Source organism: Bradyrhizobium sp. SZCCHNS3002, assembly GCF_032377435.1.
In the GTDB taxonomy this organism is placed as follows: Bacteria; Pseudomonadota; Alphaproteobacteria; order Rhizobiales; family Xanthobacteraceae; genus Bradyrhizobium.
On sequence record NZ_JAUHHY010000004.1, the window covers coordinates 287,691 to 501,207 of the forward strand.

Here is a 213,517-nt window from a genome sequence, read left to right on the forward strand (position 1 = left end):
GTCTCGTCGTTGACGAGCCGCACGCCGGCCACGGCGTCGACCGCGGCGACGGCATCGCGGCGCCCGGCCTCGGAAAACGCATTGGCGCGCAGCGAGACATCGCGGCCATCCACCGTGATGCTCGTCCTGTCGAGCACCGCCCCCTTCAGGGCGGCCGCACTGCGACCGGCGAGATCATTCTCCAGGGGAACGGTGCTGGTCCAGGCCGCGAAGCCCCAAAGCACGATCAGCGGGATGACACCAGGCCACCATTTCCCGCTCCACCTGAAAAGTCCGCGCATTCGTCATCCGTCGCATCGAGGAAGCAGAGAGAAAACAAACCCTTGCATGCCTGTCAAACCGGAAATGAGGAGCGCCGCACGGTACGTTGCGACCGCAGGCTAAGGTTTTCTTCAATCATTCGTCGGTAACCTTGTCCCGACACTCACCGGGCCGCATATTTCAGATGAGGCGATTTCGCAAAACCTTTATCCGCGCCGGCCTGGAAGCGCTGTATCTGAGCGGCGCGCATGTCTGGCTGCGCCCGATCTTCTCGGGCGTGGGTGCGATCTATACGCTGCATCATGTGCGGCCGCACCGCGACGCCGATTTCCAGCCCAATTGTCACCTCGAGGTCACGCCGGATTTCCTGCGCGAGATGTTGTCGCACCTGCGCGACCACGACATCGAGATCATCACTCTCGACGAGTTGCACAGCCGGCTGATGGCGAAGGACTTCTCGCGCCGCTTTGCCTGCTTCACCTTCGACGACGGCTATCGCGACAATCGCGACTTCGCGCTGCCTGTCATGCGCGAGTTCGATGCGCCGTTCACGATCTATGTGACCACCGATTTCGCGTCCGGAAACGGCCGGCTCTGGTGGGTGACGCTGGAGCGGCTGGTCGCGAAGACCAACGCGATCGACATCAAGATCGGCGGGCTGTCGTTGCAGCTCGATGCATCGACGCCGGCAGCCAAATGCGTGACGTTCCAGCGCCTGCACGACTGGCTGCGCGCACTGCCGGGCGAACACGACGTCCGGCGCGAGATCAGCGCGCTGTGCGCGCGCTACGACGTCGACGAGGCGTCGATCTGCCGTGAGCTCTGCCTGTCCTGGGACGAGCTTCGGGCGCTGTCGGTGGAGCCATTGATCTCGATCGGCGCGCATTCGATCAGTCACTGCAATCTCGCCAAGCAGACCGAGGAGACGGCGCGCATCGAGATCGCCGACAGCCGTGCCCGGATCGAGAACGAGTTGCAGCGGCCTGTGCTGCACATGGCCTACCCCTACGGCGACCGCGCCGCCGCCTCGCAGCGCGAATTCGTGCTGGCGGCCGCGAGCGGCTACAAGACCGCCGTCACCACCCGGCCCGGCATGATCTTCGCCGAAAGCGCCGATCATCTCACGGCTCTGTCGCGCGTCTCGCTGAACGGCCATTACCAGGACGCCCGCGTGCTGCCGGTGCTGACCTCGGGCGCCGCGACCGCGATGTGGAACGGCTTCCGCCGCATCGACGCGGCATAGGCCGCGTCTTCACACCCCCGATGAATTGCGGCAAATCCTTGCGACTGCGTCTCACTTGACAGTGCCAGCGCGTCCCGCACACAAGCGCGCACGACATAAGCAAAAGGGAGGCACCATGCTCAAGAACCTGTTCTCGCTCGAAGGCCGCATCGCGCTCGTCACCGGCGGCTCGCGCGGCATCGGCAAGATGATCGCGTCCGGGCTGCTCGCGCAGGGCGCAGCGCGGGTCTACATCACGGCGCGAAAGGCCGGTCCGTGCGAGGAGACGGCCAAGGCACTGACGGCGGAATATGGCGGCGAGTGCATCGCGCTGCCGATCGACATCTCGACGATGGCGGGTATCGACATGCTCGCGGCCGAGATCAAGACGCGCGAGCCCAGGCTCGACATCCTCGTCAACAATGCCGGCGCCGCCTGGGGCGCCGACTTCGATGAGTTTCCCGAGAGCGGCTGGGACAAGGTGATGAACCTCAACCTCAAGACGCCGTTCTTCCTGACCAAGGCGCTGGCGGCGCCGTTGCGCGCGGCGGCCAGCGCCGATCGGCCGGCGAAGGTCATCAACATCGCCTCGATCGACGGCATCTTCGTCAACCCGCTCGAGACCTATTCCTATGCGGCGAGCAAGTCCGGCCTGATCCATCTGACGCGGCGCATGGCCGCCAAGCTGATCAAGGACCACATCGTGGTCACCGCGATCGCGCCGGGCCCGTTCAAGTCCGACATGAACAAGGCCGCGCGCGACAACGCCGACGAGGTCGCCGCGCGCGTGCCCGCGGGCCGCATCGGCACCGACGAGGACATGGCGGGGACAGCGATCTTCCTGGCGTCGCGGGCGGGCGACTATGTGGTGGGAAACACGATCGCCGTCGATGGCGGCATCGTCTACGCGAATCCCGGCATTCCAGGCGCGGGCTGGGATAGTTGAGGCCGAATTAGTAACCCAAGGAAAGGTCGACTCCCTCCCCCCTTGTGGGGGAGGGGTGGAGAGGGGGGGGTAAGCCACGAACGACCGTCTCCGCGGCTTCCCTCCCTAGCCCTCCCCCACAAGGGGGGAGGGAACAGACCGGGTCCAGGTCTCAGGTCTCGATCTTCACGTACTCGAAATCACCCGGCTTGTTGTCGATGCCGACTTTCGGGGGTGCGATCCACGACGCGTATTCGCCGATCTCGGTGACGGGATTCATCAGCGAGGAGATGTAGGCGCCGTCGTCGGCCGAGGGCAGCCAGTCGCCCTTGCGCTTCGCCCACGTGCCCTCGTCGATCAGGATGCCCTCGGGCGTCGCATGGACGTCCTTGAACTCGCCGATGGCGCGGTGGAAGGCGGTATGCGGCAGCTTGAGCTGGAAGTCGTAGCCGGCGGTGGTGATGATCTTGTTCCAGCGCAACAGGCCCTTGATGCAGTCCTGCGAGTAGTCGTCGCGCAGGCGCATGTTGAGCGCGGTCAGCGCCGGCTCGTCGACCCGCTTGATCTCGCCGTCGACCAGCTTGAGCACCGGATAGGTCGAGTTCTTGAGCTGGTGATCGTCCTGGATCTGGGTCTCGTGATAGCGGCCCTTGATGCCGGCGTTGAAGGCGTTCGCCGCGTTGGTCGAGACCTCCGAGCCGAACAGGTCGAGCGACAGCGTGTAGTGCAGGTTCAGCTTCTTCTGGATGGTCGGCAGGTCGATGACGCCGAGCGCGCGGACCTTGGCGATATCGGTGGGATCGTCGATGCCGGCGGCCCGCATCGCCTCGACGGTGCGCTGGATGACGCGGCCGACGCCGGTCTCGCCGACGAACATGTGATGCGCCTCTTCAGTCAACATGAAGCGGCAGGTGCGCGACAGCGGATCGAAGCCGGATTGCGCGAGGCTGTGCAGCTGCATCTTGCCGTCGCGGTCGGTGAAGTAGGTGAACATGAAGAACGACAGCCAGTCCGGCGTCTTCTCGTTGAAAGCGCCGAGCATGCGCGGAGAGTCCGCATCGCCAGAGCGGCGGCGCAGCAGCTCGTCGGCCTCCTCGCGGCCATCGCGGCCAAAATATTTCTGCAGCAGGTAGACCATCGCCCAGAGGTGACGGCCCTCCTCGACGTTGACCTGGAACAGGTTGCGCATGTCGTAGAGCGACGGCGCCGTCTTGCCGAGATGGCGCTGCTGCTCGACCGAGGCCGGCTCGGTGTCGCCCTGGATCACGATCAGGCGGCGCATCAGCGCGCGATATTCGCCGGGGACCTCCTGCCACGCCGGCTCGCCATAATGCTCGCCGAACGGAATCTTGCGATCCTCTTCCTGCGGGGCCAGCAGGATACCCCAGCGATAGTCCGGCATCTTGACGTAGTCGAACTTCGCCCAGCCGCGCGGATCGACCGAATAGGCCGTGCGCAGATACACGAGCGACTGCTGGAAGCCTTCCGGGCCCATGTCGTTCCACCAGTCGACATAGCCGGGATGCCAGCCTTCCAGCGCCTTGAGGACCTGGCGGTCCTCGGCGAGATTCACGTTGTTCGGAATCTTGGTCGAGTAGTCGACGTTCATGATGTTCATGTTCATGGCGTGCCTCCCTGAAATCTTCCCGGTGGTCATGCCGGGCCTTGTGCCGGGCATCCACGTCGTTCGTGTCGATGAGCCCGTCATGGCCGGGCCAAGCCCGGCCATGACGGATGATAACTACACGCGCGTCATGTCGTATTGCGGCCGCTCGCCGGTGCCGTAGCGCCGGAGCGCGCCCTCCTCGCCGACCGCGTTGGGGCGCTGGAAGATCCAGTTCTGCCAGGCGGTCAGGCGAGCGAAGATCTTCGATTCCATCGTCTCGGGACCGGCGAAGCGCAGATTGGCCTCGAGGCCGGTGAGACTGTCGGGCGAGAAGCTGGCGCGCTCCTCGAGGAAGACGCGGATCTCGTCCTCCCAGTCGATATCGTCGAGCGCGAAGGTGACGAGGCCGAGCTCCTCGGCCTCATCTGCCTCCAGCGGCTTGCCGACCTGCTCGTGCACGCGCTCGAGCCCGTTGGGATCGTCGAGGAAGCGCGACTGCAGCCGGGTCAGACCGTGGCTCATCGGATAGGGACCGAAATTCATCGCCGACAATTCGATGGAAGGCGCCGGGCGGTTGTCGCCCTGGATGGTGCCGATCAGCATGTAGGAGCGGTCGGAGGCGAACACGAGCTCGGCCAAGGTGCCGGCGAAGCACGAGCCGGGCTCGACCAGCGTCACCAGCGTGCGCGACGTGACGTCGATGCGCTTGAGCACGCGCTTCCAATAGTGCCTGATCTCGTTGACCAGCCAATGCGCCTTGTTGGCTTCGAGGAAGGCGTCGTAGGCCAGGACCTGGGAGTTCTCGCCCTGCGACTTGAACACCAGCATTGCGATGCCGAGTTCGTTGATGCGCAGATGCAGGATGGCGTCATCGAGCTCGCGCGCGACCTGCAGCGGCCAGAACGAGGCGCCCTGCCCGATCATGCCGTCGATGTCGGCCGGCGGCGCGGCCTCGGGAGCTGAGACCGTGATGGTGGCGATGCGGGCGGCGCGGTCGATGTCGACATTGACGAAGCCGTAGCGCACGCTGCTCGCGTCAATGATGCGCTTGAGCGGCGTGAGCGCGACGCCCTTGCCGCTGCCGTTGCGCTTGGATGCGGCCGCGAACTCCCTGGCGCGCTCGGCGACCTTGGCATCGACCTTGGAGTTCGGCGCGATCTCGTCGACGAGACGCCATTGCACGGCGCGCTTGCCCTTGACGCCCTCCTCCGTCGTGCAGAACGCGTCCGCACGGTCGCGGCGCACCTTGCGCTTGTCGACGACGCGCGTCAGGCCGCCGGTGCCGGGCAGCACCGCGAGCAGCGGCACCTCCGGCAGCGACACTGAAGACGAGCCGTCATCGGCGAGGATGATGTGATCGGTGGCGAGCGCGAGCTCATAGCCGCCGCCGGCCGCGGTGCCGTTCACCACGGTGATGAAGCGCTGGCCGGAATTCTCGGATGAATCCTCGAAGCCATTGCGGGTCTCGTTGGTGAACTTGCAAAAGTTCACCTTGTGGGCGTGGGTCGCGCCCGCGAGCATGCGGATGTTGGCGCCGGCGCAGAACACGCGCGGCTTGGCCGAGCGCAGCACCACGACCTTCACTTGCGGGTGCTCGAAGCGCAGCCGCTGCACGGCATCTGCAAGCTCGATGTCGACGCCGAGATCATAGGAATTGAGCTTGAGCTGGTAGCCCTCGAACAGGCCGCCATTCTCGTCGACATCCATGGCGAGCGTCGCCACCTCGCCGTCGATCGAGAGCTTCCAATGTTTGTAGCGGGAGGGATCGGTCTGAAAATCGATGAACGTCTTGCCTCCCGCGAGCACGCGGTCTTCCCCGGCCATGAGTCACCCTTCGTTGGAGTGCTTATCGTTGAGATGCACAATAATTCATGTTATGACTGGCGTCTACCGTTAAATGCCAGAACATGCACTTTGTTTCATGTTTGTGATGCCGGTGACGGCAAGGTGGCTGCGGCGAACTCGGCGATAACGCGCAGGGTCGCCTCGGGCGCCTCGCGATGCGGGGAATGGCCGGTCTTGGGCAGCATCGTCACCTCGACCGGGCAGTAGCACTCCTCCTGGAGGATCTCGACCTGGCGGAGGGTGCCGTACTGGTCATCGACGCCCTGGATCACGGCCACGGGGACGCGGATGTAGGCGAGGTCAGCCGTGATGTCCCAGGTCCGGAACGCCGGATCGAGCCAGGCGCCGTTCCAGCCATGGAACGCATTGTCGACGTCCTTGTGCCAGCGGCCGAGCTTGGTGCGCAGCTCCGTGGTTTCGTAAGTGGTCTTGATCGCGGCGATCGACGACACCGAAACGTCCTCGACGATGACATGCGGCGCGATCAGCACGATACCCTGGAGGCGATGGTCGGCGTGGCTGCCGGCATAGATCGCCGCGATCGAGGCGCCGTCGGAATGGCCGACGAGAAGACCGCGCCGGAAGCCGATCGCGTCGAGCAGCTTCGGCAGGACATCGCGCGCCTCGCGCTGCATGTAGTCGAGCGGGCGCGGCAGAGTGACCGGGCTCGAGGCGCCGTAGCCGGCGCGGGAATAGGCGAGCACGGAGGCGCCGGTGGCCTGTTGGAGCTTGTCGGGGAAGTCGCCCCACAGGCCGACCGAGCCCAGCCCTTCATGCAGCAGCACGATGCAAGGGGCGTCGGACGGCTGCGGGCCGATGAGACGATATTCGAGCTGGGCGGAGTCGATGGTGAGGAAGCCGTTCGGTGAAAGCTGCACGGTCACTCTCTCCTTCGTCATGCCCGGGCTTGCCCCGCCTGCGCGGCCGAAGCCGCTTCGACGCGGCGAAGGCCCGGGCATCCACGCCTTTCTTCGTCGCGGCGGGATGGTTGGCCGGGTCAAGCCCGGCCATGACGACAACTAAAAGCAGGGCCAACTTACGGGCAGGAAGACCAATTATTGGCTCGCCCCCTCGCGCAGCTTGAAGCGCTGGATCTTGCCGGTCGCGGTCTTCGGCAAGGATTCCACCACCTCGATCCAGCGCGGATATTTCCACGGGCCGATCTTCTGCTTGACGTGTTCCTTCAGTGCCTCGTGCAGGGTCGAGCGATCGACGCTCGGGCGCAGCACGACATAGGCCTTCGGCTTCAGCAGGCCCTCCGGATCGGCTTCCGGCACCACGGCGGCCTCCAGCACGGAGGGATGCGTGATCAGCGCACTCTCGACCTCGAACGGCGACACCCAGATGCCGGAGACCTTGAACATGTCGTCGGAGCGGCCGCAGAAGGTGTAGCGGCCATCGGCATCGCGAACATATTTGTCGCCGGTGCGCGTCCAATAGCCCTCGAAGGTCGAGCGGGTCTTGTGGCGCTGATTCCAGTAGCCTTCGCCAGCCGAGGGCGCGTGCACCAGCATCTCACCGACCTCGCCGTCCGGCACGCCCTCACCGGCCTCGTTGACAAGACGAACCTGATAGCCCGGCACGGGGCGCCCCGATGAGCCGTATTTGATGTCCCCGGGCACGTTGGACAGGAAGATGTGCAGCAGCTCGGTCGAGCCGACGCCATCGAGAATGTCGACGCCGAACCGCGCCTTCCAGGCATTGCCGACCGATTCCGGCAGCGCCTCGCCGGCCGAAGTGCAGATGCGCAGAGCGTTGCCGGCCTTCTCATGGCGCAGCGACTCATCGTGCAGCATCGCGGCGAACAAGGTCGGCACGCCGTAGAAGATGGTCGGATTGTAGCGGTTGAGGAGCTTGAACATCAGCGCCGGCGTCGGACGCTCGGAATTGAGGATCGTGGTTGCACCGACAGAGAGCGGGAAAGTCAGCGCATTGCCGAGGCCATAGGCGAAGAACAGCTTTGCGGCTGACAGACAGACATCGCTCTCGCGGATGCCGAGCACCTGGCTGGCATAGGTCTCCGCCGTCGCGGCGAGATTGCCGTGCAGATGGCGCACGCCCTTGGGCATGCCGGTCGAGCCCGACGAATACAGCCAGAACGCCGGCTCGTCCTCGTGGGTGGCGACCGTGTCGAACTGATCGCTCTCGCGCGCGAGCTCCTCGGTGAGCAGCTTGTGGCCGAAGGCATTGGCGCCGGAGACCACGACGCAATCGAGATCGGGCATCCGGCCGACAATGTCCTTCACCACCGGATACAGCGCCTCGGACACGAACAGCACGCGGGCGCGGCAGTCGGCCAGCACATAGGCGTATTGCTCCGAGGTCAGCAGCGTGTTGAGCGGCACCGGGACGATGCCCGCGCGCATGGCGCCAAGAAACACCGCGGGGAAATCCACCGTATCGAGCATGATCATCGCCACGCGCTCCTCGCGGCGGACGCCAAGGCGGCGCAGCATGTTGGCGACGCGGCAGGTCTGCTGTTGCAAACCGCGATAGGTCAGCTCCGAGACCGTGTCCGTGTAGGCGAGCTTGTCGCCGCGCCCCGCCTCGACATTGCGGTCAAGCAGCCACGATACCGCATTGTACGACCTCACGGCATTCTCCCCGGATTTTTGAATTATAATTCATACAAGGCCACCAACATCGCTTGCTGTCAATCCTCCCCGGCATTATGTTTCCTGCTCAAAAGAGTACCTCAGGGATATGACGCCACACAGCGATGCCCCGCGCGACGACGGCCAGTCCGCGGCCGAGACCGATTTCCTCGACCAGCTGGGCCAGCGGGTGCGGCGGATGCGCGGCCTCGCCGGCATGTCTCGCAAGGTGCTGGCCGAGGTCTCCGGGATTTCCGAGCGCTACATCGCCCAGCTCGAGAGCGGCAAGGGCAATGTCTCGATCGTGCTGCTGCGCCGCATCGCCAACGCGATCAACGCGCCGCTCGACGACATCATCCCCGGCGGCGAGCCATCGCCGGACTGGCCAGTCATTCGCGATCTCCTGAAGAAGGCGAGCCCGAGCCAGATCGCCGAGGTCAAGGAGCTGCTTGCCGGCGGCGCATCGGCGCCGCTGCGGCGTTCGTTCTCGGGCATTGCGCTGATCGGCCTGCGCGGTGCCGGCAAGTCGACGCTCGGCAAGATGCTGGCGGCGCGGATCGGCTGGAGCTTCGTCGAGCTGAACAAGGAGATCGAGCGGCAGAACGGGCTGTCGGTTGCCGAGATCATCGCGCTCTACGGCCAGGAAGGCTTTCGCCGCATGGAGCAGGCCGCCCTGGTGCAGCTGCTGGCGCGCAAGGAGCCGATGGTGCTGGCGACCGGCGGCGGCATCGTCTCCGAACCGGTGACCTTCGACCTGATCCTGACCTCGTTCTACACGATCTGGCTGAAGGCCGAGCCGGAGGAGCACATGGGGCGCGTGCGCAAGCAGGGCGACCTCCGCCCGATGGCCGACGACCGCTCGGCGATGGCCGAGCTGCGCAACATCCTCGCCAGCCGCGAGCCGCTGTACGCAAGGGCCAACGCCGTCGTGGATACAGCGGGCCTGTCGGTCGACGCGGCCGCCGCGCGGCTGGGGGAAGCTGTGAAGCCGGTCATCGCCAAAGAGGCCAGGATGTTTGCGCGAGGGTGAACGCGCGCAACGTCAATGCCGGCACATCCCGGCATGCGTTAACCACCGCCGTCATTTTCATACCGCCGATGGTGGCCACACACCCTCCGATTGCTTAATAGATCGTTAAGTGACTGGAGGACGTGTCATGGACAACCGTCGCAACGAGGCCCGCCAACGCGTCTACTATGGCGGCGTTCTGACATTCAACGCCGGCTGCTCGACGCTCGCCTGCGTCGTGCGCAACTTCAACAACCGCGGCATCAAGATCGAGTTGGAAGGGAGCGTGCTGCTGCCCGACCGCGTCGACGTCACGATCGAACGGCGCGGATGGTCGCGGCCGGCCCGCATGGTGTGGCGCGACGGTGCCGGCGCCGGCCTCGCCTTCGACAAGGAGAGCGAGGTCGTCTCGCTGGAATGGGCTCGCACGCTGCGCGACCGCGAACGCACCAACAAGCGGCTCAAATCCCGCCTCGAACAGATTCTGTCGGGGTACTGAGCTGATGTCCGAGGTCTCGCGAGACCGAGACGACCTGCTGCTTGCAGCTCCCGATGCGCCGCAGAGCCCCGCTCGCGCTGCCGAGCGCCGGCCGCGGCTGGCATGGCTGCGGCGCGTCGCCCTCCTGCTCGCCGCTCAATATGTCATCGTGCTGCTGATCGGCATCGCAGCGGCGTCCACCGTGCGATCCTATGTGCTGCCGGAGGTCGTCGACCGCTTCGAGGCCCTCGCAGCGGCGCTCAAGCGAACGCCGCTGCGGTAAGCTCATTCCATTTCCCGCAGCTCCGCGTAGGTGAGCGGCTTGAGGCTGGCGCCATCGAAATAGACGAAGCGCAACCGGCGGCGGCGGGAGACGAAGTTCGACGGCAGCGGATCGTAGCGGAAGGTGCCGCCGCCGAGATGCGGCGTCAGGCTGCCGACATCGGTCAGCGCGTCGATCTCGACGCGCAGCAGCTTGAGGCTCGTGCCGTCGCGCAGGATCTCGAACGGAACCCGCGCCAGCCGCAGGAAGCTGGTCGGATCCGGCGCGGCGATGAAGCCGTCGACAAAGGCAGCCTCGACCTTGTCGAGATCCGGTTCGGCCGCCGCGGCGGGCTTGGCGCCGTCCGGTTGATGCGGCGTCTGCCACTGTACCGGCGAGCGGCCGCCGTGGGGATGGTTGTGACCGGGACCGTGCGGGGGGTGATCGTGGTCATGGTGGTGATCATGATCATGCGCATGGCCATGATCGTGATGATGATGGCCATGATGGTGGTGATGATGACGCATCGCGAGCCTCAGAAGCTGACCGGCTTGTTGATGATGGACTTGTGGCTGCCGAGCTTGCCGTGGGCGACCATCGAGCCGAGCGCCTCGACGACGACGCGCACGCCGATCAGCGCGGTGATGTCCGAGGTGTCGTAGGGCGGCGAGACCTCGACCACTTCGAGCCCGCACAGGCCCTCGGCGGCGACGAGGCCGAGCAGCTTCAGCGCCTCGCGCGGCAGGAAGCCGCCGGGCTCCGGCCAGCCGGTGCCCGGCACGAAGCCGCAATCGATGGAATCGACGTCGAACGAGATGTAGACCGCGTCGGCATCCTTCCAGGCCAATTCCAGCGCGATCTCGGCGGTCTTCTCCAGGCCGATCTTCTCGATGTCGGCGATGGTCAGCACGTTGGTGTTGCGCTTGCGCGCGACCTCGACGCCCTCGCGGGGCACTTGCCAGCCGCCGATGCCGAGCTGCACAAGATTGGTCGGCGACACGTTCGGCAGGTTGGTCGCCCAGTACCAGGGCGTGGTGTGCATGCGCTCGTCGAGATCCTTCTCCTGGATGTCGATGTGGCGGTCGAAATGGATGATGCCGATGCGCTTGTCGGTGCACTGCGCGATGCCGCGAACGCAGGGGAAGCCGATCGAATGGTCGCCGCCGAGCATGATCGGCAGCGCCCCGGACGAGAACACATGCGCGACGCCGCGGCTGATCTGGTCAAAACTCTTTTCAAGGTTGGCGGGGATGGTGAAGACGTCGCCGGCATCGCACAGGGTCATCTGCTCGCGCAGGTCGACGCCGAGCTCGTAGTTGTAGGGCGTGTACAGCGCGGAGATGCGGCGGATGCCCTGCGGCCCGAAGCGGGTGCCGGGCCGATAGGTGGTGCCGGAATCGAAGGGGATGCCGATCACCGCGGCGTCGTATTTGCCGACGTCGCGGACGTTCTCGACATACGGCGCCTTCATGAAGGTGTTGATCCCGGCGAAATGCGGCAGCTCGCCGCGCGCAAAGGTCGGGATCTCGCGATCCGTCAGCGTGTCGGCGCCGGGCAAACCCATGTCGAGCGCCCATTGCTTCTCCCTGCGCCAGCCGTTGCTCGGCAGCCTGCCCTCGGCCTCCAGCGCCTGCCAGCCTTGCGTCGCCATCTTGTCGAAGTCCGGATGGTGACGCCGCATGAGCCGGCGCTGCGCGTGCAATCCGGCGCGGTGCGACCGGCGCATGAGTGGGAATGACATGGAGACTCTCCTTCGTTTCTTTCGACGTTTCTTGAACTGACTATTGCGCCGCCTGCAGGCTGGCGCGGATGAATCCGAGCACCGGCACGGCGCTGTCGCGGGTGAGATCGAGATCGTAGGTGATGCGCGCGCCGAAGCGCTCCGGCGCCTGCGGATCCTTGCGCGGGCGGTCGAGCGCGATCAGCCGGGTGGCGAGGCCGAACGCCTCCTTGATATCGTGGGTGACCATCACGATGGTCATGTTGTGCTCGCGCCACAACGGCTTGATCAGCCCATGCATCTGCGCACGGGTGCCGGGATCGAGCGCGCCGAAGGGCTCGTCGAGCAGCAGGACCCGCGGCTGCTTCGCCAGCGCCTGCGCGATCGCCAGCCGCTGCTGCATGCCGCCGGACAGCGCGCTCGGATATTTGTCGCGATGCTCGGCCAGGCCGACGGCCTCGATCAGCGCGCGGCTCTTCTCCATCGCCTCCTTGCGCGCCGACCCGAACAGCCGCGCCGTGAACGGGCTGCCGGCAAGCTCATAGCCGAGCAGCACGTTGCCGAGCACGGTCAGATGCGGGAACACCGAGTAGCGCTGGAACACGATGCCGCGGTCCGGCCCCGGCTCGGCCGGAAACGGCTGTCCATCGAGCAGCACCGCGCCCTGGGTCGGCCTCTCCTGGCCGAGGATCAGGCGCAGGAAGGTGCTCTTGCCTGCACCTGAAGGGCCAACGATCGACAGGAAGGTGCCGGAGGCGATTTCGAGATTGATGCGCTCGAGCACGACCTGGTTGCCATATTCGACCCAGACGTTGCGGAAGGACAGCGTGCTCATCAGCGGCTCCCTCGCGCATAGGCCCAGGGAAAGGCGCGCCGTCCGAACCAGACCAGCGCATAGTCGAAGATGTAGGCGAGCAGCGTGATCCAGACGACGTAAGGCAGGATCACGTCCATCGACAGATAGCGCCGGACCAGGAAGATGCGGTAGCCGAGCCCGACATCGGAGGCGATCGCCTCGGCCGAGATCAGGAACAGGAAAGCGGGCCCGATCATGAGCCGCAGCCCCTGGATCAGGCGTGGCATGATCTGCGGCAGCACGACGCGGATCGCGACCTGCCAGGTCGAGGCGCCCAGGGTCTGCGCCTTGATCAGCTGCTCGCGCGGCATGTTCTGCACCTCGAGCGAGAGGTCGCGCACCAGGGTCGGCGTAACGCCGATGATGATCAGCACCACCTTGGACAGCTCGCCGAGGCCGAACACGATGAACAGAACCGGCAGCACCGCCATCGGCGGGATCATCGACAGTACCGCAATCAGCGTGCCGAAGCCGGCGCCGGCGATCGGAAGCAAGCCGATGGCGAGTCCGAGCACGAGGCCGATGACGGCGGCAATGCCGAGCCCGAGCGCGAGGCGCTGCAGGCTCGCCGCCGTGTCCGACCACAGCACGTAGTCGCCGGAGCGACGATCCGGCTCGGTCGCGAGCCGCTTGGAGGTCGCGACCATCTCCGAGACCGGCGGCAGCAGCTTGTCGTCGGGATTGTCCGCACGCCGCTGCGCCGACCCCACCACGTAGATCAGCGCGATCAGCAGGAACGGCAGCAGCGCCAGCAACAGCCGGCTGCCCCGGTTCGGGACGACGTTCATCGCACGCGTCATGGATGGCTCCCTAACTCCTCATGGTGAGGAGGCGCGCAGCGCCGTCTCGAACCATGAGGCCCACCTCGGCCTCACCCTTCGAGACGCTTACTGACGCAAGCTCCTCAGGGTGAGGGGTGACACGAGTTGCGCAGCGGACAGACGGCTCAGAGCTTCCCGTCGGCGGCCATCTTCATGAAGGTCGGATCGAAGCGCAGCTTGACATTGCCGGCCGCGCCCAGCGTCTTCGTTGGCGTGGAGATGCCGACCGCGTCCTTCGACTTCACGTTCTCGCCAAGCAGGTTGTGATCGAAGCAGAAGGTGCGCACGAGATCCATGATCTTCGGCAATTCCGGTCCGGTCACGAAGGCGAGCGCGTCCTTCGGCTCATAATACATGAACGTGGTCTTGAGCTGGGTCTCGAAACCGGCGAGATCGGTGCCCGACAGCTTGGCCATGGCCTCGCGCGCGGCCTTGCCCTTCTCGCTCTGGTCCTTCATCAGCGCGATGGTCTCGTACCAGATGCCGACCAGCGCCTTGCCGAGCTCGGGATTGTCCTTGAGCGTCGCACTGTTGACGACCATGAGATCCTCGATCTCGCCGGGGATCTTGCTGGAGTCGAACACCAGCGTCGCGCCAGGCTCGGCCTTCACCTCCAGCAGCTGCGGATTCCAGGTGACCACGGCCGTCGTGTCCGGCGACTTCGCGGCGGCGACGATGTCGGCGTCCGAGGTGTTGACCGTCTTGATGTTCTTCTCGGACAGCTTCGCGGTCTCGAGGCCGCGCGCCAGCAGATAATGCGACACCGAGAGCTCGACGAGGTTGACCTTCTGGCCCTTGATGTCGGCCATGGTCTTGCCCTTCTTGAGCACGACGCCGTCATTGCCGTTGGAGTAGTCGCCCATGATGATGGCCGACGTGTCGACGCCGCCGGCAGCGGGGATGGTCAGCGCATCCATGTTAGTGACGGTGACGCCGTCGAACTTGCCGGCGGTATACTGGTTGATCGATTCGACGTAGTCGTTGATCTGCGTGACCTTGATCGTGATGCCGTATTTGTCGGCCCACTTCCTGACGATCCCGGACTCGGCCGCATAGGGCCACGGCATCCAGCCGACATAGATCGTCCAGGCGATGTTGAATTCCTTCTTCTTCTCGGCTGACGCTGATGACAGCGACGCGGTCGCCAGCGTCGATGCCGCGAGCAGGGCAACAAACAGATTTCGCGCTTTGAACATGTCCAGTCCCTCATCGGTTTTCTGACCGCGGACTGGCATGAAGAACCTCGTGCCTGCCAAGCGCGGCCACTGAGGTCTCCCGGGTTTTTATCCCGCCGTGCACCAGGGCTCTCCCCTGGCGGCTGCTCTCGGACCAGCGTTCTCGACCGAGAACCGGAACCCTAGCTGCCAACTCTGAGCAACTGGAAGAGCAATCCGCGTGCCACGGAAAATGCTTGCGATTCAACGGAACAAATCACAGCATATGCTCAAAAAGACGGCATCACGAATTCATCTTAGGCGATGAGGATCGTCGGCGCTCGGCGGCCATTCATCAGTGGCATGAACCGGTGGCCGAGCGCGAACGACCTCATCAGGTCGGCACGTCCGGTGCTGTGTTGGGAGTCTCGTTGTCATGATCAAGTTGTCAGGGATCGCAATGGCAAGCATGCTGGTCGTGAGTCTTGCGTCCCGAGCGGCCATGGCGCAGAGCGCAGCGGCAGCGGATGCGCCGGCCCAGCCTGCTCCCGCCGCAACTCCCTCTCCGACGCCAAGTCCCTCCCCTGCCGCGGCGGCACCTGCTCCGGCGCCGGCAGCCACGACCGAAAAGCCGGCCGAGACAAAGCCGGCCGCCGATGCGGCCGCCACGAAAAAGAAGAAGCGTACCAAGACCACCCGGCAGGAAGTCGAAGACTCCCTGCGCAGCGGCAAGGTGCCCTCGCGCTATCGCAGCCGGGTGCCGAAGGAATACCAGAAGTACATCCCGTTCGACCGCTGAGCGCGGAGGCGGCGATGCGCAGATCGGCGGCGCCTAGGTTGGCGGCGTCATCTTGACGATGATTCCGACGATCAGCATGAAGGCGAGACAAAGCGCCGTCTCGAGGTCGGAATGAGCAGACCAGAAGCTGCGCAGACTGGCCGCGGCCTTTTTCGGTGCTTCGATTCGGAGATGAGGCGCACGCATTTGCTCAACCTTTGGTAAAGGGTGAAACAAAGTACTACCCTGAAGAATAATCCCGTCCACGCCGCGCCTCAATGCGAAAAATCGGCGTACGCCCGCACGACTATGAAATCTACGCCCCTCGCGCGACGCGATCTTGATTTGAGTCAATCCGCTTCCACGTCGTCATAGCCGGCAGCGCTCCGCCCTCAGATACCGAGATAACGGTGCTGCAGCTCCGGCTCGGCCATCAGTTGGTCCGATGTGCCGTGCCACACCGTGCGGCCACGCTCGATGATATAGTGGCGGTCGCAGATGCGGGTCAGATGCTCGACATTCTTGTCGATCACCAGGATCGACTGCCCGCGCGATTTCAGCAGCGACAGGCAGTTCCAGATCTCCTCGCGGATCAACGGCGCCAGCCCCTCGGTCGCCTCGTCGAGAATGAGGAGTTTTGGGTTGGTCATCAGCGCCCGGCCGATCGCCAGCATCTGCTGCTCGCCGCCGGAGAGCTGGTTGCCCATGTTGCTGCCGCGTTCGGCGAGCCGCGGAAACAGCGCGTGGATCTTGTCGAGCGTCCAAGGATCGGACGCGCCGAGCCGGTTGGCCGAAGCCGCCACGAGATTCTCGGTGACGGTCAGATTCGGAAAGATCTGCCGTCCCTCCGGCACCAGGCCGATGCCGAGCTGGGCGATCCTGTAGGACGGCAGCTTTCGCGTCTCCTGGCCGCTGAAGCGGATCAGGCCGGCGCGCGCCTGGGTCAGGCCCATGATCGATCGGATCGTGGTGGTCTTGCCCATGCCGTTGCGGCCCATCAGCGAGACCATCTCGCCGGGACGGATCGCCAGCGACAGGCCGAACAAGACCTGGCTCAGGCCGTAACAGGTCTCGATGCCGTCGACCTCGAGCAGCATGGCGCTTGTCCCCAGATCACCCATGGCCGACCACCACATGCTGATCGCCGAGATAGGCGCGCTTGACCTCCTCGTTCTGCCTGATCTCGTCCGGTCTGCCCGAGGCGATGATTCGGCCATAGACAAGAACCGAGATGCGGTCGGCGAGGGCGAACACCGCCTCCATGTCGTGCTCGACCAGCACGATCGAGACCTCGTCGCGCAGCTCATTGAGCAGCTTCACCATGCGCTGCGACTCGGTCACCCCCAGGCCGGCCATCGGCTCATCGAGCAGCAGGAGCTGCGGCTTGGTCGCGAGCGCGACGGCGAGCTCCAGCTCGCGCTGCTCGCCATGGCTGAGCTTCGACACCAGCACGTCGGCGCGATGGCCGAGTCCGACGCGCTCCAGCGCGGCGTGCGCGGCGGCGCGCAGCGGCTTGTCCTTGCGCGCGGCTGCGAAGAAACGGAACGAGTGCTTGCCGTCATGGGCTTGCGCCGCCAGCGCGACATTGTCGGCCGCGGTGAAGTCGGTCAGCAGCGAGGTGATCTGGAACGAACGCGCCAGCCCCAGTGCGCTGCGCTTATAGGCGGGGAAATGCGAGATGTCGCGGCCGCCTAAGAAAATGCGCCCCGCATGCGGCGCCAGGTGGCCGGTGAGCTGGCTGATCAGCGTGGTCTTGCCGGCGCCGTTCGGCCCGATGATGGCGTGGATCTCGCCCTTGGCAACGTCCAGGCAGACGTGATCGGTGGCGACGATGCCGCCGAACCGGCGCACGAGATTGTCGACGCGAAGCAGCGGCTCAGCCACGGTTCAACCTCCCGAGCATGCCCATGATGCCGCCGCGGCCGAACAGCACGATCAGGAGCAGCAGCGGCCCCATGATCAACGCCCAATATTCGGTGATCTGCGACAGCACCTCTTCCAGCACCAGGAACACCACCGCGCCGACGACCGGCCCCATCAGGGTGCCCATGCCGCCGAGGATGACCATCACCATGAGATCGCCGGAGCGGGTCCAGTACATCACGGCAGGGCTGACGAAATCGGTATTGTTGGCAAGCAGCGCACCGGACAGGCCGCACAGCATGCCGGCGATGACGAAGCACGCCAGCTTGTACCGCTTCGACGGGAAGCCGATCGCCTGCATGCGCTGCTCGTTGGAGCGCAGGCCCTGCAGCACGAGGCCGAAGCGCGAATTGACGATGCGCCAGATCAGCACCACGACGGCAAGCAGGCAGCACAGGCAGAGATAATAGAACTGCACGCGGTTGCCGAGGTTGATCAGGCCACCGAAATCGCTGCGCTTGTAGACGGTGAGCCCATCATCCCCGCCGTAACGGGCGAGGCCGGACGCGACGTAGTAGGCCATCTGCGCGAAAGCCAGCGTGATCATGATGAAATAGACGCCGCGGGTGCGCAGGGAAAGCGCACCGATCACCAGCGCATAGAGCGCCGACACCGCGATCGCCACCGCGAACTGCGCCCAGCCGGAGCCGATGCCTTCCTGCGCCAGGATGCCGACGGCGTAGCCGCCGATGCCGAGATAGGCGGCATGGCCGAAGCTCATCATGCCGCCATAGCCCATGATGAGGTTGAGGCTGACGGCCGCCAGCGCCAGGATCACGATGCGGGTGAACAGCGTGAGGATGAAAATGTTGCCGGAGAGGTTGGAATAGACCGGCAGCAGCACCAGGCCGGCCACGACGAGTGCGGCCACGAGGCTTGAGACGTTGAGCTGTGATTTCATCTGCGGTTGGCCGGAAACAGACCTTCAGGCCGCGCCACCAGCACGATCGCCATCAGGAGATAGATCAGCATCGACGACATCGCCGGCGCCGCCGTGGACGCCGCCGCCGAGTTCAGCACCTGGCGCAACAGGTTTGGCAGGAAGGCGCGGCCCATCGTGTCGATCAGGCCGATCATGATCGCGGCGATGAAGGCGCCGCGGATCGAGCCGATGCCGCCGATCACGATCACGACGAAGGCAAGGATCAGGATGTTCTCGCCCATGCCGATCTGCACGGTCAGGATCGGCGCCTGCATCAGCCCGGCGAGGCCCGCGAGCGCGGCGCCGAGGCCGAACACCAGCGTATATAGCAGCTTGATGTTGATGCCGAGCGCACCGATCATCTCGCGGTTGGAGGCGCCGGCGCGGATCAGCATGCCGATCCGCGTCCGCATCACCCCGAGATAGAGCAGCAGCGCCACCAGGAGCGCCACGACGATGATGGCGAGCCGATAGGCGGGATATTGGATGCCGGGCAGGATCGTGACCGGGAAGGCGAGCCAGGACGGCAGCGGCAGCGCCAGTCCCGCCGGGCCCCAGATCAGCCGGACGGCCTCGTTGAAGAAGAGGATCAGGCCGAACGTCGCGAGCACATGGTCAAGGTGATCACGCCCATAGAGATGGCGCAGTGCCGTGAATTCGAGCACGATGCCGAGCAGAAGCGTGGCTCCGAGCGCCATGACCGCACCGAGCACGAAGCTGCCAGTCCAGGCCACGAACGTCGCTGCGAAATAGGCGCCCATCATGTAGAGCGAGCCGTGGGCGAGGTTCACGAAGTCCATGATGCCGAACACCAGCGTCAGGCCGGCGGCCAGCAGGAACAGCAGCAGTCCGAACTGCAGCCCATTCAGGAATTGTTCGACGACGAGAAGCATGCCCCTCACTTCACGCTTAAAAAGACGGCGGCAGAACCCGTTCCAGGCGCTGCCGCCATGTCCGTCCCGATCTTAGGCCGGAGATGTTTTAAGCTTCAAGCAAATTCCAGGCCTGTTTCGGCCGCTGGCTCGGAATTCTTTTCGCTCACTTCATCGGGCACTTGTCGTGGAAGCGGTCCTGGTCGTTCTCGACGATGGTGGCGACCGTCTTCAACGAGAGCTGGCCGTCGGTGTCCTTGACCACGTCCTGCAGGTAGAAGTTCTGGATCGGGATGTGGTTGTTGCCGAATTTGAAGGAGCCGCGCAGCGACTTGAAGTTGGCCTTCTCCATCTCGGCCTTCATCGCGTCCTTCTTGGACGTGTCGCCCTTGACCGCAACCACGGCGCTGTTGATCAGCTGGGCCGCGTCATAGGCCTGGGCGCCGTAATAGGTCGGACGCAGGCCGGTGTATTTCTTGCGGTAGTCGGCGACGAACTTCTTGTTCTGCTCGTTCGGCAGGTCGTTGACCCATTCCTGGGCGCCGGGCACGCCGATCGCATTGTCCTTCTGCAGCGGCAGCGACAATTCGTCGACGGTGAAGGCGGTGTAGAGCGGCATCTTCTCCTTGAGCCCGGCCTGCGCGTATTGATTGAGGAACTGCACGCCGGCCGCACCTGGATAGAACACGAAGATCGACTCGGCGCCGGAGGCGCGCGCCTTGGAGAGCTCGGCGGAGAAGTCGAGCTGGCTCGGCCACACCGTGTATTCCTCGCCGACGACCTGGCCCTTGAAGGTGCTCTTCACGCCGGCCAGCATGTCCTTGCCGGCGGCATAGTTCGGGCCGATCAGGAACACCGACTTGACGCCCTTCTGGTTCATGTAGAGGCCCATCGCGGCGGGCGTCTGGTCGTTCTGCCAGGAGGTCGAGAACACGTAAGGCGAGCACAATTCGCCGGCGAGCTGCGACGGGCCGGCATTGGCCGAGATCAGGAAGGTCTGGGAATCCACCGCGGTCTTCAGCGAGGCCAAGAGCACGTTCGACCAGATGTAGCCGACGATGAAGTCCACCTTGTCGGACTGCACCAGCTTCTCGGTCTTCTGCTTGCCGACGTCAGGCTTCTGCTGGTCGTCCTCGTAGATCACCTCGACCGGCTTGCCGTCGATCTTGCGGCCGAGATGGTCGAGCGCGAGCTCGAACGAGTTGCGCATGTCGTTGCCGATCACGGCGGTCGGACCGCTGAACGTCGAGACGAAGCCGATCTTGATGGTGTCGCCGGCAAAGGCCGTGCTCGAAAACAGCAGTGCCGCGGCGCTCGCCAGCCAGAAGCTCTTCATGGTCTTCCCTCCCCTCAAACAAATTCGTTCTTATCGTTGTTTCGTCGCCGCCACGCAGCAGCACGACCCGCGGCGGCGTTTCGCCGCAGCATCCGTCGCGCGGTGCTCATCCTGCGCGCGATCGGCCCATGCACCATAATTCCCGGAAACGGGCAAAGGCAAGAACTATAGTGCTTGTTAAGGATACTGCAGCACAGCAGAAGCCGGCCGCGTCAGCATGACACGGCCGGCTGGGATGCTCGTCATGGCACCCGCAAAGAGCGTCACTTCACCAGCGCGCAACCACCTTCAGCGATCGGACGAAACGCCTGCTCGGCCGGGATCGTCGAGACCAGACGATAGTAGTCGTACGGATATTTCGACTCCTCCGGCTTCTTCACCTCGAACAGATACATCGGATGCACCACGCGGCCGTCGGCGCGGATCATGGTGTCGCCAAACAGCTTGTCCTTGCCCTTCACCGTCTTCATCTGCGGAACGACGTCCTTGGCATCGTCGCTGCCGGTGGCCGCAACCGCATTGAGGTAGGCAAGCGTCGAGGCATAGACGCCGGCCTGGTTGCCGCTCGGCATCTTGCCGTTCATGCCGGGGCGCGCCGCGAAGCGCTTGGCGAAGGCGCGGGTGTCGTCGTCCATGTCCCAGTAGAACGCTTCGAGCAGTTGCAGGCCCTGCGCCGCCTTCAAGCCCATGCCGTGGATGTCGTTGATGAAGAGCAGGAACGCGACCAGCGACTGACCGCCCTGCTGGATGCCGAACTCGGACGCCTGCTTGACCGCGTTGATGGTGTCGCCGCCGGCGTTCGCCAACCCGATGACTTTCGCCTTGGAGCCCTGCGCTTGCAGCAGGAACGAGGCGAAGTCCGTCGTACCGAGCGGATGCTTCGCCGAGCCCAGCACCTTGCCGCCGTGCTTCTCGATGTAGTTGGTGGCCTCCGCCTCGATGCCCTGGCCGAGCGCGTAGTTGACCGTGATGAAGTACCAGTCCTTGCCGCCACGGCCCATCATCGCGGCCGCCGTGGTGTTGCCGGTCGCCCAGGCGTCGTTGACCCACTGGATGGTGTTGGGCGAGCACGCCTTGCCGGTGAGATCGGAGCTTGCGGTCGACGAGGCCAGGAAAGTCATGCGGCTGTTGCGCAGCAGCTCGTTGACCGTGAGGCCGACGGCCGAGTTGGGCACGTCGACGACGGCATCGACCTTGTCGACATCGAGCCATTTCCGCGTGATCGCCGAGCCGACATCGGCCTTGTTCTGGTGATCGGCATAGACGATCTCGACCTTGATGCCTTTGCCGCCGCCGTTGAAATCCTCCGCCGCCATGCGCGCGGCCTCGACCGAGCCCATGCCGTTGGTGTCCTGGAAGATGCCGGAGATGTCGTTGAGCACGCCCACGCGCACGACGTTGTCTGAGATCTCGCCGGCGGATGCTCCGGCCGAGACGCCCAATGATGCGGCCAGCGCGAGCGCACAGGTCCTGAGTTGCTTCATGTGTTCCTTCCCCATGTGTTGCTTGTTTTGATTGTTGTCGAAGCCGTCAGCTCTGCTTGTCCGGGATACGCACGACCAGACCGGCCAGCGCCGGCTGCACCTTGATCTGGCAGGACAGGCGGCTGTTCGGCAGCCGCTCCGCCGCCGTGCCATCGAGCAGCGCATCCTCGTCGTCGGAGACCGGATCGAGCCTCGCTGTCCAGGCGTCGTCGACATAGACGTGGCAGGTGGCGCAGACGGCATTGCCGCCGCATTCGGCGACGATGCCATCGATGCCGTGGGTCAGCGCCGCGAGCATGACGCTGGCGCCGTCCTCGGCCTCCACGCTTTCGCTGCGGTTGTCGGGATGAAGGAAAGTGATCGTCGTCATGGCATGACTCAGGCTGGAGTGCAGGCTGGGGTGAAGGTCACCGGCAGGCTCTCCAGCCCGCGCAGCGTGTTGTTGTAGCGGCGCTTCGGCTCGCCGCTCATCGTGATGCTCGCGACCTTGCGCGCGAGCGCCGTCAACACCGCCTCGCCTTCGAGCCGTGCGACGAGCTGGCCGACGCACATGTGGATGCCCGAGCCGAAGCCGACATGGCCGGAGACTTTTCGGGTGACGTCGTAGGCGTCGGGCTGCTCCCAGCGGCGCGGGTCGCGATTGGCGCTACCTAAGAACATCAGCACCTTCTCGCCTTCGGGGATCGTGACGCCGCCGAGTTCGACATCACGCGTGGTGGTGCGGAAGAAGGTCTGCACCGGGCTTTCGAAACGTACGGCCTCCTCGAACGCGTTGCGCGCCAGCGACGGATCGGCGCGCAGCCGCGCCCATTGGTCGGGGAAGCGCGCCAGGCAATACACCGCGGCGCCGATGCCGTAGACGGTGGTGTCGAGGCCGGCCGAGAGCAGCGAGCGCACCAGCAATGGCGCCTCGGCCGGCGTGATCTCGCCGCTGTCACTGAAGGCGTGGATGCAGGAACCGAAGCCGCCGGGCGCGAGATTGTCGCGCTGGCACTGCTCCGTGACATAGGCCTGATGCGGCGCCGAGCGCTCGATCGCCTGCTGGCGCAGCTCATTCGGCGGCCCGAAGGCGTTGAACACCAGGCTCGCATAGGGGATGAGATGCCCGCGCCCCTCCGGCTTCAGCCCGAGCGCATCGGGGAACACCGACAAAGGGTAGGCTTCGGCGAGATCCGGAATCGCGTCGAAGGTGCCGCGCGCCACGAGTTCGTCGATCCTGGCCTCGGCCGCCGCCATGAAGCCGTCGCGCAGCCGCTTCATGACGGCCGGCGACAGCACCTTGCTCAGCACCGCGCGGGTGCGCGTATGCGCTGGCGGATCCGCCTCGAGGATCAGGCTCGGCGGCCGCCACGGCTTTTCCTTGGCGAAGTCGCTCAGGCCCACGCCGCGGCTGGAGCAGAACGTCTGGGGATCGTTGAGGACGGCGTAGACCTCGGCATAGCGGGCGACGCCGTAGACGTTCCATGCGTCCAGATGAACGACGGGGCCGGCCTCGCGCATCTCCTGATGCGCCGGATAGGGATCGTCGAAGAATTCATGCGAGAACGGGTCGATGGCGAGGTGCGGGATGGCCGGCGCCACGCCGGCAGCGGGGGAAAGACCTGTTGGGTTCATGCGGAGCTCCCGAAGTTTGGCCTTGTCATGCGGCTTTTCCTATCCGTATGAGTGGCGATGCATGGACGCTGGGGATCATGAGCGAGAAATCCGGGACGCCGCGCAAAGCGCCGCCGCGCGAGCCTGAGGGGCACGGCCTCACGCTCGATCTCGACCGCTATGTGCCGGCCTTCATCACCTTCATCGCCAACAAGCTGTCGAACAGCGCCACCGCGTTCTATCAGGGCAATTTCGGCGTCAACGTCACCGAATGGCGGATCATGTCGCTGCTGGCGATCGAGCCGGGCATCCCGGCCTCGCGCATCTGCAGCGTGATCGGCTTCGACAAGGGGCCGGTCAGCCGCACCCTGGCGCTGATGAAGGGCCGCGGCCTGATCGCGATCCGCAACGATCCGGCGGATGGCCGTAGCCATTCGATTTCGTTGACGGCCAAGGGCCGCGCGACGCACGACAAGGTCATCGTCGCCGCGCTGGAACGCGAGCGGCGTCTGCTCGCCTGTCTCGACAAGGATGAGCGGGAAGTCCTGATCACCCTGCTGCGCCGGATCCACGACAATCTCGACGCCGTCACGGGCGCGAGCTGAGCCACGTCGGCGGCCACCGCCGAGCGGCCGCCCTGTCCGCTGCGGCAATCTGTTGGCGCGCGCGCAAGCGGCCGCGCCTGCGTCGAGCAGGCTGCGCATCACGTTCCCGTCCCTTCTTCAAGACGCGGATCATTCCGCGCCTCATTGCTGATCGGGTCGATCGTTCCACAGATTAGTTGCTTTAGCAACGATATATTTTCGGCCGCGCGGGATGTCGCAGCGCGAAAGCGCCGTCGCACGCGATCGATACAATTCTAATTATCGGCGAAGGCGGGCGGCAATTTCAGCCTGATATGCCATGTCGGCCGCGCCCTCGATTGCGGCTCGGCCTGCGGGGAGTGGCGGATGTTGGGGTTCATTTTCGGTTTCAATGCGCGTCTCGGCCGTCTGCAATATTTTCTCGCCTCGCTCGGTCTTGCGCTGGTTTCGGTGGTCCTGATCGTGGTTGTGGCCGTCGGCCTTGCCGCGCTCGCCCCGCAGACGTCGGCGCTGACGGTGAGCTTGCCGATCATGGTGCTGATTGGCCTTTGCCTGGTCGCGAACGTGATGCTGCAGGCGATGCGCTTCCGCGACATCGGCTGGGACCCGGTCTGCGTGATCCCGGCCTGGATCGCCGTCATGGTGCTGGACTACGTGATCGCCGGCCGGTTTCCCGAATACGCGGCGACATCATCGCACCACGGCACGTGGGTTGGCGCGCTGATCAATCTCGGCCTGAGCGTTGCACTGCTGTTCTTCCCCAGCGGGGCTGACGACGTTCCATCGCCGGGAACCACCGTGAGCCGCCCGCCGTCTGCATCGTTCCGGACAGCCCGAGGCGCCGGCTCGGCCACCGAGGCACGGCTCGCGCGCATCACCGGCGGGGAGGCCGAGCGGCGCGGGTACTAGGTGGCGCCGGCGCCCAACCTGCCCATCAATTAGGCAAATCGCCTTCGGCAACCGTGTCCGATCGCCCAACGGCTTGTCGGACGTCATACCAACTCACTGACTTTCAAGATTTTTCCCTTGTCGGGCCCGCATCCCGGCCGTGTACACAATGGCACATGGCTTGCTACGTTCGCAGCAGGATTGGCGAAGCGGAGCGCAATAGAATGGCAGACCAGAGTTGGGGCTCGGACGAGACGCGGAGCGCCGCGTGACCGAGACCATTGCCGAGATCGTCGCCGCCCATCGCGCCGGCCTGACAAAGCCAAGCGACACGATCGCGCGCTGTTACGCCCGGATTCGCGCGCACAACGACCCCGCCATCTTCATCAGCCTGCGCGGCGAGAAGGACGCGCTCGCGGAGGCCGAAGCCCTCGCCGACAAGGACAGATCGCTGCCGCTCTACGGCGTGCCCGTCGCGGTGAAGGACAACATCGACGTGGCGGGGCTGCCGACCACCGCCGCCTGCCCGGCCTTCGCGTACACGCCATCTCGCGATTCCACCGCGGTGGGGCGGCTGCGCGCGGCCGGCGCGATCATCGTCGGCAAGACCAATCTCGACCAGTTCGCCACCGGCCTCGTCGGCGTGCGCTCGCCCTATGGCATTCCGAAGAACCCGGTGCGCGCCGATCTCGTGCCGGGCGGATCGAGCTCCGGCTCTGCCGTGGCCGTCTCGGCCGGTCTCGTGCCGCTGTCGCTCGGAACGGATACGGCGGGCTCCGGCCGCGTGCCGGCGATGCTCAACAACATCGTCGGGCTGAAGCCGAGTCTGGGCATGATCTCGACCACGGGCCTGGTGCCGGCGTGCCGCACGCTCGACTGCATCTCGGTGTTCTCGCTCACGGTCGACGACGCGGTCGCGGCGCTGTCGGTGATGGCAGCGCCCGATCCGCTCGATCCGTTTTCGCGCGACCGCCCCGTGGCCGCTGTGACGGCCTTTCCGAAGGGCGTGAAGCTCGGCATTCCCCGTTCGGGCCAGTTGATCTTCTTCGGCGACAAGGCCGCCGAAGCAGCCTATGCCGCCGCGGCCGCACGCTTCGCCAAGGTCGGCGCCGAGCTCGTCGAATTCGACCTCGAGCCGTTCTATGAGACCGCGCGGCTGCTCTACGAAGGCCCGTGGGTTGCCGAGCGCTATCTCGTGATCCGCGATCTCCTCGCCTCCGATCCCGACGCGATCCATCCGGTGACGCGCGAGATCACCATCGGCGGCGCGCGCGGTAGCGCGGCCGACACGTTTGCCGCGCTGTATCGTCTGCAGGGGCTGCGGAAGGTGGCGGAGCGCACGTTCGCAGACGTCGACGCGCTGGTGCTGCCGACGGCGCCGACCGCCTATACCACCGCGGACGTGCTCGCCAACCCGATCGAGCTCAACAGCCGGCTCGGCACCTACACCAATTTCGTCAACCTGCTCGATCTTTGCGGGCTCGCCGTGCCTGCCGCCATGCGCAGCGACGGCATTCCGTTCGGCGTCACGCTGCTCGCGCCGGCTGGACGCGATGCGGCGCTCGCCAGCCTTGGGCGCGCCTTTCATGCCGACACGGCGCTGCCGGTCGGCGCCAAGTCGATCCCGCTGCCGCCGCTCGCGCCTGTGTCACCGTCACTGCATGGCGACGAGATCGCCATCGTCGTCGTCGGCGCGCATCTCTCGGGCATGGCATTGAACCACGAACTGACCAGCCTCGGCGGGCGTCTGCTCGAGGCGACGACCACCGCGCCGGACTACAAGCTCTATGCGCTGTCGACCACGCCGCCCAAGCCCGGCATGCTGCGCATCGACGATGGCAAGGGCAGCGCCATGGCCGTCGAGCTCTGGGCGCTGTCGGCCGCCGGCTTCGGCCAATTCGTCAACCTGATCCCGCCGCCGCTGTCGATCGGCACCATCCGGCTGGCGGACGGCCGCACCGCCAAGGGATTCCTCGTCGAGCCCGCCGCGCTCGATGGCGCACGCGACATCTCCGAGTTCGGCGGCTGGCGCGCGTATATGGCGCAGAAGGACTGACGGCTCCACGCGCAAAATCGTAGGGTGGGCAAAGGCGCGTTCACACGCTCTCGCCGAGCGAAATAGCAGCGGCGCCGTGCCCACCATGCCGCTGGTGATCAGCTCGCCGTGGGACGGTGGGCACGCTGCCGCCGAACGGCGGCTGCTTTGCCCACCCTACCGCTCGAATGAAAACCTACACCGACACCGCGTAGATCTCGTACTCGCCGCGCACCAGCTCGATATGGGCGCGCATCGCGTTCGCCGCGCCGGCCTTGTCGCCGCGCAGGATGGCGACGACAACGCGGTCGTGCTCGGCATGCGACTTGGCAAGGCGGCCGAGATTGCGGAACTGAGCGCGGCGAAACGGCTGCACCCGCACCCGCGTCGCCAGGGTGATCTCGGCGATGTAGGCATTGTGCGCGCCGGCATAGATCGCGTTGTGGAAGCGCTCGTTCACCTCGTGGAAGCGCTCGGGATTGCCGGCGTGGCTGAGATTGCGCAGCTCCTCGTGGATGGCTTCCAGCCGCTGCCGCTCGACCGGCGTCATGCGCTGCGCCGCGAGACCGGCGCACAGGCCCTCGAGCTCGGCCATCGCCTCGAACATGCCGGTCAGGCGGTCGGCCGAGGGCCGCGCCACGACGGCGCCGCGATGCGCACGCGCCTCGATCAGCCCCGACGTCGCCAGTTGACGCAGCGCCTCGCGCACCGGCGTGCGCGAGACGTTGAAGCGCTTGGCGATCTCGGTCTCGTCCAGCGGCGCCCCCGGCGCCAGCGCGCCGCGCACGATATCGTCGGCGAGCTGCAGGCGCAGCTCCTCCGCGCGCGTGATCTTCGCGACCGCGGGCGGCGCGCGGTCGATGCGCTTGATCTCGGACTCGCGGGCGGGCCGCTGGCGCGTTCGCGGCGGTAGATCGTCCAGGCTCATCTTCAGCCGCCCTTTGCTTCGTCGATGATGCTGACATGGGCGGCGACGATCTTCCAGCCTTCCGGAAACCGGACCCAGGTCTGCATCTGGCGTCCGACCTTGCCGGGCGCGGTGTCACGATAGAACAGCGTCGAGGCGACCGCAGCGTCACGGCCGTAGGTGGTGATCACGGTGCGGGCGGTCCGCCGCATCAGTCCAGCCGGCGAGCGCGCGGCGCGAAACGCCGCGATCTCGCTGTAGCCGTAGAGGTTCTCGCCGATGCCGTAGCGCAGCGTGCGGGAGTCCTGCTTGAACAGCTCGTCGAGCACGGCGACGTCGTTGCGGACCAGCGCCTGTTCATAGCGCTGGAACTGCGCGGTGACTTCCGCGACGACGTCAGGCAGATCGACTTCCATTCTCCAGAACTCCTCTCGGGGCCGGCGCAGCGGCGACGCCAAGCTGTTGCAAGGCGTGGGCCACACGCAATGCGACATGTTCGCACCAGGGCGCCGCGATGATCTGCACGCCGATGGGCATCGGCTCGAGCGGAATCGGAACGGCGACGACGGGGAGCCCGATGAACGAGATCGGCTGCGTGTGAATGCCGATATTGGCGCGCACCGGCAGCTCGACGCCGTCGAGCACGAAGGTCGCCTGCCCGAGCCTGGGCGCAACGCAGGGCGTTGCGGGCGCGATCAGCACGTCGACAGACTTGAAGAGTTCGAGCACCTTGCCGCGATACCAGCGGCGGAATTTCTGCGCGCGGTCCACCATCGGCGCCGGAATCATCGCACCCGCAATCAGGCGGTCGCGCACCGCCGGATCGAAATCACCCGCGCGCGTGCGCAGCCGGTCGAGATGCAGCGAGGCGCCCTCGGTGGTGCTGATGACATAAGCCGCGGCGCGGGCGCGCGCCGCTTCGGGCACCTCGACCACCTCGGTGACCTCTAGCGCAGCCGCGACACGAGCGACCGCTTCGGCGGCTTCAGGAAACAGATTCGTCTGGAAGTGCCCTCCGGCAAGGGCGATGCGCAGACTGCCGATGCCTTGCGAGAGCTGGCCGGAGACCGGCTCCGGCTCACGCGCGGTGCACGCGGCGTCGTCCGCATCTGGCCCCTGCATCACGTCATAGGCGAGCGCGAGATCCTCGACCGAGCGTGCGAACGGACCGAGATGATCCAGGCTCATGACGAACGGAAACGAGCGCGCCCGCGACAGCCGGCCGTAGGTCGGCTTGAGGCCGAAGATGCCGCAGAACGACGACGGCACGCGGATCGAGCCGTTGGTATCGGAGCCGAGCGCAATCGGCACCAGGCCGCCGCCGACAGCGCTGCCCGAGCCGCCGGACGAACCGCCGCTCATCCGCGTCGGATCGTGCGGATTGCGCGACGGACCGTCATGGACGTTCTCGCCGGTGAAGTCGTAGGCGTATTCGCCCATGTTCAGCGCACCGACCAGGACGGCGCCGGCGGCTTCCATGCGCGCGATCAGCGTCGCATCGCGTGTCGCCGGGGTGCGATCGCGGTTGATCCTGGAGCCGGCGCGGGTCGGCAGCCCCTCGACATCGAACAGGTTCTTCACCGCGAACGGCACGCCGGCGAGCGGACCAACCGGCTTCCCGGCCGCAATGTCAGCATCCACGGCGCGGGCCTTCGCGAGCGCCCGCTCGGCGGTGACGTCGGTAAACGAATTGAGCACACCATCGCGGGCCATGATCCGCGCCAGCGCGGCGTCGGTCGCCTCGACGGCGGTGAGCTTGCCGGCGGCGACCGCGGCGGCGACGGCGCTCGCGGTCATCTCGGGAGAACTAAGCGGTGAAGACACTGGCAGGCTCGGCTTCGTCGGGCAGGGAGAATTCGTCGACCAGCTTCGCCATCCTCAGCGAGACCTCGAGATTGGCCCGGATCGCCGGGCGCCACGCGTCCTCGATCGGCAGGGCCAATGCACGCCCGACTGCGTCGATGTAGTCGTCCAATGGCTCCGCCATCAGCTTTTCCCTTCAAGCTTTCACGCTCAATGCGCCGGCAATGGCGGGTGCGGAATCGCCGTCAACAACTCCCGCGTATAGGCATCCTGCGGATCACCTAGCACACGTTCGGAGGTGCCTTCCTCGACGATTCGGCCCGACCGCATCACGATCACACGATCGCACAACAGCCGCACGACATTCAAATCATGGGAGACGAACAGATAGCTCATACCTAACTGCTGCTTGAGGTCCTGCAGCAGATTGAGCACGACCGCCTGCACGGAGACGTCGAGCGCCGCCGTGGGCTCGTCGAGGATGACGAGCTTCGGGTGCAGTGCGATGGCGCGCGCGATGCCGACGCGGGCCTTTTGGCCGCCGGACAATTGATGCGGGAAGCGGTCGAGCAGGTTGAGCGGCAGACCGACCATGGTCGCGAGCTCCTCGCAGCGCGCACGAAGCGCGTCGCGGCCCCTGATATCGCCGAGCTGCAGGACTGGATCGGCGATGGCGCGCGCTGCGGTGAAGCGCGGGTTGAGGCTATCGGTCGGATCCTGGAACACCATCTGGATCCGGCTGCGCAGCGGCAGCCGGGCAAATGCCTGCGGCAGGATGTTGCCGATCTCCTCACCATCGAAGCTGATGCGGCCCGACGTCTGGTCGAGCAGCCGCATCACCATCATCGACGTGGTCGATTTGCCGCAGCCGGATTCGCCGACCAGGCCAACGCTCTCGCCATGACCGACCGTGAAGCTGATGCCGTCGACCGCGCGGAACACCTCCGGCTCGACCGCCGGCCTCCGTCCGAACAGCTTTGACAGTGTCGCGGTAGCGCCCTGGCGCGGATATTCCTTGACCAGCTTGTCGACGAGCAGGAGCGGCCGAACGCTACCCGCACTCCGCTCGCCCTCCCCACTCCGCTCGTCACCCCCGGGCTTGCCCCGGGGGTCCATCGCCTGGAGCGAGTCCTGCGAAGTGGGATGGATGGCCGGGTCAAGCCCGGCCATGACGGAGAGAGTATTAGGCGCCGCCAGCGCCTCCTCCTCCGGCAGCAGATCCCGCAGCGACACGCCGAGGCGCGGCGTCGCGCGCATCAGCTTGCGCGTGTAGGGATGCTGCGGGTTGGCGAAGATGTCGGCGGCCTTGGCGGTCTCGACCACCCGGCCCTTCTCCATCACCACCACGCGATCGCAATAGGCCGCGGCGAGACCGAGATCATGCGTGATCAGGATCGTCGACATGCCCCGGCTCTTGGTGAGCTCGACGACCAGGTCCATCACCGCCTTCTGCGTGGTGACGTCGAGGCCGGTGGTCGGCTCGTCGGCGATCAGGAGCTGCGGGTTGCAGGCCAGCGCCAGCGCGATGACGACGCGCTGGCACATGCCGCCGGACAATTCGAACGGATAGGCGTGGTAGCGCTCGCGCGGGCGCGCGATCTTGACCTGCTCGAGCGCAGCTATGGCCTTCTCGGCGCGATCGGTTGCGGCCGCCTGGGCGTGCTGTTTCAGCACGTCCTCGATCTGCTGGCCCACCTTGCGGATCGGGTTGAGGGCCGCGCGCGGGTTCTGAAAGATCATCGAGATCTCGCGCCCGCGCAGATCGCGCATCGCGCTTTCCTCGGCCGCCCTGACGTCGACGCCGGAGAACATCACCGATCCCTCGGCAATGCGCCCGGCGCGATCGAGGATGCGCATCACCGCATACGACGTCACCGACTTGCCCGAGCCGGACTCGCCGACGATCGCGAGCGTCTCGCCCTTGGCGACGGAGATATCGACATGCTGCACCGCCTTGACGACGCCGCGCCGGGTGGAGAATTCGACCGTGAGATCGCGAACGTCGAGCAGCGGCTGGGCGGTCATGTGTGGCTCCGCGTATTCCCATCGTCATGCGCGGGCTTGACCCGCGCATCCATCAGACCGATGAAGTCTCGCTTGAGGGGATGGATTGCCGGGTCAAGCCCGGCAGTGACGGAGTTTTGTTGGGACACCCTCATCCCATTACGTCCTGCGCTGCGGATCGACGATGTCGCGCAGGCCATCGCCGAGCAGATTGAAGCAGAACACCGCGATCATCAGCGCGAGACCCGGAAACAGCGCGATCCACCATTCGCCCGACACCATGAAGGAGGCGCCCTCGGCAACCATGATGCCCCATTCCGCCGTCGGCGGCCGCACACCGAGGCCGATGAAGGACAGGCCGGCGGCATTGAGGATGGCGTAGCCCATGGTCAGCGACATCTGCACGATCATGATCGGCATGATGTTCGGCAGGATGTGGCCGAGCAGGATGCGCATCTCGCTGTTGCCCGACAGCCGCGCCGCCTGCACGAAGCCGGCGTTGCGGCGGACATTGGCCTCGGCCCGCGCGACGCGCGCATAGAGCGGGAAGTTCACGATCGCGGTGGCGATGATGATGTTCTGCACGGTGTTGCCGAGCGCGGCGACGATGCCCATCGCCAGCACGAACAGCGGGAATGCCATGATGGTATCGGCGATCCGGCCGACGATGCGATCGGTCCAGCCGCCGAAGAATCCGGCGGCGACGCCGGCAAGTCCGCCCATGAAGAACACCAGCGCCACTGATGCGACCGCGATGAAGGTGTCGAGCCGGGTCGCGACCACGACGCGGCTGAAGATGTCGCGGCCGAGCTGATCGGTGCCGAACCAATGCGCCGCCGATGGCGGCTTCAGCGCGGACGCCGTGTCGCTGGCCAGCGGATCATACGGCACGATCCAGGGGCCGAAGATCGCAGCGAACAGGATCACGACCAGAAGCCCGAAGGCGAAGCCCGTGACCTTGTTCTCGGCCAGCACATAGCGCGTGTGCCCGATCAGGGCCATGAGACCGGAGGTGCGGGCGGAGACAGCGGGCTCGAGGGTCGGCGCGACGGTGCTCATCCTTCCAGCCTCACACGGGGATCGATGACGCCATAGAGAATGTCGATGACGAGGTTCAGGACGACGTACATCACGGCCATCGTCAATACGAAACCCTGCACCGGCGCGAAGTCGGAGGCGATCAGCGCCTCGACCGCGTAGGAGCCGATGCCGGGCCAGGCGAACACCTTCTCCACGAGTACGTTGGCGCCGAGCAGGAAGGAGAACACCATCGACAGCGTGGTGATGACCGGAAGCATGGCGTTGCGGAACGCGTAGGTCACGGTGACGGTCGAGGGCGACAGCCCCGAGGCGCGCGCCGTGCGCACGAATTCCGACGACAGAACCGAGAGCATCGAGGCGCGCGTCATGCGCGCGATCGGCGCCAGCGAGAAGATCGCCAGCGTCGCGGCGGGCAGAATCAACTGGCTCAGCGCCGAGCGGAACGCCTCACCGTCACGCGCGATCAGCGTATCGATGAGGTAGAAGCCGGTCACGGGGTCCGGCGCGCTATAAAACACGTCGAGCCGGCCGAGCGGCGCCGGCGACCAGCCGAGCCGGAAGTAGAACACATACACCAGCACCAGCCCGGTGAAGAACACCGGCAGCGAGACGCCCGCGGTCGTGACGATACGGCAGGTATGGTCGATCCACGACCCCGGCCGCGTCGCCGCGAGCACGCCGAGCGGCAGCGCGATCGCGACCGAAACCAAGAGGCCGAGAAAGGTGAGCTCGGCCGAGGCCGGCAGGCGGTTGCGGATCTCGCTGGCGACCGGCTGCCCTGTCGTCAGCGAACTGCCGAGGTCGCCATGGGCGAGATCGACGGTGTAGCGGAAGAACTGCTCGATCAGCGGCTTGTCGAAGCCGAGCTTCTTGCGGATCTGCTCCACCGCCTCCTTGGTCGCCGCGGGGCCGGCAAAGTACGCGGCGGGATCGCCGGGCAAGGCGCGGGTGAGCAGGAAGGTAACGATCACGACGCCGATCAGCGAAGGGATCGCGAAAGCGAGGCGCTTGGCGATGAGCATCAGCATGGCCAAGGTCTCGCCGGATTTTCCACCGCTCCCACGGCAATACGCAGTCTGCTCCCTCCCCCCTTGTGGGGGAGGGCTGGGGTGGGGGGTGAGCCGCGGCGGCGGTGGGTGGGGCTACCCCCCTCCCCGCCCCTCCCCCACAAGGGGGGAGGGAGTGAGAGAGCTCGGCTCACATAACCAAGGCAGCTCACGCAGCTCATCCCTTCACCAGCGCGCGATAATCCAGCCGGCGGTGGAACCAGTACTGATAGCCGGAGATGTTCTTCTGCATCGCGACGTTGACGAACGGTTGATACAGCGGGATGCGCGGCACCTCGGCGAAGGCGAGGTCGACGAAGCCCTTCACATCGGCATCATAGGTCGCCTTGTCGCCCACCGCGGCCGCATCACGCGCGCCGTTGATGAGCTTATCCATCTCCGGCGACTTGTAGCTCATCGTGTTGAACACGGAATTGTTGCCGTGATAGCACCAGTAGAAGAAATACTCGGGGTAATCGAGCCAGCCCGAGAAGATGTTGGTGAAGAGCGGCATCTCCTTCTTGTTCAGCTCGGTACGCCAGTTGGCGCCGGGTACCTTGTTGATCGTGGTCTTGATGCCGAGCTGGGCGAGGCTCTCCTGCACCAGCACACACAAGGGCTCGTTCACTTGCGCGAAGTTGAGATCGAAGGAGATCGTGGTCTCGAAGCCATTGGGGTAGCCGGCTTCCGCCAGCAACGCCTTGGCCTTCTCCATGTCGGTGACATACTTGGTCGGCTGCGGCCACGCCACCTCGGTCGCCTTGTCGGCTGGCGCACCGAACATCGGATTGGCAAGGCCGAACATCACGGCATCGATGATCTTCTGATAGGGCATTGCATAGGCGAGCGCCTGCCGAACCTTGGGATTATCGAACGGCGGCTTGGTCACGTTCATGCCGATATATTGGATACCGTTGGAGATCGGCAATGAGATCACGGTGTGCTTGCCGTTCGACTTCATCTCCTGGAAGTCCTTGTTCGGCAGCTCATAGGAGATGTCGGCATCCCCGCGCTCGAGCAGCGCGCGCCGGTTGCCGGCCTGCGGCACCATGCGCCAGATCACGCGCTTGATCTTGGGCAGCGGACCGCACACCCAGTCGTCGTTGCGCTCCATGATCACTTCGGTACCGGCGGTCCACTTCGTCACCTTGTAGGCGCCGGAGCCCGCGGTCTGCTGCTTGGTGTATTCGAGTCCCCACGGATCCTTGTCGGTGGCGTTCTTCTTCACCAGTTCGGAGTTCACGACGCAGGGTACGATGACGGCGAGATCTGGGATCGTCAGCCGATCCTTCTTCAGGAAATCGACCCGCACCGTGTGGTCGTCGACGATGACGAACTGCTCCGGCTTGGTCAGCGAGCCCGCGCTCATCTGGAAAGTCGGAAAGCCGCCGACGCTGACGGCGCGATCGAGCGACCACTTCACGTCCTTGGCGGTGACCGGCGTGCCGTCGTGGAATTTGGCGTTCTTGCGGAGCTTGAAGGTGGCGGACATGTCGCCGATGGTCATGTCCTCGGCCAGCTCGGGCTTGAACTTGTCGCGGTCGTAATACGGCACGCCGCCCGGGCCACTCTTCATCTCGTGGCTGATCAGGCGGTCGTAGCAGTTCCAGGAGACCTCATAACCCGGCACGTTGGTGCCGACGCCGTGGATGTCGAGGTTGTTGGGACCGCCTTCGGACACGATCAGCAGCGTCTCGGACCGCGCATCGGCCTTGGCGGACGACATGATCGCCGGCGCCATTGGCAGCGCGGCCCCCGCAGCCAGACCGGACACGGATTTCAGAAAATCGCGACGCTTCATCAAATGCTCCCACCAGAATACGACCGGCGGGAACAATGATCGCAAGCTTCGTGCCAAGCCTCACGATCGACTAAGCCGTTGAAATTGCGGGTCTCACGACCTCAAACGTCGCGTCACCTCCATGCAGAATTGCATACATAAGTGCGAATTTGCACAAATTATAGTCTCTCAATACGCCGTGCGACCGATTTACGCAGGCGGGACACCGGAACATCAGTCCGGCCAGATCAGGGCCTGCAACTGATCGAAGTTGCGGACCCTGCTGGGCCAATCGGGAATGCAGATATGCCGGACAGGATCGCTGGCCTGATGCAGCAGCATCAAGGCCAGCAGCCGCCGCTTGAGCTGCCAGGTGACGTCGGCCGGCGCGAATCCGTAGCCGTCGAACAACGCGCGCACGCGGCCGGGATGGCCCGCGGCCATGAAGGCGCTCGGCCCGAGCAGGTCGTATTCACCGAAGCCGGCCATGACGTCGCCGAAATCGAACAGACCGCTGATGCGCCAGCCGTCACCATGGCGAGAGACGAGAAAGTTCTCCGGAATGTATTCGCCGGTCAGGATGACGGGCCGTGGGTCCGGAGGCAGAAGCGCGGCGGCGTCGCGCAGGAGATCATCCAGGCCGGCAAGCAGCGCCTCCGGCAGACCGAGCCGCTGATGGCGGGCGCGGCAGCCTGCGAACTGCCCTCGCAGGAAGTCGGACCAGCGCGGGCCGATCGCGAGCAGTTCGCCAGGGGGCACAAGCTGCACCTCCGCAATCAGCTCTCCGACGTCTCTCAGCAAGGATTGCTTCCCGCGCTCGTCGAGCCCGGGCCAGACCTCCGCGGCCGGAATGCCGTCGAGCCGCGTCATGATCAGATAGGTCCAGCCGTCGCGGTCGCCTTCGTGCAGCAACTCGGGCGTGGCGACCTGCTTCAAGCGTCCGGCGAGCACGCGCAGCGTACTCCGCTCGGACAGAAACTGGCGCCGATGGAACGGAGGAAACAGTTTCAGGATCAGCTCGCCGCCGATTCCCGCGACGAGGTTGGTGCCGGCTGCAAAGGGAGCGAGGCCCGGATGCTCGCAACCGTGGTGGCGCACGATATCGCGCGCCACCGGCAGCCATGCCGCGACATCAGCGCGAAGGCCACGCAGCTCGGCGCCCGCAGTGATGTCCGGCAATCGGCCCATCAGTGGCTCACTCGTGCAACGCCGTCATCAGCGATCCGGGCTCGCGCGCTCGAACTGGCGCAGCAGACGGTTGCCGCGCTCGACGGCGGCATCGAGCGCCGTCTGCGCCGGTTTGCGGCCGCTGAAGGCCTGCTCCATCTCGTCCTCGATGGCATCACGGATCAGCACGAATGAGCCGAGCCGCAGGCCGCGCGAATTTTCCGTGGGCGGATTGAGCGTCACCTGCTCGATCGAGATCGCCGCGCCTGGATTGCGGTCGTAGAAGCCCTGCGCGCGTGTCAGATCGAAGGCCGCCTGCGTGATCGGCAGATAGCCCGTATTCTGGTGCCAGGCGGCCTGAACATCGGGCCGCGACAGATAGGCGAAGAACTTGGCCACGCCCTTGTACTCGGCCGCCGGACGGTCGCGGAGCACCCACAGCGTCGCGCCGCCGATGATCGAATTCTGCGGCGCGCCCGCAATATCGGGCCAGTACGGCATCATGCCGTAGCCGACCTCGAACTTCGAATTCGCCTTGATGTCGGCGCGCGTCGCCGAGGAGCCGATGAAGATGCCGCACTCGCCCTTCTGGAAACGCGGCTCGGCTGCTTGGCCGCGGCCACCATAGTCGAAGACCTTGCTCTTCTGCCATTCCGCGAGCTGGGCGATGTGCCGAATCACCTGTGGATTGTTGAATGTCAGCACGGCGTCCAGTCCGGCAAAGCCGTTGGCCCGCGTGGCGATCGGCAGATTGTGGAAGGCGGAGAAATTCTCCACGTTGATCCAGGCCGGCCACGACGTCGTGAAGCCGCAGGCGACGCCATTGTCGCGCAGCCGCCGGGCGGCCTTGCCGAGCTCGGGCCAGGTCTTCGGCGCCGCGCCCGGATCGAGCCCGGCCGCGCGAAACTGATCCTTGTTGTAGTAGAGGATGGGCGTGGAGGCGTTGAACGGAAACGACAGCATGTTGCCGTCAGCGTCGGCATAGGTGCCGGCGATGGCGGGCAGATAGGCCGACGGCGAAAAGCTCTCCTGCTCGTCGCGCATCAGCTCGTAGACCGGGTAGATCGCGCCCTTGGCCGCCGTCATCGTCGCGGTCGCGATCTCGTTGACCTGCACGATCGCCGGCTGGCTGCGCGAGCGGAACGCGAAGATGGCCGCCGTCACCGTCTCCGTATAGCTGCCCTTGTAGCTCGGCACGATGCGGTAGTCGGCCTGCGACGCATTGAAGTCGGCGGCCAGCCTGTCGACCTGCCTGCCGAGTTCGCCCGACATCGCATGCCACCACGCGATCTCGGTCGCGGCCTGGGCCGTGCTTGCGCCAACAACCGTCCAGAGCAGGATTGCAAACGAAACAGAACGCCAGAGGACCGTCACCGGGAGCCAACTCCAATTCCATGGATGAATCTGCCTGGGCTGAGATCGCAATCGGACCGAAAATGGGGCCCAGCAACCCAGAGCTGCAACAAACTATCAACAAACCATTGACGCGTATCGCTTTGACGTCAGAATGGACTTATAGCACCTGTTCGGGAGAGCATTGAACCTTTTCACATCCGGGCCGACCTCATCATCAAGGGGAAAGTGTTGCCTGTGTACCGCGCCCATCTTTCGTCGATCTCGAGAGTGGACGTCACGCCGGTGCTGATGCGCGCTGAGGCGGGCGCGCGGTACCGCTCGTCCCTTTTAGGCCTCCCGTACTCCGCGGCGCGGTTAAATGCGCCGCAGCATACAAATCCGGGTGCCCGCGGCGGATCGCGCGCAGGCCGGTTCCGTAAGCCCGGTCCGAGGTAGCGATCGTGGCGCGATCCGAGCAGCGGAAATCCGTCGCGCGGCCGCTCAGCCTGGCGGTCCTGGGGCGGGCACGAATCGTGCGCGCGCTGCGGGCGGTTCCGATCCGCTGGCGCATCCTCTCGATCGCCGCGCTGAACTCGGCGGTCGTCATCGTTCTGGCGGCGCTGATCTGGAATGGCGCGACGGTGCTCGGCACGGCCTGGGACGACGTCCGCCAGGTCCGCGAATCCGACAAGGTCCTGGCCCTGCTCGAAAGCGAGACCAGCCGGCTGCATAACCTCATCCATCGCTACATCAATCAGCCGAGCCCGGAGCTGTTCGCCGAGATCCTGCTGCTGCGCGAGGCCGTGCTCGGGACGCTGACGACGCGCGCCTCGACCGACCCGATGCTGTCGGGGTCGGTCGAGGAGCTGGAGCGCGTCACCGTGCGCTTTCTGGACGGCTTCGGCGAGCTGCGCAGCCTGCAGGCGACGATCTCCAAGACCTACGAGGAAGAGGTTCTCGGCCCCGCGCGCGACATCGCCGGGCTGTATTCGGTGATCGAAGGCGCGACCGGCCATCGCGACGCGCAGATCTGGCCCTCGCTCGGCAAATCGCGCGAGGCGTTCACCGCCATGCTGGTCGCGGCCAATTCCTACTATCTGTCGCTCGCGCCCGCCTCCGCCGACGACGCGCGCCGCAACACGGAGACGATCGAGAAGACCATTCCGGTGATGTCGAGCCTTGCGGACAATGATCTGCAGCGCCTGGCGCTGCAGCGGCTGTCGGCCCGGACCGCGGCACTGCGCGCGGGATTCTCCAAGCTCACCGATCAGCTCACCAACCGCACCGAGCTGCTGCGCAACACCATCGATGCGAGCCAGGCCGAGACCATCGGCGCCATCGACGGCCTGTCGGTGAAGATGCGCCAGCACGAGCAGAAGGCGCAGGCGACGTTCGATCGGACGTTGAAGGACATCTCCCGCCGCGTCCTCTCGATCGCGGTGATCTTCCTGGGAGTGATCCTCTCCGCCGGCGTGCTGATCGCCTTGTCGATCCGGCTGCCGCTGCAGCAGATCATGGCCTCGATGCGCGCGATCATGCTGGGCGACTACGACCGCGAGGTCCAAGGCACCGAGGCGCGCGACGAGGTCGGCGCGATGGCCCGCGCCGTCGAGACCTTCCGCGAGAACGCGATCGCCAAGCGCAAGACCGAGGACGAGCTCCGCGCCGCGAAGGAAGAGGCCGAGAGCGCGCTGCTCGAACTGAGCGCCGCACAGCGCAACCTGATCGATGCCGAGCGGCTGGCGGCGCTGGGCGGGCTCGTCGCCGGCGTCGCCCACGAGGTGAACAATCCGATCGGCATCAGCCTGACGGTGGCCTCCAGCTTCGCGCGCCGGGTCGAGATGTTCGAGGCGGCGCTGCGGTCGCCCGAAGGCGGCCTGCGCCGGTCGCAGCTGGAGGAGTTCGTGCGCACCTCGCGCGATGCATCGGAGCAGCTGGTCGCCAATCTGCAGCGCGCCGGCGAGTTGATCCAGTCGTTCAAGCAGGTCGCGGTCGACCGCTCCCATGCGGAGCGACGGACCTTCGTCCTGAGCGAGGCGACCGATCAGATCATCACCAGCCTCAAGCCGGTGCTCAAGCGCGCGCCGATCACGCTGGCGGTCGACGTCCCCGAAGGGCTCTTCATCGACGGCTATCCCGGGTTCTACGGTCAGATTCTCACCAACCTGTTCCTCAACGCCGTCAACCATGCCTTTGCCGACGGCCGCGCGGGCACCATCTCGATCACGGCGCGGCCGCGGGGCGCGGATGACATCGAGATCATTTTCGCCGATAACGGGGCCGGCATGACCCCCGACGTGCAGCGCCAGGCCTTCGATCCGTTCTTCACGACGCGCCGCAACGAAGGGGGAACGGGGCTCGGGCTGCATATCGTCTACAATCTGGTGACGCAGCAGCTCGGCGGCCGCATGATGCTGGAATCCCGCGAGGGACAAGGCACCACCTTTCGGATTATCATGCCGCGGGTCGCCAAGGGCGGCGCCGAGACAGCAATGGGTGACGGAACGACGCAATGGCCGAACAGGACGATGTCCTCCAACTGATCGAGGATACCGGTTTCGACGAGGACGACCGTTCGGCCCGGAAATGGAAGATCGCCGTCATCGACGACGATCATGCCGTGCACGAAGGCACCCGCTTTGCGCTGTCGGACTACAGCCTGAACGGCCAGGGGCTGGAAATCCTCTCCGCCTATTCGGCGGCCGAGGGCCGCGCCCTGATGCGGGAGCACACCGACGTCGCAGCGGTGCTGCTCGACGTCATCATGGAGACCGACGTCGCGGGGCTCGAGCTCGTCGAATACATCCGCAACGAGATCAAGAACGAGACCGTCCGCATCATCCTGCGGACCGGACAGCCCGGCCAGGCGCCGGAGCGGCGCGTCATCGTCCAGTACGACATCAACGACTACAAGGCCAAGACCGAGCTCACCGCCGACAAGCTGTTCACCTCGCTGACGGCAGCGCTGCGCAGCTACCAGCAGCTCGAGCGCATGGTGCAGACAAGGCGCGGCCTGGAGATCATCATCGACGCCGCCTCGACGCTGTATGATTTCAAGTCGATGCAGCGGCTGGCCGAGGGCGTGCTGACCCAGATCGCGTCGCTGCTCAACGTCGATTGCGCCGGGATCCTGGTGCTGCGCGACGACGGCAGCCAGACCGAGGATTTCTCGGTGCTGGCCGGCTCCGGCTGCTACAGCCGCTTCTCCGGCGCCGTCACCTCGCGCTCGCTCGATCCCGACCTGCGCGACATGGTCGAGGCCGCCTTCAGGCAGCGCAGCAACGAATTCGCCGACCATCGCACCGTGCTCTATGTCCGCACCGGCTCGGGGCGCGAGGTCGTGGTGCTGCTGCAGGCGGAGCGGCCGCTGTCCGAGACCGACCGCTCGCTGGTCGAGATCTTCTCCAGCCGGCTGTCGATCGCCTTCGACAACGTGATCCTCTATCAGCAGCTGCATGAGGCCAACACCCAGCTCGAGGACCGCGTCGCCCAGCGCACCCGCGCGCTGATGCAGGCCAACCGGCGGCTGTCGGCGCAATGGCTGCGGCTGCAGCGCGCCAACGGCTTCAAGAACGAGATTCTCGGCACCGTCGCCCATGACCTGAAGAATCCGCTGGGCGTCATTCTCGGCCGCACGGAAATGCTGACCGAGCTGATCGCAACCGGCGCCTCCGCCGAGGGCATCACCAGCCAGGTCGGACATATCCGTGATGCCGCCAAGCGGCTGACCTCGATGGTCGACCATCTGATCTCGGATGCGATGGCCGACGCCTTCGACATCACCATCCGCCGCGAGCCGGTCGACATCACAGCCCTGATCCACGAGGTGGTCGAGGCCAACCAGCCGCTCGCCCTCAACAAGCAACAGGTCATCGAGGTCTCGGCGCCGACGCTGCTGTCGACGATGTGCGACATCGACCGGATCCGCGAAGCGATCGACAATCTCTTGAGCAACGCCATCAAATACAGCCCGATCGGCGGCAGGATCATCGTGAATGCCTCGGACGATGGCGACAACACCATCATCGGCGTCACCGACCAGGGCGCTGGCCTCTCGCCGGAAGATCTCGGCCGCCTGTTCGGCCGGTTCCAGCGGCTATCGGCCAAACCGACCGCGGGCGAGAGCTCGACCGGGCTCGGCCTGTCGATTGTCAAACGCATCGTCGACATGCATGGTGGCGAGGTGACGGCCAGGAGCGAAGGGCCGGGATCCGGATCGACCTTCACCATCACACTGCCGGCGGCCGAGTTGTCATGAGTCAGAGCCAGCACATCATCATCGTCGACGACGAGGCGCCCGCCCGTGAAATGGTGGGTGATTACCTCAAGATGCACGGCTTCACCGTGACCTTGTGCGATGGCGGCAAGAGCCTGCGCAGCGCCATCGAAACCGGCCCGGCCGATCTCGTCGTGCTCGACCTCAACATGCCCGAAGAGGACGGACTGTCGATCATCCGCGATCTCAAGGGCCGCACCAACATCCCCGTGATCATGCTGACGGCCACCGCCAGCCCGATCGACCGCGTGGTCGGGCTCGAGCTCGGGGCCGACGATTACGTCGCCAAGCCGTGCGAATTGCGTGAATTGATGGCCCGGATCCGCTCCGTGCTGCGCCGCAGCGGTCCAGCCAAGGCTGCGGCGGCCGTCACGGAGACCGCTCCGGCCCAGGCCAAAAACCCGCAATTGGTGCGGTTCGGCACCAAATGGCTGGATCTCGATGCCCAGGCGCTGCGCGACGACGAAGGCAACGAGCATCCGCTGACGGCTTCCGAGTACGGCCTGCTCAAAGTGTTCGCCGCCAACCCGAAGCGGGTGCTGTCGCGCGAGCGGCTGCTGGAGCTCGCCAATGCCCGCGATGCCGAGGCCTTCGACCGCGCCGTGGACCTGCGAATCATGCGGATCCGCCGCAAGATCGAGCCCGATCCGACCAAACCGGCCGTGATCCGGACCATTCGCGGCGGCGGCTACCTGTTCTCCCCGGCCGGCGACAAGGCCTGAAGCGGGCCAGCCGGCGGCAGCCGGAGCGACCTGTTCGCCCGCATTTCGTTCCGCAAATTGGAATAAGGCACAATTCCGCCACGACTGTTTCGCGATGTGCGGCGCGACGAAACATTTCCGCAGGCGCACGAAACCATTTTCCTGTTTTCGTGCAGACGTCCCGAAACGGGCGCTCCTTAACAATCCATCCCGTCGAAACGCCGCAAGGGGGCGGCGGAACGGGAGAGTGCCATGCAGAACGTCGTTGCCATCAATTCCGCAGCCAGCCAGGGCATCATCGCAGCCCAGGCGACCACGGACGACATGCTCCTGGAGAGCATTGCCGATGGCGATCGCACCGCGATGCACACGCTTTATGCGCGCCACAATGTGCGGGTCTATCGCTTCATCCTGCGCATCGTCCGCGACACCACGATCGCCGAGGACCTCGTCAGCCAGGTGTTCCTGGACGTCTGGCGCACCGCCAAGCAGTTCGAGGGCCGCTCGCAGGTCTCGACCTGGCTGCTCTCGATCGCCCGCTTCAAGGCGCTGACCGCACTGCGCCAGCGCCGCTTCGAGGACATCGACCAGGACGAGGTGCGCGAGATCGCCGACGACTCCGACACCCCGGAAACGTCGCTCGAGCGTTCGACGACCAGCGCCATCCTGCGCGCCTGCGTCGCCAAGCTGTCGCCGGCGCATCGCGAGATCATCACCCTGATCTACTACCACGAGAAGTCCGTGGAGGAGGTCGGCCAGATCATCGGCATCCCGCAGAGCACGGTGAAGACCCGCATGTTCTACGCCCGCAAGCACCTCGCCGAACTGCTGCGCGGCGCCGGCGTGCACAGCCTCGCCGCCTGATTCACCTTCATTCTCGTCGGGACCAAGGCCCCGGCGGGTTCCCGTGACGACGACATCGAGAAAATCGCCGAACGAAACAATTGAAACAATCGGCGAAATCACCTGGAAAATTTCGGCCGCTAGAACGTTATCCATCAGCCGAGCCTCAGTCCCCCAGCTGATCTCGGTTTGGAGCGAGCAAATTCAAGGTTACCTCCACCTTCCAAGGTTGCTCCGAAGACCCGGCGGATGCCCCTGCCGGGTCTTCGTCGTTTGGGATCGCTCACGCCGCCAATAGGGCGATTTGACCATTTGATATCGTGCGTTGCCGGTGCAATCTTCCGTCATGGGGCGATGCTACAAGCCCCGTGGCAATGACGGACGGTGCTGATGTTCGGTTTGGATGCGGTTGAGCTGGCGCGCGCGCAGTTCGCCTTCACGGTCACCTTCCACATCATCTTCCCCGCCTTCTCGATCGGGCTCGCGTCCTACCTCGCCGTGCTCGAGGCGCTGTGGCTGTGGACCGGACGCGACGTCTATCTCAACGTCTTCAATTACTGGCTCAAGATCTTCGCCATCGCGTTTGCCATGGGTGTCGTCTCCGGCATCGTGATGTCCTACCAGTTCGGCACCAACTGGTCGGTGTATTCCGACAAGGTCGGCCCGGTGATCGGCCCGCTGATGGCCTATGAGGTGCTGACCGCCTTCTTCCTCGAGGCCGGCTTCCTCGGCGTCATGCTGTTCGGCCTGAAGCGCGTCGGCCCGAAGCTGCATTTCCTCGCCACCCTGATGGTCGCAGTGGGCACGCTGATCTCGGCATTCTGGATCCTCTCGGCCAACTCCTGGATGCAGACGCCGGCCGGCTATGCCGTCAACGCCGACGGCCAGTTCGTCTCGGTCGACTGGCTCGCAGTCATCTTCAACCCGTCCTTCCCCTATCGCCTCGTGCACATGGTGCTCGCGGCCTATCTGACCACCTCGCTCGTGGTCGGCGCCGTCGGCGCCTGGCATCTGCTGCGCAATCCGCACCTGCCGGGCCCGCGCGTGATGTTCTCGATGGCGATGTGGATGGCCGCCCTGGTGGCGCCGCTGCAGATCCTGGTCGGCGATCAGCATGGGCTCAACACGCTCGAGCACCAGCCGGTGAAGATCATGGCCATGGAAGGCCATTTCGAGAGCCACAAGGACGGCGCGCCGCTGTACCTGTTCGGCTGGCCCGACCAGGCCAAGGGCGAGCTGAAATGGGCGCTCGGCATCCCCAAGTTCGGCTCGCTGATCCTCAAGCACCAGATCGACGCTCCGATGGCCGGGCTCGACACCGTGCCGCGGCAGGACTGGCCGCCGGTGCCGATCACGTTCTGGTCGTTCCGCATCATGGTCGGCCTGGGCCTGCTGATGTTGGCGCTCGGCGGGTTCAGCCTGTGGGAGCGCTGGCGCGGCCGGCTGTACATCAACCGCGGCCTGCACCGCTTCGCGATTGCGATGGGACCGGCGGGGTTCATCGCCGTCATGGCCGGCTGGATCACCACCGAGACCGGCCGCCAGCCGTTCACGGTGTACGGGCTGCTGCGCACCGCGGATTCCGTGTCGCCGCTCGCCGCCCCGGCCGTCGGCACGTCGCTGCTCGCCTTCATCGTCGTGTATTTCATCATCTTTGCCGCCGGCGTGATGTACATCCTGCGCCTGATGGCTGAGCCGCCGCATCCCGGCGAGCCGGGCCCGAGCAGCGAGCAGCCGGTCCGCACCGCCGGCATCACGCCGGCCGCCGGTGTCGTGCAGGGAGCCGTCGGATCATGAGCGTCACCGTCGATCTCGCCACCCTCTGGGCGTTCATCATCGCGCTCGCCGTGTTCATCTACGTCGTGATGGACGGCTTCGATCTCGGCTTGGGCATCCTGTTCCCGCTGTTTCCCGGCAGGCAGGACCGCGACGTCATCACCAACACCGTGGCGCCGGTGTGGGACGGCAACGAGACCTGGCTGGTGCTCGGCGGCGGTGGCCTGATGGCCGCGTTCCCGCTCGCTTATGCGATCCTGATGCCCGCGCTGTATGCGCCGCTGATCGCGATGCTGGTCGGCCTGATCTTCCGCGGCGTCGCCTTCGAATTCCGCTGGCGCACCCGCGCCCAGCGCAATCTGTGGGACATCGCCTTTGCCGGCGGCTCCTGGGTCGCGACGCTGGCGCAGGGCATCGCGCTCGGCGCCATCCTGCAGGGCGTGCATGTCGAGGGGCGTAACTATGCCGGCGGCTGGTGGGACTGGCTGACGCCGTTCAGCCTGCTCACCGGCGTCTCGCTCGTGATCGGCTATGCGCTGCTCGGCGCCACCTGGCTGATCCTCAAGACCGAGGGCGACCTGCGCGACAAGGCCTACCGCATCAGCTGGGTCCTGCTGTTCGCGATGCTGCTCGCCATTGCCGCCGTCAGCCTGTGGACGCCGCTGCTCACCATTCAATATTCGGACCGCTGGTTCAGGTGGCCGGCGATCATTCTCACCGCGCCGGTGCCGCTCGCCGTCATTGGCGTCACCGTGCTGATGATGAAGAACCTCGCCCAGAAGCGCGATGGCTGGCCGTTCTTTCTCGCGCTCGCGCTGTTCTTGCTGTCCTACGCCGGCCTCGGCATCAGCATGTATCCCTACGTCGTGCCGCAGAGCATCACGATCTGGCAGGCGGCAGCACCCGAACGCAGCCAATTGATCATGCTGCCGGGCGTGCTGGTGCTGGTGCCGCTGATCCTCGCCTACACCGGCTGGGCCTATTGGGTGTTTCGCGGCAAGGTCGGGCACGACAGCGGCTATCATTGATGCCCTCCGAGCAGCCTGCCCCACTCGCGAAGCGCCTCGCCTGGTTCGTTGCGCTGTGGCTCGCCGGCGTGGCGACCGTCGGCGCGGTGGCCTTCCTGCTGCGGCTCTGGATGAAGCTCGGATGACAGCGGGTGCGCCCTGCGCTCACCTTGACTTTGCTGCGAATATGCTCCTGAAATTTGGCGGGTGGATTTGATCGGGCAAGCTTCGCAGGGGTCCGTCGAGGAGAGCTTTGAATGCCGAGTTTCCGTCGCCTGCTGTGTGCGGCCAGCGCCATCATTGCGCTGGCACTGTCCACATCGCATAGTTTTGCCCAGTCCGAGGACCCCGGCGATCAGCCCGGCCTCGTCGCCGATGACGGCTACGAGCTCGATCCCGAATGGCGCAAGCAGGTGGTCTATTTCCGCACCACCGAGCCGCCGGGCACCATCATCGTGTCCACCGCCGAACGCCACCTCTATCTCGTGCAGCCGGGCGGACGTGCCATCCGCTACGGCATCGGCGTCGGCCGTGACGGCTTCCAGTGGCAGGGGCTGCTGTCGATCACCAAGAAGGCCGAGTGGCCGGATTGGACGCCGCCGCCGGAGATGATCCAGCGCCAGCCCTATCTGCCGCGCTTCATGGCCGGCGGCCCCGGCAACCCCTTGGGCGCGCGCGCGATGTATCTGGGCACCACCGTATACCGCATCCACGGCACCAACCAGCCCTGGACGATCGGCAGCAAGATTTCCTCGGGCTGCTTCCGCCTGGTGAATGCCGATGTCGCCGACCTGTTCGACCGCGTGCCGGTCGGCACCAAGGTCGTGGTGCGGCAGAAGCCGGAACTGTGACGGCGGCGCCCGCCGCCCGACATTCAGCCATCGCTTCGTCCTGACATTTTTTGAAAGAGATTGACCATGCGCACTTTCCGAGGCGGCCTGCTGATCGGGCTCGCCGTCGCCGTCCTCGTCGCGGCGCTCGCCGTCACCTATGAGATGTACGACACCCGCACGCTGAAGCGGACCATCCGCCGCGGCGAGGTGCTGTGCGGCGTCAATGCCGGCCTGCCCGGCTTCTCGATTCCCGATGACAAGGGCAATTGGAGCGGCTTCGACGTCGACTTCTGCCGCGCCGTGGCCGCCGCGATCTTCGACGATCCGAAGAAGGCGAAGTTCGTGCCGCTCGACGCCAGTGAGCGCTTCAAGGAGCTGCAGAGCCGCAAGGTCGACATCCTCTCGCGCAACACCACCTGGTCGATGGCGCGCGAGCAGAACTACGACCTGTATTTCCCCGCAGTCGCCTATTACGACGGCCAGGGCTTCATGGTGCCGCGGTCGCGCAAGCTGGAGACGGCGCTCGACCTCAACGGCAGCAAGGTCTGCGTGCAGGATTCCACCACCAACGCGCTCAACCTCGGCGACTATTTCCGCACCAACAACATGAAGTATGAGGAGGTGAAGTTTTCGAAGCTCGACGACGTCATCAAGGCGTATGACAGCGGCAAATGCGACACCTTCACCGCCGACGTCTCGCAGCTCTACGCGCTGCGACTGACGCTGTCGAAGCCCGCCGATCACGACATCCTGCCCGACCTGATCTCCAAGGAGCCGCTCGCGCCCGTGGTGCGCCAGCGCGACGACGACTGGATGATGATCGTCAAGTGGACGCTGTACGCGATGATCAATGCCGAGGAGCTCGGCGTCACCTCCAAGAACATCGACGAGGCGCTGAAGTCGAAGAAGCCGGACGTGATGCGGCTGGTCGGCAACGAGGGCAGCTACGGCGAGGACCTCGGGCTGACGAAGGATTGGGCGGCGCGCGTGATCCGTCACGTCGGCAATTACGGCGAGGTCTATGAGCGCAATGTCGGCAGCGAGTCCAAGCTGAAGATCCCGCGCGGCATGAACCAGCTCTGGAACGCCGGCGGCGTGCAATACGCACCGCCGATCAGGTAGGGGTTTCCGCTCCCCCTCGCCGTCATCGCGAGGAGCAACGCGACGAAGCGATCCAGGATTGTCAGAGAGACTCTGGATTGCTTCGCTTCGCTCGCAATGACGGAGCATGACGTAACCTTCTCGCGACGCCTCTCGCGCCCGAGCTTTGCCAAATCTCCACCCTCCGTAAATCGAGGGCGCAGGGAAGGCCAGGTGCCGACTGGCACCTGCGGTCCGCCTGCGAAAAAAATGCAGGCGGCAGAACCACAGGCTCAGCCGGGACAACCCGGCCTTCCCTGCGCGATGGTGTTAACGCTTATGGCGCGCTCTCCCCGGTGTCCGGCCTGTTAGCCACCGTCGTCGTTCGGGATCACTCCCATCGACTTGACGCCAGCATCGGGGCGCCAGGACCACGCGCTTTTACGTCCGCATCGTCATCGTTCGTCGGCGCGATCTCGCGCGCTGCGATCCGATGCGTCCATCGCGTCGCCGGCCCACGTTTCGTAACGATCGCGAAGCGTCCCTCTTGCGGGCCGTGACGGCGGTAAATGTGCGGCTGATTTGCCCGACGACACAACGCCCGTCGGGTTGCGACAAAATGGCACGACGGGCAATGCGGATGCTCCTGCAAAGCAATTAGTCCCGCGGATTCATGGCTCTCGGACGCACTGCCCTGCAGGCCTCAGAGGCGGCTCACGAGTTCGTGAACTCATCCTCAAATCCATCCGAACGCAGCGATCGTAACGAGCCTGACCAATCCGGTCGGGGTGATGCGACCTGGAGGACAGGGCGAACAGGGGCCGCAAATCCCTTTTGCGCATCAACCAACTCATTAGTTCAGTTCACAGGGAAAAATTCGAATGACGCTGGGAATCCGTTCGTTCGTGGCCGGCGCGTTGATGCTGGGCGCGCTCTCCATGTCCGCCACCGCCGCTCGTGCGGCCGATATCGTCGACACTGCCGTCGGTGCAGGCCAGTTCAAGACGCTGGTGGCGGCCGCCAAGGCCGCAGGCGTCGTGCCGGTGCTGAAGAGCAAGGGCCCGTTCACCGTGTTCGCCCCGACGGACGCGGCGTTCGCCGCGCTGCCGCCGGGCACCGTCGAGGATCTGCTCAAGCCGAAGAACAAGGCCAAGCTCGCCGCGATCCTCAAGTACCACGTGATTCCCGGCGCGGTGAAGGCCGGCGACGTCGCCGGCAAGAAGCTCAGCGTGAAGACCGCGCAGGGCCAGAAGGTCGATATCGACGGCACCTTCTTCGGCGTGCAGGTCAACGACGCGCATGTGGTGCAGGCCGACGTCATGGCCTCGAACGGCGTCATCCACGTCATCGACAAGGTGCTGCTGCCACCGGCGAAGTCGGCGATGCATCATTGATGCGACGAGGGCGCGCCATCGGTGATGGCGCGCTCTTTGTCAGTGATCTCTGAGATCGCGACGTTGAAGATCGCGGGGACGCAAATGGCCGATGAGGGCCGATATCGTCCCAACAACATCGGTGTCGTCCCGGCCTTGAGCCGGGACCCATAGCCACCGTCCGGGATTTGGCGAAGGCTGAAGCTGCCAGCGCGGGTCACCACGTCATCCTGTGGTTATGAGTCCCGGCGTTCGCCGGGACGACGGCGCTGGGTGTGGCACGAGTTGGGCCGTACCTGTGGAGAGAGTGATGTCTCGCGAGCGCAGCCTTATTCAATACCCCCTCAGCTGCGCCAATTGCGCCGCGTGGTAGTTGGCGTCGCCGAACATCACCTCGCAGACGCGCGCGCGCTTCATGAAGAAGCCAATGTCGAACTGGTCGGTCATGCCCATGCCGCCATGCATCTGCACGCCCTCCTGGACGGCGCGGGTCGCGGTCGTGCCGGCGCGCGCCTTGGCGACCGCCACGGCCGCCGGCGCGCCGGCAGGATCGGCATCGAGCGCCTGCAGCGCCTTCAGCACGGCGGCGCGCGTGATCTCGATCTCAATGTAGAGCTGCGCGGCACGATGCTGCAGCGCCTGAAATTCGCCGATCGCCTTGCCGAACTGCTTGCGCTCCTTGAGATAGGCAACGGTGCGGCCGAACACCTCCTCGCTCAGTCCCACCATCTCGGAGGCAACCGCGCCGCGGCCGAGATCGAGCACGGCGCTGAGCGTGGCAGCGCCCCCATCGACCTCGCCGAGCACGTGATCGGCGGTCACCTCGACGTTGTCGAGCGTGACCCGCGCGGCGTTGTGCGCGTCGACCATGATGGTGCGTTCGATCACCACGCCCTTGGCCTTGGGATCGACCAGGAACAGCGTGAGGCCATCGCGCTCGCCGGGCGCGCCGGCGCTGCGGCCGACGACCAGCAGGAGATCGGCGACGTGGCCGTCGACCACCATCGCCTTGGCACCGCTGAGCTTGAAGCCGTTGCCGGAGCGCGCGGCCTGCAGCGTTGTGTGCAGCGGACGATGTTTCGCACCCTCGTCCAACGCCAGCGCGGCGAGCAGCGCGCCGTTGGCGATCTTCGGCAGATACTCCGACTTCTGGGCGGCCGAGCCGGCGCGGGTGAGCGCCGAGGCTGACAGCACGGCAGTGGCGAAAAACGGCGACGGCATCAAGGTGCGGCCGATCTCCTCCATCACGACGCCGGCTTCGACCGCGCCGAGGCCGGAGCCGCCGTGCTCTTCCGGCACGAGCAGGCCGGCAAAGCCCATCTCGGCGAAGGTGGCCCAGAGCTCCCTGGAGAAGCCGGTCTCGTCTCTGACGTCGCGCAGCTTGCGCAGGTGCGACACCGGCGCCTTGTCGTTGATCAGCCCGCGCGCGCTGTCGCGCAGCATGGATTGTTCTTCGGTGAGGAGGAGAGGCATGGGGTGTTTCCAAGAATTTTGTTTGTTGGATGCGGGCTCTCTCCACTCGTCATGCCCGGGCTTGACCCGGGCATCCATGTCTCACGTCACGAGGAAAGACGTGGATGGCCGGGTCAAGCCCGGCCATGACGGAGAGAGTGATGAACTACGCCCCCGGCAGATCGAGGATGCGCTTGGCGACGATGCCGAGCATGACCTCGGAGGTGCCGCCTTCGATCGAGTTGGCCTTGGTGCGGAGCCAGGCACGGGGACGCGCGCCTTCATGGGAGCGCTCGCTCTCCCATTCCAGCGCGTCGATGCCGCCGGCCGACATCAACAGCTCATACCGGCGCTTGTTGAGCTCCGTACCGTAATACTTCATCGCCGAGGAGAACGCCGGATGGCCCTGCCCCGCCTTGGCGAGATCGACCATGCGCTCGGCGGCCGCCGCGAGCGCCGCCTCGTCGACATCGAAGGTCGCGATGTCGGCGCGCAGCAACGCGTCGTCGAGGCGGCCCTGCGCGTCGCTGCCGACGCTATCCGCCGCGACCTGGCCGAGCGGCCGGCTGCCGCCGCGCTCGCCCATGCCGGAGATCATCGCGCGCTCGTGCTGCAGCAGGTACTTCGCGACGTCCCAGCCACGATTGACGGTGCCGAGCACGTTCGCCTTGGGCACCCGGACATTGTCGAAGAAGGTCTCGCAGAACGGCGAGCGGCCGGAGATCAGCAGGATCGGCTTGGTCGACACGCCCTTCGACGTCATGTCGAACAGGATGAAGCTGATGCCGTCATGCTTCTTCGCCGCGGGGTCGGTGCGCACTAGGCAGAAGATCCAGTCGGCGTAGTTGGCGTAGGAGGTCCAGATCTTCTGGCCGTTGATGATGTAGTCATCACCATCGCTCTCGGCGCGGGTCTGCAACGAGGCGAGATCGGAGCCGGCGTTCGGCTCGGAATAGCCCTGGCACCAGCGGATCAGGCCGGCGGTGATCTTGGGCAGGTGCTCGCGCTTCTGGTCGTCGGTGCCGTATTTCAGCAGCGCCGGCCCGAGCATCGAGATGCCGAACGAGGTGATCGGCGCGCGCGCCCCGATCGCCGCCATCTCCTGGCGCACGATCTTGGCCTCCTCGCCGTCGAGGCCGCCGCCGCCGTATTCTTTCGGCCAGTGCGGCACGGTCCAGCCCTTGTCGCGCATGCGCTCGAACCAGATGCGCTGTGGCTCGGAGGAGAATTTTGCATTGCGGCCGCCCCAGAACGTGTCCTCCTCGGAGGTCATCGGCCGGCGCATCTCCGGCGGACAATTGGCCTCCAGCCAGGCCCGCGTTTCGCGGCGGAATGTGTCGAGATCGGCCATGCCAGGTCCTCACGCGTTTCCATGATTGCTGTCGTTGGCAAGACCTAACCTCAGCGCTTGGCGGAATTCAACATCGATGTCGCCGCGGGCGCCCTCGCCTTGCCGGGCGTTCTATGGTCATGATGCCGCCGCGTGAAATACGAGGAAACGAACATGCGCCTGAAACTTCTTTCGCCTGGCGAAATGAGCGCCGACCAGCGCCAGACCTATGACGAGTCGATCGCCAGCAAGCGCGGCTCGCCGCCGCCGCCGATGATGGCCTGGCTCAACAGTCCCGAGATGGCGCGGCATGCAACACGGCTCGGCGCCTTCCTGCGCTACGACACGGTATTTCCCGCAGCATTGTCGGAGATCGCGATCCTGGTGACGGCCCGGCACTGGACCGCGCACTACGAATGGTACGCGCACAAGCGCCTCGCGCTTCAGGGCGGATTGGACATCAGGATCATCGACGCCATCCGCGACCGCCGCACGCCGGAGTTCTCCGATCCCAAGGCGAAAGTGATCTACGACGTCGCCAAGTCGCTGCATGAGGGCCATGGGCTGACGGATGCGCTCTACAAGGATGCGATCGCAACGCTCGGCGAGCGCGGCGTCGTCGAGATCATCGGCCTCTGCGGCTACTACACGATGGTCTCGATGACGCTGAACACGTTCGAGTTCGATCTGCCGGAGGGCGAGGTGTCGGAGTTGAAGTGAGGCCGGCTGACTAAAGCGAGCCCGTCGTCACGAAACCGGTACGCTCCCCTCCCCCTTGCGGGGAGGGGGGCGCACCGTGCGTGCCGCGCGAGCTTGCCTCTAAGCGCTCTACCTCAGCCCGCCGCCGCCTCGCGCCGCTTCGACGACCACACCAGCGCCAGTACGCACAAGCCCAGCAGCACCGGCGGGAACACCACGAGGTTCACCGCCGACCAGCCGAAATGGGCGAGCAGCTGGCCCGAGGAGAACGAGCCCAGCGCCATCAGGCCGAAGATCAGGAAATCGTTGAACGCCTGCACCTTGTTGCGCTCGGCGGACGTATGCGTCTCCAGCACCAGTGCGGAGGCGCCGACGAAGCCGAAATTCCAGCCGACGCCGAGCATGACCAGTGTGGCCCAGAAGTGCATCGCGGTCAGGCCGGACAGGCCGATGACGGCCGCGACCGCTTCGAGCCCCAGGCCCAGCGCGACGATGGCCGGCGCACCGAAGCGCGCGATCAGCGATCCCGTGAAGAAGCTCGGGCCGTACATCGCGACGATGTGCCATTGCAGGCCGAAATTGGAATCCGACACCGTCAGCCCGCACATCTGCATCGCCAGCGGCGCCGACGTCATCACCAGGTTCATCACCGGATAGGCGATGGTGCCGCACAGCGCGGCTGCGATGAAGCGCGGCTGGCGCACGATCTCGGACAGCGGCCGGCCGCCATGCAGATCGGCAGCTTCAGGCTTCGGCAGATCGACGCCGGCCACGATCCCCATCGCGACCAGCGCGACCGCCGCCTGGATCAGATAGCTGAACGCGAACAGATAGGGCTGCCAGACGTCCATGGTCCATTGCACGAGCTGTGGACCGAGCAGACCGGCGAAGATGCCGCCTGCCATCACCCACGACACCGCCTTGGGCCGGAACGCGGCGCTGGCGCCGTCGGCAGCAGCGAAGCGATAGGATTGCGCGACCGCGCCATAGAGGCCGCCGAGGAACGTCGCCAGGCAGAACAGTGCGAACGAGCCGCGCAGAATCGCGAGGCAGCCGAGCACGCCGGTGACGGCACCGCAGCCGGTACCGATGAGGAAGGCCGCCCGGCGGCCATAGCGCCGCGAGATCGCGCCGGTCGGCAGGGTGCCGGCGGCGAGGCCGACGACGTACATCGAGATCGGCACCGTCGCGAGCCCGATGTTCGGGGCAATGGTGACGCCGACGATCGCGCCGGTCGCGAAGATCACGGCCGAGTTGGCGCCGGTCAGCGCCTGGGCGGCCGCGAGCCGCGCCACGTTGCGGCGAGCGCGGGCATCATCGGAAGTGTCTTCGCTCACGGTCAGATCGATCATCTCAGGTATCCGGGGGCGTGGCGCGCACGCTTCGCCTTGCTGGTTCAGCCGCACTATTGGGGGAAGCAAGCGCCCGAGGCAACGGGCGCGAACGGAGACAAGCCATGCGGCAGCGGCCGCGCCACCGAGCGTGATTCGACACTCCCGACCCGCCCGGCTAATCAAGCCGACGGTATTCTCGCGTCAACGGCGCCCGCGGAGCTTGAGCCATGTCAATCGACGATCGTCCGACCATCGCGGCGCCCGATGACGATCCGTATCTGTGGCTCGAGGAGATCGACGGCGAGCGCGCGCTCGCCTTCGTCGCGGCGCAGAACCAGCGCACGCTCGCCGCGTTCGGCGATGCGGCCTTCGCACGCGACCGCGACGCACTAGCTGCCATTCTGGACCGGCCCGACAACATCCCGTTTGTGAGCCGACGCGGCGGGCTGCTGTACAATCAATGGAAGGATGCGGCGCATCCGCGCGGCTTGTGGCGGCGTACGACGCTGACGGAGTTCCGCAAGGCGCAACCGCAATGGGAGGACCTGCTCGACATCGACCGACTCGCCGCCGACGAAGGCGAGGACTGGGCGCTGAACGGAGTCTCGAGCCTGCCGCCGGCCCATGAGCACGCCATCCTGAGCCTGTCACGCGGCGGCAGCGACGCCGTGGTGCTGCGCGAGTTCGACCTCGCGGCGAAGCGCTTTGTCACGGGCGGCTTCACGCTCTCGGAGGCCAAGGGCAGCGCCGCCTGGCTCGATGCCGACACGCTGCTGCTGGCGAGCGCGTTCGGCCCGGGCATGGCGACGCCGTCCGGCTACGCTCGGACGGTGCGGCGCTGGCGGCGCGGCCAGCCGGTCGAGCAGGCGGAGGTGATCTTCAGCGCCGAAGGCAGCCAGTCGACATGGGTGCATGTCGGCGTCGATCGCAGCGTCGCGCCGGCACGGGTGTGGTTCGCCGAGGGCATCGACTTCTTCAACCAGCATCTCTGGCTCGGCGACGGCAGCGGCGCGCGGACCAGGCTCGATCTGCCGACCGACTGCTGGATGTCGGCGCATGGCGACTGGATGGCCATCAAGCTGCGCCAGCCCTGGAGCCTCGGCGAGGTCACCCATCCTGCGGACGTGGTGCTCGGTCTCCGGCTGTCGGCATTCCTTGCCGGGCGCCGCGATTTCACCCGCGTGTTCGAGCCCGCGCCGCGACGCGCGCTGCAGGGCCTGTCCTGGGCCGGCGGCCGGCTGGTGCTGTCGATCCTCGACGAGCTCAGGGCCAGGTTCGAGGTGTGGACGCCGTCACGGGAGGCGTGGAGCTGTGAGCGGCTGCCCGGCCTGCCGGAGATCGCGACGGTGGACGTCTGGCGCCTCGACACCGACGAGGCGGAAAGCAACGGCGACCTGCTCGCCAATGTCCAGGATCCGCTGACGCCGCCGTCGCTGCAACTGATCGAGGGCTTCGCTGCACCCGTGATCCTGAAGCAGGCGCCGCGCACCTTCAGCGCCGAGGGGCACGTCGTCACACGGCACGAGGCGATCTCGGTGGATGGCGAGCGCATTCCCTACACCCAGACCGGACCGGCCGAGCTGACCGGCGACGCGCCGGTGCACATGAGCGCCTATGGCGGCTTCGGTCACACGCTGCGTCCGGCCTACAATGCGGCACTGGGCAAGCTGTGGCTGGAGCGCGGCGGCACGCTGGTGGAGGCCAACATCCGCGGCGGCGGCGAGTTCGGCACCGCCTGGCACGACGCCGGCCGCTATGCCGGCAAGCGGCTCGCGCATGATGATTTCGCCGCGGTCGCCGCCGATCTCGTCCGCCGCGGCGTCACGGTGCCGAAGCGCATCGCGGCGCAAGGCGGCTCCAATGGCGGCATCCTGATCACCAACATGCTGGTGCGCTACCCCGAGCGCTTCGGCGCCTTGTTCTGCACCATCCCGCTGATCGACATGCGCCGCTACACCAGGCTGCTCGCCGGCGCGAGCTGGATCGCCGAATATGGCGATCCCGACCAGGACGCGGATTGGAGCTGGCTGCAGACCTATTCGGCCTATCACACCGCCACGCCCGGGCAGCCCTATCCGCCGATCCTGATCGCGACCACGCGGCGCGACGACCGCGTCCATCCCGGCCACGCCCGCAAGATGACCGCCAAGCTGCAGGCCATGGGCTACGACGCGTGGTTCTACGAACCCGCCGCCGGCGGCCATGGCTATGGCACCGACAACCGCGAGCGCGCCAGCTTCATCACGCTGGGCACGCGGTTTCTCGCGCGGCATGTCGGCTTGGAGATGGCGTAGCGCCTACGCTCCGTTACCGTGCTGCCGGCCCCACCCACCGCTGTCGTCCCGGCGAACGCCGGGACCCATACTCCGCGGCAGGAGTTTGTCGCGAGGGCAGATGTCACGCCGATCTCGCGTCACAACTGGACCCTGTGGCTATGGGTCCCGGCGTTCGCCGGGACGACGGCGGAATTCGGAGCAGCGCCGTCGACAACTCACGACGTCCGACCGAACACCAGGATCATGTTGTTGGCCGGCATCTCCACCGTCTCGCGCAAGGCGAGGCCATTGCGCGCGGCGAGCGCGTCGAGATCGGTGATGTCGCGCACGCCCCAGTCCGGATCGCGCTCGCGCAGGGAGGTGTCGAACACGGCATTGCTGACCGCGGTGTGCTTGCCGTCACGCTTGAACGGGCCGTAGAGCACCAGCACGCCGTCCGCCGACAGCGCCTGCCCGGCGCCGGCGAACAATCCCTCCGCCACCGCCCAGGGCGCGATGTGAATCACATTGGCACAGAAGATCGCGGCGAGCTGCGAAGGCCCGCCCGCGGCGCGGAACGCCGCCGGCCAGCCGGGATCCGACAAGTCGATGCGCTGGGCGTCGCGGATGTTGGACCGCCCGGCATGCCGGCGCCACGCCGCGATGCTGGCGAGGTGGTTGGCGTTGAGATCGCTCGGCCACCACGTCAGGTCCGGGCGCTGGGAGGCGAAATGCACGACATGCTGGCCGGTGCCGCTGCCCGCCTCCAGCACGTCGCCGGTCTTGCCCGCCAGCAGCCGTCCCAGCACCGCCCAGATCGGCTGGTGGTTGCGATGGAACGCGGCCGCGTCGAGCCGTCCGTCCGGTTCCACCGGCCGGCCGTCCCGGCCGAACTCCACGACATACTCCGCCATGCCCACTCTCCCGGCGCCAGATGAACGGCCTTCGTTAACCGCGTTGCGGCGGCCACCATAGCTGCATTGTCAGCCGATGGTCTTTATGCTTTGCAGCTCCTATATTACCGAGATCACCGAGACGTCGGAATTCCACCTTGATCACACCTGTCCTGCGTACCGCCCTGGCGATGGGGCTCTCGCTCGCCATGTCCATGGCCGCTCACGCCCAGTCCGGTGCCGTCGACGGCCAGAAGCTCGCCTTCGACCGCGGCAAGGGCAACTGCCTGACCTGCCACGAGATCAAGGGCGGCGACCTGCCGGGCTCGATCGGCCCGAAGCTGGAGAACCTCAAGGCGAGATACGACCGCGCCGAGCTGATCGCCATTCTCAACGACGAGACCAGGCGCAATCCGCTGACGGTGATGCCGCCGTTCGGCCGCAACCGCATCCTGACCGAGCAGGAAATCAGCGCCATCGTCGACTTCCTGCAGACCCTCTGATTCCGTTTGGAGACCGCCATGACTGCCTCGTTCGGCCCGTTGGCCCACCGCCGCCTGTTCCTGAAGGGCGCCGGCCTCGTCGCGCTGATCGGCCTCGGCAACGCCGTGCTGCATGCCGCGCCCGCCTTTGCCGCGACCAACGACAACAAATATCCGGAAGACGCCTTCAAGCAGAAGAATGCGCCCGACGCGGTCAAGGCGCTGTACGGCCGCGACCACGAGGCGTCCGACAAGATCAAGCTCGACGCGCCGGAGATCGCCGAGAACGGCGGCGTGGTGCCGATCGCGGTGACGACCACGCTGCCGAACGTCACCTCGATCGCTTTCATCGTCAGCGAGAATCCGTTCGCGCTGGCGGCGTCGTACCACATCCCCGACGGCACCGTGCCCACGGTGGCGAACCGGCTCAAGATGGCCAAGACTTCCAACGTGATCGCGCTCGTCGAATCCGGCGGCAAGCTCTACAGCGCGACCAAGGAGGTCAAGGTCACCGTCGGCGGCTGCGGCGGCTAAGGTCAGGAGATCATCATGGCATCGAGCATCCGCGTCCGCGCCGTCCTGAACGGCGACATCGCCGAGGTCCAGACCCTGATCCAGCACCCGATGGATACGGGCCTGGTCAAGGACGCCAAGGGAGAGCTGATCCCGGCGCACTACATCCAGCAGGTCACCTTCGTGCACAAGGACAAGACGGTGTTCCTGGCCGATTGGGGCACCGCGGTCTCGAAGGACCCCTATGTCAAGTTCGCCTTCAAGGGCGCGGCCAAGGGCGACGAGCTCAAGGTGAGCTGGGTCGACAGCAAGGGCGCGACCGACAGCCTGACGGCGACGATCCAATGAGGGCGCCGTGCCTCGCGCTGACTCTCGCGGCCGCGCTCGCTCTCGGCGCCTGCGGCGCCGCGGCCGCGGACAAGCCGAACCCGGCCGCCGACGCCAAGGCGTTCCAGGATTACTTCGTCAAGAAGTTCCCGAAGGTGGCGTTCGATGATTTCGTCAACGGGCCGTATTCGATGAACGCCGACATGCGCAAGCAATGGGAAGAGAAGGAGGAGTTCCCTCCTTACGAGTTCGCGCTCGATGCCGGCAAGGAAATGTTCGCCAAGCCGTTCAAGAACGGCAAGACCTATGCCGACTGCTTCCCGAACGGCGGCATCGGCATCCGGCAGAACTATCCCACTTTCGACGACAAGGAAGGCAAGGTCATCACGCTGGAGCTGGCGCTGAACCGCTGCCGCGAGGCCAATGGCGAGCAGCCCTACTCCTACGTCAAGGACGAGATGGCGTCGCTGACCGCCTACATGGCGTTCACCTCGCGCGGCAAGCGCTTCGACATCAAGATCCCCGATGACCCGCGCGCGCTCGAGGCGTTCGAGAAGGGCAAGGAATATTTCTACACCCGCCGCGGCCAGCTGAATTTCTCCTGCGCGAGCTGCCACGTGCAGAGCCCGGGCGAGCGCATCCGCGCCGAGATCCTGGCGCCGGCGCTCGGCATCCTCAACGCGATGCCGATCTACCGCTCGGAATGGAGCGGCATGGGCACGATCAGCCGGCGCTTCGTCACCTGCAACAGCCAGACGCGCGCCGTGCCACTGGAGCCGCAGTCGGACGAATACCGCAACCTCGAATATTACCTGTCCTACGTATCGAACGGCCTGCCGGTTTCAGGACCGGGAGCGCGGCCATGAAAAATGTCACGACAGCAAGCGTCATGAAAAAGATCGTGTTCGCCATGATGGTGTCGGCGGTCGGCGCCGGCTCCGCGCGGGCCGCGTCGGAGGCCGACTATCTCGCGGCGGTCGCGGCGGCCGAGAGCGCCAACAAGGAAGCCGGACGTCTGCGCAACCAATGGACCGTGACCCAGGCCGCACTCACCGCTGCGAAGAAGGCAGCGGATTCCGGCAATTTCGATTCGGCGCTGAAGTCGGCACAGGAGGCCGAGGCGCTCGCCAAGGCCTCGATCGTCCAGGCCACCAGCGAGAAGCAGCGCTGGAAGGACATGGAGATCCGCTAGAGCATGATCCGGAGACGTGGCAACCGGTTCTCCCTCGCGACAGCCGCCGAAGGCGTTTGCGCGGAGATCATGCTCACACAAAGGGATGGACCATGATGCGATTCCATGGAATCGCATCATGATCTAGAACGCTGGCCATGACGATGCGGCGCCGGGATTTTCTGAAAGCATCGGCTGTCGCGGCCATCGCCGCGCCGGCGCTGCTGCGCAGCGCGACCGCCGCCGACACCGTCAGCCTGTACGACATCGAGAAATTCGGCAACGCGCGCATCCTGCACATCACGGACACGCACGCGCAGCTGCGGCCGCTGTTGTTCCGCGAGCCCAGCGTCAATCTCGGCATCGGCGAGATGTGGGGACGGCCGCCGCATCTGGTCGAGCGCGCCTTCCTCGACCGCTACGGCATCCGGCCCGACAGCGCCGAGGCCTATGCGTTCACCTCGTTCGAGTTCGAGAAATACGCCGTCCGCTTCGGCCGGATGGGCGGCTTCGCGCATCTGAAGACGCTGGTCGACAAGCTGCGCGCCGATGCCGGCGACCATCGCTCGGTGCTGCTCGATGGCGGCGACCTCTGGCAGGGCACCGGGCTCGCCAATGCGATGCGCGGCGCCGACATGGTGAGCGCGGCCAATCTGCTCGGCATCGACGCGATGACCGGGCATTGGGAGTTCACCTATGGCGAGGAGGCGCTGCGCGCCAACCTCGCCCGCTTCAAGGGCGAGTTCCTGGCGCAGAATGTGTTCCTGACCGAGGAGGCCGCGTTCAACGACGCCAAGGCATTCGATCCCGGATCGGGGCGCGTGTTCAAGCCGGCCACCATCAAGGAGATCGGCGGCGCCCGCATTGCCGTGATCGGCCAGGCTTTCCCCTACGTGCCGATCGCGCATCCGCGCCGCTTCACGCCGGACTGGACGTTCGGCATCCGCGAGGAGGAGTTGCAGAAGCTGGTCGATGGCCTGCGCGGCGCCGACAAGGTCGATGCCGTGATCCTGCTGTCGCATAACGGCATGGATGTCGACCTCAAGCTCGCGAGCCGCGTCACCGGCATCGACGTCATTCTCGGCGGCCATACCCATGACGCGGTACCGCAACCGGTCGCGATCAGCAATGCCAAGGGCGCGACCTTGGTCACCAATGCCGGCTCGAACGGCAAATTTCTCGCCGTGCTCGATCTCGATGTCGGCAAGGGCCGCGTCGCCGATGCACGCTACCGGCTGCTGCCCATCTACTCGGAGCTGCTGAAGCCCGATCCCGCGATGCAGGCGCTGATCGACCAGACGCAGCAGCCGCAGGTCGCGGCCTGGAGCGAGAAGCTCGCGACATCGGACCGGCTGCTGTACCGGCGCGGCAATTTCGAGGGCGCGACCGACGACCTGATCTGCGCGGCGCTGCGCCGCGAGCTCGACGCCGAGATTGCGCTGTCGCCCGGATTCCGCTGGGGTCCGACCTTGCTCGCCAACCAGTCCATCCTGCTGGAGGACGTGCTGGCGCAGACCGCCATCACCTATCCCGAGACCTATGTGCAGCGGATGACCGGCGCAGAGATCAAAGACGTGCTCGAGGACGTCTGCGACAATCTGTTCAACGCCGATCCCTACCTGCAGCAGGGCGGCGACATGGTGCGCACCGGCGGGCTGTCCTACCGCTGCGCGCCCGCCGAGCCGATCGGCCGCCGCATCTCCGATCTCACGCGCGACGATGGCCGCCCGCTCGACGCGCGCAAGAGCTACAAGGTCGCCGGCTGGGCCTCGATGAACGCGCAAGACGGCAAGCCGGTGTGGGACGTGGTCGCCAACCACCTGCGCGACGGTCAGCTGGTGCTGGTCGGAACCAACAAGGTCACGCTCTCGGGCGTCGACGGCAATCCCGGATTTGCATCGCAATCGTGACCGCGGATGGCGCGGTGCAATCCGGCCTGCCGAGCGTCCGCCGCATTGGTGACATCGGGCCGATCGTGCTAATGCCACGACGATCCTGATCGAAAGGAGGCGCCGATGATCTTCCGCCAATTGTTCGACAGCGTCTCCGGCACCTACAGCTACATCCTTGCCAGCCGCACCGGCGGCGAGGCTGTCATCATCGATCCCGTGCTGGAGAAGGTCGACCGCTACTGCCAGCTGCTGCGTGAGCTCGATTTGCGCCTGGTGAAGGCCGTCGACACCCACCTGCATGCGGATCACGTCACCGGCCTCGGCGCTTTGCGCGACCGCACCCATTGCGTCACCATCATGGGCGAGCAGACCAAGGCCGATGTCGTGGCGATGCGCGTCAGCGAGGGCGACCGGATCGCCATCGAGGGCATCAGCCTGGACGTGATGTACACGCCCGGGCACACCGACGATTCCTATAGTTTCTCGATGGGCGACCGCGTCTTCACCGGCGACACGCTGCTGATCCGCGGCACCGGCCGCACCGATTTCCAAAACGGCAATGCGCGGCAGCAGTACGACTCCATCTTCAACAGGCTGCTGCGGCTGCCCGACGACACGCTGGTCTATCCCGCGCACGACTACAAGGGCGACACCGTCTCCACCATCGGCGAGGAGCGCCGCTACAATCCGCGCCTGCAGGTCAAGTCGGTCGACGACTACGTCGCGCTGATGGCGAATCTGAAGCTGCCGAATCCGAAGATGATGGATGTCGCGGTGCCCGCCAACATGCGCGTCGGGCTGCATCAGGAGGAACTGGCGAAGCAGGGCCTGTCGCTGTCGGCACGTGAGGCGATCGAATGCCTGGGACGTCCCGACGTGCTGCTGGTCGATCTGCGCGAGGCCGCCGAGCGCGCCAAGCACGGCACGCTGTCCGGCGCGCTGCACGCGCCCTATCCTGCGATCGCCGACAATCTCAAGCCCGGCGGCATGCTGCGCGAGGTTGCCGCCGCCACCGGCCGCCGCATCGTGTTCTTCTGCGCCTATGGCGAGCGCTCGGCGATGGCCGTGCAGACCGCGCAAGCGGCGGGGCTTGCGAATACGGCACATATCGAGGGCGGACTGGACGCGTGGAAGAAGGCCGGCGGACCGGTGGTGCCGTAGGGAGTTACGCTCTCGCTCTCCTCTCCCACCTTTCGGCAGCCTTCGACCGCGCCCCACACTCGCTGTCGTCCCGGGCAAGACCGTTGACGCGAAGCGTCAGCGGGCGCCGACCCGGGACCCATACCGCGTGATCCGTCTTGAGGCAGGCTGCGTGTTGCACGACTCGCGCAACAAACATCCGCCGGTGGTTATGGGTCCCCGCGTTCGCGGGGACGACACCTGTGGTGGGGACACACCGTGCCTTCCTGCCCACAACCCCGGAACGGCGGCGGGTGACTTGCCGCCCCTGGGCCGCCGGCCGTCCCGCGCAGGTGCCATGCGCGGGCGTTCATGGACAATGAACCGCAATCCGATACTGTGGCGTTGTGTCGCGCGCCTCTGTTTAGGCAGCATCGGCGGTTTGCCGGCAACGCGTCCTCTTTTCAATAGCTGACGCCCGGAGCCACACGGATCGACCATGGCTGACGTTCTCGCCGCACCGCAACATGTCCGTGCTCCGGTCCGGGCCGCCTCCCCGCTGCGCACGCTGGCGCTGATCTCGCTGGCGCATTGGGTCAGCCACCTGCACATGCTGGTGCTGCCGATGCTGTTTCCGTACCTCAAGGAGAAGCTCGGCGTCGGCTATGTCGAGCTCGGCTTTCCGCTCACCGTGTTCGCTGTGGTGTCGGCGCTAACGCAGGCCCCGGTCGGCTATCTCGTCGACCGCGCCGGCGCCCGCCGCATCCTGCTGCTCGGCCTCACGCTCGGCGGCCTGTCGCTGGCGCTGCTCGGGTTCTACCTGACCTACACGAGCCTCGTCGTCTCGGCGGTGCTGCTCGGCCTCGCCAACGCGGTCTACCATCCCTCGGACTATGCCCTGCTGTCGGCCCACATGGACGAGAAGCGGATGGGCCGCGCCTTCGGCGTGCACACCTTCGCCGGCTATCTCGGCGGCGCCGTCGCGCCCGCGGTGATGGCGGCGCTGGTCACCACCGTCGGCGGCTCCGGCGCGCTGATCGCGGCCGGCCTGGTCGGACCGCTCGCGGCGCTGCTGCTGCTCGTCGGCAACGTGCCCGAGGTGCCGCCGCATCCGCACCACACCGCTGCCGATGGCAGCAAGGCGAAGCAGCCCAGCCTGCTGACGCCGATGCTGATGCTGCTGACCGTGTTCTTCATGCTGCTCAGCCTGTCCAACGCCGGCATCGCCAGCTTCGGCGTGGTCGCGTTCATGAACGGCTACGGCATCTCGTTCTCGACCGCCAATATCGCGCTGACCGCATTCCTCGGCGCCAGCGCCGTCGGCGTGCTCGCCGGCGGCCAGCTCGCCGACCGCATCAGGCATCACAACCTGGTCGCGGCCGTCGCCTATGCGATCAACGCCGTGCTGGTGCTGATGATCACTTTCATCAACCTGCCAACCGTGCTGCTCACGGCGATTATGCTGGTCGCCGGCTTCATGAGCGGCGTGATCGCGCCGTCGCGCGACATGCTGGTGCGCAACGCCGCCCCTCCGGGCGCCGCCGGCCGCGCCTTCGGCATCGTCTCCACCGGCTTCAACTTCGCCGGCGTGGTCAGTCCGCTGCTGTTCGGCTGGATCATGGACATGAACGCGCCCCGTTGGGTGTTCGGCGCCTCGGTCGTGTTCATGCTGCTGACCATCGTGCTGGCGTTCTTCACCGAGCCGAAGAAGGCCAAGGCGTAGTTGTCGACGTAGGGTGGGCAAAGCGAAGCGCGCCACCATTTGTCACCGACACCACAGCTACCAACGGTGGGCACGCAGCGCCTGATGGCGTCGCTTTGCCCACCCTAGGGACAGTAAGCTATTAGTTCGTCCGCGCTGCCCGATGCAGCGCCCTCTCCCCTTGTGGGAGAGGGCATCGCCGGCGCAGCCGCGTACTCCGTCGGGTGAGGGGGCTCGCTCTGCGAAGGAAGCCGGCGGAGAGAGACCCCTCACCCGACCGAGCTTGCTGATCTGTCCTACATGCCCTCTCCCACAAGGGGAGAGGGCGCAATGATGAGCACCTCTGATAGTTGCGCGACGCTTGAGACGCGCTTCCACCTCTCCATGCAACGCTGCTGTCTCTTCCCGCGTGTTGACATCACCGTCCATGCATCGATGATGTCCCGATAATGACAATATCGGGGAAGACACGCCATGACCCAGCCAGATCTCGTGATCCGTGGTGGAACCGTTGCCGATGGCTCGGGCGGCGAGCTGCGTGAGGCGGATGTTGCAATCGCGGACGGCCGCATCCTCGAGGTTGGCAAGGTCACAGCCTCAGGCCGCGAGGAGATCGACGCGCATGGCAAGCTGGTCACGCCCGGCTTCGTCGACGTCCACACCCATTACGACGGCCAGGTCACCTGGAGCCACGACATCTCGCCGTCGTCGCAGAACGGCGTCACGTCAGCGATCATGGGCAATTGCGGCGTCGGCTTCGCGCCGTGCCGGCCGGCCGATCATCAGCGGCTGATCCAGTTGATGGAGGGCGTCGAAGACATTCCCGAGCCGGTGCTCGAGGCCGGCATTCCCTGGGAATGGGAGAGCTTTCCGGACTACATGGAGTGGCTGGGCAAGCGTGAATTCGATCTCGACATCGGCGCGCAACTGCCGCATGCGGCGCTGCGCGTCTATGTGATGGGCGAGCGCGGCGCGCGGCGTGATCCCGCCACCGCCGACGACAACCGCGCGATGGCGGCGCTGGCGCGCGATGCGGTCAAGGCCGGCGCGCTCGGCTTCTCGACCTCGCGCACGCTCAACCACCGGACCTCGACCGGCGACTACACGCCGACCTTGAAGGCCGGCGAGGACGAGCTGACGACGATCGCGCAGGCCATGCACGGCGCCGGCCGCAGCGTGCTGCAATTCGTGCTCGACATCTCGACCATCCATGAAGACCTGCCGATGATGCTGCGCATTGCCGAGGCAACGAAATGCCCGATCTCGTTCTCGGTGACGCAGAACGACCGCGCGCCGCAGCGCTGGCGGCAGACGCTGGCCGAGATCAACGCCGCCGCTGCGCGCGGCCTGTCGGTGACGGCGCAGATCGCGGCGCGTCCGGTCGGGCTGCTGCTCGGGCTGGAGCTGTCGCGCAACCCGCTGCAGACGCATCCGAGCTATCAGGCGATCGCGCATCTGCCGCTGGCGGAGCGCGTCACCCGGATGCGCGATCCGCAGGTTCGCGCGGCGATCCTGAGCGAGCAGGCCAGCGCGACCGACGACCCGCTGTTCTTCAAGCCGAACTACGACAAGATGTACCTGCTCGGCGATCCGCCGGACTATGAGCAGCCGCCCGAGCGGTCGCTCGGCGCCCAGGCCCGCGCCCGCGGCTGTCGCCCCGAGGAACTGGCCTATGACGCGATGCTGACGGACGGCGGGCGCGGCATGCTCTACGTGCCGTTCCTCAACTATTCCGACGGCAATCTCGATGCCACCTACGAGATGCTGCGTGACCCGCGCAGCGTGCCCGGCCTCAGCGATGGCGGCGCGCATTGCGGCATCATCTGCGATGCCAGCTTCCCGACCTATCTGCTCACGCACTGGACCCGCGACCGCAAGCGCGGCGACAGACTGTCGATTCCCTTCGTCGTCGCCGCGCAGTCGCGCAAGACCGCACTCTCCGTCGGCCTCGACGATCGCGGCCTGATCGCGCCGGGCTACAAGGCGGACGTCAACGTCATCGACTACGACCGGCTGCACCTGCATCCGCCGAAAGTGCATTACGACCTGCCGGTCGGCGGCCGCCGCCTGATGCAGGAGGTCGACGGCTACGACGCGACGATCGTGTCCGGCGTGGTCACGCGCCGCCACGGCGAGGCCACCGGCGCACGGCCGGGGCGGCTGGTCAGGGGAGCGCGCCGTGTGAGCTGAGACATCAACTGGCCGCGGCGACCGTCTCGGCGAGCCTCGCAAGCTCGGATCGTGCGGCCGAGTATTCGTTGAACCATGGCGGCAACGAGCGCAGGGCGATCTCCAGTGCCCGTGCGGCCTCGTCGTGGCGACCGTTCAAGAGATGCCACTCACCGATGTAGAAATAGGCTTCAGCCTGTTCGGGAGCCGTTGCGGTCGCATTCAGCACCTGCTGCGCCGTCGAACGCTCCATCAGCAGATCGAACACCGGTCCAGGCCACTGCGCCGCAGTCCAGCGCGATGCGACAGCGGCGAGGTCGGGCCTGGCGCGCCCCGGCAACCGGGCGAGCGACAGGTAAAGAAACAGAACCGCATAGGGATCGAACTCGAGCGCGAGCGATCTTTCCATGTCCGCTGCCGCGGCATCGAACCTGCCGCGGCAAAACTGGATATAGCCACGCCCCCTCTGCATGATGGGGTCATTGGGTGCGAGGCCGATCGCCGTCGTGCTCTCGACGATCGCGCGATCCGAATCGCCCTTCACGTGATGAAGGAACGCGAGTTCGCCATGAGCCGCGGCGACCCTGGGGTCGAGAGCGAGAGCTCGCGCCTGGTCATCAATGGCGCCGTCGAAGTCGCCAAGGAGTTTCCGCGACACGCCCCGGGCGCCGAATGTCTGCGCGTTCGGCTTCAGCTTGAGGGCCACGCCGAAATCCGCGATCGAACTGGCGTAGCTTCCCATGCCCTGAAGGGCGACGCCGCGATTATGGTAGGCGTAATAGTTGCGCGGGTTGAGCTGGATCACCTTGCTGAAGTGGAGGATGGCGCCTGGGAAGTCCTCGATCTTCAAGCATCGCGCACCGCGCCAGTAGTGCAGCATATGATAGAACAGGCGCATCGTGCAGGACCTCAGCAAGGATGAATGCGAGGCCGCCTCCTGATGACCCCTGACAGGGGTTGTATCACGCAAATTCCGGCGCGGCAGCCTGCTGCGCCTGCAGGCGGGCGCGTTCGGTGTTCGGCCAGAGCAACGCCAGGCCGAGCAGGCCGGAGATCACCATGATCACGGCGTTGATGGTGAAGCCGGACATGTAGCCTTCGAGCAGGCTGCCGGAGGCCTGGATCATCTTGCCCATCACCACCGGCGCCACGATGCCCGCCAGCGTATAGAGCGCGCCGTAGATCGCCATGGCGGCGCCGCGCTGCGTGACCGGCGTGAACTCGCCGATCATCGGCGGGCAGACGACGTAGATCGAGCCGCACAATCCCGATCCGACCACGAGCAGTGCGATCTTTGCCGAAGCGGCGTCGACATGCGGCATCATCGCCATCAGCCCGCCGCCGATCACGAGCGGCGTCGCGCCGAGCACGCCGCGGGCCATGCGGGTGGATACGCCGCGCGCCATCAGCGTCTGCGACACGAAGCCCGTGGTCAGCACCACGCACGCGCCGAAGATCCAGGGCAGGATCGAGATGAAGCCCGCCTGCTGCTGCGAGAAGCCGAGGCCCTTCACCAGGAACGGCGTGAACCAGGTGAGCCCGAGCGACAGCGCCCAATAGGCGCCGAAGGTCGCGGCAACGCAACCGACGAAGGTCCGCGACGTCAGCAATTGCAGATACGGGACGCGCTGCTCGCGCAGGCCGGCGAATTCGACCTCGGCCAGCGGCCCTTCCTTGCCCAGCCACAGCCACGCCACGCTCCACATCAGCCCGACCACGCCGAGCGCGCCGAAAGCATAGTGCCAGCCATGATTCACGATGATCCAGTTCAGCGCGGGCACCGCGAGGATGACACCGAACGCCGACCCCTGTGACAGGATCGCGGTCGGCATCGCCCTTTTCTCATCGGGAAACCATTTGTAGACGGCATGAACGGCCACGGACGCCGCGGGACCCTCGCCGGCGCCGAGAATGACGCGGCAGATCAGCAGCGTGGTGAAGCCGACGGTGCCGACCATCGGAAACTGCGCCACCGCCCAGATCAGCGCCAGCACCAGCAGCACCCAGCGCGTCGGCACCTTGTTGACGACGAAGCCGACGACGATGGCGGAGATCGAGAACAGGAAGAAAAAGGACGATCCGAGCAGGCCGAACTGCTCGGCGTTCAGGTTGAGCTCGGTCATGATCGGCACGCCGGCGAGCCCGACCACGATCTTGTCGGCGAAGTTCACCAGCATGAACAGGAACAGCAGGAAGGTGATCTTCCAGGCCCCCTTCGGGGTCGCGCTTGCGCGGGATGTGCCCTTCAGCGTCGTCGGCGCGGCCATGGTCGTTCCCCGTTCTGTCATGATCCGCCCCTGTCATCCGGGCGTTTCGACGATGCTACCCACGAAGCGGCTCCGCAGGCAACCGGCTCGCGCGCTAAGTTGTTGCTGCAACGCGGGAATCCGCCCTCTTGGGCTGCATCGCGATACCCTCGCAACCTGATTGCGCGCGGCCGGCATCACATCAGCGGCGTCGCGAAGAACGAGCACGTGATGTTCGCGTTGGCCCTTGTTATGTTGTGACGCAACAACCCCGATCATGCCCGTGCTCAGCGTCCGTCATCTCACCAAATCCTATCGATCCGGCGGCGAACCGATCCATGTTCTGCGTGGCGTCGACCTCGACGTCTCCTCCGGCGAGCGCGTCGCACTGACCGGCGAATCCGGCTCCGGCAAGAGCACGCTGCTGCATCTGATCGCCGGGCTCGATGCCGCCGACAGTGGCGACATCCTGCTGGACGGCGCTGCGGTCGGCGCGCTCGACGATTCGGCACGCGCGGCGGTCCGGCGCGAGCGGCTCGGCCTCGTGTTCCAGCAGTTCAACCTGGTGCCGAGCCTGTCGGTGCAGGACAATCTCAGTTTCCAGGCGCGGCTGGCCGGTCGGCATGATCCGGCGTGGCACAGCGAGCTGGTCGAGCGGCTCGGGCTGAAGCCGCTGCTCAAGCGCTATCCCGAGCAATTGTCGGGCGGGCAGCAGCAGCGCGTCGCGATCGGCCGCGCGCTGGCGATCAAGCCGGCGCTGCTGCTTGCTGACGAGCCGACCGGCAACCTCGACGAGGACACCGCCGACGAGGTGATGGCGCTGACGCGCGACCTCGTCGCGCGCACCGGCTGCGGCTTCCTGATGGTGACGCACAGCGCGCGGCTCGCGGCGATGCTCGACCGTCACGTCCACCTGCATGCCGGACGCATCGTATGAGACGCGCGCTGTGGATATTAGCGGTGCTGCTCAGCCACTGGCGCCGGCATCCGATGCAGCTCGCGACCTTGCTGATCGGGCTGATCTCGGCGACCGCGTTGTGGAGCGGCGTGCAGGCGCTGAATCAGCAGGCCCGCAGCTCGTATGATCGCGCCGCCGCGATCTTCGGCGGCGCGCGCACGCCGATGCTGGTCGCGCGCGACGGCAAGATGCTGCCGCAGAGCTTATTCGCGGACTTGCGCCGCGCCGGCTGGCCGGTGTCGCCGGTGCTCGAGGGCCGCGTGCAGATCGACGGCCATTCGCTGCGGCTGCTCGGCATCGAGCCGTTCAGCATCCCCCGGGAGGTCGGCGATGCGCCGAGGGTCGGGCGCAGCGAGCTCGAGGCGTTCCTGACGCCGCCGCACCGGACGCTGATCTCGCCGGAGACGCTGGCCGATCTCGGACTCAAGGACGGCGCAACGCCGCGGCTCAGCAACGACGCGCTGCTGCCGCCCGTGATGGCGCAGCAGCAGCTCGCGCCCGGCGTGCTCGTGGTCGATATCAGCGACGCGCAGCGGCTGCTCGACAAGTCCGGCCAGATCTCGCGGCTGCTGGTCGGCAAGGCGACGGGCAAGCGAGACGCTTTGCAATCATTCGCCGGCGGCCGGCTGCAGCTCGTGCAGCCGGAGGCCGAGACCGACCTGGAGCGGCTGACCGACAGCTTCCACCTCAACCTCACCGCCTTCGGCCTGCTGTCGTTCGTCGTCGGCCTGTTCATCGTCAATTCCGCCATCGGCCTCGCTTTCGAGCAGCGCCTGCCGGTGCTGCGCACCTTGCGCGCCTGCGGCGTGTCGGCGCGGCAGCTCAACGGCGTGCTGATCGGCGAGCTGATCGGCTTTGCCTTGGTGGCGGGCCTGGCCGGGCTGGTGTGCGGCTACGTCATCGCCGCCGCGCTGCTGCCGAACGTGGCGGCATCGCTGCGCGGGCTGTATGGCGCGCAGGTGCCGGGCGAGCTGAGCCTGCAGCCGGAATGGTGGCTGGCGGGCCTCGCCATCAGCATCGCCGGCGCGCTGGCAGCGGCGACCACGAGCCTGATCAAATCGATGCGGCTTCCGATCCTCTCCACCGCGCAGCCCTATGCGTGGCAGGAGGCGCAGCGGCGCTGGCTGCGCTTGCAGAGCGCGGTTGCGCTCGCCTTCTTCGTCGCCGCCGGCCTGCTGCTGTGGCTCGGACAATCGCTGCTGGCCGGCTTCGGCGTGCTCGCGGCGATGATGCTCGGCGCCGCATTGCTGCTGCCGGCGGTCCTGGAGCTCGTGCTGCGGCTCGGCGAGCGCGGCGCGCGGACGGCGCTGGCGCAGTGGTTCTGGGCCGACAGCCGCCAGCAGATCTCGGGCCTGTCGCTGGCGCTGATGGCGCTGCTGCTGGCGCTCGCCGTCAATGTCGGCGTCGCGACTATGGTCGAGACCTTCAGCCGCACCTTCCTGGTCTGGCTCGACGGCCGGCTCGCCGCCGACGTCTACATCAGCGCTGCGGACGAGGCGCAGGCGCGCGAGATTCAAAGCTGGCTGCGTACACGGCCTGAGGTGCAGGCCGTGCTGCCCGGCGGCCGCGCCGAGACGCAGTTGGCGGGCGCGCCGATCGATGTGCTCGGCCTGCCCGATCACGACACCTATCGCGCGCACTGGCCGCTGCTGCAGGCCGACGCCAACGCGTGGAAGCAGCTGGTGCGCGGCGACGCAGGCTTCGTCAGCGAGCAGTTGGCGCGGCGGCTCAATCTGTCCGTCGGCGACAGCATCGACCTCGCCGCGCCGACCGGCGATTGGCGCATCACTGTCGCGGGTATCTATGCCGACTATGGCAATCCGAAGGGCCAGGTCACGGTCAACGTCGCCGCGCTGACGCGCCGTTTCCCGGCGACGCCGATCACGCGCATGGCCGCGCGCGCGGCGCCGGCCGACGTGCCGGGACTGATCGCTGCTCTCAGCGACAGGTTCGGCCTCGACGGCCGCAACGTCATCGACCAGGCCACCGTGAAGCAGGAGTCGAAGCAGATCTTCAACCGCACCTTCGCGGTCACCGGCGCGCTCAACACCTTCACGCTGGGCGTCGCCGCGATCGCGCTGCTGACCAGCCTGCTGACCCTCGCGAACTCGCGGCTGCCGCAGCTTGCCCCCTTATGGGCGATCGGGCTGACGCGGCGGCGGCTCGCCGAAGTGGAGCTGTTGAAGACGCTGTCGCTCGCCGGCCTGACCGCGCTTCTGGCGCTGCCGCTCGGGCTAATCGTGGCGTGGTGCCTGATCGCGATCGTCAACGTCAAGGCGTTCGGCTGGCGGTTGCCGTTCGACGTGTTTCCGCTGCAGCTCATCCGGCTGCTGGTCGTCACGCTGGTGGCGGCGGTGATCGCCTCGCTGCTGCCGGTGCTGCGGCTGGCGCGGATGCAGCCGGCCGATCTGGTCAGGACCTTCACCATTGAGCGCTAGAGCGATCATCACGCGGCGCGGGCTGATCGGCGGGCTCGGCCTGCTGGCGCTGCCGCGGCTCGCGCGCGCGCAGGGCTTTGCGGGCCTCAGCGACAGCGCCGACGGCTTTGCGGCGGTGACGCCGGGCAGGACGTTCTCATTCCCCGCTGACCACGGCCCGCACGACGATTTCCGCATCGAATGGTGGTACGTCACCGCGAATCTCAGCGACGCCAGCGGCAAGGCCTACGGCCTGCAATGGACGCTGTTCCGCTCGGCGGCGCGGCCGGGGCCGCAAGGCGAAGGCTTCGACAATCAGCAGCTGTGGATGGCGCATGCCGCGGTGACGCGCGCCGACAGCCACCGCTCGACGGAAAAGTTCGCGCGCGGCGGTGTCGGCCAGGCCGGCGTCGAGGCCAAGCCGTTCCAGGCCTGGATCGATGATTGGCAACTGCGCGGTACCGCCGCGACCGACGATCGAGCGCTGGCGCCGCTCGACATGCACGCCGCGGGACCGGACTTCTCCTACGCGCTGCATCTCGAGGCCGATCGTCCCGTGGTGCTGCAGGGCATCGGCGGCTACAGCCGCAAATCCGAGCGCGGCCAGGCGTCCTACTACTACAGCCAGCCGTTCTACCGCGCCCGCGGCCGCATCAGCTTCGACGATCAACCGGTCGAGGTCTCAGGCCAGGCTTGGCTCGACCGCGAATGGAGCAGTCAGCCGCTGGCCTCCGACCAGAGCGGCTGGGACTGGTTCGCGCTGCATTTTTTCGGCGGCGAGAAGCTGATGCTGTATCGGATGCGGCAGGGCAACGGCGACTACACGTCCGGCACCTGGATCCCAACGGACGGCGCCTCGCGCCCGCTCGGGCCCGGAGACATTGCCATGAGCCCGAAGGAGACGGTCACGATCGGTGAGCGCAAGCTGCCGGTCGGCTGGCGCGTCGAGATCGCCGCGCTCGGCATCGCCATCGACACCGCGCCGCTCAACCCCAAGGCCTGGATGGGCACCCGCGTGCCGTATTGGGAGGGACCGATCAGCTTCAAGGGCAGCCACACCGGGGTGGGCTATCTCGAGCTGACGGGATATTAACAGGCCGTCATCAAGGGGGGAACCGCGCATGTATCATTTCACCGCACTCGTCACCGTGCTCGCGCTCATGCTGTATTTCTACATGGCGGTCCGCGTCGCGCAGGCGCGCGCCCGGTTCGGCGTGAAGGCGCCGGCCGTCACCGGCAATCTCGATTTCGAGCGCACCTATCGCGTGCAGGTGAATACGCTGGAATGGCTGCCGATCTTCCTGCCGGCGCTGTGGCTGTTCGCGATCTATGTCAGCGACACGATCGCGGCCCTGATCGGCCTCGTCTGGATCGCGGGCCGCGCGATGTACATGTTGTCCTACGCCAAGGCCGCGGAGAAGCGGGGCCCCGGCTTCGGCGTGCAGGCGCTCGCCGCCTCGGCGCTGCTGGTCGGCGCGCTCATCGCCATTCTCTGGCGCATGCTGCACGGCTGACCGCTCCGCCCTCTTCCGTCGTCCCGGCTTTCGCCGGGACGACCCCTTTAGCGTGGCAGGATCACTTCGTCAGCGGGCAGCCGCTCTCCTTGGCGGTGAAGAACGCCTTGTCGCCGGGCACCGTGGCGAGCTGCTTGTAGTAGTCCCACGGCTTCTTCGATTCCGACGGCTTCTTGACCTCGAACAGATACATGTCGTGGACCATGCGACCGTTGGCGAGCACCTTGCCTTGAGCAAAGGCGTCGTCGACCGGCAGCTCCTTCAGCTTCGCAGCCACCGCGTCGGAGTCCTTGGTTCCGGCGGCCTTCACCGCCTTCAGATAGGACAAGGTCGCGGAATAGGTGCCGGCGTGGATCATGCTCGGCATCCGGCCGGTGCGCTTCATGAAGCGCTCGCTGAAGGCGCGGGACTTGTCGTCACGATCCCAGTAGAAGCCTTCGGTGAGGATCAGGCCCTGCGCCGCCTCCAGCCCGAGGCCATGCACCTCGGACAGGGTCATCAGCAGGCCGGCGAGCTTCTGCCCGCCCTTGACGATGCCGAATTCGGCCGCCTGCTTGATCGAGTTGGTGGTGTCGAGGCCGGCATTGGCAAGCCCGATGATCTTGGCCTTCGAGCTCTGCGCCTGCAGCAGGAAGGAGGAGAAGTCCGACGAGTTGAGCGGGATGCGCACCGAGCCCAGCACCTTGCCGCCCTTCGACGTCACGATGTCGCTGGTGTCCTTCTCGAGCGCATAGCCGAAGGCGTAGTCGGCGGTCATGAAGAACCAGGTGTCGCCGCCGGATTCGACCAGCGCGCCGCCGGTGCCGACCGCGAGCGCGCGGGTGTCATAGGCCCAGTGGAAGCCGTAGGGCGTGCAGGCATCGCCCGTGATGCGCGAGGTCGCGGCGCCGACGACGATGTCGATCTTCTTCTTCTCCTTCGACAGCTCCTGGATCGCCAGCGCGACCGAGGAGGTCGTCAGCTCGGTGATCATGTCGACACCCTCGGTGTCGTACCAGCGCCGCGCGATCGTGGAGGCGAGATCGGGCTTGTTCTGGTGGTCGGCGGTGACCAGCTCGACCTTCTGCCCCAGCACCTCGCCGCCGAAATCCTCGATCGCCATCTTGGCCGCTTCGACGGAATATTTGCCGCCGTAGTCGGCATAGACGCCGGACTGGTCATTGAGGATGCCGATCTTGACCTGTGCCGACGCCGGCGCCGACGCCAGCAGCGCACCGACGGCTGCAATAGCCAGCAAACCCGATTTCATATGGTCTCTCCCCGCATTTCTTGGTCTTGAGATGTCATTCATTAGAATGCGCGCTCATGTTAGGCCAGAACCCCGGCCGCGCCCATCCCTTCCCGCCTCGGTCAATCGGCTGACAGCCATGTTGAGAGAGGCGGGCTCCTCCGCTACATTCGCGCCCAAACAACGAGCCGTCCCGCCGGGATGGTGCGCAGGGAAGGAAACCGCCTGGACGCGTGAGGCAGCATCGTCTGCATCGCGTCGCCATGCCAAGGTGCCGCGGCAGGCGCCTCCCGCCCGCGCGCCGCGGCGAGCTGCGCGTATCGGCAGGAGGACACATGTACACCGGCAAGCACGCCCGGCTGCGCCCATTGCAGCCTGCCTTCATCATGGCCTCGACCGGCGAGGCGGTGACCTATCGCGAGCTGGAGGCGCGCAGCAACCGGCTGGCGCATCTGTTCCGCCAACGCGGCCTGAAGCGGCTCGACCACTATTCGATCTTCATGGAGAACAACAGCCGCTATCTGGAGGCGTGCGGCGCCGGCGAGCGCTCCGGGCTGTATTTCACCTGCGTGAACTCCTACCTCACGCCTGGCGAGCTGGCCTACATTCTCAACAACAGCCGGTCGCGGCTCCTGATCACCTCCCTCGCCAAGCTCGACGTCGCGCGCGAGGCGCTGGAGGAGGCGCCCGGCATCGAGCTGTGCATCGTCGCCGATGGCGCAGGCGAGAGCGAGGGGATCGTCGGCCTCGCCGAGGCCACAGCCGGCCTGCCGGCGACGCCGATCGCCGACGAATGCGTCGGCACCGCAATGCTGTACTCCTCCGGCACCACGGGCCGGCCGAAGGGCATCCTGCGGCCGCTGCCCGAGCAGCCGCCGGTGCAGCAGCTTCCGATCTTCGACTTCCTGGAAAGGCTGTGGCGCTACCGCGAGGGCATGATCTACCTGTCGCCGGCGCCGCTCTATCACTCCGCGCCGCAGGCCGCGGTCAACCTCACCATCCGCGTCGGCGGCACCGCCATCATCATGGAGACGTTCGATCCCGAGCGTTATCTCCAGCTCGTCGAGCAATGGGGCATCACGCACACCCAATTGGTGCCGACGATGTTCTCGCGCATGCTCAAGCTGCCGGAGGACGTTCGTACCCGCTACGACCTCTCCTCGCTCGAGGTCGCAATCCACGCCGCAGCGCCCTGCCCGGCACAGGTCAAGGAGGACATGATCAGATGGTGGGGGCCGATCATCCACGAATATTACGGCGCCACCGAAGGCCTCGGCTTCACCGCCTGCGACAGCGCGGAATGGCTCGCGCATCGCGGCACGGTCGGCAAGGTGCTGTTCGGCGACCTGCACATCCTCGACGAAAACATGCAGCCTTGCCCGGTCGGGACCGCCGGCACGGTGTGGTTCAAGACGGGCTCGCCGTTCGAATACTTCAACGACCCCGAGCGCACCAAGGAGGCCCGTTCGGCCGACGGCAGCATGAGCACCGTGGGCGACGTCGGCTATGTCGATGCCGACGGCTATCTCTATCTCACCGACCGCGCCACCTTCATGATCATCTCCGGCGGCGTGAACATCTACCCGCAGGAATGCGAGAACCTGCTGATCACGCATCCGAAGGTCGCCGATGCCGCCGTGTTCGGCGTGCCCAACCTAGATCTCGGCGAGGAGGTGAAGGCGGTGGTCCAGCCGATGTCGGGCATCATGCCCGGGCCTGAGCTGGAAGAGGAGCTGATCGCGTTCTGCCGGCAGTCGCTGTCGCGGCAGAAGGTGCCGCGCTCGATCGATTTCGAGAAGGAGCTGCCGCGGCTGCCGACCGGCAAGCTCTACAAGCGCCTGCTGCGCGACCGCTATTGGGGCAACAAGACGTCAAGGATCGTGTAGGGCGGCACGACCTCGGATTGATCCTGGTCAAGCGCGCGCGATGCCGCGGAGCTATTCTCTATTGATTGCGACCGTAGCGATTGCACGAGACGACGACATGCGCGCTCATCAAATCATGACCAGATCCGTGATCGCGGTGACGCCCGGAACCCCGGTGGCCGAGGCAGCGCGGATCATGCTGCACAACCACATCGGCGGGCTGCCGGTGGTCGACGCGTCCGGCACGCTCGTCGGCATGGTGACGGACGGTGATTTCCTGCGCCGCGCCGAGCTCGGCACCGAGCGCAGGCAAGGCCGCTGGCTCGACCTCCTGGTCGGCCGCGGTCGCATCGGCGCCGACTTCGTCCATTCCCACGGCCGGACGGTCGGCGACATCATGAGCCAGCCTCCGGTCACCGTCAGCGCCGATGCCAGCCTGGCGGAGATCGCCGAGATCATGGAAAAGCGCAACATCAAGCGTCTCCCGGTGATGAGTGGCGACCGGCTGGCCGGCGTGGTGACACATACGGATTTCCTGCAAACCGTGGCCGACCTCGCCACTGCCGTTCCGGGCCCCACCCCCGACGATGACGGCATCCGCAGCGCCATCCTCGATTCACTCGACCAGGCCGCCTGCAAGCATTGCCGCTTCAACGTCGTCGTCCGCAACGGCATCGCGCATCTCACGGGGGCGGTGCGCAACGAGAAGGAGCGGGCCACGGCGATCGTGGCGGCCAAGAGCGTCCAGGGCGTCAGGAGCGTGCGCGACCACATGTGGGTCTATCCGCCCCCAGAGGACGAGTTCGGCGGCGGTGACATCGTCTCGCTGCAGGACCAGCCGTCGACCGACGACGACCAGCCGCTGTGAGGAGAACCGGGCGTGCGACGTGCCTCCGTACCATCGCTGCTGCTGCTGGTCCTGCTCTCCGCTCCGGCGGCCGCCGAGGATCTCGACCACGGCCGCCAGCTCGCCGAGCGCTGGTGCGCCGCCTGCCACGCGGTGGCCACCAAGCAGACCAAGTTCCGGCGCGCCCGGCCGTTCGTCGCCATCGCGGCCAGGGACGACGTGACGAAGGAGATGCTGACCAAGTTCCTCCTGCTTCCCCACGCAACGATGGCCAACAATCCGCTCAGTGCGAATGATGCGGCCGACCTGGCAGGCTACATTCTCAGCCTGAGGAAGTAGTTAAGGCCACATTCGCCAATGGGTTGAGCCGCAGCCCCCGGCCGGCGGCGTCCGGCTGCAAGCGCACCCTGGCGCCGGTTCGGCGGCAATTTAACAGGATCCCTTGGAACAAACCGCCCAAGCCTGCGTTCTTGGTGTTCGCCGTCGTGAGCTGGAGCACGTCGCACGGCCCCTGGGGGGTCTGCTGGCGGCAAGTCGTCCTGTCCTCGTTGCCGGAAAAACCAACAACAAGCAGCGATCGAGATAGCCCTTGCATTTGTACACAAACAAGTTGGTAATCCCGTGCGCGGCGTCTTCTCTGTCGACCTGTTAGCAAGGAGCCTGCGACGTGCACGGAATGCCCGGCGCCTCCCCCGCCCCACGCGTAACCGACGACGATACGGCCTATCTGGCGGCGATCGTGGAGTGCTCGGCCGACGCCATTGTCGGCACCACCGCAGACGGCATCATCCGCAGCTGGAATGCGGCTAGCGAACGGATGCTGGGGTTCACCGCGGCTGAGATGATCGGCAGATCCGTCTCCGAGATCACACCCCCCGAGCTGGCGGAAGAAGCGAGCGCCTTGCGCGCCAGGGTCAACGCGGGCGAAGCGATCGAGAGCTTCGAGACCGTCCGGCTGACCAAGCCGGGACGCCCGATCGAGGTTTCCATCACGTTTTCACCGATCCGCAGCAGCACCGGCGTGATCGTCGGCATCTCCAAAATCATCCGCGACGTCACGCTGTCGAAGAAGGCCGAGCGTGCGTCGGCGATGCTCGCGGCCATCGTCGCCTCGTCCTCGGACGGCGTCGTCAGCAAGACGCTGGACGGCACGATCACCAGCTGGAACAAGAGCGCCGAACGCATCTTCGGCTTCTCGGAAGGCGAGATGATCAACCACTCGATCCGCACGATCATCCCGCAGGAGCGCCAGGCCGAGGAGGACCGGATCCTTGCCACCGTGCTGTCCGGCGAGATCATCGACAATTTCGAGACCATCCGCCTGCGCAAGGATGGGGCACTCATCGACGTATCGGTGACGGTCTCGCCGGTCCGGGATTCCAGCGGCCGCATCATCGGCGCCTCCAAGATCGTGCGTGACATCACCGACAAGCGCCAGACAAGGGAGCAGTTGCGCACCTTGCTGGCCGAGGTGAACCACCGCAGCAAGAACCTGCTGTCGCTGGTGCAGGCGATCGCCCGGCAGATGACCCGTCACGGCCGCCAGCTCGACCTCAACCGCTTTCTGGAGCGCCTGCAGGCGATCGCGAGCAATCAGGATCTCCTGATTCAGAACGATTGGCGTTTCATTCCGCTCGACGGCCTCGTCCGCTCGCAGCTCGGCGCATTCAACGACCTGATCGGCAACCGCATCGCGATCGACGGACCATCGATCGAGCTGACGCCGGAGGCCGCGCAGTCGATCGGCATGGCGGTTCACGAGCTCGCCACCAACGCCGCCAAATATGGTGCGCTGTCGAACGACGACGGACGGATCGCGATCCGCTGGCTGCGCATCGATGACAGCTTCGACATGACCTGGGTCGAGAGCGGCGGGCCTGAGGTCGCGCCGCCGGAGCACACCGGTTTCGGCAGCCGGGTGATTTCCGACCTGGTGCGCGCCGGCCTGGATGGAACGGTCGAGGTCGAGTTCCTGCCGGCCGGACTGCGCTGGCACCTGAGGTGCCCCCTGCAACGCCTCTGCCGCGACCGTCATCATGCGCGCCAGTGAGAAGACTCATCTCCTGATCGTCGAGGACGATCCCATGATCGGCTTCGACCTCGCGGTCGAGCTGGAAGCCGCCGGATTCACGGTGGTCGGCGTGGCGCCGACCGTGCACAAAGCCCTCCATCTGCTAGAGCGGAATCATTGCGATCTTGCCGTGCTCGACGTCAATCTCGGGCAGGAAACATCGGCGCCGATCGCGCGCGCCTTGGCGGCGGCCGGCGTGCCCTTCGTCGCCGTCACCGGCTATTCCGTCGATCAATGCCCGGAGGAATTCGCTACGGCACCGCTGCTGTCGAAGCCGTTCCAGACGTCACGGCTGGTCGCCGCGCTGAGGCGGCAATTGCACGAGTGAGAGTCGCAAGCGACCGAGCTAAAATCCCGCTGGTTCGCGTACTTTCCTCTTTGCGACGAATTCGTTTGCAAACAGCTGGAGACGAGACACGCGCAGAGACGAGAAGCGAGCCATTTCGGCACGGACGGTAGGCTCCCTCGCCCCGTTCTTACGGGGAGAGGGGTGGGGTGAGGGGCAGCCGCACGAGAAGTATACGTGGATAGACCTGTACCCCCCTCACCCGGATTGCATCTGACGATGCAATCCGGCCTCTCCCCGCTTGCCGCGGGCGGGGAGAGGTGCACCGAGCCAGCCGTAAGATGTCGGCACACACGCGCTGCGACAAGCAATGATTGCCTTCGTCGCAGATCTTCCCGTAGCTCACTCCCCTGCCCGACGATCAGGCCGCAATCTCCGCCACGATCCGGCCCGTCGTCACCTGGTCGCCCTCGGCAACCTCGATCGCGGTCACCGTTCCGGCGATGCCGGCGGTGTGGACGTGCTCCATCTTCATCGCCTCGAGCGTCACCACCGGCTGTCCCACAGCCACGCTGTCGCCCGGCTTCACCAGCACCGCGACCACACGACCATTCAACGCCGCGCGAACCCTGCCATCACCGCCGCCAGCCGCTGAGGATTGCGGCCTGGCCAACGTCACGTCGCGCAGCGCCAGCGTCTGGCCGCGATGCTGGACGAACAGCCGATCGTTGTCGCGGACGAAGCGCACGCTCTCGACGGTCTCGGCGTGACGAACGCGGATCGTATCATCCGTGAGCGATACGATGTCGAAACGATGCTCTGCATCGCCACGTGTCACGCGATAGATTCCGTCACGCTCGCGCAGCAGCTCGCACTCGGCCACCTCGCCGGCGATCTCGAACCGGAGCGGCGTCGCGAAGGCAGCCGCGAGCGAGCGGCCGCGGCGGACGGGATGCGCGAGCGGATGGCTGACGGAGAGCAGCAGCGCGCCCAGCGCGAGGTCTGCCGCTTCGGCGGCCGGCGCACGCAGCTCGTCGCGATGCGCCGCGATGAATGCGGTGGTCGCCTTGCCCGCGGCGAAGGCCGGATGCCGCAGGCAGGACATCAGGAAGGCCCGGTTGGTCGGGACGCCCAAGGCAACGGCCTGCTCCAATCCGGCGATCAGCCTTGCGCGCGCCTCCTCACGAGTCGCAGCATGGCTGATCAGCTTGGCGATCATCGAATCGTAATGGGGCGGGATCTCCGCGCCGGACTCCAGCGCATGCTCGACCCGGATCGTCTCGGGCATCTGCCACAGCGCCATCCGCCCGGACTGCGGCATGAAGTCGTGCGCCGCATCCTCGGAGCATAGTCGCACCTCGATCGCATGACCCGAGAAGCTGATCTGCTCCTGGCGTAACGGCAGCGGCTCGCCGGCGGCGACGCGCAATTGCCATTCGACGAGATCGAGTCCCGTCAAGGCCTCTGTCACGGGATGCTCGACCTGCAGCCGCGTGTTCATCTCCATGAAGTAGAACTGCCCGTCGCCGTCGAGCAGGAATTCCAGCGTACCCACTCCCTCATAGCCCAGCGCCTTCACCGCCTGCACCGCCACCGCGCCCATGCGCGCGCGCAGCTCCGGCCCGACCGCCGGCGACGGCGCCTCCTCGATCAGCTTCTGATGCCGCCGCTGTACCGAGCAGTCGCGCTCGCCGAGATGGACGGCATTGCCGAACGAATCGCCGAACACCTGGATCTCGATGTGGCGCGGATTGGCGATCGCCTTCTCGAGGATGACGGTGCCGTCGCCGAACGCCGTCGCGGCTTCCGAGCGTGCGCTGCGCAGCAGGTCGGGAAAGGCGTCCGCATCCGTCACCAGCCGCATGCCGCGGCCACCTCCACCGGCCACGGCCTTGATCATCACGGGAAAGCCGATGCGGCGCGCTTCGCGCAGCATCGCCTCGTCGCCCTGGTCCTCGCCCTGATAGCCGGGCACGCAGGGGACCCCGGCGCGGTGCATGATGTCCTTGGCGCCGGCCTTGTTGCCCATCGCCGCGATCGCCACCGGCGATGGTCCGATGAAGACCAGCCCCGCCTCCTCGCAGGCCTGCGCGAATCCTTCGTTCTCGGCGAGAAAGCCGTAGCCGGGATGCACGGCATCGGCCCCGCTCGCCTTGGCCGCAGCAATGATCGCGGCAATGTTCAGATAGGATTGCGCCGGCGGTGGCGCGCCGATGCGGACCGCCTGATCGGCGAGCCGGACATGCGGCGCACCATGATCAGCATCGGAATAGACTGCGACCACGCCGTAGCCGAGCCGGCGCGCGGTGCGCATGATCCGCAAGCCGATCTCGCCGCGGTTGGCGATCAGCACCTTGTGGAACGGCCTGCGTTGCATTCCCGTCATCTCTCCGCTCATGGCCTGGACACCGAGAATTGCATGCGCTGCGGCCGTCGCGCCTCCGCCTCGCGGCAGATCGCCAGCACCTCCGACAGCACCGCGCGGGTGTCGCGCGGATCGATCACGCCGTCGTCGAGCACGCGCGCCGAGGTCGCAAATACGTCCATCTGGCTGTCGAACACGCCGATGATCTGCGCCTTCATGGCGTCGAGCTTCTCGCGCTCCACCGGCTTGCCGCGGCGGGCCGCGGCCGCTTCGGTCACGATCGCCATCGTCTCCGCCGCCTGCTCACCACCCATCACGGCGGTCTTGGCGTTGGGCCAGGAGAAGCAGAAGCGCGGGTGGAACCCACGGCCACACATGCCGTAATTGCCGGCGCCGAACGAGGCGCCGCAATAGAGCGTGATCTGCGGCACGGTCGCCGAGGTCACCGCCTGGATCATCTTGGAGCCGTGCTTGATCATGCCGGCCTCCTCATAGGCGCGGCCGACCATGTAGCCTGTGGTGTTGTTGAGATAGAGGATCGGCGTTCGGGTCTGGCAACAGGACTGGATGAAGTGCGTCGCCTTGTTGGCGCCCGCCGGATCGAGCGGGCCGTTGTTGGTGACGATGCCGATCGCCTGGCCCTCGACGCGGGCATGGCCGCACACCGTGGCCGGTCCGTAGTTCGGAGCCATTTCGACGAAGTCACTGTCGTCGACGATGCGCGCAATGACCTGGCGCATGTCAACGGGACGCTTGTGGTCGAGCGGCATGATGCCGAGCAGCTCCTCCTGATCGTAGCGCGGCGGCTTGACCGGCGATGGCTCCTGCGATGGCCGGTCCCAGTTGAGCTTGCCCATGATCTCGCGCGCGATGCGCAGCGCGTCGCGATCGTCCTCGGCGAGATAGTCGCCGAGCCCGGAGATCGAGGTGTGCATCTCGGCGCCGCCGAGCTCCTCCTCGGTGGCGATCTCCCCGGTCGCGGCCTTCAGCAGCGGCGGTCCGGCGAGGAAGGCGCGGGTGCGGCCGCGCACCATAACGATGTAGTCGGACAATCCGGTCTGATAGGCACCGCCCGCGGTCGACGAACCATGCGTCACGGTGACCACCGGCAGGCCGGCCGCCGAGAGTCGCGCCAGGTTGCGAAAGATGTTGCCGCCGCGGACGAAATCCTCGACGCGGTAGCGCAGCAGGTTGGCGCCGGCGCTCTCGACGAGCTGCACGTAGGGCAGCTTGTTCTCCAGCGCCAGCTCCTGCACGCGCAAGGTCTTGTCGAGGCCGTAAGGCTGCAGCGCGCCGGCATCGATGCCGGCGTCGTTGGCCGAGACCATGCAGCGCACGCCGGCGACGAAGCCGATACCCGCAATGACGCCACCACCCGGCACGCTCTTGGCCGGGTCCGGCGTATCGAACATGTAGCCGGCAAGCGTCGACAGCTCGAGGAACGGCGCGCCAGGGTCGAGCACCAGGGCGACGCGCTCGCGCGGCAGCAACTGGCCGCGCTGATGGAAGCGCTCCTTGGCCGCCGCGGAGGCATTGCGCGCGCGCGCCTCGAGATCGCGCATCCGCGCGATCAGGCCGAGCATGCCGTCACGGTTGGCCTGGAAGGCGGCGCCGGACGGAGAGATGGTGTTGTCGATCACGGCCACGGACGGGTTCTCTCATTTGGCGTCATTCCGGGGCGCGCGGAGCGCGAGCCCGGAATCCATCGCCACGATGGGGAGTATGGATTCCGGGCCTGGCCCTTCGGGTCATCCCGCAATGACGGAGGAAGTCGAGTAGACGGCTCACGCGCTCTTCGCCGCGAAATGCTCGCCATAGGCCTGGCGCAGCTCGACCTTGCGCAGCTTGCCGGTGGCCGTCATCGGCATCTCCTCGAGCACCCGCACCAGCTTCGGCACCTGGAAGCCGCCGAGCGACTTGCGGCAGTGCTCGAGCAGCTCGGTCTCACTGGCCTGCGCGCCGGGCTTGAGCTTGACGAAGGCCGACACCGCCTCGCCCCATTGCGGATGCGGCAGGCCGACGACGGCGGCATTCTGCACCGCCGGATGCGCCAGCAGGGTCTCCTCGATCTTGACCGAGGCGACGTTCTCGCCGCCGGACTTGATCATGTCCTTCTTGCGGTCGAGGAACAGCACCTCGCCGTTGTCGATGACCGCGAGATCGCCGGTGTGGTGCCAGCCGAACTTGCGGGCGTCCTCGGTCGACTTCGGATCCTTGTAATAGCCCAACATCACGTTGGGGCCGCGATGCACCAGCTCGCCGATCTCGCCCGGCGGCAGCAGATTGCCGGCATCGTCCATGATCGCGGTCTCGTTGACGAACAGCGACTCGCCCCAGTAGTTGCCGAAGCGGTTGAGCTGGACCTCGGGCCGCGACATCGTCGTCGCGGGATACATCTCGGTCTGACCGCTGGTCAGCGCGAAGTTCGGACACAGCTCCTTGATCGCGCGCTCGAGCAGCGGCCGGCCCATCGGCGCCATGGTGTAGAGGCAGGTGCGCAGATGCGAGAGGTCGAACTCCTTGCGCCGCGGATGATCGAGGATAGCCTGGTACATCAACGGCAGACCGACGAACACGGTCAGCCGATCGCGCACGATCGCCTCCATGCAGGCCACCGGGTCGAAGCCGCGCATCAGCGCCATGCGGCCGCCGACCGAGAGATAGCTGAGCAGCAGCACGTGGCCGGCACAGTGGAACAGCGGGAACTGCCCGGTGATGCCGTCGTCACGCGAGAGCTGCATCTCGATGCAGTTGCTCATCACGGCCATGACCACGGCGAGGTGACAATGCATCGCGCCCTTCGGCCGCGACGTCGTGCCCGACGTGTAGATGATCATCGCGAGATCGCGGTCGTTGATCTCGATCTCGGGCTCGACGTCCGAATGCCCCTGGATGAGGTCGTTGAAGCTGGCAAGCCCCGCGGTCCTCGCCGTCCCGGTGAGATCGACGGCGATCAGCTCGACGCCGCGCTGTTCCAGCGCCGCCCGTCGCTCCGGCTGTGCAAACAGATTGTCGTCGATGAGCGCGAAGCGGACCTCGGCGTGGCCGAGGATGTAGTCCATGTCGGCGGGCCCGAGCATCGTGTTGATCGGCACCCAGACCAGGCCGGCGCGATGGATGCCGAACAGCGCTTTGACGAACTCGATCGAATTGTTGCAGACGGTCGAGATTGTCTCGCCCGGCTTCAGCCCCTTGGCGAGGAGATGGTTCGCGAACCGGTTGGCATCGCGCTCGAGCTCGGTGAACGTCACTTGGCGGCCGCCATCGGTGATCGCAACCCGATCCGGGAAGCGCCGCGCCGCGCGCTTCAGGAGATCGCCGATCGCAACCCGGCCGATCCGGCCCGGACCGGGCACGCCGCCGGTGGTCTCAAGATTGGTCATTGATTTACTCCTCCCCATCGGCGTCATTGCGAGGAGCGCAGCGACGAAGCAATCCAGGGCCCCGCCCACGACTCTGGATTGCTTCGCTGCGCTCGCAATGACGGAGCACTTCGCATCAGTTGACGGTGCCGAACATCTGCCGCGCTTCGGCGGGGCTTGCGATCTCGCGGCCCGCCCGCCTTGCGCAGGCGGCGATCGCCTCGATCAATTGGCCGTTCGAGGTCACCTTGGTGCCGTCGGCGAGATAGAACGTGTCCTCCAGTCCGGTGCGGAGATGGCCGCCGAGCTCGGCGCAACGTTGGTGCAGCGGCCAGATCTCGGCGCGGCCGATCGCGGTGACCTGCCAATGCGCCTCGGCGAGCTTCAGCTTGAGCAGGATCGGCAGCAACTCGGGATCAGCCGGCATGCCCGACGCGACGCCCATCACGAAGTTGTATTCGAGCGGGCCGTCATACATGCCGGTCTGGCGATACATCCCGACACAGCGCACGATGCCGACATCGAAGCATTCGAATTCCGGGATCGTGTGCGCGTCCTTCATCGCGGCGAGATAGTCCTGGATCTTCTCGACCGAATTGTCGAACATCATCGGCGGCCAGGCCCAGGTGTTGTCGGCCTTGACCTTGAGGTAGTTCAGCGAGCCGGCATTGCAGGCCGCGATCTCCGGCCGGGTCTGCCGGATGCAGTCGAGCGCGCCTTGATAGTCCGGTCCCGACACGCCCGAGGTGTGATTGATGATCACGCCGGGGCAGGCCTCGCGGATCGCCTGCTGGATCTCGCGGGAGACGTCGACGTCCCAGGACGGCAGATGCCCCTTGCCAGCGGCCTGCTGGCGCAGATGGATGTGCATAATCGCCGCACCCGCGTCATAGGCGCGCCGCGCCTCGCGCGCCATCTCCTCGGGCGTGACCGGCACGTGATGCTGCCTGGGATCGGTGAGCACGCCGTTCAGCGCGCAGGTGATGACGGCTTTGTCGCTCATGGCACTCGTTCGATGGGCTGCGCGCAGGCGGCGCTGTGCTGACAGGGTCCGTATATGACGGTCGCACGCCGGGATCTGCTTGCGTTGACTCGCTGGTGACATGCAGCGCAACCGGATATTGCTTTGCGTCAAGTCCGCGGCCGGAAACGGCGCTAAGCGGTTCCTGCTTCTCCTCCTCACGGGCGTGCAATGTCGACCGACCCACAACCTGCGCCGATGTTTCCCAATGGCTTGAGCGCGGCGGAAGCCGTGCGCCGGCTGCAGACGGAGGGCTTCAACGAGCTGCCGCAAGCAGGCTCGCGCTCGATCCTCCGCCTCGTCGCCGACGTTCTGAAGGAACCGATGCTGCTCCTGCTGCTGGGCGGCGCCGGCATCTATCTCGCGCTGGGCGACACGGCGGAGGCGATCCTGCTCGGCGTGTTCGCCTCGGCTTCCGTCTTCATCACCATCGTGCAGGAGGCGCGGACCGAGCGCGTGCTGGAATCGCTGCGCGACCTGTCCAGTCCGCGCGCCCTGGTGATCCGCGACGGCGAGCGCATCCGCATCGCCGGCCGCGAGGTGGTGCGCGGCGATCTCATCGTGCTCTCGGAGGGCGATCGCGTCGCAGCCGATGCGGTGCTGCGCGACTGCGACGATCTGCTCACGGATGAATCGCTGTTGACGGGCGAATCCGTGCCGGTGCGCAAGCGGCCGGCCGCCGGCGAAGCGATGGACGCGGCAACCGTGGCCGGCGGCGACGACCAGCCCTTCGTCTTCTCCGGCAGCCTGGTGGCGCGCGGCGGCGGCATCGCCGAGGTGATGGCGACAGGGCCGCACACGGCGATCGGCAGGATCGGCCAGTCGGTGACCGCGCTCGAGACCGAGACGCCGCGGCTGCGGCAGCAGACCCGGCGCCTGGTGGTGGCGTTCGCGATCGGCGGCGCCATCGTGGTTGCGATCACGGTCGTGCTCTATGCGATGTACCGCGGCGGCTGGCTGGAGGGAATCCTCGCCGGCATCGCGCTGGGCATGTCGATGCTCCCTGAGGAATTCCCGGTGGTGCTGACGGTGTTTCTGGCGATGGGCGCCTGGCGCATCTCGCAGGCGCGGGTGCTGACGCGGCGCGCCTCGGCAATCGAATCGCTCGGCGCCGCCACCGTGCTGTGCTCCGACAAGACCGGCACCCTGACGCAAAACCGCATGATGGTGGCCCGGCTGGTGCTGCCGGACGGCGGCGTGCTGCAGCCTGCGACGGCGACGCCGGAAGCCATCGCACCGCCGTTCCGCGATCTCGTCGCCACCGCCGTGCTCGCCTGCGACCCGCAGTCGCATGATCCGATGGAGAAGGCGCTGCACGCGCTCGGCGCCGACGCCACCGCGGGCGCCACGTTGCAGCGGCGCTACGGTTTGCGCCCCGACCTGCTGGCGATGACCAACGTCTGGTCGCGCGACGGCGCCGGTGTCGCGGCGGCCAAGGGTGCTCCGGAAGCGATCGCGAAGCTGTGCGGCGTCGACGGCGGCGCGCTGGCGGCGCTGCAGGCGCGCGTCGAGACGCTCGCCGCCGAGGGCCTGCGCGTGCTCGGCGTCGCCGAGGCGAGCTGGAGCGGCGAGGCGCTGCCCGACACGCAGCAGGACTTCGCGTTCTCATTCCGCGGTCTCGTCGGCTTCGCCGACCCGCTGCGTCCGGAGGTGAAGGATGCCGTCGCCGAGTGCCGCTCCGCCGGCGTCCGCGTCATCATGATCACCGGCGACTATCCCGCGACGGCCACCGCCATTGCGCGGCAGGCCGGGATCGATCCCGAGCGCGTCATCGCGGGCCCCGAGCTTGTCGATCTCGACGACGACGCCCTGGCGCTCGCGGCGCGCACGCCGACGGCGTTCGCGCGCATCATGCCGGAGCAGAAGCTGCGCATCGTCACCGCGCTCAAGGCCTGTGGCGAGATCGTCGCGATGACCGGCGACGGCGTCAACGACGCGCCGTCGCTCAAGGCCGCGCATATCGGCATCGCGATGGGCGGCCGCGGCACCGACGTGGCGCGCGAGGCCTCGGCGATCGTGCTGCTCGACGATGATTTCGGCTCGATCGTCAAGGCGATCCGGCTCGGCCGGCGCATCTACGACAATCTGCGCAAGGCGATGAGCTTCATCCTCGCCGTGCACTTCCCCATCGCCGGGCTGGCGCTGCTGCCGCTCGTCACGGGCCTGCCGCTGCTGCTCGGACCCGTGCACATCGCCTTTCTCGAGATGATCATCGATCCCGTCTGCTCGCTGGTGTTCGAGGCCGAGACCGAGGAGAACGACATCATGCGGCGGCCGCCGCGCGATCCGCAGGAGCCCCTGCTGCCGCGGCCGCTGGTGCTGTGGGGGGCGTTGCAGGGCATCCTGGCGATGCTCGCCACGGGTGGCGTACTGCTGCTTGCACACCGCAATGGCATGCCGGACGACGAGCTCCGCGCGCTGGTGTTCTTCAGCCTGGTGTCGGTGATCGTCAGCCTGATCTTCGTCAACCGCTCGTTCTCGAGCTCGCTGCGCGAGGCGCTGCTGCGGCCGAACCGCATGCTGCTGCTGGTGATCGGCTTCGTCGTCGCCGTGCTCGCGACAAGTCTGACGCTGCCTGCCGCTGCGGCGCTGTTCCGGTTCGGACCGCTGCACGCCGACGATCTCGCGCTGACTGCAGCCGCCGCGATCACGACGCTGATCATGCTCGAACTGTCGAAGTTTCCGCTGCGCGCCGCCCTGTCGCGGCGCGCGGACAAGCCGGATCAGGTGGTCAAGGCCGCCTCGCCGGCGCGGTAGATCGCGAGATCGCGCGAGCCGGAGAAGATCGCGCGCGGCTTCAGCCCGTAGAAGCGGCGGATCGAGTGGCTGAAATGCGTGGAATCGGGATAGCCGATGTCCTGCGCGAGATGCGCCAGGTTGAGGTCCTGGTTGGCGTAGTTGAGCAGATGCCGCGCGCGCTTCCAGGCGCGGAACGAGCGGAAGGAGATGTCGGTCTCCTCCTTGAACAGATGCAGGAAGCGCGACGTCGAGAGCCCGACGGCGGCGGCGCAGCTCTCGGCGGTCGCCGGCTCGCCGGAGAAGCGGCTGATCAGGCCGATCGCCTTGACCACGCGGGGATCGAGCGTCCGCTGCGGCAGCACCTCGCCGAAGCACAGCCGGTCGAACACGGCGCTGGTGACGTCGCCGCTCAGCGGCCGCTGCACCAGCTCCTCATAGGCGGCGCGGATGCGGCAGGCATAGGCCTCCGCCTCGCGGGTGACCTTGCTCGCGAAGCGGTCCAAGGCGCCGATCGGCACGCTCTCCGGCTCGATCGTCACGACGATGACGGTGCGATAATCACTCTCGATCGTGTGCTGCCTGTTGGGCGGCACGACCAGCAGCTCGCCGCAACGCTCCTCGCCGCCATCGGGAATCAGCCGCAGGCTGCCGGTGAGCGCGACGTAGATATGGCACGCGCCCGAGCAGCGCTGGCGCGGACGGCCGAGCAGCCCGGCGTAGAAGACGCGCTCGGGCGTGATCAGCATGAGATGGCCGGAGTCCCGGCGCGTCACGTCCATGGTCTTCACATCCATGGTCTTCCTCCTGAGGCGCGGCTCTGTCGGCCGCTTCTTTGGAAGAGAACCATAGCGCAATTCGCGTCGCTGTCATCGGCGATGACTGCCGATTTTTGTCGCGGTTAACCCAGTGCTCAAGGATGCATCCGTCATCCGGGACGCCCGAATGACGTGCGCAACTCACGGCCTGACACGCGGCTTGATGCCCTGCTCCACGCCTGCACGCTGCTCGGCGGCGCGCGCCCTCTGGTAGCCATCGCGCTGCTGCAGGCGCGCCCAATAGGCCGCCACATTCGGCCCGAACTCCTTGGAAAGGCCGAGCGTGTCGGCGAGCCGCAACGCATAGCCGATCACGATGTCGGCCGCGGTGAAACGACCGGCGCACAAGAACTCGGCATTCGCGGTCGCTGCCTCCACCGCGCGCAGCCGGCCCAGGAACCATTTGGCGTAGTCGGCGGCGACTTGCGGCGAACGCCGCTCTTCCGGCTCGAGCTGAGTGTATCGCAATACCAGCGTCTGCGGGAACGTCAGCGTCGCGTCGGAGAAATACATCCAGTTGAGGAACGCACCGTAGGCCGCCTCCTCAGGTCCGACCATCAGCGGCGTCGGGCCGTGCTTGATGCCGAGATAGTGACAGATGCCGGAGGACTCCGTCATCTTCGTCTCGCCGTCGATCAGAAGCGGGATCGTGCCCAGCGGATTGATCGCCAGATATTCCTTCGCCAGCACCCGTGGCGGGAACGGCAGCATCTTCAACTCGTAGTTAAGTCGAAGCTCTTCTAGCATCCACAACGGGCGAAACGACCGGGCGCCGTCGCAATGATACAGCGTGATCATCAGGCGTTCCCCGCTTTGCCGGTGCCGGGCAAAGTCCCCATCATCTTGCACAGGATGGTCAACATGACCTCGTCGGCGCCGCCGCCGATCGAGCTCAGGCGCGAATCGCGATAGGCGCGGCTGACCGGGGTCTCGTTCATGAAGCCCATGCCGCCCCAATATTGCAGGCAGGCGTCGGTGAGCTCGCGGCCGAGCCGGCCGGTCTTGAGCTTCACCATGGTTGCGAGCCGCGTCACGTCCTCGCCGGCGATCATCGCCTCCGCGGCCTGATAGGTCAGCGCGCGCAGCAGTTCGACCTCGGTCTGCATCTCCGCGAGCTTGAAGTGGACGACTTGGTTGTCGAGGATCGAGCGGCCGAAGGCCTTGCGGTTGCGCGTGTACTCGATGGTCGCGTTGATGATGGACTCATGCGCCTTCAGGCAGGCGGCGCCGGCCCACAGTCGCTCCTCCTGGAACTGCATCATCTGATAGGTAAAACCCTGCCCCTCCTCGCCGACGCGGTTGCGCTTGGGCACCCGGACATTGTCGAAGAAGATCTGCGCGGTGTCGGACGAGCGCATGCCCATCTTGTCGAGCTTGCGCGCGACCTGCACGCCCTTGCTCTTCATCGGCACGCAGATCAGCGACTTGTTGCGATGGACAGGTCCGTCGCTGGTGTTGGCGAGCAGGCAGATGAAATCGGCCTGGGTACCATTGGTGATCCACATCTTGCCGCCATTGATGACGTAGTCGTCGCCATCGGAGCGCGCCTGGGTCTTGATCGAGGCGACGTCGGAGCCGGCACCGGGCTCGGACACGCCGATGCAGGCGACGTAGTCGCCTGAGATGGCGGGCGCCAGGAACTCCTTGCGCACCTCGTCGGAGCCGAACCGCGCCAGCGCCGGGGTCGCCATGTCGGTCTGCACGCCGATCGCCATCGGGATCGCGCCGCAATTGATGGCGCCGAGCTCTTCCGCCATCATCAGCGCGTAGGAATAGTCCAGCCCCTGGCCGCCGAACTCGATCGGCTTGTTGAGGCCGAGAAAGCCGAGGTCGCCGAGCTTCTTGAACAGCTCATGCGCGGGGAAGATGCCGGCCTCCTCCCATGCGTCGACGTGAGGATTGATCTCGGCGGCGATGAACTTCTGCAGGATGCGGCGCGGTTCGTCGTGGTCGGCGGTGAAGAGCATGTTTCATTCCCTGTCATTCCGAGCGGTCGCGCAGCGGCCGACCCCGGAATCTCGCTATGTCTTATCTAACTGCTTCACGATCGTCAGTCCGGGGCAAGGCCGCAGGCCTTGAACCTGGAATGACGGGCTTGGAGAGGCCGCGACTCACAATCCCATCTGCCGGCTGGCCAGATCCTTCATGATCTCCTCCGTGCCGCCGCCGATGGCGTTGACCTTGACCTCGCGATAGATCCGTTCCACGCGGACACCCCGCATGAAACCGGCGCCGCCAAAGATCTGCACGGCTTCCGAGGCGCAGTAGGCCATCGTCTGCGTCGCCTGGTTCTTCATCATGCAGATCTCGGCGACCGGATTGTCGCCCTGTTCGAGCCGCCACGCCAGCATTTCCAGCATCGCCTGCGACGCCGCCACGCGCTGCGCCATGTCGACCAGCTTGTGGCGGATGACCTGGTGCTGGGCGAGCGGCTTGCCGAAGGTGTGGCGCTCCCGGGCGTAGGCGATCGCATCGTCGAGGCAGACACGGGCGTAGGCCGTGCAGCTCGCCGCCATGCCCATCCGCTCGCTGTTGAAATTGTGCATGATCAGCTTGAAGCCCTGCCCTTCCTCTCCGATCAGGTTCTCGACCGGCACGCGGCAGCCGTCGAAATGCAGGGTCGCCGTGTCCGACGCCCACCAGCCCATCTTGTCGAGCCTGGTGCGCGTCAGCCCCGGCGTGTCGCCGGGCACGAGCAGCAGACTGACGCCCGCCGGCCCCGGTCCGCCGGTGCGCACCGCGACGGTGATGTAGTCGGCCCGCATCCCGGAGGTGATGAATGTCTTCTCGCCGCTGACGACATAATGATCGCCGTCGCGGACGGCCCTGGTCCTGAGATTGGCAACGTCAGAGCCACCGCTCGGCTCGGTGATCGCCAGCGCCGAGATCTTGCGCCCCGCAAGAATCTCCGGCAGCACGCGCGCCCTCACCTGCGGCTGCGCGGCGCGCGCGATCGGCGGCGCGCCGATCGTATGGCTCATCAGGCTGGCACTGATGCCGCCGGCCCCCGCACGCGCCAATTCCTGCGACGATACGATCTTCATGAACTGGTCGGCCGGCACGCCGCCGAATTCCTCCGGGAAGCCGAGCCCAAGCAGGCCGATCTCCGCCGCCTTCAGATACAGCGCGCGCGGAAATTCGCCGGCCTCGTCCCACGCGCTCGCGAACGGCGCGATCTCCTTGTCGACGAAGCGCTTGATGACGTCGCGGAAGGCCTCGTGCTCGGCCGTGTAGAACGGGCTTTTCGTCATGGCGGTGCCGGGAGGATCCTGCTTCGTGCGCTTCGGAAGATGCGCCGGAAACGTCCGTATCAACTTGCGTGGAGTGGCTGGCTGGCAAAATCACCTGCGGCGCGCCCGGTCGGCCCGGCCGGCTTCCCAGGGCCAGCGCCTGGACGCAAGACAGTGCATTGCACACATCTGCCCACTCGTTGTGGTGAGCGGCCTTGCACGGTCGCCATCGCCGCAGGCCAAGAGCAAGAACGACAATCACGAAAATTCAACCAGAGGAAGCCCAGGGAATGTTGCCGATGACGACCAGGACACTGCTCTCATTCGCGGCCGCGGCCGCCTTTTCCGTACTGGCGAGCCAGAGCGCCCTTGCGCAAAAGAAATACGATACCGGCGCCACCGACACCGAGATCAGGATCGGCAATGTCGAGGCCTATAGCGGCCCGGCCTCGGCTTACGGCATCATCGGCAAGACCGAGGAAGCCTATTTCAAGATGATCAACGACCAGGGCGGCATCAACGGTCGCCGGATCAACTTCATCTCCTATGACGACGGCTACAGCCCGCCGAAGACGGTCGAGCAGGTGCGCAAGCTGATCGAGAGCGACGAGGTGTTTCTGGTGTTCAACGCGCTGGGCACGCCGACGCAGACCGCCGTGCAGAAATATCACAACGCCAAGAAGGTGCCGCAGCTGTTCCTCGCCACCGGCGCCAGCAAGTGGAACGACCCGAAGGAATTCCCCTGGACGATGGGCTTCCAGCCCAGCTATCGCGTCGAGGCGCGGATCTTCGCCAAGTATATCTTGAAGGAAAAGCCGAACGCGAAGATCGCGATCTTCTACGCCAATGACGATTTCGGCAAGGACTACGTCCTCGGCATCAAGGAGGTGCTCGGCGACAAGGCCAAGACCATGATCGTCGCCGAGGAGAGCTACGAGACCTCGGAGCCGTCGATCGACGCTCACATCGTCAAGCTGAAGGGCACCGGCGCCGACGTGTTCGTCAACATCGCGACGCCGAAATTCGCGGCCCAGGCGATCAAGAAGATCGCCGAGCTCGAGTGGAAGCCGATGCACCTGATGACCGACGTCTCGATCTCGATCGGCGCCGTGATGAAGCCGGCCGGCCTCGAAGCCTCCGAGGGCGTGCTCTCCGCCGGCTATCTCAAGGACCCGTCGGATCCGCAGTGGAAGGACGACGAGGGCATGAAGAAGTTCATGGCCTTCATCAACAAGTACATGCCCGGCGCCAACATCTCCGACGCCAACCTCGCCTATGGCTATGCCGCGGCGCAGACCATGGTGCAGACCCTGAAGCAGTGCGGCGACACTCTCACCCGCGAGAACGTCATGAAGCAGGCCGCCAGCCTGAAGGATTTTGCACCGGATACGCTGATCCCGGGCATCAAGGTCAACACCGGCCCCACCGACTTCGCCCCGATCGAGCAGCTCAAGATGATGCAGTTCAAGGGCGGCAAGTGGGATCTGTTCGGCGACATCATCGACGCGGATGTCGGGGGATAGCAGCGTCGCTGCGGCGCCTCACTCGGAATCGTCCAACGACGCGCCGCATCGCTTGAGCCCCCCTCTCTCTACGCCGACGATCGGCTCCCCTCCCCCTTGCGGGGAGGGGAGCAGACTGCCCGTGACGCAACATTCTGCCATCCAAAAAATTCTTGCTATTTTTCCGAATCCGTGTTCTTCTCTCGCCATCCCGCCTCACTGCGGAGGGGCGTTGCGCGCGATCGTCACGACACGCGAGGCGGGGATGCGGTGGCCGCGAGAGATCGCAGCGTCTTCTCACGAAGGCGCGGACGAACGATCGCTTGCGGACGTGAAGTCGCAGCGTCCTGACACCCCGAAGCTGGTGTCCAGCGCAATGCGCGCAAGCGCATTGTCGCCATGGTGGCCAACAAGCCGGTGCACCAGGGAGACTGCGTATAAGCGTTCAACCCATCGCGCAGGGAATGCCGGCGTGCTCGGCTTTGCCTGTGGTACCTGCCGCCTGCATTTTTTTCGCAGGCGGGCCATGGGTGAGGCCTTCACCCGGCATTCCCTGCGCCCTCTGCACGTGAAGAGGGACGGACTGATTGAAACCTCGGGCGAGTGTCGCCGCGAGACTGCGATGACACGTCCTTAGTCGATTGTCTGCTGATCGATCCGATCTGTCGTTGAGACGTTCGGCTGCTTGAACGTCGCGCTGTTTGATCCCGTGAATCCGCCTCACCCCACCGCCGTCGTCCCGGACAAGCCGTGACGCGCGAAGCGCGGCACGGTGCCGATCCGGGACCCATACTCCGCGGCGGTGATGTGGCGCGAAAAAGCCAATGACCAGCCGGACTCAAACCGCTCCCTGGGGGTATGGGTCCCGGCGTTCGCCGGGACGACGCTGCATGGCTAGAAGCACGGCGGCAACTACAAACTCCGTCATTGCGAGCGAAGCGAAGCAATCCAGGGCCGAGTTCACGACTCTGGATTGCTTCGTCGCTTCGCTCCTCGCAATGACGGTGGTTAGTCGTGTGCCCAAATCTCACGGCACGCCCTGCACGAACAGCGCAAACGGCTCCTCGACGGTCTTGCGCAGGTGCTCGCGATAAAAACCATAATGCGGATCGTCAGCACCGAGTCTGCCGAAGCTCGGCTCCACCACATTGCGCAGCGGCAGCAGCGCGATCGGCGCGGCGATCGGGGTCAGCAGCGAGCCGCGGCCCGCCAGGAGCGTCGTGATGATGCCGTACATCTCGCCGGTGATGGTCGGCCTGGAGACCGTGATCAGGCGGTGCTGGCCGTGGCGGTTGGTGACGAGGTAGACGAAGCCGGACTGGTTTGGCACGGCAACCTCGCCGAACTGCGTGAACGCCGCATCGAGCCGCGCGCCTTCGCGAAACGTCAGCGACGACGCGGCATCGTCCCAGACGATGTCGGTGCGGTAGGCGTAGATCGCGTCCTTGTCGCCGAATGACGGGCGCAAGGTGACGTAGGTGCCCTCGATCCACTCCACAGCCCGCCGCGAATAGGAGCCGAGGCTGTCGGGTGCAATGCCGCCGCTCGCGGCAGGCGCGGCGAGAGGTGCGCTCGGCGCCTTGCGCAGGGACATGCCGAGCGCCTGCTCGAGCCTGACAATGGTGGCGAGCGTGAACGGGCGGCGGCCGCCGAGCGCCTTCTCGAGGGTCGAGAGGCTCAGCTTGGCCTGCTCCGCCAGCGCCTGCCGCGACATCCGGCGCCGCGCGATCTCCTCGCGGACGGTCTCGGCGACCTGCCGGCTCTGCTCGTCGGAAAGCTCGCTGTTGTCCGGTATCGACATCCTGTCCCCTGCGGCGTGATGCGCACCTCTTCTAGCAGACGGACAAATCAGCACAAACCCGGACAGATCAGCCGCGCTCTCGACCACGACAGGACATGCGCGGGCGGGCGGCGGCCGAACAAGACCGACCATTCCGCTCGCGGTGCCGGCGCGCTGCGCCCAGTCTCGGCCTGCCGAATTTGTTCGTTGCGGAGGCAATGATGAGCGAGACAATGGACCACGATATCAGAAGCAGCACCCATCCGGTCCGGTCATGGATCGTGACCATGCTGCTATTCCTGCTGCTCCAGGCCGCCGCCGTGCTGCTGGTCGGCTTCACGGCGCTGTTTCTCAGCGTCACCCCTGGCTGGTCCGCCGAAGGGCCATTGGCGCCGCTGACCAGGCCGGGCGACGCCCGCTCCGGCGCACTGCTGTTCAAGTCCGACGGCCGCTATGCCGAGGCGCCGCGGCTCGGCGTCGACGTCGACATCGTCGTCTCCGGCCCGACCGCGCGGGCGCGCGTGACGCAGCTGTTCAAGAACACAAGCTCGCAATGGATGGAGGCGGTCTATGTCTATCCGCTGCCACCCGACAGCGCGGTCGACACACTGAAGATGATCGTCGGCGACCGCGTCGTGGTCGGCGACATCAAGCCGCGCGAACAGGCCAAGGTGATCTATGAGCAGGCCAAGCGCGACGGCAAGACCGCGGCGCTCACCGAGCAGGAGCGACCGAACATCTTCACCAACTCGCTCGCCAATATCGGCCCCGGCGAGACCGTGCTGGTGCAGATCGAATATCAGCAGCCGGTGGCCGCGAGCGGCGGCGAGTTCTCGCTGCGGGTGCCGCTGGTCGTGGCGCCGCGCTACAATCCGGCGCCGATCGTGCAGAGCGTCGATCTGCGCCCGGGCGGCAACGGCTGGGGCGCAGCGAGCAACGATCCCGTGCCTGATCGCGACCGCATCTCGCCGGAGGTGCTCGACCCAGCCAAGACCGATCCGGTCAATCCGACGAGGATCACGGTGCGGCTGCAGGCAGGCTTCGTCATCGGCGAGGTCAAGAGCCACCATCACCAGGTGACGATCGACAGCCCCGATGCGAAGACGCGTGTCGTGACACTCGCCGAGGGCGTGGTGCCGGCCGATCGCGATTTCGAGCTGACCTGGAAGCCGGCGGCCGCCGCGACGCCGTCGGTCGGCCTGTTCCACGAGCAGGTCGGCGATGCCGACTATCTGCTTGCCTTCGTCACGCCTCCTGCGGTGACGGCGTCGGCACAGCGCCCGCAGCCGCGCGACGTGATCTTCGTGATCGACAATTCCGGCTCGATGGGCGGCACCTCGATCCGCCAGGCCAAGGCCAGCCTGCTCTATGCGCTGAACCGGCTGCAGCCGGGCGACCGCTTCAACGTGATCCGCTTCGACGACACCATGACCGTGCTGTTTCCCGCCTCGGTGCCGGCCGATGCCGAGCATGTCGGCAGCGCGACCAGCTTCGTCAGTGCGCTCGACGCGCGCGGCGGCACCGAGATGGTGCCGGCGATGCGCGCGGCGCTGACCGACGACGGCAGCGACTCCGACCGCGTGCGTCAGGTGGTGTTTCTGACCGATGGTGCCATCGGCAACGAGCAGCAGCTGTTCGAGACCATCACCGCGATGCGCGGCCGCTCGCGCATCTTCATGGTCGGCATCGGCTCGGCGCCGAACACCTATCTGATGACGCGCGCCGCCGAGCTCGGCCGCGGCGCCTTCACCCATATCGGTTCGGTCGAGCAGGTCGAGGACCGCATGCGCGATTTGTTCGCCAAGCTGGAGAACCCGGTGGTGACTGGGCTGAGCGCGACGTTCTCCGAAGCCTCTGCCGACCTCACGCCCGCGGTGCTGCCGGACGTCTATCGCAACGAGCCGCTGGTGCTGGCCGCCAAAATCGATCGCCTCGCCGGATCGCTGCAGCTCAAGGGCCGCATCGGCGACCAGCCCTGGACCATCACGCTGCCGCTGTCGGGCGCCGCCGAGGGCAAGGGCCTTTCAAAGCTGTGGGCGCGGCGCAAGATCGGCGATGCCGAGGTGGCGAAGACGATGCGGCAGATGACGCCGGAGGAAGCCGACGGCGCCATTCTGAAGCTCGCGCTGGAGCACCAGCTGGTGAGCCGCCTGACCAGCCTCGTCGCCGTCGACAAGACGCCGCGCCGTCCCGACGGCGAGCCGCTGAGGCTCGCCGAGCTGCCGATCAACCTGCCGGCCGGCTGGGATTTCGAGAAGGTGTTCGGCGACCGTGGCCGGATGCCGGCGGCACAGAAGGAGCGCCGCGCTGGAGCAGACCGCGACGTCCAGCTCGCCGCGCTGAAGCGGCCGGTGGTGCCGGCAGCGCCTGCGACGGTCACGCTGCCGAAGACGGCGACCGATGCGGAGCTCAGCATGCTGCTCGGGTTGGGCCTGCTGATGCTCGAACTGATCTGGCTCGTCGCGATCAGGCGGCGGGCTGCCAACTAAGCAATGTCGTCATTGCGAGGAGCGAAGCGACGAAGCAATCCAGGGGCTGCACAACGACTCTGGATTGCTTCGCTTCGCTCGCAATGACGGAGGAGAGAGAATGCCACGATTTGTCATCCCGCTCGCAGTCGCGCTTGTCGGCCTCATCCTGTTCGGCCACGGCGCCCTCATCCATGCCAAGGCGATCGTCGCGCAGGTGCTGCTCGATCGTGCCTTCTCCCAGACCATCGCTACGGGACATCCGGTCAAGCCGTGGTCCTGGGCCGACATGGTCCCGGTGGCGCGCATCGAGGTGAAGAGCCTCGGCGTCTCCACCATCGCGCTGGCCGGCTCGAGCGGCCAGGCATTGGCCTTCGGCGCCGGCCATGTCGAGGGCAGCGCCGAGCCGGGCGAGCCGGGTGTCGCCGTCTACTCGGGCCATCGCGACACGCATTTCCGCTTCCTGAAGGACGTCAGCATCGGCGACGAGATCGACATCGTCAGGCGCGACGGCAAGACCTTCCGCTATCGCGCCGACAGGGCCAGCGTCGTGCGTTTCGATGCGTCCGGCATCGATCCGGACACCGAACGCCCTGAGCTCGTGCTCTCCACCTGCTGGCCGTTCGACGCGCTGACACAGGGCCCGGAGCGCTACGTGCTGCACGCCACGCTGATCGCGTCTGAAGAATGAACGAGACCATGGCTGCCCTTGGGAACCAGGCGCCGAATGACCATTTGTCACCCTGTCGCCCGCGTGAGATGATCCTGCGCGGGCAGCACGGTCCATCATCGAAGCGCTTTCGACATGCATTCCCAGATCCAATATCTGCCGATCACGCCCGTATTCTTTGCGATCCTGGTGCTCGCCTTCGGCGTCCTGATCGTCCTGATCCAGCTCGGCATCCTGCGCTACGCCTACATGAAGCTCGGCGTCAGCTCGGGCACCGCGATGCTGCTGCTGTTCGGCTCGCTGGTCGGCAGCTATTTCAACATCCCGATCACCATGCTGCCTGGGCAGGTCGCGCGCTCTGGCGAGATCATCGACTTTTTCGGCATGCAATATGTCGTGCCGTTGGTGCATCAATGGCCGGGTACTCTGCTCGCCGTGAATGTCGGCGGCGCGGTGATCCCGACGATCATGTCGACCTATCTCATGCTGCGCTACCAGCTCTGGCTGCGCGCCGCGATCGCGGTGCTGGTGATCGCCGTGATCATCCACGCGATGGCGACGCCGGTGCAGGGCGTCGGCATCGCCGTGCCGGTGTTCGCGCCGGTGGTCGTGACCGCGATCCTGGCGTTCCTGCTGTCGCGCGAATATGCCGCGCCGCTGGCCTATATCGGCGGCTCGATGGGCACGCTGGTCGGCGCCGACCTGATGAACCTCGACAAGATCGGCAGCCTCGGCGCGCCCGTGGCCTCGATCGGGGGCGCCGGGACGTTCGATGGCGTCTTCCTCACCGGCATCCTCGCCGTGCTGCTGGCGGGCCTCGCCGCCCCGTCCCGTCCAGGCCTCGCGCGCTGAGCTTCCCACCCGGCGGGTTAGCGGCTAAAATCATTGCGAGGCAGTCACGGACCCGGAATGCGCGCGATCAATCTCATTGTCGGAACCCTGACGATCGCGGCCGTCGCCGCCGGGATCAGCGGTGTCCTGATCAAGCAGAAGCGCCGCATCGCCGAGCAGCGCAGCACCATGCGCGTGGTGTTCGACGGCGGTTCGGCGGCCGGCCTCCGCAAGGGCGGGCCGGTGAATTTCGACGGCGTGCAGGCCGGGCAGATCCTCTCGATCAAGCTCGAAAGCCCGCGCAAGATCGTTGCCATGATCACGCTCGACAAGTCGGCGCCGATCCGCAAGGACACCACCGCCGGCATCGAGTTCCAGGGCCTGACCGGCATCGCCGCGATCTCGCTAGTCGGCGGCGCGCCGGCCGCTCCGCCGGTGCCGCTGGATCGCGACGGCGTGCCGGTGCTGACGGCCGACCTCAAGGACCAGGAGACGATGGTCGAGACGGTGCACAACATCGACAAATACGTCGTCAGCAACGCACCGGCGATCAAGCAAGCGCTGCAGACGTTCGAAACGGAGACCGCCTCGCTGCAGGCCAAGACCGCCGCCTTCGACTCTGCGATCGACAAGGCCGAGGATGTCTTCAAGGGCTTCGATACGCTGGTCACCAAGATCGACGGCGCCATTCCCGGGTTCGCGGACGGCAATCCGGGCCAGCTGTTCGATCAGATCAAGTCCATGCGCGAGCTCGTCGACAGCTTCAGGCGCAAGTCCGCCAAGGTGATCGACGAGAGCCGCAAGACGCTGGTCGACATCAGCGACGGCGCCAATGCGATGACGGTCAAGTTCGGCGGCCAGCCCGCGCCGGGACCACGCCGGGTGCCGGCCTCACGCTGAGGGGCGGACACGCCGCCCCTCGCGTTCGTTCAGTGGCTGATCATCCAGGGGCGCGCCGTCGGAAAGCCCTTGGCGCCGCTCCTGGTCTTGGTCATCAGCCGCGGCGATTTCTTCGGCGAGCAGCAGCCGCAGGCCGGCCCATGCTTGGCCTTGTACTCGGCAACCGTCTGCGGCGCGTGGCGGCTGCGCTCGTTGGTCGCGTGCGCCGTGCGCCGCTCCGCCGGCATGCAGGCGAAGGCGGGCGCGGTGAGGATTACCCGCGGCGCCATGTCCTGGCATTGCGGACAGACCTGCGGCTCATCACATTCCGACATCGGGCGCATGTCGGTGAAGGGGCCGCATTCGTCACAGAGATATTCATAGACCGGCATTGTCTCGTCTCCTGCGCAACATCGTCTCTCTCGTCCGCGCGGCGGATGCGGGGCGGCCAAATACGCGGCCGTCCCGCATCCCGTCGCACAGGGAGAGGGTTATTTGTCCGGCGAGATCGGCATCTGGATATCGCCGGTGATGTGCTTGATCGGGCCTGCCGCCGACGGCATCACGTCGAAGTCGAAGATCTCGGTCGGCAGCCACAAGGTCGCGCAGGCATTGGGCACGTCGACCACGCCGGAGATGTGACCCTGCACCGGCGCGGTGCCGAGGATCGAATAGGCCTGGGCGCCGGAGTAGCCGAACTTCTTCAGGTACTCGATCGCGTTGAGACAGGCCTGCCGATAGGCGATGTGGACGTCGAGATAGTGCTGCTTGCCGGCCTCGTCGACCGAGATGCCCTCGAAGATCAGGTAGTCACGATAGTTCGGCGTGATCGGCGACGGCTTGAAGATCGGGTTCTTGATGCCGTACTTCGCGACGCCGTCCTTGATGACGTCGACCTTGATGTGCAGCCAGCCCGCCATCTCGATGGCGCCGCAGAAGGTGATCTCGCCGTCGCCCTGGCTGAAGTGCAGATCGCCCATCGAGAGGCCGCCACCGGGCACGTAGACCGGGAAGTAGATCTTCGAGCCGCGCGACAAATCCTTGATGTCGCAATTGCCGCCATGCTCGCGCGGCGGCACGGTGCGGGCGCCCTCGGCGCCGATCTTGGCCTTGACGTCGCCCTTGGCCTGGCCGGCATGCGCGGTCGGTGCGAACGGCGGATTGGCGAGGCCCGGCACGCGGGTCGGGTTGGTCGCGATCAACGCCGTCTCACGCTCGTTCCAGGTCGCCAGCAGCTTCGGATCGGGCAGACAGCCGATCAGGCCGGGATGGATCAGGCCGGCGAAATTCACGCCGGGGACGTGACGCGACGAGGTGTAGAGGCCCTTGATGTCCCAGATCGACTTCTGCGCCAGCGGGAAGTGATCGGTCAGGAAGCCGCCGCCATTCTGCTTGGAGAAGAAGCCGTTGAAGCCCCACAGGCTCTCCTTCAGCGGACCGACGTCGAGCAGGTCGACGACCAGGAGGTCGCCTGGCTCGGCGCCCTTGACGCCGATCGGGCCCGAGAGGAAGTGCACGATCGACAGGTCGATGTCGCGCACGTCGTCGGCCGAGTCGTTGTTCTTGATGAAGCCGCCGGTCCAGTCATAGGTCTCGATGATGAAGTCGTCGCCGGGATTGACCCACTCCACCATCGGAATGTCCGGGTGCCAGCGGTTGTGCACCTTGTCGTTCTCGTAGGCCGACTTGGTCAGATCGACCTTGATCAGTGTGTCAGGCATCAAGAGCTCCCCTTTACCTTTGCTTGGACGGAGTGGTTAGACGGACAGATATTTCGAGACCTGCGCGGCATCGACGGACTCGCGCGGATCGTCGCGGACGATCTCGCCGTTCTCGATCACCAGCACGCGGTCGGCGATGTCGAGCGCGAAGCTCAGCACCTGCTCGGAGACAACGATGGACAGCCCTTTCTCGTCGCGGATGCGCTTCAGGGTGCGCGCCATCTCCTTGATGATCGACGGCTGGATGCCCTCGGTCGGCTCATCGAGCAGCAGCACCTTCGGCTTGGTGGCGAGCGCGCGGGCGATCGCGAGCTGCTGCTGCTGGCCGCCGGAGAGATTGCCGCCGCGTCGGCCCTTCATCTCGAGCAGCACTGGAAACAGCTCGTAGATGTCGCCGGGCACCTCGGACTCGCCGGAGACGACGAGGCCGGTCTCGATATTCTCCTTGACCGTCATCGTCGAGAAGATCATGCGGCCCTGCGGCACGTAGGCGAGACCCTTGGCGACGCGCTCGTAGCTCTTCAGGCCCGACAGCTCGGTGCCGTTCATGTCGATGGAGCCGCTCTTGGACGGCAGGATGCCCATCAGCGACTTCATCAGCGTGGTCTTGCCCATGCCGTTGCGCCCCATGATCGCAACGATCTCATTGGGCGCGACCTTGACGTTCAGGCCATGCAGCACCTCGCTCTGGCCATAGGCGACATGGAGATCGGAGATTGCGAGCATCAATGGCTCCTGCAAAGTGATGAATTGGGACGAGGCTGCAGCAACATCGGCAGCGCGCTCCCTCCCCCCTTGTGGGGGAGAGTTGGAGAGGGGGGTAGTCCCAAGCGATACTGCCGCCGTGGGCCCCCTCCCCTAGCCCCTCCCCACAAGGGGGAGGGGAACGCAGCGTCACTCGGAGCAAACAAGATCGCGATCATCGCTCAGTGCCCCAGATAGACTTCGACGACCTTGGGGTCGTTCTTGACCTTGTCCATCGTGCCTTCGGACAGGATCTGCCCCTGATGCAGCACGGTGACCTTGTGGGCGATGTCCTCGACGAACTTCATGTCGTGCTCGATCACGAGCACCGAGCGGTCCTTGATGATGCGGTTGAGCAGCTCGGCGGTCTTGGCGCGTTCGCTGACGCTCATGCCGGCCACAGGCTCGTCGAGCATCAGAAGGTCCGGGTTCTGGATCAGCAGCATGCCGATCTCGAGCCACTGCTTCTGGCCGTGGCTGAGCTCGGCCGCCGAGGTCTTGAGACGATCCTTCAGGAAGATCATCTCCGCGACCTCCTCGACGCGATCCTTGACGACCGCGTCGCGCTGGAAGGTCAGCGAGCCGAACACGGTGCGGCCGCGCGGAAAGGATATCTCGAGATTCTCGAACACGCTGAGATCCTCGAACACCGACGGCGTCTGGAACTTGCGGCCAACACCGGTCTTGACGATCTCGTTCTCGCGCAGCTTGGTCAGCTCCTTGCCGCGGAACTGGATCGAGCCCGAGGTCGCTTTGGTTTTGCCGCAGATCAGGTCGAGCACCGTGGTCTTGCCGGCGCCGTTCGGGCCGATGATGACGCGGATCTCGTTCTCCTCGACGTAGAAGGAGAGATCGTTGACCGCCTTGAAGCCGTCGAACGAGACGGTGAGGGCTTCGACCGCGAGCAGGAATTCCTTGGGCTGATGACCGATGAGCATCGCTGTCTCCTCACTCTGCGGGGGCGCCGTTGGCGACCAGGCCGCCATTGCCGGGCTTCTTGCTGCGGGACGCCAGCAGCCGGTCGATGCGCGGCTGCACGTAGTCACCCCAGATTCCGGCCAATCCGTTCGGGAAGGCGAGAACCACGGCGATGAACAAGGCACCCAAGCCGAACAGCCAGAGCTGCGGGAAGGTCTCCGACAGGCTGGTCTTGGCGAAGTTGACGAGGAGCGAGCCATAGACCGCGCCGAAGATCGAGAGCCGGCCGCCGACCGCCGTGTAGATCACCATCTCGATCGACGGCACGATGCCGACGAAGGACGGCGACATGAAGCCGACCTCGAGCGTGAACAGCGCGCCGCCGACCGCGGCGAATACCGCCGCGGCGCAGAAGGCGAAGATCTTGAAATTGGCGACGCTGTAGCCGGAGAAGCGGACCCGGTCCTCCTGCTCCCGCATCGCCACCAGGATGCGGCCGAGCTTGGTGAGACGGATGAACTGCGCGACCAGGATGGCGGCGAACAGGAAGAACACCTCGACGAAGTAGAGGATGTATTTGGCGTGATCGGTGCGGATGTCCCAGCCGTGCAGGGTGCGCAGGTCGGTGATGCCGTTGATGCCGCCGGTGTAGCCCTGCTGTCCCACGATCAGGATGGTCATGATGGCCGCGATCGCCTGGGTGATGATGGCGAAGTAGACGCCGCCGACACGCCGCTTGAACATCGCAGCGCCGATGATGAAGGCGAAGATCGCCGGCACCAGGATGATCGCGGCGAGCGCGAACGGGAAGCTCTGGAACGGCTTCCAGAAGAACGGCAGCTGCGTCAGCTGATTCCAGTCCATGAAGTCGGGAATGCCAGGGGTCGACTGGATCTTGGTGTTGGCGACGCTGGAGGCCTCAAGCTTGAGGAACATTGCCATGCAGTAGCCGCCGAGGCCGAAGAACACACCCTGCCCCAGGCTCAGAATGCCGCCATAGCCCCAGCACAGCACCAGGCCGATGGCGACGAAGGAGTACGTCAGGTACTTCGCGACCAGGTTGAGGCGGAAGATGTCGACCGCCAGCGGCAGGATGACCACGAGCAGAAGCAGCAGAGAGACGAAGCCGATGAGCTCGGAGCGATTGAAGAAGCGCGTATTGATGATCATGACGGTGCTTTCTGATTCCCGATTCCTGCGCGTTCCGGCTATTTGCGGACCTTGAGGGCGAACAGGCCCTGCGGCCGCAGCATCAGGATGGCGACGATCGCCAGCAGAGTGAGCACCTTGGCCATCGAGCCGGACATGAAGAACTCCATCGTCGACTGCGCCTGGGAGATGGTGAAGGCAGAGGCGATGGTGCCGATCAGGCTGGCGGCGCCGCCGAACACGACGACCAGGAAGGTGTCGACGATGTAGAGTTGGCCGGCGGTCGGGCCGGTCGAGCCGATCATCGTGAAGGCGGAGCCGGCGACACCGGCGATGCCGCAGCCGAGACCGAAGGTGTAGCGGTCGACCTTCTCGGTGTTGATGCCGACGGCGCCGGCCATCACGCGGTTCTGCACGACGGCGCGGACCTGCTTGCCCCAGCGCGACAGGAAGAGGACATAGGCGACCACGATCGTGATCAGAATGGTCAGGCACATCACGAACATGCCGTTGATCGGAATCTGGATCGCGTCAGTCGCCTGCCAGGAGCCCATCATCCACTCAGGCAGTTCGACGCCGACCTCGCGCGCGCCAAACACCGAGCGATAGGCCTGCTGCAGGATCAGGCTGAGGCCCCAGGTCGCGAGCAGCGTATCGAGCGGCCGCTTGTAGAGCCGGCGAATCATCGCCCACTCGACCAGCATGCCGAGCGCTCCGGAGGCGATGAAGGCCAGCATCATCGCGACGAAGAAGTAGCCCGGAAACAACGACGGCAGGAAATGCTGGAAGGCGTTCGAGGTCATCCAGGTGACGTAGGCGCCGAGGATCATGAACTCGCCATGCGCCATGTTGATGACGCCCATCTGGCCGAAGATGATGGCAAGCCCCAGCGCCATCAGCACGTAGACCGAAAACAGGATGAGGCCTGCGAACCCCTGCATCGCGAAGATAGCCCCGAGGTCGCCGATGGAATAGTCACCGAACATGATCCGTCCTCTTGTGATGCGTGATGCTCGTTCAGTGCGTACTGTCTTCGGATGCGCACTGGTTAGCGGATTGGCGGCCGCAGATGAGGTCGTTCCCTCCCCCCTTGTGGGGGAGGGCTAGGGAGGGGGCCTCCACGCCGCGCTGTGGGTGGGGTACCCCCTCCCCACCCCTCCCCCACCAGGGGGGAGGGAGCGCATCTATCGTGCGGCGACGGATTTGCCATCGACACATGGCGACGAAGCGTGACCCCGACTTACTGATAGCCCTTCGGGAACGGATCGGGCTCGACCAGGTCGGCGGTCTCGTAGATCAGCTCGTACTGACCGTCCGCCTTGGCGCGGCCGACGCGGGTCTTGGACCAGAGATGGTGGTTCTCATGGATCCGGACATAGCCTTCCGGCGCGCCCTTGAACTCGATGCCGGGCGAGGCGGCGGCGACCTTGTCGATGTCGAAGCTGCCGGCCTTCTCGACGGTCAGCTTCCACAGCCACGGACCGAGATAGGCGGCTTGCGTCACGTCGCCGATCACGGTCTTCTCACCCCACATCTTCTTGAAATCGGCGACGAAGGCCTTGTTGTTGGGGTTGTCGAGCGACTGGAAGTACTTCATGCAGGCATAGGCGCCCGCGATGTTCTCGCCGCCGATGCCGTCGATCTCGTCCTCGGTCACGGAGATGGTGAGCAGCGTCTGCTTCGACATGTCGATGCCGGCCGCCTTGAGCTGCTTGTAGAACGCGACGTTGGAGCCGCCGACGATGATCGCGTAGATCACGTCCGGCTTGGTCAGCTTGATCTTGTTGATGACCGAGTTGAACTGGGTGTGGCCGAGCGGGAAGTATTCCTCGCCGACGACCTTGCAGCCCTGCAGATGGCCCTCGATGTGCTTGCGGGCGATCTTGTTCGAGGTGCGCGGCCAGATGTAGTCGGAGCCGAGCAGATAGAAGGTCTTCGCACCCTTGGTCTTGTTGACCCAGTCGAGGCCGGCGATGATCTGCTGGGTGGCTTCCTGGCCGGTGTAGATGACGTTCTTGGACTGCTCGAGGCCTTCGTAGAAGGTCGGGTAGTACAGCATGCCGTTGTACTGCTCGAACACCGGCAGCACCGCCTTGCGCGAGGCCGAGGTCCAGCAGCCCATCACGGCGGCGCACTTGTCGTTGACCAGGAGCTTCTTGGCCTTCTCCGCGAAGGTCGGCCAATCCGAGGCGCCGTCCTCCTGGATGTACTTGATCTTGCGGCCGAGCACGCCGCCGGCGGCATTGATCTGCTCGATCGCGAGCTTCTCGGCCTGCACCGACCCGGTCTCGGAGATCGCCATCGTGCCGGTGACCGAATGCAGGATGCCGACCGTCACTTCGCTATCGGTGACTGCAAGTCCGGTGGTGTTGACAGCGGAGGTTGCGGGACCGGCGCCAAAGGACGGCCGCGGCATCATGGCCAGCGCCGGGATTGCGGCCATTCCCATCAGCAATTGGCGCCGAAGCGGCGACTTCAGGCCCTTTTTGGTTTCGTCTGACATGAGCACCCCATTCATTGGTTCGAGGACACGCGTTGGGTCAGACGAAGGATGGCGCGGTTTGTGCAACGCACGGATACGCAAGATTGCGTATACTGCACCGCAAAAGCGCGACGTAGGCTCTGCGTAGGTCTTGCGAGGGGCAGGCGAGTTGCGGACAAGCGCCCGCGGGTGAGGAGTTCGAAAGTGGCAGGGCGGCAGCGGATCGACCGCGTCAGGCGCCAGTACAACCAGTGGGTCGCCAACCAGACGTTGGAGGACTATGCGCTCCGCTTCACGGCCAAGAGCGCGCGGCGCTGGTCGGCCGCCCGCGTCGCCAACACCGCGCTGGGCGCAATCTCGTTCCTGGCGCTGGAGGCCATCGGCGGCACAATCACCTTGAACTACGGCGTGACCAATGCGACCGCCGCCATCCTGGTCGCCAGCGTGATCATCTTCTGCTGCGGCCTGCCGATCGCCTATCATGCAGCGAAATGCGGCATCGACATCGACCTGCTGACGCGTGGCGCCGGCTTCGGCTACATCGGCTCCACCATCACCTCGCTGATCTACGCCTCCTTCACCTTCATCTTCTTCGCCATCGAGGCGGTGATCCTCGCCTCCGCCCTCGAGATGTGCTTCGGCATTCCGCGCCCGGTCGGCTATCTCATCAGCGCCGTCGTCATCATCCCGCTCGTGACCTACGGCATCACGCTGATCAGCCGCTTCCAACTGTGGACGCAGCCGCTGTGGGTCGTGCTGCACGTCCTGCCCTTTGCCGCAATCGCCTATGCGAGCCCGCACTCCTTCGCCGATTGGCTGCAGTTTCCCGGCGAGCATGGCGATCCCATGGGCCATCTCGATCTGGCGCTGTTCGGGACCGCGGCGGCGGTCGTGTTCTCGCTGGTCGCCCAGATCGGCGAGCAGGTCGACTTCCTGCGCTTTCTGCCGCGCGATCGCCGCACGTCGAAACGGTCATGGTGGATTGCGCTGTTATCCGCAGGCCCCGGCTGGATCGTGCTCGGTGCGCTGAAGCTGCTGGCGGGCTCGTTCCTGGCCTACTTCGCGCTCAGCCATGGAGTCTCGGCCGACCGCGCCGCCGAACCGGCACACATGTATCTCGAGGCGTTCCGCTACGTGCTGGCCCGGCCGGACCTGGCGCTTGCGCTGACAGGTACCTTCGTGATCGTGTCCCAGATCAAGATCAACGTCACCAATGCCTATGCCGGCTCGATCGCCTGGTCGAACTTCTTCTCCCGCCTGACCCACAGTCACCCGGGACGCGTCGTGTGGCTCGTCTTCAACGTCGTTGTCGCGCTGCTGCTGATGGAGATCGGCGTCTACAAGGCGCTGGAGCAGACGCTGGCGCTGTACTCCAACATCGCCATCTCCTGGGTCGGCGCGCTGGTCGCGGACCTCGTGATCAACAAGCCGCTGGGCCTGCGCCCACCGCAGATGGAGTTCAAGCGCGCCCATCTCTACGACATCAATCCGGTCGGCGTCGGCGCGATGACGATCGCCACGATCGTCTCGATCTGCGCCTTCTATGGCCTGTTCGGTCCGACCGGAAAGGCGCTGTCGACTTTCGTCGCGCTCGGCGTCGCGCTCGTCACGGCGCCCGCGATCGCCTATCTGACCGACGGAAAGTACTATCTGGCGCGCAAGCCGAAGCGGAGCTGGCAGAACATCGAGCAGATCCAATGCTGCATCTGTGAGCATCATTTCGAGCCGGAGGACACCGCCTCCTGCCCGGCCTATGCCGGCCCGATCTGCTCGCTGTGCTGCTCGCTCGACGCTCGCTGTCACGATCTGTGCAAACCGCACGCGCGGGCGCAAGCCCAGGTCGCCGCGGCGCTTGGCGGCATGCTGCCGGGGTCGGTGCTCGCCAAGATCAACTCGCAGCTCGGTCACTATGTCGGTGTATTTCTGACATCGGCCGGACTCGTCGCGCTGACGCTCGGCATGATCTATCTGGAGACCTCGGCGGCGCTGCCAGGATTCAAGGGCATCATCTCCGACGTGCTGTGGAAGGTGTTCTTCGCTCTCTCCATCATCATCGGCGTCGTGACCTGGCTGTTCGTGCTGGCGCAGCAGAGCCGTCGCGCCGCCGAGGCCGAGACACGCCGGCAGACGCAGCTGTTGATTCAGGAGATCGAGGCGCACAAGCGCACCGACGCCGAGCTGCAGCGCGCCAAGGAGGTTGCGGAGTCCGCCAACCTCGCCAAGAGCCGCTATGTCGTCGGCCTCAGCCACGAGCTGCGCTCGCCGCTGAACGCGATCTCCGGCTATGCGCAACTGCTCGAGCAGGACACGAGCCTCGCACCAAAGCCGCGGGACCAGGTCCGCGTCGTCCGCCGCAGCGCCGATCATCTGTCCGGCCTGATCGACGGCATCCTCGATATCTCCAAGATCGAAGCCGGGCGGCTGTATCTGTCGCGCGACGAGGTCCGTCTCAGCGAATTCCTCGACCAGCTTGTGGGCATGTTCCGATTGCAAGCCGCCGCCAAGGGCGTCGACTTCGTGTTCAAGCGGCCGGCGGTGCTGCCGCTGGTCGTCTACGCCGACGAGAAACGGCTGCGCCAGATCCTGATCAACCTGCTGTCGAATGCGATCAAATTCACCGCGGAAGGCAGCGTCCAGTTCGTCGTGCATTATCGCAGTCCGGTCGCGGAGTTCGAGGTGATTGATACCGGGCCCGGCATCCAGCCCGACGACCTCGAGCGCATCTTTGCGCCGTTCGAGCGCGGCGCGCTCGGGGCCGCTCAACCGCAGACCGGCACGGGACTGGGCCTGACGATCAGCCGCCTGCTCGCCGGGGTGATGGGCGGCGACATCAAGGTCGAGAGCAGGGTCGGCACCGGCAGCACCTTCAAGGTCAAGATCCTCCTGTCCGAGGTCACCAACCCGACGCGGCATGCGCCGGTGAAGGCGCCGGTCGCCGGCTATCTCGGACCGCGCAGGACGATCCTGATCACCGACGACGATCCCGTCCATCGCGACCTCCTGCGCGAGGTGCTGACGCCGCTCGGCTTCATCCTGCTGAGCGCGCCCGACGGTCCCGCCTGCCTCGCGCTCGCACAGCACTGCCAGCCGGATCTGTTCATTCTGGACATCTCGATGCCCGGCATGGACGGCTGGACGGTGGCCGAGACCTTGCGCAACAGCGGTCATCATCAGGCCCGGATCCTGATGACATCTGCGAGCGCGCTCGAAGCTCATGGCCGGCCGCTGGCGCAACCATTCCACGACAGCTACCTGATGAAGCCGATCGACATTCCAAGGCTGCTGGAGGCGATACGTCAATTGCTGAAGCTCGAATGGAGCTACCAGACCGACATCCCAGTGGCGCCGCCACGCTGGCGGCCGGACACCGGGTCCCGGCCCCCGCTCAACTATGTCGAGGAGCTGATGAGCCTCGGCCAGATTGGCTATATCAGGGCCATTCAGCTCAAGCTCGACGACATCAGCAACGCGCATCCGGAGCATGCCGACTTCGTCGCCCAGATGCGCACGCTTATCGACCGCTTCGATCTCGATCAGTACATGGCCACTCTGAAGACCTTGCATGCCTATGAGCACTGACAGTCGGAAGCGCGACGTCGCGCTGGTGGTGGACGACTCGCCGGAGACGCTTCGGCTGCTCACCGACGCGCTGGATGGTGCCGGCATGACGGTCATGGTCGCACTCGATGGCGCCGCGGCCATGCGCATCATCGACCAGATCACGCCGGACATCATCCTGCTCGACGCGGTCATGCCCGGCATGGACGGCTTTGAGACCTGCCGCAAGCTCAAGCGCGAGACAGGTCTCTCCAACGTCCCCGTCATCTTCATGACCGGGCTCGCCGATACCGAGCATATCGTGAAGGGACTGGAGGCTGGCGGCGTCGACTACGTCACCAAGCCGATCGCCGTCTCGGAGATGCTGGCGCGCATCCGCGTGCATCTCGCCAACGCCCGGATGACGCAGAGCGCCCGCGCCGCGCTCGACGTCTCCGGCCGCTTCCTGCTGGCCGTCAACCGCGAGGGACGGCTGATGTGGGCAACGCCGCAGGCCCAGAAGCTGCTGTCGGACAGTTTCGGCACCGCCGACGAGCTCGTTCTGCCCGAAGCGCTGCGGCTCTGGCTGGATCAGGCGCAGAACGGCGGCGGGAAGGCCGCCGCTTCGATCCCCGATCATCCCGAATTGCGCCTCTATTACATGGGCGGAGCCGGGCCCAACGAGTTCCTGCTGCGGCTCGCCAAGGAGTCCTCCGGTGAGTTGCCAAAGGAATTCTCCAGCGAGTTCGGTCTCACGACGCGCGAGGGCGAAGTGCTGTCATGGCTCTCCAAGGGCAAGACCAACCGCGACATCGCACAGATCCTGGGACTGAGCCCGCGGACCGTCGACAAGCACCTCGAGCAGATCTACGCCAAGCTCGGCGTCGAGAACCGAACCGCCGCCGCGGCGATCGCGACGGGGGTGACGCGGCGGGAGGGATGAGACGGGCGGCGCACTCAGAAGCGCGCTCTGAAACTCGCTGTCGTCCCGGGCAAGCCCGCTGACGCACAGCGTCAACGGGCGCCGACCCGGGACCCATACCGCGTGATCTCGCTTGGGGCAGGATGTAAGCTGGCGTCGTGCCTCACATATCCGGCTGTGGTTATGGATCCCCGCGTTCGCGGGGATGACACCGAGGTTAGAGCGACAGCGAGTACTCCACCCCTCGGCGCTCACCCATATACGAACGCCGGATCATCCAGATCGATCGCCGGAATCTGGTCCTTCTCGCTCCAATAGTCCTGGCTGTGCTGCCACTCCGGCTTGTCGCCGCGCTTGGGCAGCAGATGCATGTTGCGCATCATATAGCCGGGATTGAAGTTCTCCGGGTCGATCCATGGCAGCAGCGGCATGTTGTGATCCTCCGGGCGCAGCGCCGGCACGACCTTGCTCACGCCCTTCTCCTTCATGTGCGCGAGCAGGCGGCACACGAAATCCGCGACCAGATCGGTGCGCAACGTCCAGCTGGCGCGGAAATAGCCGAACACCCAGGCGAGGTTCGGCACACCCGTGAACATCATGCCGCGATAGGTCACGGTGTCGGCAAAGTCGAGCGGCTTGCCGTCGATCGAGAATGCAATGTCGCCGAGCACGCAAAGATCAAAGCCGGTGGCAGTGATGATGATGTCGGCCTTGAGCTCGTCGCCGGACTTCAGCTTGATGCCGCCTTCGGTGAAGCGTTCGATCTCGTCGGTGACGACGGAGGCTTTGCCACTCTTGATGCCCTCGAACAGATCGGCATCCGGCACGAACGCGATGCGCTGTCGCCACGGGCGATAGCTCGGGGTGAAATGCTTGGCCGCCTGTTCGGGGCCGATGATGGCGCTGATCTGGCCGATCAGCTCCTTCTTGACCTGCTCGGGCTCCGTCAAGCAGCGCTTGGTGAACCAATCCTGCTCGAACAGGATCTTGCGCCTGACGATCTCGTGGATCCACTCCTCCTTGACATCAAGCCGACGCAACTCCTCGGCCAGCTCGATCGCGTTGCGGCCGATGCGGAAGTAGGTCGGCGAGCGCTGCAGCATCGTCACATGCGCGCATTTTCCGGCGATCGACGGCAGGATGGTCGCGGCCGTCGCACCGGAGCCGATGACCACGACCTGCTTGCCGGTGAGATCGAGATCCTCAGGCCAGAGTTGCGGATGCACGATGCGGCCCTTGAATTTCGCCATGTCCGGCCACTCCGGCGTGTAGCCCTTGGAGTGGCGGTAGTAGCCCTGGCACATCCAGAGGAAATTCGTGGTGAAGGTGACGGGCTGCTGATCCCTGCCCTTCACGGCTTGGACCGTCCAGAGATTGGTCGCGCTCGACCAGCTGGCCGACACGATGCGGTGGCCGTAGCGGATGTGGCGGCCGAGATCGTTCTCTTCAATCACCTCGCCCATGTAGCTGAGGATTTCTTCCGCGGTCGCGATCGGCGGCCCGACCCACGGCTTGAAGCTGTATCCAAACGTGTGCAGGTCGCTGTCGGAGCGGATGCCGGGATAGCGGTGCGTCCGCCAGGTGCCGCCGAAGCCGTCCTGGCTCTCCAGGATCACGAAGCGCTTGTCGGGCATCTGCCTGGTCAACTGATAGGCGCTGCCGACACCGGAGATGCCGGCGCCGACGATGAGCACGTCGAAATGTTCGGTCGCGTGAGAGGACGCGGCCTCCCGGATGGGCGCGATGACGTTCATGGGAGTCCCTGGGCTTTGGTCTTGATGTTGTTTCCTCGCGTGACAGGCTGAACCCGATCACAGCGACGGTCAACCCATCGCGAAGCGCGGCGTCGTGAACGCTGCGCCTCAATTTCCGCCGAGCGGCATGCCCCACTGCCGCGCGGTCTGCACGACCCAATCGCGATACAACGTGAGCGGCGTGACGCCGGTCATGCCGCCGCAGCCATCGCCGAGATTTGGCCCGGTCGACCATGAGATGACGCCGATCAGCACCTGTCCTTGCGCCTGCGTCTCGAATGCAGGCCCGCCGGAATCCCCGGTGCAGCCACCGAGCCCGGACCGCACGCCTTGCGTCGCCGGATCGACCAGCCGGATCTGCAACGTGCCCGGCCTGCCTGTGGCCACCAGCGCCGCGCCGCGCACCACGCCCCCGCTCTTGCCGTCGCCGGGGACGGCGACACCGATGCCTGCGACCGTGAATGCGTTGCCGGCGGCAAGCGGCGGCTGCGGCACGCCGAGCACCACCGGCACGCGCTCCTTCGCTGGCGCCTCCAATTCCAGCAGCGCGACATCGGCGGTGGCGCGATGCGCCAGGATGGCCTGCACGCTGAAGCTGGGATGCACCGCCACCCGCCGGACCGTCTTGAGAACCGGCCTGCGGTCGCGATCGTATTCCACGATGCGGTAATCGAGACCCGGCTGCACGCAATGCCCGGCGGTCAGCACCAGCTTCGGGGCAATCAGCGCGCCGCTGCAGAAATTGCCGCGCGAGCCGACGATCGTGACCACGGCGCGGCCGATGCCATCATTCAGCGCCGGCGCATTGCCGACGATGGCCAGGGCCTGCGACGGCGCCAGCAGAGCGGCGGCTGCAATGATTGCGTGATACGGCTTCATCGCGGCAGCAATAGCGGCTGACGCCGAGGTCGCCAAGTGCGGCATCCCATGCTAGCGATCATCCAGGGATCAAGGAAGGACAGGACTGACATGGTCGAGGCGGTGATCTTCGATTTTGGTGGCGTGCTGACGACATCGCCGTTCGAGGCATTCGCACGGTTCGAGAAGGAGCGCGGCTATCCTGTCGACATCATCCGCAACACCAATGCCGCCAACCATCTCGAGAACGCCTGGGCGAAATTCGAGCGGGCCGAGATCGACCTCGACACTTTCGACCGGCTGTTCGCGGAGGAGTCGCTGGCGCTGGGCGGCGCTGCGGTCAGCGGGCGGGAGGTGCTGCCACTGCTCACCGGCGACCTCCGTCCCGACATGGTCGAGGCGCTCCGCCGCATCAAGGCGGAGTGCAAGACCGGCTGCATCACCAACAATCTGCCGGCGAACGCAATCGGCAGCCAGGGCGGCCGCTCGTTGTACGTCGCGGAGGTGATGGCGCTGTTCGATCACGTGATCGAGTCGGCCAAGATCGGCCTGCGCAAGCCCGATCCCCGGATCTACCAGATGATGACCGAGACGCTCGGCGTCAGCCCCGCGGACTGCGTCTACCTCGACGATCTCGGCATCAACCTGAAGCCGGCGCGCGAGATGGGCATGACGACGATCAAGGTGGTCAGCGCAGCGCAGGCGATCGCCGAGTTGGAAGCCGCGACGGGTCTGAGCCTGCGCTGATCGTCATTGCGAGGCATCCTTGCGCCGAAGCAATCCGAAGGCTTCGTGGGATTCTGAATTGCGTCGCTGCCCTCGCAACGGCGCTGATCCTAATCGTTCGTCTGTTTGGCCCGATCCGGAAATGCCGCCGCCAGTGCCGCGCCGTCGGCCCGCAGCACGCCGCGCTCGGTGATCAGCCCGCTCACCAGCCGCGCCGGCGTGACGTCGAAGCCGTAGTTTGCGACCGGCGATCCCGGCGGCACGATGCGCACCGTCTCGATACGGCCGTCGGCGGTGCGGCCGGTCATCTCGGTGACTTCCTGCGCACCGCGCTGCTCGATCGGGATCTGTCGTCCCTCGGCGACCGCGAAATCGATCGTCGGCGACGGCAACGCGACATAGAACGGCACGCCGTTGTCGTGTGCCGCGAGCGCCTTGAGATAGGTGCCGATCTTGTTACAGACATCGCCGTTGGCGGCGACGCGGTCGGTGCCGACGATGGCGAGATCGACCATCCCATGCTGCATGAGATGGCCGCCGGTGTTGTCCGGGATGACGGTGTGCGCCACGCCATGATGACCGAGCTCCCAGGCGGTCAGCGACGCGCCCTGATTGCGCGGCCTGGTCTCGTCGACCCACACATGGATCGGAATGCCGCGATCATGCGCGAGATAGATCGGCGCGGTCGCCGTGCCCCAATCGACGGTCGCAAGCCAGCCGGCATTGCAGTGGGTCAGCACGTTCACGATTTCGCCCGGCTTCTTGCGCGCCGCGGCCGCTTCGATCAGCGCGAGGCCATGCGCGGCGATGCCCTGGTTGATCGTGACGTCCTCGCCGGCAATGTCGACGGCGCGGGAATACGCCGCATCTCGCCGCTCCGACGGCGCCAGCCGGCGCAGCATCGTGCCCATCGTGTCGAGCGCCCATTTCAGGTTGATCGCCGTCGGCCGCGTCGCGATCAACATCTCGTAGGCGCGGTCGATGCCGGGATCGGAGCGGTCGTCGCGCATCGCCAGCGCCATGCCGAAGGCGGCGGTGGCGCCGATCAGCGGCGCGCCGCGAACCAGCATGCCGCGGATCGCGTCCGCCGCCTCCTCGCATGTCGTGATCTTCGCCACCACGAACTCGTGCGGCAACCGGCGCTGATCGATCGCGCAGACCGACCAGCCGTCGGAGTCGAGCCAGATGCTGCGATAGTGCCGGCCGTCCACCTTCATGTTCGATCCCCCTTCAACCGCGCAAGATACGGCCTGCGACCGCATCGAGCTTGTTCAGAAGCTCGGGATCGCGCGCCTCCGGCGCAGTGATCAAGGCGGTGTCGAGCGCACGGTCGGAGCCGATCGGGCACGGTTCGTGCTCGCGCGGAAACTCGCGGGCGAGCCGCGCCACTAGTGATTTCGCCTTGTCGGCGTTGGTGGTGAGCACGCGAATGATGTCCTGCACGGTAACGGCGTCGTGATCCGGATGCCAGCAGTCGAAGTCGGTCACCATCGCGACCGTCGCGTAGCAGATCTCGGCCTCGCGAGCGAGCTTCGCCTCAGGCATGTTGGTCATGCCGATCACCGAATAGCCCGACGCCTTGTAGGTCATGCTCTCGGCATAGGTCGAGAATTGCGGTCCCTCCATGCAGACATAGGTGCCGCCGCGCGCGATCGCGATGCCTTCGGCCTCGGCCGCCGCCGCCAGATGAATGCGCAACCGCGGCGAAACCGGATGCGCCATCGAGACGTGGGCGACGCATCCCCTGCCGAAAAACGAGCTCTCACGCTTGTAGGTGCGATCGACGAACTGATCGACCAGCACGAAAGTGCCCGGCGGCAGCTCTTCCTTGAACGAGCCGCAGGCCGACAGCGACACCAGGTCGGTGACGCCAGCGCGCTTCAGCACGTCGATGTTGGCGCGGTAATTGATGTCGGACGGGGACAGCCGGTGTCCCTTGTCATGGCGCGGCAGGAACACGATCGGCAGCCCCGCGATCGTCCCCCGGCGCAATGGCGCCGACGGCTCGCCCCATGGGCTCGCGATCACCTCTTCGCGGGCATCTTCCAGTCCCGGCAGATCATAGATGCCCGAGCCGCCGATAATGCCAAGCACAGCCTTCGTCATGACGTCCCCATCTCCAATGGAGACGAGAATGCCAGCTTTGCGACGGATTGAAAACAGCGACGCGGTGAACCGCGGGGCGTGGCAGCGGGTCAGGCGGCCTTGGCTGCCGCCAGCTGACCGCTCACCAGACGCTCCAGCGTGGCGACAGACTGGAAGTTCTCCGGCGTGATCAGCTCCTGCGGAATGGTGAAATCGAACTCCGATTCGAGCGCCAGCATCAGGTTGACCATGTCCATTGACGTCAGCCCGATGTCGACGAGCTTTGCATCCGCCGTCACGTCGGTAGAACTGGCGTTCTGCGCGAGGATATCGCGGACGAGCGCCACGATCCTGTGACTGACATCGACATCGAAACTCGGCATGGGGACCTCTTCACTCGCGGCTTGTTCCGGCACGTCGAATCTGATCGACGCTCGCGCAGGGAGATAACGCAATCCGGCGGCAAAAGAGTTACGCCGCATCCCCGTTCCAGGTCTGAACTCGTCTTAACGCTAACGGCTTGACCCGAAATTCTCGGACCGAAACAACCAGGAATTAACCCCCACCCGTCGATTGCACAGCGTTTACCCTGAATTTCGTCGACGTATTTGAATCAAATCCATACCCTGCGAGCAGCCCCAAAAAGAAGGCGCAGTGCATCTGTCCTGATCTTGCGAGGACGCACGTGCCGATCTCTCAACGAGACAAAATCCGGAGTATCGATCGGTCATGACTCTCCAGGGAACCGCGCTTCGCAACCCGATCCCCGATGATGGCGAGAGCCTTCTGCTCGATCGCAGCTCCTTGTTCCTGCAGCGGACCGCGGCTGTGGCCGCGCAGGCCGCCGCGGAAGCCGACGAGGTCGACAGTGACGGCCGCTTCCCCAAGGCCGCAATCGATGCGGCACGCGAGCACAAGCTGCTCGGGATGCAGATCCCGGTCGAGTTCGGCGGCTTCGGAGCCTCGATCCACGACATCGCCGACGTCTGCTATGCGCTCGGCCGCGCCTGCGCCTCCAGCGCCATGATCTTCGCCATGCACCAGACCAAGGTCGCCTGCCTTGTGCGTCACGGCCGCGGCAGCGCCTACATGGAATCCCTGATGCGCCGTATCGCATCCGAGCAGCTGCTGATGGCCTCTTCCACCACCGAGGGACAGAACGGCGGCAACATCCGCGCCAGCGCCGCGGCCGTCGGCCACGACGGTAACCGCATCTCGCTGAAGCGCGACGCCACGGTGATCTCCTATGGTGCCGAAGCCGACGGCCTCGTCACCATTGCCCGTCGCGCCGACAGCGCAGCCGCCTCTGATCAGGTGTTGCTGGCGCTGACGACGGACGATTATACGATCTCGCGTACCCTTGGCTGGGAAACGCTGGGCATGCGCGGCACCTGCTCGACAGGATTCGCGCTGGAGGTGAGCTGTCCGTCCGACCGCATGTTCACCGAATCCTATGACCGCATCCACGGCCAGACGATGACGCCGTTCGCGCATCTCTGCTGGTCATCGGCCTGGGCCGGCATTGCTGCGGCCGCGGTGGAGCGCGCCCAGCGCTTCCTGCGCAAGGCCGCTCGCGGCGCCGGCGGACAGATGCCGCCGGCAGCTGCACATTACACCGCGGCTAAGATGGCGCTGGCCCGGCTGCGCGCAATGATCGTCACCAACATGGATGCCTTCGTCGCCCATGAATATGACGAGCGGGCGCTGAGCTCGCTCGACTTCCAATCCTCGATCACGCTGTTGAAGGTGCAGGCCTCGGAGCTTGCCGTTGAGACCGTGATGCATGCGATGCGCGCCTGCGGGCTCTCGGGTTATCGCAACGACGGCGAGTTCTCGATCGGCCGCCACCTGCGCGATGTTCTGTCGGCGCCGATCATGATCAACAACGACCGTATTCTCACGAACATTGCCACGGCCAATTTGATGAGCACGGTACCGGCCTCGCTCCATGAATGACCGCGCCGATCGCAGCCATTGCCTCCACCCAGGATTTGCACAATGACGATCCCCGTTCTCCCGCAGTCGCCCGAGATTGCGCCCCAGCCGGCCGACGCGCTCGATCATCTGACCGACGCCCTGTTCCACCGCATGGGCGCGGATGGCGTCTATGCACGGACCGCGCTGTATGAAGGTGTTGTGGAGCGGCTCACGACGCTCATCACGCGGCATCGTGAGCCCGGCACGGAGGTCATGCGCTTCCCGCCGGTCATGAGCCGGACGCAGCTTGAGAAGTCCGGCTATCTCAAGAGCTTTCCAAATCTGCTCGGCTGCGTCTGTGGCCTGCACGGCACCGAGCGGGACATCCACGAAGCCGTGGCACGTTTCGACAAGGGCGGCGACTGGACCACCTCGTTGTCGCCGGCCGACCTCGTGCTGTCGCCCGCAGCCTGCTATCCGGTGTATCCGATCGCGGCGAGCCGTGGTGCACTGCCAGTCGGCGGCCTACGCTTCGACGTCGCGGCCGATTGCTTCCGCCGCGAGCCGTCGCGGCATCTCGACCGCCTGCAGTCGTTCCGTATGCGCGAATATGTCTGCATCGGCACACCCGACGACGTCTCGGCATTCCGCGACCGTTGGATGGTGAAGGCGCAAACGATCGCCCACGATCTCGGGCTGTCGTTCCGCGTCGATCACGCCAGCGACCCGTTCTTCGGTCGCGTCGGCCAGATGAAGGCGGTCAGCCAGAAGCAGCAGGCGCTGAAATTCGAGCTCCTGGTGCCGTTGCGATCGGAAGAGCAGCCGACCGCCTGCATGAGCTTCAACTATCACCGCGAGCATTTCGGCACGACCTGGGGCATCGACGACGCCGACGGCGCGCCGGCGCACACCGGTTGCGTGGCCTTCGGCATGGACCGCCTCGCGGTCGCGCTGTTCCATACCCATGGCATCGATCCGACGCGCTGGCCGTCACGCGTGCGCGACGCGCTACAGGTGGAGCGTCAGCCCGACGTCGTCGGCTGACGCCGCCCCGTCATCGTCGGGAGATCGGCAGACAACCTCATGACCGCGCGCAAGCCGCTGATCCGCTGCCGGGAGATCGGGGAGCCCGATCTCGACGCGGTCGCCGACCTGCTCACGTGCGGATTTCCCCGGCGGCCCCGCGAGTATTGGGGCACGGGCCTGCACCGCCAGACGACGCGTCCGGCGCCCGAAGGCTATCCCCGCTATGGCTACCTGCTCGAGAATGACGGCGCTGCCGTCGGCGTGCTGCTGCTGATCTACAGCAATCGGGGCACACCCGCGCAGCCGCAGATCTGGTGCAACCTGTCGAGCTGGTATGTCGAGCCGGCCTTTCGCAATTATGCGACGATGCTGACCCGGATCGCGCAGCGCCTGCCCGAGGTGACCTACGTCAACATCAGCGCCGCGCGCCAGACCTGGCCGATCATCGAGGCGCAGGGCTTTCGTGCCTACTGTCACGGCCTGTTCTTCTCGATTCCCGCAATGTCATTTGCCGGCCGCGGCGCGCAGGTGGAGCAGGTCGCCGTAGACGCGCAGGCGCTCGATGGGCTTCCACCCGGCGAGGCTGACCTGCTGATCCGCCACGCAGGCTATGGCTGCCTCAGCATCGTGGTCCGGTCGAAGCATGGCCCGATTCCGTTGGTGTTGCAGCAGCTCCGTATCCGGCAAGGACGCTTCGCACTGCCGGCAATGCAGCTGATCTACTGCCGCGACACCTCCGACTACGCCGCCTGCGCCGGCGCCGTGGGCCGCTTCCTGCTGCCGCGGGGACGCGTGTCAGTCGTCGTCGACGCCAATGGGCCGATCCCGGGGCTCTCCGGCGTCTACACCCAACGCCGCGGCCGCAAATACATCAAGGGACCTGAGCCGGCTCGGCCCGGCGATCTCAGCGACACCGAGCTTCCGATCTATGGGGCCTGACCTACGCCGCGGCCCTGACCCGGTGCGCATGGTCCCAATACAGCCTGCGTGCGCGGCTGAAGACGGGACCGATTGGCAGCGTCCGGTCGTCGATGCGGATCACCGGCGCGACCTTGGCGAAGTTGCCCGACGAGAAGATCTCGTCGGCGTTCAGGAAATCGTCATATCGGAGCGTCGTCTCGACCACACTGACACCATCGCCTCGCAGCAATTCGATCACGCGCTGTCGCGTGATCCCGTTGAGGAAGGTTCCGTTCGGCACCGGCGTGAAGACAACGCCGTCGTTGACCATGAACACGTTGGCATTGCCGAACTCCGCGACGTTGCCGAGCAGATCCAGCATCAGGCAGTTGTTGAAGCCGCGCGAGGCCGCTTCGATCAGCGCGCGCGAATTGTTCGGATAGAGGCAGGCCGCCTTGGCGTCGACCGGCGCGCATTCGGCCGTCGGCCTTCGGAACGGCGACAGCGTGATGGCGTTGCCCGTCGGCTGCGGCATCGGCGCCTCATAGATGCACAGGCACCAATTGGTGGTGTCGGGATCGAACAGGACACCGCCGCCGGCGCCATGCTGCGCCCAGTACATCGGGCGGATGTAGAGCTCGGCTCCCGCTCCGAACCGCGCGATCCCTTCCCGCGCCAGCCCCATCCAGGTCTCGACGTCCACCACGGGTTTGAGCCGGAAATTGATCGCGGACTGATTCACACGCGCGCAGTGCCGATCGAGATCGGGCGTCACGCCTTCGAACGCGCGCGCCCCGTCGAACACGGTCGATGCGAGCCAGGTCGCGTGGGTCCGCACGCCCATGATCGGCGCATTGCCCTCGCGCCATTCGCCGTCGAAGAAGGTCCAGGTCTGCGAGTAGCTGACAGGCTTGACGATGTGGGTCATGGCGGCGCTCCCGTTCGGCATCGATCGTTGTCTGCACTTCTGGCTTGAAGATTTTAAGGATTTCCCCGCCGCGGTCTGCCGCTCATGATCGATTCACTGCTGATGGGCACAATGGTCGCTGCCTTGGTTAACTGGAGCTGTCATGCCGCTCGACCCTCGCGCCCAGCGCCTGCTTTCGATGGTAGCTGCCGCTATGCCGGAAAGCCGGCAGCATCCGAGTGTCGGGCAACGCCGGCAGTCGCTGGCCAAGCTGATGCAGTTCGCGCGGAACGACTGCGGCGCCGTCATCACGCGGGATGGCACGTTCGCCGGCCCCTCCGGGCCGCTTCGCTATCGTCTGTATTCGCCGGCAGCAGACCCGGACGATAGCGCGGCGCCTCCCGGTTTCGTATATCTTCACGGCGGCGGCCTCGTGGCGGGCAACATCGACACGCACGACAAGGTCGCCGCCGCGCTTGCCGCCGCCTCCGGCTGCCGGCTGCTCTCGATCGACTATCGCCTCGCGCCCGAGCACCCGTTTCCCGCAGCGGTCGAGGATGCAATCGCTGCCGTTCACTTCGCCATCGATCACGCGGCCGTACTCGGCATCGACGGCAATCGGATGGTGATCGGCGGCGATTCCGCGGGCGCGACGCTCGCCGCCGCGGTTTGTCAGCAGGCCCACGTCCGCGCCGACCTCAGAATCGCGGTGCAGTGCCTGATCTGCCCGGTGCTCGACTTTTTCAATCCCTGGCCGTCGCGCGAGCTGTTCGGGACTGGCTACCTGATCGACAGGGGAACGTGGCAGGCGGACCTCGCCGACTGTCTGGACGGCAAGACCGATGTCGCGCATCCACTGATATCGCCGCTGTGCCGCGAGACGCTGGCCGGGCTTCCGCCCGCCGTGATCCACACCGCAGAGTTCGATCCGATGCGTGACGAGGGCAATGCCTATGCGGCACGGCTTGCGGAGACCGGCGTCACGGTCGCGCATGTCTGTCACGACGGCATGGTCCACAATTTCCACGCGCTCGGTGCGATCCTGCCGCAGGCCAAGGTCGCGCTGGAGCTGGTCGGGCAGCAGATCCGGTCGCTGCTGCGGGTTTCTTCTATGCGCTAATTCGAAGTTCTTCGGCCACATCTCGTTAGGGTTATTTCGTCGTTGTTGTCGCGAATTATTGCCCGCTTTACGCCTGCGCTCCTACAACGGCACCACTCGCGGAATACGAGCAGCTCGCCGCATTGATCGAAGCGAGCGGGGAGATCGCCGATGCGCAACGAGACGATTGCAATCCACGCCGGCTATGAGCCGGAGGCGACCACCAAGGCCGTCGCGGTTCCGATCTATCAGACCGCCGCCTACGCCTTCGACAGCGCCGACCACGGCGCCGCGCTGTTCAATCTCGAAGCCGAGGGCTATCGCTACAGCCGGATCTCCAATCCGACCACGGCGGTGCTCGAGAAGCGCGTCAGCGAGCTCGAGGGCGGCGTCGGCGCGCTCGCCGTCGGCACCGGACAGGCGGCGCTCCACTTTGCATTCGTCAACCTCGCCGATGGCGGCGGCAACATCGTCTCGGTGCCGCAGCTCTACGGCACCACGCACACGCTGCTCGGTCACATCCTGCCGCGTCAGGGCATCACTGGACGCTTTGCCGACAGCGATGCGCCCGACGCCATCGAGCGTCTCATCGACGACAACACCAAGGCGGTGTTCGCGGAGACGATCGGCAACCCCGCCGGCAATGTCTGCGATATCGAGGCGCTGGCGAAGGTCGCGCACCGCAACGGCGTGCCACTGATCGTCGACAACACCGTCGCGACACCGATCCTGCTGCGGCCGTTCGACTACGGCGCCGACATCGCGGTGCATTCGCTGACCAAATTTCTCGGCGGCCATGGCACGACGCTGGGTGGCATGCTGGTCGACAGCGGCAACTTCCCCTGGAAGGATCACGCCGACCGCTTTCCCGCCTTTACCCAGCCCGATGCGTCCTATCACGGGATGGTCTACGCCGATCATTTCGGCCGCAGCGCCTACATCCAGCGCGCGCGCAGCGTCTATCAGCGCACCATGGGCGCGGTGCTGTCGCCGTTCAATGCCTTCCTGCTGCTGCAGGGTATCGAGACGGTCGCGCTGCGCATGGAGCGCCACGTCGAGAATGCGCGCAAGGTCGCCGAATTCCTCCGCAACGATCCGCGCGTGGCGTGGGTCAACTACGCCGGCTTCGCCGACAGCCGCTACTATCCCCTCGTCCAGAAATATCTCGACGGTCGCGCGTCGTCGCTGTTCACGTTCGGGATCAACGGCGGCATGGAGGCCGGCAAGGCGTTCTACGACGCCCTGAAGCTGGTCACGCGGCTGGTCAATATCGGCGATGCGAAGTCGCTGGCCTGCCATCCCGCATCGACCACGCATCGGCAGATGCCGCCGGACGACCAGCGCAAGGCGGGCGTCCTTCCCGAGACGATCCGGCTGTCGATCGGCATCGAGCATGTCAGCGACATCATCGAGGATCTCGACCAGGCGCTCGCCCAGGCCTGCCCTCGCCCGCGTCAATTGGATGCGGCGGAGTAGAGCGATCAGCCGATGACCCTGCTGTTCGACCGACATCGCAGGATCGCGAGCCCTGCCCTCGCGCCCGCCGAGTTCGACGACCGGGGCCGGCGCCCGATCGAGCTTTCGATCGGCCTCGTCAACAACATGCCGGACAGCGCCTTGAAGGCGACCGATCTCCAGATCGCCCGCCTGCTGCAGCAGTGCGCGCCGCGGCACGTCCGCATCCGCCTGCACTGCTTCTCGCTGCCCTCCATCATGCGCTCGCAGGCGGCGAGGCACCACGTCGCCCAGTCCTACGCCGACATCGGGTCGCTCGACCGGCTCGGCATCGACGGCCTGATCGTGACCGGCGCCGAGCCCGTCGCGGCGGCCTTGCGCGACGAGCCTTATTGGTCGGACCTCACCTCGGTCATCGACTGGGCCAGAACCAACACCCGCTCGACGATCTGGTCCTGTCTCGCGGCCCACGCGGCCGTGCTGCATCTCGACGACATCGAGCGGCAGCGGCTGGCGAGCAAATGCTCCGGCATCTTCGACTGCGAGAAGGTCCAGGACGACTGGCTCACGCACGGCATCCATTTGCCGCTCCAGGTGCCGCACTCCCGCCTCAACGCCGTCAACGAGCCGCTGCTGGCGGAGCGCGGCTACGACATCCTGACCCGGTCTGACGAGGTCGGCGTCGACATCTTCGCGCGCTCGATGCCAAGCCGGTTCGTGTTCTTCCAGGGCCATCCCGAATATGACGCGCTCTCCCTACAGCGCGAATACATGCGCGACATCGCGCGGTTTCTCGCCGGTCAGCGCGACGACTATCCGCGGCTGCCGAAATCCTACTTCAGCGCCGAGAGCGAGGCGGTGCTCAACGCGTTCGAGTGGCGGGCCAAGGAAAGGCGCGACCCGACGCTGGCGGCCGAGCTTCCGGGGTTGACGTTGCGGCCTGACCTCGCCGCCGAAAGCGCTGCACAGACGCTGTTCAGGAACTGGATCGCCCATCTCGGGCAGACCGGCTAACGCCAAAGTCCGCCCGACATCGGATCGATCGCGCATCGGCGCGCCTTCTGTTAGATTGGTGCGACACGCCTCCTCTGCAAGGTTCCGATGGCCCGACGCACCGGCAGCGCCGATCTTCCGCTCCATTCCGGACGCGTGCCGGCCTGGCTCGGCATGCGCATGGCCTCGCTTGGCGCCATCATCACCCAGGCCATCGTGCATCATTACGGCCGCGACGAATTCCTGGCGCGGATGGCGCATCCGTTCTGGTTCCAGTCGTTCGGCGCCGTGATGGGCATGGACTGGCATTCCTCCGGCATCACCACCAGCGTGATCGGCGCGCTGAAGCGCGGACTGAAGCCGCTGTCCGGCGAGCTCGGCATCTACGTTTGCGGCGGCCGCGGCGAACACTCGCGCAAGACGCCCGACGAGTTGCGCCTGCTCAGCGACCGGCTCGGCCTCGACGGCGAGGAGCTGGTGCGCACCAGCAAGCTGGTCGCCAAGGTCGACAGCGCCGCGGTGCAGGACGGCTTCGACCTCTATCTGCACGGTTTCTTCGTCACCACGGACGGCAAATGGACCGTGGTGCAGCAGGGCATGAATGGCGATGCCCGCCAGGCGCGACGCTATCATTGGCACTCGCGCGAGCTTGCGAGCTTCGTCGACGCGCCGCACAGCGCCATCGATGGTCCCGTCCAGGGCGAGATCGTCAATCTCACTGACAGGCGCGCCGCGCCGTCGCGCGGCGCGCAGCTCGAACTGCTCACCGAGCTTGGCCCCGACCGCGTCGTCACCGAGTTCGAACGGCTGAGCACGCCGCAGCCGGCGCAGGGCGTCCTGCCGCATCTGGTCATGCCTGCGCATCACGACGTCAGGCCGAAGGACGTGTTCGCCCGCCGGCTGCACGGCACGCTCGCGGCCGCAGCCGAGCGCGGTCCCGTCGACTTTCCCGACCTGCTGCTGACGCCGGGCGTCGGCGCCCGCACCGTGCGCTCGCTCGCCATGGTCGCCGAGGTCGTGCATGGCGCGCCCTATCGATTCAGCGATCCGGCGCGGTTCTCGCTGGCGCATGGCGGTAAGGATCGTCATCCCTATCCGGTGCCGATCAAGGTCTATGACGAGACCATCCGCGTGCTCAAATCAGCCGTCGGCAACGCCAGGCTCGGCCGCGACGAGGCGCTGTCGGCCCTGAAGCGGCTCGACGACCAGGCGCGCCGGCTGGAGCGCAGCGCGACCGGCCCCTCGCTCGAGGCCTACATCGCCACCGAGCGCGCCGCCTCGCCCGAGCTCGACGGCCGCTCGGTGTTCGGCTGGGAGCGCGATCTCATCCAGCGCACCGGCGAGGCGTAGCGGCATGCCGGCGCGCAGCGCGGGCGTGCTCGCGTTTCGCAGGACCGCCGACGGATTGGAAGTACTGCTGGTGCATCCCGGCGGCCCGTTCTGGCGCCACAAGGATCTCGGCGCCTGGTCGATCCCGAAGGGCGAATTCGGCGCCGGCGAGGCGGCCGAAGCCGTGGCGCGGCGCGAATTCGCCGAGGAGCTTGGCACCGCGCTGACGGTGCCGCTCGTCCCGCTCGGCGAGATCAAGCAGCGCGGCGGCAAGGTGGTCGAGGCATTCGCCGCCGAGACCGATCTCGATGCCGGCGGCATCACCAGCAACGCATTCGAGCTCGAATGGCCGCCGCGCAGCGGCCGTCTCCAGCGTTTTCCCGAGGTCGACCGCGCCGCCTGGTTCGACCTCGCCGAGGCGAGGGTCCGGATCAATCCGGCCCAGGCCACACTGCTCGACCGTCTCGTGGCGATCGGCGGAGGGTGAGCTGTCACCATCCGCCGCCGGCGTCACGCCGCGCGGACGTTGCCGAGGAATCGTCCGGTCTGGGTCTTGAGCTGATCCGACTGACTGCCGAGCTGGGAGGCTGCGCTCAGCACCTGCGCCGCCGCGGCGCCGACCTGGCCGGATGCCTCGCGCACGCCGACGATGTGCTGCATGACCCCCTGGGTGCCCTGCGCCGCCTGCTGCACGCTGCGGGCGATTTCCTTCGTCGCCGCGCCCTGCTCCTCAACCGCGGCCGCGATCGCGTCGGTGATCTCGTTCATCTGGCCGATGGTCGCGCCGATCTCGCGGATGGCGTTGACGGTGGAGCCGGTGGCGTCGCGGATGGCTTCGATCTGGCTGGTGATCTCCTCGGTCGCCTTGGCGGTCTGCGCCGACAGCGCCTTGACCTCGTTGGCGACCACCGCGAAGCCCTTGCCGGCCTCGCCGGCACGCGCCGATTCGATGGTGGCGTTCAGCGCCAGCAGGTTGGTCTGGCCGGCGATGGTCTGGATCAGCGCCATGACCTCGCCGATCTTCTGCGAGGCGTGGACCAGCCGGTCGACCATCGCCTCCGTCCGCGTCGCCTGCCCGACCGCGTTCTGGGCGATCGACGACGACTGCGTAACCTGCTTGGCGATCTCCTGGATCGATGACGACAGTTGCTCGGCGGAGGCCGACACCGTCTGCACGTTCCTGGCGGTCTGCTCCGCGGCCGCGGCCACCTTCGCGCTCTGGTCGGTGGTGCCGGAGACGATGCTCGACATCGACTGTGCCGAGGTCTGCAGCTCGCCGGCGGCGGTCGCGGTGGTCTGGATCACGCCCCCGATCGAGCGCTCGAACTCGTCGGCGATCCGCACCAGCACCGTGCGGCGCTCCTCGGCGGCCTGCTGCTTGGACTGCTCCTGCTCGGCCCGGAGCCGCTCGCTCTCGGCGAGATGCTCCTTGAAGATCTGCAGGCTGCGCGCCATGCGGCCGATCTCGTTCCGGCGATCGGTGAACGGCACCTCGAAGCTCAGATTGCCCTTGCTCAGCTCGTCCATCACGGCGCAGGTGCGGTCGAGCGGAACGACGACGCTGCGTCCGAGCCAGAAGGCGACGATCGCGGCGACCAGCAGACCGGCGAGCGCGCCGAAGCCGGCCCACATCGCGCGCTGATAGACGACCGCATCGACGTCGTCGACATACACGCCGGCCTGGATCGCCAGCATCTTGTCGCCGCTGCCATAGGCGCCGACATAGGACATCTTCGGCAGCTCGGTCGTGCCCCCGGCACGCGGCACCTTGTACTCGACGAATCCACCGCCGGCGCGCGCCATGCGGACGATGTCCTGGATCAGGAGCTTGCCGGTGGAATCCTTGAAGTCCCAGCGGTTGACATTGATGTATTTCGGGTTGGCGTGGACGTAGGTCACGCCCGCATCCGACGATCCTGTTCCGTAGACTCCGAGATAGTCGTTGTATTGTCCCCATCGCATGGCGCCGATCGCGGCGTAGGCCTGCTGCCGCGCCTGCTCCGGGGCCATCTTGCCGGCTGTCGCCGCGGCGTCATAATAGCTCAGCACCTTGACGGCGGACTCGACGAGGTTGCGGACCATGGTCTGCCGCTCCTCGAGAACGGTTCCGCGCAGCATCATGATCTGCATGGCGGAGACGGCGAACAGTGCGATCGACATCACGGCGATGATCGCCGCGAGACGCTGATAGACAGTCAGGTGTCGCATTTTCTGGTTCTCGTTGCGTGGACTGTATGCACGATACCAACCGTACATTAATGGTTTGCTATCCGTGCCGCCCGAACACCGGCGAACTAATTAGTTTTTGGACTGACCACCTCTGCGCACGCGAACTTTCGCTGGAGAACAACCAAAACAACATCGAGCAGCGATCGCTCGGATTAACATGCGATACTTGGAGGTATCATCGAAGGCCGGCCGGTTCCCGGCCAAGTTCCCGTGGGTTAGGTGTCGAGTTCCATGGGTTCGCGCCGTCGCGACGCGTTCGGCGCCCGAGCTTTGTGCAGCGAAGCCCCTCGACTCACGAGGGCGCAGGGAAGACCAGGCATCGGCTGATTCCTGCGGCCCCCGTGCGGAAAGGAATGCACGGGGCAGGAACCACAGGTTCAGCCGGGTTGCCCGGCCTTCCCTGCGCAATGGTGTTACGGCTGCTTCGCACTCTCCCCGGGGACCGGCGTTCTTGCCCCCGTTTGCGACGACGCGCCAAAGGCACGCCACGCAGGCATCAGCGTCGGGATGCCAGGACCATGCGACTTGACCGTCCGTGCGGGCGCCGCTCGTCAGTCGGCGCCTGCCCGTCCATCACATCCCACCCCAACGCTCCTGACGATGCGCAGCGCCCCTCGTCGATGAGGCGGGACAGCGATAGAGGAACACGAATTCCGATAAAACGAAAGATCAAAATTTGTGCAGGTCGGCGCGACCGAACCGATGTTATTGAAGCAATCGGCGAAATTCGTGTTTCGACGCAGGACGGATGCGGGCCGTCCCCGCGCCCTGGCGCTCCCGGCGACCCCATGTCCGGCCCGACGGGCGACTCAGTCGAACGCCTCAGGACGAGACCGTCGCGCGCATCGGACGGCGCTGCCGCAGCAGCAGCAGGATGACCACGGCCGCGCATGAGCAGGCCAGGCTCAACGCCAGCGGCGCGTTGCTGCCGTAGCGGGTCAAAAGCTCGACGAGGATGGGCGCCGACACCGCCGATAGCAGGTTGAGCGGCAGTCCGATCTGGGCGGACGCCTTGGCGAACGCCGCCTTGTCGTAGAACACCAGCGGCATGGTGGCCCGCGCCACGGCGAGCGCGCCACTGCCGAGGCCGTAGATCAGGATGAAGCCGCCGATCGCCGCGTGTGAGCCGTCGCTCAGCATCAGCAGCAGCATCGCCACCGGCAGCGCCAGGCCGGCGACGATCGCGGTGGTGATGCCGTCCCAGCGGCCGCCGCCGAGAAAATCGATGGCGCGGGCGCTGATCTGGATCACGCCCAGCATCGAGCCGAACCCGACCGCCTCGGCCGCCGAGAGGCCTTCGGCCTTCAGCAGTTCGATCAGAACCGCTCCCATCCCGAACGCGACGAAGGCGTTGAGTCCGGAGGCGCCGACCAGCAGATAGAACGTGCCGCGCGACGGTGGCGATGCGGGAGCCGGCGCCGCCGCATCCGATGCCGGCGGCAAATGATCGCGGACGCGCCGCGGCAGCAGGAACACGAACAGCGGCAGCGAGATCAAGAGCAGCAGGCCGGCATAGACGAGACAGGTGCTGCGCCAGCCGATATGTGCCGAGAGCGCCGAGGTGACCGGCCAGAAGATGCTGCTCGACAGGCCCGTGACCAGCATCAGCGCCCCGATGGCGCTGCGCGCACGCAGGCCGGCGATCTCGTTGAGCACGATGTACGAGGCGGTCGAGAGCGTGGCGCTGCCGGCGATGCCGAGCAGTAGCCACGCCGCATAATAGGTCAGCGGCCCCTGCGCGGCCGACAGCAGCGCATAGCCGGGTGCGGCCAGCACCGTGCCAGCGATCATGACGCGTCGGCCGCCCTGCTTCACGAACGGCCGCGCCAGCAGCGGCGAGCACAGCCCCATCGACATGTACAGCACGGTCGTGCTGGCGAAGATCGCCGTGAGGTCCATCTCCAGATCCGCCGCCATGGCCCGGCCGATCACCGCCGGCAGGCTGAGCGTGCCCCAGGCGATGAGCTGCGTGACGGCGAGGACGATCAGGACGCGCAGGAGGGAGGGATCGGCAATGACGGGGGGCATGTCCGGGGATTAGGGCGTTGCAAGGAGAGGGCGCCGGGACGCGCCACGAGGATGGTTTTAGAGCATTCGCGTCCCACGAGCCCCGCTGTTTCGGAATTGCGCCCCACCATGGATGAGGGTTCTCAGTCTATGTGCCAGCCATGGCGTGCGCCGGTCGTCGCCCGCGGAGCAGCAACAGTATGAGCAGGGCAGCGGAGGGAGGGGGGCGGTACGTGCTTGAAATTGGAGGAACAACCCTATGCTCTTAGACATGCAGCGGGCGAAACGTTGCGGCACGAAGACGAGGAGCGGCAAGCCTTGCCGTTCGCCCGCAATGGCAAACGGCAAGTGTCGGATGCACGGCAGACCGTCGCCCGGAGCACCTAAGGGCATTCAATTCGTATTTAAGCACGGCCGGTTCGCGGCCGCGACGATCCAATTTCGTCGGGATATCTCTGCTATGGTCAAATCGGCGCGCGCCGCTTGCAAGGCGGTCAAATAGATACCGAAAAGTCCGAGGCATAACGGACGAGCAGCTTTACGCGATCGCGCCAGGCGGATTGCCCGACAGCATCTGCGAGCCGGCGCTGGCCGCTCCGGTCCGACTCCCGGCGTGAGCACGCGCATGGTTTCGCTTTCGGTGAGCAGCCCACGCGCGTCGCGTTCAATTCCAAGCACACTTTCCCCTTAGCTGCTCCCGGGGGGAGGAATTCAGATTGGTGCCGCCCCTTTTTGGCAGGCAAGCCGGCCGAAGCGCATGGGTTCTGAGACCTCTTTACCGCCTCCTAAAACTGCCATCGCAAAAATCGACGTCCGTTCAAAGAATTACGCAGTCGACGCTCCGCCCTGCGCGGGCACTTTCAGCGGGCCGCGATTTCCACAGCCATGAGAACCTAACGTCCTAGCGGCCGTTCACCTTACGTGCTTTATCAACGTTTAATGTGTAAAGTCGTGACATGGCCAAAAGCGACATCCTAGTCTCTCTCGTTCGCGCTGGCGCGGCTGGCGACAAAAGCATGCTGCGCTCGACAGTTGAGGCGCTCATGGCCGATGAGCGCGCCAAGAGCCATCATTTGCTTGCTGATCGGCTTGAAAAAGCCTTGCAAGCGGTAGCCGTCACTCCGCCCAGCTTGGTGACTTCAAATCGCGCACAACAGACCCCTGGCCGCGATACAATATTGGAGCTTGCTCCGCGCGTTCGCTTAGATGAGCTTGTGCTTCCGCTACCTGCCCGCGCCGAGGGTCTTCAGTTGGTGGAAGAACATGCGCGCGCCGACGTTCTTCGTGCTCATGGCTATGAGCCGCGCCATCGGGTGTTACTCTCCGGGCCGCCGGGAAACGGCAAAACGTCCTTCGCTGAGGCAATCGCGGAAGCGTTAGCTCTCCCATTTTTCGTGGTGCGCTATGATGCGTTGGTGGGCAGCTACCTAGGCGAGACCAACGCGAGGCTTCGAGCACTGTTTGACTATGCTCGCACCCAGTCATGCGTTCTCTTCTTTGATGAGTTTGATGCGATCGGAAAGGAGCGGGGCGACGATCACGAAACCGGCGAAATCAAGCGGGTTGTATCGTTTCTACTCATGCAGATTGATCAACTTCCAAGTTACGTACTAACCATCGCCGCCACTAATCACGCCGAGTTGCTTGACAGAGCGGTATGGCGTAGATTTCAACTCAAGATCGCATTTCCAGCGCCCAAGACGCAGGAAGTCGCCTCTTTTATGAATACAATCATGGAGCAATGGCCTCAACGCCCCACCAAGACAGCCCTCGACATTGCAACCGAATTGAATGCTAGTTCCTACGCCGAGGCGCGTGATTTTTGCCAGAACATTAGGCGGCGCCAAATCCTAGGCTTGGGTGATATCACAATTGACACTGCGGTTGCACACGAGCTGGAGCTGTGGGTTGCGCGCGTAAAGCCTGAGAACATCTATGGCGATCGATCCATCGAAGCCACTACTGCGCCTCGAACCAAGCGCCCCAGTCGATCGAAGCCCCGGAAGTCCACGTAATCCGGGTAGGCCGAAGCCATTTTCCGTAGCGTCGCAGAGAGCATCGTTCGACCCACAATTTCGTCGATTGGAAACGGCACTTAATCGTGATCCGACGGGATTGACTTTAAGAGCCGATCCGTCGGCCCTCGCACCTGAGCGGTTACTCGTCTTCGAGCTTCGCGGCGCCATCACCACTTTTGCAAACGCAATCCGGAAAGTTCCTGGACTTGAGCTAATCGACGAAGAAGAACTAGAAAGCGATGACCAAGACAAGTCTCCCGAGGCTTATCTTCTAGTTCCTGATGCCGAGGCGTTAAGCAATATCTTGTCCTTGTGGCGCCGCTGGATCGCGGGTCAGGGATTGGGTACGGGATTTACGCCCTGGCGTGATGTCTTCGCGACACTTCGAGATCTACGCGTCTGGGGTCCGCAGGATCGCGTTCAAGAAGGCGACCGGGAAATATTAGCCGACGAGATATATGACTTAACGGACACCGATGAAGTTGCATTGGAGATTGAGCTAGTATTTAGAGCCTCAGAGGCGATCGCCCTAACCGCAGAACAAGACGTCGCAGCTAGTATAAGTTCGGCAGGCGGCAGCATAGTCTCTAGATGTAGGATCGCAGATATCGCCTACCACGCACTTCTAGCCAAGCTGCCGGTGGTCGCCGTCCGGAGCATCATAGATCGTTTACCCGAAGGCATTAGCGGCCTTGATCCGGTAATGCATATTCGCCCGCAAAGCATTGCCACGAGCATCGACGTCAACGAAGCCTCGCTCGTAGCGGAAAGCGCGCCCAGCGCTCCGACAGAAAAACCCCCTATTGTTGCGCTTCTCGACGGTGTTCCCGTTTCCGCGCATCCGCTTCTCCGCGGCCGATTAGACGTAGATGATCTGTTTGGCCTTGAGCCTAACGCGTTAGTAGCGGAACGAACACACGGGACGGCCATGGCGTCGTTGATATTGCACGGCGACCGCAATCTGACGGAGCCGGTGATTGGGCGACGCATACACTGTCTTCCTGTCTTAGGATCAAGCGATCAATTTCCCCCGGATAGACTGATTGTTGACCTTATCTATCAAGCGGTATTCGCCATGCGCGAAGGCGAGGACGCGACTGCACCAAATGTCATAATAGTCAACTTATCCTTAGGAAATGCCAGAAAGCCCTTTCACGGCAAGCAATCACCTTGGGCTCGACTTCTCGATCGATTGTCATACCGCTATGGCATTCTGTTCGTAGTGAGCGCGGGCAACTACATTTCGCCGTTTGAAATTGCGTCGATCGCAACTTTACGAGATTTTGAGAATGCGTCACCAGCCGATCGCGCTGAACAGACCCTCGGCGCTCTATCGCGTTTGATTACTTCACGCCGATTGCTCTCTCCCTCTGAGACCGTAAACGGCGTAACGGTCGGCGCGGCGAACATCGACGCAGTCCAAGAAGCTGAGCGACGCGGGGCCAGGGGTAGAGTCGACCCCTTTTTCCCGCTTCAAATGGCAAACCCCTCTAGCGCGTTAGGCCCGGGATTTGCGAACAGCGTTAAGCCCGACATCCTGATGCCAGGATCGCGTGAGCACCTTTCGATGGTTAGCAGTGGTACGACGCTGACAGTAAAGCCCAGCGGCGCCGGTAGGCCGCATGGACTTAAAGTCGCCGCTCCCCCGCGGGAAGGCGGTACAAGTTGGGAGCACTACACGGGAGGAACAAGTGCGGCGGCAGCATTGACGTCGCGACTGGCTCACCGCATCCATGACGCGCTAGAGGATGTCTACGGCGAGGCGTTTTTGGTCCTGCCACATCATCAGCGAGCAGCGCTCATAAAAGCACTGCTCGTTCACACCGCCATCTGGCCCGCGGATAGCGCAAGTCTAATAAAGCAAGTTCTCGGTCCACCCGAAAATCGACAGAGTGTGAGACAGAAGGACAACATTCGGCGCTTTCTCGGTTACGGGTTGGTCGATGCGGATGCTGCGATTTACTGCGCCGAGGATCGAGCAACTTTTTGGGCCGTTGGAACGCTAGGGCAAGAGAAAAAGTGCACCATAGAAGTTCCCCTTCCCGCGTGCCTAAGCGGGCAAGCACGCCTGCATTCTCTGCACACAACGCTTGCGTGGTTTACGCCAGTCCTGCCCGGAAGGCAGTCGTACCGCTCCGTCAAGCTCTCCCTGATGGTCCCGGACGATCTAAGCGGTTTCCGGGCGGACGTATCGAAAACTCAACCTGATGCAAATCAGAGTAGCCGCGGGACCGTTTTTTCGCGCCGCTGGGAGGGTCAACGCGCCCCAACTGTTGGACCCAATGGCGCCCTCCAAGTTTCCATCCAACGCGAACCAGACCGGGGAGCGAAAGCCGATGAAAACGTACCCTTCGGCCTCGCCGTGTCGATCGCGATGCCCGGCGTTGTTCAACTTTACGATCAGGCCCGCGCTCGTGTCGGCCTCCAAGTCCGGCCTCCTGTACGCCTTTAAAATGGTCGGCGGTCCGATAGCCGGGGCGAACCGGGGCGATATTCTAGCCAATCCTAATGCATGATTTGGGGGCCGAATTGGGGATTGGCAGCGTTCATGGCAAGAAATTTGGTGGTTTGACAAAAACTTAGCAGGAGCAGCTGGCGGAGAGAGTGGGATTCGAACCCACGGTACGGTTTCCCGCACACACGCTTTCCAAGCGTGCGCCTTAAGCCACTCGGCCATCTCTCCGGCGGCCCTCTCTTGGCGGGGTCGGCGGCGTTTTGCAAGCCGGGCGGGGGCCTCGGCGGCAAATTTCCCCCAAATCGCTGATAAAAATCATCAATCCGCCCTGGTTGCGGGCTCGATCTGGCCTCGCCGCCGCCTGGCCGGACCCACCGTGAACCGGCCGGGCGGACGGCACGACCACTGATTTGCGGCCTCGATCCGGCTGCCCATGAGGGACCTCGCCATGCCGCCATCCTCCCCTGCCTGTCTCGCCATGCTGTTGACGGTGGCATTCAGCCTCGCCGCCGCCGGGGCGGCGCGCGCCGATCAGTGCACCAAACAGGGGGTCGACGTGACCTGCGACGACGGCCGCAAGGGGATCTGGCAGGGCGACGCGATCCTGTGGCCGGACGGGACCAGGTCCAGCCTGAATCCACACCCGTCCGTCATCATCGGCAACAAGGCCTCGGTGGTCGTCGGGCCGGGCGTGTTCGTCGGACAGGGCAAGGGCATGGTGCCGATGGACAATCCGAGCTCGCCGAACAAGCTGCGCTGCGCCGTGCTCGACGGCGTGTCCTACTGCCATTGAGCCTGTGAGCCTCGCCGCCACCGGCGGCGAGGCGCGAGCCATTCAGTGATAGCGCGCACCGGGCGAGAGCATGCGGCCGGCCAGGAAGCCCGCGGGCGCCGCAGGCAGGGGTTCGATCTCGACCTCGGCGGCGTCGCCGTCCTGCAGGGTTTCGACGAAGTCGGCAAACCATTGCTGGATCGAATGGCGGCGCAGCTTCGTCATCATGATCTCGTAGCGCATGCGGCGCTCGTTGAGCGGCATCGACAATGCCGTCGCGATCGTCCGGGCCATGCCATCGATGTCATGCGGATTGACCAGGAGTGCCGCGTCGAGCTCGTTGGCGGCGCCGGCGAATTTCGACAGCACCAGCACGCCCGGATCGACCGGGCTCTGCGCGGCGACATACTCCTTCGCCACCAGGTTCATGCCGTCGTGCAGCGGCGTGACGACGCCGACCTGGGCGCTGCGATAGAGTCCGGCCAGCACACCCTGGCCATAGCCCTTGTTGAGGTAGCGGATCGGCGTCCAGTCGACCTCACCGTGGCGGCCGTTGACCTCGCTGACGAGGCGCGCGACTTCGCTCTGCAGATTGCCATAGGCCTCGATCGATTCGCGCGAAGGCGTCGCGATCTGCAGCAGCGACGCGGCACGCAGCAGGCTCGGGTGCATCGTCCACATGCGATCGAAGGCATTGACGCGGTTGACGAGGCCCTTGGAGTAGTCGAGCCGGTCGACGCCGATGGCGAGCTTCTCGCCATTCAGGCTGCGGCGCAGCCGCGACACGTCCGGATGCGCCACCGCCTTCGCCGCCTGCTGCGCGAACTTGTCGGCGTCGATGCCGATCGGGAACACGGCCAGACGCGTGCGGCCGTGCAGCGACCTGACCACGCCGTCGCGCACCTGAAGGCCGAGATCGGTGCGGATGCAGGCGGTGAAATTCTCCCGATCATCCTCGGTCTGGAAGCCGATCAGATCATAGGCGAGCATTGCGGTGATGAGATCGCGGTGATTCGGCACGCTGTCGATGACGCTGCGCGCGGGCCACGGCGTGTGCAGGAAGAAGCCGATCGGGCTCTTCACGCCGAGCGAGCGCAACTCCGCGCCGAGCGACAGGAAGTGATAGTCCTGGATCCAGAACAAGGTGTCCGGCTTCTGGAACCGGAGCAGCGCGCGCGCCACGAAGGCGTTGACCTCGCGATAGGAGCGATAATCATCCTGCGACACGCTGATCAGGTCGCTGCGTGAATGCAGCGCCGGCCACAGCGCCGAATTGGCGAAGCCTTCGTAGTAGCCGGCGTAATGCGCGGCCGGCAGGTCCAGCAGCGCGAGCGCGCCTTCACCGATCTGCTCGATCTCCGCAATCGGTTCCGTCTGCGCGCCGTCGCGCACACGTCCCGATGAGCCCACCCACACTGCCCCCGATTTCTCCACAACGGGCAGCAATGCTGCCGCAAGTCCGCCGGTCATTGGCTCATTGGCTTTGCCACGGGCCACCCGATTCGAAACCACGACGAGGTTCACAGCTCCCTCCTGTTGGTCATGTCGGTTAACAGCTGTTCATCAATATGGTTCCGGGCCACCCTTTCAACCAAATGAAACCAAATTCGGGCATTCGCGCGGTGTAATCACAGCGTCAATCAAGTCAGAACGTTTCTAATCAAGAGCGACGCATGCAACATGCGAATGCATGGCGAATGGAACTAATAACGCGGCGATGCGGAACCACTGCGCGGACCGCTAGGTCGACGAATTAGTTCCGCCGTCGGCGAGGCGCGCCAGGAACGCGCGCACGTCGTCCGGTGCGTCGAAATGTCCGTCGACACCGAGCGCGCGGCGGCCGACCGAGAACGACAGGCCGGCGAAATCCGGCATGATCGCGAACACCGTCTCGTCGGTGACGTCGTCGCCGATGAAGAACGGCTTGCGTCCCTTGAACGGCGCGTGCCGCATCAGCTCGCGCACACCGCTCGCCTTGGTGAAGCCGGCGTGCTTGATCTCGCATACACACTTGCCGGGCAGCACCTCGATCGGCGCGCCCGGCAACTCGGCGCGGATGCGCGACACCTCCTCGTAGATCGCCTTCTCCGCCTGCGGCGCGAGGCGATAGTGCAGCGCCAGCGAGTACCCCTTGTCCTCGAGCAGAATGCCGGGGCTGAGCTTGGCGATCGCGGCGAGCCTGCGCTTCAGCTCCTTGTCCAGCGGCGGCGCCTTGATCGCATCCGCCTCGCCGCCGCCGCCGAGCCGCATCTCCGCGCCATGGCCGCCGACGGCGGGGTAGACCTCCGGCGCGAAGATGAGATCGATGTCGTTGAGCGAGCGGCCCGAGACCAGCGCCAGCGCGCCGGAGGTTCGTTGCAGCAACGCGTTCAGTGCCTCGGCAAGGCCCGGCGGCACCCACACCTCGCGCGGCGTCGGCGCAAGATCGAGCAGGGTGCCGTCGATGTCGAGCAGGATCGCGACCTCGCGAAGATGCGGCACGAGACTCACCGGCGTCGGAACGATCTCGGCGGGCTCCGACGCAGGCGAAGCGATCAGATCGGAGTTGTCGGACATCATCATCTACTCCATGACAGCGAGCGGACGCGCCACCTGCTCGAGCGATTTGCGCTCGGCCGCGATGGCATAGCGCCAAGCGACGAGCGCCGCCACCAGCATCAGCGCGGCACCGAACAGATAGCCCCCGAACACCGCGCCGCGCGCCCCGCTGTCGAGCAGCACGCCGAACAGCGCGGGTCCCGCCACGCCGCCGATCCCGGTACCGATGGCGTAGAACAGCGCGATCGCGAGCGCGCGCACCTCCAGCGGAAAATTCTCCGACACGGTGAGATAGGCGGCGCTCGCCGCCGGTGACGCGAAGAAGAAGATCACCATCCAGGCCGCGGTCTGGGTCGCTGCGCTCAGCACGCCGATCGAGAACAGATAGCCGGTGAGCGCAAGCAGCACGCCGGAGACGCCATAGGTGAAGGTGATCATGGCGCGACGGCCGAGCGTATCGAAGAGGCGACCGAGCAGCAGCGGCCCGAGCACGTTGCCGGCCGCGAAGGGCAGGATGTACCAGCCGACGTGATCGGACTTGATGCCGTAGAAATCGGTCAGCACCAGCGCGAAGGTGAAGAAGATCGCGTTGTAGAAGAACGCCTGCGCGATCATCAGCATCAAGCCGACCAGCGAGCGCTGGCGATAGACCGAGAACAGCGTGCGCGCGACCTCGGCGAGCGGCGTGTGATCGCGCATGCGCAGCCGGATCTTCGGCAGGGTCTTCGCACGCTCCTCGCGGTCATGGCCGGTGACGTCGCGCTCGATGGCGGCGACGATGTCGTGCGCCTGGTCCGGATGGCCATGGATCATCAGCCAGCGCGGACTTTCCGGAATCCACATGCGCATGATCAGCACGACCAGGCCGAGACAGGCGCCGATGCCGTAGGCCAGCCGCCAGCCGACATCCGGGCCGGTGACATCAGGATCGAGCAGCACGATGGCGCCGACGGCGCCGAGCGCGGCGCCCAGCCAGAAGCTGCCGTTGATCATGAGATCGGTCCAGCCGCGATAGCGCGCCGGCACCAGCTCCTGGATCGTCGAGTTGATCGCGGTATACTCGCCGCCGATGCCGGCGCCGGTCAGGAAGCGAAACAGCGCGTAGGTCGCGACATTCCACGACAAGGCGGTGGCGGCCGTCGCGGACAGATAGAGCGCGAGCGTGATGAAGAACAGCTTTCGGCGGCCGATGCGGTCGGTCAGCCAGCCGAAGCCGAGCGCGCCGAGCACGGCGCCGGCGAGATAGGCGCTGTTGGCAAGCCCGATGTCGAGATTGGAGAAGTGCAGCGCCGGGCTCTGCTTCAGCGCACCCGACAAGGCGCCGGCGAGCGTCACCTCGAGCCCGTCGAGCACCCAGGTGATGCCGAGCGCGAGCACGACGCGGGTGTGGAAGGCGCTCCAGCGGAGGTCGTCGAGCCGGGCGGGGATGTTGGTTTCGATGACGCGATCCTGGCCTGCCGTGTCGTCCGGCGGCGCGCTGGATGGCGGCGCTGACGTGATGACGCGGAGGTGCGGAAAGGATGCCTGTCGGGGTGCCATGGAATCCCAATGCGACGGCGCGGGTCGCACCGCATGCTCGACCGAGAGGATGAAGCAAATGCGGCGGCGAAACCCTGCCGCTGCGACCCAACGTCTCGGCCAGCGCTGGGTTCCCCCAAGCGGGGGGGGGGAACCTACTCTCGGCACCAATCAGGCCGGGTCAGACGGTCGCGTAGCGGGCCCCAAATGCCGCCTCACACTTGGCTGTCGTCCCGGGCAAGTCCGCTGACGCAAAGCGTCGGCGGACGCAGACCCGGGATCCATACCGCGTGATGCCAATTTGAGGTACGCGATCAATACCGCCCGTCCCACGACTGCTGCGGCGTATGGGTCCCCGCGTTCGCGGGGACGACAGCGGAATGTGCGGCGGCGGCCTCGGCATACCATCGGCCGATCGAGTGCGACCGGCAAAAGTCCTGACGATTTACGCCGCGCGGATGTTGGTCATGAAGCGGTTGAGCTCCGCGCGCAGGCGGGCGCTCTCCGAGGACAGCGACTGGGCCGAGCGCAGCACCTCCTCCGAGGCTTCGCCGGTCTGGGTCGCGCCGCGATTGACCTGGGTGATGTCGGTGGCGGCGGCCTGCGTGCCCGCAGCGACGCTCTGCACGTTCCTGGCGATCTCCTGGGTCGCGCCGCCCTGCTGCTCGACCGCGGTCGCGATCGACGAGGCGATGGTCGAGATCTGGCGGATGGTGCCGCCGATCTGCTTGATCGCGGTCACCGACTCCTGGGTCGCCGCCTGCATGCCTGAGATGTGGTTGGAGATGTCGTCGGTCGCCTTGGCGGTCTGCTCCGCCAGCGACTTGACCTCGGAAGCCACCACCGCAAAGCCGCGGCCGGCATCGCCGGCGCGGGCGGCCTCGATGGTCGCGTTCAGCGCCAGCAGGTTGGTCTGCTCGGCGATCGCGGTGATCAGCTTGACGACGTCGCCGATCTCCTGCGCCGCGCGCGACAGCTTGCCGATGCGCCCGTCGGTCTCCTCGGCCTGGGCCACGGCGGATTCCGCGATGCGGCTGGACTCGCGGACCTGGCGGCCGATCTCGTCGACCGAGGCCGACAGCTCGTCGGTCGCGCTCGCCACCGAGTGGATGCGGCCGGTGGCCTGGTCGGAGGTGCCGCTGACGCGGCTCGCCAGCGACTGCGTGGTCTCGGCGGTGCGCGTCAGCGTCGAGGCCGCCTGCTCGAGGTGCTCGGCTGAGGTCGAGACGTTGGACACGATCGAGCCGACGGCGGTCTCGAACTCGTCGGCGAAGCGGATGAGCTCGGCCCGCCGCGCGGCGCCCGCCGCCTTGTTCTGGGCGTCCTGCGTCGCGGCGTCGCGCTCGGCCTTGGCCACCGCCTGCACTTTGAACTCCTCGACCGCCGCCGCCATCTCGCCGATCTCGTCGCTGCGCCCGAGGCCGGGCAGCCGGACGTCGAAATTGCCCGAGGCGAGCTCGCGCATCGCCTTGCACATCGTGATCATCGGCTTGGAAATGCCGTTGCCGAGCATCAGCGCCAGCACGGCGCCGAGCGTCAGCCCGCCGATCGCCAGCATCGCGATCAGCCGCTCGATGTCCGCGATGGTGGTGTTGGCGGCGGCCTCGATGCGCTGCTGGTCGGAGGCGACTTCGGATTTCAGCCCGTTCGACAGCGCGATGATCTCGGTCCCGACGAGGCTCATTTCCTGTTCGAGCTTGCCTAGCGCCTTCATGTTCTCCGATAGCTTGATGAAGGCGGCGCGATACTGCTTGATCAGGTCGCCGAGCTCGGCGACACGCTGGGTGATCTTCTCGTCATTGGCATAGATCGTCACCAGCGAGGTTTCCAGGAAGCGCGTCCGCGCGATGGCGCCGTCGGCGGTCTTGGCATCCGGCTTGGCGATATAGGTCCCGACCAGCGCGGACACGGTCAGGTACTGGCCGGTGAGGTCCTTGGCCGTCGTCTGCACCGACGGCAGGCCGGCGAGCGCGGCAGTGTCCGCCAGATCATCGAACTTGAAGCGGATCTTGTTGCCGATGATGCCGATCTGGTCGGTCGCCAGCTTGGCGTTCTCGCGGGTCAGGGCAACGATGCTCGAGAACGTCTTGGCGAAGGCCTGAAACTGCGCCTGCAACTTGCCGACCTGCGCACGCCGCTCGGCGCCGGTCGCGGCCATCGATTTGTCGATCGCGGCCTGGAGCGCCTGCTGGGCAGCGGTGGCCGCCGCCTCGTCCTCGGCTTTGCCGGTCAGGGCATAATAACGGGCGAGCGCCTGGTACGAGACCAGCTCGCGATCGACGGTGCGGGCGGTGTCGGCTTCCGCAACGCTGCCGCGATAGGCCGCCACCGCCGCGGCGACCCGCTCGAACCCCAGATAGGAGAAGCCGATGCTGGCGGCGGAGATGGCCAGCACCACGGCAAAGCCGAGGACGATCTTGCCGCGAAATCGCAGGGTCAGAAAATTGGCACGCCGCGACTGCGGCGCAAGCTGCGCAGACATTCCCACCCCCGACACGCCATTCTTTAATATTGGCCACAAACCAACCCGCCCGGCGGCAACGCACCAGAGCGTGATCAAAACTACGTCACAATGGCTAAGGGGCGGTAAATGGGCGGCATCGGCCTACGGCCTGCGCTCTCACCTGCGCCGATGCCGCCTCGCATGGCGGGCCACATGCGACCGAATCGCCGAGGCCGCGCGCAAGACGTCGCAATGACATCAGAGACGAAAATTCGAGTTGCAAAGTCCTGAGGGCGCTGTTTCTAATCAGAATAAGAAAAATTCATCGGGAGGTTACTCGTGTCGACAGTCAAACTGACGGTGAACGGCAAGGCGGTCTCGGTCGAGGCCGAGGATCGCACCCTGCTCGTTCACCTCCTGCGGGATCATCTCAATCTCACCGGCACCCATGTCGGCTGTGACACCAGCCAATGCGGCGCCTGCGTCGTCCATATCGACGGCCGCGCCGTGAAATCCTGCACCGTGCTGGCCGGCCAGGCCGCCGGCGCCAACGTCACCACCATCGAAGGCATCGCCAAGGGCGACGAGCTGCATCCGATGCAGGCCGCCTTCCGCGACAATCACGGCCTGCAATGCGGCTATTGCACGCCGGGCATGATCATGTCGGCCATCGATATTGTGCACCGCCACGGAGGCGAGCTCGACGAGAGCACCGTGCGTGAGGAGCTGGAAGGCAACATCTGCCGCTGTACCGGCTATCACAACATCGTCAAGGCCGTGCTCGACGCTGCCGGACGGATGAAGGTCGCGCAAGCTGCCGAATGAGGCGGGCGAGAGCCGCCGTTTACCGCAATACCGAGACCACGACCGCTGCGCGCGATGGCCGCGGCGGGACATTAGAACTCCGGTAGGGGAGAGATTCGCATGGGTATGGAAGGCATTGGCGCCAGCGTCGTCCGCAAGGAGGACAAGCGTTTCATCACCGGCAAGGGCCGCTACGTCGACGACGTCAAACTGGTGGGCATGACCTTTGCCCATTTCATCCGCAGCCCGCACGCGCATGCCAAGGTCAAGAGCATCGACTCCTCGGCCGCCGAGGCGATGCCGGGCGTGGTCGCGGTGCTGACCGGCAGGCAGATCGTCGACGACAAGGTCGGCAACCTGATCTGCGGCTGGGCCATCACCTCGAAGGACGGCTCGCCGATGAAGATGGGCGCATGGCCGGCGATGGCGCCGGAGACCGTGCGCTTTGTCGGCCAGGCCGTCGCCGTGGTGATCGCCGACAGCAAGAACCTCGCCCGTGACGCCGCCGAGGCCGTCGTGGTCGAATATGAGGAGCTGCCGGCGGTCGCCGACATGCCCTCCGCGCTGAAGCCCGGCGCGCCGCAGCTTCACCCGGAGGCCCCCGGCAACGTCGTCTACGACTGGCACATTGGCGACGAGGGAGCGGTCAACGCCGCCTTCGCCAAGGCCGCCAACGTCGTCACGCTGGAATTGACCAACAACCGGCTCGCGCCCAACGCGATGGAGCCGCGCGCCGCGATCGCCGACTACGACGCGGCCGAAGAGCATTTCACGCTCTACACCACGTCGCAGAACCCGCATGTCGCCCGCCTGGTGCTGTCGGCGTTCTACAACATCGCACCCGAGCACAAGCTGCGCGTCATCGCGCCCGACGTCGGCGGCGGCTTCGGCTCCAAGATCTTCATCTATCCCGAGGAGATGGTGGCGCTGTGGGCCTCCAAGAAGGTCGGCCGCCCGGTGAAGTGGACCGGCGACCGCACCGAGGCGTTCCTGACCGACGCGCACGGCCGCGACCACATCTCCAAGGCGGAGATGGCGCTCGATGCCGACAACAAGATCCTGGGGCTGCGGGTCAAGACCCACGCCAATTTCGGCGCCTACATGTCGCTGTTCTCGTCCTCGGTGCCGACCTATCTGTACGCGACCCTGCTGTCGGGCCAGTACAACATCCCGGCGATCTATGCCGAGGTGATGGGCGTCTACACCAACACCACGCCGGTCGACGCCTATCGCGGCGCCGGACGCCCTGAGGCGAGCTATCTGCTGGAGCGGCTGATGGAGACCGCGGCGCGTCAGCTCAAGGTCGATCCGGCCGAGCTGCGGCGCAAGAACTTCATCACCCAGTTCCCGCACCAGACCCCGGTGATCATGGCCTACGACACCGGCGACTTCAACGCCTCGCTCGACGCGGCGATGAAGGCCATCGACTATGCCGGCTTCCCGGCGCGCAAGGCAGCCGCCAAGGCGCAAGGCAAGCTGCGCGGCATCGGCTTCTCCTGCTACATCGAGGCCTGCGGCATCGCGCCGTCGAAGGCAGTCGGCAGCCTTGGCGCCGGCGTCGGTCTGTGGGAATCGGCTGAGATCCGCGTCAACCCGGTCGGCACCATCGAGGTGCTCACAGGCTCGCACAGCCACGGCCAGGGCCACGAGACCACCTTCTGCCAGCTCATCGCCGAGCGCCTGGGCGTGCCGATCAGCCAGGTCTCGATCGTTCATGGCGACACCGACAAGGTGCAGTTCGGCATGGGCACCTATGGCTCGCGCTCGGCCGCAGTCGGCCTCACCGCGATCCTCAAGGCGATGGAGAAGGTCGAGGCCAAGGCCAAGAAGATCGCAGCGCATGCGCTGGAGGCTTCGGAAGGCGACATCGTCATCGAGAACGGCGAGTTCAAGGTGACCGGCACCGACAAGTCGATCGCGCTGCCGATGGTCGCCCTCGCCGCCTACACCGCGCACAACCTGCCGGACGGCATGGAGCCCGGATTGAAGGAGAGTGCCTTCTACGATCCGACCAACTTCACCTTCCCGGCCGGCACCTATATCTGCGAGCTCGAGGTCGACGAGGCCACCGGCAAGACGTCGTTCGTCAACTTCGTGGCGGCGGACGATTTCGGCCGGCTCATCAACCCGATGATCGTCGAAGGTCAGGTCCACGGCGGTCTCGTCCAGGGCATCGGCCAGGCGCTGCTCGAGCACGCGATCTACGACAGCAACGGCCAGCCGGTCACGGCGTCCTTCATGGACTACGCGATGCCGCGCGCCGACGACGTGCCGTCCTTCAAGCTCAGCCACACCACGACCCTGTGCCCGGGCAATCCGCTCGGCGTGAAGGGCTGCGGCGAGGCCGGCGCGATCGGCGCATCCGCCGCCGTGATCAACGCGATCACGGATGCGATCGGCAACAACAAGCTGGAAATGCCGGCGACGCCGGACCGCGTCTGGCACGCGATCCATGGCAACGCCTGATCGAACGGAGGAGCAACCATGTACCAGACCACTTATCACCGTGCCTCCTCGGTCGACGAGGCCGCGGCGCTGTTCTCCAAGGGCAGCGAAGCCAAGTTCCTGGCCGGCGGTCATACCCTGATCCCGGTGATGAAGCAGCGGCTTGCTGCTCCGTCCGATGTCATCGACATCGGCAAGATCAAGGACCTGATCGGCATCCAGTTGACCGGCGACACGCTCACCATCAAGGCCGCGACCACCTACTACGACATCATGACCAATGCCGATGTGAAGAAGGCGATCCCTGCCATCGCCCATCTCACCTCGGTGCTCGGCGATCCCGCGGTACGCTCCCGCGGCACCATCGGCGGCTCGATCGCCAACAACGATCCGGCTGCCGACTTCCCTGCGGCGCTGGTTTCGCTCGGTGCCACCGTGAAGACCAACAAGCGGTCGATCGCGGCCGATGATTTCTTCAAGGGCCTGTTCACGACGGCGCTCGAGGATGGCGAGATCATCACCGAGGTGTCGTTCCCGGTGCCGGAGAAGGCCGGCTACGCCAAGATGCGCCACCCCGCGTCGCGCTTTGCGCTCACGGGTGTGTTCGTCACCAAGACCAAGGGCGGCGACGTCCGCGTCGCGGCCACCGGCGCCTCGCAGAGCGGCGTGATGCGCGTGCCCGCGATCGAGGCGGCGCTGAAGTCGAACTGGTCGGCGTCGGCGATCGACGGTGTATCGGTGTCGGCGAATGGGCTGCTCAGCGACATCCACGGCTCGGCGGACTATCGCGCCAATCTGGTGAAGGTGATGGCGCAGCGCGCCGTGCAGGCCGCGGGCTGACCTCGCAACGCGGATCATTCCGCGCAACGGCACGACAAATTCCATGCGGCGCGCAGCAATGCGCGCCGTTTTGCTTTGCGGTATACGGCACGCTTGCGTTGGCCCGATGCACGCGGGACAATTAAAGGATCAGGAAGCGCAAGCGACAAGACGCGCGAAGCAAGGACACAACGACGTGCTCGACAAGACCGCACCAGACACTCAGACCCGCGCCACCGGACCGCTCGCAGGCTTCCGCATCGTCGAGTTCGCCGGCATCGGACCGGGTCCGTTCGCCTGCATGCTGCTGGCGGACATGGGCGCGGAGGTGGTGACGCTGGATCGTGTCGGCGCGCGCAAGACGATGAAGTCGGTCGCCGGCCGCGGCCGCAAGGTGATCGAGCTCGATCTCAAGGACAAGTCGGTCATCGCCGAGGTGCTCGATCTGCTCGCCGGTGCCGACGCGCTGATCGAAGGCTTCCGGCCCGGCGTGATGGAGCGGCTCGGCCTCGGCCCCGACGCGGTGCTCGCGCGCAATCCGAAGCTGGTCTACGGCCGCATGACCGGCTGGGGCCAGGAGGGACCGCTGGCGCATGCGGCCGGTCACGACATCAACTACATCTCGATCACCGGCGCGCTGGCCGCGATCGGACCCCGGGAGCGCCCGGTGCCGCCGCTCAACCTGGTCGGCGACTTCGGCGGCGGCGCGCTCTACCTCGTCGTCGGTGTGCTTGCCGCGCTGCTGGAAGCGTCAAAGTCCGGCAAGGGACAAGTGGTGGACACCGCGATGTGCGACGGCGCGGCCTCGCTGCTCGCGATGTTCTTCGACCTCACCGCGATGGGCCGCTGGACCGAGGGGCGTGAGCGCAACTTCCTCGACGGCGGCGCGCATTTCTATGGCGTCTACGAATGCGCCTGCGGCAACTTCATCTCGATCGGATCGATCGAACCGCAGTTCTACGCGCTGCTGCGCCAGCACGCCGACCTCTCCGACCCCGCCTTCGACGCGCAGATGGACCCGCGCGCCTGGCCGGCGCTGAAGGAGAAGCTGGTCAGCGTGTTCAAGAGCAAGACGCGCGAGGAATGGTGCGCGATCATGGAAGGCACCGACATCTGCTTCGCGCCCGTGCTGACGATGTCGGAGGCACCGAGGCATGCGCACATGGCCGCGCGCGGCGTGTTCGTCCAGCGGCACGGCGTGACGCAACCCGCGCCAGCGCCAAGGTTCTCACGGACGCCGTCGACCATCCGTGAGCCGGAGGTGACGGAGATCGGGACGCTGGTGAATGCTTGGAAGGCTGGGCGTTAAGCGGACGGCTGCGGTCGCGCCGACGGTGCGCTACGCGACTATTCCGATCTGAATGAGTTGGCCACGCCCCCTCCTCAAACGCGGTGTCGTCCCGGCGAACGCCGGGACCCATAGCCACCGGCCGTCGTGTGGCGAAAATTATCGATGACTGTGCCCGATCGATACATCACGCGGTATGGGTCCCGGCGTTCGCCGGGACGACACTGTCTGTGGAGCGACGGCGTGCGTCCCACACACACACCGTCATTGCGAGCGCAACGACTTGTCCGCCGAAGCTCGAAGAGCGAAGGCGGAAGCAATCCAGGGCTACAGCGGAAGTCTGGGCTGCATCAGCGAGAGCAACACACACCGATGAGCGGCCCTACTCCGCCGCCTCCACCTTCAGCACGCCGCGGCGGATCTGGTCCTCCTCGATCGACTCGAACAGCGCCTTGAAGTTGCCTTCGCCAAAACCGTCGTCGCCCTTGCGCTGGATGAACTCGAAGAAGATCGGGCCGATGGCATTGGCCGAGAAGATCTGCAGCAGCACCTTGGTGTAACCGCCGGCAACGACGCCCTCGCCGTCGATCAGGATGCCGTTTCTCTGCAGCCGGGCGAGGTCCTCGCCATGCTTGGGCAAACGCGCGTCGATGCGCTCGAAATAGGTGTCGGGCGGCGACGGCATGAACGGCAGGCCGGCGGCGCGCAGGCCCTCGACGGTTGAGTAGATGTCGCGGGCGCCGCAGGCGATGTGCTGGATGCCTTCGCCGCGATAGATCTTCAGATACTCCTCGATCTGCCCGGAATCGCCAGCGTCCTCGTTGATCGGAATCCGGATCTTGCCGTCGGGGCTGGTCAGCGCGCGCGAGAACAGGCCGGAGGCGCGGCCCTCGATGTCGAAGAAGCGGATCTGGCGGAAGTTGAACAGCTTTTCGTAGAAGCCGGCCCACACGTTCATGCGGCCGCGATGCACATTGTGGGTCAGGTGATCGATATAGTAGAGGCCCGAGCCCGCGGGCCGCGGGTCGCGCGCGCCGGTCCAGTCGAATTCGAGATCATAGGCCGAGCCCTTGGCGCCATAGCGATCGACCAGATACAGCAGGCTGCCGCCGATGCCCTTGATCACAGGAACGTCCAGCGTCTTCTGCGATGCGGGCAGGTCGGCCGGCCCCGCGCCGAGCGCGATCGCGCGCGCGTAAGCCTTGTTGGCATCGACCACGCGGAACGCCATCGACGGCGCGCAGGGGCCGTGCGCGGCGACGAAGTCGTGACCGTGGCTGCCGGGCTCCTCGTTGACGAGATAGTTGATGTCGCCCTGGCGATACAGCGTGATCGCCTTGGTCTTGTGGCGCGCGACCGCCACGAAGCCCATCAGCTTGAACAGGGCATGCAGCTCGCCGGCGTCGGGATGCGCATATTCGACGAACTCGAAGCCATCCGTGCCCATCGGGTTGTCGGCGGAGATGGTGGCAGGCGGCGCATCGTGAGGAAACGGACCCATGGCAAGCTCCTAGGCTGATTGGATTCATGATCTCCCCAATTCGGTGCATGGAGCATGCAAACCATTGTCATTTTCGCCGAGATATGCACGATCCGTGCATGATTAGGGGAGATAGCGCATGAACTCCGTCGATAGCTTCGATCTCCGCATCTTGGCCGCGCTCCAGGATGACGGTCGCCTGACCAACCAGGAGCTGGCCGAGATCGCCGGGCTCTCGGCCTCGCAATGCTCGCGGCGGCGGATGCGGCTGGAGGAGGACGGCGTCATCGCCGGCTACCGCGCCCAGCTCGCCAGCCAGGCGCTCGGCTTCGAGCTGATCGCCTTCATCCAGATCACGCTGGCGACGCATTCGCCCGACAACGCCGAGAAGTTTCGCGCGCTGGTGAACCGCATCGACGACATCCAGGAGGCCTACGCGCTGACGGGCGATTCCGATTACCTGCTGAAGGTGGTGCTGCGCGACCTCAAGAGCCTGTCAGACATCGTCAACAACGTGCTGATGCCACACCAGAGCGTGGCGCACGTGCGCTCCTCGATCGTGCTCGACCGTCTCAAGGAAAGCGCCAAGCTGCCGCTGGCGTCGTTGTCGACTGGCTGAGCTTTCGCGGCGCGAATCGAGGGAAATGCGCCCTTCAACATCATCATTGCTTTTGCGACAGTGATCGCGTCCCTGACCTGCGAGACGCCCATGGCCCTGCAGCTTCGGCCCAATTGCGAATATTGCGACAAGGACCTGCCGCCGGCCGCGCAGGACGCGCGCATCTGCTCCTATGAATGCACCTTCTGCGCCGACTGCGTCGAGACCAGGCTGTTCAACGTCTGCCCGAACTGCGGCGGCGGCTTCGCGCCGCGGCCGATCCGGCCGGCGCGGCAGTGGCGGCCGGGGGTCTGCACGGTGAAACAAGTGCCGTCGGACAAGCGCGTTCACCTGAAATATGCGGCCGAGGATGTTGCCGCCTTCGTCGCCGGCGTGAAGCACGTGCCGCCAGTGGAGCGTTGAGCTCTCTCCCCGTCATTATGGATTCCGGGCTCGGCCCTGCGGGCCGCCCCGGAATGACGGCAGTGGATGGGGCGGCTACTCCGCTGCGACGATCGTGCCTTCGACCTCGCCGAAGCCGACGCGATAGCCGTTGCCCTGGCACCAGCCGCGCATCACCAGCGAATCGCCGTCCTCCAGGAACGTGCGCTTCACGCCGCCGGCGAGTTCGATGGGCTCGGTGCCGTTCCAGCTGATCTCGAGCAGGCTCCCGCGCTGGTGCTTCTCCGGGCCGGAGATGGTGCCACTCCCCAGGAGATCGCCGACGCTCATGACACACCCTGACGAGGCATGGTGCATCAGCTGCTGCACGCTCGACCAGTACATGTACTTGAAATTGGTCTGCGCGATGGTCTGCGCGGCGTTGCTGCCCGACGCACGCAAGGCGACGTCCAGCGCGAGATCGTAGTTCTGCGCGGCCTTCTGCTGCAGGTAGGGCAGCGGCACCGGGTCCTGCGTTGGCCCGGCCACCCGGAACGGCTCCAGCGCCTCTGATGTCACCACCCATGGACTGATCGAGGTCGCGAACGCCTTGGCCTGGAACGGCCCGAGCGGGACGTACTCCCATTGCTGGATGTCGCGCGCGCTCCAGTCGTTGAGCAACACGAAGCCGAAGATCATCGCCTCCGCCTGCGCCTCGGTCAGCATCTCGCCGAGCGGAGATGATTGGCCGATGACGACGCCCATCTCCAGCTCGAAATCGAGCCGCTTGCACGGGCCGAAGCTCGGCACGTCGGCGCTCGGCGGCTTCAGCTGCCCGCGCGGCCGGCGCACCTTGGTGCCGGAGACGACCACGGTCGACGCGCGGCCGTTATAGCCGATCGGCATGTGCAGCCAGTTCGGCTGCAGCGCGTTGTCCTTGCCGCGGAACATGACGCCGACATTGGTGGCGTGCTCCTTCGACGAATAGAAGTCGGTGTAGCCGGCGACGTGAAACGGCAAGTGCAGGTTGACGTCGTTGCGCGGCAGCAGCGCGCGGCTGCGCAGCGGCTTGTCGTCACGCAGGCGCGGATTGTCATGGCGCAGCAGTGCGCTGATCGCCGCGCGGGTCTTCGACCACACGGCGGGGCCGAGCGCCATGAAGGCATTCAGCGAGGATTGCGCGAACACCTCATAGGCCGGCGACAGGTCGAGCAGGCCCTCATCTTCGAGCACGGCGAGATCGAGCACGAAATCGCCAATGGCGACACCGACGCGCGGCTTCGGCGAATCGGCGGCGGAGAACACGCCATAGGGCAGGTTCTGGATCGGAAAGTCCGAGGCCGGATCGGCCGGAATGAAGGAGCGGAGTGAGGGGTCGTTGGGGTGGGTCAAAATGCTTCTCCAAACCGGGTCGTCATGCCCGGGCTTGACCCGCCTGCGCGGCCGAAGCCGCTTCGGCGCGGCGAAGGCCCGGGCATCCATCTAGCCGGCGGGACGATAGACGTGGATGGCCGGGGTCAAGCCCGGCCATGACGGCGTTGACATAGCTCGCGCTAAGGCCTGTTCGGATCAAACCGCTTCTCCAGTCCGTTCCAGCAATCGGCGTAGTCAGGCTGCAAGGTGCCGGACTCCGCTGCGTGCCTGGTGATCCGCTGCGGGAAGCGGGTCTCGAACATGAACGCTATGGTGCCCGTCAGCTTGACCGGCTTCAGCTCGCCATTGCTGGCGTGATCGAACGCCTCGCGATCCGGCCCGTGCGGCAGCATGCAATTGTGCAGGCTCATGCCGCCCGGCACGAAGCCCTGCGGCTTGGCGTCGTAGACGCCGTAGATCAGGCCCATGAACTCCGACATGATGTTCATGTGATACCACGGCGGGCGGAAGGTGTTGTCGGCGACCATCCAGCGCTCCGGGAAGATCACGAAGTCGATGTTGGCGGTGCCCGCCGTCTCCGACGGTGAGGTCAGCACGGTGAAGATCGACGGATCGGGATGATCGAAGCCGATCGCGCCGACCGGCGAGAAGGTGCGCAGGTCGTATTTGTAGGGCGCGTAGTTGCCGTGCCAGGCGACGACGTCGATCGGAGAGTGCTTCAGCTCGGTCTTGAACAGCGCGCCGCCCCACTTCACATAGAGCTCGGTCGGGGTGTCCTTGTCCTCATACGACGCCACCGGCGTCAGGAAGTCGCGGGCATTGGCAAGGCAATTCGCGCCGATCGGGCCGCGCTCCGGCAGGGTGAAGGCGCCGCCGTAGTTCTCGCACAGATAGCCGCGCGCAGGTCCGGCCGGAATCTCGACCCGGAACTTGACGCCGCGCGGGATCACGACGATCTCGCCGGGCTCGGCATCGATGCGGCCGAACTCCGTGACGAACAACAGGCGGCCCTGCTGCAGCACGAACATCAGCTCGCCGTCGGCGTCGTAGAAGTGCTGATCGACCATCGACCTGGTGATGACGTAGACATGCGTCGCCATGCCGGCCTGCGTCGCCGCATCGCCCGCCGTCGTCATGGTCTGCACGCCCTGCAGGAACGTCACCTCGCCCGACGGCATCGGAGTCGGATCCCAGCGCAGCTGCTGTACCGTGATCTCCTGCTCGTGGCAGGGCGCGGTGCGCCACAGCCCGGCATCGACGCGTGTGAAGCGGCCGGAATGCTTCACCGACGGACGGATGCGATACAGCCATGAGCGCTCGTTGGACCCGCGCGGCGCCGTAAACGGCGAGCCCGAGAGCTGCTCGGCATAGAGACCATAGGCGCAGCGCTGCGGCGAGTTGCGCCCGATTGGCAGCGCACCAGGCAGCGCTTCGGTCTCGAACGAATTGCCGAAGCCGGACATGTAGCCCGGCGTAACCTGCCCCGTGGCGCGGTTGAGCTGGTCAGGCGATGTGTTGACGTTCATCATCCTTCTCCTTGCAGGCGGGCCCACATCTCGCGGTCGCGCTCGGCGGTCCAGATCACGGGATCGTCGATGCCACTGGCCTCGTCATAGGCGCGCGACACGTTGAACGGCAGGCAGTGCTCGTAGATCGCGAAGCTCGAGAACTTCGGGTCCATCACGTCGCGCGTGGCGGCCATGGATTCCTTCAGGCTGCGTCCCTTCGCGACCGACATCTCGGCCGCGCCGTACAGCGAGCTGACGAAGTCGCGCGTCATCGCGATCGCCTCGCGCACGGTGGCCTCGCCTTTCAGCGCATCGCCGCGACCGGGCGCGATCGCCTTGGGATTGAAGTCGCGGATCTCGTTCAAGGTCGACGGCCATTCGCGCAGATAGGCGTCGCCGCAATAGCAGGCCGAATGATATTCGATGAGGTCGCCGGAGAACATCACCTCGGCGTCCGGCACCCAGGCGACGATGTCGCCGGAGGTGTGGCCGGCGCCGAGCTGGATCAGCTGCACCTCGCGCTTGCCGAGATGGATCGTCATCTCGCCTTCGAAAGTCAGCGTCGGCCAGGTCAGGCCGGGGATGCTCTCGGCGTCCTGGAACAGGCGCGGGAAGCGGCCGTATTCGGAATCCCAGTCCTGCTGGCCGCGCTCGACGATCAGTCGGCGCGTCTCCTGCGAGGCGACGATGCCCTGGGCGTGATAGGCCGAAGCGCCAAGCACGCGCACCGCGTGGTAATGCGACAGCACGACATATTTGATCGGCTTGTCGGTGACGGTCTTGACGCGCTCGATCACCTTGTTGGCCATCGCCGGCGTCGCCTGCGCATCGAACACGATGCAGCCGTCATCGCCGACGATCACCGCCGAGTTCGGATCGCCCTCCGCGGTGAACGCATAGAGATCCGGGCCGATCTCGGAGAAGGTCACCTTCTTCTCGGTGAGATCCGTCGTGGAAGCGAAACCTTTCGCCATCAGTTCATTCCTTGTGTGCGCGGCAGCCTATTGCTGCTGTTGTTGTTGCTGTTGACCGGCATCAGCCATGCTGCGTTTCGCCAGCGTGATCGCGTCGCGCAGGACGCCGATGTCGCCGATGTGATTGGCGAGGATCAGGACCAATGCCGCATCGAGGTCGGCGCTTTCGAGGTCCGAGAGGCCGCGATGGGCTTCGACAATGGCGCGGAAGGCATCGTCGGGCTTGGGGAAATTGGAGGCGGTCGAGAGCGTCATCGTTGCGGCTTCCTCAGTTCAGGCCGCAGGCGCGTGCGACCGCCGCCGCGATCGCGGCGCGGCTCGGGTGCCGGAAGCGCGCCGCGACATAGCCATCCGGACGCAGCAGATAGGATGTGCCGGGTTTGGCACCGTAACGCTTGACCGCGAAGCCCTCGCCATCGGTGAGGCCATTCGGGTCGCCGACGCGGATGACACCGACATCGTCGGGCACGTCGATCGCCTCACCATTGGCAAACGACAGCAGCGTGAAGCGCCGGCCCTGAGCGTTGAACGCATCGGTAAGATGGAGGTGCCGTCCGTCGGCTGCCTTCAGCGGCACATCCGGCATCGATGTCCCCGGGCGCGGTCCGGTCTCCCAGGCCTCGTCATCTTCGGTCGACAGCGGCGTCTCGTAGACCGAGGGAACCGACAGCCGGCCGCCATTGACCATGCGCTTGCCGAATTCGGTATCCCGGGCGAGCGCGAGCACCACTTTGCGCAGCCGCGCCTCCTGGTGCGAGTTCGGCGCCATGAAATCCGTCGCGCGCGTCGACTCGCGAATGTTCTCGTCGGCCGCCGCGCTTCGCTCCAGATGGTAGGTGTCGAGCAGCGCCGCGGGCGAGCTTCCGCGCAGCACGCGATCGAGCTTCCAGGCCAGATTCTCGGCATCCTCCAGCCCCGAATTGGCCCCGCGTGCGCCGAACGGCGAAACCTGATGGGCAGAGTCGCCGGCGAAGACGACGCGACCATGAATGAAGCGCTCCATGCGCCGGCACTGGAATTTATAGAGCGAGATCCACTCGAATTCGAACTGGTCATGGCCGAGCATGCGCGCGATCCGTGGCCGCACATTCTCCGGCTGCTTCTCGACGTTGGGATCGGCATAGCGGCTGAGCTGCAGGTCGATGCGCCAGACATTGTCCGGCTGCCGGTGCAACAGCGCCGAGCGTCCGGCGTGGAACGGCGGATCGAACCAGAACCAGCGCTCGGTGGGGAATTCGGCCGTCATCCTGACGTCGGCGATCAGGAACTGATCCTCGAACACCTTGCCGGAGAAGCCCGCGCCGACCATCTGGCGCAGCGAGGAGCGCGCGCCATCACAGGCGATCACATATTGCGCCGACAGCCGATACGGGCCGTCCGGCGTCTCGATCGTCAGCACCACGTGATCATTGCGCTGTTCGAGCGCGGTGACCTTGTTGCGCCAGCGCAGCGAGATCGCCGGCAGCGCGTTGACGCGATCGACCAGATAGGCCTCGGCGTAGAACTGCTGCAGGTTGATGAAGGCCGGCCGCTTGTGCCCGGGCTCCGGCAACAGGTTGAACTGATAGAGCTCGGACGGGCCGTGGAAGATGCGGCCGACGTTCCACACCACGCCCTTGTCGACCATCCGGTCGCCGACGCCGAGCCGATCCCAATATTCCAGCGAGCGCTTCGAAAAGCAGATCGCACGCGAGCCCTCGCCGATACGATCGGCATCATCGAGCACGACGACCGCATGGCCGCGCTGCGCGAGATCGATCGCGAACGACAGCCCGACGGGACCCGCACCCACGACGACGACCGGATGCGCGGCCGGCGTGGCCTGATCCTGGTCTTCGTGCCGATGATAGCCGAACTGAACCTTCGCCTGGCCCGCGCCCTGCCCCGGATTGGCCTGCACCATGGCTTGCTCGCCTTGTGGTTTTCTTGGACTTTTCGAAGCGACGATTTTCGAAGCGACGATTTTCGAAGCGACCGACATTTCCTCGGGCGAGGCCATCCGGCCGTCTTGCCAGATAGTCTCACCTGCAACTATTCTAAAGCCGACGGCTTCGGCCGCGTCAACTCAAAAATCGGAGCGCGATCTTGGCGAAGCCATCCACCGCGACGTCCGGGCGGCAGGCGAAGCCGGTCGAGGATGACCGAAATGCCACAGTGCCGCAGGACGACGAGCGGCTCGACCTGTTCAAGTTCGCGCCATTCCGGCTCAACCGTCTGGCCGCCGAGGTCAGCGCGGCGCTCGCCGTCGAATATCGGGAACGTTACGGGCTCGACATTCCGGAATGGCGCGTGCTGGCGACGCTCGGCTTCCGCCGCGAGGCCTGCAGCGCGCAATATGTCGCAGCGTGCACCCGCACGCACAAATCGACCATCAGCCGGGCCGTGACGTCGCTGCTGGAGCGGCGGCTGATCGAGCGGGTCGAGAACACCGAGGATCGCCGCGAGTTCCGCCTGCGCCTGACACGGAAGGGCAAGACGCTGTACGAGGAGTTGATCCCGCGTTTGCAGCAGCGCGAGCGCGAAATCATGGCATGCCTGTCCGCCGACGAGCGCAGGACGTTCGACCGCCTGATCGGCAAGATCGAGGCGAGCCTCGACCTGATCCAGACGAGCGAGGAGGCCGACGCGAAGCAGGCCTATTAGTTGCCAAGGTGTAGAGTGGGCAAAGCGCCGCCGGAGGCGGCGCGTGCCCGCCGTTCTTCGTCGGATTGAGACGGTGGGCGCGGCGCGTGAGACTGCTGCCAAGCAACAAGCACCGCCCAGGCGCCTTTGCCCACCCTACTTGTTGGTCGCCGACGAACGCCGCGGCTCCGCTGGGACGTCCAACACGTCGATACCCTCTCCCCGCCAGCGCAAAATCTCCATCGCCAGCACCGGGTGGTTGAATCCCTTCAGATGCAGGTCGTCGATCGGCCTGGCGTCGACCGACTGTTCGACCACGCCGTAGACACGACGCGACACGATCACCTGTCCCGCCTTGGCCTCGTCGCACAGCCGCGAGGCGAGATTGGTGACGCTGCCGATCGCGGCATATTCCAGCCGGTGCTCGAAGCCGACCTGGCCGAGCGTCGCATATCCCAGCGCAATGCCGACGCCGAACCCCAGGCTGTGGCCGCGGTTTTTCCAGCGCTCGGTCAATTGTCCGATCTCTTCGCGCATTTCGAGCGCCATCCTCACCGCGCGCGTGGTGTGGTCCTCGAACGGGATCGGCGCGTTGAACAGGATCATCACGCCGTCGCCGGCATAGCGATCGAGCGTGCCCTCATATTTGAAGATGAGCTTGCCGAGCGCGGCGTGATATTCGCGCAGCACGTTCATCGCCTCCTCGGGCTCGGTGGTCTCGGTGAACGCGGTGAAGCCGCGCAGATCGCAGAACACGACCGTGACCTCGCGGCGGTGGCTTTCCAGCAGCGCATCGTGACCATCCGACGACGCGATGATCTGGGCCACCTGCGGCGCCAGGAAGCGCTCCAGCCGTCTGATCCGCTCGATCTCCGCGAGCTGCTTCTCGACGCGCTCCTCGAGCGACTTGTTCCACTCGCGCAGCTGCTCGGTCTGCTCGGTGAGCTTGGCGGCCTGCTGCTGCACGGTGGCGTGGGTCAGCGCCAGCTCGCGGCCCTTCTGGTCGACCTCGGTGAACAATCGCGCATTGCGCATCGCCAGCACGGCCTGGTTGGCAAATGTCCGCATCAGTCCGATCAGGTTCGGCGGGAACGTGCCGGCCGCCCGCCGAAGCACCACCAGCGCGCCGAGCACGCCCTGCTGATCGACCAGCGGCGTGAACAGCACGGCGCGGAAGCCGGCGGCGACGGCGACATCGCGCAGCGGGTGATCGGGTGCGCTTTCAAGCTCGGCGATCGCGATCGGCTCGCCGCTGCGCACGGAATCGGAGAGCAGGCTCGTGCGCTCGTCGAGCACATTGTGCGCGCCGTCCCGGTCGACGCCCTTGGCCTCCACCAGCCTGAAGCGGCGTTCCGCGGCATCGTAGGAATAGATCAGCACGGCATCGGCATGCGTGATCTCCAGCGCGCGCGCCGCCACCGTCGGCAGCACGGCATTGAGATCGAGCGAGGAGGCCACCGCGCGTCCGACCTCCTCGAGCACCTTCAGCTCATTGATCGACTGAGCGAGATCGCGCGTCCGCTCCTCGACCTTGGCTTCCAGCACGGCATAGGACTGCGCGAGCTGGCCGGCCATGCTGTTGAACTGATCGGCGAGCTCCTCCAGCTCGTCATGCGTCTTCACCTCGATGCGCTGGGCGAAGTCACCCGCGCCGAGCTTGCGCGCGCCGGCGCGCAATGCGGTGATCGGAACGAGCATGCGGCGCGCCAGCAGCGAGCCCGCGAGGATCGCCACGGCAAGACCGAGCGCGATCAACAGCGCCCCACGCAACAGCTGGTCCCGGATCGGCGCCAGCGCGTGCGCAGTGGACTGCTCGAAGAACACGGACCAGCCGAGCTTGGGGAGCGTCGCGACCGCCGAGAGCACGGCATGCCCCGCGGTGTCCGTGCCGGAGGCCAGCGGCTGGCCATCCGGCGCGAGCACCGCCGCGACCTGCGGCAGCTTGGCGAGGTCCTGGCCGACGGCCGGCCCTTTCGCGGAGCTCGCCAGCACCTGGCCGCGCGGATCGACCACGTAGGCGGTGCCGACCTTGCCGACCTGTGCCTCGGTCATGAAGTCTTCGAGAAAGTCGAGATCGATGTCAGCCACGGTCACACCGGCATTGAAGCCGGAATGCGCGACCGAGATCGACATCATCGGCTGCGCGCCCTTGAAGGTCACGGCCGAGAAGCTGCTTCCATGCGTGACGGTGTCGGTGAAGCGCAGATCGCGCGACAGGTCGTTGCCCGAGGAGAACGAGATCGAGGTGCGCGATACCCTGAGCTGCTCGCGGCCCTGTCCGTCGAGCTGATACAACTGCCGCACGGCCGGTGCCTGACTCAGCAGCTGCACATAGTCGGCGCGGCGCAGCTCCAGCGTGTTGGCGCTCGCCCGCGTCACCCAGCTGATCTGCCGCTGCAGATCCGAGAGCGCCTGATCGATCCGCCGGGCGCTGGCGTCGGCCTTTTCGGCCATGGCGGCGGTCAGGCTCGCCTTGGTGGACTGATAGCTGATCCAGGTTTCGGTCGCGCCGTTCACGGCCAGGACGAACACGACGAGCCCGACCAGCGACACGACGTATTTGGCGAACAGGCCCTGCCGCAACGACCAGCCTCTGTTCTCGACCTCGCTCATCCGGACCCCTCACGCGCATCATCGCCGAGGTCAGCCTCGGACAGGCGCGTCCGCTGCCGTCCTCGCGGCAGCAACACCTCGGAGACGGGACCGCTCGGGTGCGAGACGATCCGTCGCCGGCATCCGTTTAGCACAGAATGGCATGCACAGCGGCGCCCACGCCGCGCGCGCTCGCGCGCCTCGTTATCGTGCGGCTGGCCCTGAATGGCATCCACCGCTCGGGGGACATCCTTCGCGGACTCGGCCGGTCGCGGTCATATATTACCTATTGAAGATGCGCTTCAGAACGTCGTTCATCGGCTGGCTGTCCTGGGCACCGTCCTGCAAGGGCTCGGCGGGAGCGGCCTCTGCCGCACCCTGGCCGGCGTCGCCCGGAGGCCGCGAAACAGCGCCGTCCTGGGGCGCAACCAGCGTACGGCCGCGGCTCTTGGCGGGCGGCGACGCGCCCTGCAGTCCTTGCTGAATCAGATTGCCGATCGCCGATCCGAGATCGCCGCCAAGCAGGTCGGATTGGCCGGGGGCCGGGGCCTGCCCATTCGGGGCTGCCGCTGACGGCGCGCCGTTCGGACCAGCAGCACCGGTGGGCGCAGAATTTCCGATCAGGCCGCCGATGCCGTTGATCAAATTGTTCAGCCCGGCTCCGTCCTTGCCGAACAGGCCCTGGCCCATCTGCTTGAGCCTGGCGTAGGCCGCGTCCGGATTGTCCAGGATGCCGGCCATGTCGGGGTAGAAGCGCGGCTGACTCCAGGGGCCGTCGATGACGACGGGAATCCCAAGGCCGATCGGCTCCGAGGTGCGGCCCTGCCCCTCGGTCGTCATCACGAGCTTCGGCTCGACCCGCATCGCCAGCGCCCGATTGCCCAGATCGATCGTCCCCGTACCGGCGACCTTGACCAGCGGTCCGACCAAATTGAGGTCACTGGTGGCGGCCTGCCCGCGCTCGACCTGAAACGAGGCCGAGAGCTGCGTGAGATCGGTCGTCAGTTCCTTCGAATCCTGCCATCCCGACAGCGGATTGGATGTCAATGAGCGGATCATCTGCGCAACGTTGATGCCGCGGATCGCGCCGTCCTGGAACAACAGGAACGCCGAGCCGCTCAGGTTGCTCATGATCGCCTGCTGGCTGGCGCCATTGGAGCGCAAGGCGAGCTTGCCTTGCATCCGCGCATCGAGCTTGTCGAATCCGGCGACGTTAGAGAGCAGCGGCAGCGCCCGGATGCCGACGAGATCACAGTGCATCGCATAGGCCGGATTGCCCGTGGAGGCGTCGATCACGACCTCGCCACTGGCCTGCCCCTCATAGGCGCCGAGATTGGCGATGGTCGCCTTCAGCAGGCCACCGGCCAGCGAGGCTTCGAGATCGAGCGGACCGAGGCGGGCCCCGGAGAGAACGACGTCCGTCGCCGACAGCTTCACACGGGCATCGACGTAGTTGAGACCGCGCAAGTCGATTGCCGCCGTGCTCCATCCCGACGCGCCGGCAGGGCCCTGCGCGGCAGGCGCTCCCAAGTCGAGCCGGCGAACGTCGAGATCGACCTTCACCAGCGGCTTGCTCGCCAGATCGACCGAGGCCCAGCCGTTGAAATCGCCATCGCCGAGCGTTCCGCTGAGACCGTTGATCATCACCACCGGGCCATTCAGGCGAACGTCGGCGCGGCCGGCAAGACCGCCGCGGAATGCATTGGCCACGTCGATCTTGAACTCGACCGGCAGGGTCTGGCGGTCAATCGGCAGCGCCGGCGCCGGCGCTGTGACGTCGAACGTGACCGGGCGGTCGCCGGCCCGGGCCGTACCCGTGATCTTGACCTTGCCATCGGACAGAGACGCCGTCGCGCCGATGCCCTCGAGACGATTCTCGACGCGGTCGCGCGGGTTGGAGAGGATGACGGCGCCGTCCCTGACGGTGACCCGTTCGATCCGGGCCGCAGGCGCCGCTTCTGGCTTCGCCGAGGCACGGCTGCGCGGCGCATTATCCCGCAGCCGCTCGCGCAGCAGCGGCAGATAGAGTGTGGGCTTGTCGATGATGATCTCGCCGATGTCGGGCCGGCCGGACCACAGGCTCGACAGCGCCACGTCAGCCTGCAGCTTGCCGATCGTCAGCCGATTATTGCCGTCCCGCTCCTTCGGATCCTGCACGGTGATGTCCGTCAGGGTTGCATGCAGCGACGGCCACAGGCTGACGCTTGCCGAGCCGGCGATGCTCAGGCGATAGCCGGTGTCACGTTCGACGCGGTCCTGGATGGCCACCGTAAGGAAGCTCGCCGGAAGTCCAAAAGCCAGCGCCAGAGCCAGCACGACGATGACGGCGCCAATCAAACCGCCTGCGATCTTCAATGCCTTCATGTCGATGTCCCAAGCGCGAGGCGCGAGCGGTCTCCACCGGTTAGCGTGCGGCAATGCCGACCCGGTTCAATCCGAAATTTTCTCGGAACGAAGACCGCTCCCAGCGCGACCAAAATAGTCGGAAGCCCGTGCGTCATTATGTGACTTATGACACACTTCCGACCGGGGGGTTTCTGTAACTGAGGCTTTGAACCATTGCCGAAGGTATAGTGATGAGCAAGCAGGCCGAATTTGCGGTCATTCTGAAGATGAACCCGATGTTCGCCGACCTCGGTGCGGACGAGTTGCAGCGAATCTCGAGCCTCTGCCACACTCAGCATCTGTCGTCGGGCGAGGTACTGTTCCAGAAGGGCGACCCCGGCAATGCCCTGTTCGGGGTGCGGCGCGGCCAGATTCGCATCGAGACCGGTGCCACTGACGGCAGCCGGCTGACGCTCAACTTCATGGGGCCCGGCGATCTGTTCGGCGAGGTCGCCGTGCTCGACGGGCAGGAGCGCACGGCGGACGCCACCGCCGGTGAGGCAACCGAGCTGTTCGTGCTCCGCCGCGAGGATTTCCTCAGTTTCCTGGAACGCGAGCCCAAGGTGGCGATCAGGATCATTCAGCTGCTGTGCCAGCGCATCCGCTGGCAGAGCGAGCGCATGGAGGAATCCGTGCTGCAGCCGCTGCCGGTGCGGCTGGCACGCCGGCTGTGCGCGCTGGCGGAGGATTTCGGCTCCGAGGTTCACATCTCGCAAGAACAGCTCGGCGTCTTCGTCGGCGCGGCGCGCGAAAGCGTGAACCGCCAGTTGCAGGCCTGGCGCAAGGACAAGATCCTGGATCTGCAACGCGGCCGCATCCTGCTGCATGACCTGACCAGGCTGAACACGATCGCACGCAACGATTAGTTGGCCGAGCGCGGCAAGCGCGCAGCGTCGTTCACCGCAAATTTGTCGATTGCGGGTCCAGTCCATGGCGGGAACTGCCCGTCGTGCATCGTTTCGTATCAGCATCGGCCAAAGATGATCGCAATTGGGCCACCACGCCTCACAATTTGCGACATGAACTCTTTTTAACAGTTCTAACAGGGTTCAATCCGGCAGCGATGAACTCCACGGGCTCGCGCACGGACGGTGCGCGGGGTGGGGCTTTGCGCGCCAGACAAGCGTGGTGGAAGCGAAGTCATGAGTCTTGCGTTGCCGGTGATCGCGATCGAGGCCAGTGGTTCGGTAGGCCGGTGGCGCAGAGCTCTCACGATCTGGATCGACGCCGTGGAGGACGGTTGGGCCGTTCCGGCCCTGATCGTCGGGTTCGTCGCGGTCTGGATGGTGTATTTCTCGGTCGCCTATCTGGGGGGCGATCTCCATCAGGATGTGATCGAGACCTGGTCGCTCGGACGCAGCTTCGACTGGGGCTCGACCAAGCATCCGCCGCTGATGGGCTGGGCCGCGCGGGCCTGGACCACCGTGTTTCCGCTGACCAACTGGTCGTTCAACCTGCTGGCGCTGACCAACGCGGCGGTCGGCCTCTGGGCCGTCGACCTCATCACCCGGTGTTTCGCGCGCGGTGACAAGCGCCTAGTCGTCCTGCTGCTGCTCATGCTGCTGCCGGTCTATCAACTGCACGCGCAACGCTTCAACGCCAACGCCGTGCTGCTGTCGAGCTGGCCGCTGGCGACCTGGTGTTTCCTGCGCTCGTTCGAGACACGTCACGTCGGCTGGGCCGTCGCGGCCGGCCTGACCGCGGCACTCGCCATGCTCGGCAAGTACTACTCGGTCTTCCTGATCGCGGGCTTTGCGGTCGCAGCGTTGTGCCACGGCGAGCGTCGGGCCTATTTCACCTCGTCCGCGCCTTGGATCGCGGCGCTGTCCGGCCTGGTCGCGCTCGCCCCCCATATCTATTGGCTCGCCACGACCGGCGCCCAGCCGTTCTCGCATGCGATCGAGCATCACGTCGGCAAGACCGCCTCGGCCGCCCTGGTCGAGGGCAGCGGCTTCCTGTTGGCGATGGCCGGCATCGCCGGTATCCCCGGCCTCATATGGCTCGCCATGACCCGGCCCCGCGCCACCCGCGTGCTGAACGATGCGCTCAGCCTCGACCCCGGACTCCGGCTGCTGGCGATGATCAGCATCGGGACCGTGGTGTTCCCCGCGCTGGTCTCGATCGTGTTCGGCACCGACATGCCGCCGCTGTGGGGCCTGCAGGGCGTCTTCCTGTTCGTCATCGTGATCGTGTGTGGCGCGAGCTATCACGCCCCCCGCGACGTCACGATCAATCTCGCCGCTGCGACGATCGCGATCGCGGCATTCGCGGCCACAGTCGTAGCGCCCTTCCATGCCTTGTACCGGAACTACGTTCCGTTGAACGAGGGCCGCGATTTCTACGAGCCGGCCGTGACCGAGCTCGACCGCCTGTGGCATACGGCGTCGAACGGAGCCCTTGTCGCCGTCGGCGGCGATGACGGCCTCGCCTTTGCCGCCGCGTTCTACAGTCCCGACCACCCGCACTATGAAATGGCGCTTGTGCACCCGCACGAGCTGCACCCTCCGTCGGAAGAGCTGACTGCGCAGGGCTGGGCGGCGCTGTGCTACGACACCGACATCTCCTGCATCTCCGGCATGCAAGCCGCGGCAGCGCAGGCGCGACGTTCGGTACGGGCCGATTTCACGCTCCGGACCAAGCTGTTCGGCCTGGAGGGCGCGAGCCAGGGCTTCGTTGCCCTGATCGTTCCGCCTGAGACCACCGCGCCAGTCGACAGCGCGCCGAACGTGGCCCACGATCTCAGCGCGCGCCGCCGTACGCCCTCGACCGCGAACTGAAACAGCACGTTCCAGCACTCATCTCATTCCGCAGCCGGCGACATCGCCGACGGCGGCGGCTTTGGCTGATGCCCCGCCTCCGGCCCATGGCCGGACTGCGCCTCGTCGGCAGTCTCGCCGGAGGAGACGATCAGCTTGCGGCCGAGGCGGGCGAACAACGCGCCGACATCGTCCATCACCAGGAACATCGCCGGCACGAACAAGAGCGACAGCACGGTCGAGAACACCAGGCCGCCGATCACCGCGAGCGCCATCGGCGAGCGGAACTCGCCGCCGGCACCGACCGCGAGCGCGCTCGGCATCATGCCGGCGACCATCGCGATCGTGGTCATCACGATCGGACGGGCCCGCTTCATGCCGGCGTCGATGATCGCCTCGTCGCGCCTGACACCGGCATGAATCGCTTCGACCGCGAACTCGACCAGCATGATCGCGTTCTTGGTCACGATGCCCATCAGCATCATCATGCCGATATAGACCGGGATCGTGAGCTGCTTGCCCGTCAGCATCAGCGCGCCGATCGCCCCGCCGATCGACAGCGGCAGCGAGAACAGGATCGTGATCGGCTGCAGGAAGGTGCCGAACAGCAGCACCAGCACGGCGTAGACGATCATCAGCCCTGCCGTGATCGCCGTGATGAAGCCGGACGCCAGCTCGTTCAGGCTCTCGGCATCATCCGAAGGGATCAGCTTGACGCTGGCCGGCATGCTCTTTCTGACCGGCAGCTCGTCGATCTGCCTGGTCGCATCGCCGAGCGCCGCAAGTCCGACGAGGTCGGCCGCGACGGTGGCCTGCCGCCCGCGATCGTAGCGGCTGATGCTGGTCGGGCCCTGATCGAGCTTGATATCGGCGACCACCGCCAGCGGCACACCGCCCTTTTCGCCGTACTGCCCGAGCGGCACCCGCAACTGTTCGAGGATCTTCACGTCGCTGCGCGCCGCATCCTCGAGCTGCACCCGGATCGGGACGAGGCGGCCGCCGGCATCGTATTTTGCCAGCGCGGGACCGACATCTCCGATCGTGGCGACGCGGATGGTCTGCGACAGGCTTTCTGTCGACACGCCCAGACGCGCGGCCAGGTCGGCGCGCGGCTGCACCCGCAACTCCGGCCGGTCGAGCGAGGTGTCCGACACGACGTTGGAGATGATCGGAATCCGCTTCATCTGCGACGCGAGCTCGCTGGCAACGTTGTCGACCAGCTTGGGATCCGAGCCCGTCAGCACCAGCTTGATCGGGCGCAGACCATTTTCGTCGGTGAACCAGAAGCGGATGTCCGGAATGCTCTCGAGATCCTTGGTGATCTCGAGCTCGAGCTCCTTCTGGGTGATCTTGCGCTCGGTCTTCGGCGTGTAGTTGACGATCATCCCGGCGCGGCGAACCTCCATCGCGCCCTGAAGCCGGCCGCCGTCGACGAACACGCTGCGGACCTCGGGCCGCTTGCGCAGGCGTGCGACGATGTCCTCCGTCACCTTCTCGGTGTAGGCGAGCTGCGCGCCGGGCGGCAGCTCGATCGCGAGCAGCGATCGCGCTGCGTCCTGCGCCGGGAGGAACCCTTGCGACAGCAGGGTCGTACTCCAGATCGAGCCCGCGAAGATGCCGATGCCGAGGAGGACCGTGATGAAGTAGTGCTTCACCGACCATGTGACGATGCGCTGATACGCACGCAGGATGAATCCGGGCGGCGGATCGTCATGGTCGTGATGCTTGAGGAAGTAGGCCGCCAGCATCGGCGTGACGAAGCGCGCCGCCAGCAGCGAGAAGAACACCTGCACCGAGACGGTGATGCCGAACTGCTTGAAGAACTGTCCGGCGATGCCGGACATGAAACTGGCCGGCGCAAAGATCGCGATGATGGTGAGGCTGATCGCGATGACCGCGAGCCCGATCTCGTCCGCGGCATCGAGCGCCGCGCGATAGGGCGACTTCCCCATCCGCATGTGGCGCACGATGTTCTCGATCTCGACGATGGCGTCGTCGACCAGAATGCCGGTCGACAGCGTGATCGCCAGGAACGACACCATGTTCAGCGAGAAGCCGAGAATATCCATCGCCCAGAATGCCGGAAAGATCGACAGCGGCAGCGAGATGGCCGCGATCACCGTGGCGCGGAAGTCACGCAGGAACAAGAGCACGATGATGACGGCGAGGATCGCGCCCTCGAACAGGGTCGAGATCGCCGCTTCGTAATTGCCCTTGGTGAAATCGACCGACGTATCGATCAGCTTCAGCTCGACATCGGGATGGGCGGCCCTGACCTGATCGATGCGCTTCTGCACCGCGGCGGCGACCACCACGTCGCTGGCGCCCTTGGCGCGCTTGATGCCCAGCGCCACGACCGGCTCGCCGTTGAAGCGCGCAAAGGTGCGGCGGTCGGCGATCGTGTCGGTGACCGTCCCGAGATCGGCGAGCCGGACCTCGCCGCCGCCGAACAAGGGAATCATCGTGTTCGACAGCTCGTTCAGCGTCTTGGCGCCGGCGAGCGTACGGATCGCCTGGTCGTTCTTGCCGATCTCGGCGCGGCCGCCGGCGACGTCGACATTGGTGCCGCGCAGGCTCTGGCTGACATTGACCGCCGTGAGGCCCATGGCCTGCAGACGGTCGGGATCGAGCGAGACCAGAATCTCGCGCTCGACGCCGCCGATGCGCTCGACCTGGCTGACGCCGCGCACGCCCTGCAGCTCGCGCTTGACCACGTCGTCGACGAAGAACGACAGCTGCTCCGGGGTCTTGCCCGGCGAGATCGCCGCATAGGTGACGATCGGCAGCCCGATCTTGTCGACGCGCGAGATCAGCGGCTCGGTGACGTTCTGCGGCAGGTCGGAACGGACCCGGGTGACGGCGTCCTTGACGTCGTTGATGGCGCGATCGGTGTTGGTCTCCAGCGCAAACGTAATCGTCGTCACCGACAGGCCGTCGGTGATCAGCGACTGGATGTGGCGCGCACCCTCGACGCCGGAGACGCCGTCCTCGATGATCTTGGTGACCTGGGATTCAAGCTCCGACGGCGCCGCGCCGAATTGCGCCACCGCGACCGAGATCACCGGAATGTCGGCGTTCGGCAGCCGCGTCACCGCGAGCTTGGTGAAGCTCATCCAGCCCAGGATCAGCAGGATGATGGAGAAGAGGATCGACGGCAGCGGGTTCCGGATCGACCATGCCGAAATATTCAGTGCCATCAGCGTACCCGCGTGCGATCGATGTCTTCGGCAAACATGGTCTTGATCTGGTCGCCATCGTGCAGCGAGCTGCCGGCGTCGGCCACCACGATTTCTCCCTCTGTCAGCCCGTCGAGGATCTCGCTCGACGTATCCGACACCAGGCCGACCCGCACCCGGCGGGTCTCGATCGTGTTGCCCTTCACGACCTGGATGGTGAGATGATCGATCGCCGTATTGGGCACGGCGACGCCGCAGCTCCGCCGGGCATCGATATTGGCGCGCGCGAACATGCCGGGCTTGAGCGACGGATTGCTGGTCAGCGCGATGCGCACATGGCCCAGCTGGGTGGTCCGGTCGACCTGCGGCGCCACCACGCGCAGGCGGCCGACAATGTCGGGAAGGTTGTCACGGGTGATGCGCACCGGCGCGCCCGTGCCGAGCTTCAGGAGATGAACGCTCGGAACCTCGGCGTCGAGCTCCAGCTCGTTGTTGACGGCGATGCGGAACATCGGGCCGGCCTGCGGCGAGGCCGGCGCACCGGCGATCGTGCGGACCTCGGTGACGAGTCCTGCGGCCGGCGCACGCAGCGACACCGGCCGGCTCGCGGCCGCTGCCGGCGCTCCCGGCTGCTGCGGCGGCGGCGTCAGGCGCGCCAGCTCCTGGTTCTCGGTGACGGTGTCGCCCTCCTTGACCAGAACGTCGATGACCCGCGATCCCTCCTGATCGGCGCCGACCACCGCCTCGCGGCGGGCCACGACGAAGCCGGTGACGCGCACGAGATCCGAGAAGCAGGCCTTCACCGCCTTGGTCACCAGCACCTGGGCCTGCATCGGCGGCTCCTCGGCAGTGTGATGGGGACGATGCTCGTACCAGTAATAGCCGGCGACCAGGGCCACGAAGACGATCGCGCTGGCCGCGGTTTTAAGGGATTTTGGCAGCTTCATCGGCAGGGGGATCCGGTCGGCGCGAGATGCGGGTTATGGATGCTGCGAATTTGGCGCGGGACGCTCCGACAAGGCGATGCGCCCCGCAATCCTGCGGGACGCATCCGGCCACCTCGATCTCCGGCCACGCGACCTCCGACGGCGCTTGATGGACGCGGCGCTACTTGGCCGCCGCCGTCTTGCTCTGCATGTTGACGACCTGGACGCGGCGGTTCACCTCGGCGAGCGGCTGGCTCGGATCCTTCAGCTTGCTCTTGCCGTAGCCCACCGTCACCAGGTCGGCGCCGGCGATGCCGAACTTCTCGACCAGATAGCGCTTGATCGAATCGGCGCGCCGCTCGGACAGGTCCTGATTGTAGGCCTCGCCACCGGCGGCATCGGTATGACCGGCGACGACGAAGGTCGACCCCTTCAGCTCGGCGTTGGTCAGCGCCCGGCCGAGCGCCTGCACCGACGGCAGCGACTTCTGGCTGATGTTGGCGGAGTTGTAGTCGAAGGTGATCTCGAGATCGATGTTCGGCTTGGTCTTGGCGACCGCCGCGATCTCCTCGCGCTCGGCTGATGACAGCGACCGCGTCGAGCGGCCGCGAATGCTCTGCAGGAACTTGTCCTGCTCCGGCGAAACCGCGGGCGCAGCCTCCGACGGCGGCGACATCGACAGCCCCCGGGTCAGCGGCTTCTTCTGCCCGGCCAGGGCGCGGACGATCTGATCCTCGCTGACGTCATCGGCGGCGAAGGCCGGCATCGCGACGAGCGACGCGGCTGCGCTCAGGACCGTCGCGGCCAGGAGAGCCGTCAAGCCGGCGGTCATGGTCGAATTCGTTTTCGGTGCGGTCATTGCCAATCCCTCCTCACGCGAACTGATCGTCCCGGTCTCCGCCGCGCCCACACGCGACACCCGGCTGTTCGCTGTTATGTCGGTCCGGCCTGCCGCATGGTTCGAGCCGGCCGGCCGACGCGCGCAACAAATCAGCGCACGCCGTAAGCTTCGAACTCGCGGACGATGTTGGGGTCCATCGCCTTGGCGTTGGCGATGTCGAGCGCGCCCTCCTGCGCGGCGCCGTTACGCTGCTTGGCGAGACCTCGGCCGTACAATGATGACGTCAGGCGCGGATTGATCTTCAGCGCCGCATCGAAATCGGCGATGGCGTTCTTGACCGCGCCGCTCTTGAGGTTGACCAGCCCGCGGCTGTCGAGCGCGTCCACGAAATTCGGCCGCAGCCGCAGCGCCTCGTTGCAGTCGCGCAGCGCAGGCTGCAGCTCGCCGACGACCGTGCGGGCCCAGCAGCGGTTGTTGAGCGCCTCGACGTCCTTCGGATTGATCCGGATGGTGTCGTCGAAATCGCGGATCGCCTGCGCGTAGGCGCCCTTGCTCGCATACACCTGGCCGCGCCGATACAGCGCGCCGGCATCCTCCGGATTGGCCGCGATCTTGGCGGTCAGGCTCTTGATCGTGGGATCGTCGGCAAACGCATCCTCCGCCGGAGCGGCGGGGGCCGCGGGCGCAGCAGGCGCGGCGGGCGCCACGTTCGCGATCACGGGAGATGGCGCGGGCGCCGGCGGCGCCGGAGCAACCGGCGGTGCCGGCGGAGTATCCACCTTCTGCACCGGCGTCGGCTGCGGCGCGGGCGGAGCCGGCGGCAGCGGCGACGGCACCGGCGGTGCCACCACGACCTGCGTCGGGGTCGGCGCAGGGACAGGTGGTGCCGGAATCGGCGCGGCATTGCTCTCGGCCTGCGGCGGCCTGACGCCGCCATTGCCCGGCACGAAGGAGAAGTCCTCCGCCAGCGACGACGAGATCCACGGCACCTGCTCGCTGCGCGACGCGCGGGTCACGCCGACGCGGGTGCGGTTCAGCGTCTCCTCTGCGGTGAGGTCGGGAACGCGGATCTCCTTCAGCAGCTCCTGCACGAACAGGCTGTGATCCCGGCCGCTATCCGACACGACGGCGGACAGCGCGGCCGAGTACATCACCAAAGTACCGCTCGGTGCGATGACCGGCGCGAGCCCAGCCGAGGCGGTGCGGAACCTGCGCTCATAGGGATTGCGCCGGGAGGCATCGAGCAGCGCGATCTTCACGCCGGCGCCGCGGCTGTTGATCTCCTGCAGCACCTGCTCGAGGCCGATGCCGTCGCGCCGCACGTCGGCCTCCTGCCAGATCTGCGCATCGACCGGGATCATGTAGCTCTGCCGGCTCGACTGGATGCCGTAGCCGGAGAAGAACAGCAGCGCCACCGAGCCCGGCTTGAGCTTGCCATAGAGCCGGTCGAGGCCGCGGCGCATCGCGTCGCCGCCGGCGTTCTCCAGGGTCTCGACGCTGAAACCGTCGCGCTTCAACTCGTCGGTGAGGTCGCGGGCATCGTTGACCGGTTCCTTGAGCGGCGCCTCGGCATCCGGATATTTCGCATTGCCGATGACCAGCGCGAAGCGGTCGCCGGCCGCGCGCGCGGGCCAGGAGACCACGGCCGAGAACACGACGGAGAACATCAGGCCGAGCGGCAGCAGCAGGCGGAAAGTCATCACGATGGCGGTCCAGCGGTCAGCAATCAGGCGCCGTCCAGCTTGCGCCGCGGCGACCATATCCCACGCGTCAGGCATTATCAAATCGCCGTGACGGTCCGTCAACCGCTTGCAGCGGTTGAAGAATCATCTGAGGCGGCGACCGCCCGCAGGAGCCTGTTGCGAGCTGCGGGCGATGACACGAGCGGACCATGCAACGATCCCAATGTCTTGCAATGTGAGATGCCTCACGCTGTGTCGCGGCAGCGCACCGTCCGGTTCGACGCGCGCCGCGATTGACCTCGATGCGATTGACCTCGATGCCTGCCGATGGCTCGATGGTTGCCGTGCCCAACCAACGAGAAGGTCATCATGGGGAACGCCACCGAGATCTACGCGCTGCGCTATGCGACGATGTCGCCGCGCACGCCGCACATGAACTTCCTGCAGCCCGATCCGCACGACAGCACGGCGCAGGACCTCGACTATTTCGTGTGGCTGATCCGGACTGACGGGCGCGACATCCTGGTCGACACCGGCTTCAACGCCGCGGAGGCCGAGATCCGCCACCGCACCCTGACGCGCGATCCGATCGATGCGCTCGCTTCGTTCGGCGTCGACGCCGCCGGCATCCGCGACATCATCGTCACCCATCTGCACTACGACCACGCCGGCAATCTCGACCGCTTCCCGAACGCGCGCTTTCATCTGCAGGAGCGCGAGATGGCCTATGCCACCGGCCGCTGCATGTGCAACGGCATGCTGCGCTACCCGTTCACGGTCGAGCACGTCACCACCATGGTGCGCCACGTCTATGGCGAGCGCGTCACCTTCCACGCCGGCGACGGCGAGGTCGCGCCCGGCGTCACCGTGCACCGGGTCGGCGGCCATTCCGACGGGCTGCAGGTGGTGCGCGTCGAGACCGCGCGCGGCCCCGTCGTGCTCGCCTCCGACGCCGCGCACTACTACGCCAATCTGCAGCGCCGCAGCCCGTTTCCGATCGTCTACAACATCGGCGACATGGCGCAGGGCTGGGAGATCATCGAGCGCCTCGCCGGCCATCCCGACCGCTTCATCCCGGGCCATGATCCGCTGGTGACGGAGTTGTATCCTCGGGTGAGCGACAAGCTCGACGTCTATGCGCTGCATGTCGCACCGTCGCGGTCGTTTGCGAGGTAGCGGCGGAGACCTGTACTTCTGATGTAATTGTCAAACAGCCCACGCGGCCGCACGGCCGCGGTCTCGCGGCGCTTTTCGCGTCCGAGCTTTACTCATCGAGACACCCTCTTCAAGAGAGGGCGCAGGGAGAGCCAGGCCTCGGCTGAGGCCTGCGGCCCGCCTGCGAGAAAAAATGCAGGCGGCAGAACCACAGGTACAGCCGGAACGACCCGGCCCTCCCTGCGCGATGGCTTTACGATTTATACGCAGTCTCCCCGGTGACCGGCTTGTTTGCCACCGTGGCGACAACGCGCGCATCACGCACGTTGCGCGGACCTCAGCGTCGGGAGGCCAGGACCCTGCGACTTCACCGTCCGCGGCATGGCGTACGTCCGCGTGCCGAGCACGCTGCGCCATCTCGCGGCCATCGCATCCCACCCCAACGCGTCGTGACGTTCGCGAGCGCCCCTTTTCAATGAGGCGGGACGGGCGGAAGTCTCCACCTGATTTGCCCGACGGCGCAAGGGAATTCTTTTTTACCGAAGATCTGGACAGGGCAAATCAGCTTGGGATTGCTCGACAAATCGGCCGCTGCGCGCTGGAGACGGGCCAGACTCGCAGGGTGGCAAAGGCGCTGGCATGCCCTCGCGTCTTGCACGATTGCCGCGCGGCGTGCCCACCATCAGCATCACGGCTGATGAGAATGGTGGGCACAGCGCGCAATGGGTCGAGCGCGGCGCTCACGGCGTCGCGCACCTTTGCCCACCCTGCGTCGCAACGACCGCGCCCGCTCAATGCAGCTCCACCTTCGCCTTCTTCGACAGGTGGTCGCCGAGGAAGCGCACGTCCCAATTGGTCAGGCGGACGCAGCCGTGGGATTCCGACTTGCCGACCTTGGACGGCTCGGCGGTGCCGTGGATGCCGTAGCCGTTGCCGACCGACAGGCCGATCCAATAGGCGCCGACCGGATTGTTCGGGCCGGGCTTGATGGTGAACGGCTTGCGCGACTTGACGCCCTTGAACTCGTAGTCCGGATTGTAGCGGTAGTTGGGATCGGCATCGCGCGAGGTGACCTTGAAGGTGCCGTCGGGCGTCGGTTTCTCCTCGCTGCCGACGGTGGCCGGAAACACCGCCACCAGCCTGCCGTCCTTGTCGAATGCCTGCACCGTGCCGGCGTCCTTGCTGATGTCGAGCCGCATGATCTCCGGCGCCTTGTCGTCCGGCCGGATCACGTTGGCGACGGCGATCTGCTCGCCCTCCTTGTCGAAGCTGGCCTTCGGATTGAGCGCCGACAGCAGCTGTTCGCTCATGTGGAATTTCTCGGCCAGCGCCTCGCGCGGCGAGGTGTAGCCGAGCGCCGGCAGGTCCTTCATGTCCTCCATGTGCTGCGGCAGCTTCTTCAGGAACGGCCCTTTCACATCGTCGCGGGTGATGGTGTAGGAGACGATCGCCGGCGCCTGGTCGCCGCGCAGCAGCGCGTCCCACAGCTCGGGCGTCAGCTTCGCATCCCCGGCAAGCCCCTTGGCGCGCGCGAACGCGGCGAGCGCCGTGCGCGCATTGTCGCCGAAGCGGCCGTCGATCTCGCCGGGCGAGATACGCGCGCGATCGAGCAGCACCTGGGCGCGGATCGCCACCGGGTCCATCTTCTCCTCGGCCGGCGGCCGCTTGCGCAGCTCCGCGCCGTTGACGGCGTCGGCGGTGAGCTCGGCGGAGACCGCCGGCGTGACGAGGGCGGCGCAGAGCAGAAGTGGTATCCAGAGCCGAAGCATGATCGTGAGTCCCAAATAGAGATGGCCGACATTCGGCAGCGTCAACGTGGACCCTGCCGAGAAAGTTCGGGGGTCCTCCGCTGAACGTCGCAGCATGCTGGCGCGACTACCAGGGACGCGGGTCGGCTGGCCCGGCGGCTGCACGTCTGCTATCCCGACTTCAGCCGTTCAATTGACGTGAGTTCGCGAGGATCGGTTTCGCATGCGACATGCCGCAATTGCCACGATGCGCCGGATGCCGCTATTGGCCGCGGCCGGCGTGCTGGCCCTGATCCAGCCGGTGCTGGCAGCCGACGACAGCGCACCGAAGGGCGCCGCGGTCAGCGTGCTCAAGGCGACCAAGGCCTGCTTCGACAACACGGTCGAGGTGTCCGGCATGGTGCTGGCGCGCAACGAGACCGCCGTCAGGCCCGACCGTCCCGGACTGAAGGTCGCGGAGGTGCTGGTCGATGCCGGCGACAGCGTCACGGCCGGGCAGAACCTGGCGCGGCTGACGCCGCCGGAGGGCGGCACGATCATGATCCAGGCGCCGGTCGCGGGCACAATCCTGTCGTCGAGCGCCACCATCGGCGCCTTCGCCTCCGGCCGCGGCGAGGCGCTGTTCTCCATTCTCGCCCGCAACGAATATGATCTCGTCGGCCTGGTGCCATCAGCGCAGCTCGGCAAGCTCGCGGTCAACCAGACCGCGCGGATCCGCATCGTCGGGGCCGGCGAGGTCGAAGGCAAGATCCGAAGGGTGGCGCCCACCGTCGAGCCGAACAGCCAGCTCGGCCAGGCCTTCATCGGCATCAACGGCACGGCGCGGCTGCTGGTGAATTCGTTCGGCCGCGCCGTGATCAAGATCGGCCAGAGCTGCGGCGTCGCGGTGCCGCTGACCGCCGTGCTGTACGATCCGGACGGCACCGTGGTGCAGGTGGTGCGCGCCCAGCGCATCGAGACCAAGCGGGTCGAAATCGGCCTGATGGCCGGCGGCCAGGTCGAGATCCGCGACGGCCTCGCCGAGGGCGACGTCGTCGTCACCCGCGCCGGCGCGCTGCTGCGCGAGGGCGACCCGGTGCGGCCGGTGATGGCGAGCAATTGAGGGCGGCGGCCGAGTCCTGCGGAACGGATGAAATGGGGAGGTCGCGCCAGTGGCGGTCGGCTCCCCTCCCCCTGGCGGGGAGGGGTCGGGGGTGGGGGTTCTCCGAGTCGCGCTCGACGTGATTTGCGAGCCAGCTCCTGGGAGGTTTTCAGCGATCCAAGGCAGCGCCATGCGGGAGGATCGCTCCCGCATCCGCCAAAGCAGGATGTTTGCAGCAAAGGCTCAAGCCAACGACGCGCGGCGCCCGTGGACCCCCACCCCCAACCCCTCCCCGCAAGGGGGAGGGGAGCTGACCGTCAGCTTGGTGAGAGGGGGGCAAACGCTCAGGCGCTCTGAGCGTCAGACGCATTGAACGAGAGATGGAAACCCCAGGCCTCAGCTGCCGGCGTTGGCGACGTCGGCGCTGAAGCGGATGTCCTCGACCAGGGAGGACGAGACCGTCGGCACCTGCTCGCCGTCGGAGCTGCGGGCGATGGCGTTGCGGGTCTTGTTGAACACGGTCTCGGCGCTCGGGCTCTTGCCGAGCTGGTTCAGCAGTTCGCTGACCAGCACGCTGTTCTGGCCCTTCGGATCGTCCAGCACCTTGCCCGGCGTCGCCGACGACAGGATCAGCGCATTGGCCGGCGCGTTGATCGGCGCGAGGCCGTGCGAATAGGCGCGGAAGCGGCGCTCATAGGGATTGCGGCGGGCGGCGTCGATCACCACCAGCTTGGCGCGCGCGCCCTGCTCGCTGACCGTATCGAGCAGGCGCTCGATGCTGGTGCCCTCGCGGCGCACATCGGCTTCCCGCCAGATCTTGGCGTCGACCGGGATCATGTAGCTCTCGCGTCCCGCCTGGATGGCGTAGCCGCCGAAGAACAGCATCACGACCGAGTCGGGCTTGATCCTGGCCTTGAGGCGCTCGACCGCGCGGGTCATGTCGTCCTTGTTGGCATCCTCGACGACATCGACATCGAAGCCGTCGCGGCGCAGCGCGCCGGTCAGCGCGCGGGCATCGTTGATCGGCTGGACCAGCGGCGCGTTCGCATCGGGATAGTGACCATTGCCGATGACGAGCGCGAGGCGCGCGCCGTTGCCGGTCGCCACGCTGCTCTGCTCGGAGACCGCCGCCTTGGGCGCCTCGAGCGAACGCTTGTTGAGGGCAGCATGCGCGCCGATCGCGAGCGACACCGTGCAGAGAAGCGCGGCGGCGATCACGGCCGATCGGCGGGAAAGAGAAGGCTGCCTTGCGGTCATCACGTCAATCCTGGTCCGAGCCTGCCCGTCGATGCCAAAGGGGTGCACCCTTTGGTCGCGCTGGCGCCTCTGAGGTTTGAGGGGTTGCGAGACGATGTGTCGTCCCAATGCGCGCAAATTGCGGCGCCGCAACGAAGAAAGGATTAACCCGAACGAGCACCCAGGGCAACATCGGAACACCATTGACTTTTCAAGCACTTGAAGAGAAACGCAAATTTAACCATGGCGGCGATCTCCAAACGGCCCTGGGCGGACCGCCGGGAGGCCACATTGCCGCCAAATCCGCCTCCCGCGCCGTGACCGCCGTCACGTTGTCTTTGGCGGTCGAGCGTGTCAGTTTGCCCCATGCATGCGCACGGCGCGCCGTTTGTGGGGCGTTTCGAGCAGCGCATGCCGTTCGTCCCGCCTCCGACAACCCGCGAGTCCTCGCTTGAGTTTCCAGTATTTCGCCGGCGCGGCCTGTCGCGCACTGACGGCCCGGAAGGATGGGCCCTCGCTGTACGAGGTCTGCGACCCCATCCTGCGCCGGCCCGGCAGCGGCGACCCGCATCTGTCGAAATTCTACCGGACCGCGCTGGGGAACCCGGCGCTGCGCGCATTGCTGCGCCGTGCCGGCCTGCCCGAGCTGAACGATCCCGCTCGCCTCAATGCGCTGCGCGACGCGCTGGTTCTCGCCCGCGACAATCCGACGCCGGACTGGGAGCAGATCGGCCGCCCGGTCGCCGATCTCGTCGACAGCATCGCCTTGCACCACCCTGCCCCGCCGCGCCGGACTGCGGCGGCGGCCATGCCGCCGGCCGGCGAGATCGACCGGGTGATCCGGGCCTGCGGTGCCGACCTGCTCGGCTCGTTCAGCCGCAATGGCTTCATCCCGACCTATGCCGCCTTCAACCTGATCGGCGATCCCGACATGAAGGGCTCCGAGGTCCAGATGGCGCTGCAGGGGCTCGACGCGCGCGGCTACAAGAACTCGACCCTGCTGTTCAACCTCGCCCGCGTCTTCATCGCGCGCTCGCCGGCGGCCGCGGTGATCAATCCGCCGTGGCGCGGCATCGCCGAACCGATGTGGGAGCCGGTGCAGATCCGCCACCGCTCGGCGTATTACGACGCGTTCTTCACCGAGGCGCTGCTGAGCTATCTGGAGACCGGCCTCGCCTCATCGGAGCAGACGAGCGCGGCGCGCGGCGCCATCGCCGCGATGGTCGAGTTCTGCCTGACCATCAGCCGCGAGCAGGTGCGCGGCGCCGACGGCAAGAGCTACGACGTCGTCACCGCGCTGGCGCCGCATCCGCATCCGCGGTTCTCGCGCTTCTTCACCCAGATCAAGCAGGACCTCGGCTTCGGCGTCTACGTGCCGGATTGCGACACCACGGCATGCTCGTTCTCGGCGGCGACGCAGGCCGGATCGGACGATCCGATGTTGAGCCAGCCGCTGCTGGATTTCTATGCGGGCTACCAGGTGCGCGCCGGCGGCAACGAGCCGCGCGTGACGGTGCCGATCAACGACAACATCGACTATGAAGGCGGTATCGCGACCTGGATCGACAGCCTGGCCGGCGAGCGGCCCTACGGCAACGATCTCGATCCGACGCTGAATCTCGACGTGCTCGAGGTCTCGTTCCGCAATCTCAAGCGCTGGCAGGTCCTGGAGACGCAAGGCAGGCTCGACGTCGTCAGGCGGATCGTCGGCTTCCAGCAGCGGCTGGTGCTGAGCGGCGCCTTCGCCGATCCGCGCTCGCACATCTATTATTTGCCGGAGCTGTACTGCGCCTATTTCGGCCGCTGCTACCACGCCTTCATGGCGCTGCCACCGGCGGCGCGGCAGGCGATCGATCCCGACGGCGCGTTCGAGCTCATCCGCCTGCGCGTGCTCGCCTATGTCGAGGACGAGCTGATCGGCCGCGAGATGAATCCGTTCGACGCGGCGCTCGCGCTGATCGCGCTCGGCCATCTCGGCGGCGCCGCAGCGAGCTTCGCGCCGGCGGTGCATTGCATCGTGACGTCGTTCGGCGAGGGCGGCCGGCGCCATCCGTACCGCGCCTATGAGTGGAACAAGATGAAGACCCCGACCCGCATCCTGGTCGGCGGCCCCGAGGTGACATCCGCGTTTGTGCTGATGGGCCTGGCGCTGGCCCGGCGGGTGGCGGTGAACTGATCGAGCGCGATCTCGGCGGCAAGGGCGGTGCGCTCCCCTCCCCCTTGCGGGGAGGGGAGCAGAGCGACGCCTTGGCCATAGCTCGGCTCCTACTTTCGGCCGCCATCGCGCGAAGTTGAGCGACTCAGGCAATCGCGGCGCTGGAACTGGCGGGCGATCCGCCGCACTATCGCTGCTATTGCCCATCCCCAAGGACGACCCGCGCCCGTTGATGTCGATGAAACCAGCCCTGCTCGCGCTCCTCCTGCTGCTGCCCTCCGTCGCGTCCGCGGCCGACATCACCGGGATTCCCAAGATCCGTGAGGCCGACGGGATCACGATCGGGGCCACCCGCATCCGGCTCGGCGGCATCGACGCGCCCTCCGTGGATCAGCTCTGCCTCAACAAGAACGGCGAGCGCTGGACCTGCGGCGTGGCCGCGCGTGACGAGCTGATCAAGCACGCGGACGGCAAGAGCTGGACCTGTCATCCGCGTTCGATCGATCGCCGCGGGCGCCAGGTGGCGCGCTGCGACGTCGACGGCGAGGACATCCAGAAATGGCTGGTGCGCAGCGGCTGGGCGCTGGCCTATCGCACCCTCTCGCGCGACTACGAGCCCGATGAGGCAGAGGCGCGGGCCGCCAAGGCCGGCATGTGGCAGGGCGCGTTCATCGCACCATGGGACTGGCGCGTGCGCAACAAGAAGACTGCGATCCTCGGCGCCACCAAGCCGCCGGAGGGCGCGCGCAAGATCCTGCTCGCCTCGGCTTCGGGCCCGGTCGCGCCCTCGCCGGACTGCACCATCAAGGGCAATGTCAACGGCGCCGGCGAGTGCATCTATCACACGCCGAAGAGCCGCTGGTACGCGCAGATCAAGATGCACGTCGCCAAGGGCACCCGCTGGTTCTGCTCGGTCGAGGAGGCGGAGGCCGCCGGCTGCCGCGAGACGCGGCGCTGACGGCCCGACGCGCCGGCCTGCCGGGGCATGCCAGCCCCCCGGCTTCTCCGGCTTTTCTTAATGCGCCGCGCCACGTAAAACGACGCTGGGCCAGCCGTGTGCGAGAGCCCGTGACCACCCTCAACCGCCAAACCACATCGCCGAGGACACTGACAATGACCGTTCGCGCGGGCCGGGAGTTTCTGGCCATCCCGGGACCCACCACGATGCCCGACGAGGTGCTGCAGGCGATGCACCGCCCCGCGCTCGACATCTACTCCAAGCAGATGGTCGAGCTGACCGACGGCATCATGTCCGACCTCGGCCGGCTGTTCGCGACCAAGGGCAAGACCTACATCTACATCGCCAACGGTCACGGCGCCTGGGAGGCCGTGCTCTCCAACGTGCTGGCGCGCGGCGACAAGGTGCTGGTGCTGGAGAGCGGCCGCTTCGCGATCGGCTGGGGCAATGCGGCACGCGCGATGGGCGCCGACGTCGAAGTGCTCCGTGGCGACTGGCGCCGCGCGGTGCGGCCGGCCGAGGTCGAGGCGCGGCTGCGCGCCGACAAGGAGCACTCCATCAAGGCGATCGTGGTGGCGCAGATCGATACGGCGTCGGGCGTCGTCAATGACGTCGAGGCGATCGGCCGCGCCATCAAGGCCGCAGGCCATCCGGCGCTCTACATGGTCGACACCGTCGCTTCGCTCGGCTGCATGCCGTTCGAGATGGATGAATGGGGCATCGACGTCGCGATGTCCGGCTCGCAGAAGGGCCTGATGACGCCGCCCGGTCTCGGCTTCGTCGCCGCGAACGCCCGCGCGCTCGAGGCGCACAAGCGCGCCAACATGCGCACGCCCTATTGGGACTGGAGCGAGCGCGAGGGCACCGAGCACTATCGCAAATATGGCGGCACCGCGCCGGTGCATCTCTTGTTCGCGCTGCGCCAGGCCATGGACATGCTGTTCGACGAAGGGCTGCCGCACGCCTTCCGCCGCCATGAGCTGCTCGCCGAGGCCGTGCGACGCGCGGTGGCGAAGTGGAGCGAGGGCCAGGTGATCGGCTTCAATATCGCAGACGCCGCCGAGCGCTCCAACACCGTGACCACGGTGCTGGTCGGCGGCGGCCATGATCCGGCGGTGCTGCAGACCTACTGCAAGGAGCAGTGCGGCGTCGTGCTCGGCACCGGGATCGGCGATCTGCAGGGCCAGGCGTTCCGCATCGCCCATATGGGCCATGTCAACGCGCCGATGGTGCTGGGCACGCTCGGCGTGATCGAAATGGCGCTGGTGGCGTTGAAGATCCCGCACGGCCGCGGCGGCCTCGACGCCGCGATCCAATGGCTCGGCGAGAGCGTGACCCCGTAAAGGACGAGATGACAGACAGCAGCAAAACAGCGCCGGTGGCGCCGCGCCATCAGCACAGCTTCACCCGCCACGGCATCACCGTGCAGGACGACTATGCATGGCTGAAAGACGCGCGCTGGCAGGAGGTGCTGCACGATCCGTCGCTGCTGGATGCTGATATCCGCGCCTATCTCGAAGCCGAGAACGCCTATGCGGAATCCGTGCTCGGCCACACCTCACCGCTGCAGAAGAAGCTCGTCGCGGAGATGCGCGGCCGCATCAAGGAGGACGATTCCTCGGTGCCGTCGCCGGACGGGCCCTACGCTTATTTCCGCAAGTACCGCGAGGGCGGCCAGCACGAATTGTTCTGCCGGACGCCGCGCAACGGCGGAGCGGAGACCATCGGGCTCGACGGCGACGCGCTGGCGCGCGGGCATGAGTATTTCAAGTTCGGCGGCAGCCGGCATTCGCACGACCACAAGCGCGTCGCCTGGAGCGCCGACACCAAGGGCTCGGAATATTTCACCATCCGCGTGCGCGACTGGGATGGCGGCGATGATCTCGCCGACGTCGTCGAGGAGACCGACGGCGGCGCGGTGTGGTCGCGCGACTGCACGAGCTTCTTCTACGTCAAGCTCGACGACAATCACCGCCCGATGCAGGTGTGGCGGCATAAGCTCGGCACCAGGCAGGCCGATGACGTGCTGGTGTACGAGGAGAAGGACACCGGCTGGTTCACCCATGTGCACGAGTCGACCTCGGGCCGGTTCTGCGTCATCGCCGGCGGCGACCACGAGACCTCCGAGCAGCGGCTGATCGATCTCGACCATCCCGAGGCGCCGCCGCGGCTCGTCGCCGCCCGCGAGAACGGCGTGCAATATTCGATCGCCGACCGCGGCGACGAGCTGTTCATCCTGACCAATGCCGATGGCGCGATCGACTTCAAGATCGTCACCGCGCCGCTGTCTACGCCCGAGCGCGCCAACTGGCGCGACCTCATTCCGCACCGCGCCGGCATCTACGTGCTCGACCACGATCTCTATGCGGGCCATCTCGTGCGACTGGAGCGCGCCAACGCGCTGCCGTCGATCGTGATCCGCGACCTGACATCCGGCGAGGAGCACGCGATCGCCTTCGACGAGGGCGCCTATTCGCTCGACGCGATGGGCTCCTACGAGTTCGATACGACCAACCTGCGCTTTGCCTATTCGTCGATGACGACGCCGTCGGAGGTGTGGGACTACGACATGGTGACGCGCGCGAAAACCTTGCGCAAGCGCCAGGAGATTCCGTCCGGGCACAATCCGGCCGACTACGTCACCACGCGCATCATGGCGAAGGCCGATGATGGCGCCGAGGTGCCGGTGTCGCTGCTGCACCGGCGCGACTTCAAGGCCGACGGCTCGGCGCCGCTGCTGCTCTATGGCTACGGCTCCTATGGGCATGCGATGCCGGCGTCTTTCAGCACCAACCGGCTGTCGCTGGTCGACCGCGGCTTCGTCTACGCCATCGCCCATATCCGCGGCGGCACCGACAAGGGCTGGGGCTGGTACCTCGACGGCAAGCGCGAGAAGAAGACCAACAGCTTTGACGATTTCGCGGCTAGCGCCCGGGCGCTGATCACGGCGAACTACACAGCGGCCGGCCGCATCGTCGGCCATGGCGGCAGTGCCGGCGGCATGCTGATGGGCGCGGTCGCCAACCGTGCAGGCGAGCTGTTCGCCGGCATCGTCGCCGAGGTGCCGTTCGTCGACGTGCTGAACACGATGCTCGACGACACCCTGCCGCTGACGCCGCCGGAATGGCCCGAATGGGGCAACCCGATCGACAGCGAGAGGGATTTCCGCACCATCCTGTCCTATTCGCCCTACGACAACGTCGCGGCCAAGGACTATCCGGCGATCCTGGCCATGGCCGGCCTGACCGATCCGCGCGTCACCTATTGGGAGCCGGCGAAATGGATCGCGCGGCTGCGCGCGACGATGACCGGGGGCGGTCCGGTGATCCTGCGCACCAACATGGGCGCCGGCCACGGCGGCGCCTCCGGGCGCTTCAACCGGCTGGATGAGGTCGCGATCGTCTATGCGTTCGCCCTGTGGGCGGTGGGGCTGGCGGATCGGACGGCGTGAGCGCGGCCGACGCCGGCAATTGCCGGATGTGGCTTGGGATCGCACCCCATCGACACCGGTTGTGGAGCGGCAGCCGGGCACACCGCGCCGGCTAGACCATCTGCTCGGCGACCACCATGTAGTTCACGTCCATGTCGGTCGACAGGCTCCAGCGGTCGGCGAAGGGGCTGTAGACGACGCCGCTCTGCTCGGTGATGACCAGGCGGTTGTCGAGCAGGTATTTGGTCAGTTCGTCCGGCGTGACGAACTTGCTCCACTCGTGCGTGCCGCGCGGCAGCCAGCGCAGCACGTATTCGGCGCCGACGATGGCGAGCGCAAAGCTCTTCCAGTTGCGGTTCAGGGTCGAGACCACCATCATGCCGCCCGGCTTCAGCACCGCGGCACAGCGGCCGAGGAAGGCACTGACGTCGGTGACGTGCTCGACGACCTCCATCGCCAGCACGATGTCGAAGCGCTCGCGCGGGTCCATCTCCTCGATCGTGGTGCAGCGGTAGTCGATCGACAGATGACCCTTCTCGGCATGCAGCCTGGCAGCGGCAATGTTGCTGGCCGAGGGGTCGACGCCGACGACCTGCGCGCCCAGCCGTGTGAACGGCTCGCACAGCAATCCCGCGCCGCAGCCGATGTCGAGCATGCGCAGCCCCGACAGGCAGTTGAGGCTCTTGGCGTTGCGCTCGAATTTCCGGCAGGCGGCATCGCGGATATAGGTCAGGCGCAGCGGGTTGATCTTGTGCAGGGGCGCCATCTTGCCCTTGGGGTCCCACCAGGTCTCGGACAGTTTCGAGAACTTCGCGATTTCGGCCGGATCGACGGTCGAGCCGGAGGGAACAGAAGGGCTGCGGGAATCCTGAGGCATTGTCATCGCTGAATACTCAATGATCGAAGCTGCGGCGCCGTACCGGGCTAACGCGCCGTGATGGCGTTCCGGAACGCCAGCGGCTCCGCGATGGTCGAAATGGTTTCCTTGCCCTCGCCCACACCCAAGATGGTGACATCACCGTAATTGAGAACCCGTCCCATGATGGTCTGGTTGACGTCGACGCTCTCGACCTTGTCGAGGGCCATCTCGAAGGTACGGCGCTTGATGAAACCGGTTTTGTGCACGACGCGGCGATTGGTGACGTCCGTCTCGGTGGTGAGACGATGGAACCAGGCCCGGACCGTCCAATACAGCGCAACAATGGCGATGACGGCGGCGGTGGCCAGGCACAGCATGACCAGATTGTCGTTCACGGTCATGCGGGTGAGGACGAGCAATCCGAACACGACGATCCAGGCCCCGATCGCCGGAAGGTAGAACATCCAGTGCGCATTGGTCGAATACAGCACCTTCTCGCCGGGTTGCAGGATTTCGTCGATGTAACGCGCCATTCCAAGCCTCTAACCTGACCCTTAACCTGACCCTGTCACCACAAGGAACCGTCTTGCCCCCAGCCGCGGCGCTATGTATACGCGCGTTTCGGCTGGCGCGCCTCCGGTTTCGCGCTCAGCCGGTCAACTTATCCTCCTGATGGGAATGAGCGCGTCGTCATGGGTCGCCTCGTGCTGAAATTCGGCGGCACCTCCGTCGCCAACATCGACCGCATCCGCAACGTCGCGCGCCACGTCAAGCGCGAGGTCGATGCCGGTCATGAGGTCGCCGTGGTCGTCTCGGCGATGTCGGGCAAGACCAACGAACTGGTCGCCTGGTGCACCGAGGCGTCGCCGATGCACGATGCGCGCGAATACGACGCCGTCGTGGCCTCGGGCGAGCAGGTCACGTCCGGCCTGCTGGCGATCGTGCTGCAGGGCATGGGCATCCAGGCCCGCTCGTGGCAGGGCTGGCAGATCCCGATCAAGACCAGCGACGCCCATGCCTCGGCGCGAATCGTCGATATCGACGGCTCCGAGCTGATCCAGCGCTTTCGCGACCGCAAGGAGGTCGCGGTCATCGCCGGCTTCCAGGGCATCAACGCCGAAACCGGGCGAATCACCACGCTCGGCCGCGGCGGCTCGGACACCTCGGCGGTGGCGATCGCGGCCGCCATCAAGGCCGACCGCTGCGACATCTATACCGACGTCGACGGCGTCTATACCACCGATCCCCGGGTGGTGCCGAAGGCCAAGCGGCTCGACAAGATCGCCTTCGAGGACATGCTGGAGCTGGCGTCCCAGGGCGCCAAGGTGCTCCAGGTCCGCTCGGTGGAACTGGGCATGGTCCACAACATGCCGATCTTTGTCCGCTCCTCATTCGACAAGCCCGAGGATATCGACCCGCACGCCAACCAGCCGCCGGGGACGCTGATCTGCAGCGAGGAACAAATCATGGAAAATCACGTCGTGACCGGCATCGCCTTCTCCAAGGACGAGGCCCAGATCTCGGTGCGCCAGATCGAGGACAAGCCGGGTGTTGCCGCCTCGATCTTCGGACCACTGGCGGATGCCAACATCAACGTCGACATGATCGTCCAGAACGTCTCCGAAGACGGCAAGACCACCGATCTCACCTTCACGGTGCCGGCCACCGATTACAATCGCGCGCGCGAGACCATCACGGCGGCCAAGGACAAGATCGGCTATCAGCGCCTGGATACCGCGACCGACGTTGCCAAGGTCTCGGTGATCGGCTCGGGCATGCGCAGCCATGCCGGCGTCGCCGCCAAGGGATTTGCCGCGCTCGCCGCCCGCAACATCAATATCCGCGCGATCACGACCTCCGAGATCAAGTTCTCGGTGCTGATCGACGCCGCCTACACCGAGCTCGCCGTCCGCACGCTGCATACGCTCTACGGACTGGACCAGGCCTAGAAAATCCTCCTCCGCGACCACACCTGTCCCGTTATGTGACAGCGGGACGGGCCGAAGATCGTTCGAAAGCCGTTGACGCCGCCCGCGGTGGCAGGCGTTTTGCTTGGCAAAACAAGCCCTAATTCGCTATACGCCATCGCAGGATGGCAGCCGCAAACTGTGCTCCAGTGATGGTTGTTCTGGTTCGGGCCGGCACTCTGAGCGTGCGATAGTGCCGAATCGAGAAAGCTGTTCGATGCCGCGAGTTTAGCGCCAGATCCGGCCGCGTGCCGGGCTGGCCCCAGGAAGGGGGATTGTGCCACATGCGAAGCGCGTCGGGAGGCCCCCGCGTCCTGCTCAGACGGCTTCGCGAGACCATGGCGGAGCAGGTCTCGGCACAGGAGCGGCTCGACAAGATCGTGGTGCTGATCGCGGCCAACATGGTCGCTGAGGTCTGCTCGGTCTATGTGCTGCGCGTCGACAATACGCTCGAGCTCTACGCTACCGAAGGTCTGAACCGCGACGCCGTGCACATGACCGTGCTGAGCGCGCATGAGGGCCTTGTCGGCCTCGTCGCCAGCGAGGCCACGCCGCTCAACCTGAACGACGCGCAGAGCCACCCCGCCTTCTCGTATCGCCCGGAGACCGGCGAGGAGATCTACCACTCCTTCCTCGGCGTGCCGATCCTGCGCGCCGGCAACACGCTCGGCGTGCTGGTGGTGCAGAACCGCGCCAAGCGCACCTATGTCGAGGAAGAGGTCGAGGCGCTGCAGACCACCGCGATGGTGCTCGCCGAGATGATCGCCTCCGGCGAGCTCGCAGCGCTCGCCCAGCCCGGCGCCGAGCCGGCGGCGCGGCACTCGATCCACAAGACCGGTACGGTGCTCTCCGATGGCATCGCGCTCGGCCATGTCGTGCTGCACGAGCCGCGCGTCGTCATCAACAACTACATCGCCGAGGACCTGCCCAAGGAGATCAAGCGGCTCGACGCCGCGCTGCTCAAGCTGCGCGCCGACCTCGACCGCATGCTGGAGCGCGGTGACGTCGCCGATGGCGGCGAGCACCGCGAGGTGCTCGAAGCCTATCGCATGTTCGCCAACGATCAGGGCTGGTCGCACAAGCTGCACGAGGCGGTGGCGACCGGCCTCACGGCCGAAGCCGCCGTCGAGCGCGTGCAGTCCGACACCCGCGCCCGCATGCTGCGCTCGACCGATCCGTATCTGCGCGAGCGCCTGCACGATCTCGAGGATCTCGGCTACCGGCTGCTGCGCCAGCTGGTGGGCCAGGACCACGCGCCGCGTCGCGAGCACCTGCCCGACAACGCCATCCTGATCGCGCGCGCGATGGGTCCGGCGGCGCTGCTCGACTACGACCGCAAACGGCTGCGCGGCCTCGTGCTCGAGGAAGGCACCGCCAACTCGCATGTCGCGATCGTGGCCCGTGCGCTCGGCATTCCCGCCGTCGGCGAGGTGCCGAACGCGCCGGGCATCGCCGATCCCGGCGACGCCATCATCGTCGATGGCACGTCGGGCTCGATCTACGTTCGGCCGTCCTCCGAGATCGAATCCGCCTATGCCGAACGGGTGCGCTTCCGCGCCCGCCGCCAGGCGCAATATGGCGAGCTGCGCAACAAGCCCTGCGTGACCAAGGACGGCCAGCCGGTCGAGCTGATGATAAATGCCGGCCTGGTCATCGACCTGCCGCATATCGAGGACACCGGCAGCGCCGGCATCGGCCTGTTCCGCACCGAGTTGCAGTTCATGGTGTCCGCCAGCCTGCCGCGCTCCAGCGACCAGCTGGCGCTGTATCGCACGGTGCTCGACGCCGCCGGCCACAAGCCGGTCACGTTCCGCACGTTGGACATCGGCGGCGACAAGGCGCTGCCCTACATGGAGACCGTGATCGAGGAGAACCCGGCGCTCGGCTGGCGCGCGATCCGCCTCGGCCTCGACCGTCCGGGCCTGCTGCGCGGCCAGATCCGGGCGCTGCTGCGCGCCGGCGGCGGCCGCTCGCTGCGCATCATGTTCCCGATGATCTCGGAAGTCGCCGAGTTCGACACGGCCAAGGCGATCGTCGAGCGCGAGCTGACCTATCTGCGCCAGCACGGCCACACGCTGCCGGAGCGCGTCGACGTCGGCACCATGCTCGAGGTCCCGGCGCTGCTGTATCAGCTCGACGAGCTGCTTTCGAAGGTCGATTTCATCTCGGTCGGCTCGAACGACCTGTTCCAGTTCCTGTTCGCGGTCGATCGCGGCAACGCCAAGGTCTCCGAGCGCTTCGACACGCTGTCGACGCCGATCCTGCGGGCGTTGCAGCAGATCGTGCACAAGGCCAAGGCGGCGAAACGGTCGGTGTCACTGTGCGGCGAGATGGCCTCCAAGCCGATCGGCGCATTGGCGCTGATCGCGCTCGGCTACCGCTCGCTGTCGTTGTCGGCCACCGCGCACGGCCCTGTGAAGGCGATGATCCTCGAACTCGACGCCGGCAAGGCGGCGACGAAGATGGCCGAATGGCTGGCCGCGCCGGCCGGCAGCTTCTCGATGCGGCAGAAGCTGACCGAGTTCGCCGAGAGCGAAGGCCTCGCGCTGTAGCCGGCCTGTCGCGCCGGCCGCCTTCCGTCCGTATCGTTTGTTCCCAGATCAGATTGCAACATGTCGTCGCTTCCCGAAGCCAAACTCGATGTCCTGCTCGCGCATCACGCCTCGCTCGAGGCGGAGCTGCTCGGCCAGGTCAATTCCGACCGCTACGTGCAGATCACCCGCGAGCTCGCCGAGCTCAATCCGCTGATCGACGCGGTGAAGGCCTATCGTGCAGGAGTCAAAGAACTCGCCGACACCGAGGCGCTGATCGCCGATCCCGCCACCGATGCCGAGATGCGGGCGATGGCCGAGGCGGAGCGCGACGAGCTGATCGCGCGCCGCGGCGAGCTCGAGCAGAAGATCCGTGTCGCGCTGCTGCCCAAGGATGCGATGGACGACCGCAACGTCGTGCTCGAAATCCGCGCCGGCACCGGCGGCGACGAGGCCTCGTTGTTCGCCGGCGATCTGTTCCGCATGTACGAACGGTTCGCCGCCCTGCAGGGCTGGAAGGTCGAGGTGATCTCGGCGTCCGAAGGCACCGTCGGCGGCTACAAGGAGATCATCGCCGAGGTGCAGGGCCGCGGCGCCTTCGCCAAGCTGAAGTTCGAATCCGGCGTGCACCGGGTGCAGCGCGTGCCGGATACCGAGACGCAGGGCCGCATCCACACCTCGGCGGCGACGGTCGCCGTGCTGCCCGAGGTCGAGGATGTCGACGTCGACATCAAGCAGGACGATTTGCGCATCGAGACCATGCGCGCGCAGGGCGCCGGCGGCCAGCACGTCAACAAGACCGAATCGGCGATCCGCATCACCCACCTTCCGACCGGCATCGTGGTGATGATGCAGGACAGCCGCTCGCAGCATAAGAACCGCGCCTCGGCGATGAACATCCTGCGGTCGCGCATCTACGACGCCGAGCGGCAGAAGGTCGACGCGGCGCGCTCGGCCGAGCGCAAGGAGAAGGTCGGCTCCGGCGACCGCTCGGAGCGCATCCGCACCTACAATTTCCCGCAGGGGCGCGTCACCGACCACCGCATCAATCTGACGCTCTACAAGCTGCCGCAGGTGATCGCGGGCGAAGCGCTGGGCGAACTGATCGACGCGCTGACGACGGAGCATCAGGCGGCACAGCTTGCCGCGCAGGGCGCTGCGGCGTGAGCGGCGCCTGCGCGCTGCCAACCGAAGCGCGACCGTGTTGCGGCACATCAGCTGTCGTCCCGGCGAACGCCGGGACCCATCACCACAGGCATTCGTGGCTGGCAAAGGCTGCAACTCCGACCTTCCGCCTCGCAACGGCACGGCGTATGGATCCCCGCGTTCGCGGGGATGACCCGTGGAGAGAGCGCGGGCGATGACCGAGATCATCGCCGGCGCAAACATCGACTCGGCGCGGCGCGCGGTTGCGGCCCGCTTTGCGGCCGCCGGTCTCGATTCGCCGGAGCTCGATGCGCGGCTGCTTCTGGGCCATGCGCTTCAGCTCGACCTCACCGGTCTCGTAATGCATGGCCAACGGCAGCTATCCCACGAGGATGCGCAACGTCTGGAAGCGCTGGTGCAACGCCGGCTGGTCGGCGAGCCGGTGGCGCGCCTCCTCGGAGCCAAGGAGTTCTGGGGCCTGCCGCTGCAGCTCTCGGCGGATACGCTGGTGCCGCGGCCGGACACCGAGACCGTGGTCGAACTGGCACTCGAGCATCTCGCCGCCGGCGGCGCCCTGACGCGCCCCTTGCGCATCGCCGATCTCGGTACCGGCTCCGGCGCGATCCTGCTGGCATTGCTGTCCGAGCTGCCACGGGCCCATGGCGTCGGCACCGACATCAGCGTGGGCGCGCTGGCCACCGCGCGGGACAATGCGCGCGCGCTCGGATTGGCCGACCGCGCCGGCTTCGTCGCCTGCTCCTATGCAGCAGCGCTGTCCGCTGGCTTCGACCTGATCGTGTCGAACCCGCCCTACATTCCGTCGTCCGAGATCAGCGAGCTCGACGTCGAGGTGCGCAGTCATGATCCGCTGCGCGCACTGGACGGAGGCAAGGACGGGCTCGACGCCTACCGCGCGCTGATCCCGCAGGCAGCGGCCCTGCTTCGGCCAGGCGGCGCTGTCATCGTGGAGGTCGGGCTTGGCCAGAGTGACGGCGTCGCTGCATTGATGGTGAGGGCTGGCCTGGCGGCCGATTCCTCCACGATCCGGGCCGATCTGGCCGGTATTCCCCGAACCGTCATGGGCCTAAAAAAGCTCCGGTAAAGGTCCGGGGATACGGAAAAAGCTCTTGGAATATCCCCCGGGAGCGACTACGTTCCATTCACAGCACCGGTGCAGGCCACGACGAGCGGTATTCACGGAACACCGCCGCGGTCAGATGCCAGAGAGCCACGCCGGGCGATAGGTTCCAGAACGCAGATCTGCTGAGCGCGAGAGCCGGATGGCTGCGCAGCCCGCGACTGCAAAGCGAACGAAAGCCTGACTTTGCACTTGAGGTCTTACGCTAAGCAAACTGGGTGGTCGTGGCGCATGTCGCCTTGGCTGGCTGAATGACGTGGTTCGCCGGTCCCAGGGGCTGGCGGGTGGGGAACGCGTTTTGAACGCGCTTTTGTCGAGAGAATCGGCTGTCGATCACATCGGCATGGATCAAACCGGCATGTCGGAACCGACATGGGTCGGATGGGACCATTTGGACCGCGCGCGAGGCGCCCGAGCCCAGCGAAGGTATTTCAATACGCTCTCGGTATTCCGATAACAATCAGTGCATAACAATCAGTGCTCAGACAATCGGTGCTCCTAACGCAGGGTTGGAATAAAGGCAGGACATGAGAAACGGTCAGAACAACAAGCGGATGCGCAACCGGAACAGCGGTAACAACAATAATAACCGGCGCGGCCAGAATCCGCTGACCAGGGTGTTCGAGTCCAACGGGCCGGACATCAAGATCCGCGGCACAGCCTCTCATGTCGCCGAGAAATATGTCCAGCTTGCCCGCGACGCCCGCTCCTCGGGTGACCCCGTTGCCGCCGAAAATTACTACCAGCATGCCGAGCACTATTTCCGCCTGATTGCCGCCGCGCAGGAGCAATTCCGCCAGAACCAGCCGCAGCAGCCGCGCAACACCGAGGACCTGACCGTCGACGACCTCGATGATGACGGCGAGAGCTTCTCGCATTTCGGCCAGGAGCCCGGCTTCGTTCCGGCCCAGCCGCAGCCTCAGCCCCAGCCCTTCATGCGCGACCGCGAAGGCGGCCAGCGCGAGCGCGGCGACAACCAGCCCTATCAGCGCGAGCAGCAGCCACGCGAGCATCGCGAAGCGCGTGAGCATCGCGAGCCGCGCGAACACCGCGAGCCGCGGGAGCACCGTGAACCGCGGGAGCATCGCGAGCGGGAGCCGCGCGAGCACCGCGAGCGTCCGCAGCCCGTCCAGTACCAGCCGCAGCCGCAACCCCAGCCCGTCATCGCCGACAGCGGCGTCGATCGGCTGCCGTCCTTCATCACCGGTCCGCAGCCGCAGATCGCCAATCCCCCGGCCGCCTTCGAGGGCGCTGCCGAGCGCTATCCGCGCCGCCGCCGGCGTCCGCATGGTCCGCGCACTGAAGCGGCCGCTGCTGCACCGGCGCCGAGCGAGGATCTCAATCCGGGCGAATAGCGATTACGCTCCATCATGACGAAACGGGTGGGCTCAGAGCCCACCCGTTTTTTTGTGCGGGAGGCGCGCAGGAGAACGGCCCGGGATCATCCCTCGCGCGACGGCGGACCGGCCTCGCGGCGACCGGAGCCACTGGATCCGGGGGCCGACGGCGACGGCGCCAGCACCGGTTCGAGCCGCGGGATCAGCCGGATGCGCTCGCGGCGCGCCGGGATCACCCGGTAGACCTGCTTGGTCGCCTCGACGATGTGGACACCGGCGAACGGCAGCGACAGCGCCGCGCCGACGCGCTCCCAGGCCATCGCCGATTTCAGGAACCAGCCGCCAACCGGGGGCATGAACAGTGCCTCGCCCCAGCCGGTCGGCGTGAACCAGGTCTGCCGCAGCAGCTGCGTGATCTGCGAGCGCGAATAAGGCCGGCCATGGCCGAACGGCGTGTTGTCGGTCCGCGTCCAGACGCCGCGCCGGTTCGGGATCACGATGATCATGCGTCCCGCCGGCGCCAGCACCCGCCACATCTCGCGCAGCAGCCCGGCCGGGTCGTCCGACATCTCCAGCGCATGCACGATCAGGATGCGGTCGACCGCCGCATCGGGCAGCGGCAGCGAGAATTCGTCCACCAGCGAGGCCAGCGTCGGCCGTGCCGTCGGCCATTTCAGCACCCCCTGCGCCGCCGGCATGAAGGCGATGCAGCGTTCGGAATCCTCGCGGAACAAGCCGAGATAGGGCGTGGGATAGCCGATGCCCAGCACCCGCTGCCCGGCCGCGCTCGGCCAGCGCGCGCGGATACCGCGGTTGATCAGGAGCCGCGCGACGATCCCGAGGCGACCCGAATAGAAATTTCGCAGATCGATCACGTCCATGACGTCAATGTATCATGCGGGCGCGCGCCGCCGCGCGCCCAATATTGCGTTGCGCCTCCAGCGTTAACGCCATATCTCTGCCCGGCACATCGGAGGCCGCCCGCAACGCCGCGCCCGGGCTCCGCCTCCACGACCTCTGGCATCGCGAGCGCGACCATCGTGCCTCGCCCGGTCCCGCCGACGGAGACATCATGGCCGCCGACATCCGCGCCTTCACCTGCCTGTCCGACAATTTCGGCTATCTGATCCATGACCCTGCGACCGGTGCGACTGCCTCGATCGACGCCCCCGAGGCCGGACCGATCGTCCGGCAGTTGGACGCCGAAGGCTGGACGCTCACCGACATCCTGATCACGCATCATCATCACGACCACGTCGGCGGCGTCGCCGAGCTCAAGCAGAAATATGGCTGCCGGGTCGTCGCGCCGCACGACAAGACGACGGCGATCGCCAACGTCGATCTGCGAGTCGCCCATGGCGATGTCGTGAAGATCGGCGAATTGCTCGCGCGCGTGCTGGAAACGCCAGGCCATACGCTCGACCACGTCTCCTACGTGTTCGATGCCGACAAGGCGTTGTTTGCGGCCGACACGCTGTTCTCGGTCGGCTGCGGCCGCGTGTTCGAGGGCACCTATTCGATGATGTGGGACTCGCTGCTCAAGCTGCGCGCCCTGCCGGACGATTTCAGGCTGTATTGCGGCCACGAATACACCGCATCGAACGTCAAATTCGCCCTCACCGTCGACGGCGACAACGAGGCACTGAAAGCCCGCGCCGACGAGGTGGGACGGCTCCGTGCCGCCAACCGGCCGACCATCCCGTCGCTGCTCGGCGACGAAAAGAACACCAACGTGTTCCTGCGCGCCGACGATCCGGCCGTCGCGCTGCGGCTGCGCATGAAGGGCGCGAGCGCCGAGCAGGTGTTCGGCGAGTTGCGCGAGCGCAAGAACAAGTCGTAGGGCTGAGGACGATGGCTACGCTCTCGGCTGCCGACATCATCGCGCGTCTCGGTCTGCAGCCGCATCCGGAGGGCGGACATTTTCGCGAGACGTTTCGCGATCCGGCCGTCGACGCCTCCGGCCGCGCCGCATCGACGCTGATCTATTTCCTGCTTGCGCGCGGCGAGCGTTCGCATTGGCACAGGGTCGATGCAGTCGAGACCTGGCACTTCTATGCCGGGGCACCGCTGACCTTGCGGATCGCCGCCGAAGGCCAGGCGCCGCAAACGACGACGCTGGGCATCGACCTCGCAGCCGGCCAGCAACCGCAGGCGGTGGTGCCCGCCCATGCCTGGCAGGCCGCCGAGAGCAGCGGCGATTGGACGCTCGTCGGCTGCACGGTGGCGCCGGGCTTCATGTTCGAAGGATTCGAACTCGCGCCGCCCGGCTGGGAGCCGGAGGTCTGAGTCAGGCGCTCGCGCCGACGACCTTCGCGGCCGGCTCGGCGAAGCGCTCGCGCTCCTGGGCGAGGAAGCCGGAAACCGCATCGGCCGGCATCGGCTTGGCGAAGTAGTAGCCCTGGATGTAGTCCGCGCCCAGACGCCGCAGGCTGTCGAGCTGCTCCTTGGTCTCGACACCTTCGACTACGCACGAAATTTCCATGTCGGCGCAGAGGCCGGTCAGCGACTTGATGATCTTGTGGCTGATCGGATTGGCATTGACGTCGCTCACGAAACTGCGGTCGACCTTGAGCTTGTCGAGCGGCAGCCGGTGAACGTGGCTGAGCGACGAGTAGCCGGTGCCGAAATCGTCCAGCGAGATGCCGCAACCGATCGCCTTCAATGCCGCGATCGACTGCTCGGCACGAGCGAAATCGAAGGTGACGGCGGTTTCGGTGATCTCGAACTCGATGCGGCGCGGCGGCACACCGCTGGCATGGATGACGGCCAGCAGCGGAAGAACGCCGTCCGGAGAACAGATGTCGTGTGCGGAGAGATTGAACGACACGCGAATGTCGTCCGGCCAGGTCCGCGCCGCGGCGAGCGCCTTGACCAGGAGACAACGCGTCAGGCTGCGGATGACGCCGATCCGCTCGGCGGCCGGGATGAAGCTCGCGGGCGACACCGTGCCCAGCTTGGGACTGTGCCAGCGCGCCAGGACCTCGAAGCCGGTGGTGCGTGCGTTCGTGGCGTCCATGATCGGCTGAAACGCCAGATCCATCTCGGCGTCGAAATCGGCCGTGCGCAACAGATGCTCGATCACGCTGCGGCTGCGGATCTCCGCCTCGAGCTCGGTCGAGAAGATGATGGCCTGGCCGCGGGCGCGACGCTTGGCGTGGTAGAGCGCATAATCGGCGCATTCGTACAGCGCATCCGCAACCATGGCCGAGCGCGGATACAGCGCAAAGCCGGTCGAGCACGACAGGCCCGTATGGGTCGTGTCGAACTGATAAGGCAGCTTGATGAGGTCGGTGATCTGCCGTCCGAGGTTGAGCAGATCGTCGTCCGTTGGATTGCCGGCGACCACCAGTCCGAACTCGTCGCCGCCGAGCCGGGCGAGATGGACCTGGCCGCCATGGCCGGCACAGGCGTCGCGGATGCGGCGCGCGGCCTCCATCAGCACGCGGTCGCCGACCGTATGCCCATAGGTGTCGTTGATCGGCTTGAAGCCGTCGAGATCGATGATGCCGACGGCAAGCCGCGTGCCGTCCCGCTCGGCCTCGGCGAAGGCTTGCGTGAGCTCCGAGAAGAAGCGACGGCGATTGGGCAGATCGGTCAGCGAATCCAGATTGGCGAGCCGGAAGTTTTCATCCGACAGCGCTTGCGTCGCGGCCTGCTCCGCGAGCAGCGATTTGCGGCTGGCAACCAGCGCAGCGAAATCGCGATAGTAGATGAACAGCACCGTGACCATGGCGCCGGACACGAGCAGCTGATTGACAGCGATCGCCCGCAGCGCGTGAACGCCCGTGGACATGAAGAAGACGACATAGGGGACGATGACCACGAGGGTCACGATCAGCGCCGCGGAGCGCAGATGCATGAGGCAGAAGATGATGCCGATGACCGTGACCGCCATGTAGAACGCGACCTGCCCCTTGGCGAACGGATCGCCATAGGGAAACAACGCGAACGACCAGACGACGAACAGCGCTCCGATCGGACCGGCAATCCGGTTGGTGACACGGAGGTTGCGCAGCACCTCGGCGTCGCTGCTGGCGGACTCGCCCTGCCGCAGCCACCACAGCATGCGAACGCCGGTAATCGTCGACAGCAGCGCCGGCACTGAAATCGTCAGCCACGCTGGCGCCACCGGCAGGAACGTGTAGGCGAGCGCCAGACTATTGGTGATGAGAATGAAATAGAGCAGCGGCACCTGCTTGGAGAACGCCTGGAACTGCGCACGCGTCAGCTCGGGATTGTCGGCGGGAACGCGAAACAACTCCGCCGCGCGGGCCATGTAACGTCTCACGTCCGGCATTGCCGCCCCGTTGTCAGCACCATTTCGCAGGGACTATCGCTCAGGACGGGTAAAGGGCGGGTTAGGTGCAGAACGCGTCAAACTGTAATCGACGGTTGTGAGCTACCGGCCGGCGCGCTGGTTTTGCGCACGGTTAAGTGCGCATCAAGGATAACCGTCGGATTGGGCCGCCGAAGTTCGCATGCGAGGCCTGACTCCGCTCACCTCGCCCTTCACCCGAGCGCTCAGCGCTTGCGCAGAAGGAACATGTCCTTGGCCGCGACCAGACCGCCACCGGCGATCAGCAGCGCCGCCACGGCGATCGTCGCGCTCGGCCGCGCGTAGCCGGCAACGATCAGGAACGCCGTCGACAACAGCGGCGTCGCATAGGACGCCGCACCCAGCACCCGAATGTCGCCGCGCTTCATGCCGATGTCCCAGGCATAGAACGCAGCACCGACCGGACCGATGCCGAGACCGACAACAGCGAGCCACTGCATCGGACCGTCAGGCCAGACCGTTCGCTCGACCGCAACATGGACCAGGGCCGCGAGAGCGGACGTCGCCAGGCAGAAGCCGGCGACGGCATCGGTCGGCACCGCCTTCAGACGGCGCGAGAGCACCGAATAGATCGCCCACACGAACGCCGCGACGAAGGCGGCCGCAAGCCCCGGCAACTGGCTCGCAGCGAAGCTCGCACCGTTACCGAGCAACAGCAGCGCGGTGCCGACGAGACCGATCCCGGCACCGATCACGTGATGAACCGCGAGCCGCTCGCCCGGCAGAAAGGCCGAGAACAGCACGATCAGCAGCGGCCAGAGATAGTTCAGCAGCCCGGCCTCGGCCGGTGGCGCGAAGCGCAGCGCCAGAAAATAAAGCGCGTGGTAGCCAAACAGCCCGCCCACGCCCACGACCCACGCCGCCACCGGCTGCCGCAGCACCTGGAGCCCGTCCGTTCGACGGATCAAACTGGCCAGGCCGACCGCACCGCCGACCGCGAAGGTCATTGCCGCCAGTTGGAAGGCGGGAATCGTGCCGGTCGCGACCGTCAACAAGGCGAGCAGCGACCACATCAGGATCGCGGTCAGACCGATCAGGGTCGCAGTGCGCTGGGACATCAGGCGGCAGGCTCCGTCACGGCCGGCTCATGCCGGCCACCCACGCCTGCGTCCGTGCGGGGAGCGTCCAAGACGTGAATGCCCGCGGCGAGCGCGGGCATCACGTTTTCCTTAGCCGCAGACGGCGGCCGGAGGCAACGCCGCCGGCGCAGATCACACCATGTACTGGCCGCCATTGACCGACAGCGTCGAGCCGGTGATGGCCCCTGCCTCGTCGGCCGCGAGGAACACCACGGCGCGCGCGATCTCCTCGGGCTCGCCGAGGCGCCCCACCGGAATCAGTGGCAGGATGGCTTTCTCGAGCACGTCCTTCGGCACCGCCTGCACCATCTCGGTGTTGATGTAGCCCGGGCAGATCACGTTGACGGTGATGCCGGCCTTGGCCGTCTCCAGCGCGAGCGCCTTGGTGAAGCCGATGTCGCCGGCCTTCGCCGCGGAGTAGTTGACCTGGCCGAACTGGCCCTTCTGGCCGTTGATCGAGGAGATGTTGATGATGCGGCCGAACTTGCGCGCGCGCATGCCCTCGATGACCGGGCGGGTCATGTTGAACAGCGAGCCGAGATTGGTGTTGATCACCGCGCTCCATTGCTCGAGCGTCATCTTGTGGAAGGCGGTGTCACGGGTGATGCCGGCATTGTTGATCAGGACATCGACGGGACCGAGATCGGCTTCGACCTTCTTGATGCCCTCACCGCAGGCCTCGAACGAGCTGACGTCCCATTTGTAGACGGGGATATCGGTCTCGCTCTTGAACTTCTCCGCAGCGGCATCGTTGCCGCCGTAATTCGCCGCGACCTTATATCCCGCCGCCTTCAGCGCCTTGCTGATCGCCGCTCCGATACCGCGCGTTCCCCCCGTCACCAACGCCACACGTGCCATGTCGAATCCTTCCCTCGATGACTGATCGCACAGGACAACCTCTGGCTGCCACCGTGCCTACCGTTGTTATTGGATCATGAACCTCCGCGCGACCATCACCTTGCCGCACGACCATCCATGCTCGCTCAACTCCATTTTTTTAGTGGTCGATTATGCGACGTGTTTGACGGACATCAAGAACAAAACGCCCGGCGAGATCGCCGGGCGTTGATCTTTAGTTGAGCTGGACGCGATTGCGAAGGCTGAACGGTTCGCAGTCACTGCCGGCTTTTTAGTCGCGTGCGACGCACAGCGCGATACCCATGCCGCCGCCGATGCACAGCGTCGCGAGGCCCTTCTTAGCGTCGCGCTTCTGCATCTCATGCAGCAGGGTCACGAGCACGCGCGCGCCGGATGCGCCGATCGGATGGCCGATCGCGATCGCGCCGCCGTTGACGTTGACCTTGGCCGGATCCCAGCCGAGGTCCTTGTTCACGGCACAGGCCTGCGCGGCGAACGCCTCGTTGGCTTCGATCAGGTCGAGGTCGGCGATGTTCCAACCGGCCTTCTTCAGCGCCGTGCGCGACGCCGGGATCGGGCCGGTGCCCATGACCTTCGGATCGACGCCGGCCTGGCCCCAGGACACGATCCGCGCGAGCGGGGTCTTGCCTTCCTTGGCCGCCTGCTTGGCGGTCATCAGCACCACGGCCGCTGCGCCGTCATTGATGCCCGACGCGTTGCCGGCTGTGACCGTGCCGTCCTTCTCGAAGGCCGCGCGCAACTTGGCCATGGCCTCGATCGTCGCGCCATGACGCGGATATTCGTCGGTGTCGACCACAGTGTCGCCCTTGCGGCTCTTCACCGTCACGGGCGCGATCTCGTCCTTGAACCTGCCGGCCTTCTGAGCCGCCTCGGCCTTGTTCTGCGATGCAACGGCGAACTCGTCCTGCTGCGCACGCGTGATCTGATATTGCTTCGCAACGTTCTCCGCGGTGTTGCCCATGTGATAGCCATTGAAGGCGTCCCACAGGCCGTCCTTGATCATCGTGTCGACCAGATCGAGCGAGCCCATCTTCACGCCGGCGCGCAGATATTGCGCATGCGCCGCCATGCTCATCGACTCCTGGCCGCCGGCGACCACGATGTCGGAGTCGCCATTGACGAGCGCCTGATAGCCGAGCGCAACGGAGCGCAGGCCGGAGCCGCACAGCTGGTTGATGCCCCAGGCCGGGCTCTCGACTGGAATGCCGGCGGCGATCGAGGCCTGGCGCGCCGGGTTCTGGCCCTGCGCCGCAGTCAGGATCTGGCCCATGATGACCTCCGAGACGCGGCCGGGCTCGACACCGGCGCGCTCCAGCGCGGCCTTGATGGCCACCGCACCCAGCTCATGGGCCGGGACACTGGCGAAGGCACCGTTGAAACTTCCAACCGCGGTGCGGGCGGCGCTGACGATGACGACATCGTCTGACATGAGCATCTCCTGGGGTTCTTGATCTTGGACGTGGAAACGAGGGCTTGAGAGATCGGGCGTATTTGAAATCAAACCGAATTTCTTCGTTCACGGTCGCGCCGGCCGTCCGCAAGCCTCGGATTGGCAGATGCGCAACCTTCGCACTTCATCCTGTTAACGTCGTTGCGACATGTCAATTGGCGGCATCAGCGATTCCTGTTGCGGCGCATTCAAATTGGCACGCTTGGCGGTTTCGTGAGCAGGAATTCTGCTGCGGGATTAACCGTTCCGCACAAAACCGTAGCCGAACTCGCCCGAAAGTGATTACGTTATTGCATTGCGTAGCTCTTCGCCCTGCGGCGACGCCGCCGGGTTCCCTGTTCTCGGTTTGCATGTGTGAGCTCATGGCGAAATCTGACCAACCCACCACGATCAAGAAATACGCGAACCGGCGGCTCTACAATACCGGGACGAGTACCTACGTGACCCTCGAAGATCTGGCCTCGATGGTTAAGAACGGGGAGGATTTCCTGGTCTACGACGCCAAGACCGGCGACGACATCACCCGGTCCGTGCTCGCCCAGATCATCTTCGAGCAGGAGAACAAGGCGGGACAGAACCTGCTGCCCACCACATTCCTGCGCCAGTTGATCCGCTTCTACGGCGACAGCATGCAGATGGTGGTACCCAAATACCTGGAGCAGTCGATCGACACACTGACCAAGGAGCAGGAGAAGTTCCGCAAGCAGATCGCCGACACCTTCAGCGGGACGCCTTTCGCGCCGCTCGAGGAGCAGGTGCGCCGCAACATGGAGCTGTTCCAGCAGACCTTCTCGATGTTCAAGCCGTTCGCGCCTGGTGCGGTCCGCGCCGAGGAGAAGGCCGCCGAGCCCGCTGCTGCCGCCGCCGACGACAACATCGACGAGCTGCGCCGCCAGATGAAGGAAATGCAGGACCGGCTCGACCGCATGTCGGAGCCGAAGAAGGACGAGCAGCAAGGCTGACGCTTGCCGCTTGATCCGCGATTGGAGGCCGGCGGCTGATCAGCTCGCCGCCGGCAATTCTGCCCTGCCGTGCTCGATCCACGGCCGATCGACCGAGGCGAGGCCGATCACCCGGCCCTGGATGTAATCGCAGCCCCAGTCGCGCAGCAGCGCGACCGACGCCTCGTCCTGCACCCATTCCGCGACCGTCTTGATCTGCAGCCGTCGCGCCAGCTCGACCAGCGTCTGGACGAAGGCGCGGTCGTCAGCCGAGCGCACGAGATTCTGCACGAAGGCGCCGTCGATCTTGACGATGTCGACGCCGAGCTTGCGCAGATTGCGGAACGAGGTGTGCCCGGCGCCGAAATCATCGATGGCGATTCGGCTGCCGAGATCCTTCAGCCGCGTCACGAAGCCGCGGAGATCGTCGACGTCCTGGATCTCGACCGTCTCGGTGATCTCGACGATCAGCCGTTCGGCGACCCCAGGATGGGCGCGCATCATGGATTCGATCGAGGCCCACCAGTCCGGATCCATGGTGGTCTCAGGCGAGATGTTGAGGCTCAGGGTGACGTCGGGCGTGCTCGCGAGCTCAGCCACCACCAGCTCCAGAATGCGGTGATCGACCAGACGGATCAATCCGAGCCGTTCGGCGACCGGGACGACGTCCGGCGCCAGCAAGGCCCGGCCGTCATCCTGGCGCATCCGCACCAGGCATTCATAGAAGGCGGGCGCAAGCGTGTTGGCATTCACCACCGGCTCGAACGCCGTGACGATGCGCCGCTCATTGAGCGCCGTCACGATCTCGTCGGTGACGCGGATGTTGACCTTGCGCTGCGCGTCGCGCTCCACGTTCGGCCGCCAGGTCGAGAACGATCCGATGCGGCGGCGCTTGGCGGCGTCGAGCGTCTCATGGGCGCGGTTGACCGCTTCCTCGACCGAGCGGGCGTGACGGGGAACGCTCACTGCGCCGATCGTCGCGGTGACGGCGACCGGCCCTGACTTGGTCGGCACCACCTCGTCGCGCACGGTCGCGAGAAAACGCTCGGCGGCGGTGGTCATGTCGTCCATCGTGCAGTTCTTCAGGATCAACCCGAACTTGTTGCCCGAGAACCGCCCGAGCGTGTCGCCACCACGGAGCCGGCCCCGGATGCGCTGGGCGATCTCCAGCACGACGCCGTCGGCGACGTCGAAGCCGAAGGCGTCGTTGATGCGCGCGAGATGATCGATGCCGACCAGCATGAAGGCGCAGGAGAAGCGGAACCGCTGCGCCTCCTCGATCACCTCGGCAAGCGTCGCCAGCAGATGCGTCCGGTTCAGCTCGCCGGTCAGCGGATCGTGCCGTGACAGCTTGAGCAGTTGCTCCTCGCGGGCGTGGCGCTCGTTGTTGATCCGGACGATGCCCTGGGCACGGGCCGGCCGCGCGTCGGAGCCTGCGAACCAGCAGCCGGTTTCCTCGACCCAGATCAGCGGCGCCCCGGCGTGGGTGCGCACGCCATATTCGATCCGGTACGGCGTGCCGCTGGCGCCGTATAGCGGTGCCGTCTGGAGCATGATCTCAGTGCGGATGCCGCGGTCCGGCTCGATCAGCTTGCTGAACTCGGCCCCATTGCAGAGCTGCGGCAACGGAACGTCGGCAAACACCGCCCCGACGTGATCGCTCCAGACGATCACGTCGCTTGCCAGGTCCCAGACGAAGGCGGCTTGGCCCAGGGACGCCAGGATCATCGCGGTCTGTGGCAATTCGGATGTCAAGGTCGCCTCGTTTCGGCACAGGCCGGCAGGACCGGCGCTGATTTGGGAACGGCCGACGCGTACCCGCGCGAGCGGCGGCGGCCGACTTCGCGAATCAGACTACGCATCTCTGGTTAACGGAGAGCATGCCGAGGCGACGAGCGCGTGTCCGAGACGCGTCAACCATGTTTGGAACATGCAGCGCCCAGCGACGCTTGGGACGGCATTGCTTTTGCGAGATCGAGGGGCGAAAGGTACCGGCGTCCCAGAACGTGACAATCGCGCCGGCGGTGGTTGGACAATGTTAACGATTGATCAGGACGGCGGTCGCCTGGACGGGTTGGAGGAGACCTCCCGCTCGGTGACGCTGCTGCCGAGCGATGCGAGCCATGACCGTCGCGCGCGGATCATTCGCGCAGCCCGCCCCGATGCCGGCTTCGTGACCCATCTGATCGCGACCGCCGAGCAGCTGCCGCAGACCCGCACGCTCAGGCGCGCGGCCGCTGCCGACGTCCACAGTGCCTATGCGGCGAGGCTTCAGCCGGTCACGCGTGCCGGCGGCCGGACCCGAGAAATGATCTAAGCGCGCGCTCCTGCGTCTCAGGGCTTCAGCGTCTCGGGCTTGGGCGGCTCAGAAGCGGTCGGAGCAGCGGCCTCGGCCTCCTTCGGCTCCGCGACCCAGCCGGTCGTCGGCGCGGGAGCCGGCCGAGGGACCGAGCGGTCGAGCAGCACGGACTCGGCGACCGAAGCAGCCGCCGGCACCGCATCGGTCGGCTCTTGAACGACGGGTGCAGCAGCGTCCGCGTGCTGGACCTCCGGCTCCTGAATTTCCGTCTTGGTCGGTTCTTTGACCGCTTCCCGGGCAGGCTCTTCGACAGGCTCAGGTTCTGGATCCGCAACGGGCGCTTCGACGGGAGCCGGCATGGGCGCGGGGGCTGCGACGACGGCGCGGGCGGCGCGCTTGGTGCGCAGCGAGACTCCGCTGAAGAAATCGACCATCGCCAGCAGGGTCAGCAGCAGAAAGGTCGAGTTCCCGAACTTCTGCCACATCGCGAATTCGGCGGCGGCGCCGCCGAAGACCAGCAGCGACAGCAGGTGGTCGGTGAGATATTTGCCGTTCGGCTTCGCCGCCTTGATGATCTCAAGCAGCAGCAGCAGCACGCCCAGGGCCAGCAGCATGTCGCCGAGCGAGATCGTCCAGACCTCGCCGGACGGAAGCTGAAGGCGCAGCAGCGTCTCGCTGAAGGCGACCCCCGGCATCAGGAAGACGATCATGTTGTAGATCGCCAGCGGGATCAGCAGCAGCGGGAAACCGACCATGGACATCGGTTGAAGCCTTGGATGGCGCGGGCGGCGGCCCGGCGCAAAATCAATCGGTGCGAAGAAGATGACAGCGAGACGGGATCACGCGGCACAGATACGCAACGGTCCCGGCGAATCACGTCGCACGGGACCGCTTTCAACCCCATCGATGGCCGAATTCGGGCGGCTTGGAAAGCGGCCCGCGCGGACAATCAGGCGTCTTTCTTCTTCAGGACCTGGCGGCCCTTGTACATGCCGGTCTTCAGGTCCAGGTGGTGCGGACGACGCAGCTCGCCGGAATCCTTGTCCTCGACATAGGTCGGCTTCTTGATCGCGTCAGCCGAGCGGCGCATGCCGCGGCGCGACGGCGAAGTTTTTCTTCTGGGGACGGCCATATCGGTATCCTCTAGGGTATTTTTGCAAGGCATCGTCCGCAAAGGACGGCTGCAGCCATGAAGCTGGCGAGCCCGGATGCCGATCAAGGCCGCGCTTATAGAGGAAGGGGTGCGGCATGGCTAGGGCTCTCCGAGGCATTTTTGGCCAAATTTGCGCCGCTCGGACCTTACCGCCGCTCCCCCCAGCAGGTCTGCAGGCCGGAGGACTGCGCCCGCATCATATAGGTTGCGGACAGCCGTCTCACGCCGGGGCCGGGCGTGCGGGCACTGCGCCGGACCGGGTTCGGCAGGATCGAGGCCATCAGCGCCGCCTCGCGCGGGCCGAGCCCCGCGGCCGAGCGGTTGAAGGCGTAATTCGCGCCGGCTTCGGCGCCGAACTGGCCGGACGGGCCGAGCTCGGCGATGTTGAGGTAGATTTCGAGGATGCGCCGCTTGCCGAGGACGAGGTCGATCCACAGCGCCAGCGGCAGTTCCAGCGCCTTGCGGACATAGCTGCGGCCCTGCCACAGGAACAGGTTCTTGGCGACCTGCTGGGTGATGGTCGAGCCGCCACGGCTGACCTCGCCGTCCTCGGCATCGTTCATGACCTCGCGCAGCGCGCCCCAGTCGATGCCGTGATGGCTGCAGAATTTGGCATCCTCCGCCGCCACCACCGAGCGCGGCAGATACGGCGACATCGCCGAGAGGTCGATCCAGTGCCGCGTCACCGGCTGCCCCGTCACCGACCGCCACAGCATCAGGGTCGAGACCGGGTGGCCCACGGCATAGAACGGCGTCAGCGCGTAGGGCACGAGCAGCACCAGCACGGCGATCACGAGGAGGGTTCTGACGGTACGCAAGGGCAGGCGCCGCTCGGTTGGGACCGCCGTGGGGGCGGCCAGCTGGCCGGGATTATCCGACATCTCGATGTGGTTTCCTGCTTTTTTCCGCCGTTGCGGCCGAAAGCCGCCACCGCCCCGGCAATTGACGAAGTCGCCGCCATCAACGATTGTCCGGCGAATTTCGCCCCCCTGGAGCTCTTCTTAAATGACTGCGACGGCCACCGACTTCACCCAACGCCTGGACAAGACCGCGGAGGAGACCGAAGCGCTGCTCGGGGAGCTCCTGTCCGATGCGCCGATGGCCGACGAGATCATCAGGCCGAAGCGGCTGATCGAATCGATGCGCTATTCCAGCCTGAACGGCGGCAAGCGGCTGCGCCCGTTCCTGGTGGTCGAGAGCGCCGCCGTGTTCGGCGTCCCGCGCCGGGGCGCGCTGATGGCCGGCGCCGCACTCGAATGCATCCACTGCTACTCCCTCATCCATGACGACCTGCCGGCGATGGACAATTCCGATCTGCGCCGCGGCCGCCCCACGCTGCACAAGGCCTATGACGACGCCACCGCGATCCTGGCCGGTGACGCCCTGCTGACCATCGCCTTCGACATCATCACCCGCGACGAGATTCATCCCGATGCCGGCGTCCGCCTCGCTTTGACCCGGGCGCTGGCCCGCTGCGCCGGTGTCGGCGGCATGGCCGGCGGCCAGATCCTCGACCTCGCCGGCGAGGGCCGGTTCGGCGACAGCGGCCCGGTCGACGTCGCCCGCGTTCAGCAGATGAAGACCGGCGCCCTGCTCCGCTTCGGCTGCATCGCCGGCGCCCTGCTCGGTCAGGCCTCGGCGGCCGAGTACCAGGCGCTCGACGATTACGGCCGCGCGCTCGGAGAGGCCTTCCAGATCGCCGACGACCTGCTCGACGTCGAGGGCGATGCGGCGACGCTCGGCAAGCCGGCCGGCGCCGACGCCGAGCTCGGCAAGACCACCTTCGTCACCCAGCTCGGCATCGAGGGCGCCAGGCAGCGCGTCCGCGACCTGCTCGCCCGCGGCGATGCCGCGCTGTCGATCTTCGGCGCCAAGGGCGACGTGCTGCGCGCCGCCGCCCACTTCGTTGCCGAACGCAAGAGCTGAGGCGAGGCGTTGGCCGGAGTCCATCCTGACGATCCGGACCTCGCCCGCTTTGCAAGGCTGCCAGCTGCGCTGCGCGTCATCTATGCGCGGCCGCGGACCTTCATATCGCTGGGGCTCGCGATCGTCGCGTTCTTCCTGCTGCCGCCGGCGCTCCGCCTGATCACGCGGCTGCTGATCGGCTGGGACATCTTCACCGCGATCTACCTCGTGCTGGTCGCGGTGATGATGCTGCGCAGCGAGCATCATCACATCCGCCGCAAGGCGGTCATGCAGGACGATGGCCGCTTCGTGATCCTGATGGTGACGGCGCTGGGCGCCTTCGCCAGCATCGCCGCGATCGTGCTCGAGCTCGGCGCTTCCAAGCGCGACGCTCCGGCGCTGACGCTGGCGCTGCTCACCGTCTCGCTGTCCTGGGCCGCGGTGCATGCGACCTTCGCCCTGCACTACGCCCATGATTATTACCGCGGCGCCAAGCCTGGGGGCCTGCAATTCCCCAGCGGCGACAAAGACGAGCACGCCGACTACTGGGACTTCGTCTACTTCTCCTTCATCATCGGCATGACCGCCCAGGTCTCCGACGTCGGCATCACCGACAAGATCATTCGCCGCACCGCGACCGTCCACGGCATCATCTCGTTCGTCTACAACACCGCGCTGGTCGCCCTGATGGTCAACATCGCCGCCAGCGCGATCTCCTCCTGATCAGTTGCATACCTCGACGCTGGCATTGTTGGCCGGCCCGCCGCCGCCGCGATATTCGAGCCGGCAGCCGGGCCGGACGGTGCGGCACAGATAGGCGTCGCAATAGATCTGCCCGCCCGACTTCGCGGGCCGGGCCGCCTGCGTCTGCGGCCTGGTGTAGCCCGGGGCCGCCCCGATGCCGAGACCGCCACCACCTCCGATCCCCACCCCGACGCCCGTACCGGGAGCCGGCATCGGCAGGCCGGCGTCCGGTGCCGCACGGCCGCGGCGGCGCGACGGCACATCTTCGTCGCTGCTGTCGCGCTTGGCGACCGGCTTCCGGTCGCGCCGCTTCTCGCATTCATTGTCGTCGTTGACGAACGAGCCTTCGGCACAGACGATGCGGGTGCAGCGGTCGCCGTCCGGCTTGCTGCCATGCGGGCAGACCAGGGGGCACACCCGCGCCTGCTTGAGCTTGATCGCCTGGAGCGCATCGGCCGATGCCGCCTGGGTGTCGAGCTTGGTGCCGGCATAGCGGTTGAACTGCGACAGCGAGCGGCGCGAGGCCGAGCCCCAGTCGCCATCGGCATCCTCAGTGAGGCAGCCGACCCGGCGCAGCTCGAGCTGCACCGACTTGGTGAGATCGGCGGGCTGCGCGGCCGGGGTCAGCGCGGCCACCTGCGGCCCCTGCTGCGGCGCTGCGGCCGTCGGCGTGCCGGACGAGGTCGCCGCGCGCGGATTGTCGACCGCCGCGAGCTGCTGGTCCCCGCGCTTCTTCTCGGCTTCGGCCGCCTGCTGCTGCGCGAGCTGCGTGGCCTTCTCGGCTGCGATCCGCGCCTGCTCCGCGGCCTTGGCCTCGGCCTCCGCCTTGGCGAGCGTCTCCTTGCGCGCGCCCTCGGCGGCGAGCCGCGCCCGCTCGGCCTCGGTCGCGCGGGCTTTCTCGGCGGCGACCACGCGGTTCTCCTCGGCGGTCAGCTTTTCGAGCTGCAGCTTGGCGAGGCTCGCATAGAAACCGTCGGGGTACTGCGCCAGGAAGGCGTTCAGCGCGCCCTTGTTGCCGACCTGCATCGCGAGCTCGTAATCGCGCCGGATGTCGGCCTGAGGGTTCGGCGGCGGCGTCACCGGCATCTGCGTCACGACGCGCGGCACGCCGGGAACCAGCGGCACGTCCTCGCCGCCGAGCGAGCCGTACACGAACGGTTCCTGGCGGTTGGCGGTCGCCTTCAACACCTCGTCGCGGACGAAGCCGAACGCCTTGCGGACGTCGAGTCCGGGCGTCGCGATGTGCCGCGACAGCGCCAAGGTGAACGGTGAGTTCTTGCCGTCGCCGTCCTGCGCGGTCGAACCGGCCTTGGCGGAATAGGCGATCAGCGTGTTCGGGCTGGTCGGCTCGACCTTGGCGAGGCCGCGGCCGAGGCTGCGGGTCGCCACCGTCCGCTGCATGTTGCGGGTGAACGGGTTGTCACGGCAGGCATCGAGAATGACGAGGCGCAGCTTCTTCGCCGGCTCGACGGCAACCAGAATGCGGTCGAGCGACAGCGTCTCGTCGTAGACATCGGTGTCGCGCTCGAGCCGGGCGTCGATCGGGATCAGATAGTTCGACCCTTCGACCTCCATGCCGTGGCCGGCGTAGTAGACCACCGCGATATCGGCATCGCGGGCGGCATCGGCGAAATCGCGCAGTGCCCGGCGCGTCTCCCGCGCGGTGAGATCGCGCCGATAATCGACGACATCGAAGCCCGCGCTCTTGAAGGTCGCCGTCATGACCGCGCCGTCATTGACCGGGTTCGTCAGTTGCGGCACGTTCTGATAGGCGGAGTTGCCGATGACGAGCGCCACCCGCTTCTCCGCGAGCGCCGGGTGGCCGGCCAGCAGCAGCGCTGCCGCCACGAGAAAACCGCCCAATCGAACTGACCACGACATCGTATCTACCCCATAGCCCTGGGAAACATGCTCGGTCTGCTAGCAGATTGCGGCCGTTCGGCTTGTGACCGGGATCACGCAAGGTTCGGTCCGGGGACATCCCGCCTGGGCCACGATATTTCTGTCGACGGAGCATCATCCGCAGTTCATGGCTTGCCAAGCCCCGTTTTGCATCGAAAATGCGATCCTTGTTTGTCCGCGGTTCCCCAGGGAGTTGGCCATGAGCGCAGACCGTTCCACCGTCGAGGCCGTCGTGCAGGGCTATTTCGACGCGCTCTACGAGGGCGACGCCGACAAGCTCGGCGCCGTGTTCCACCCCACCGCGGACCTGCGCTGGGTCGACAACGGCGAGCTCAAGATCCTCACTGTGCCGGACTGGCTGGCCTGGGTGCGCAAGCGCCCCTCCGCCAAGGGGGAAGGCAAGCCGCGCGAGGACTTCATCGTCACCATCGACCGTTCGGACGACAAGACCGCCTTCATCAAGGTGCGCTGCCAGCTGCCGCCGCGCTATTTCACCGATTACCTGGTGGCGATGAAGCTGAAGGACGGCTGGCAGATCGTGTCGAAGTCCTACCGCTACGACCTCCGGGATTGAGGCCGGCGCAAGGACGCCAGGCCCCCCGCCATGGAAGCTCACTTTCAGATATTCCTGATCCTGCTGGCCGTGCTGGCGGGAACCGCCCTTCTTGCACGGCGGGCCAACCTGGCGCCGGCGATCCTGCTGATGCTCGCCGGCATCGCGCTGGCCTTCGTGCCGGGCATGCCCGCCTTCGCGCTGCCGCCGGAGCTGGTGCTGCTGGTGGTGTTGCCGCCGCTGATCTATTCGTCGAGCGTCGCGATGAGCTGGCGCGAGTTCAAGCGCAACCTGCGGCCGATCGTGCTGCTCGCCGTCGGCTGCGTGATCTTCACCGCCTCCATGGTTGCGATCGCGACCCACTATCTTCTCGGTCTGCCCTGGAGCCTCGGCTTCCTGCTCGGCGCCATCGTGGCGCCGCCCGACGTCGTGGCGCCGCTCGCCATCGCCCGCCGGCTGCACCTGCCGCGCCGGGTGATGGTCATCCTCGAAGGCGAGGGCCTCGCCAATGATGCGACGGCGCTGATTCTCTATCGCTTCGCCGTGGCCGCCATCACCACCGGCGCGTTCTCGCTTCCGGTCGCGGCCGGCGAGTTCGCCGCGATCGTGGTCGGCGAGATCGCGTTCGGCATCGGCGTCGGCTGGCTGATGCTGCGCGCCCGCCATTACGCCCGGGATCCGCAGGTCGAGATCACGCTGTCGCTGCTGACGCCCTATCTCGCCTACTGGATCCCCGAGCATGTCGGCGGCTCCGGCGTGATCGCCACGGTCGCCTGCGGCCTCTATATGAGCTGGAACGGACCGCTCTGGATCTCCTCCGCAACCCGCCTGCAGGGCGTGTTCTTCTGGGACCTCGTCGTCTACCTGATCGAGGGCATGCTGTTCCTCTTGACCGGCTTCCAGATGCGGCTGATCTACGAGAAGTCGAAGGCGTTCCCGCTCGACGAAATCATGATCGCCACCGCGCTCGTGGTCGCGATCGTCGTGATCGCGCGCTTCGCCTGGACCTTTCCGGCGACCATCCTGCCACGCGTGCTGAGCCCCTCGCTGCGCGCCAGGGATCCGCTGCCGCCGTGGCAGCAGACCTTCATCATCGGCTTCACCGGGGTCCGCGGCACGGTCTCGCTCGCCACCGCGCTGGCGCTGCCGCTCACGCTCTCGACCGGTGAAGCCTTTCCCTATCGCGACGAGATCCTGTTCATCGCCTTCGGCGTGATCTTCTTCACCTTGATCGGCCTCGGCCTGACCCTGCCGATCGTCGTGCGCCTGCTCGGCGTCTCCAACACCGGACGCGCCGAGCATGTGCGAGAGCACGAGCAGGAGATTGCGGCACGGCGCGAGGGGCTCGACCGGGCGCTGAAGTCGCTGGAGATGATGACCAGCGACCGCGAGGTGTCCGACGAGGTCATGCGGCTGCTGCGCGCTCGACACGAGGTCCGCGTCAACCAGCTGCCGGCCGCGTTCGACGCCGACGAATACGACGCCTCCGCGCTCGGCATCGAGCTGACCCGCGAGCTGATCGGCGTGGAACGCAAGACCATTCACGTCATGCTCCGCGACGGCCAGATCACCGACGAAACCCGCCGCCGCATCGAGCGCGATTTGGATCTGGAAGAGGCGAGCCTCGCCAACCGGGAATATGGGCACGTTCCGTTGTAGGGCGTGAGTTGTCGCGCATAGCTCTCTCCGTTCGTCATTGCGAGCGCAGCGAAGCAATCCAGGGTGGCGGGCGGGACTCTGGATTGCTTCGCTGCTGTTCAGCCCGGGGACATGGCTGACAGGTGTTCGGAGACATGGTTGACACCTCAAA

The 213,517-nt window shown here is 66.0% G+C and carries 177 protein-coding genes, 1 tRNA gene, 1 pseudogene and 1 riboswitch (1 of these 180 running past the window's edge); of the genes and pseudogenes, 88 read left to right on the forward strand and 91 right to left on the reverse strand.

Annotated elements, in window-relative coordinates; genetic code table 11:
- Window positions 1-281 carry the beginning of an OmpA family protein gene (locus QW845_RS11015; RefSeq protein WP_315801600.1) on the reverse strand. Its footprint begins 1,114 nt before the window's first position, so only the first 281 of its 1,395 coding nucleotides appear in the window; it begins with the start codon at window positions 279-281; the stop codon falls past the left edge of the window.
- Between the two features lie 164 nt (window positions 282-445).
- Here QW845_RS11015 and QW845_RS11020 point away from each other — a divergent pair, with 164 nt between their 5' ends.
- Window positions 446-1,504 (forward strand): polysaccharide deacetylase family protein, encoded by a 1,059-nt coding sequence (locus tag QW845_RS11020; protein ID WP_315801601.1) that lies wholly within the window; start codon window positions 446-448, stop codon window positions 1,502-1,504.
- A gap of 115 nt (window positions 1,505-1,619) precedes the next feature.
- Window positions 1,620-2,429, forward strand: coding sequence for an SDR family oxidoreductase (locus tag QW845_RS11025; protein ID WP_315801602.1), 810 nt, complete (start codon window positions 1,620-1,622; stop codon window positions 2,427-2,429).
- Window positions 2,430-2,580: 151 nt separating this feature from the next.
- Here the strand turns inward: QW845_RS11025 and boxB are convergent, their stop codons facing one another.
- The 4 genes from boxB to QW845_RS11045 all read right to left on the reverse strand — a co-directional run bounded on the left by boxB (window position 2,581) and on the right by QW845_RS11045 (window position 8,453).
- Complete coding sequence (gene boxB, locus QW845_RS11030; RefSeq protein WP_315801603.1) at window positions 2,581-4,032, reverse strand: benzoyl-CoA 2,3-epoxidase subunit BoxB; 1,452 nt, start codon at window positions 4,030-4,032, stop codon at window positions 2,581-2,583.
- Window positions 4,033-4,149: 117 nt separating this feature from the next.
- On the reverse strand, window positions 4,150-5,838 hold the full coding sequence (gene boxC, locus QW845_RS11035) for a 2,3-epoxybenzoyl-CoA dihydrolase (RefSeq protein WP_315801604.1): 1,689 nt from the start codon (window positions 5,836-5,838) through the stop codon (window positions 4,150-4,152).
- Window positions 5,839-5,933: 95 nt separating this feature from the next.
- On the reverse strand, window positions 5,934-6,737 hold the full coding sequence (locus tag QW845_RS11040; RefSeq protein WP_315801605.1) for an alpha/beta hydrolase: 804 nt from the start codon (window positions 6,735-6,737) through the stop codon (window positions 5,934-5,936).
- Between the two features lie 177 nt (window positions 6,738-6,914).
- The gene (locus QW845_RS11045; RefSeq protein WP_315801606.1) at window positions 6,915-8,453 is read right to left on the reverse strand and encodes a benzoate-CoA ligase family protein; all 1,539 of its coding nucleotides are present in this window, start codon (window positions 8,451-8,453) and stop codon (window positions 6,915-6,917) included.
- 109 nt (window positions 8,454-8,562) lie between these two features.
- Here QW845_RS11045 and QW845_RS11050 point away from each other — a divergent pair, with 109 nt between their 5' ends.
- From QW845_RS11050 to QW845_RS11060, 3 genes are all read left to right on the forward strand, one after another.
- Window positions 8,563-9,483: a helix-turn-helix transcriptional regulator gene (locus tag QW845_RS11050; protein ID WP_315801607.1), complete on the forward strand. Its 921-nt coding sequence runs from the start codon at window positions 8,563-8,565 to the stop codon at window positions 9,481-9,483.
- A gap of 127 nt (window positions 9,484-9,610) precedes the next feature.
- Window positions 9,611-9,961, forward strand: coding sequence for a PilZ domain-containing protein (locus QW845_RS11055; RefSeq protein WP_315801608.1), 351 nt, complete (start codon window positions 9,611-9,613; stop codon window positions 9,959-9,961).
- Window positions 9,962-9,965: 4 nt separating this feature from the next.
- Window positions 9,966-10,223 carry a hypothetical protein gene (locus QW845_RS11060; protein WP_315801609.1) on the forward strand — a complete coding sequence of 86 codons (258 nt, stop codon included), beginning with the start codon at window positions 9,966-9,968 and terminating at the stop codon, window positions 10,221-10,223.
- Between the two features lie 2 nt (window positions 10,224-10,225).
- Here the strand turns inward: QW845_RS11060 and QW845_RS11065 are convergent.
- From QW845_RS11065 to QW845_RS11085, 5 genes and pseudogenes are all read right to left on the reverse strand, one after another.
- A pseudogene (locus tag QW845_RS11065) lies at window positions 10,226-10,594 on the reverse strand (hypothetical protein); the annotation flags it as partial.
- 143 nt (window positions 10,595-10,737) lie between these two features.
- Entirely contained in the window at window positions 10,738-11,943 is a 1,206-nt protein-coding gene (locus QW845_RS11070; RefSeq protein ID WP_315801610.1) for an arginase family protein, read from the reverse strand.
- A gap of 40 nt (window positions 11,944-11,983) precedes the next feature.
- Entirely contained in the window at window positions 11,984-12,757 is a 774-nt protein-coding gene (locus tag QW845_RS11075; protein WP_315801611.1) for an ABC transporter ATP-binding protein, read from the reverse strand.
- On the reverse strand, window positions 12,757-13,578 hold the full coding sequence (locus tag QW845_RS11080) for an ABC transporter permease (RefSeq protein ID WP_315801612.1): 822 nt from the start codon (window positions 13,576-13,578) through the stop codon (window positions 12,757-12,759). The genes QW845_RS11075 and QW845_RS11080 overlap by 1 nt, the downstream gene beginning before the upstream one ends.
- 146 nt (window positions 13,579-13,724) lie before the next feature.
- Entirely contained in the window at window positions 13,725-14,795 is a 1,071-nt protein-coding gene (locus tag QW845_RS11085; RefSeq protein ID WP_315801613.1) for a putative urea ABC transporter substrate-binding protein, read from the reverse strand.
- A 74-nt stretch (window positions 14,796-14,869) separates the two neighbouring features.
- Window positions 14,870-14,971: riboswitch (guanidine-I (ykkC/yxkD leader) on the reverse strand.
- A 218-nt stretch (window positions 14,972-15,189) separates the two neighbouring features.
- On the opposite strand from QW845_RS11085, the gene QW845_RS11090 reads away from it, so the two are divergent.
- A complete protein-coding gene (locus tag QW845_RS11090; protein ID WP_315801614.1) occupies window positions 15,190-15,552 on the forward strand; it encodes a hypothetical protein in 363 nt (120 codons plus the stop codon).
- Between the two features lie 33 nt (window positions 15,553-15,585).
- On the opposite strand, the gene QW845_RS11095 is transcribed toward QW845_RS11090, so the two are convergent.
- The 9 genes from QW845_RS11095 to QW845_RS11135 form a co-directional block, all read right to left on the reverse strand.
- Entirely contained in the window at window positions 15,586-15,885 is a 300-nt protein-coding gene (locus tag QW845_RS11095; RefSeq protein WP_315801615.1) for a hypothetical protein, read from the reverse strand.
- A 38-nt stretch (window positions 15,886-15,923) separates the two neighbouring features.
- A complete protein-coding gene (locus tag QW845_RS11100; RefSeq protein ID WP_315801771.1) occupies window positions 15,924-16,628 on the reverse strand; it encodes an ABC transporter ATP-binding protein in 705 nt (234 codons plus the stop codon).
- 16 nt (window positions 16,629-16,644) lie between these two features.
- Window positions 16,645-17,415 carry an ABC transporter ATP-binding protein gene (locus tag QW845_RS11105; protein ID WP_315801616.1) on the reverse strand — a complete coding sequence of 257 codons (771 nt, stop codon included), beginning with the start codon at window positions 17,413-17,415 and terminating at the stop codon, window positions 16,645-16,647.
- Complete coding sequence (locus tag QW845_RS11110; protein ID WP_315801617.1) at window positions 17,408-18,355, reverse strand: branched-chain amino acid ABC transporter permease; 948 nt, start codon at window positions 18,353-18,355, stop codon at window positions 17,408-17,410. Before QW845_RS11110 ends, QW845_RS11105 begins: the two co-directional genes overlap by 8 nt.
- The gene (locus QW845_RS11115) at window positions 18,352-19,269 is read right to left on the reverse strand and encodes a branched-chain amino acid ABC transporter permease (protein WP_315801618.1); all 918 of its coding nucleotides are present in this window, start codon (window positions 19,267-19,269) and stop codon (window positions 18,352-18,354) included. The genes QW845_RS11110 and QW845_RS11115 overlap by 4 nt, the downstream gene beginning before the upstream one ends.
- A 145-nt stretch (window positions 19,270-19,414) precedes the next feature.
- On the reverse strand, window positions 19,415-20,584 hold the full coding sequence (locus QW845_RS11120; RefSeq protein ID WP_315801619.1) for an ABC transporter substrate-binding protein: 1,170 nt from the start codon (window positions 20,582-20,584) through the stop codon (window positions 19,415-19,417).
- A gap of 263 nt (window positions 20,585-20,847) precedes the next feature.
- Window positions 20,848-22,068: an ABC transporter substrate-binding protein gene (locus tag QW845_RS11125; RefSeq protein WP_315801620.1), complete on the reverse strand. Its 1,221-nt coding sequence runs from the start codon at window positions 22,066-22,068 to the stop codon at window positions 20,848-20,850.
- Window positions 22,069-22,114: 46 nt separating this feature from the next.
- Window positions 22,115-22,438, reverse strand: a complete 324-nt coding sequence (locus tag QW845_RS11130; RefSeq protein ID WP_315801621.1) for a 2Fe-2S iron-sulfur cluster-binding protein — start codon at window positions 22,436-22,438, stop codon at window positions 22,115-22,117.
- 8 nt (window positions 22,439-22,446) lie between these two features.
- On the reverse strand, window positions 22,447-23,682 hold the full coding sequence (locus QW845_RS11135; protein ID WP_315801622.1) for a cytochrome P450: 1,236 nt from the start codon (window positions 23,680-23,682) through the stop codon (window positions 22,447-22,449).
- A 77-nt stretch (window positions 23,683-23,759) separates the two neighbouring features.
- Here QW845_RS11135 and QW845_RS11140 point away from each other — a divergent pair, with 77 nt between their 5' ends.
- The 3 genes from QW845_RS11140 (at window position 23,760) to atzF (ending at window position 27,189) form a co-directional block, all read left to right on the forward strand.
- Complete coding sequence (locus QW845_RS11140) at window positions 23,760-24,266, forward strand: MarR family winged helix-turn-helix transcriptional regulator (protein ID WP_315801623.1); 507 nt, start codon at window positions 23,760-23,762, stop codon at window positions 24,264-24,266.
- A 345-nt stretch (window positions 24,267-24,611) separates the two neighbouring features.
- Window positions 24,612-25,154: a DUF805 domain-containing protein gene (locus QW845_RS11145; RefSeq protein ID WP_315801624.1), complete on the forward strand. Its 543-nt coding sequence runs from the start codon at window positions 24,612-24,614 to the stop codon at window positions 25,152-25,154.
- A 247-nt stretch (window positions 25,155-25,401) separates the two neighbouring features.
- The gene (atzF, locus tag QW845_RS11150; RefSeq protein WP_315801625.1) at window positions 25,402-27,189 is read left to right on the forward strand and encodes an allophanate hydrolase; all 1,788 of its coding nucleotides are present in this window, start codon (window positions 25,402-25,404) and stop codon (window positions 27,187-27,189) included.
- 175 nt (window positions 27,190-27,364) lie between these two features.
- Here atzF and QW845_RS11155 read toward each other — a convergent pair whose 3' ends face one another.
- From QW845_RS11155 to ugpB, 10 genes are all read right to left on the reverse strand, one after another.
- Window positions 27,365-28,096, reverse strand: a complete 732-nt coding sequence (locus QW845_RS11155; protein WP_315801626.1) for a GntR family transcriptional regulator — start codon at window positions 28,094-28,096, stop codon at window positions 27,365-27,367.
- 2 nt (window positions 28,097-28,098) lie between these two features.
- Entirely contained in the window at window positions 28,099-28,491 is a 393-nt protein-coding gene (gene hpxZ, locus QW845_RS11160; RefSeq protein ID WP_315801627.1) for an oxalurate catabolism protein HpxZ, read from the reverse strand.
- The gene (locus QW845_RS11165) at window positions 28,472-29,872 is read right to left on the reverse strand and encodes an AtzE family amidohydrolase (protein WP_315801628.1); all 1,401 of its coding nucleotides are present in this window, start codon (window positions 29,870-29,872) and stop codon (window positions 28,472-28,474) included. The genes hpxZ and QW845_RS11165 overlap by 20 nt, the downstream gene beginning before the upstream one ends.
- A gap of 10 nt (window positions 29,873-29,882) precedes the next feature.
- Window positions 29,883-30,062, reverse strand: coding sequence for a DUF4089 domain-containing protein (locus tag QW845_RS11170; RefSeq protein WP_315801629.1), 180 nt, complete (start codon window positions 30,060-30,062; stop codon window positions 29,883-29,885).
- Window positions 30,063-30,088: 26 nt separating this feature from the next.
- On the reverse strand, window positions 30,089-31,903 hold the full coding sequence (locus QW845_RS11175) for an ABC transporter ATP-binding protein (protein ID WP_315801630.1): 1,815 nt from the start codon (window positions 31,901-31,903) through the stop codon (window positions 30,089-30,091).
- Window positions 31,904-32,041: 138 nt separating this feature from the next.
- On the reverse strand, window positions 32,042-32,941 hold the full coding sequence (locus QW845_RS11180) for an ABC transporter permease (protein WP_315801631.1): 900 nt from the start codon (window positions 32,939-32,941) through the stop codon (window positions 32,042-32,044).
- Window positions 32,938-33,951 (reverse strand): ABC transporter permease, encoded by a 1,014-nt coding sequence (locus QW845_RS11185; RefSeq protein ID WP_315801632.1) that lies wholly within the window; start codon window positions 33,949-33,951, stop codon window positions 32,938-32,940. The genes QW845_RS11180 and QW845_RS11185 overlap by 4 nt, the downstream gene beginning before the upstream one ends.
- 196 nt (window positions 33,952-34,147) lie before the next feature.
- Window positions 34,148-35,770 (reverse strand): ABC transporter substrate-binding protein, encoded by a 1,623-nt coding sequence (locus QW845_RS11190; protein ID WP_315801633.1) that lies wholly within the window; start codon window positions 35,768-35,770, stop codon window positions 34,148-34,150.
- 213 nt (window positions 35,771-35,983) lie between these two features.
- A complete protein-coding gene (locus QW845_RS11195; protein ID WP_315801634.1) occupies window positions 35,984-36,937 on the reverse strand; it encodes an aminoglycoside 3'-phosphotransferase/choline kinase family protein in 954 nt (317 codons plus the stop codon).
- A 27-nt stretch (window positions 36,938-36,964) separates the two neighbouring features.
- Window positions 36,965-38,290: a sn-glycerol-3-phosphate ABC transporter substrate-binding protein UgpB gene (gene ugpB, locus QW845_RS11200; protein ID WP_315801635.1), complete on the reverse strand. Its 1,326-nt coding sequence runs from the start codon at window positions 38,288-38,290 to the stop codon at window positions 36,965-36,967.
- A gap of 518 nt (window positions 38,291-38,808) precedes the next feature.
- Here ugpB and QW845_RS11205 point away from each other — a divergent pair.
- From QW845_RS11205 to QW845_RS11250, 10 genes are all read left to right on the forward strand, one after another.
- A complete protein-coding gene (locus QW845_RS11205) occupies window positions 38,809-40,794 on the forward strand; it encodes an ATP-binding protein (protein WP_409997902.1) in 1,986 nt (661 codons plus the stop codon).
- Entirely contained in the window at window positions 40,764-42,509 is a 1,746-nt protein-coding gene (locus QW845_RS11210) for a DUF3369 domain-containing protein (protein WP_315801636.1), read from the forward strand. The genes QW845_RS11205 and QW845_RS11210 overlap by 31 nt, the downstream gene beginning before the upstream one ends.
- Window positions 42,506-43,249 (forward strand): response regulator, encoded by a 744-nt coding sequence (locus QW845_RS11215; RefSeq protein ID WP_315801637.1) that lies wholly within the window; start codon window positions 42,506-42,508, stop codon window positions 43,247-43,249. The genes QW845_RS11210 and QW845_RS11215 overlap by 4 nt, the downstream gene beginning before the upstream one ends.
- Before the next feature lie 231 nt (window positions 43,250-43,480).
- Window positions 43,481-44,092, forward strand: coding sequence for a sigma-70 family RNA polymerase sigma factor (locus QW845_RS11220; protein ID WP_315801638.1), 612 nt, complete (start codon window positions 43,481-43,483; stop codon window positions 44,090-44,092).
- A 369-nt stretch (window positions 44,093-44,461) separates the two neighbouring features.
- Window positions 44,462-45,868, forward strand: coding sequence for a cytochrome ubiquinol oxidase subunit I (locus tag QW845_RS11225; protein ID WP_315801639.1), 1,407 nt, complete (start codon window positions 44,462-44,464; stop codon window positions 45,866-45,868).
- Complete coding sequence (gene cydB / locus QW845_RS11230; RefSeq protein WP_315801640.1) at window positions 45,865-46,875, forward strand: cytochrome d ubiquinol oxidase subunit II; 1,011 nt, start codon at window positions 45,865-45,867, stop codon at window positions 46,873-46,875. Before QW845_RS11225 ends, cydB begins: the two co-directional genes overlap by 4 nt.
- Window positions 46,875-47,000, forward strand: coding sequence for a DUF2474 family protein (locus QW845_RS11235; RefSeq protein ID WP_315801641.1), 126 nt, complete (start codon window positions 46,875-46,877; stop codon window positions 46,998-47,000). The genes cydB and QW845_RS11235 overlap by 1 nt, the downstream gene beginning before the upstream one ends.
- A 111-nt stretch (window positions 47,001-47,111) precedes the next feature.
- Window positions 47,112-47,705, forward strand: a complete 594-nt coding sequence (locus tag QW845_RS11240; protein ID WP_315717095.1) for a L,D-transpeptidase — start codon at window positions 47,112-47,114, stop codon at window positions 47,703-47,705.
- A 66-nt stretch (window positions 47,706-47,771) separates the two neighbouring features.
- Window positions 47,772-48,809 carry an amino acid ABC transporter substrate-binding protein gene (locus QW845_RS11245; protein WP_315801642.1) on the forward strand — a complete coding sequence of 346 codons (1,038 nt, stop codon included), beginning with the start codon at window positions 47,772-47,774 and terminating at the stop codon, window positions 48,807-48,809.
- 896 nt (window positions 48,810-49,705) lie between these two features.
- Window positions 49,706-50,161 (forward strand): fasciclin domain-containing protein, encoded by a 456-nt coding sequence (locus QW845_RS11250; RefSeq protein ID WP_315801773.1) that lies wholly within the window; start codon window positions 49,706-49,708, stop codon window positions 50,159-50,161.
- Window positions 50,162-50,473: 312 nt separating this feature from the next.
- Here QW845_RS11250 and QW845_RS11255 read toward each other — a convergent pair whose 3' ends face one another.
- Both QW845_RS11255 and QW845_RS11260 read right to left on the reverse strand, forming a co-directional pair.
- The gene (locus QW845_RS11255) at window positions 50,474-51,613 is read right to left on the reverse strand and encodes an acyl-CoA dehydrogenase family protein (protein WP_315801643.1); all 1,140 of its coding nucleotides are present in this window, start codon (window positions 51,611-51,613) and stop codon (window positions 50,474-50,476) included.
- Window positions 51,614-51,758: 145 nt separating this feature from the next.
- Window positions 51,759-52,943 carry an acyl-CoA dehydrogenase family protein gene (locus QW845_RS11260; protein WP_315801644.1) on the reverse strand — a complete coding sequence of 395 codons (1,185 nt, stop codon included), beginning with the start codon at window positions 52,941-52,943 and terminating at the stop codon, window positions 51,759-51,761.
- Window positions 52,944-53,096: 153 nt separating this feature from the next.
- Here QW845_RS11260 and QW845_RS11265 point away from each other — a divergent pair, with 153 nt between their 5' ends.
- Window positions 53,097-53,642 (forward strand): carboxymuconolactone decarboxylase family protein, encoded by a 546-nt coding sequence (locus QW845_RS11265; RefSeq protein ID WP_315801645.1) that lies wholly within the window; start codon window positions 53,097-53,099, stop codon window positions 53,640-53,642.
- Window positions 53,643-53,755: 113 nt separating this feature from the next.
- Here the strand turns inward: QW845_RS11265 and QW845_RS11270 are convergent, their stop codons facing one another.
- On the reverse strand, window positions 53,756-54,973 hold the full coding sequence (locus QW845_RS11270; protein ID WP_315801646.1) for an MFS transporter: 1,218 nt from the start codon (window positions 54,971-54,973) through the stop codon (window positions 53,756-53,758).
- A 209-nt stretch (window positions 54,974-55,182) separates the two neighbouring features.
- Here QW845_RS11270 and QW845_RS11275 point away from each other — a divergent pair, with 209 nt between their 5' ends.
- The gene (locus tag QW845_RS11275) at window positions 55,183-57,249 is read left to right on the forward strand and encodes a prolyl oligopeptidase family serine peptidase (protein WP_315801647.1); all 2,067 of its coding nucleotides are present in this window, start codon (window positions 55,183-55,185) and stop codon (window positions 57,247-57,249) included.
- A 197-nt stretch (window positions 57,250-57,446) separates the two neighbouring features.
- Here the strand turns inward: QW845_RS11275 and QW845_RS11280 are convergent, their stop codons facing one another.
- The gene (locus QW845_RS11280) at window positions 57,447-58,124 is read right to left on the reverse strand and encodes a DUF938 domain-containing protein (RefSeq protein ID WP_315801648.1); all 678 of its coding nucleotides are present in this window, start codon (window positions 58,122-58,124) and stop codon (window positions 57,447-57,449) included.
- Between the two features lie 188 nt (window positions 58,125-58,312).
- On the opposite strand from QW845_RS11280, the gene soxX reads away from it, so the two are divergent.
- From soxX to QW845_RS11325, 9 genes are all read left to right on the forward strand, one after another.
- A complete protein-coding gene (soxX, locus tag QW845_RS11285) occupies window positions 58,313-58,606 on the forward strand; it encodes a sulfur oxidation c-type cytochrome SoxX (RefSeq protein WP_315717170.1) in 294 nt (97 codons plus the stop codon).
- Window positions 58,607-58,624: 18 nt separating this feature from the next.
- Entirely contained in the window at window positions 58,625-59,119 is a 495-nt protein-coding gene (soxY, locus tag QW845_RS11290; RefSeq protein ID WP_315801649.1) for a thiosulfate oxidation carrier protein SoxY, read from the forward strand.
- A 15-nt stretch (window positions 59,120-59,134) separates the two neighbouring features.
- Entirely contained in the window at window positions 59,135-59,446 is a 312-nt protein-coding gene (gene soxZ, locus QW845_RS11295; RefSeq protein WP_315801650.1) for a thiosulfate oxidation carrier complex protein SoxZ, read from the forward strand.
- Window positions 59,443-60,291, forward strand: coding sequence for a sulfur oxidation c-type cytochrome SoxA (soxA, locus tag QW845_RS11300; protein ID WP_315801651.1), 849 nt, complete (start codon window positions 59,443-59,445; stop codon window positions 60,289-60,291). The genes soxZ and soxA overlap by 4 nt, the downstream gene beginning before the upstream one ends.
- Before the next feature lie 23 nt (window positions 60,292-60,314).
- A complete protein-coding gene (locus tag QW845_RS11305) occupies window positions 60,315-60,617 on the forward strand; it encodes a hypothetical protein (protein ID WP_315801652.1) in 303 nt (100 codons plus the stop codon).
- Between the two features lie 137 nt (window positions 60,618-60,754).
- Window positions 60,755-62,506 (forward strand): thiosulfohydrolase SoxB, encoded by a 1,752-nt coding sequence (gene soxB / locus QW845_RS11310; protein ID WP_315801653.1) that lies wholly within the window; start codon window positions 60,755-60,757, stop codon window positions 62,504-62,506.
- A gap of 105 nt (window positions 62,507-62,611) precedes the next feature.
- Window positions 62,612-63,649 (forward strand): MBL fold metallo-hydrolase, encoded by a 1,038-nt coding sequence (locus QW845_RS11315; RefSeq protein WP_315801654.1) that lies wholly within the window; start codon window positions 62,612-62,614, stop codon window positions 63,647-63,649.
- Window positions 63,650-64,106: 457 nt separating this feature from the next.
- The gene (locus QW845_RS11320) at window positions 64,107-65,330 is read left to right on the forward strand and encodes an MFS transporter (protein WP_315801655.1); all 1,224 of its coding nucleotides are present in this window, start codon (window positions 64,107-64,109) and stop codon (window positions 65,328-65,330) included.
- 453 nt (window positions 65,331-65,783) lie between these two features.
- A complete protein-coding gene (locus QW845_RS11325) occupies window positions 65,784-67,499 on the forward strand; it encodes an N-acyl-D-amino-acid deacylase family protein (RefSeq protein WP_315801656.1) in 1,716 nt (571 codons plus the stop codon).
- A gap of 4 nt (window positions 67,500-67,503) precedes the next feature.
- On the opposite strand, the gene QW845_RS11330 is transcribed toward QW845_RS11325, so the two are convergent.
- Window positions 67,504-68,328 (reverse strand): tetratricopeptide repeat protein, encoded by an 825-nt coding sequence (locus QW845_RS11330; protein WP_315801657.1) that lies wholly within the window; start codon window positions 68,326-68,328, stop codon window positions 67,504-67,506.
- 112 nt (window positions 68,329-68,440) lie between these two features.
- Window positions 68,441-69,745, reverse strand: coding sequence for an MFS transporter (locus tag QW845_RS11335; protein ID WP_315801774.1), 1,305 nt, complete (start codon window positions 69,743-69,745; stop codon window positions 68,441-68,443).
- Between the two features lie 256 nt (window positions 69,746-70,001).
- Between QW845_RS11335 and QW845_RS11340 the strand changes: the two genes are divergently transcribed.
- Genes QW845_RS11340 through QW845_RS11355 form a run of 4 tightly spaced genes read left to right on the forward strand, consistent with a single transcriptional unit; the run spans window position 70,002 to window position 74,613 of the window.
- Window positions 70,002-70,661, forward strand: a complete 660-nt coding sequence (locus QW845_RS11340; protein WP_315801658.1) for an ABC transporter ATP-binding protein — start codon at window positions 70,002-70,004, stop codon at window positions 70,659-70,661.
- Window positions 70,658-73,120 (forward strand): ABC transporter permease, encoded by a 2,463-nt coding sequence (locus QW845_RS11345; protein ID WP_315801659.1) that lies wholly within the window; start codon window positions 70,658-70,660, stop codon window positions 73,118-73,120. Before QW845_RS11340 ends, QW845_RS11345 begins: the two co-directional genes overlap by 4 nt.
- Entirely contained in the window at window positions 73,110-74,192 is a 1,083-nt protein-coding gene (locus tag QW845_RS11350) for a lipocalin-like domain-containing protein (protein WP_315801660.1), read from the forward strand. The genes QW845_RS11345 and QW845_RS11350 overlap by 11 nt, the downstream gene beginning before the upstream one ends.
- A 28-nt stretch (window positions 74,193-74,220) precedes the next feature.
- On the forward strand, window positions 74,221-74,613 hold the full coding sequence (locus QW845_RS11355; protein ID WP_315801661.1) for an MAPEG family protein: 393 nt from the start codon (window positions 74,221-74,223) through the stop codon (window positions 74,611-74,613).
- A 61-nt stretch (window positions 74,614-74,674) separates the two neighbouring features.
- Here QW845_RS11355 and QW845_RS11360 read toward each other — a convergent pair whose 3' ends face one another.
- The gene (locus tag QW845_RS11360; protein ID WP_315801662.1) at window positions 74,675-75,862 is read right to left on the reverse strand and encodes an ABC transporter substrate-binding protein; all 1,188 of its coding nucleotides are present in this window, start codon (window positions 75,860-75,862) and stop codon (window positions 74,675-74,677) included.
- 314 nt (window positions 75,863-76,176) lie between these two features.
- Here QW845_RS11360 and QW845_RS11365 point away from each other — a divergent pair, with 314 nt between their 5' ends.
- The 5 genes from QW845_RS11365 (at window position 76,177) to QW845_RS11385 (ending at window position 80,952) form a co-directional block, all read left to right on the forward strand.
- On the forward strand, window positions 76,177-77,727 hold the full coding sequence (locus QW845_RS11365; protein WP_315801663.1) for an AMP-binding protein: 1,551 nt from the start codon (window positions 76,177-76,179) through the stop codon (window positions 77,725-77,727).
- A gap of 97 nt (window positions 77,728-77,824) precedes the next feature.
- Complete coding sequence (locus tag QW845_RS11370; protein WP_315801664.1) at window positions 77,825-78,574, forward strand: CBS domain-containing protein; 750 nt, start codon at window positions 77,825-77,827, stop codon at window positions 78,572-78,574.
- 12 nt (window positions 78,575-78,586) lie between these two features.
- On the forward strand, window positions 78,587-78,892 hold the full coding sequence (locus tag QW845_RS11375) for a cytochrome c (RefSeq protein ID WP_315801665.1): 306 nt from the start codon (window positions 78,587-78,589) through the stop codon (window positions 78,890-78,892).
- A 328-nt stretch (window positions 78,893-79,220) separates the two neighbouring features.
- Window positions 79,221-80,603, forward strand: a complete 1,383-nt coding sequence (locus QW845_RS11380; RefSeq protein WP_315801666.1) for a PAS domain S-box protein — start codon at window positions 79,221-79,223, stop codon at window positions 80,601-80,603.
- Window positions 80,590-80,952, forward strand: a complete 363-nt coding sequence (locus QW845_RS11385) for a response regulator (RefSeq protein ID WP_315801667.1) — start codon at window positions 80,590-80,592, stop codon at window positions 80,950-80,952. Before QW845_RS11380 ends, QW845_RS11385 begins: the two co-directional genes overlap by 14 nt.
- 379 nt (window positions 80,953-81,331) lie before the next feature.
- On the opposite strand, the gene QW845_RS11390 is transcribed toward QW845_RS11385, so the two are convergent.
- From QW845_RS11390 to QW845_RS11405, 4 genes are all read right to left on the reverse strand, one after another.
- Window positions 81,332-83,287, reverse strand: a complete 1,956-nt coding sequence (locus QW845_RS11390; RefSeq protein WP_315801775.1) for an acetyl-CoA carboxylase biotin carboxylase subunit — start codon at window positions 83,285-83,287, stop codon at window positions 81,332-81,334.
- Between the two features lie 17 nt (window positions 83,288-83,304).
- The gene (locus QW845_RS11395) at window positions 83,305-84,921 is read right to left on the reverse strand and encodes an acyl-CoA carboxylase subunit beta (RefSeq protein WP_315801668.1); all 1,617 of its coding nucleotides are present in this window, start codon (window positions 84,919-84,921) and stop codon (window positions 83,305-83,307) included.
- 138 nt (window positions 84,922-85,059) lie between these two features.
- The gene (locus QW845_RS11400; protein WP_315801669.1) at window positions 85,060-86,658 is read right to left on the reverse strand and encodes an AMP-binding protein; all 1,599 of its coding nucleotides are present in this window, start codon (window positions 86,656-86,658) and stop codon (window positions 85,060-85,062) included.
- Between the two features lie 115 nt (window positions 86,659-86,773).
- Window positions 86,774-87,640, reverse strand: a complete 867-nt coding sequence (locus QW845_RS11405) for a 3-keto-5-aminohexanoate cleavage protein (protein WP_315801670.1) — start codon at window positions 87,638-87,640, stop codon at window positions 86,774-86,776.
- A gap of 189 nt (window positions 87,641-87,829) precedes the next feature.
- Here QW845_RS11405 and QW845_RS11410 point away from each other — a divergent pair, with 189 nt between their 5' ends.
- Window positions 87,830-90,415: a cation-translocating P-type ATPase gene (locus tag QW845_RS11410; RefSeq protein ID WP_315801671.1), complete on the forward strand. Its 2,586-nt coding sequence runs from the start codon at window positions 87,830-87,832 to the stop codon at window positions 90,413-90,415.
- On the opposite strand, the gene QW845_RS11415 is transcribed toward QW845_RS11410, so the two are convergent.
- The 4 genes from QW845_RS11415 to QW845_RS11430 form a co-directional block, all read right to left on the reverse strand.
- The gene (locus QW845_RS11415) at window positions 90,382-91,176 is read right to left on the reverse strand and encodes a helix-turn-helix domain-containing protein (RefSeq protein WP_315801776.1); all 795 of its coding nucleotides are present in this window, start codon (window positions 91,174-91,176) and stop codon (window positions 90,382-90,384) included. The genes QW845_RS11410 and QW845_RS11415 overlap by 34 nt on opposite strands.
- A 177-nt stretch (window positions 91,177-91,353) precedes the next feature.
- Complete coding sequence (locus QW845_RS11420; protein WP_315801672.1) at window positions 91,354-92,010, reverse strand: glutathione S-transferase family protein; 657 nt, start codon at window positions 92,008-92,010, stop codon at window positions 91,354-91,356.
- Window positions 92,010-93,179 carry an acyl-CoA dehydrogenase family protein gene (locus tag QW845_RS11425; RefSeq protein WP_315801673.1) on the reverse strand — a complete coding sequence of 390 codons (1,170 nt, stop codon included), beginning with the start codon at window positions 93,177-93,179 and terminating at the stop codon, window positions 92,010-92,012. Before QW845_RS11425 ends, QW845_RS11420 begins: the two co-directional genes overlap by 1 nt.
- A gap of 144 nt (window positions 93,180-93,323) precedes the next feature.
- Window positions 93,324-94,463, reverse strand: a complete 1,140-nt coding sequence (locus tag QW845_RS11430) for an acyl-CoA dehydrogenase family protein (protein ID WP_315801674.1) — start codon at window positions 94,461-94,463, stop codon at window positions 93,324-93,326.
- Window positions 94,464-94,732: 269 nt separating this feature from the next.
- On the opposite strand from QW845_RS11430, the gene QW845_RS11435 reads away from it, so the two are divergent.
- On the forward strand, window positions 94,733-95,965 hold the full coding sequence (locus tag QW845_RS11435) for an ABC transporter substrate-binding protein (RefSeq protein ID WP_315801675.1): 1,233 nt from the start codon (window positions 94,733-94,735) through the stop codon (window positions 95,963-95,965).
- 1,006 nt (window positions 95,966-96,971) lie between these two features.
- On the opposite strand, the gene QW845_RS11440 is transcribed toward QW845_RS11435, so the two are convergent.
- Window positions 96,972-97,745 (reverse strand): helix-turn-helix transcriptional regulator, encoded by a 774-nt coding sequence (locus QW845_RS11440; RefSeq protein ID WP_315801676.1) that lies wholly within the window; start codon window positions 97,743-97,745, stop codon window positions 96,972-96,974.
- A gap of 200 nt (window positions 97,746-97,945) precedes the next feature.
- Here QW845_RS11440 and QW845_RS11445 point away from each other — a divergent pair, with 200 nt between their 5' ends.
- The 4 genes from QW845_RS11445 to QW845_RS11460 all read left to right on the forward strand — a co-directional run bounded on the left by QW845_RS11445 (window position 97,946) and on the right by QW845_RS11460 (window position 102,593).
- On the forward strand, window positions 97,946-100,213 hold the full coding sequence (locus QW845_RS11445) for a marine proteobacterial sortase target protein (RefSeq protein ID WP_315801677.1): 2,268 nt from the start codon (window positions 97,946-97,948) through the stop codon (window positions 100,211-100,213).
- A gap of 100 nt (window positions 100,214-100,313) precedes the next feature.
- Entirely contained in the window at window positions 100,314-100,883 is a 570-nt protein-coding gene (locus QW845_RS11450) for a class GN sortase (RefSeq protein WP_315801678.1), read from the forward strand.
- 114 nt (window positions 100,884-100,997) lie between these two features.
- Complete coding sequence (locus QW845_RS11455) at window positions 100,998-101,714, forward strand: DUF1614 domain-containing protein (RefSeq protein WP_315801679.1); 717 nt, start codon at window positions 100,998-101,000, stop codon at window positions 101,712-101,714.
- Between the two features lie 57 nt (window positions 101,715-101,771).
- The gene (locus QW845_RS11460; protein ID WP_315801680.1) at window positions 101,772-102,593 is read left to right on the forward strand and encodes an MlaD family protein; all 822 of its coding nucleotides are present in this window, start codon (window positions 101,772-101,774) and stop codon (window positions 102,591-102,593) included.
- Between the two features lie 29 nt (window positions 102,594-102,622).
- Here the strand turns inward: QW845_RS11460 and QW845_RS11465 are convergent, their stop codons facing one another.
- The 7 genes from QW845_RS11465 to urtA form a co-directional block, all read right to left on the reverse strand.
- Window positions 102,623-102,964, reverse strand: coding sequence for a zinc ribbon domain-containing protein (locus QW845_RS11465; RefSeq protein ID WP_315801681.1), 342 nt, complete (start codon window positions 102,962-102,964; stop codon window positions 102,623-102,625).
- 99 nt (window positions 102,965-103,063) lie between these two features.
- The gene (gene fmdA, locus QW845_RS11470) at window positions 103,064-104,293 is read right to left on the reverse strand and encodes a formamidase (protein ID WP_035648524.1); all 1,230 of its coding nucleotides are present in this window, start codon (window positions 104,291-104,293) and stop codon (window positions 103,064-103,066) included.
- Between the two features lie 36 nt (window positions 104,294-104,329).
- Window positions 104,330-105,019 (reverse strand): urea ABC transporter ATP-binding subunit UrtE, encoded by a 690-nt coding sequence (urtE, locus tag QW845_RS11475; protein WP_315801682.1) that lies wholly within the window; start codon window positions 105,017-105,019, stop codon window positions 104,330-104,332.
- 200 nt (window positions 105,020-105,219) lie between these two features.
- Entirely contained in the window at window positions 105,220-105,975 is a 756-nt protein-coding gene (gene urtD / locus QW845_RS11480; RefSeq protein ID WP_315801683.1) for an urea ABC transporter ATP-binding protein UrtD, read from the reverse strand.
- Between the two features lie 10 nt (window positions 105,976-105,985).
- Complete coding sequence (urtC, locus tag QW845_RS11485; protein WP_315801684.1) at window positions 105,986-107,125, reverse strand: urea ABC transporter permease subunit UrtC; 1,140 nt, start codon at window positions 107,123-107,125, stop codon at window positions 105,986-105,988.
- Window positions 107,126-107,163: 38 nt separating this feature from the next.
- On the reverse strand, window positions 107,164-108,090 hold the full coding sequence (urtB, locus tag QW845_RS11490; RefSeq protein WP_315801685.1) for an urea ABC transporter permease subunit UrtB: 927 nt from the start codon (window positions 108,088-108,090) through the stop codon (window positions 107,164-107,166).
- Window positions 108,091-108,344: 254 nt separating this feature from the next.
- On the reverse strand, window positions 108,345-109,607 hold the full coding sequence (urtA, locus tag QW845_RS11495; RefSeq protein WP_315801686.1) for an urea ABC transporter substrate-binding protein: 1,263 nt from the start codon (window positions 109,605-109,607) through the stop codon (window positions 108,345-108,347).
- Between the two features lie 183 nt (window positions 109,608-109,790).
- On the opposite strand from urtA, the gene QW845_RS11500 reads away from it, so the two are divergent.
- Entirely contained in the window at window positions 109,791-113,165 is a 3,375-nt protein-coding gene (locus QW845_RS11500; protein WP_315801687.1) for an ATP-binding protein, read from the forward strand.
- On the forward strand, window positions 113,155-114,066 hold the full coding sequence (locus QW845_RS11505) for a response regulator transcription factor (protein ID WP_315801777.1): 912 nt from the start codon (window positions 113,155-113,157) through the stop codon (window positions 114,064-114,066). The genes QW845_RS11500 and QW845_RS11505 overlap by 11 nt, the downstream gene beginning before the upstream one ends.
- Before the next feature lie 230 nt (window positions 114,067-114,296).
- Here the strand turns inward: QW845_RS11505 and QW845_RS11510 are convergent, their stop codons facing one another.
- Window positions 114,297-115,799, reverse strand: a complete 1,503-nt coding sequence (locus QW845_RS11510; RefSeq protein ID WP_315801688.1) for an NAD(P)/FAD-dependent oxidoreductase — start codon at window positions 115,797-115,799, stop codon at window positions 114,297-114,299.
- 108 nt (window positions 115,800-115,907) lie between these two features.
- On the reverse strand, window positions 115,908-116,678 hold the full coding sequence (locus tag QW845_RS11515; protein WP_315801778.1) for a S1 family peptidase: 771 nt from the start codon (window positions 116,676-116,678) through the stop codon (window positions 115,908-115,910).
- A gap of 90 nt (window positions 116,679-116,768) precedes the next feature.
- Here QW845_RS11515 and QW845_RS11520 point away from each other — a divergent pair, with 90 nt between their 5' ends.
- Window positions 116,769-117,404, forward strand: a complete 636-nt coding sequence (locus QW845_RS11520) for an HAD-IA family hydrolase (RefSeq protein WP_315801689.1) — start codon at window positions 116,769-116,771, stop codon at window positions 117,402-117,404.
- Window positions 117,405-117,493: 89 nt separating this feature from the next.
- Here the strand turns inward: QW845_RS11520 and mtnA are convergent, their stop codons facing one another.
- The 3 genes from mtnA to QW845_RS11535 all read right to left on the reverse strand — a co-directional run bounded on the left by mtnA (window position 117,494) and on the right by QW845_RS11535 (window position 119,851).
- The gene (mtnA, locus tag QW845_RS11525; RefSeq protein WP_315801690.1) at window positions 117,494-118,600 is read right to left on the reverse strand and encodes an S-methyl-5-thioribose-1-phosphate isomerase; all 1,107 of its coding nucleotides are present in this window, start codon (window positions 118,598-118,600) and stop codon (window positions 117,494-117,496) included.
- 13 nt (window positions 118,601-118,613) lie between these two features.
- Window positions 118,614-119,489: an S-methyl-5'-thioadenosine phosphorylase gene (locus tag QW845_RS11530; protein ID WP_315801691.1), complete on the reverse strand. Its 876-nt coding sequence runs from the start codon at window positions 119,487-119,489 to the stop codon at window positions 118,614-118,616.
- Between the two features lie 89 nt (window positions 119,490-119,578).
- Complete coding sequence (locus QW845_RS11535; protein WP_315801779.1) at window positions 119,579-119,851, reverse strand: phosphopantetheine-binding protein; 273 nt, start codon at window positions 119,849-119,851, stop codon at window positions 119,579-119,581.
- A 346-nt stretch (window positions 119,852-120,197) separates the two neighbouring features.
- Between QW845_RS11535 and QW845_RS11540 the strand changes: the two genes are divergently transcribed.
- The 3 genes from QW845_RS11540 to QW845_RS11550 are packed head-to-tail and all read left to right on the forward strand — an operon-like array spanning window position 120,198 to window position 123,350.
- On the forward strand, window positions 120,198-121,424 hold the full coding sequence (locus QW845_RS11540; protein WP_315801692.1) for an acyl-CoA dehydrogenase family protein: 1,227 nt from the start codon (window positions 120,198-120,200) through the stop codon (window positions 121,422-121,424).
- Between the two features lie 42 nt (window positions 121,425-121,466).
- On the forward strand, window positions 121,467-122,429 hold the full coding sequence (locus tag QW845_RS11545) for an amino acid--[acyl-carrier-protein] ligase (RefSeq protein WP_315801693.1): 963 nt from the start codon (window positions 121,467-121,469) through the stop codon (window positions 122,427-122,429).
- A 39-nt stretch (window positions 122,430-122,468) separates the two neighbouring features.
- Entirely contained in the window at window positions 122,469-123,350 is an 882-nt protein-coding gene (locus QW845_RS11550; protein WP_315801694.1) for an acyl-CoA acyltransferase, read from the forward strand.
- 1 nt (window position 123,351) lies between these two features.
- Here the strand turns inward: QW845_RS11550 and QW845_RS11555 are convergent, their stop codons facing one another.
- Window positions 123,352-124,239: a branched-chain amino acid aminotransferase gene (locus QW845_RS11555; protein WP_315801695.1), complete on the reverse strand. Its 888-nt coding sequence runs from the start codon at window positions 124,237-124,239 to the stop codon at window positions 123,352-123,354.
- Window positions 124,240-124,381: 142 nt separating this feature from the next.
- On the opposite strand from QW845_RS11555, the gene QW845_RS11560 reads away from it, so the two are divergent.
- The 5 genes from QW845_RS11560 to QW845_RS11580 all read left to right on the forward strand — a co-directional run bounded on the left by QW845_RS11560 (window position 124,382) and on the right by QW845_RS11580 (window position 129,581).
- On the forward strand, window positions 124,382-125,338 hold the full coding sequence (locus tag QW845_RS11560; protein WP_315801696.1) for an alpha/beta hydrolase: 957 nt from the start codon (window positions 124,382-124,384) through the stop codon (window positions 125,336-125,338).
- A gap of 150 nt (window positions 125,339-125,488) precedes the next feature.
- Window positions 125,489-126,793, forward strand: coding sequence for an O-acetylhomoserine aminocarboxypropyltransferase/cysteine synthase family protein (locus tag QW845_RS11565; protein ID WP_315801697.1), 1,305 nt, complete (start codon window positions 125,489-125,491; stop codon window positions 126,791-126,793).
- A gap of 12 nt (window positions 126,794-126,805) precedes the next feature.
- A complete protein-coding gene (locus QW845_RS11570) occupies window positions 126,806-127,786 on the forward strand; it encodes a homoserine O-succinyltransferase (protein ID WP_315801698.1) in 981 nt (326 codons plus the stop codon).
- A gap of 87 nt (window positions 127,787-127,873) precedes the next feature.
- Entirely contained in the window at window positions 127,874-129,115 is a 1,242-nt protein-coding gene (locus QW845_RS11575; protein WP_315801699.1) for a DUF763 domain-containing protein, read from the forward strand.
- A 4-nt stretch (window positions 129,116-129,119) separates the two neighbouring features.
- Window positions 129,120-129,581, forward strand: coding sequence for an NUDIX domain-containing protein (locus QW845_RS11580; RefSeq protein WP_315801700.1), 462 nt, complete (start codon window positions 129,120-129,122; stop codon window positions 129,579-129,581).
- A gap of 23 nt (window positions 129,582-129,604) precedes the next feature.
- On the opposite strand, the gene QW845_RS11585 is transcribed toward QW845_RS11580, so the two are convergent.
- Together QW845_RS11585 and QW845_RS11590 are read right to left on the reverse strand one after the other, a co-directional pair.
- Window positions 129,605-131,302: a methyl-accepting chemotaxis protein gene (locus QW845_RS11585; protein ID WP_315801701.1), complete on the reverse strand. Its 1,698-nt coding sequence runs from the start codon at window positions 131,300-131,302 to the stop codon at window positions 129,605-129,607.
- An 843-nt stretch (window positions 131,303-132,145) separates the two neighbouring features.
- Window positions 132,146-133,351, reverse strand: coding sequence for an MFS transporter (locus tag QW845_RS11590; protein WP_315801702.1), 1,206 nt, complete (start codon window positions 133,349-133,351; stop codon window positions 132,146-132,148).
- Between the two features lie 250 nt (window positions 133,352-133,601).
- On the opposite strand from QW845_RS11590, the gene QW845_RS34120 reads away from it, so the two are divergent.
- The 3 genes from QW845_RS34120 (at window position 133,602) to QW845_RS11600 (ending at window position 137,800) form a co-directional block, all read left to right on the forward strand.
- Window positions 133,602-133,832, forward strand: a complete 231-nt coding sequence (locus QW845_RS34120) for an HGGxSTG domain-containing protein (RefSeq protein WP_409997903.1) — start codon at window positions 133,602-133,604, stop codon at window positions 133,830-133,832.
- A gap of 454 nt (window positions 133,833-134,286) precedes the next feature.
- The gene (locus QW845_RS11595; protein ID WP_315801703.1) at window positions 134,287-135,345 is read left to right on the forward strand and encodes an ATP-binding protein; all 1,059 of its coding nucleotides are present in this window, start codon (window positions 134,287-134,289) and stop codon (window positions 135,343-135,345) included.
- A 67-nt stretch (window positions 135,346-135,412) separates the two neighbouring features.
- The gene (locus tag QW845_RS11600; protein WP_315801704.1) at window positions 135,413-137,800 is read left to right on the forward strand and encodes a S8 family peptidase; all 2,388 of its coding nucleotides are present in this window, start codon (window positions 135,413-135,415) and stop codon (window positions 137,798-137,800) included.
- Between the two features lie 141 nt (window positions 137,801-137,941).
- Here QW845_RS11600 and QW845_RS11605 read toward each other — a convergent pair.
- Window positions 137,942-138,031: transfer RNA gene (locus QW845_RS11605), tRNA-Ser, on the reverse strand.
- A gap of 250 nt (window positions 138,032-138,281) precedes the next feature.
- On the opposite strand from QW845_RS11605, the gene QW845_RS11610 reads away from it, so the two are divergent.
- Window positions 138,282-138,596, forward strand: coding sequence for a hypothetical protein (locus QW845_RS11610; protein WP_315801780.1), 315 nt, complete (start codon window positions 138,282-138,284; stop codon window positions 138,594-138,596).
- A 42-nt stretch (window positions 138,597-138,638) separates the two neighbouring features.
- Here the strand turns inward: QW845_RS11610 and QW845_RS11615 are convergent, their stop codons facing one another.
- The 4 genes from QW845_RS11615 to QW845_RS11630 all read right to left on the reverse strand — a co-directional run bounded on the left by QW845_RS11615 (window position 138,639) and on the right by QW845_RS11630 (window position 145,113).
- Window positions 138,639-140,099, reverse strand: coding sequence for a trehalose-6-phosphate synthase (locus tag QW845_RS11615; protein WP_315801705.1), 1,461 nt, complete (start codon window positions 140,097-140,099; stop codon window positions 138,639-138,641).
- 216 nt (window positions 140,100-140,315) lie between these two features.
- Complete coding sequence (gene otsB / locus QW845_RS11620; protein ID WP_315801706.1) at window positions 140,316-141,137, reverse strand: trehalose-phosphatase; 822 nt, start codon at window positions 141,135-141,137, stop codon at window positions 140,316-140,318.
- Complete coding sequence (locus QW845_RS11625; RefSeq protein ID WP_315801707.1) at window positions 141,138-142,652, reverse strand: MFS transporter; 1,515 nt, start codon at window positions 142,650-142,652, stop codon at window positions 141,138-141,140.
- A gap of 424 nt (window positions 142,653-143,076) precedes the next feature.
- On the reverse strand, window positions 143,077-145,113 hold the full coding sequence (locus QW845_RS11630) for a methyl-accepting chemotaxis protein (protein WP_315801708.1): 2,037 nt from the start codon (window positions 145,111-145,113) through the stop codon (window positions 143,077-143,079).
- 300 nt (window positions 145,114-145,413) lie between these two features.
- On the opposite strand from QW845_RS11630, the gene QW845_RS11635 reads away from it, so the two are divergent.
- The 4 genes from QW845_RS11635 (at window position 145,414) to QW845_RS11650 (ending at window position 150,451) form a co-directional block, all read left to right on the forward strand.
- The gene (locus QW845_RS11635) at window positions 145,414-145,899 is read left to right on the forward strand and encodes a (2Fe-2S)-binding protein (RefSeq protein ID WP_315717018.1); all 486 of its coding nucleotides are present in this window, start codon (window positions 145,414-145,416) and stop codon (window positions 145,897-145,899) included.
- A 99-nt stretch (window positions 145,900-145,998) separates the two neighbouring features.
- Entirely contained in the window at window positions 145,999-148,344 is a 2,346-nt protein-coding gene (locus QW845_RS11640; protein ID WP_315801709.1) for a xanthine dehydrogenase family protein molybdopterin-binding subunit, read from the forward strand.
- A gap of 18 nt (window positions 148,345-148,362) precedes the next feature.
- Window positions 148,363-149,163: a xanthine dehydrogenase family protein subunit M gene (locus tag QW845_RS11645; RefSeq protein ID WP_315801710.1), complete on the forward strand. Its 801-nt coding sequence runs from the start codon at window positions 148,363-148,365 to the stop codon at window positions 149,161-149,163.
- Between the two features lie 175 nt (window positions 149,164-149,338).
- Window positions 149,339-150,451 (forward strand): CaiB/BaiF CoA-transferase family protein, encoded by a 1,113-nt coding sequence (locus QW845_RS11650; protein ID WP_315801711.1) that lies wholly within the window; start codon window positions 149,339-149,341, stop codon window positions 150,449-150,451.
- A 361-nt stretch (window positions 150,452-150,812) separates the two neighbouring features.
- Here the strand turns inward: QW845_RS11650 and hppD are convergent, their stop codons facing one another.
- A complete protein-coding gene (gene hppD / locus QW845_RS11655; protein ID WP_315801712.1) occupies window positions 150,813-151,931 on the reverse strand; it encodes a 4-hydroxyphenylpyruvate dioxygenase in 1,119 nt (372 codons plus the stop codon).
- 118 nt (window positions 151,932-152,049) lie between these two features.
- On the opposite strand from hppD, the gene QW845_RS11660 reads away from it, so the two are divergent.
- Both QW845_RS11660 and QW845_RS11665 read left to right on the forward strand, forming a co-directional pair.
- Complete coding sequence (locus tag QW845_RS11660; RefSeq protein ID WP_315801713.1) at window positions 152,050-152,529, forward strand: Lrp/AsnC family transcriptional regulator; 480 nt, start codon at window positions 152,050-152,052, stop codon at window positions 152,527-152,529.
- A 90-nt stretch (window positions 152,530-152,619) separates the two neighbouring features.
- A complete protein-coding gene (locus QW845_RS11665) occupies window positions 152,620-152,931 on the forward strand; it encodes a DUF1272 domain-containing protein (RefSeq protein WP_315801714.1) in 312 nt (103 codons plus the stop codon).
- A 75-nt stretch (window positions 152,932-153,006) separates the two neighbouring features.
- Here QW845_RS11665 and fahA read toward each other — a convergent pair whose 3' ends face one another.
- From fahA to QW845_RS11690, 5 genes are all read right to left on the reverse strand, one after another.
- A complete protein-coding gene (fahA, locus tag QW845_RS11670; protein ID WP_315801715.1) occupies window positions 153,007-154,281 on the reverse strand; it encodes a fumarylacetoacetase in 1,275 nt (424 codons plus the stop codon).
- 161 nt (window positions 154,282-154,442) lie between these two features.
- On the reverse strand, window positions 154,443-155,789 hold the full coding sequence (gene hmgA / locus QW845_RS11675; RefSeq protein ID WP_315801716.1) for a homogentisate 1,2-dioxygenase: 1,347 nt from the start codon (window positions 155,787-155,789) through the stop codon (window positions 154,443-154,445).
- Complete coding sequence (locus QW845_RS11680) at window positions 155,789-156,745, reverse strand: MBL fold metallo-hydrolase (RefSeq protein WP_315801717.1); 957 nt, start codon at window positions 156,743-156,745, stop codon at window positions 155,789-155,791. The genes hmgA and QW845_RS11680 overlap by 1 nt, the downstream gene beginning before the upstream one ends.
- Before the next feature lie 27 nt (window positions 156,746-156,772).
- Window positions 156,773-157,000, reverse strand: a complete 228-nt coding sequence (locus QW845_RS11685) for a DUF2783 domain-containing protein (RefSeq protein WP_315801718.1) — start codon at window positions 156,998-157,000, stop codon at window positions 156,773-156,775.
- 13 nt (window positions 157,001-157,013) lie between these two features.
- Window positions 157,014-158,648, reverse strand: a complete 1,635-nt coding sequence (locus tag QW845_RS11690) for an FAD-dependent oxidoreductase (protein ID WP_315801719.1) — start codon at window positions 158,646-158,648, stop codon at window positions 157,014-157,016.
- Between the two features lie 182 nt (window positions 158,649-158,830).
- On the opposite strand from QW845_RS11690, the gene QW845_RS11695 reads away from it, so the two are divergent.
- Window positions 158,831-159,388, forward strand: coding sequence for a MarR family transcriptional regulator (locus tag QW845_RS11695; protein WP_315801720.1), 558 nt, complete (start codon window positions 158,831-158,833; stop codon window positions 159,386-159,388).
- A gap of 135 nt (window positions 159,389-159,523) precedes the next feature.
- Here the strand turns inward: QW845_RS11695 and QW845_RS11700 are convergent, their stop codons facing one another.
- Together QW845_RS11700 and QW845_RS11705 are read right to left on the reverse strand one after the other, a co-directional pair.
- Window positions 159,524-161,980, reverse strand: a complete 2,457-nt coding sequence (locus QW845_RS11700; protein WP_315801721.1) for an adenylate/guanylate cyclase domain-containing protein — start codon at window positions 161,978-161,980, stop codon at window positions 159,524-159,526.
- A gap of 261 nt (window positions 161,981-162,241) precedes the next feature.
- On the reverse strand, window positions 162,242-164,323 hold the full coding sequence (locus QW845_RS11705) for an AsmA family protein (RefSeq protein WP_315801722.1): 2,082 nt from the start codon (window positions 164,321-164,323) through the stop codon (window positions 162,242-162,244).
- 212 nt (window positions 164,324-164,535) lie between these two features.
- Here QW845_RS11705 and QW845_RS11710 point away from each other — a divergent pair, with 212 nt between their 5' ends.
- Complete coding sequence (locus QW845_RS11710) at window positions 164,536-165,210, forward strand: Crp/Fnr family transcriptional regulator (RefSeq protein WP_315801723.1); 675 nt, start codon at window positions 164,536-164,538, stop codon at window positions 165,208-165,210.
- 276 nt (window positions 165,211-165,486) lie between these two features.
- Window positions 165,487-167,121, forward strand: a complete 1,635-nt coding sequence (locus QW845_RS11715) for a glycosyltransferase family 39 protein (RefSeq protein WP_315801724.1) — start codon at window positions 165,487-165,489, stop codon at window positions 167,119-167,121.
- Between the two features lie 23 nt (window positions 167,122-167,144).
- On the opposite strand, the gene QW845_RS11720 is transcribed toward QW845_RS11715, so the two are convergent.
- The 4 genes from QW845_RS11720 to QW845_RS11735 all read right to left on the reverse strand — a co-directional run bounded on the left by QW845_RS11720 (window position 167,145) and on the right by QW845_RS11735 (window position 173,743).
- Entirely contained in the window at window positions 167,145-170,297 is a 3,153-nt protein-coding gene (locus QW845_RS11720) for an efflux RND transporter permease subunit (RefSeq protein WP_315801725.1), read from the reverse strand.
- Window positions 170,297-171,223, reverse strand: coding sequence for an efflux RND transporter periplasmic adaptor subunit (locus QW845_RS11725; RefSeq protein WP_315801726.1), 927 nt, complete (start codon window positions 171,221-171,223; stop codon window positions 170,297-170,299). The genes QW845_RS11720 and QW845_RS11725 overlap by 1 nt, the downstream gene beginning before the upstream one ends.
- 160 nt (window positions 171,224-171,383) lie before the next feature.
- Window positions 171,384-172,061: an OmpA family protein gene (locus QW845_RS11730; protein WP_315801727.1), complete on the reverse strand. Its 678-nt coding sequence runs from the start codon at window positions 172,059-172,061 to the stop codon at window positions 171,384-171,386.
- Between the two features lie 131 nt (window positions 172,062-172,192).
- Window positions 172,193-173,743 (reverse strand): caspase family protein, encoded by a 1,551-nt coding sequence (locus QW845_RS11735; RefSeq protein WP_315801781.1) that lies wholly within the window; start codon window positions 173,741-173,743, stop codon window positions 172,193-172,195.
- A gap of 351 nt (window positions 173,744-174,094) precedes the next feature.
- Here QW845_RS11735 and QW845_RS11740 point away from each other — a divergent pair, with 351 nt between their 5' ends.
- Entirely contained in the window at window positions 174,095-174,901 is an 807-nt protein-coding gene (locus tag QW845_RS11740; RefSeq protein WP_315801728.1) for an N-acyl homoserine lactonase family protein, read from the forward strand.
- 770 nt (window positions 174,902-175,671) lie between these two features.
- Here the strand turns inward: QW845_RS11740 and QW845_RS11745 are convergent.
- On the reverse strand, window positions 175,672-176,649 hold the full coding sequence (locus QW845_RS11745) for a L,D-transpeptidase (RefSeq protein ID WP_315801782.1): 978 nt from the start codon (window positions 176,647-176,649) through the stop codon (window positions 175,672-175,674).
- A 202-nt stretch (window positions 176,650-176,851) separates the two neighbouring features.
- On the opposite strand from QW845_RS11745, the gene QW845_RS11750 reads away from it, so the two are divergent.
- Window positions 176,852-177,730 (forward strand): efflux RND transporter periplasmic adaptor subunit, encoded by an 879-nt coding sequence (locus QW845_RS11750; protein ID WP_409997898.1) that lies wholly within the window; start codon window positions 176,852-176,854, stop codon window positions 177,728-177,730.
- Between the two features lie 375 nt (window positions 177,731-178,105).
- On the opposite strand, the gene QW845_RS11755 is transcribed toward QW845_RS11750, so the two are convergent.
- On the reverse strand, window positions 178,106-178,966 hold the full coding sequence (locus QW845_RS11755; protein WP_315801729.1) for a caspase family protein: 861 nt from the start codon (window positions 178,964-178,966) through the stop codon (window positions 178,106-178,108).
- Window positions 178,967-179,396: 430 nt separating this feature from the next.
- Here QW845_RS11755 and QW845_RS11760 point away from each other — a divergent pair, with 430 nt between their 5' ends.
- From QW845_RS11760 to QW845_RS11775, 4 genes are all read left to right on the forward strand, one after another.
- Window positions 179,397-181,121: a hypothetical protein gene (locus tag QW845_RS11760; protein ID WP_315801730.1), complete on the forward strand. Its 1,725-nt coding sequence runs from the start codon at window positions 179,397-179,399 to the stop codon at window positions 181,119-181,121.
- 211 nt (window positions 181,122-181,332) lie between these two features.
- Entirely contained in the window at window positions 181,333-182,058 is a 726-nt protein-coding gene (locus tag QW845_RS11765; protein WP_315801731.1) for a thermonuclease family protein, read from the forward strand.
- Between the two features lie 155 nt (window positions 182,059-182,213).
- A complete protein-coding gene (locus QW845_RS11770; protein ID WP_315801732.1) occupies window positions 182,214-183,401 on the forward strand; it encodes a pyridoxal-phosphate-dependent aminotransferase family protein in 1,188 nt (395 codons plus the stop codon).
- Between the two features lie 8 nt (window positions 183,402-183,409).
- Complete coding sequence (locus QW845_RS11775; RefSeq protein ID WP_315801733.1) at window positions 183,410-185,509, forward strand: S9 family peptidase; 2,100 nt, start codon at window positions 183,410-183,412, stop codon at window positions 185,507-185,509.
- A 91-nt stretch (window positions 185,510-185,600) separates the two neighbouring features.
- Here the strand turns inward: QW845_RS11775 and ubiG are convergent, their stop codons facing one another.
- On the reverse strand, window positions 185,601-186,365 hold the full coding sequence (gene ubiG, locus QW845_RS11780) for a bifunctional 2-polyprenyl-6-hydroxyphenol methylase/3-demethylubiquinol 3-O-methyltransferase UbiG (RefSeq protein WP_409997904.1): 765 nt from the start codon (window positions 186,363-186,365) through the stop codon (window positions 185,601-185,603).
- A 47-nt stretch (window positions 186,366-186,412) separates the two neighbouring features.
- Window positions 186,413-186,880: a PH domain-containing protein gene (locus QW845_RS11785; RefSeq protein WP_315801735.1), complete on the reverse strand. Its 468-nt coding sequence runs from the start codon at window positions 186,878-186,880 to the stop codon at window positions 186,413-186,415.
- A 159-nt stretch (window positions 186,881-187,039) separates the two neighbouring features.
- Between QW845_RS11785 and QW845_RS11790 the strand changes: the two genes are divergently transcribed.
- The 5 genes from QW845_RS11790 to QW845_RS11810 all read left to right on the forward strand — a co-directional run bounded on the left by QW845_RS11790 (window position 187,040) and on the right by QW845_RS11810 (window position 194,484).
- Window positions 187,040-188,296: an aspartate kinase gene (locus QW845_RS11790; protein ID WP_315801736.1), complete on the forward strand. Its 1,257-nt coding sequence runs from the start codon at window positions 187,040-187,042 to the stop codon at window positions 188,294-188,296.
- 302 nt (window positions 188,297-188,598) lie between these two features.
- Entirely contained in the window at window positions 188,599-190,866 is a 2,268-nt protein-coding gene (gene ptsP, locus QW845_RS11795; protein ID WP_315715187.1) for a phosphoenolpyruvate--protein phosphotransferase, read from the forward strand.
- 60 nt (window positions 190,867-190,926) lie between these two features.
- Window positions 190,927-192,012, forward strand: a complete 1,086-nt coding sequence (prfA, locus tag QW845_RS11800; protein WP_315801737.1) for a peptide chain release factor 1 — start codon at window positions 190,927-190,929, stop codon at window positions 192,010-192,012.
- A gap of 193 nt (window positions 192,013-192,205) precedes the next feature.
- The gene (prmC, locus tag QW845_RS11805) at window positions 192,206-193,093 is read left to right on the forward strand and encodes a peptide chain release factor N(5)-glutamine methyltransferase (RefSeq protein WP_315801738.1); all 888 of its coding nucleotides are present in this window, start codon (window positions 192,206-192,208) and stop codon (window positions 193,091-193,093) included.
- A 563-nt stretch (window positions 193,094-193,656) separates the two neighbouring features.
- Window positions 193,657-194,484, forward strand: a complete 828-nt coding sequence (locus tag QW845_RS11810) for a DUF4167 domain-containing protein (RefSeq protein WP_315801739.1) — start codon at window positions 193,657-193,659, stop codon at window positions 194,482-194,484.
- A gap of 86 nt (window positions 194,485-194,570) precedes the next feature.
- Here QW845_RS11810 and QW845_RS11815 read toward each other — a convergent pair whose 3' ends face one another.
- Window positions 194,571-195,347, reverse strand: a complete 777-nt coding sequence (locus QW845_RS11815) for a class I SAM-dependent methyltransferase (RefSeq protein WP_315801740.1) — start codon at window positions 195,345-195,347, stop codon at window positions 194,571-194,573.
- A gap of 191 nt (window positions 195,348-195,538) precedes the next feature.
- Here QW845_RS11815 and gloB point away from each other — a divergent pair, with 191 nt between their 5' ends.
- Together gloB and QW845_RS11825 are read left to right on the forward strand one after the other, a co-directional pair.
- A complete protein-coding gene (gene gloB, locus QW845_RS11820) occupies window positions 195,539-196,306 on the forward strand; it encodes a hydroxyacylglutathione hydrolase (RefSeq protein WP_315801741.1) in 768 nt (255 codons plus the stop codon).
- 11 nt (window positions 196,307-196,317) lie between these two features.
- The gene (locus tag QW845_RS11825) at window positions 196,318-196,752 is read left to right on the forward strand and encodes a cupin domain-containing protein (protein WP_315801742.1); all 435 of its coding nucleotides are present in this window, start codon (window positions 196,318-196,320) and stop codon (window positions 196,750-196,752) included.
- Window position 196,753: 1 nt separating this feature from the next.
- Here QW845_RS11825 and QW845_RS11830 read toward each other — a convergent pair whose 3' ends face one another.
- The 4 genes from QW845_RS11830 to QW845_RS11845 all read right to left on the reverse strand — a co-directional run bounded on the left by QW845_RS11830 (window position 196,754) and on the right by QW845_RS11845 (window position 202,189).
- Window positions 196,754-198,763 (reverse strand): putative bifunctional diguanylate cyclase/phosphodiesterase, encoded by a 2,010-nt coding sequence (locus QW845_RS11830; protein ID WP_315801743.1) that lies wholly within the window; start codon window positions 198,761-198,763, stop codon window positions 196,754-196,756.
- A gap of 224 nt (window positions 198,764-198,987) precedes the next feature.
- On the reverse strand, window positions 198,988-199,860 hold the full coding sequence (locus QW845_RS11835) for a DMT family transporter (protein WP_315801744.1): 873 nt from the start codon (window positions 199,858-199,860) through the stop codon (window positions 198,988-198,990).
- Window positions 199,861-200,013: 153 nt separating this feature from the next.
- On the reverse strand, window positions 200,014-200,739 hold the full coding sequence (locus tag QW845_RS11840) for a beta-ketoacyl-ACP reductase (protein ID WP_315801745.1): 726 nt from the start codon (window positions 200,737-200,739) through the stop codon (window positions 200,014-200,016).
- 271 nt (window positions 200,740-201,010) lie between these two features.
- Complete coding sequence (locus QW845_RS11845) at window positions 201,011-202,189, reverse strand: acetyl-CoA C-acetyltransferase (RefSeq protein WP_315801746.1); 1,179 nt, start codon at window positions 202,187-202,189, stop codon at window positions 201,011-201,013.
- 383 nt (window positions 202,190-202,572) lie between these two features.
- Between QW845_RS11845 and phaR the strand changes: the two genes are divergently transcribed.
- Entirely contained in the window at window positions 202,573-203,172 is a 600-nt protein-coding gene (phaR, locus tag QW845_RS11850) for a polyhydroxyalkanoate synthesis repressor PhaR (RefSeq protein ID WP_257167926.1), read from the forward strand.
- Between the two features lie 39 nt (window positions 203,173-203,211).
- Here the strand turns inward: phaR and QW845_RS11855 are convergent, their stop codons facing one another.
- Window positions 203,212-204,879, reverse strand: coding sequence for a bifunctional diguanylate cyclase/phosphodiesterase (locus tag QW845_RS11855; protein WP_315801784.1), 1,668 nt, complete (start codon window positions 204,877-204,879; stop codon window positions 203,212-203,214).
- 367 nt (window positions 204,880-205,246) lie between these two features.
- On the opposite strand from QW845_RS11855, the gene QW845_RS11860 reads away from it, so the two are divergent.
- Window positions 205,247-205,468, forward strand: coding sequence for a hypothetical protein (locus QW845_RS11860; RefSeq protein WP_315801747.1), 222 nt, complete (start codon window positions 205,247-205,249; stop codon window positions 205,466-205,468).
- 17 nt (window positions 205,469-205,485) lie between these two features.
- Here QW845_RS11860 and QW845_RS11865 read toward each other — a convergent pair whose 3' ends face one another.
- The 3 genes from QW845_RS11865 to mtgA form a co-directional block, all read right to left on the reverse strand.
- Window positions 205,486-206,211: a hypothetical protein gene (locus QW845_RS11865; protein WP_315801748.1), complete on the reverse strand. Its 726-nt coding sequence runs from the start codon at window positions 206,209-206,211 to the stop codon at window positions 205,486-205,488.
- A 188-nt stretch (window positions 206,212-206,399) separates the two neighbouring features.
- Window positions 206,400-206,582, reverse strand: coding sequence for a 50S ribosomal protein L32 (gene rpmF / locus QW845_RS11870; RefSeq protein WP_006610266.1), 183 nt, complete (start codon window positions 206,580-206,582; stop codon window positions 206,400-206,402).
- A 167-nt stretch (window positions 206,583-206,749) separates the two neighbouring features.
- Window positions 206,750-207,421: a monofunctional biosynthetic peptidoglycan transglycosylase gene (mtgA, locus tag QW845_RS11875; RefSeq protein WP_315801785.1), complete on the reverse strand. Its 672-nt coding sequence runs from the start codon at window positions 207,419-207,421 to the stop codon at window positions 206,750-206,752.
- 187 nt (window positions 207,422-207,608) lie between these two features.
- Between mtgA and QW845_RS11880 the strand changes: the two genes are divergently transcribed.
- Both QW845_RS11880 and QW845_RS11885 read left to right on the forward strand, forming a co-directional pair.
- Entirely contained in the window at window positions 207,609-208,529 is a 921-nt protein-coding gene (locus QW845_RS11880) for a farnesyl diphosphate synthase (protein WP_315801749.1), read from the forward strand.
- A gap of 9 nt (window positions 208,530-208,538) precedes the next feature.
- On the forward strand, window positions 208,539-209,231 hold the full coding sequence (locus QW845_RS11885) for a DUF1345 domain-containing protein (RefSeq protein WP_315801750.1): 693 nt from the start codon (window positions 208,539-208,541) through the stop codon (window positions 209,229-209,231).
- Here QW845_RS11885 and QW845_RS11890 read toward each other — a convergent pair whose 3' ends face one another.
- The gene (locus QW845_RS11890) at window positions 209,232-211,133 is read right to left on the reverse strand and encodes a caspase domain-containing protein (protein WP_315801751.1); all 1,902 of its coding nucleotides are present in this window, start codon (window positions 211,131-211,133) and stop codon (window positions 209,232-209,234) included.
- A gap of 220 nt (window positions 211,134-211,353) precedes the next feature.
- Between QW845_RS11890 and QW845_RS11895 the strand changes: the two genes are divergently transcribed.
- Both QW845_RS11895 and QW845_RS11900 read left to right on the forward strand, forming a co-directional pair.
- Window positions 211,354-211,728: a nuclear transport factor 2 family protein gene (locus tag QW845_RS11895; protein ID WP_315801752.1), complete on the forward strand. Its 375-nt coding sequence runs from the start codon at window positions 211,354-211,356 to the stop codon at window positions 211,726-211,728.
- Between the two features lie 30 nt (window positions 211,729-211,758).
- Entirely contained in the window at window positions 211,759-213,366 is a 1,608-nt protein-coding gene (locus tag QW845_RS11900) for a Na+/H+ antiporter (protein WP_315801753.1), read from the forward strand.
- Window positions 213,367-213,517: the final 151 nt, after the last annotated feature.

Bases quoted from the DNA above. Each gene is read 5' to 3' on its own strand.
- QW845_RS11020 (WP_315801601.1), top strand. From the start codon at position 446: ATGAGGCGATTTCGCAAAACCTTTATCCGCGCCGGCCTGGAAGCGCTG.
- QW845_RS11025 (WP_315801602.1), top strand. From the start codon at position 1,620: ATGCTCAAGAACCTGTTCTCGCTCGAAGGCCGCATCGCGCTCGTCACC.
- boxB (WP_315801603.1), bottom strand. From the start codon at position 4,032: ATGAACATGAACATCATGAACGTCGACTACTCGACCAAGATTCCGAAC.
- boxC (WP_315801604.1), bottom strand. From the start codon at position 5,838: ATGGCCGGGGAAGACCGCGTGCTCGCGGGAGGCAAGACGTTCATCGAT.
- QW845_RS11050 (WP_315801607.1), top strand. From the start codon at position 8,563: ATGACGCCACACAGCGATGCCCCGCGCGACGACGGCCAGTCCGCGGCC.
- QW845_RS11055 (WP_315801608.1), top strand. From the start codon at position 9,611: ATGGACAACCGTCGCAACGAGGCCCGCCAACGCGTCTACTATGGCGGC.
- QW845_RS11060 (WP_315801609.1), top strand. From the start codon at position 9,966: ATGTCCGAGGTCTCGCGAGACCGAGACGACCTGCTGCTTGCAGCTCCC.
- QW845_RS11070 (WP_315801610.1), bottom strand. From the start codon at position 11,943: ATGTCATTCCCACTCATGCGCCGGTCGCACCGCGCCGGATTGCACGCG.
- QW845_RS11075 (WP_315801611.1), bottom strand. From the start codon at position 12,757: ATGAGCACGCTGTCCTTCCGCAACGTCTGGGTCGAATATGGCAACCAG.
- QW845_RS11080 (WP_315801612.1), bottom strand. From the start codon at position 13,578: ATGACGCGTGCGATGAACGTCGTCCCGAACCGGGGCAGCCGGCTGTTG.
- QW845_RS11085 (WP_315801613.1), bottom strand. From the start codon at position 14,795: ATGTTCAAAGCGCGAAATCTGTTTGTTGCCCTGCTCGCGGCATCGACG.
- QW845_RS11090 (WP_315801614.1), top strand. From the start codon at position 15,190: ATGATCAAGTTGTCAGGGATCGCAATGGCAAGCATGCTGGTCGTGAGT.
- QW845_RS11100 (WP_315801771.1), bottom strand. From the start codon at position 16,628: ATGCTGCTCGAGGTCGACGGCATCGAGACCTGTTACGGCCTGAGCCAG.
- QW845_RS11110 (WP_315801617.1), bottom strand. From the start codon at position 18,355: ATGAAATCACAGCTCAACGTCTCAAGCCTCGTGGCCGCACTCGTCGTG.
- QW845_RS11115 (WP_315801618.1), bottom strand. From the start codon at position 19,269: ATGCTTCTCGTCGTCGAACAATTCCTGAATGGGCTGCAGTTCGGACTG.
- QW845_RS11120 (WP_315801619.1), bottom strand. From the start codon at position 20,584: ATGAAGAGCTTCTGGCTGGCGAGCGCCGCGGCACTGCTGTTTTCGAGC.
- QW845_RS11125 (WP_315801620.1), bottom strand. From the start codon at position 22,068: ATGAAGCAACTCAGGACCTGTGCGCTCGCGCTGGCCGCATCATTGGGC.
- QW845_RS11130 (WP_315801621.1), bottom strand. From the start codon at position 22,438: ATGACGACGATCACTTTCCTTCATCCCGACAACCGCAGCGAAAGCGTG.
- QW845_RS11135 (WP_315801622.1), bottom strand. From the start codon at position 23,682: ATGAACCCAACAGGTCTTTCCCCCGCTGCCGGCGTGGCGCCGGCCATC.
- QW845_RS11140 (WP_315801623.1), top strand. From the start codon at position 23,760: ATGAGCGAGAAATCCGGGACGCCGCGCAAAGCGCCGCCGCGCGAGCCT.
- QW845_RS11145 (WP_315801624.1), top strand. From the start codon at position 24,612: ATGTTGGGGTTCATTTTCGGTTTCAATGCGCGTCTCGGCCGTCTGCAA.
- QW845_RS11155 (WP_315801626.1), bottom strand. From the start codon at position 28,096: ATGAGCCTGGACGATCTACCGCCGCGAACGCGCCAGCGGCCCGCCCGC.
- hpxZ (WP_315801627.1), bottom strand. From the start codon at position 28,491: ATGGAAGTCGATCTGCCTGACGTCGTCGCGGAAGTCACCGCGCAGTTC.
- QW845_RS11165 (WP_315801628.1), bottom strand. From the start codon at position 29,872: ATGACCGCGAGCGCCGTCGCCGCCGCGGTCGCCGCCGGCAAGCTCACC.
- QW845_RS11170 (WP_315801629.1), bottom strand. From the start codon at position 30,062: ATGGCGGAGCCATTGGACGACTACATCGACGCAGTCGGGCGTGCATTG.
- QW845_RS11175 (WP_315801630.1), bottom strand. From the start codon at position 31,903: ATGACCGCCCAGCCGCTGCTCGACGTTCGCGATCTCACGGTCGAATTC.
- QW845_RS11180 (WP_315801631.1), bottom strand. From the start codon at position 32,941: ATGAGCACCGTCGCGCCGACCCTCGAGCCCGCTGTCTCCGCCCGCACC.
- QW845_RS11185 (WP_315801632.1), bottom strand. From the start codon at position 33,951: ATGCTGATGCTCATCGCCAAGCGCCTCGCTTTCGCGATCCCTTCGCTG.
- QW845_RS11190 (WP_315801633.1), bottom strand. From the start codon at position 35,770: ATGAAGCGTCGCGATTTTCTGAAATCCGTGTCCGGTCTGGCTGCGGGG.
- QW845_RS11195 (WP_315801634.1), bottom strand. From the start codon at position 36,937: ATGGGCCGATTGCCGGACATCACTGCGGGCGCCGAGCTGCGTGGCCTT.
- QW845_RS11210 (WP_315801636.1), top strand. From the start codon at position 40,764: ATGGCCGAACAGGACGATGTCCTCCAACTGATCGAGGATACCGGTTTC.
- QW845_RS11215 (WP_315801637.1), top strand. From the start codon at position 42,506: ATGAGTCAGAGCCAGCACATCATCATCGTCGACGACGAGGCGCCCGCC.
- QW845_RS11220 (WP_315801638.1), top strand. From the start codon at position 43,481: ATGCAGAACGTCGTTGCCATCAATTCCGCAGCCAGCCAGGGCATCATC.
- QW845_RS11225 (WP_315801639.1), top strand. From the start codon at position 44,462: ATGTTCGGTTTGGATGCGGTTGAGCTGGCGCGCGCGCAGTTCGCCTTC.
- cydB (WP_315801640.1), top strand. From the start codon at position 45,865: ATGAGCGTCACCGTCGATCTCGCCACCCTCTGGGCGTTCATCATCGCG.
- QW845_RS11235 (WP_315801641.1), top strand. From the start codon at position 46,875: ATGCCCTCCGAGCAGCCTGCCCCACTCGCGAAGCGCCTCGCCTGGTTC.
- QW845_RS11240 (WP_315717095.1), top strand. From the start codon at position 47,112: ATGCCGAGTTTCCGTCGCCTGCTGTGTGCGGCCAGCGCCATCATTGCG.
- QW845_RS11245 (WP_315801642.1), top strand. From the start codon at position 47,772: ATGCGCACTTTCCGAGGCGGCCTGCTGATCGGGCTCGCCGTCGCCGTC.
- QW845_RS11250 (WP_315801773.1), top strand. From the start codon at position 49,706: ATGTCCGCCACCGCCGCTCGTGCGGCCGATATCGTCGACACTGCCGTC.
- QW845_RS11255 (WP_315801643.1), bottom strand. From the start codon at position 51,613: ATGCCTCTCCTCCTCACCGAAGAACAATCCATGCTGCGCGACAGCGCG.
- QW845_RS11260 (WP_315801644.1), bottom strand. From the start codon at position 52,943: ATGGCCGATCTCGACACATTCCGCCGCGAAACGCGGGCCTGGCTGGAG.
- QW845_RS11265 (WP_315801645.1), top strand. From the start codon at position 53,097: ATGCGCCTGAAACTTCTTTCGCCTGGCGAAATGAGCGCCGACCAGCGC.
- QW845_RS11270 (WP_315801646.1), bottom strand. From the start codon at position 54,973: ATGATCGATCTGACCGTGAGCGAAGACACTTCCGATGATGCCCGCGCT.
- QW845_RS11275 (WP_315801647.1), top strand. From the start codon at position 55,183: ATGTCAATCGACGATCGTCCGACCATCGCGGCGCCCGATGACGATCCG.
- QW845_RS11280 (WP_315801648.1), bottom strand. From the start codon at position 58,124: ATGGCGGAGTATGTCGTGGAGTTCGGCCGGGACGGCCGGCCGGTGGAA.
- soxX (WP_315717170.1), top strand. From the start codon at position 58,313: ATGTCCATGGCCGCTCACGCCCAGTCCGGTGCCGTCGACGGCCAGAAG.
- soxY (WP_315801649.1), top strand. From the start codon at position 58,625: ATGACTGCCTCGTTCGGCCCGTTGGCCCACCGCCGCCTGTTCCTGAAG.
- soxZ (WP_315801650.1), top strand. From the start codon at position 59,135: ATGGCATCGAGCATCCGCGTCCGCGCCGTCCTGAACGGCGACATCGCC.
- soxA (WP_315801651.1), top strand. From the start codon at position 59,443: ATGAGGGCGCCGTGCCTCGCGCTGACTCTCGCGGCCGCGCTCGCTCTC.
- QW845_RS11305 (WP_315801652.1), top strand. From the start codon at position 60,315: ATGAAAAAGATCGTGTTCGCCATGATGGTGTCGGCGGTCGGCGCCGGC.
- soxB (WP_315801653.1), top strand. From the start codon at position 60,755: ATGACGATGCGGCGCCGGGATTTTCTGAAAGCATCGGCTGTCGCGGCC.
- QW845_RS11315 (WP_315801654.1), top strand. From the start codon at position 62,612: ATGATCTTCCGCCAATTGTTCGACAGCGTCTCCGGCACCTACAGCTAC.
- QW845_RS11320 (WP_315801655.1), top strand. From the start codon at position 64,107: ATGGCTGACGTTCTCGCCGCACCGCAACATGTCCGTGCTCCGGTCCGG.
- QW845_RS11325 (WP_315801656.1), top strand. From the start codon at position 65,784: ATGACCCAGCCAGATCTCGTGATCCGTGGTGGAACCGTTGCCGATGGC.
- QW845_RS11335 (WP_315801774.1), bottom strand. From the start codon at position 69,745: ATGGCCGCGCCGACGACGCTGAAGGGCACATCCCGCGCAAGCGCGACC.
- QW845_RS11340 (WP_315801658.1), top strand. From the start codon at position 70,002: ATGCCCGTGCTCAGCGTCCGTCATCTCACCAAATCCTATCGATCCGGC.
- QW845_RS11345 (WP_315801659.1), top strand. From the start codon at position 70,658: ATGAGACGCGCGCTGTGGATATTAGCGGTGCTGCTCAGCCACTGGCGC.
- QW845_RS11355 (WP_315801661.1), top strand. From the start codon at position 74,221: ATGTATCATTTCACCGCACTCGTCACCGTGCTCGCGCTCATGCTGTAT.
- QW845_RS11360 (WP_315801662.1), bottom strand. From the start codon at position 75,862: ATGAAATCGGGTTTGCTGGCTATTGCAGCCGTCGGTGCGCTGCTGGCG.
- QW845_RS11365 (WP_315801663.1), top strand. From the start codon at position 76,177: ATGTACACCGGCAAGCACGCCCGGCTGCGCCCATTGCAGCCTGCCTTC.
- QW845_RS11370 (WP_315801664.1), top strand. From the start codon at position 77,825: ATGCGCGCTCATCAAATCATGACCAGATCCGTGATCGCGGTGACGCCC.
- QW845_RS11385 (WP_315801667.1), top strand. From the start codon at position 80,590: ATGCGCGCCAGTGAGAAGACTCATCTCCTGATCGTCGAGGACGATCCC.
- QW845_RS11390 (WP_315801775.1), bottom strand. From the start codon at position 83,287: ATGCAACGCAGGCCGTTCCACAAGGTGCTGATCGCCAACCGCGGCGAG.
- QW845_RS11400 (WP_315801669.1), bottom strand. From the start codon at position 86,658: ATGACCAATCTTGAGACCACCGGCGGCGTGCCCGGTCCGGGCCGGATC.
- QW845_RS11405 (WP_315801670.1), bottom strand. From the start codon at position 87,640: ATGAGCGACAAAGCCGTCATCACCTGCGCGCTGAACGGCGTGCTCACC.
- QW845_RS11410 (WP_315801671.1), top strand. From the start codon at position 87,830: ATGTCGACCGACCCACAACCTGCGCCGATGTTTCCCAATGGCTTGAGC.
- QW845_RS11415 (WP_315801776.1), bottom strand. From the start codon at position 91,176: ATGGACGTGACGCGCCGGGACTCCGGCCATCTCATGCTGATCACGCCC.
- QW845_RS11420 (WP_315801672.1), bottom strand. From the start codon at position 92,010: ATGATCACGCTGTATCATTGCGACGGCGCCCGGTCGTTTCGCCCGTTG.
- QW845_RS11425 (WP_315801673.1), bottom strand. From the start codon at position 93,179: ATGCTCTTCACCGCCGACCACGACGAACCGCGCCGCATCCTGCAGAAG.
- QW845_RS11430 (WP_315801674.1), bottom strand. From the start codon at position 94,463: ATGACGAAAAGCCCGTTCTACACGGCCGAGCACGAGGCCTTCCGCGAC.
- QW845_RS11435 (WP_315801675.1), top strand. From the start codon at position 94,733: ATGTTGCCGATGACGACCAGGACACTGCTCTCATTCGCGGCCGCGGCC.
- QW845_RS11440 (WP_315801676.1), bottom strand. From the start codon at position 97,745: ATGTCGATACCGGACAACAGCGAGCTTTCCGACGAGCAGAGCCGGCAG.
- QW845_RS11445 (WP_315801677.1), top strand. From the start codon at position 97,946: ATGAGCGAGACAATGGACCACGATATCAGAAGCAGCACCCATCCGGTC.
- QW845_RS11450 (WP_315801678.1), top strand. From the start codon at position 100,314: ATGCCACGATTTGTCATCCCGCTCGCAGTCGCGCTTGTCGGCCTCATC.
- QW845_RS11455 (WP_315801679.1), top strand. From the start codon at position 100,998: ATGCATTCCCAGATCCAATATCTGCCGATCACGCCCGTATTCTTTGCG.
- QW845_RS11460 (WP_315801680.1), top strand. From the start codon at position 101,772: ATGCGCGCGATCAATCTCATTGTCGGAACCCTGACGATCGCGGCCGTC.
- QW845_RS11465 (WP_315801681.1), bottom strand. From the start codon at position 102,964: ATGCCGGTCTATGAATATCTCTGTGACGAATGCGGCCCCTTCACCGAC.
- fmdA (WP_035648524.1), bottom strand. From the start codon at position 104,293: ATGCCTGACACACTGATCAAGGTCGATCTGACCAAGTCGGCCTACGAG.
- urtE (WP_315801682.1), bottom strand. From the start codon at position 105,019: ATGCTCGCAATCTCCGATCTCCATGTCGCCTATGGCCAGAGCGAGGTG.
- urtD (WP_315801683.1), bottom strand. From the start codon at position 105,975: ATGCTCATCGGTCATCAGCCCAAGGAATTCCTGCTCGCGGTCGAAGCC.
- urtC (WP_315801684.1), bottom strand. From the start codon at position 107,125: ATGATCATCAATACGCGCTTCTTCAATCGCTCCGAGCTCATCGGCTTC.
- urtB (WP_315801685.1), bottom strand. From the start codon at position 108,090: ATGTTCGGTGACTATTCCATCGGCGACCTCGGGGCTATCTTCGCGATG.
- urtA (WP_315801686.1), bottom strand. From the start codon at position 109,607: ATGTCAGACGAAACCAAAAAGGGCCTGAAGTCGCCGCTTCGGCGCCAA.
- QW845_RS11505 (WP_315801777.1), top strand. From the start codon at position 113,155: ATGAGCACTGACAGTCGGAAGCGCGACGTCGCGCTGGTGGTGGACGAC.
- QW845_RS11510 (WP_315801688.1), bottom strand. From the start codon at position 115,799: ATGAACGTCATCGCGCCCATCCGGGAGGCCGCGTCCTCTCACGCGACC.
- QW845_RS11515 (WP_315801778.1), bottom strand. From the start codon at position 116,678: ATGAAGCCGTATCACGCAATCATTGCAGCCGCCGCTCTGCTGGCGCCG.
- QW845_RS11520 (WP_315801689.1), top strand. From the start codon at position 116,769: ATGGTCGAGGCGGTGATCTTCGATTTTGGTGGCGTGCTGACGACATCG.
- mtnA (WP_315801690.1), bottom strand. From the start codon at position 118,600: ATGAAGGTGGACGGCCGGCACTATCGCAGCATCTGGCTCGACTCCGAC.
- QW845_RS11530 (WP_315801691.1), bottom strand. From the start codon at position 119,489: ATGACGAAGGCTGTGCTTGGCATTATCGGCGGCTCGGGCATCTATGAT.
- QW845_RS11535 (WP_315801779.1), bottom strand. From the start codon at position 119,851: ATGCCGAGTTTCGATGTCGATGTCAGTCACAGGATCGTGGCGCTCGTC.
- QW845_RS11540 (WP_315801692.1), top strand. From the start codon at position 120,198: ATGACTCTCCAGGGAACCGCGCTTCGCAACCCGATCCCCGATGATGGC.
- QW845_RS11545 (WP_315801693.1), top strand. From the start codon at position 121,467: ATGACGATCCCCGTTCTCCCGCAGTCGCCCGAGATTGCGCCCCAGCCG.
- QW845_RS11550 (WP_315801694.1), top strand. From the start codon at position 122,469: ATGACCGCGCGCAAGCCGCTGATCCGCTGCCGGGAGATCGGGGAGCCC.
- QW845_RS11555 (WP_315801695.1), bottom strand. From the start codon at position 124,239: ATGACCCACATCGTCAAGCCTGTCAGCTACTCGCAGACCTGGACCTTC.
- QW845_RS11560 (WP_315801696.1), top strand. From the start codon at position 124,382: ATGCCGCTCGACCCTCGCGCCCAGCGCCTGCTTTCGATGGTAGCTGCC.
- QW845_RS11565 (WP_315801697.1), top strand. From the start codon at position 125,489: ATGCGCAACGAGACGATTGCAATCCACGCCGGCTATGAGCCGGAGGCG.
- QW845_RS11570 (WP_315801698.1), top strand. From the start codon at position 126,806: ATGACCCTGCTGTTCGACCGACATCGCAGGATCGCGAGCCCTGCCCTC.
- QW845_RS11575 (WP_315801699.1), top strand. From the start codon at position 127,874: ATGGCCCGACGCACCGGCAGCGCCGATCTTCCGCTCCATTCCGGACGC.
- QW845_RS11580 (WP_315801700.1), top strand. From the start codon at position 129,120: ATGCCGGCGCGCAGCGCGGGCGTGCTCGCGTTTCGCAGGACCGCCGAC.
- QW845_RS11585 (WP_315801701.1), bottom strand. From the start codon at position 131,302: ATGCGACACCTGACTGTCTATCAGCGTCTCGCGGCGATCATCGCCGTG.
- QW845_RS11590 (WP_315801702.1), bottom strand. From the start codon at position 133,351: ATGCCCCCCGTCATTGCCGATCCCTCCCTCCTGCGCGTCCTGATCGTC.
- QW845_RS34120 (WP_409997903.1), top strand. From the start codon at position 133,602: ATGCAGCGGGCGAAACGTTGCGGCACGAAGACGAGGAGCGGCAAGCCT.
- QW845_RS11595 (WP_315801703.1), top strand. From the start codon at position 134,287: ATGGCCAAAAGCGACATCCTAGTCTCTCTCGTTCGCGCTGGCGCGGCT.
- QW845_RS11610 (WP_315801780.1), top strand. From the start codon at position 138,282: ATGCTGTTGACGGTGGCATTCAGCCTCGCCGCCGCCGGGGCGGCGCGC.
- otsB (WP_315801706.1), bottom strand. From the start codon at position 141,137: ATGATGATGTCCGACAACTCCGATCTGATCGCTTCGCCTGCGTCGGAG.
- QW845_RS11625 (WP_315801707.1), bottom strand. From the start codon at position 142,652: ATGGCACCCCGACAGGCATCCTTTCCGCACCTCCGCGTCATCACGTCA.
- QW845_RS11630 (WP_315801708.1), bottom strand. From the start codon at position 145,113: ATGTCTGCGCAGCTTGCGCCGCAGTCGCGGCGTGCCAATTTTCTGACC.
- QW845_RS11640 (WP_315801709.1), top strand. From the start codon at position 145,999: ATGGGTATGGAAGGCATTGGCGCCAGCGTCGTCCGCAAGGAGGACAAG.
- QW845_RS11645 (WP_315801710.1), top strand. From the start codon at position 148,363: ATGTACCAGACCACTTATCACCGTGCCTCCTCGGTCGACGAGGCCGCG.
- hppD (WP_315801712.1), bottom strand. From the start codon at position 151,931: ATGGGTCCGTTTCCTCACGATGCGCCGCCTGCCACCATCTCCGCCGAC.
- QW845_RS11660 (WP_315801713.1), top strand. From the start codon at position 152,050: ATGAACTCCGTCGATAGCTTCGATCTCCGCATCTTGGCCGCGCTCCAG.
- QW845_RS11665 (WP_315801714.1), top strand. From the start codon at position 152,620: ATGGCCCTGCAGCTTCGGCCCAATTGCGAATATTGCGACAAGGACCTG.
- hmgA (WP_315801716.1), bottom strand. From the start codon at position 155,789: ATGAACGTCAACACATCGCCTGACCAGCTCAACCGCGCCACGGGGCAG.
- QW845_RS11680 (WP_315801717.1), bottom strand. From the start codon at position 156,745: ATGGCGAAAGGTTTCGCTTCCACGACGGATCTCACCGAGAAGAAGGTG.
- QW845_RS11685 (WP_315801718.1), bottom strand. From the start codon at position 157,000: ATGACGCTCTCGACCGCCTCCAATTTCCCCAAGCCCGACGATGCCTTC.
- QW845_RS11690 (WP_315801719.1), bottom strand. From the start codon at position 158,648: ATGGTGCAGGCCAATCCGGGGCAGGGCGCGGGCCAGGCGAAGGTTCAG.
- QW845_RS11700 (WP_315801721.1), bottom strand. From the start codon at position 161,980: ATGAGCGAGGTCGAGAACAGAGGCTGGTCGTTGCGGCAGGGCCTGTTC.
- QW845_RS11705 (WP_315801722.1), bottom strand. From the start codon at position 164,323: ATGAAGGCATTGAAGATCGCAGGCGGTTTGATTGGCGCCGTCATCGTC.
- QW845_RS11710 (WP_315801723.1), top strand. From the start codon at position 164,536: ATGAGCAAGCAGGCCGAATTTGCGGTCATTCTGAAGATGAACCCGATG.
- QW845_RS11715 (WP_315801724.1), top strand. From the start codon at position 165,487: ATGAGTCTTGCGTTGCCGGTGATCGCGATCGAGGCCAGTGGTTCGGTA.
- QW845_RS11720 (WP_315801725.1), bottom strand. From the start codon at position 170,297: ATGGCACTGAATATTTCGGCATGGTCGATCCGGAACCCGCTGCCGTCG.
- QW845_RS11725 (WP_315801726.1), bottom strand. From the start codon at position 171,223: ATGAAGCTGCCAAAATCCCTTAAAACCGCGGCCAGCGCGATCGTCTTC.
- QW845_RS11730 (WP_315801727.1), bottom strand. From the start codon at position 172,061: ATGACCGCACCGAAAACGAATTCGACCATGACCGCCGGCTTGACGGCT.
- QW845_RS11735 (WP_315801781.1), bottom strand. From the start codon at position 173,743: ATGACTTTCCGCCTGCTGCTGCCGCTCGGCCTGATGTTCTCCGTCGTG.
- QW845_RS11740 (WP_315801728.1), top strand. From the start codon at position 174,095: ATGGGGAACGCCACCGAGATCTACGCGCTGCGCTATGCGACGATGTCG.
- QW845_RS11745 (WP_315801782.1), bottom strand. From the start codon at position 176,649: ATGCTTCGGCTCTGGATACCACTTCTGCTCTGCGCCGCCCTCGTCACG.
- QW845_RS11750 (WP_409997898.1), top strand. From the start codon at position 176,852: ATGCGACATGCCGCAATTGCCACGATGCGCCGGATGCCGCTATTGGCC.
- QW845_RS11755 (WP_315801729.1), bottom strand. From the start codon at position 178,966: ATGACCGCAAGGCAGCCTTCTCTTTCCCGCCGATCGGCCGTGATCGCC.
- QW845_RS11765 (WP_315801731.1), top strand. From the start codon at position 181,333: ATGTCGATGAAACCAGCCCTGCTCGCGCTCCTCCTGCTGCTGCCCTCC.
- QW845_RS11770 (WP_315801732.1), top strand. From the start codon at position 182,214: ATGACCGTTCGCGCGGGCCGGGAGTTTCTGGCCATCCCGGGACCCACC.
- QW845_RS11775 (WP_315801733.1), top strand. From the start codon at position 183,410: ATGACAGACAGCAGCAAAACAGCGCCGGTGGCGCCGCGCCATCAGCAC.
- ubiG (WP_409997904.1), bottom strand. From the start codon at position 186,365: ATGCCTCAGGATTCCCGCAGCCCTTCTGTTCCCTCCGGCTCGACCGTC.
- QW845_RS11785 (WP_315801735.1), bottom strand. From the start codon at position 186,880: ATGGCGCGTTACATCGACGAAATCCTGCAACCCGGCGAGAAGGTGCTG.
- QW845_RS11790 (WP_315801736.1), top strand. From the start codon at position 187,040: ATGGGTCGCCTCGTGCTGAAATTCGGCGGCACCTCCGTCGCCAACATC.
- ptsP (WP_315715187.1), top strand. From the start codon at position 188,599: ATGCGAAGCGCGTCGGGAGGCCCCCGCGTCCTGCTCAGACGGCTTCGC.
- prfA (WP_315801737.1), top strand. From the start codon at position 190,927: ATGTCGTCGCTTCCCGAAGCCAAACTCGATGTCCTGCTCGCGCATCAC.
- prmC (WP_315801738.1), top strand. From the start codon at position 192,206: ATGACCGAGATCATCGCCGGCGCAAACATCGACTCGGCGCGGCGCGCG.
- QW845_RS11810 (WP_315801739.1), top strand. From the start codon at position 193,657: ATGAGAAACGGTCAGAACAACAAGCGGATGCGCAACCGGAACAGCGGT.
- QW845_RS11815 (WP_315801740.1), bottom strand. From the start codon at position 195,347: ATGGACGTGATCGATCTGCGAAATTTCTATTCGGGTCGCCTCGGGATC.
- gloB (WP_315801741.1), top strand. From the start codon at position 195,539: ATGGCCGCCGACATCCGCGCCTTCACCTGCCTGTCCGACAATTTCGGC.
- QW845_RS11825 (WP_315801742.1), top strand. From the start codon at position 196,318: ATGGCTACGCTCTCGGCTGCCGACATCATCGCGCGTCTCGGTCTGCAG.
- QW845_RS11830 (WP_315801743.1), bottom strand. From the start codon at position 198,763: ATGCCGGACGTGAGACGTTACATGGCCCGCGCGGCGGAGTTGTTTCGC.
- QW845_RS11835 (WP_315801744.1), bottom strand. From the start codon at position 199,860: ATGTCCCAGCGCACTGCGACCCTGATCGGTCTGACCGCGATCCTGATG.
- QW845_RS11840 (WP_315801745.1), bottom strand. From the start codon at position 200,739: ATGGCACGTGTGGCGTTGGTGACGGGGGGAACGCGCGGTATCGGAGCG.
- QW845_RS11845 (WP_315801746.1), bottom strand. From the start codon at position 202,189: ATGTCAGACGATGTCGTCATCGTCAGCGCCGCCCGCACCGCGGTTGGA.
- phaR (WP_257167926.1), top strand. From the start codon at position 202,573: ATGGCGAAATCTGACCAACCCACCACGATCAAGAAATACGCGAACCGG.
- QW845_RS11855 (WP_315801784.1), bottom strand. From the start codon at position 204,879: ATGATCCTGGCGTCCCTGGGCCAAGCCGCCTTCGTCTGGGACCTGGCA.
- QW845_RS11865 (WP_315801748.1), bottom strand. From the start codon at position 206,211: ATGTCCATGGTCGGTTTCCCGCTGCTGCTGATCCCGCTGGCGATCTAC.
- rpmF (WP_006610266.1), bottom strand. From the start codon at position 206,582: ATGGCCGTCCCCAGAAGAAAAACTTCGCCGTCGCGCCGCGGCATGCGC.
- QW845_RS11880 (WP_315801749.1), top strand. From the start codon at position 207,609: ATGACTGCGACGGCCACCGACTTCACCCAACGCCTGGACAAGACCGCG.
- QW845_RS11890 (WP_315801751.1), bottom strand. From the start codon at position 211,133: ATGTCGTGGTCAGTTCGATTGGGCGGTTTTCTCGTGGCGGCAGCGCTG.
- QW845_RS11895 (WP_315801752.1), top strand. From the start codon at position 211,354: ATGAGCGCAGACCGTTCCACCGTCGAGGCCGTCGTGCAGGGCTATTTC.
- QW845_RS11900 (WP_315801753.1), top strand. From the start codon at position 211,759: ATGGAAGCTCACTTTCAGATATTCCTGATCCTGCTGGCCGTGCTGGCG.